Here is a 230,686-nt window from a genome sequence, read left to right as displayed (position 1 = left end):
TAACTCACCGTATTGCACATTAGATAGCCCGTAAATACGAGCAATACCATCTCCAACTTGAAGTACTGTTCCTACTTCTTCTAGCGTAGCACCAGATTCAAAACCTTCTACTTGCTTTCTTAATATTGCTGAAATTTCAGCAGGTTTGATTTCCGCCATCTTACTTTATAATTTAGACACTTTTATGTGTAATAAAACTAATTACTTAACTCTCTTTTTAATACCTGTAATCTGTTTGCAACTGAAGCATTGTATTGCTGATCACCTATTCTTAAAATAAATCCTCCAATTATAGAAGGGTCTACTATATTTTCTATTGTTATTTTTTTATCTGATAAGGTAGCTACTTTTGCCAAAACTTTGGCTTCTAAAGCTGCATCCATAGGAATAGCTGTTGTAACTTTAGCTACTTCAACACCATTACTTTCATCAAATAATTTTTTGTATTCTAAAGCAATTGCTTCAAGAATTTCAAATCTTTTGTTTTCGAATAATAAATGAAATAAACCTTTGGTTACGCCATTTACATCTGCGAAAACTTCTAAAAGAGCACTTTCTTTAACTTCAACTTTTGTCGTTGGGTTCTGAATAAAGGTACTCAATTCTAAATTGCTTTCAATCGTTGAAGCAATCGCTTTCATATCGTTGTTTACAGCTTCGGCAACACCTTTAGAGTTTGCTAAGTCTAGAATTGCTTTTGCATAACGAATTGCTGCTCTTGTACTTGCCATAATATTAGTTTAACTTTACGTCACCCAACATTTTCTCTACCAATTTGGTTTGAGATTCTTTGTTAGATAATTCTTCTTTCAACAATTTTTCAGCGATACTCAATGATAAAGTCGAAACTTGTAATTTCAACTCAGCCATTGCAGCATTTTTTTCATTTTCGATAGCTACTTTAGCTTGCTCAATCATTTTCAGACCTTGCTCTTGTGCTTCGTTTTTAGAATCAGCTATCATTTTCTCTTTCATTTCACGAGCTTCTTTTAGCATCGCATCACGTTCAGCACGAGCTTCATTCAAAATTCTTTGATTGTCAGCTTGTAAATTTTGCATTTCTTTTTTTGCATTCTCAGCAGAAAGCAATGCATCTTTTATACCTTCTTCTCTCGCGGTAATAGACTCCATAATAGGTTTCCAAGCAAATTTTACTAAAAGCAAAATTAAAACCAACAAGATAATTGCTTGCCAAAAGAATAAACCGAATGAAAAATCGTTAATTAACTTATCCATTTTATAACTATATTATATATTTAATTTCTTTTTTTAAAAGGTAACAACACCTTTAACCAACCGTTAAAGATGTTGTTAATTTTTTCTTTATTAGTTTTTTCCTAAGATCAAAGCAGCAAATGCTAAACCTTCTAATAAAGCCGCGATAATAATCATCGCAGTTTGAATTTTACCAGCAGCTTCTGGCTGACGAGCAATCGCGTCCATAGCAGATCCACCGATTTTACCTAAACCTAAACCTGCACCGATTACTACTAAACCTGCACCTACTAAAGTTGGAATTGTTCCCATAAGTATTTATATATATAAAATTAAACTTCTAAATTAAATAATTGCTGTTTCGTCTTCGTGGTGATGCGCATGATCATGTTCCTGAACTGCCATACCAATGAATAATGACGACAACATTGTAAAAATAAACGCCTGTAAAAATGCTACTAAAATTTCGATAACAGAAATAAACAATGTTAATCCCATAGAAATTGGTAAATCTGCTGCCAAATTTTTACCTACGAAAATCATTCCGATCAAACTCATAATTACAACGTGACCCGCTGTAATATTGGCATACAAACGAATCAATAATGCAAATGGTTTTGTGAACATTCCTAACACCTCAATTGGAGCTAAGATAATTTTCATTGGAACTGGAACTCCAGGCATCCAAAAAATGTGTCCCCAATATTCTTTGTTCGCACTAAACTGAGTAATAATAAAAGTAAATGCTGCCAAACAAATAGTAATTGCGATATTTCCGGTAACATTAATTCCAAGTGGCGTCATACCTAAAAGGTTTAACAACCAAACAAAGAAAAATACGGTCAATAGGTAACCCATATATTTTCTGTATTTTTTCTCACCAATATTCGGAACAGCGATTTCGTCTCTGATAAAAATAATTAGTGGCTCTAATACTCTTCCAAATCCAGTTGGGATTGGTCCTTTTTTATATGATTTTGCTAAGCCAGTAAACATTAAGAATAATAATACTGAAACGAATAGCATAGAAACTACGTTTTTTGTGATAGAAAAATCTAATGGTTTTTCATTTTCTGGATGTCCGTGCTCATTCAATTTGATTGATCCTGCGGCATCTGTTTTATAAATTTTACCATGAACTAATTTGTAGAAACTTCCATCAACTTCTGCAACTTCTTCACCGTGGTGAAATTTTGAAGATAAGAAAACTTTCAAACCTCCGTCAATAAGAATTACAGGTAATGGAAAACCATAATGCTTGTTTTCCTTTTCATCTGAAAAGAAAACAAAATCATGAGAATCTTGTAAGTGATGATCTATAAAAGCATCCACTTTTGCTTTTGGATCAAGAGCTACATGCTCTCCTTCCATAGGAGCGTTATGTGAAATTACTTTCTCTTCGTGAACTGCTTCAGTTTTTACATGCGTTGAGTCATTCTCTGAATTTGCAAAACTCATTACAGGAAGACAAGCTACGAAAGCTGCAAGAATAAAATGGAGTGGTTTGTTTGAAATCACCATAGCTGTTGAAAATCTTATTTTTTTACGTTTCTAAAATTTGGTGCAAAGGTACATTTTTTATTAATATTCAAAAGGATATGAAAAATTATTTTTGAACCTTCTTTTACAGAATTGCTAATTTAACGCTTTTCATTTAATAATCGGACAGTTAAAAGCGTTTCAAATAACAAAAACAAAATAAATATTGCAAAAAAGTTAATTTTTTCAATAGTCACCTCTTCCGATTTGTTTTCTAAAACTGGTCTCAAAATTAAATAACCCAATAACATTTGTGCAAAAGTTCCAAATAAAAATGACATTCCGACAATCTCGAAATTCTTCTTTTTTACTACTAATACTATAATGTATAATAATGCCGTTGTTCCGAAAAAAATCAAATACAGCAATTCGATACTGTAAAAGAAATTTTTAGTGTTGATGTGTAATCCAAAAAAAACAGCTCTATGCAAAATATAAGCTGTTGCTGCCAAAAAGAATAATTGTAAAAATGGTCTGTAATTTTTAAAAAACATTTTAGTAATTTTTCTTGCAAAGATGCAACATTTATTGACAGCTATTTAAAGATAAATTACTTTGTTTTATTGATTTCGTTTACCTGACGAATCACATTGTATAAAGCGAGTCCAACACCCACCATTACTAGAATAGCGCTGTAGTTGATTTTGCTGCTTGGGTGATTCTCATCTAACCAATTGCCTAAATATCCAAACAAAAAAATAATGACCCCCATCTGAACGGGAATATTAATAAGGGCAATCCACTTATTCCTTTGGTTTTTGTTCGGCTCCTTTTGCATCTTTTGGTTTTTCGTGATTTAATTCTGCTACGATCATAGTACACGTAGCGGTAAAATCGGCGCCTGGTTCTATCGATAATTTTCCAACCAAAACTTCGCCGTGTATTTTTGCAGTTGCTTTTATATTAAGTACTTCTATAACCTTTATTTTACCATGAAACTCTCCTTCTATATCTGCATTGTTGCAAATAATTTCGCCTTTAATCGATCCTGTCTGACCAATCACTAATTTTCCCTGTGATGTAAAATTACCTATCAACTCGCCATCTAATCTAAAATCGGCCTTAGAAACTATGTCTCCGATAAGAGTAGTTCCTTCGACAATTCTATTGGTTTTTCCTAAAAGCTCGGATCCTGTTTTTTTGGTTTTTTCAAACATATTTATGGTATTTTGGGTGCTAAATAAACTGCTAAGTTTTTCTTAATTTGTACTATTTTATAATTTTCATCAGAAATTATAATAAAAGGATGCGAAATTTTATATGCTTTTTCATCTCGCAAAACTCCCGCTACATCATTGGCATAAGCCTCCGATTTTATACCGTGAATAACCACAAAACTTTCGGTTTTATTGTACTTGTCATAAGAAGTCGTTAGCCTTTGGAAATTTTCTAATGATAAAAATTTCTTTATAGCATCGTCAATTTGTTTTCTGGCTTGTATGTCATTAAAAGGAATAGTATATAAGATTTTCCAGTTTTGAGTATCAACGGTTACAAAATCAAGTTTTTCTAAACCCGGAATTTGCTTTTCGATTATTTCTCGTGCCTTTTTACCTTCTTCACTGTTCGGATAATTATCGGCAACATTTTCGAGTGCTTTTTTGTAAGCATCCAAACCGTATACTTTTCCAAGCGTACTGGCTTTCAATAATTCATATTTAGAAACAATATCTTCACCGGCATACAGATTGATCAAGTTATCAATATTTTCAAGTACGACATCAAATTGTTCTTCCTCGTACAACTTATACCACTTTTGATACTCCTGATCGGGAGATAAATAAGTATTATTGCCGGAACCATTATTGTTGATAATTTGTGCATATCTTGAATTTGGATATTTGGCTACGATCTCTGCTTTTACAATTTCTGCTTTTTTAGGATCGGTAATTTGATATATTTTGTACAAATTATACATCGAAGGCAAAATCAGTTTCTCTTCTGGATTGTTGCGTAATAACTGCTCCAGCTTATTGCTTGCCAAATTGTATTCTTTGAATTTTTCTTTGTAAATAAGACCTAATTGGTAATACGCAAAATTACGTTCTTGTCCAATACTATCAATTGCAACCTGTGTTGTTGGAAGCTGCTTTTCGTAAAACTCTGTTGTATATTTTTCTTCAACAACAGCAATTTGTAAAGCGGCAATCGAATCGTTTTTGCTATTTATCGAATCATTTACTTCTTTGCCTGCTATTGCTTTTGTGCCCGACAATCGCCAGTTTCCTCCTAAAGTCCTATTGCCCCAAAGTTTTTTAAATTGTAATTTTCCGTAAGCAACCGTGGTAGGATTGTAAAAATAAAATGTGCTTCCCGTATCGGTTCCTGATGGCGGAACTATAGACTCCGGTTCTCCCGAAGTACCTAATGACTGCGGATTGACAGCCGCATTACCCGGAATTTGAGACTGGCTGTTGCGCTCGATATTCGCCAGTTTTTCCTTTTCTTTTTCTTCTAAAAGACGCTTTGCTTCGTCTTTCTTTTTAAGTTCTACGATGTAATTTTCAAAATATATTTTTCGATCGGCTGCAGGAAGGCCATAAACCCTAATAATACTGTCATTGCGTTTTGCTATTCCTTCGTATTTGATAACGTCGTCCAGATTTTTTCGGTTTTTTTCGATAAACGCAAACTCTCTCGATTTTGGATCTAATTTTACCAAGGTACTGTCATAATATTTGGCCGCCATTGTATAATCTGTATCTTTAAAATACATATTACCAATATTTCGGTAGGTCGATGCTACCAAATAAGAGTCCGTCGATTTTCTTTTTAAAGATTTGTTATAAGACGCCAATGCCGATTCTCGGTCTTTCTTTTTATCAAAGTAGACACCCATTTCGTAAAAAAGCACATCATAATACGGACGATTTTCTCTGTCCTTAACCAATTTATTATATGTTTTAAGAAAAAGTGTATCATTACCTTTTTCGTAATCAAACATCTGCGCTTTTTTGGCATACGCATGCATCATGTATTTTCTGTCGGCTTTTCTGTTCAAATCAATAACGCCATCATAAAAATAAGTGGCGCTGTCTTTTTGTCCAACCTCTTGATACATCTGCCCCAGGATAAAACGATACCTTGCCCTTTCTTCATTGTTGCGGGTAAATTCTTCAGCAATTCTAAGTTTGGCAACAGCACTGTCTCTTTTCTCCAGATTTAAAAAAGCCTCTGCCAACAAAGCATTGGCATCGGCAAAAGTTTGTTTATTTAAATCTGTTTTTTTTAGCAATCGATTGATGTTTTTTATCACAATCGCATCATTGCCCAAGCGCATATTTGTTTTCTCACGCCAAATTTTGGCTGTATAAATATTGCTGCTATTTGGATATTTATACAAAATATAATTGAATGCTTCTAATGCCGGAATAAAACGTTGGTCATAATATCTGGCTTTTCCCAACATCAGATAAGCTTCGTCTATTTGCGAATTTTTCTCTCTTCCTCCAATATTCATCGAGTGTTTCTGAATGGCTTTTGTCGCTTTGGTTTCCGCAAGTTCAAAATCAGCATTTTTAGCTTTTCCTTCTTCCGAAGCATTTTCATTGACTTGCATTTTTTCTATAGGCAACATTTTCCAGAAATTATCCTGATTATTGCCTTCAATAGATTTTAACCCTTTCTCTAAGCCAACTCCTCCGTTGTACAAAATATTGTATTTTGTACTTAATGCATGCGAATTTCTGGAAACAAAAGTGTTTTTCTTGGTAGAACATGCTATCAAAAAGAATAAAACAACGAACGGAAAACTATATTTAAGAGTACTCTTTTTCAATTGAAATAGATTTAAATCATTTAACTTATAAAAACGATTTTTAGTATAATGACTTGTAAAAATACGCTTCTTTTTGAAATATGAAACCTTAAACCGCAAAAAACGCTTCCAACTCTTGCAATGTCTCTTTTGATGTTTGAATATCCTTAACGACTTCACCTTTATTCAACGCTACAATTCTGTCACAAACTTCTACTGTGTGTTGCAAATCGTGACTCGAAACCAAAACAGTAACATTTGGATTATCAGCCAATTCTTTGATTATTTTTTTTAATCTGCTTACCGTTGTCGGGTCTAAATTTGCAAAAGGTTCATCCAGAATAATGACTTCCGGATTACCAATGAGTGTTGCGATGATCCCTACTTTCTTCTGATTTCCTTTGGATAAATCACGCAAGTATTTTCTATTTTTTAAAATTTCTCCGTTAAAGAATTCTTCGTGTTGGGCCAATAAAGCATCCACATCAGCTTTGTTTTGATGGCGCAAATCTCCAATAAAATAAAAGTATTCTTCGGGTGTTAGATAGCCGATCAAAAAGCTTTCGTCAAGAAAAGAACCGGTAAATGATTTCCAGTTTTCACTACTATTTACCTGAATATCATTATTTATAATATTCCCAGTTGACGGCTGAATTAAGTCTAACAACAAACTAAAAAAAGTGGTTTTTCCCGCACCGTTGTTCCCGACTAATCCAAAACTTTGTCCTTTTGGAATCTCAAGGTTATTAATATTTAAAACTGTTGTTTCATTATATGTCTTCGAAAGTTGATTTACTTGTATCATTTGTATTCGTTTAATTGTTGGTTTAGTTAATCGTTAATTTGTTTTTTTATAAAATAATCTAATTATCAATATTGACTAATTTTCTAATTCTTTTGTTTGTAGGCGAGTATCGTACTGTATTTCTCGACTTTGTATCTTTTTTCGATAATAGAAAAAACTTTATTTCTAAAGATAAAACCAAGAACTCCAGCCCCAGCCACTAATGCTAAACCCAGCGATTTATCGCCAAAATGAAGCCCTGTCCAATACAATAATAAAGGCAATAATAATTTGGGCAACGTCAATAACATCGCACTGACATTGAATGCTTTTTTGTCTCCAAAAGCCCCGCTCGAAGAACTTAAATCAATTGGTGTTTTGGTAAAAGCACCGCCCAAAAGTACCAAGTGCGAGTTGACACCAATGTTATAAATGGCTCCTACAACAATGGTCAAATAGGTTTCTAATCCGTAAAAAAGATAGAACGAAGCCAAAATTGTCGATACAAAAGTAGCGATAACGACCAGCCACCATTTTGATGTTATGTATCCGCGATACGGAATGTTTTGCGTCATCATCAATTGATAATACGAACTATCCCAACTTGGCACAAACTGTCCAAAAACAAATAAAAAGCCACCCGAAACAAAAATTCCAGCAAAAATATGCATCACGGGAGGTTGGTGCGAATTGCCAAAAAAGATCAATCCATAAAACAAAAATATAAAGCTCATCAAAATGGTCGTTTTTGATCTTTTATTTCTTTTAATTAATTTGATATCATTTTTAAGAAACGTCCCCAAAGTTCCAAACTGATTCAGCCACGACAAATTTTCGGTGATTGCAATATCTTCTTTTTTTGAAAGTCCTGCGTCTAAAAATAAATTATTTTTAAAATATTTAAACGTAAAAACATACAAACCAATCAAAACAATAACAGGTATCAAAAACAGTATTTTTGATGCGTAAAGTCCCTGAAAAAAAGGTGTTGTAAAAAGGGTAATGTCAAACAATTTATAATACTGAGCCGCTCCTAATCCTAAAAGCAATCCAACAAAAACAACAAATAATTTGTCGATATTACTAAGAATAATATTTAGAAAATTATTGATGTAAATGAGTGCAAAAACACCTAAATTCCAGAGCAAAATACTGATCACATCGTATCCTTCCAATATTAATACTATTGAAAAAGGCACAAAAAAAAGAGCATGAACCCAGTTAAAAAAAGACAATGCCGTTTTTCCTAAAGAAAAATGCACAATTGTGGGTTTCTTAAAAGGCAACACCAATAAAGGTCTGATGTTAAGAACTGGTATACCTTGCATCATTAATCGAATGAGCAAATCGAACAAGAAATAATAAATCAAAAATTGGTTGACCGTTACTAATGGTTCTAACTTCATTTTTTTGAGCACATAAAATGCACCAACGCCTATCGCAATAAAAACAAGCGAAAAATAAGCCATCAGAAATCCGATCAAGATTTTCATGGCGAGATTGGTACCAAAGGAAGCTGATCTGGTAAAGGCTTTCCATTCGAGGTAAATAAACTTTTTAATCATGGTTTTTGGTTTAAGTTTGGTAGTATGTAATCAAATGTAAGAAAACGTTACAAAAAAAATAAAAAAAATAATTTAGTACGCGACATTTAGTGACGGTTTGTTATTTTTGCACAAAATATACTATCATGCCTTCATTTTTAAAACTCATAATTAAAGAGGTAAAACGCGAAACTGTTGATGCCGTTTCTGTTCTTTTTAATGTTCCCGAAGAACTAAAAGCCGATTATAAATTTATCGCCGGACAATACATAAATTTAAAATTAACTCTTGATAATCAAGAAATCAGACGTGCTTATTCTATATGTTCTGCCCCGGAAAGCGGCGAACTACGAATTGCCGTAAAAGCTGTAAAAAATGGTTTGTTCTCACAATTTGCCAATACAAAACTAAAAGCAGGTGATGTTCTTGAAGTAGGACATCCTGAAGGAAAATTTACTTTTGAAGCAGATGCGGAAAGACAAAGAAATTATGCGGCTTTTGTTGCCGGAAGCGGAATCACACCCGTGCTTTCTATTTTGAAATCGGTTTTGAAAAGTGAGCCAAAAAGTTCTTTTGTATTGGTTTACGGAAACAGAAATCCCGAAGAAACCATTTTTTATCAGGAATTACACGATTTGCAATTGCAATATGTGGGTCGTTTTTTTGTGCATTACGTTTATAGTCAGGCTAAAGCCGAAAATGCATTGTTTGGTAGAATAGAAAAATCGGCGGTAAATTTTGTGTTGAATAACAAACACAAAGAGTTGCAATTTGATAAGTTTTACTTGTGTGGCCCAGAAGAAATGATCAACACCGTTTCTGACGTTTTAAAAGAGAAAAACGTAAAAGAATCGGCCATTAAGTTTGAGCTTTTTACTTCTTCATCGCAAGAAAACGAAATAAAAACTTCATTAGAAGGACATACTAAAATCACTGTTTTGGTAGATGATGACGAAGTAACTTTCGAAATGTCACAAAAACAAACCATTTTGGATGCCACACTAAAACAAGGCATTGATGCGCCCTACTCTTGTCAAGGCGGAATTTGCAGCAGCTGTCTTGCACGCGTAACTTCTGGAAATGCCGAGATGACAAAAAACTCTATTTTAACAGATAAAGAAATTGCTTCGGGTCTCATTTTAACTTGTCAAGCCCATCCAACATCGGAGTCGATTTATATCGATTTTGATGATGTTTAGTCGTTAAATTTAAAAATATATAAAGTCCAAATTCTAAACTTACAGTTGGGATTTGGACTTTTTTTATTGGAATTTTTATTTTAAGCTGCCCTCAATTTTTTTAACTATTTCTTTTGGAAGAATTGTTCTCATCGCATCTTCATAACCTTCTACCGTTTTATTTCCGTATACCGATGTTGGCAGTTTTGGATATTGATTTCGATCTGCCATTAATGCACTTTCTAAACTTTGATTGAAGGGTAAAAATCCTGCATAAGGATGTGTCGCACCCCAAAGTGTGATCACTTTTACGCCCAGCATGGCCGCAATATGTGCGTTTCCGGAATCCATAGAAAGCATTACATCCAGGTTACTGATAAGCTGTAATTCCTGCTGAAATTTAATTTTTCCAGCCATGTTGATCACATTATCAAATGGTTTTGCAAGCGAATCCAAAATTTCGATTTCTTTCTTTCCGCCGCCAAAAAGTAGTATTTTATTGGTTTGATTTTGAGCCAGATCGGTAATAACGGCTTTCATTAAATCTAAAGGATAGACTTTTGAGTCATACTGAGCAAAAGGTGCAATACCAATTAACTTCTGATTTTTATTTTTAATAATTTCTAAGACATCAGCACTTAAACTCGCTTTTTCAGGAAATTGTGGATTTGATAAATCTAATGAAAAACCTAATTTTTCAAACACTTTTACGTGTCTTTCAAACATGGTCGGCAACTGCTTAAAAATTTTATTTTCGGCACGAGTTAATTCTTTTTTGCCTTCACGACCTTTGTCAACTGTAGCGTGTTTTTTTCCGCTTAAAGCGAAAAGCAAACTCATTGTTTTAGAACGCAAAACGTTGTGCAAATCTGCAAAAGCATCAAATTTGAGTTTTTTTACATCCTGATACAAACGCAAAAGTCCGAGAAAGCCTTTGTGACGGTGCTTTTCATCAAAAGGAAAAAAGTCTAAATTTGGAATTCCATCAAAAAAAGGCTTAAAAAACGGACGCGAAATTACCGTGATTTTTACCGCTGGATTTTGTTGCACAAAAGCGCGCAAAACAGGAACTGTCATGGCGACATCTCCCATTGCAGAAAGTCTCATGACAGCTATATGTTGTATTTTATTAGGCAATTTTTAATTTTTTAAATTATGTACGGATGAAATATTGTAAAATGCTGTAAGTCGCTGGCTATTTCATTTTTACTAATTTACTGTAAATAAATTTCTTTTGTTATTTCAACTGACTAAAAAAATATTTTTTTAAAGAAACTCTGATTCTTTGCTTTTTTAGCCCAGATTGAAATGAAAATCCCGGAGCAAAAAAAATAAAGTTTCTTGTTTAAAAAAAGCGACCAACGGAAGCTCTTTTTTAGACAATAGAAACTCTATTTTTTTGCGAGGAATTGTAATGGAAAGCTGGAAATAGCTCTAAATATTATTTCTTATTTTGATACAAAACCGGGTTCAATTCGTCATCATTGTACATTTTCATTTGTTTGTACACTTTCATAAATTTATCGCCGTTTTCGATATCTGTCAGTAAATCATCAATCGCTATCGATAAATCGCTTCTTTGCTCCAAAAGAATGTTTAATTTCTCCTGACATTTATCTCTGTGTTCCTGCGAAGCCTCAGCACGATTGGCTTCTTCCTGCATGTGATAAATTTTTAGAGCCAAAATAGACAATCTGTCAAAAGCCCAGGCAGGACTTTCTGAGTTAATTTTTGCCCCATCTTTTACTTGTACACCACTGTATTTTTGCAAAAAATAACTATCGATATATTCTACCATATCGGTACGTTCCTGATTAGAAGCATCGATTTTTCTTTTAAGAGTTAGCGCCGCAACGGGATCTATTTGCGGATCGCGAATAATATCTTCGTAATGCCACTGAACAGTGTCAATCCAATTTTTTAAATATAATAAATGTTCAAATTTATCTTTTGGAAAAGGATTATTTATCGGTTGATCAACACTATCAAATTCATGATAATCTTTGATGCTTTGTTCGAAAACAGAATATGCTAATTTTGAAAACATGTCTTTATTTTTTAGAGATACAAAGATACTTTTTATACTTTTATAGTACGAAAAAAACCAATAATTTTTCGTTTTGGTATATTTGCCCTTTCAACATTTTAAAAATTAAATATGAAAATTCATTATATTTCTGAAAATAATAGCGTTTTAAATCATTTTTTGGGTGAAATTCGAAACATAAATGTTCAAAACGACAGTATGCGTTTTCGAAGAAATATCGAACGAATCGGGGAAATTATGGCCTATGAACTAAGCAAAGATTTAGCGTATAAAAATGTCGAAATTCAAACTCCGCTCGGTATTAAAAAAACGACGCAAATCAATGATGATTTGGTTTTATGTTCGATTTTAAGAGCTGGACTACCGCTTCATAACGGTTTTCTTAATTATTTTGACCATGCAGAAAATAGCTTTGTTTCTGCTTGCAGACACCATCCTAATAATGATGATGAGTTTGAAATTCTTGTAGAATATCAAGCGGTTTCAAACATAAATAACAAGACTGTTTTATTACTTGATCCCATGTTGGCAACGGGTCAATCTATTGTTGCGGTTTATAAAAAATTGGTTCAGAACGCCACTCCAAAAGAAATGCATATTGCTGTTGTTATTGCCGCACCAGAAGGCATTGCTTATCTTGAAGAAAATCTTCCCGAAAATTGTCATTTATGGGTAGCGGCTTTAGACGAAAAACTAAACGAAAAAAACTATATCGTTCCGGGGCTTGGTGATGCCGGTGATCTGGCTTACGGCAGTAAATTATAACTGTGAGAAAAAAGTAAAAGCACTGCACAAAATAAGTAGGTAAAATACAATTTCGTTACTTAGTTTTTGCTGCACATATTCTACGTGACTGGCCGCCATCATTGCCAATGGTGGAATTGTTAAGAGCAATATATCATTGCTTTTATTGGGCGAAAGAACATATACTGCAACTGCAAGAACAAAATAAGCCACTATTTTTTTGAATGAAGAATGTAATATTTGTGGCCTGTTGGAAAGCGTTGTAATCATAGAAAATAGAAAAAATAATACAACAGAAGCATAAATAGAAAGTGCTCCGTTTTCGTAATTATTTTTAAAATAATCAATTCTAAAATCTACAACCGCTCTTTCGCGAATGAAGGAAACAGCATCAAAATTAAAGATTAAAGACGTCAATAAAAATAAAACTCCTACCGATAAAAGCGCTATAAAGGGCAAAATCCAGTGTCTGTAATCGCGAGAAACGTGAAAAATTATCGAAATAAAAACTAAAATTAAGAAAAGAATACTCCAAAACTGAAATAATGAAGCCACCAAAATCCAGAAAGAAGCATCAAATATTTTTTCTTTTGAAGATTTTAACGACTGTAAAGAAATCAATCTTCGAACTGCCAACAAAACAAAAAAGTTAGCATAAATTATATTCGAATTACTAAAGATCGTAGGGAAAAACAACAAAAATAATAAATAGAAAAATATCGAATAACCATTGTCTTTGCTGAGTCCGTTTTTCTTTACGATAAAATTTACCAGAAAAAAAGACGCCAAAATAAAACACAACAAAATTATCTTTTGGAACACCAAAAAAGAAGAGCTCGTCCAGGATGGATCCTGAATTTGAAACAAAAAAAAGAAAAGCAATATTAAAATTACGACCAAAGAATAATTTAATGGTGTAGATTTTCTAAAAACGCTTGTAATCATAAGGATATTTTATACTTTTGTGATTGTAAATATAATACTTGTTTAAAAAGGAAAACCAACAAGTTGAAAAAAGATTCTATTAATTGGATTTTAACTTCAATGCGTTACAAAACAATAAATAACATATAATTTTATAAATTATGACAGCTTTTTTTGAAGGAATACAATACTTATTTGTTAACATTTTATTTGCTCCGCTTGACTTTTTACGTCATTTAGAACTTGTTACATGGTTTGGTGCAAATACAATCAACTGGATTTTTATGATTATCTGTTCTGCAGCAATCGTATATTGGATTAAACAATTACGTATTTTTGATGCTGCAGGAACTGAAAATCAAGATACAACGGCTCACTCTTTTTTAAAGTAACCTCTACAATCCCAAAAGGGAAAAGGTTTTAATTTAAATCATTGCCGATATCTTTTCTAAAATACATCTTATCAAAGCTTAGTTTATCTATGTTTTGGTAAGATTTTTTTATGGCCTGTTGAAAGTCATCACCGTACGAAGTTACCGTTAGTACGCGACCACCGTTACTTACAATATTTCCGTTGTCTAATTTTGTACCAGCGTGAAAAACAATCGAATCTGTAATAGTTTCTAAACCTGTAATTACTTTTCCTTTTTCAAAATCTTCAGGATATCCACCAGAAACTACCATAATTGTTGTCGCGCTTCTCGGATCTACTTTTAATTCGAAACTATCTAATTTTTCATTTGCAACCGCCAAAAACAATGCTACCAAATCAGATTCTAATCTAGGTATCACTACTTCGGTCTCAGGATCGCCCATTCTCACATTGTATTCGATCACTATCGGTTCTCCTTTTACATTAATCAAACCAATAAATACAAAACCTTTATATTCGATTCCGTCATTTTGAAAACCTTCGATTGTTGGTTTTACGATGCGGCTTTCTATTTTTTCCATCAAAACTGCGTCAACATAAGGTACCGGCGAAACAGCTCCCATTCCGCCTGTATTCAAACCTGTATCGCCTTCGCCAATTCTTTTATAATCTTTTGCCGTTGGTAAAATTTTATAGCTTTTCCCGTCAGTCAAAACAAAACAGCTCAATTCTATTCCGTCTAGAAACTCTTCGATCACTACTTTAGAACTCGCAGTACCAAATTTTTCATGAACCAGCATGTTTCTCAACTCAGTTTTTGCTTCTTCTAAGTCCTGAATAATCAGAACGCCTTTTCCTGCGGCCAAACCATCAGCTTTCAACACATAAGGAGGCTGCAATGTTTCTAAAAATTCGCATCCTTTCTCAACGGTTTCGGCTGTAAAACTATCATAAGCCGCCGTTGGAATATTATGTTTGATCAGGAATTCTTTGGCAAATTCTTTACTTCCTTCTAATTGTGCCCCTAATTTTGATGGCCCAATTACTGGAATATGCTGTAAACTTTGGTCATTTTTAAAATAATCATAAATCCCTTTTACCAAAGGATCTTCTGGGCCTACCACAACCATTTTTACATTTTCCTGAAGTACAAATGCTTTTACAGCATCAAAATCAGTTGGAGACATTGCAACATTTGTAGCAATTGCAGCCGTTCCCGCATTTCCTGGTGCAACAAAAAGTTTTTCGCAAAGCGGACTTTGAATCATTTTCCATGCAAAAGCATGCTCTCTTCCGCCTGATCCCAATAATAAAATTGTCATGTGTTGTCGTATTTAGTTGTGTTGCAAAAATAATTGCTTTTATACGTAAAAAATAATTAAATCTTAAAAAGTTGCTGATTCTTCGCTGTTAGTAATTGGTAAATATTATTTTTGGTGAAATTTATCCTGACAATGGTATCACTTTTTGATATTTCTCTTAAAATAAATGGTTTTCCTATAAAGAAAGCTAAGGCTGAATTGGATAAAATTGTAAATTTATCTGAAGCTGAATATGCTGATTTTCTTCAAAATAAAAAAAAGGAAATCGTTGATTTTCATCTGCAAAATAATGCATTTTATCAAAAATTAGTGGGCAACAAAATTGTTCCTCAATGGGAAGATTTACCGATTTTGAACAAACAAAATTTACAAAAACCACTCAAGGAAAGACTTTCAAAAGGATATACTTTAAAAAATATTTACCTCAATAAAACCTCTGGTTCGAGCGGAACGCCTTTTGTTTTTGCCAAAGATAAATATTGTCACGCCCTGACGTGGAGTTCGATTTTTATGCGTTTCGGATGGTACAATATCAATTTTAATCATTCGTATCAAGCACGATTTTATGGTATTCCGCTACATTTTTTGGGATATCAAAAAGAGCGTTTTAAAGATTTTTTAAGCCGAAGATTCCGTTTCCCTGTTTTTGATTTATCTGATGCTTTTTTAGAAAAAGTGCTGAAAAAATTTCAAAACAAAAAATTTGATTACATTAATGGTTATACTAGTTCTATCGTTTTATTTGCTAAATTTTTAGAAAATAAAAATATAATTTTAAAAGAAATTTGCCCCACTTTAAAGGCTTGTTTTGTGACTTCGGAAATGCTTTTTGAATCGGATAAAAAATTGTTGGAAAAGCAATTTAAAATTCCGATCATCAACGAATATGGTGCTTCAGAACTAGATTTGATTGCTTTTGAAAACACTCAAGGTGAATGGCAGATCAACGCCGAAACACTTTTTGTAGAAATTCTGGACGAAAACGATCAGGTTTTACCTCACGGAAAAGAAGGCAGAATAGTGATCACTTCTCTCTTCAATAAAGCGCATCCTTTTATACGATACGATATTGGCGACATCGGGATTTTGGACGAAAAAAGTACTTTGCAAAAACCTATTCTCAAAAAATTAATGGGCAGAACCAATGATATTGCCCTTTTGCCTAGCGGAAAGAAATCACCGGGTTTAACATTTTATTACGTGACCAAAAGCATCATCGAAGACGACGGAAATGTAAAAGAATTTATCATCAAACAAACAAAATTAGATACTTTTGAAATCGAGTATGTGAGTGATAAAGCATTAAATTCAAATCAAATTCTAAAAATAGAAAGCGCCATTGCTAGCTATTTAGAGCCAAATTTAAAGTTTAGTTTTGTTCGAAAAGATGTTTTAGAAAGAACAAATCGCGGTAAACTCCAACAGTTTAAATCTTTTCTTTAATATAAATAAATTCTTACATTTGTTTTTTAATTAAAAACTTATGGAAGATCAATCTCAACTCTCAGAAGAAACAATTTCTGATAAAATATACCTTATCCGTAATCAAAAAGTAATGCTGGATACTGATTTGGCTGCGCTCTATGAAGTCGAAACAAAAAGATTGAATGAGCAAGTAAAAAGAAATTTATCCCGATTTCCTGAAGATTTTATGTTTCAACTTACTGAAAATGAATACCATTCTTCAAGGTCGCAAATTGCGACCTTGAAGAATGGTAGAGGATCAAACTTAAAATATCTTCCTTTTGCATTTACTGAACACGGTATTTTAATGTTGTCAAGCGTTCTAAAAAGCGACAAAGCCATCCAAACCAATATCCAGATTATGCGAATTTTCACGAAAGTAAGACAGATGCTTCTCGACACAACAGAAATTAAAGTTGATATTCTTCAGATACAAAAGAAACTGGAAAATCATGATAAAAACATAGAATTGGTTTTTTCTTACTTAGATGAACTAACGGACAAGAAAGCGAAGAAGTTGCCAGAGTGAAAATTGGTTATAAAAAATAAATTTAAAGTTTTTAAGGTCCTAAATTTTTCCTTAAAAATTTAGACAAAATAACTTAAGTTCTTAAAAATGGATTTAAAGTTTGAAGAAAACATCTCAAACTATTCAGATTCCAATTTAAACTTTACTTTTGCTAAAAGAAAGTTTTTATAACGAACCTATGAAAATCACCATAATTGCAGGAGCCCGACCTAATTTTATAAAAATTGCACCCATTATTAACGCTATAAAAAAGAAACAAAATGAAGGTTTTGAGATTTCTTTTAGATTAGTACATACGGGTCAGCATTACGATAAAAACTTGAGCGATACCTTTTTTGAGGAACTCAATATTCCGCAGCCCGATGTCAATCTGGATGTAAAAAGCGGTACACAATCTGAGCAGACTGCAGCAATAATGATTGCTTTTGAAAGAGAATTAGTTGTACATCCTTGTGATTTGGTTCTCGTTGTAGGCGACGTAAACTCGACTATGGCATGCGCCATTGTAGCAAAAAAATGTCATACAAAAGTAGCGCATGTTGAAGCTGGTATTCGTTCTGGAGACCTTTCAATGCCTGAAGAAATTAATCGTATGCTAACAGACAGTATCACCGATTATTTTTTTACCACCTCAACGTCAGCTTCTGATAATTTGCTAAAACTGGGTTGTAATCCCGAAAATGTGCATTTTGTTGGAAATGTAATGATTGATACTTTACTCCAAAATTTAAACCGAATTTCAGTTCCTGATTTTTGGAATGAACATCAGTTAAGCGAAAAAAACTACATCATTTTAACACTGCATCGACCTGCCAATGTTGACGAAGTTTCGTCGTTGGTGGCGCTTCTTCAAGGAATTGACACTTTGGTTCAAGACAAAAAAATATTGTTTCCGATTCATCCAAGAACACAGGCCATTTTGAGCGAAAACCAGACAAACTTCAAAAATATCATCTTTGTTTTGCCACAAGGCTATCTCAATTTTATTTATTTGATAAAAAATAGTTTTGCCGTAATCACCGACAGCGGAGGTATTTCTGAAGAAACTACCTTGCTGGGGATTCCTTGTTTTACGATGCGAAACAATACTGAGAGACCCGAGACTGAAACCATTGGAACCAATACTATCGTGGGAACTTCATTAGAAAATTTAAGAGAACGTTTTACTGCCTTTTTGCAAAATGGACCTAAAAAAGCTGGTATTCCAGAACTTTGGGACGGAAAAGCTTCTGAGAGAATTATTTCAATTTTAGTGGATAAAAAATAATGAATGACATCTTAATTATATCCAATTATTATCCGCCCGAAAAAGGTGCAGCCGCCAATAGAATCGAGCAATTAGCCTTAAAATTAGATCAAAATGGGTATAAAGTTTCGGTCCTTTCACCACTACCAAATTATCCCAAAGGCGAATTGTTTCCTGAGTACAAAGGACGCTTTTCAGTTACCGAGAAAATTCAAAACATAACCTTAAAACGTCTTTGGATTTATCCCAGCAATAGTTCGAATATTTTAAAGCGCATTATTTCGACACTCTCCTTTTCGACCACTTTATTCTTCTATTTACTGTTTGCCAAAACGCCTAAAAAAGTCATTGTACAATCGCCGCCTTTGTTGCTGTCTTTTACTTCGATTTTGGTGCTTTGGCTAAAAAGAAAAAAAATAATCCTTAATGTTTCCGACCTTTGGCCTACCGCTGCGATCGAACTTGGAGTCTTGAAAAAAGGAAGTATTTCACATCGATTTTTGATTTTTATCGAACGTTTTATTTACAAAAAAGCTACCCATATTTTTGGGCAGTCAGAGGAGATTATTACACATATTCATACCGTTTTTCCTGAAAAAAAATGCTTTTTATATCGTAATTATCCCGATCATTTTACACCCGATTTTTTGACAACACAAGACAGTGCTCAACAACCAATCAAATTGTTTTATGCAGGATTATTGGGCGTTGCACAAGGTGTTTTTGAACTTATTCAGCAATTAAATTTTGAAAACCTCAACATCGAGTTGCATGTTTTTGGTGACGGTGCTGAAAAGAACGAAATCGAGCATTATTTAGCTCAAAATCCGAATAAAAAAATAATTTTTCACGGCATGCTAGAACGAACTGTTTTACATGAAACTTTAAAAAATCTGGATATAGCGCTTGTTCCACTTAAAACAAGAATCTACGGATCTGTTCCTTCTAAAATATTTGAATACAGCGCTTTAGGTTTTCCGATTCTTTATTTTGGAGGAGGAGAAGGTGAAACAATTGTAGTAGAAAATAATCTGGGATGGGTTGCTCCAGTTGAAAATTTTGATTACTTAAATACTACTTTAGTCGAAATTTCGAAACTAGGAAAGATTGAAATTCAGAACATGAAAAAGAACATTTTTATTCACGCAAAAAATCATTTTAATCTCGATATTCAAATAAAAGAATTAATCGAAAAAAATGCTTTTTAATACGCTTTTTTGTCGCCTTTTAACGTATTATAAATTGTGTTCAGGATGATTTTAATATCCAACAAAATAGACCAGTTTTCTACATAAAAAATATCGTACTTCACTCTGTTGATGATATCGTGGTCTGATTCTACTTCGCCACGAAAGCCTCTTGTTTGCGCCAAACCGGTGATACCGGGTTTTATAAAATGGCGTACCATAAATTTATCTACTTTGAGCGCATATTTTTCGGTATGGCTTACCATGTGAGGCCGTGGCCCAACAACAGACATATTGCCTTGCAAAACATTAAAAAACTGCGGCAGTTCGTCCATGCTTGTCTTCCTGATTATTTTTCCGATTTTTGTGACGCGGGTATCGTTTTTAGAAACCTGATTCAAATGTGCTTCATCGTTTATTTCCATCGATCGAAATTTATAACAATAAAATTCCTGATTGTTTAGGCCGTTTCTTTTTTGTTTAAAAAAAACAGGCCCTCTAGTTTCAAATTTTATTAAAACAGCTAAAATCGGCGTGAGCCAGAAAAGGATTCCAATGATAATAAGAATAGAAAAAGCAATATCAAAAATGCGTTTGACTATTTTATTGAATTTTTCGTCAAGGCGAATATTTCTGAGAGTAATTACCGGAATATAATCGTAATATTCGAAAGTAAAATTTCGAAAAAATAATTGTTTTTCGTCTGGAATAAATTTAAGTGTTTTTAGATTATTATCAGCAAAGTCAACGATATCACTCATTTGATTTTGAGATAAATCACTCATCGAGCAATACATTTCATCAATTCTATTATTCAAAACAAAAGCAAACATTTCGTTGATTTTAGTCTTTTTATCATGATCAAAATCAAACACATGAATGAGCTGATAACCGTAATCGAGATTTTCGGTAAAAAAATGCTGCAATGGCGCCACGGTTTTACTATTTCCTAACAAAACCACTCTTCTAAAATTTCCGCCAAATAAAACGCGATACTTTCGCAGAAAAAAATAAATCGAAAATTTAATAATTAAAATAAGTCCGAACGAAGTAAAAATAAACAAAACAATTGCGTGAAAACTTGTTTCTTTAGCATAAAAAAAAGCCAGTGCAAAGGAGACAATCGCAAATAAACTGCCTTGCCTGAGGGCACAATTTAAGATCGCTATTACCTTTGTATATCGATACACTTCGTAAAAACCCAACTGTGCTGCAATACAAAACCAGGCTATGCTTAAAACCGCTGGAAACAAGATATGCTCTACAGGAAAATGAGCAATATAAGCCGCAAAAATATTGATAATTATAAAATCTATCAAATAAGAAAATGGGCGAATATAACCTGAATATCTTCCTGTTTTGGTTCGCATTATTTTATATAATTAGAAAAATCTTTGTGTTCTTCTTTTGAAAGTTCTTCTTTTGAAAGTGATCTGAAATAATCGTAAGTGATTTTCATTCCTTCGGCACGACTTACTTTGGCTTCCCAGCCTAATAATTCTTTTGCCTTTGTAGTATCCGGCTGGCGCTGTAACGGATCGTTTACAGGCAACGGATGATACACCACTTTTTGGTTCGTTCCTGTGAGTTTTATAATTTCTTCGGCAAAATCTTTAATGGTAATTTCGTCTGGATTACCAATGTTTACAGGATATACATAATCAGAATGCAATAATCTAAAAATGCCTTCTACCTGATCATCTACATAACAAAAAGAACGTGTTTGCATACCGTCTCCAAAAATGGTCAGGTCCTCACCGCGAAGTGCTTGCCCAATAAAAGCAGGAATTACACGGCCATCATTGAGTCGCATTCTTGGCCCGTAAGTATTAAAAATACGAACAATTCTAGTTTCTACACCATGAAAAGTATGATACGCCATCGTGATAGATTCCTGAAAACGTTTAGCTTCGTCATAAACACCTCGCGGCCCTATTGTATTTACATTTCCGTAATATTCTTCGGTTTGAGGATGCACCAACGGATCTCCATATACCTCAGAGGTAGATGCAATTAGAATTCGGGCATTTTTTACACGTGCTAAACCCAACAAATTGTGGGTGCCAAGCGATCCTACTTTAAGTGTCTGAATCGGGATTTTAAGATAATCTATTGGACTTGCCGGTGAAGCAAAATGCAAAATATAATCTAAATCGCCCGGAACATGAACAAACTTGGTGATATCGTGATGATAAAATTCAAATTGTTCTAATTTGAATAAATGCTCTATATTTTTAAGATCCCCGGTAATTAGATTGTCCATCCCGATGACATAGTACCCTTCTTTAATGAAACGGTCGCACAAATGTGATCCTAAAAATCCTGCAGCTCCGGTGATAAGTATTCTTTTCATAGTAATTATTTATACAGAACAAATGTACTAAAATATCTCGCCTTTTAAATTTACTAAAAACAATAACAAACCAGAGATCTTATCTTTTTGATTCATAATTAATAGCTTTACCCTATTTTTACGAAACTAAATTTGTTTTGTTTTGAAAGTTGTACATATTATTGAAGCCCTTGGTGGCGGAGTTTATACTTATTTTGCAGATTTGTCTACTTTTTTTGGAGATGCAGAAATAAGAAATGACGTAAATACAACCATTATTTACAGTGGAAACCGCAAGGAAATTGATCCCAAAAAAGTGCGGTCTGAATTTTCTTCTGGAGTTTCTTTAGTAGAGGTAAACATGGTTCGCGAATTTTCTCCTCTCGCTGACCTAAAATCTACTTTCAAATTATGGCGAGAGCTTAAAAAAATAAATCCAGATATCATTCATCTTCACTCCTCAAAAGCCAGTGTCCTAGGACGAATTGCAGCTTTCTTTCTATTCAAAAAAAAGAAGGTCTTTTATACTCCACATGGTTATGCTTTTCTAAGAACTGATATCGCTGCAGTAAAAAGAAAATTTTATTGGCAGATTGAAAAGAGAATGCAGCAATTTTTTGGCGGAATTACTATTGCTTGCGGTGACACTGAATACGAGATTGCACAAAAAATAGGAAAATCAAAATTGGTTCGAAATGGTATTGATCTCTTAGCTATACGAAAATACTTTTTACCGCATCAAAATTCAAAATTGACCATCGGAATAGTTGCTCGCATAACGGCTGCTCGAAAACCCGAATTGTTTAATGAAATTGCCAAAAGATTTCCTGAATTTGATTTTATTTGGATTGGTGATGGCGAATTAAAACACTTAATTACAGCACCAAATATAAAATTTACTGGTTGGATTTTGGATAAAAAAACAGTTTTAAAAACTTTAAATTCTATTGATATTTATCTACAAACTTCTGCTTGGGAAGGACTACCAATTGCCGTTCTAGAAGCCATGGCTTTACAAAAACCTGTTGTCGCAACCAATATCATTGGCAACAAAGATGTCGTTTTGCATAATGAAACTGGATTTCTATTTGACGACATCGGCGAATTAGAAACTTATTTTGGAATTTTGGAAGAAGCTAAAATGAGAACTGAGTTGGGTAAAAATGCCTTTGCAAGATGCGAAGATTTATTCGATAAAAATAAAAATTTTAAACAATTACTGGATCTTTATACAAAGTAGTTTTTTGCTGCAGCCAATAACTGCTAAATATCGAGAACCAAAATCCACTGAAAGCAATCCCGTCAAATCTAAGTAAAAAATCATCTGTAAGATTAGAAGTGAAAAACAAAAGAAAGAATGAAAGTATTATTGCGTTTCTTAAATCATATCCTAGATATCCGATAGTAAAAATGTAAAGCAAAACTATCATAGGACCAAAAAAACCAAATTTTAAAAAGGAGTCTAAAAATTGATTATGAGTTTGGAATTTATATTTTGCTAAAAATTGCTGGTTTGTTTGTTTGTAATATTTGACCAACTCCTTCTTTCCGTCTGAAGCTCCTACACCAAAAGGAAGGTTTTTTAGAGAGAGCTCCCAAGCTGATTTCCAGATGGAAAGTCGTGTCACTAATGAATTAAAAACTTTAACTTCAGGATGGTCTATTTCATCTAATTTTCCAACCTTATCCATATAGGCAAAAGTCGCAGTAGAATATTTTTCTTTCATGTAAGGATTCTTTTGAATGAATAAAAACAAAATTCCGCCCAATAAAAATAATAACGCTAAAGAAGTTAATAACAGTTTTTTTAGGTTAATTTTAGCTTTAAGATCTAAAAACAAAAGAATTATAAATCCAGCCAAAACGTTGACCAAAGCCATTCTGGTATTGACAAAGAGAACAAAGAAAAACGATAGAATAAAAACAGCTATTCTACCTATTTTAAAAATGGTCTTTTCTCGGTTCGAAAAACTGTAAAAAACAAAATACAAAGTACAAACCGAGACAAAAGCCAAATGCATATTGAGTGCGGGTGCATGAATACCTATGCTGTCAGAAAATTTATATCCCATTTCCCATAAGTCTGTTCCGCCTAAGTATTTATTGATTAATTCAGGAAAAACTATCACAAATCTGATAAAGAAAAACAAGAGAACAAATGTAGTTGCAAGGGTATAAATCTCGACTATTCTAAAAAATTTAACGCGCTTATAATTTCCAATAATGAAAAGCGGAAATACAATCAATGACGTACTTTTTTCGATTGCTTTTAATCCTTTTACAAATGAATCATTGTTCCAGAAAAGCAATAATTCGAGTAAAATTGGCGAAGCAATACATCCCATTAGTATCAAAGAAGTTTTACTATACTTTGCTTTTTTTAGAAAAATTAGATTAAATACTGCAAACAAAATAATTAGCAGCGAACATGGTTTTCTGAAAATCATTGCAATTGCAATTAAACATAAAAAAACATGAAATATTTTATTGAAGTTCTTTTCGGAAATGTTCATAGTATAACGCAAAATAAATTAATGGAAAAATGCCTATTTTATGTCTAACTGCCGAACCTAAATCAGGCTCGAAAACACCTTGAACAATAAAAAAAGAAAAGATAATGAGTAAAATAAGAAGTTCATAACTATACTTATTTTGCTGTCTCAGACATTTTGAAAAACGAATTAACAAAATGTAAAAAAGTAAAAGTTGCCAAATAACAAAAATAATAATTTGTGGTGATAAAATATGTTTGAGCCCATTGATGGGAATATTTATAGTAAAAAATCCATAAAAAATAGCAACAACTTCTCCATACCAAGTATCTGGTTTTATAGGTGACGTAATCGCTGAGTTGGAATCTCCAGGAAGATTTCTCGAACTATTAACTACTTCCCTACTAATTTCAGAGAAATGCTGCCCTTTTAAAATACCATAACTTAACGATAAAAAAATGGCAATCAAAATTCCATAAAAAATTGTGGTTATCGTTTTATTTTTAAAATTAATTAGAGTAATCATATACATACCTCCACCTATAATGGGAATTAAAGCAAAATAAGGACGATACAACAGTCCGAAAATAATTAATAATAGTATCGTTGTAAAAATAGATTCCCGAAAATTAAATCGCTCACTCTTAACAACGAAAATGATCAAAGAAACATAAATAAATGTTATAAATTCTTTTGATGGCATTGATATGAAGATTGCCATCATAAAAATGCCTAAATAAACTAGAATATTCTTTACATTTATTTTTTCAAAACTGCTTGGAATTCCTATTTTATATAAGAGAAACATTAAAATAGGAAATTGAATAAGGGCAATTACAGGAAAAGGTAAGTACTTCAAACCTGTTAATTTATAAAACAAAATTGTGATTGGATAACTTCCAAAGTAACCCACTTCGCTGTATTTATCATAAATAATTATAGCCGAATCATAAAAAAACTTAGGTGGTAGAACAAAGAAAGCAGCAAATGAAACAACTAGATTCCCTATCGTAATAAGTAAAAATGCGGCCGTACTTTTTTTGATTTTTCTTTGCATAACAAAAATGACGTTTACGATCTGAGTGTTCTATATTTTTTACTAAAAAATGTTTTGATTCTATAAATGTTTAATAGAAATATCAATGTCTTAAAATCTAAATATTGATAAAACTTCATTACACTATCAATCTTTAAATTTCGCCCGCGTTGAAGCAAATATTGCCACGAAACAATATCTTCTTTTATTTCTTTTCGTTTTTTTGAAGACAAAACATAAAAATCTTTTAAAATTACAACATAATTGCAGGCCCAATAATTTTCTATAGCTTCATTGATTGGATTTGATTGAGAGGGTTCTGAATTTAGTCCGTTTTTAACCATTAGGTACACATCATTTATATGTTTCTCGTTTACTGTAGTTGTAATCGAGCCCTTTCGCGCTTGACGATAAGTGTAAAATGATTTTGAGTAAATACTAAATGTCTTTAAATGTTTAATTAATTTTCCGCACCATTCTATGTCCTCGGATTTTCTTTCTAATGGAAAAAATAACTTGTTATCTAACAATATCGATCTTTTAATAATTTTATCCCATGCAGACGCAACATACAAATCATAATAGATTAGGTTTAAAATCTCATTTTCGAATTCTCCTTTTTTATTTTGAATAAATTGCTGGTTGTTTTTACAAACGATATCTTTTGAAGAAAAAAACCGAAGCTCTTCATGTATAATTATATCAGGATTTGTTGTTTCTATCAACTCATTTAGATCTTTCAGAACAGTGTCTCCAACCCAATAATCATCACTATCTGTAAAAATAATATAATCGCCACTTGCCGCTAATAATCCCGTATTTCGGGCATCAGAAAGGCCTCCGTTTATTTTATTAATTAAATTTATTTTAGAATACTTTTGTTGATAATCACGACATATTTCAAAAGAAGAATCTGTAGATCCATCATTAATTAAGATTAGCTCATATCTAGAGTATTCCTGACAAAGAATACTGTCTAAACATTGTTTTAGATAAGCTTCAACATTATAAACAGGAACAATAATACTAAAACAAATATCGTTTTTTGGGTTACTCATCTTGCTCCTCCATTAATGAAAAAAAACTTTGATTTTATCTTTTCTATATATTACAATTGCCGAAACAAAATTCCAGAAAAAAGAACTTGCAACAAAAGCAATTGCGGCACCTGTCATTCCGTAAATGGGAATTAAAAATCGATTTAAAACAAAATTAATCATTACTGCTAAAATCAAAATAATTTGATAAATATGTTGTCTCCCTGTCATATTCAGATATACTGAAGAGGAACCAAATGCAGAACAAATGCCCTGACCAATTATTAAAATCAAAAAAGCTTGTTTTGCAGCAACATATCCTTGTCCAAAAAAAGATAAAATAGTTTCTGAAAAGATACTTAAAAGTACAATTACAGGCAAAGTTATACTAAAAATGGTACGGGAACTATTTTTTAAAATCTTCGCTAGTTCTCTATTATTCTTATCTGAAAAATATTCTGAAATTTTGGCGGATATGGTAATGTTTATGGTAATGATTATAATCGAAACAATAGTCATTATTTTAACACCCACAGAATAAAAAGCAACTGTTTCATCATTGCGATATTTCTTCAAAAACATAATGTCGAAACTCATTAATAAAAACAGCGCCATTCCGCTAATGGCTATAGGATATGATTTTAAAAAAATCTCTTTGTTAGAAATTTTTTCTACTATGTTTACTGAATTTATTTTTTGAAAATAAATAAAAACAAACATCGAACTTATAATTGAAAGCACTACAAATCCAATTAAAAAAACATCTACCAGATACGTTTCTTTTTTAAAATAAAACAAACCCATTGAGCCTAAAATTAAAGGCACATATTTAATTATATTTCTAAATAATTCGGCAATAACTAATTTATCTAATGCTCTGAAAATCTCTGTATTTAGCATCGATATACCAGAAAAAAATAATGTTAGTGATGATTTTAAAATGATAACATAAACCTCATCATCTGCAAAATAATCGTTTATCGTTTTTTTATCAATAATTAGAACCATTAGCAAAGCGGCTAGTGAAGTCAAAAAAAGCATTACAACCATTTTTGAGTATATGTTTTTTAATTCTTCTAAAGATTTTTTACTGGCTAATTTACCTTTAAAATATAAAATTGACTGATCAAAACCAAGCAAACAGATACTTCCTAAAACCAAGAGAAAAGTACGTGCAAAATCATACTGGCCCACAATTTTAGGACTAAATGATTTTGTTAAAAAAACAGTGAATCCAAATAAAATAAAAGCACCTGAAATCCTCAAAAACAAAGTGACAAAGCTTTGTTTTAAAAAAGGATTTCGACATATTTCTTCAAAAATGCTTTTAGTATTCAATTTCTTATGTGATCATTAATGAGTAAAAATTATCATTTTTACTGCAGGCTTTTTGTCGATTTTAAATATTGACTTCTATAAAATTTTAAAAATAAATAGATTAGAATGAATAGAAAAAGAAAGAAAAGTGGTAGTACAATTTTAAAATTTCCGCTTACTGTTTTCTGATCATTCAGATTTAACGTCGAGCTGATTTCTTTAATAGTCTTATCAAAAGTTGCTAATTTTAGTCGGTTTTTACCTTGTTCGTTAACCAAATATTGCTTTGTTTTTATAATATCATTTAGCTGTGTATTCTCATTATAATAAATCAATTTATCGTTTTTCCGAGTGTTTTTTACTGTGGTCGAAAAACCATTTAGTACATTGTCTATTTGGTTAATTATGGTGTCGTTTTGAACTATTTGCTGCTGAAGGTTTTTAAAACCAATTTTCTGGATTTCCACAAAGTAAGGCGAATCATTCAAATAATTTAATAAAGGTTTTATATCGTTTTGATGCAATTGCCCTTTTGATAAAATAGAAATCGTATGAAAAGTATAGTTTTTACTTGTAACATTATCTTCTAAAACCTTTTTGATTTCGCCTACTTCCGCCATCAATTTTATCAATTCAAGATTTTGCTCCTTATCTTCAATAAATTTATATACATCGGCAACAGGTTTAATTTCTATTTTTCTGATACTATTAGGATGTTGAAACCCCACTACATTTTTTAGAAAAACCGTATCACCCGAAGCAATTTTGGACTCTATTAAATCAATTTTCGTATATAAATAATCAACACTTCCAAAATTTGGCGTTACAATAACCTGATTATTAAATAGTTTTTTATTCGAATCTAAATACCATCCAAAACCAAAACCAAGGATAATGATTGCTAAAACTAAAATCCAATTTCGAACAAAAAAGTAAATCGATTTAAAAATCAAAGTATTCATTCTGTTAAAGAAATTGCCAATACTTCTAGAAAGTTGAAAAATATCAATCTCCTGATCTTCATTATTTTGAGGTACTTTTGTACTCATTGATTGTTTTATTTTACGTTGAAAATTTGTTCTAAAATTTTAATAGTAATCAAATATGTCGGTTTTACACCTGTTGTTCCTAAACCTCCCGAAGCCAGCGTACTTCCTGTTTCTAAAGGGTTATCTGATGCATAATACGCATAACGCACCTTGACATCATTTGGTACACTTTTTCTGATTTTCGATGCCGATTGAATGGCTTTTTGGTAATAAGATCCTTCCATCTCAAGACCGATTACACCCCAAGTCGATTCGTGAAAGAATTTTAATAAATCACGATTTTGAAGCGATGTCCCCAAAACGGTAACCATAGCGCCCTCAAAAACCGCAATATCATTTCCTTTAAACATATCGCCTGTTAATTCATTTTCGAAAAAATAATTATCTGCCGTTCCTTCGTTGATATGTGCTGTCGGAATCATGATGTCGCCTTTTCCTCCCTCCAGAATTCCGGCTTTACCCATAATTGAGACCGATTTTACTTTAAGCAACGTGTCTTTTTTATAAGGCTTCAAAAGTTCGTCTATAGTTTCGTATGCCTGCTCGCCAAACGCATAATCCATTACAATAATAACTGGTTTTTCTTCGTCTAGTTTTACTTTCGCGAAAGCGGTTTTTGACCAATCTATTTTGGCCGTATCAAAAATCTGAACATCAATATTAGTTCCTGAACTATCTGGAAGTGAAATCATTCCGTTTTTCAAAGCCAATTCTTCTACGATGTTTCGGGTTTCTTTAGCCCCAGATTTACTTAATTCTTCATAAATAAAGAAATCGGACTTGTCTTTAAATTTAGTTTTCAACAACGGCGTTGCAAAAATAGAGTTCATCACACTGTGCATGTTGGCGCTTATCACGTGAATTGGTCGGTTTAGAAGATCGTTTGCCTTCAAAACTTCCTTGATGTTGGTTGCCCAGATTTCTCCGTGAATGTGATGTCCGAGACGTTCCCTTAAAACTGGACTAAAAGTTATAGTGCGTTTGTTGTTTTCGATTACTTCTTCAATGGCTAATTTTCCTAACCAATAAATAATGTGCAAAAAGCGATCTGGTGCATTTTCTGAACCAAAAGCATCATAAATATCCAAAATCTCTTCAAAAGTTCGCCCCAAAATATTGGCTACGTGCGAGATGGCCTTTTCTTTTTCGATCTGAGGTAGCTTTTTAGTCTGCATCACAGCCTGCTGCAGTTTCATCCAATCACGCGAAACTTCGCCTGCATCATCCAGCAAAACTCTGTTTCTAATTTTATGAGATTCGATAAAAATAAAGGTCAAATGGGTCAAAATGTCGTAAATATCTGAACGACCACGTGTAATTTCAACATTCATTTGCTCCTCATCAATTCGATAACAATTTCTTTTCCGTTTTGGAGGCACAATGGCTTGAAAATGCGATTTAGAGTAGCCTTCATCAGAAGTTAAATTAATAAATCGACACTCTTCAATACCTATCGGAAGACGTTCTATAACGTACAAAAGTCCGTTAAGTTCTACTTTTTCATCGGCAATATTGCCATAAATTTCTGGTCGCAACGCCAATAATGATTCGCGTAAACTATCGCCCGAAACTCCCATTGGTTTATAAAAACCACGGTTGAACAAATGGCGCATTGTAATGTACATTTTTTCTATCGCAGCAGACGATTCCTGCGCTCTTGATCTTGATATATGTTTGGTTTCTTTCATGCTTTTATTTTAAAAATCTTCTGTTACGGAAGATTATTTTAGTATTTTTTAAACGAAATTAGGAATTAAAAATGTTAATTCCTCTGAAATCATATTAACTGCTTGTAATTATTTCAAATTCCTTCTTAGAATTTTAAAGCGTTTGAGCGCTTCATTTTTGCCCGTCACTTCAACATAATTTATGATTGGCTTAAGCTGCAGAATTACATGTTTTTCCTTTCTATTTCAAATTATCTGCAATATCCCGATTATTCGACAATCTCGGAATTTTATTTTGTCCGCCCAATTTTCCTTGTGATTTCATGTATTCCTGAAATCCATTTTTAGCAACTTTAGTCACAACCACTTTTCGCAACACATTTCCGGTTATCAAATCGTCATAATAAATATTTTGTTCTCTCATGGCGTTGTCTATCGCTTCCGCGAAAACTTCGATATCTTGTGGTTCTTTTTCAAATTCTACCAGCCATTCGTGATACGGTAATCCGCTTGACGGATTAATTTGCGGCGCAACTGTAAATTCGTTTATCACAATTTCTGTTCCTGTTGTGGCTTGCTTCATGGCATTTTCTACTTCGTTGGCAATCACATGCTCGCCAAAAGCCGAAATAAAATGTTTGATGCGTCCCGAAACGATTACCCGGTGCGGGGCCAACGAAGTAAACTGAACGGTATCGCCAATATTATAACCCCAAAGTCCTGCATTTGTAGAAATAATCAAAGCATAATTAACGCCAAGTTCAACTTCGCCAATGGTATAACGCTTTGGTTTTTCGGTAAAAAATTCGTCTGCTTTTATAAATTCATAAAATATACCTGAATTGAGCAGCAGCAACATTCCTTTTTCTTTTTGTGTATCCTGATAAGCAAAAAATCCTTCAGATGCCGGAAACAACTCGATGCTATCTACTTTTCGACCAATCATGGCTTCAAATTTGGCTCTGTAAGGCTCATAATTTACGCCTCCGTAAATAAACAAATTAAAGTTTTTGAAAATCTCGCCAATCTTTTTGCCACCGCTTTTTTCCTGCAAACGCTCAAAATACATCTGTACCCAACTCGGAATTCCGGAAATAATCGTCATGTCCTGATCAATCGTTTCCTCAACAATTGCATTGACTTTGGTTTCCCAATCTTCTATACAATTGGTTTCTAAAGACGGCATTCTATTTTTTTGCAAATATTTGGGCACAAAATGCGCAGCAATGCCGGATAATCTGCCAAATTTAATTCCGTATTTCTCTGTTAAAATAGGGCTTCCTTGCAAAAAAATCATCTTTCCATCCACAAAATCTGCGTTGCCCGTTTCGTAAATATAATGCAAAATCGCATTTCGGGAAGCTTCTATATGATACGGCATAGATTCTTTGGTAAGCGGAATATATTTTGCGCCAGAAGTCGTTCCAGAAGTCTTGGCAAAATACAACGGTTTGCCTTTCCAGAGGATGTTCTGCTCCCCCATTCTCACTTTATCAATATAACCTTTTAGACCCTCATAATCACGAACAGGAACATTTTTTACAAAATCATCGATTGTTTTTATGGTATCAAAATGATGATCAACACCAAATTCTGTGTCTTTTGCATTTTGGATCAGGCTCTTAAAAACGGCCAGCTGAGTGGTAACAGGCTTATTGGCCCAAGCCTTGGTTTGATGATATATTTTACGTGCAAATAATTTTGCCGCTACTGCTTTAATAGACATTTTTTGTAGAATTATTTTTTGTCACTTTTCTTCTTGTTTTTAACTTTTTCGTTCGAATTTTTATCGATTTCATTGACTTCTTCTCTCAATTTAATTTCTTCTTCAGAAGCACTCATGTCAAGATCTGAAGGTTCATCAGATTCTGATAAAATAGAATCTTTATTAAATTTTGCATATTCCAGCTCGCCTCTCAAAACTTTCTGAATTCCTTTGATGTATGCTTCATTTTTTTTCAGAGCATTGGCCAACGAGTCAGATTTTATGGCCAGTTGGGTTGCATTTTTCTTCAATTCTGTCGAAGAATAACCCGGTATCAATTCACGTAAAGGTGTAAAAGCGATGATATAAGTAGTGATTAAAATCAAAAATATTCCTCCTAAAGAGAAAACCACAAAAACATTCATCAAATTAAGTTTGAAAGAAAAAGTCTCTTCAAAAGTCTCTTCATTCAAAATAACCAATCGTTTTTTTGTAAATAATTTTTTCTTAAAATTAGATTTCTTTTCTCTCATTTTACTTGTTTATACACGGCAAATATAATAATTAATCGCCTTGTTGATGCTTAACAAATTTGCAGGAATAGACTTAAATTAATATTTTAAAGAATATTTAACGTTGAAAAAACCAAATATTTTGACTTAAAATCATTTCTCGTTAATTAATTCTATATACCTTTGCGCTACATTTATACAAAATCGCTTCGGCATTAATTATACAATCATGGGAAGAATAGGTCTTACAGAAATCCTCATAATAGTAGGTGTTGTTTTATTACTTTTTGGAGGTAAAAAAATTCCAGAATTAATGAAAGGACTTGGTAGCGGTATTAAAGAATTTAAAAACGCTGCAAAAGACGATGGTCAGCCTGTTGCTAAAAAAGAAGACGAAGAATCTAAATAAGAAACTACCACTTATTAAAATCCCAAACAAAGTTTTTTGTTTGGGATTTTTTTGTTTATGTAAAAAATCTTACTTTTAGAGTCCCTAAATTTATATAAACATGAAAAACCTATTACTCATTGGGACAATGCTTCTTTGTCTCCAAAGTTATTCGCAGACACAGCCGTTTCCTGCAAATATCACCTTTCAGAATGGTATAATGGCTTCGTCTAAAAACAGTCAGGATGCCGTAAACAATTATACGATCTGGAAAACCAATTTTGTAGAATCGTGCTCAAATGGCCGATACAGAATAAAATTTGATGACCCCAACCAAACCGTTTCTGAAGGAATTGGTTACGGAATGCTTCTGAGCGTTTATGCAGCCGACAAAACGCTTTTTGATGGTCTTTGGTTGTATTATAAAGACAATGTCAATTCTAATGCGGTGATGAACTGGAAAATCAATGGGTGCTCTGGAACTATTGGTCAAAATGGTGCAACAGATGCTGAACTAGATGCTGCTTTTGCACTTATTGTCGCAGATTTTCAATGGGCTAGTGCTGGTACCATCAATTATAAAAATGATGCCAAATCTTTAATTGCAGCTATAAAAGCCCATGAAGTAGAAGCCAACACTTACGTACTAAAGCCGGGAGATCAATTCGGCGGAAGCCAAATTACCAATCCTTCCTATTTTTCGCCGGCTTATTACAGAGCTTTTGGAAATTTTACAAATGATAGTGCTTTTTGGAATGCCGTTGCTGCCAAATCATATACCGTTATCAACAATAATTTAGCTCAAAATAGTGCTATTGGTGGTTTAGTTTCTGACTGGTGTATGGAGTCTGGAGCCTATTCTTCGCAGGCTAGTGGGTACAACAAAGCCGGAAAAAGCTACAGCTATGATGCGGCCAGAACTCCGTGGCGTATCGCAGTAGATTATGTTTGGTACGGAAATGCCGATGCAAAAACCTATTCTAAAAAATCATCTGATTTTGTACGTGTTAATTTGGGTGGTTCTGCCAATATCAAGGACGGTTACAATCAAGACGGATCCCTTAGCGGCCAATATCATAATGCTACTTTTGTTGGTGCTTTTGCCTGCGCGGCTATGGGTGGCGAAAACCAAACACACCTTACTACTTCATATAATGATTTGAATAGTTTAGGAGAACCGACCAGTTATTTTAATCAAACGCTAAAAACGATGTATCTGTTTTTATTAACGGGTAATTTTTACTTGCCTCAAAATGCCACTTTATCTACAGGTGATTTCGAATTAGAAAAATCTGCGGTTACTTTGTATCCAAATCCGAGTACTACTGAATTTACTGTTTCTGCTCCGCAAGAATCGATGATTTCGGTGATTTCATCTCAGGGAAGCCTTGTTTTACAACAAAAAGCAACTTCCGAAAGGACCACAATCAATTTGGCCAATCAGTCAGCCGGAGTGTATTTTATAAAAATATCCCATGATAATAAAAGCATTACCAAAAAGGTTATTTTGAAGTAAATTTTTAAAAACTAAAAACTCCCAAATTACGATCGGAACTTGGGAGTTTTTTTATAATTATTCCAACCTGGAATTTGGATTTTTTTTATTGGAATTTGATTTTACAAAACCATCGTCAACTGGATTCTCTTTCTATCTTCATCAACTTCTGTAACCTTAACATCAACATGCTGATGCAGTTTTACCACTTCATTTACATCACTCACAAAACCAGCTTTCAATTGCGAGATGTGTACTAAACCGATTTCTTAGATTCCAATGTCAACAAAACAGCCAAAATTGGTGATGTTGTTCTGATTTCATGGTTTAAATTGTTAACTGTTTTTTTAATTAGACTTCATTTTTTTAGAAAAAATGATATAATATCAAATATATATTTAACTTTGTTAAAAATATATTTAACTTTGTTAAAATGAAACTACCAGTTAATTGCCCAAGTTGCGATAATGCTTTACGAGTAAGCATGATGAAATGCGATCAGTGTCAAACCGAAGTAAGTGGTACTTATGATTTGCCACTGTATTTAAAATTAAGTAGAGAAGATCAAGATTTTATTCTAGAATTTTTTCTTTCAAGTGGAAGTATCAAAGAAATGGCTAAACAAGCTGGAAACTCTTATCCTACTATGCGGAATAAAATGGATGACCTCATTGAAAAAATTAAAAAATTAAAATCATAACCATGAATTGGAAATTTCTATTTAATCCGTTTTCAAAATTTTCAGAGAAACAATTGTTTATTACTGGTGTTTTGTATTTCATTATCAACTTTTTCACTTGCTTTTTTACAAAAATCCAAATGGATAGCCTCTTTCATTTTACTGAAAATGAAAACCTAAGCCTAACCTCTGCCTTTTTGTTGGTTACTATTAGTAATGTTTCTGCCATCATTTTTCTTTTTTTATTGGCGCTTATAATTAATAAAAAAACACGATTTATTGATATTACAAATACCATTTTAATTTCGCAAGCACCTAACTTTCTTATCTTACTATGTATAAAAATTACTAGCATGAATAGTTTGGCTAAAAATCTAAAAACAAATGCCGAAGCAGCGAATACTTTAAAAATAAATCCCCTAGAGTTATTACCATTGGTCTTTTGCATGTTGATACTACTAGCCATTATTATTTACGGTTTTGTTTTGATTTATAACGGTTTTAAAACAGCTACTAACTTTAAAAAATGGCAGCACATTGCCTTATTTGTAGTAGTATTATTCTTTTTTATACTTTTTCATCAGGTTTATATTCAAAATTTGAATCTTTGATATAACCTCTAAAATCAAAATTCTATTCTTATTAACATACCTTTCAAATTTAAATCATTTGTAAAAGGCTAACAATCTATTGTCTAAAATAAAAAATTGAAAACCATGAAAACAAAAATTTTAACCCTAATGCTATTAAGCATTCAATTTATTTTCGCTCAAGAAATAACAGGCTCTTGGCAAGGCGAATTAGACGTTCAAGGAATGAAACTTCCATTGATTATTCATATCAAAAAAGATGGTAATAAACTCGTTTCAAATCTAGAAAGTCCAAAACAAGGTGCTACTAATATTCCAATTTCTACGATAAGCTTTATTGAAAATCAACTCTTATTTGATGCTACTTCTTTAGGTCTTAGCTATTCAGGAAAATATAATAATGAAACAATTGATGGTATTTTTAAACAAGGTGGCATGGAAATGCCTTTGATTTTTACAAAACTAAAGGATGGTGAAACTACAAATAAAATCAAAAGGCCTCAGACCCCTAAAGCACCTTTTAATTATCTTACCGAAGAGATAAGTTTTGTAAACCCAACAGATAAAAATACGTTGGCAGGAACAATCTCTGAACCGAAAAATTTTGATAAAAAAAGACCCATTTTAGTCATGATAACAGGTTCTGGTAGGCAAAATCGTGATGAAGAGCTTTTTGGACACAAACCTTTTGCTGTTATTGCTGATGATTTTGCCAAAAAGGGAATTGCAACTCTTAGAATGGATGACCGTGGGGTAGGTGGCTCCTCACAAGGTAGCAAAAGTGAAACGACCTATAATTATGCTACCGATATTAGTGCTGCTGTAGACTTCTTGATAAAAAAAGGCTATCAAAACATTGGATTAATAGGACATAGCGAAGGTGGAATGATTGCTCCAATAGTGGCATCATTGAATAAAAAGGTATCTTTTATGGTTTTAATGGCTGGTCCAGGAACACCTATCGATGAATTGTTAGCTAAACAAATTTTTTTATCATCAAAATTAATGGGTATGAAGGAAGAAAATTTGCAAAAAGAACTACAATCAAACCAAAAAACATTTGCCTTTATAAAAAATTACGCTGGAAATGATTACGAAAAAGATTTAAAAAATTTTCTAACCAAAGAAGGCGAAGAAATAAACGAAGACAATATGAAACAGTTGAAAAATACTTGGTTTAGATACTTTATAAGTTTTAATCCAGATAAGTATGTATCACAAATAAAAATACCTGTGCTAGCAATCAATGGAAGTTTAGATTTTCAAGTTCCCGCAAAAGATAACTTAGCCGCAATTGAAAAATCATTAAAAAAAGCCAAAAATAAAAATTTTGAAACTTATGAATTCGAAGGAATGAATCACCTGTTTCAAGAATGTAAAACTGGTGCACTCGCTGAATATGCCGAAATAGAACAAACTATCTCTCCTAAAGTGCTTGATAAAATGAGTACTTGGATTCTAGATAAATAGAATAAAAAGCCCCGATTTTTTTTAGGGGCTTTTGTCTTTTATAGTACCATCGTCAACTGGATTCTCTTTCTATCCTCATCAACTTCTGTCACTTTTACATCAACATGTTGGTGAAGCTTAACAACTTCGTTTACATCGCTTACAAAGCCGGCTTTTAGTTGAGAAATGTGAACCAATCCGCTTTCCTTGATTCCGATATCAACAAAACAACCAAAATTGGTAATGTTATTTACTATTCCAGGTAAAATCATTCCGGTTCTCAAGTCTTTGATAGATTTTACATTCGCATCAAATTCAAATACTTTGGCCGACTTTCTAGGGTCTAATCCGGGTTTTTCAAGCTCTTTGATGATATCCTTCAAGGTTAATAACCCAATTTCAGGAGTAATATAGTTTTCGGCCTTAATTAGGGCTGTTTTTTGTTTGTTGGCAATTAAATCGTTTACCGAAAGTTTCAAATCTTTTGCCATTTTCTCTACTACGGGATAAGCCTCTGGATGTACTGCAGAATTATCCAAAGGATTTTTAGCATTCGAAATCCTGATAAAAGCGGCGCCTTGCTGATAGGCTTTCTCGCCTAAGCGAGGCACTTTTTTGAGCTGTTTTCGGTCTTCAAAAGGTCCATTTTCCGAGCGGTATTGCACGATGTTTTCGGCCAACTTCTCTCCTATTCCACTCACGTAACTCAACAAATGTTTACTCGCTGTATTAATATTGATCCCAACCGAGTTCACGCAGCGAATTACCGTCGCATCCAGTTCTTCTTTTAGTTTGGTTTGATCAACGTCGTGTTGGTACTGTCCTACGCCGATGGCTTTCGGGTCAATTTTTACCAATTCGGCCAAAGGATCTGAGAGCCTTCTTCCGATAGAAACCGAACCACGAACCGTAACATCATAATTAGGAAATTCTTCTCGCGCAATTTTTGAAGCAGAATACACAGAAGCTCCAGCCTCAGAAACTATAAAAACTTGTAGCGGTTTGTCAAACGCGATTTTTTTTATGAAAAATTCGGTTTCGCGAGAAGCAGTACCGTTTCCGATCGAAATGGCATCAATCTGATAGGCATTGACCATCGAGCGGATTTTTTTTATCGCCATAGCTTCTTCATTTTGAGGTGCGTGCGGATAAATGGTTTCGTTGTACAATAAATCGCCTTTTTCGTCCAGACAAACTACTTTACACCCGCTTCTAAATCCTGGATCGATTGCCAAAATACGTTTTTCGCCCAAAGGCGGCGCCAATAACAACTGACCCAAATTATTGGCAAATACCTGAATAGAATTGGCATCCGCTTTTGCTTTAGCTTCCTGCAAAGTTTCGTTTCCAATTGCTGGATTTAGCAATCTTTTGTAACTATCTTCAATTGCTAACTGTAAATGCGCCGTGGTACTGTTTTGTTTTTTAATGATAATTTCGTCAATTATATCGTATGCTTCATCGATATCAACATCTACTTTCAACTTTACAAAACCTTCATTTTCGGCGCGAAGCATGGCCAGTAATCTGTGCGAAGGTGCTTTTGTCAAAGGCTCTTCCCAATCAAAATATTGACTGAATTTTTGTGCTCCTTCTTCTTCTGCTTTCTTTTTTACAACTTTGGTTCCAATTGTTGCTTTACGCTGAAATAATCTACGCAATTGTTTACGAACATAAATATTTTCGTTAATCCATTCTGCAACAATGTCACGCGCACCTTGCATTGCAGCTTCTTCATTAATTACATTTTCATTTAAATATTGGGTCGAAATAAAATCGATATCCACATCATTTTCCGACATGATTATTTTTGCCAAAGGCTCTAAACCAAATTCACGAGCTACATCGGCTTTGGTTTTTTTCTTCTTTTTATAAGGAAGGTAAAAATCTTCAATTTCTTGTAAATCAAAACTTTGATCGATTTTTTGTTTCAATTCTGGAGTAAGTGATTTTTGCTCTTCTATAGATTTTAAAACTGCTTCTTTTCGTTTTACAATTGCTTCGTATTCTTTTTGCAGTTTAGCAATTTGCTCAATCTGAACCTCATCAAGATTTCCTGTCGTATCTTTTCGATAACGTGAAATAAACGGAATCGTACAATCTTCTTCTAATAATTGTACCGTTTTTTGAATGTTAATTGCGGCTGTTTGAACAGTCTTGGCAATGAATTGAATGTTTGTCATTTGATGAATGAAATAATTTCTTATTTATAAAAAATATATAATTTACTTGTTAAAATGAAAAGGTAAATTGATCAATAATTCCGCTAAAATAATATCTTTGTTTGTAATTTTAAGCTAATGAATATTTTATTACTATATTTTTTTATTGTAAATAGTTTCATCTTTATAATAGCTGGTTACGATAAATATCAAGCCAGAAAAAATAAACGCAGAATTCCAGAAAACACCCTGTTTTTATTTGAAGCAATTGGCGGAACACTCGGTTTATTATTAGCAATGCTGTTTTTTAGACATAAAACGAGTAAAACTTCATTTATTGTAAAATTCACTCTTATTTTATTAATCCAGCTCCTATTGATTTATCTAAAATTAAACGATAAATTTTAAACAAATACATTGTTAATAATTCCATAACTATCTATTTATAAAATACTTAAATAAATAGTTTTAATGAATTTAAATAAACACACCGGATGAATTTAAAAATTCGCCCGGTGTGTTTATTATTTTGGTGCGAAGCACCCGTTTTTTTTTTTGCCTTCTTACTGGCAAGCGATTTTATTCACTCTACTTTGATGTCTTCCTCCTTCAAATGCAGTACTTAAGAAAGTTTCAACAATTTCAACCGCTTGGGGAATAGAGGTAAAACGAGCTGGAATGCTCAGAATATTGGCATCATTATGTAAACGTGTTAAATACGCAATTTCTTTAGTCCAGCACAAACCAGCTCTAACTTTAGGATGTTTGTTAACCGTCATAGCAATTCCGTTTCCGCTTCCGCAGATTACAATTCCAAAATCAGCTTTTCCTTCCGAAACATCATTGGCAACAGGATGTCCAAAATCCGGATAATCAACTGAATCCTCAGAATCTGTACCATAATTGGTTACTTCATATCCTTTTGCTTTAAGCATCGCCACAATGGCTTTTTTATAATCTGGTCCTGCGTGGTCGTTTCCTATCGAAATTTTCATTTTTATACTATTAAGTTGTGTGTTGCAAATTTACTGAATTAATAAACGGCTGCCACGAATTACACTAATTTTCACCAATTTTTTTCTTTTTCAATTTTAAATACCATTATTAATAGTCAAAAATAAAATTCGAATGTACTAGTGTAATTCGTGACAAAAAAAAACTTTACTTAATACTAATTTTTGAGAAAGATTTGTACATATTAAAACATTTCAACTTTATTAACTTTGCATAAAAACTTTGTTTTCTCGCAACAAAACAAGGCTGAATTACAACTAGCTTTATATCAAAACCTTATAGGTTATCAACAATCTTAATATCTCTATAAGAATCTGATAATCAATTAGAAATAAATATTTTTTTTGTTAAAATTTTAGATTGTTAATACCAAAACCTAATTCGTTGATATTCAGTTAACTTTAAATTAACATTATTTGTTGATAAGTTGAGATAGAAAATTAGAAGTTTTTTTTGGTGGTATGGAAAAAAAACCTAATCCAAAACTGGAATTAAAAATCCTAATAAAGTTTAATGAATTTTTAGAAAAGTTATCAATATCAAAAATGCAATTTTCAACAAAATTCAGGTTATCAAGTTATCTACAAAATGAATCAATTTTTGGTTGTTAACCGTTGTTAATTAAAATTGAAAAAGACTTAAAAATTAATCCTTTACCTAAAAATAACTATGTTGATAACTCTATATAAGTAAGCAAAACTTGATTTCTATGCTTTTAAAAATAAATTTATATGACATATTAACACGCTATAATAACCATCAAAAATTAATTAAATTTAAATTTTTCTTTTTGTTGTGTTTAATATATGTTGACAACTTTGAAAGTTTAAAACGAAAATTATTTTTTTAAAATTGAAAAAGAGATCGGTTTAAACAATTTTAAGTGGGTTATTAAGATTGTCGAGAATTTCCTGAACTCTCTCGAAATCGTTGGGATGAATTTTAAGTTTGATACCGCCAAGTGCCGAATTGTAGAAAGGAACAATAGATAAAGTGATTTCGTTTTCAAAAAAATAAGCAATCCCTTCTTGTTCTAATAAATGTTTGAGTACAACGGTTTCGTGTACAAAATTGAATATTGCAATGGTTTTAAAGCTTTCCATAAAGGGTCTTTTTGTAAAGATACTAAAGTTATAATTTTAATAATTTATTTGGTAAAATCTATAATCTGGTATCTTATTTGTAATTTTAACTTTTTAAGAAAAGATATATGAATAAGAAAATTAGAAAGCCGATAAAAAATGAGACTGATTTCTCTGCCAAAATAGTAAAAATTTTATCGCAAAGTCCTAATAAAGCATTTAATTACAAACAAATAGGAGCAAAGCTTGAACTTGATGATACCAAAAGTAGAAATCAAATTATAAAAGATTTAAAGATTCTAGCAGCTTCAAAAAAAATTATTGAATCTGAACCGGGTAAATATTTAGTAAAAGCAGAAAGCCTGGATTATTACGAAGGAACAATTGATATGACCAGCAGAAAAACGGCATATTTTGTTTGTCCCGATTTTAGTGAGGATGTTTTTATTCCTACCAATAATTTAAACAGAGCTTTAGACAAAGACAAAGTAAAAGTTTATGTTTATAACAGGAGAAAAGGTAAAAGACCTGAAGGTGAAGTAATTGAAGTTATAGAAAGAAACAAAACAGATTTTGTTGGTGTAATAGATATTCAGCCCAATTTTGCTTTTGTATCTACTGCAAATCCTAAAATGTACACGGATATTTTTATTCCAAAAGATAAATTTGGAGGTGCAGAAAATGGTGATGTCGTTTTGGTTACTATCGAAGATTGGCCAAAAAGAGCCGATAGTCCGTTTGGTTCTGTGATCAAGGTCTTAGGAAAACCAGGTGAACATAATACTGAGATTCATGCTATTTTGGCTGAATACGGTTTGCCATCAGATTTTCCGGTGGAAGTAGAGGTATATGCTCAAAAAATAGATACTTCTATCCAAGAAAGTGAGATTGCAAAACGTCGTGATATGCGAGAAACACTCACTTTTACGATTGATCCTAAAGATGCCAAAGATTTTGATGATGCCTTGTCTTTCAAAAAATTAGATAATGGTAATTACGAAATCGGAATTCATATTGCCGATGTTTCACATTATCTTGAAGAAGGAACAATATTAGATGATGAAGCTTTTCAACGTGCAACTTCGGTATATCTTGTAGATCGAGTAGTACCAATGCTTCCTGAAGTTTTGTCTAATTTTGCCTGTTCGTTGCGTCCGCAAGAAGAAAAATATACTTTTTCGGCTGTTTTTGAAGTTTCAGAAGATGCAAAAGTCATGAACCAATGGTTTGGAAGAACTGTTATTTATTCAGACCAGCGATTTGCTTATGAAGAAGCACAATATATCATCGAAACTAAAGACAATATCATTCCGGTTGACATTTCCATCACTGGAGATTCTTATGTTGTTTCTGATGAAATTGTTGCTGCAACTTTAAAATTAGATGAACTGGCTAAGATTTTAAGAAAGAAAAGAATGGCAAATGGTGCTATTTCTTTTGATAAAGTGGAAGTAAAATTCAATTTGGATGCCGAAGGCGAACCAGAAGGCGTTTATTTTAAAGTTTCTAAAGATGCCAACCATCTTATTGAAGAATTTATGCTTTTGGCCAACAGAAAAGTGGCTGAATACATTGGAAAACAGAAAAAAACATTTGTGTACAGAATACATGATGAACCAAATGAAGATAAATTGATTGCAATGGCAAGTGTAATTGCAAAGTTCGGTTATAAAATAGATTTCCGTAATAAAGGAGATATTTCTAAATCGCTGAATGCTTTGATGGAAGAAGTAAACGGTAAAAAAGAACAAAATTTAATCGATACTTTAGCGATTAGAAGTATGAGTAAAGCCAAATATTCAACAGAAAATATTGGTCATTATGGTTTGGCGTTTGATTATTATAGTCATTTTACTTCGCCAATTCGTCGTTATCCTGATGTTATGGTACATCGTTTGCTGCAATTTTATTTGGATGGAGGAAAATCTGTAGACGAAGAAATTTATGAAACCAAATGTCTGCATTGTTCGAATATGGAAAGTTTAGCAACTAATGCTGAACGTGATAGTATCAAGTACATGCAGGTAAAATACATGCAGGATCATCAGGACGAAGAATTTTTGGGTGTTATTTCCGGTGTTACCGAATGGGGAATTTATGTAGAGATTGTGTCTAACAAATGTGAGGGAATGGTAAGAATCAGAGAAATTAAAGATGATTATTATACTTTCGATGAAAAGCAATATGCTTTGGTTGGAGCAACTTCAGATAGTATTTTACAGTTAGGAGATGAAATTTATGTGAAAGTAAAAAATGCTGATTTAGTAAAAAAACAATTAGATTTTCATTTTTTACGAAGAGCAGAATAAATATTAATTTAAAAATGATGAAAATGAAAAGATTAGTAATAGGAGTTGCACTATTAGTTGCACAAATGTCTTTTGGTCAGGTAACCAAAGAATTAGGAGATTTTGATTCGGTAAAAGTTTTTGATAAATTAAGTGTAAAATTAGTTCAGTCTTCAGAAAATAAGATTGTGATCAAAGGAGCTCGAGAGTCAGAAGTAGAGGTTGTTAATAAGTCTGGATTATTAAAATTAAGAATGCCTTTTCCTAAATTATTATCAGGTGATGATCTTGATATTACGGTGTATTATAAACATTTAGAATTAATAGATGTTAACGAAGGTGCCACAGTTTCTAGTAAGGAAACCATTAAAGCAACGTCTTTTAAAGTTAGTGCGCAAGAAGGAGGAAAAATCAACGTAGATGTAGCTGTAGATAAACTAAATGTAAGTTCTGTATCCGGTGGAGAAATTACGTTATCAGGTAAAGCTGATAATCAGGATGCAAAATTAGGTGCGGGAGGATATTTATTAGCAAGTAAATTAAGTACGTCTCAGACTAATGTAAGTGTTTCTGCTGGAGGAAAAGCAGATGTAAATGCAAGTACGCTTGTTGAAGCAAAAGTAAGCGCAGGTGGCTCTATTTACATCTATGGAAAACCGAAACAAATTAATCAAAAAACAGTTTTTGGAGGTAAAATTGAAGAGGTAAAATAAAAAATTGTATTTGAATGATAAATGATATTTTAGCTGGACTGCCATGGGGGCTATTTTTAAGTTTTATGGTGGGTCCAGTATTTTTTATACTACTAGAAACCAGTATTACCAAAGGATTTAGAGCTGCGATCGTTTTTGATCTGGGTGTAGTTTTGGGCGATATTGTTTTTATTGCAGTTGCTTATTTAGGAAGTTACAGATTAATTCAGAGTTTAAAAGACAAACCGGCGCTTTTTATTTTTGGAGGTATCATTATGTTAGCGTACGGAATCATTTCTTTTGTTAAATTAAGGAAAGATGAAAAAATAAATGTAGAAGAAATTGATCGTGATATTATCAAAAGAAACTATGGAAGTTTGTTTGTAAAAGGTTTTTTGTTGAATGTTATAAACATCGGTGTGTTAGGTTTTTGGATGGCTGTAATTATCTCAATTGGGCCAAAATTAGAAATGCAGAATTCAAGAATGATGACTTTTTTTACTGCAGTTATTATTACTTATTTGTTGGTGGATTGTCTTAAAATATTATTAGCCAAACAGTTAAAATCAAAAATGACTCCAACAAACATTCTTAAAATCAAAAAAGGAATCAGTATTGTTTTGATGATCTTTGGATTTGTTTTAATCGTACAAGGTTGGTTTCCTAAAGAAAAAGAAATGGTAAAAAATGCTTTTGAGAAGATTGAGAAGTAGTTGTTAATAACTCAAAATGATATTATAAAGCCTCTGAATTTCAGAGGTTTTTTTGTAATTAAGCCTCAATGTCTTTGCGAGGAACGAAGCAATCTCACTTTTATTAGTTAATAAATGTTGTTATGCTTAGTTTAATGAGATTGCTTCGTTCCTCGCAAAGACAAAAAAACTCAAGTTTCCTTGAAGGTTCTTAGAGCCATCGTCCAGATTCGAAGATTATATTTAATTAATTTTTTCTAAAAATTACACTTAAAAAAACCTCTAAAAAAATTTAGAGGTTTTAGAGGCATCGTCCAGATTCGAAGATTATATTTAATTAATTTTTTCTAAAAATTACACATAAAAAAAACCTCTAAAAAAATTTAGAGGTTTTAGAGGCATCGTCCGGATTCGAACCGGAGTAGGAGCTTTTGCAGAGCCCAGCCTAGCCGCTCGGCCACGACGCCATACTTGAACGGACGGCAAAAGTAACTAAAATCTTTAAACTTCAAAAGTTTAATGTAAACTATTTTAAAAAAATATAATCAATTACTTTCTTATTTCTGCCATTTTTATGGTAACTGATTCAACATCACCACCAATTGGAGGATTAATTTTAGAAACCGAAACGGTAGTTTTTTCAACAGTAGGAATTTCAGCCAATATTCTATTATTGATTCTTTTGGCTACATGTTCTAATAAGTGAGCTCGAATAGCCATTTCTTCGGTAACAATTTTATTCAAATGCACATAATCTACCGTATCAGAAAGATTATCTGAGTCAGCAGATTGCTGTAAATTGGTTTTAATTTTTAAATCAACTGTGTAGTCTGAACCAATTTTTCCCTCCTCGATCATGCATCCGTGGTACGAAAAAGTTTTGATATTTTTTAATTTTATAATTCCCATTTTAGTAGTTTTTTATTGAAAGTTTTAGGTTGAATGGCACTTAAATAACTTTAAACCCGAAACCTGAAACCTTTTTTTTATCTTTGCTAAAATTACTATAAAATAATGGCATCAGAAGAGAAATCACTTAATTTTATTGAACAAATCATAGAAGAAGATTTAAAATCAGGTTTACCAAACAGTAAACTTCATTTTCGTTTTCCACCAGAACCAAATGGTTATTTACACATTGGTCATGCAAGTTCTATTGCATTAAATTTCGGATTAGGTATTGATTATCAATCACCTGTAAATTTAAGATTTGATGATACAAATCCTGAAAAAGAAGAGCAGGAATTTGTAGATGCAATCAAAAAAGATGTCGAATGGTTGGGTTTCAAGTGGTCTGAAGAACGTTATGCTTCTGATTATTTTCAGCAATTATATGATTGGGCTGTTGAATTAATTAAAAAAGATAAGGCGTATGTAGACAGTCAATCTTCTGAAGATATGGCCATTCAAAAAGGAACTCCATCTACAGTTGGAACAGATAGTCCGTTTAGAAATCGTTCTGTTGAAGAAAATTTAGATTTATTCGAAAGAATGAAAAACGGCGAATTTGAAGCGGGAACTCATATTTTGCGAGCAAAAATAGATATGAAATCTACCAATATGTTGATGCGGGATCCTATTATGTACAGAATTTTACACAAGCATCATCATAGAACTGGTGATACTTGGAAAATTTATCCCATGTACGATTGGGCGCACGGACAAAGTGATTATTTAGAACAAATTTCACATTCATTTTGTACACTAGAATTTTTGCCTCATCGTGAATTGTACGATTGGTTTTTAGATCAAATTTCAGAAGATACTAAATTGCGTCCGAAGCAAAGAGAATTTGCAAGACGTAACTTATCGCATACTGTTGTTAGTAAAAGAAAATTACAGCAACTAGTTAAGGAAAAACATGTTAACGGTTGGGACGATCCAAGAATGTCTACTATTTCTGGATTGCGTAGACGTGGTTATACTGCTGCATCTCTGCGTAATTTTGCCAATACAATTGGTATTGCTAAACGTGATAATTTGATAAATGTATCAGTTTTGGAGTTTTGTATTCGTGAAGATTTAAACAAAATTGCACCTCGTGTTATGGCTGTCTTAGATCCGGTAAAATTGGTTATTACGAATTATCCGGAAGGAAAAGAAGAGTGGTTGGAAGCGGAGAATAATCAGGAAGATGAGAGCGCTGGATTTAGAAAAGTTCCTTTTTCCCGTGAATTATTTATTGAAAGAGAAGACTTTTTAGAAGATGCTCCAGCAAAGTTTTTCCGTTTGACTTTAGGTAAAGAAGTACGTCTTAAAAATGCGTATATCATTAAAGGAGAAAGTGTTATAAAAGATTCAGAAGGAAACATTACAGAAATTCACGTAACGTATGATACTGATTCTTTGAGCGGAAGCGGTACAGAAGCAAGCCAAAGAAAAGTGTCTGGAACCTTGCATTGGGTGTCTATTCAGCATGCTTTGAAAGCTGAAGTTCGGCTATATGATCGTCTATTTACAGATGAAGCTCCTGACAGTTATAAAGATAAAAATTTCTTGGATTTTGTAAATCCAAACTCTTTAGAAATTGTAACTGGCTTTTTAGAACCAAGTTTGGCGACAGTTCAAAATGAAGACAAATTTCAGTTTCAGCGTTTGGGTTATTTTACTGTTGATAAAGATTCAAATGCTTCAAAATTAGTATTTAACAGAACAGTTGGACTAAAAGATGCCTGGGAAGAAAAGGGTAAAAAAGAAGAAAACAGCATCAATAATTCTTTAAAAGAAATTAATAAATATTTTAAAGTTGAAACTAAAGAAGATCGTATTGCAATAGAAAGTGCGATAGGAGAGAGTATTTCGACAATTTCCAGTTTTTCTTTATTGCAAAATTCATTAAAGAAAAATATCAATAATAATAAGGGTTCATTATTGTTTGCTCAATTTATTTTGAAATATTCTAAATGGAAGTCTTCAGATTTTGAAGAAGAAGATATAAAAAAATTATATGCAATGTCTCTGAGAAGTGAATCTACTTATGTGAGATCAAAAGCACTTTTAAATTTGAGAGATATAGAAGACGCAAGTTTAAAAAAACAATTTGAAGATGATATTTTCAAATTATATTCAAATCCTCCTAAAAGTGTTTCAGAAAAAGAAACGGAGATTTTATCTCTAATGATTAAATAATATCATCATAATCTATTGAAAAGCGCTTTTTACAGGCGCTTTTCTTATTATTATTATCTATTTAAAATCTATTTTTAATAGATTTTTTATTTAAAAAATAACTTTCATAAATTAGATTTAAGCATCTTTTTTTATTTTTTGGACTAATGTATTGTCTTTTTAAAAATACTTAATTTATGACGCTCATTTTAGTTTTAGATTCAGATTTAGCCAGTATTTACAGTTATTAACAACGGATTGTTTATAAAGTTTAATCTTTACTATTCAATTAAAATGAAGTCTTTTTTGTTTTTAAAAACATGACTTTTGTCAAAATTTAGGCTTTGATATAATATCAATTTTAATGATATAAAATATTTTTTAAATTATATTTATTGATTATTTTTAAAAACTATCATTTTTTATATTTTGATAGATTATTATAATTAATAAAGGCTTTAATAGCGTAATTTTAAAGCATTTTTTTAGTTCTTCCACCTCATAAATCATCTTTTAAAAATTGTTTCAATAGAAGCTTTTATTTTAATTTTAGCTGTTCTTTTAGCTAGTTTAACGGGTTGTTAACATTCAATTGTTTATAAAGTTGCTATTTTTATAGTTATACAAAAAGTCTGTTACGATTTTTCACGAATTGAATTTTCACTTAAGAAACCCAACTGAGTTTTCTTTAAAATTTTTAAATGACGAATTTTTGGTTTTAAAGCTAAATTCTAAAAGTGATTTCTAAAAAACTTTTTTATGTTCTAATTTCTATTGCGGTTTGAGTTTGATACTATTCTGGCGTAAAAGTAGTTTTCAATCTTATTTCGTAATTTTTAAAATAACATGAAATAATTTTTGTTGTTTATTTCAAATCTGGATTTTTGTCTGACATAATTCAATTTAATTCAAAATATATCAATTATGAAAACTATTCTTTTTACGCTATCTTTTTTATTCGCCAATATGGCTTTTTCTCAAACACATCAAATTCTGAAACACAATGGAGAACAGTTAGATGTCAATTTTATCAAATACGAAAATGATATGCTTCATTATTCTTTAGACGGAAGTTTTGAAGAAATCAAAATTAGCAAATATGCTGTTTCACAAATTACCAATAAACAAACAAATCTTACACAAAAAATAACGGATAGAATTGTGGTCGATTCAAAATCTGATTATAAACTAGTACAAGTGTTGCCAAAAGAAAAGACAATCGGACTCAAGCAAGTCGCTAATTTTAAAGGAGTTTCAACTAAAACAAAAGGTGAACCGCCAATGGCAAACGTAAAGCATACCAGGAATCGTGTAAAAACTCAGTCGGCTTCAAATGGTTATCCTTTTGTAACGATTGTTGAGAACGACGGAAAGTACGAAGCAGTAGCTTATGCATATTAAATTTATGTAAATAACTTTAAATCAATAATTTATACTTAAAAAATAAGTATCTTTAATAATCTTTTTAAATAAAAATGTCATGTCAAAAAATGTAAATACAATTGCCGCAATTTTAGCTGGAGCAGCAATAGGAGCTGGGATCGGAATTTTGTTCGCTCCGGATAAAGGTTCTAAAACTCGTGCAAAAATTAAGGAAGGTTTAGACGATGCAACAGATAATTTGAAAGATAGTCTTAGTGCGGGTTCTGATGTTCTTCGTGAAAAATTTACAAGTGCTAAAGAAAATCTTGACGGAACTTACGGAGAGTTACTTTCGAATATGAGTTATAAAACTGAGGAGGTGATTACTTTTCTAGAATCTAAACTTGCAGATTTAAAGGCTCAAAACGCTAAACTTCAAAAGTAAAGCACCTAAATTTATTGTAAGCACAAAGTTCACTTTTGTTGTAGTAGTTGTATTTCAGATTATTTTAGTTACTTTTAATTAAGGTACAACTATTTAATAGTGTATTTTGTGCTTATTTTTTCAACTAAAAAAAATATTATGGCTTTTGAAGAATTAAAAGAACATACCGAAAATATTCAGGATCAAGCCAATGTTTATTTTAAGAGTCACATGGCTTATTATAAACTTTGGGGTTTTAAGGTAGCTATGAAATCGACTACTTTAATTTTGAAGTTTACTTTAGTTTTATTGTGCTTTAGTATGGTTTTACTTTTTGGCTCAGTCGCTGCCGGTTTTGCTCTTAGTAATTGGTTCGGAAGTTATACTTTGGGATTTTTGGCAGTAGGTGGTATTTATTTATTGGCCACAATTTTACTTTTATTGATTAAAGACAAAATTGTTGAAGGACCAATTTTAGAGAAATTTTCAGAAATCTTTTTTAACGATTAATTTATGGAAACAAAAAAATACGCATCATATGCTGAAATTGATCGGGAACTTGAAATTCTGAAATTAGAGAAGGAGATCAATTACAATAAACTAATTTTAAGTTTCGAAAAAACCAAAGAGAGTATAACACCTGAAAAAATTGTAAATGGTTTTATTTCTTCATACACTGATTACTTTTCAAATTCGTATACGACCATTCTACAAACGGTTTTACCTTATGTACTTGGTTGGTTTATAAATAAAAAAAGAGGCAATTAAGCCTCTTTTTTTTTATGATGGTTTTGTTTCTGGTTGAATATCGTCTTCATAACCAGATTGTAGTGGCTCTATTTTTTTAGGTTTTTCGCTTTTTTGTCTGTTGGTTTTCTTCATCATTTCACCCACCTGGTTTGAAGCAGAGAAAGAAGCCACCATATTATTGAGCATATCACTTCCTGCTTGAGGAGAGTTTGGTAATAAAATAAGGTTAGAATTTGCATCTGCACCAATAGCCTGCAACGTATCGTAATGCTGAGTAACGACAATCAGGGCAGAAGCTTCTTGCGAATTGATTCCAACTTTATTCAAAACTTCAACACTTTCTACCAAACCTCTTGCAATTTCTCTACGTTGATCTGCAATACCTTGACCTTGTAAACGTTTACTTTCAGCTTCAGCTTTTGCTTTTGCAACGATTCTAATTCTTGAGCTTTCTGCCTCAAATTCAGCTGCAGTTTTCTCTCTGTCGGCTGCGTTGATTCTGTTCATAGCATTCTTTACCTGAATATCCGGATCAATATCGGTTACTAAAGTATTAATAATATCATATCCGTAAGTTGTCATCGCCTCATTCAATTCTCTTTTTACAGCGATAGCGATATCGTCTTTTCTCTCAAAAACATCATCCAGTTTTAGTTTTGGAACTTCTGCTCGAACGACATCAAACACATAAGCGGTAACCTGATCGTGAGGATATTCTAATTTGTAAAAAGCATCATATACTTTTTCCTGGATTACTTTAAATTGCACCGAAACTTTCATTTTGATAAAAACGTTGTCTTTGGTTTTGGTTTCGATGATAACATCTAACTGTTGAATTTTAAGATTCACGCGTCCAGCAATTCTGTCAACAATCGGAATTTTAAGTTGTAATCCTGAATTTCTAACACTCAAAAATTTACCGAATCTTTCTATAACAACTGAAGATTGTTGTTTGACAGTAAAAAAAGAGGAGAGGAAAATAAATAAAAGAAATACAATAATGATAATAAATGGAATGTTCATAATGATATTGATTTAAGTTTTAAGGTTCGGTAATTTACGAAATTTCTGCTATTTATTGATATAAAAAAACGCTAAGAACATTTTGTTAATATTACTTAGCGTTTCTGATTATAAATTTTATCTTTTATAATGTACTTATTGCTTTCTGAATTCTAGAAATAGTTTCTTCTTTTCCTATGATTTCTACAATGTCAAATAGGTGAGGACCTTTCAATGCTCCAACCAAACTTAGACGAAAAGGCTGCATCACTTTCCCCATTCCAATCTCGTTTTTAGTCATCCAATCTTTCACTATAGTTTCAATATTTGCTGATGTAAAATCTTCAATATTTTCTAAAACTGAAATCAATTCCTGCATTAACGTTGGCGTTTCTTCTTTCCAGTTTTTACTTGCTTTTTCATCATAAGATGTTGGAGCTTGGAAAAAGAAATCTGTTAAATCCCAAAATTCTGAAACGAAATGAGCTCTTTCTTTAATTAATGAAACGATTCTGGTTATATCGAATTTAGAAATATCAACACCTTTTTCAGTCAAAGTAGGAGTGAAGTCTTTCGCTAATTCTTCATTATTTTGTTTGATTAAATATTGATGATTGAACCATTTGTTTTTTTCAGGATCAAATTTTGCTCCCGATTTATGCACTCTGTTCAAGTCAAAAGCTTCCACTAATTCTTCTAAAGAAAATAATTCTTTATCGGTTCCGTCATTCCAACCTAAAAGTGCAAGGAAGTTTATAACACCTTCTGGGAAGAATCCATTCTCTCTGTAACCGGATGAAATTCCTTCTTCTGTTTTCCATTCTAATGGAAATACGGGAAACCCTAACTTATCACCGTCTCTTTTAGATAATTTTCCGTTTCCAATCGGTTTTAAAATTAAAGGTAAATGTGCGAATTCTGGCGCATCCCAACCAAAAGCTCTGTACAATAAAACGTGAAGTGGCATCGATGGCAACCATTCTTCACCACGAATCACGTGTGAAGTTTCCATCAAATGATCATCTACAATATTGGCTAAATGGTAGGTTGGCATTCCATCACTTTTAAACAATACTTTATCATCAAGTAAACTGGTTTCAAATTTTACATCACCACGAATAATGTCTTTTAAATGCAAAGTTTCGTCAACGGGAGTTTTAAAACGGATTACATAATGTTCTCCGTTGGTAATTCGTTTAGCTACTTCTTCAGCAGAAATTACCAAAGAGGTATCTAACTTTTCACGGATTGTATGATTGTAAATAAATGTTTTTCCTTCAGCTTCTTGTTCTTTTCTCAAAGCATCTAGAGTTTCTGGTGTATCAAAAGCATAATACGCCCAACCTGAATTGATCAGTTGATCTGCATACGTTTGGTACAAATGTTTGCGATCACTTTGTCTGTACGGACCAAACTTCTCGTTTTTTCCAACTGTCTCATCGGGTGCAATTCCTAACCATTCTAATGCTTCCATAATGTAAGCTTCAGCTCCGGAAACAAAACGAGTTTGGTCTGTATCTTCAATTCTTAGATAAAAAACACCATTGTTTTTTTTGGCAAATAAATAATTAAATAGGGCAGTACGAACTCCGCCAATATGTAATGGTCCTGTTGGACTTGGTGCAAAACGCACACGAACTTGCTTTGACATTTGTTTAAATTTTGATGCAAAGATACAATATTAGTCAAAAGTCATAAGTCGAAAGTCTGAAAGCTTTTAGGTCAAGATCATAACTTTTGACTTTCGTCTTTTGACTTTCAGACTTATCGTTATAATTACTACTTTTATAGGTTATAATCATAATAGATTTTATTTTGAAAACATCATCTGCCATATATCAGAAGTTAGAAGGATTTATAAAGAAATATTACATGAATGAATTGATAAAAGGAACGCTTCTTTTTATTGGTTTTGGATTATTGTATTTTCTATTTACACTCATAATCGAGTATTTTCTCTGGCTCAAACCGGCTGGGCGAACTCTTTTATTTTGGATATTCATCGTTGTTGAAGCTTTTTTGTTGTTCCGATTTATATTGTTTCCAATTTTTAAATTGTTCAAACTTCAAAAAGGAATCGATTATAATCAAGCTTCGGAAATTATCGGAAAGCATTTTACAGAAGTAAGTGATAAACTAACCAACTTTTTGCAGCTTTCGGCTTTTGAGAATTCAGTAGAAAGTTCTGAATTAATGTTGGCTTCTATAGAACAAAAAGCAAATTCGTTGCAGCCAATTCCTTTTGGTAACGCTGTTAATTTTAGTTCAAACAAAAAGTATTTGCCTTTAGCCTTAATTCCGGTTTTGCTTTTTGCGGTGTTTTATATTTCTGGAAACAGTAATATTATTTCTCAAAGTTTAAATAGGGTAGTTCATTTTAATGCTACTTTTTTACCTCCGACACCTTTTAAATTTGTGATCGTAAATCCTAATTTACAGACAGAACAGAATAAAGATTTTGTTGTGAAAGTAGAAATCGTTGGGAAAGTTGTTCCTGAGAATGTGACTATCCATATTGGTGATGAAAGTTATTTTATGGAATCTTCCCAAGCTGGTAAGTTTGAGTTTAAAGTTGAAAAGCCAATATCAAATGTGCAATTTTTCCTTGAAGGAAATTCTGTTTCATCTGAAGAATATGTATTGAAAGTGATCACTGTTCCGTCTATTGCTAACTTCGAAATGGTGCTTAATTTTCCTTCGTACTTAAAAAAGAAATCTGAAAGTATTCAAGGAACAGGTAATGCTATTGTGCCTGAAGGAACTTCTGTAACTTGGAAAATGGTGACACAATCGACTCAGGAAATTGTTTGGAAAGAGCAGAATTCGATTTTTAAGTTCAATAAAGCGGATAATGAGTTTAGATTGACAAAAAATATCAGCCAAAATACAGAATATCAAATTCTTACATCCAATAATGTTATCAAAAACTATGAAAAACTCGATTATCAGCTTGCCGTAGTCAAAGATCAACATCCAACTATAAGTGTAAGTCCTGCGCCTGATAGTTTAAAGTTGGACAAAAATTATGTTTTAGGAAAATTGGGTGATGATTACGGTTTGTCAAAATTACAAATAGTGTATTACGAACGCAACAAACCAATCACTGCCAAACGTGGTACTATACCTGTGAAGCAAGGTGTTTTTGATCAGTTTGTTTTTTCTTTTCCAAGTAATTTGGCTGTTGAAGAAGGGGTTTCCTATGATTATTATTTTGAGGTTTTTGATAACGATGCGCCACACCATTTTAAGAGTACGAAGTCTTCCGTTTTTTCGGATAGAGTTGCAACTACAGAAGAAGTTCATGATTTAGAATTACAACAACAGAATCAAAATATCAATAGTTTAGAAAAATCTTTAAAAAATCAAACGAAGCAATTATCCGAGATGGATAAGATTCAGAATACAGGCAAAGAGAAAAATAATTTGGAGTTTAAAGACCAGCAATTAATTAATGATTTTATCAAACGTCAGAAACAACAAGACGAATTGATGAAACAATTTGCTGAGAAAATGAATAAAGATTTAGAAAAATTTAAAGGTGATAAGAAAGATGAAATGTCTGAAACTTTGCAAAAACGTTTAGATAATGCAGAGAAAGATCTAGTAAAAAACCAAAAATTGTTAGATGAATTAAAAGAGTTGAATAACAAACTCAACAATGAAGATTTGTTTGATAAGATGGAAAAGTTCAAACAAACAAGTAAAAACCAATCTAAAAATTTACAGCAATTAGTAGAACTTACAAAGCGTTTTTATGTTGAGAAGAAAGCAGAACAAGTGGCTGATAAATTAGAAAAGCTTTCAGAGAAGCAGGAGCAACTATCAAATAAAGACAAAGATAATACTCTCGAAAAACAAGATGAAATTAATAAATCATTTGATAAAATTCAGGAAGATTTAAAGGATTTGAAAGAGGAGAACAAAACATTAAAATCTCCTTTAGACATTCCATCTGATGGTTCAAAAGAGAAAGAAGTAAGTGAAGATTTAAAAAAAGCCGCAGAAGAATTAGATAAAAAGAATGCATCTCAGGCCAAACCAAAACAAAAAAGTGCGGCGAAGAAAATGAAAAGTATGGCGCAAAAAATGCAATCAAGTATGGAGGCAGGCGATAAAGAACAACTTCAGGAAGACGTTGCAATGCTGCGCCAGGTTTTAGACAATTTGTTAGCATATTCTTTATCTCAGGAAGAGGTGATGAAGCAATTTAAATCTATGAAATTAGGTTCTTCTGCCTACACAAAGAATATCAAAATTCAGCAAAATTTAAAACAGCAATTCAAATTTGTAGATGATAGTCTTTTTGCTATGTCATTGAGGAATCCAAAAGTGGGAGAAGAAGTAACAAAAGACATCGGTAATGTACAGTACAATATTGACAAAGCAATTGAAACATTGACCGAAGTTCAGGTTCCAAAAGGGGTTTCGCATCAACAATACGCAGTATCTTCTGCAAATAAAATGGCTGATTTTTTAAGTGATCTTCTTAACAATATGCAGAATGCTATGTCGAGTCCAGGCTCTGGCAAACCTAAATCGGGTGACGGTCAGGGAATGCAATTACCAGATATTATTAAAAAGCAAAAAGGTTTAGGTGATAAAATGAAAGAAGGTATGAAGGGTAGTAAACCGGGTGAGGGAAAAGATGGACAAAGCGGTGAAGGAAAAGAAAGCAAAGATGGAAAAGGAAAAAATGGACAAGGCAAGAATGGAAATGGTAATCAATCTGGAGATAAAGGTAAAGATGGTAAAGAAGGAAATGAGGGTGATGATGGTGAAGGAAATGCTCAAGCCATTATGGAAATTTATAAAGAGCAAGTAAAACTTCGTGAAGCTTTGCAAAAAGAACTAGCAAAACAAGGCTTAGATTCACAAGGGAAGTCGGTTTTAGATCAGATGAAACAGTCTGAAAAACAACTTTTAAATAAAGGCTTTAAAAATGAAAACCTGCAAAGAATTCTAAATATTCAGCAAGAATTATTAAAATTAAACAATGCTGTACAGCAACAAGGTCAGGATACAAAACGCCAATCTGAAACCAACAAAACTGAATTTACTAATAAATCAAACGCCTTACCAAGCACGTTGCTGGAATATTTAAACAGTGTAGAGATTTTAAACAGACAATCACTACCTTTGCGCTCAAATTTTAACCAAAAGGTTCAAGAATATTTTAATACAAAATGATCAATTTTAATTACGAAACTGAATTTACTTTAGATAACGAACAAGCCTTTTTAGATTGGTTAAGTGCTGTGATCGTTTCAGAGAACAAGAGTGAAGGAGAGATAAATTACATATTCTGTGATGATGATTATCTTCACAAGATAAATGTTGAATACTTAAACCATGATACTTTGACCGATATTATTAGTTTTGATTATACGGTAGGCAACCAATTAAACGGCGATATTTTTGTGTCTGTAGAAAGGGTTGAAGACAATGCTAAAGATTTTAATGTTTCGTTTGAAGAAGAACTTAAGCGTGTTTTAGCTCATGGTATATTACATTACTGTGGATATAAAGACAAAACAGATACTGACGCTGCAAAGATGCGATTAAAAGAAGATGAAAAAATAGCAATGTTTCACGTGGAACATTAAATCACCGCATTGAGTTTTATATATAATGTTTTTATTTTGTGTTCCACGTGAAACAATTTAAAAAAAATGAAAACTGATTAAGAGGTGATGGTTTGTTTCACGTGGAACATTTTAGTAAAATAAATATAAAACTGTTTTTTTTGCTGTTCCACGTGGAACAAAAGAATAATATAAAGTTAATTCTGAGGATCCTTAAAAGGTTCGACGAGAATAATAAAACAAAATGTTTTTAGAAGAATACGATGTAATTGTAGTGGGTGCTGGTCACGCTGGATCTGAAGCCGCGGCAGCGGCCGCAAATTTAGGCTCCAAGACTTTGTTGGTTACCATGAGTCTGCAAAATATAGCACAGATGTCTTGTAACCCAGCGATGGGTGGAATTGCAAAAGGACAAATTGTGCGTGAGATTGATGCGTTGGGAGGATATTCGGGAATTGTTTCTGATAGAACTGCTATCCAATTCAAGATGTTGAACAAATCAAAAGGTCCTGCAATGTGGTCTCCAAGAGTTCAAAGTGATCGCATGCGTTTTGCTGAAGAATGGAGAATGATGTTGGAAGGAACTCCAAATCTGGATTTTTATCAGGAGATGGTAAAAGGTTTGATTATTGAAAATGGAAAGATAAAAGGAATCAAAACTTCGCTTGGAGTTGAAATCCGCTCTAAGTCCGTGGTGCTAACAAACGGAACTTTTTTGAATGGCTTGATTCATATAGGAGAAAAACAATTCGGTGGAGGAAGAGCAGGCGAAAGTGCAGCGACTGGAATTACCGAAGATTTGGTTGCTGCCGGATTTGAATCTGGAAGAATGAAAACAGGAACGCCTCCGAGAGTAGATGGCCGTTCTTTGGATTATTCGAAAATGAACGAAGAAAAAGGTGATGCAAAACCGGATAAATTTTCATATTCTGATCTAACAAAACCATTAACACATCAAAGGTCGTGTTACATGACTTATACTTCTCTGAATGTTCATGATATTTTAAGAGAAGGTTTTGATCGTTCACCAATGTTTAACGGAAGAATAAAAAGTCTCGGGCCAAGATATTGTCCTTCGATAGAAGATAAAATAAATCGATTTGCTGATAAAGAACGTCATCAATTATTTGTCGAACCTGAAGGTTGGAATACCTGTGAAGTTTATGTAAATGGATTTTCAACTTCTCTTCCGGAGGATATTCAATTTAAAGCATTGAGTTCTGTTGCCGGATTTGAGAAAGTGAAATTTTTTCGTCCTGGCTATGCGATAGAATATGATTATTTTCCTCCAACGCAATTGAAACATACTTTGGAAACAAAGTTAGTGGAAGGTTTGTATTTTGCCGGACAAATTAACGGAACAACAGGATATGAAGAAGCTGCATCGCAAGGTTTGATGGCAGGAATAAATGCCCATTTAAAAGTGCATGAAAAAGCACCATTAATTCTAAAACGTGATGAAGCTTATATTGGAGTTTTGATAGACGACTTAATAACAAAAGGAACTGAAGAGCCTTATCGTATGTTTACCTCAAGAGCAGAATATAGAACATTGTTGCGTCAAGATAATGCTGATTTTAGATTAACGCCAATGTCATTTGAAATTGGTTTAGCTTCGGAAGCGCGTTTGCGTCGCATGGAACATAAACTAAATGAGTCTGAAAAGATGGTTGCGTTTTTTAAAGAAACCAGTGTTTCGGTTGCAGAAACAAATCCAATTTTAGAGGCGAAAGAAACAGCTGCTATTTCGCAAGGAGATAAAATGTTTAAAGTTTTTTCTCGTCCGCAAATTGATTTAGAGGACATGATGAAATTTGAAAAAGTAAAACAATATATCGAAGAAAATGATGTTGATCAGGAAATTTTGGAGCAAGCCGAAATTCAGGTTAAATATTCAGGTTATATAGAAAAAGAGCGAAATAATGCCGATAAATTAACACGCCTGGAGGAAGTCAAAATTCCAGAGAATTTTGATTATGATAAAATAAAATCAATGTCAATTGAAGCAAAGCAAAAATTAGCTAAGATTCGTCCCGTGACTATTTCTCAAGCTTCAAGAATAAGCGGAGTTTCACCTAGCGATATTTCTGTATTATTGATTTATATGGGAAGATAAAGTATATACATTTTGTTTCAGGTTTTAAATTCGATGTTATTGAAAAGGAAATCCTGAAACAAATTTTTTATCATAGCTATACTACTTTAAATAAATAAAATCTAAAATAATTGTTTAATTGTTCCACGTGAAACGATTAATGATTCAAAACAATAATTTTACCAAATTCTATTAAAAAACCTATAATTAAAAAATGGACGTTTTAAATAAAAAACATTTTCTTACTGTAAAAGACCATTCTGTTTCTAAAGAAATTTTTGAGTTGTATCATGATGAAACTTTAGACATGTTGATTACTTCGCCACAACCTGAGTTACAAAATCTGGGAAAATATTACGAAAGCGAAGATTATATTTCGCACACGGATAACAAACGTTCGTTGTTTGAAAAAGCATATCATTTCGTAAAAAATATTGCACTTAAAAATAAATTAGATTTAATTAATGCAGAACAAATACAGAAAGGTAAAATTTTGGATATTGGTGCGGGAACCGGAGATTTTTTGTTAACTGCAAAAAATAATGGTTGGGAAACTGTTGGAGTAGAACCAAGCGAAAGAGCAAAAAAAATTGCGACCCAAAAAGGAATTTCCTTCGTGGACGAAATTAGCGTTCTTGAAAATAATTCTTTCGACGTGATTACGATGTGGCATGTTCTGGAACACGTTCCCAATTTAGAATTGCAAATTCAGGAATTGAAGCGTTTGTTAAAACCAACTGGAACTTTAATTGTTGCGGTTCCAAATTTTAAATCGTTCGATGCACAACATTACAAATCATTTTGGGCAGCTTATGATGTGCCAATTCATTTTTGGCATTTTTCTAAAAAAGCGATTCAGTCTCTTTTTGAAAAAGTAGATATGAAACTCACAAAAGTGCTTCCAATGAAATTTGATTCTTTTTACGTGAGTCTTTTATCTGAAAAATATAAAACAGGAAAAATGAATTACATCAATGCGTTTTTAGTCGGTTTACGATCTAATTTAAAAGCAAGTAAGACCAAAGAGTATTCATCACACATTTATGTCTTAAAAAACAAGTAAAACGTATTTTAAGCGCATTTAAGCACGTTTTTCACCTTAAATAAAGAGAAACATCGGCTTTTTTGAGAAAACCTTTTTAAAGAAAGCTATTAAAGTCACTTTTAATAGCGGGAAATTATAAGTTTTTTTCTTTCGATAAATAAAAACAATATGATAAAATTTTAGCATTTTTTAAACTTTATGTTGATGCTATTTATTTTTTTATATTTTTGTCTTTAATACTTAAAAAATATAGAAATCCAAAAAATGAAAAAAGCATTAGTAATTATCGCGCTTTCTGTTTTAGCTGTTTCATGTGAGAAAGCAGCTCAAGTTAAGGAAGTAAAAACAGCTTACGTAGATACTTCGGTTTTAATGAAAGAGTACACTGAAGCAAAAGACCTTGAAGCAAAATACAAAGCACAATCTGAAGAAAAGGGAAGACAACTACAAGCTGAAATTACACGTTTTAAACAAGACGCAGCGAATTTTCAATCTCAAGCGCAGGCTAATGGTCAGGCTTGGGCGCAACAAAGAGGAGCTGAGTTGCAAAAAAGAGAACAACAATTGGGTTACGCACAACAAGCTTTAGCACAACAATTGCAACAAGACAGTGGTGTTGAAATGGATTCTCTTGTAAGCGGTGTAAAAAAATTCATCAAAGACTACGGTAAGAAAAACGGATATTCATATATCTACGGGACAGGTGATGCTGCAACGGTTTTGTATGCTGAAGAGAAATTTGATATCACAAAAGATATCATAAAAGCATTGAATGAAAAATACAAGTCTGAGCCAAAAGCTGATAAAACAGCTGTAAAAGAAGGCGAAGAGGCAAAAAAATAATACAAAAAATAACTAATTTAAAAAAAACCTAAGTCTATTGCAGATTTAGGTTTTTTTGTTTTGTCAAATTTGAATACTTTCGTTTATTAATCCACGCCTCATGCAAACCGTTTCAGAAGCAGCAGCTTACACCTTACAATTTATCAATCAAACGCAAAAATCGATATTCCTGACCGGAAAAGCAGGTACTGGAAAAACGACGCTTTTGCGCGAAATTATCAACACCACACACAAAAACACAGTGGTTGTGGCACCAACCGGTATTGCAGCTTTGAATGCGGGCGGCGTTACGATTCATTCTATGTTTCAACTGCCGTTTTCTGCTTTTATTCCAACGTATGAGGAGAGTTCACAATTTACAGAAACGGTAAAATTTGAAAATAAGGAAAGCCTGCGCAGACATTTTAAAATGAACAATGTCAAGCGAAATGTGATCCGCAACATGGAATTGTTGATTATTGATGAAGTGAGTATGTTACGTGCTGATTTACTCGATGCTATCGATTTTATGATGCAGACTGTTCGTAAAAATACGCGCGCCTTTGGTGGCACTCAAGTGCTTTTTATTGGTGATTTATTGCAGTTGCCACCTGTAATTCGGGATGAAGAGTGGCGAACTTTACGCAATTATTACAAAGGAAAATTCTTTTTTCATTCGCATGTTATCCAGCAAAATCCGCCAATTTATATCGAATTGTCTAAAATTTATCGGCAAACAGATGATGTTTTTATTTCGGTTTTAAATAATCTTCGTAACAATCAGATCACGCCAGAAGATATGCAGGTGCTTAACCAATATGTTCAGCCCGATTTTGATTTAAAAAATAACAAAGGATACATCACGCTGACTACGCATAATGCTAAAGCCGATTCTATTAACGAACAGGCTATTAAGGACTTGGCGGGTAAAGAATATGCTTTTCAGCCTTTTGTAGTCGGTGATTTTCCTGAAAAAATTTATCCCGTCGAAGAAAATCTTTTATTGAAAGTAGGAGCTCAGGTCATGTTTGTAAAAAATGATGCCGGTTTTGAAAAGAAGTTCTTCAACGGAAAAATGGGGGTGATCAAGTCACTTGCTAGCGAAGAAATTTTTGTACATTTTCCCGAAGAAAACAAAACTATTGAGGTTGAGAAGTACGAATGGAAGAATATCCGATACAAAGTAAACGAGCATACGAAGGATATAGAAGAAGAAGTTTTAGGTACATTTGCGCATTATCCGCTGAAATTAGCGTGGGCGATTACAGTTCACAAAAGTCAAGGTTTAACTTTTGACAAAGCTGCGCTCGATGTATCGCAAGTTTTTTTACCCGGACAAGCGTATGTAGCGCTGTCGCGTTTGCGTTCGTTAAACGGGCTTATTTTGCTTTCTAAGATGCAGATGAATGGTATTTCTAACGATCAGGACGTAATGGATTATGCTTTGAATAAAGCTTCAGAAGACGTTTTGAAGAAATCCCTGCACTTCGAAACCAAAAATTTTATTCATAACTATTTGATTAACAGTTTTAATTGGACAGATTTGGCGCAAGAGTGGCGCAACCATCGTTTTAGTTACAATGAGAATGCGCCAAGTTCAGAAAAAGCCAAACATGCTGTATGGGCATATAAACGTCTGGAAACGATCGAATTGCTTATAGATCCCTCGCAAAAATTCATTCATCAGCTTAATAAAATTTTCAATAAAGAAACGGTCGATTTATTTTTTGTGAAAGAAAGGGTAGAAGCGGCCTATGATTATTTCTTTAAGCCAATGGACAGGCTTGTGACCGATTTAATTGAAAAAATGGCAGAAATTCAAAACTTTAAAAAAGTCAAAGAATTTTATGAAGAACTGGCTTTTTTGGATGATTTGCAAACCAAAGCGGTGTTGCGCTTGATGAAAGCAAAATTACTTATGGAAACGGTGGTTTCTGGCGAGGCAATTTCTAAAGAAAGGCTGTCATCTTCAGCCATCAAAAATTTCAAGTTGGATAAAATTGCGAAGATTCGGGAAGAGTTTAACATCAAGAATAGTGATATTTTTAATTTGAATGAACCTGTTACGAGATATGTTTCGAAAAAATTGGATAAAAATCAGTTCAAAACGGTTAAGAAAACAACTGTCGAAGAAACATACGATTTGTGGGTGGAGAAAAATTCGGTTGAGGATATTGCCCGAATTAGAAAACTAACTGTGCAAACCATCGAAATGCATTTGGTTAAACTTATTCAGGCTAAAAAAATCGAAATTTCAGATGTGTTGCCTTATGATAAAATTCTGGCGCTCAGAGATGCTTTTGAGTTTTACCAGGAAGAATCATTAAACGGTTTGAAAGAAAAACATGGTGAGGAATTTACTTGGGACGAATTAAAAATGTTCAAAGCGAGTTTGAATTAAATGTTGATTTTCAGGTTTTACAATATTATTAAACTAATTGAAGCTATATGAAATTTAAAATATTATTTTTTGGAGTGTTGTTTTTTTGTTCGAATTTGATCTTGGCTCAAGATTTGAAACCCGAACAGCAAAAGTTTATAAAAAGCTTTATCGAAAATGTAAAAAACAGTAAAAAAGAGGCAATTGCGGCAATGGTTGTTTATCCTTTAAAAAGGGAATACCCCATTCCAGGAATTAAAAGCAAAGCAGAATTTGTAAAAAGATATACCGAAATCTTTGATGCAGATTTGATCAATGAGATTTCAAAATCAGATCCCGCAAAAGATTGGTCACTAATGGGATGGCGCGGAATCATGCTCAATCAGGGAACGATTTGGATGACCGAAGAAGGTGAGTTATTTGCTGTAAATTATCAATCCAAGTTTGAAGCTAATTTAAGCACGAAAATAATTACCGCCATAAAAGGGAAGTTACATGCATCGATTGCGAACTTCGAAACGCCTGTTTGTATTTTAGAAACCAGTAAATTTCGTGTTAGAATTGATGATTTGGGCAACGATAATTATCGTTATGCTTCATGGCCTTTAAAAAAAGCAATGAGTGAAGAACCTGATTTGGTGATTACCAACGGAAAATGGTTTCAGGACGGAACCGGTGGCAACCATCATTTTGATTTTAAAAAAGGGCAATATCTTTACGAATGTTATATCGCTCCATTACGCGAAAAAGGAGCATCACCGGCTAGTTTGACGATTTATAACAATGAAAAAAAGATCCTTTTTCAGGAGGCTAAAATAGTATCAGAATAGAGATATAATAAAAAAAATCCTAATCGGTTGAGATTAGGATTTTTCGTTAATTAGTATGATTTTTTAAAGTCATCTAATTCTTTTTGTTCTTCCAAAAGCTTAAGTTCCAATTCATGAATATTAAGTTCCTGCTTTGTTGATTTAATTTTTAATTTTTTAATATCTTCTGCAGAACCTTTGCTGTTAGTGATTTTTTCTACTAATTTTTGATTTTCGGTTTTTGCTTTTTCTATCTTTTTTTCTATTTTTTTAATGCTTTTTTCAGAGCTTTCAACATTTTGACGTTGTTTGTTTATTTTTTCTTGCTCTTTTTCTATTCTTTTTTGCTCAGTTTTTATTTTTTTAGCATATTCTAAAGAATTGTTTGACTGCTCTTTAGCTAGTTTAATCTCAACATTTTCGGTTTGTGTACCACTTTGAGCAAAATTTTGTTGAGAGAAAGTAAGCAGAAATAAAATAAAAAGTAGGTTTAATGTAGTTTTCATAGTTGTTAATTTTTTTATTGTTTTAGGGGATTCCTCAAAACAAAAATAGGACTATTATGCGTTGATACTCCTGTTTTTAAAACATTTAACTTTTATAGAAATAAAAAAACCCATTCTAAAAAGAATAGGGTTTATTATATTTTATAAAGACTGGACTAAAATCCATGCGTCTGGATTCTCTCCTTTATGAATTTCTTTTTGTGCTTTTTCGGCTTCAGCCATAGTAGCATAACTTCCGTATAAAACCGGGTAAAGGCCATGTTTGTTCTCACCAAGCATTCTGGCAGGAAAACCATCTTTTATCAGTTGATTGTATGCTTTTTTTGCATTGGCTTCGCTTCTAAAGGCGCCTGCAATAATGTGGTACGGCATTTTTTCTTCTGTAGCTGCAACAACTGTTGCGGTATCAACAGCAAGGGTTACCGCCGGTAAAGGATTCTGGATAAAAAACGTCGCTTCTTGTATTTTGCTTTCTACCTTTTTTTGCACTTTACTCTCTACAATAAGTGTTTGCGTCGCAATCTGATTTTGATACAAAGGATATCCTATACTTCCTGTAATCCCGAGGCCTAAAATAAAAATTGCTGCATATCTTAAGTAAGGTAGGGAAGATCTTGTCTCTTCTTCGTGCTCCTCGATGTTTTGCGTTTGCTCTAATTTCTCTAACTTTCTCTCAAAAATTTCTCTTTTTACAAGAGGAGAAACAAACGGACTCAAACCAAAAGAACTTGTCTGGTAATTGTTTTGGTCATTTGGAGTAAACACTAGGTTTTTATCTGCGTTTAAACGAATTTGGCCGATATTTTTTATAGTTAAAACCTCTTGTTCTTCAAGTGCTTTTTTCCAGTTCAAAACTTCAAAAGCAATAGCACTTACAGCAAAGCCGTAAGATGTTTTTTCAATTTGAGCAATATGATTTGCCAGCAGACCATCATTGTTTTTGATCTTGCTATTAAAAGAAATCATTTTTTTAGGCGGAGAAAACGTATTTGTTGACTGATTTAGCTGAGACGACTGCATTTCTGTCAAAAACGCTCCGAATCCTGGAACCGTTACACACTGATAACGATACAATAACTGTGCTATATAAATTTCAATTTTCATAGTAACAAAGTTATGCAACGAATATAGTTATCAAAATTTTATTCACAATTTTTATTAACAATCGTACAATCGACTTAAAATACTTATTTATAAGTAATTAGTATATTTCATTTTTTAGTGTAATTTAAGTAAATTGTCTTTTAGCTTTATTTTTAACACGAATTAACTTTAAATTTACTATTTTGCACCTTATTATTTTTTTATAGAAAGCATTTTTTTCTAATAAAAGGACAAAACATTTTAATTTTTATGTCTGATCAGGAATTATTTTATTTATTGGCTTTACTTCGTGTCGAAGGTGTTGGAGATATTATGGCCAAAAAATTATTGTTTCATTTTCAAAATGCACAAGCAGTTTTTAATGCCACGAGTGCTCAAATAGCTGCCATTGATGGTATTGGAGCAGCTTTACTAAAAAATTTCAAGAGCAAAACTATTTTCGAAAAAGCCAATGCCGAACTAACATTCATTAAATCAAATAATATAAAGGTTGCTTTTTTTCAAGACGAGCATTATCCAGAACGTTTAAAACATTGTTACGATGCACCCGTTTTGATTTTTACCGCTGGAAATATTGATTTAAAAAATAAAAAGATAATCAGTATAGTGGGCACTCGACAAATTACGTCATACGGTATGGAATTTTGCAAAAAACTTATCGAAGATTTGGCACCATTGGATCCTGTTATTGTGAGTGGTTTTGCGTATGGAGTTGATATCGTGGCACATCAGTTGGCAATCGAAAACGGTTTGCAGACCGTCGGAGTTTTAGCCCACGGTTTGAACCAAATTTATCCAAAAAATCATAAAAAATACATGGCCAAAATGGAGGAAAACGGCGGGTTTATTACGGAATTTTGGAGTTCGACCAATCCTGATAAAGAAAATTTTGTACGTCGAAACCGCATTGTTGCCGGCATGGCGGAAGCCACAATTGTAATAGAATCTGCTGATAAAGGCGGTTCGCTCATTACGGCCAATCTGGCCAATGACTATAATCGAGATGTTTTTGCTGTGCCCGGTCGCGTTACCGACAAGTACAGTCAGGGCTGTAATAATTTGATAAAAACTCAAAAAGCAAATGTGCTCACAAGCGCCGCCGATCTGATTTATATTCTTAATTGGGATATCGAAAAAAAGACGAAATCCATTCAGAAACAGTTGTTTGTAACTCTCGAACCCGAGGAACAAAAAATATATGATTTTCTGCTAAAAAACGGCAAAGAATTACTGGATAGTATCGCGCTGCAATGTGATTTCCCAATTTTTAAAATCTCAGGAATGTTGCTGAATATGGAGCTTAAAGGCGTGATTCGTCCTTTGCCAGGGAAGTTGTTTGAGGCAATTTAGAATTGAAAATATTTATAAAAAATAAAATTATTGAGATCACACATAAAGTCATATTCACAATAAAATTTTCGAAATACATTAAAGAGAGGCTCAGTATGATAATTTCAAAATGAGCAATTGAAACAAAATAATTTGTCTTTCGAAGAAGGAGAAAAAGGATCAAATATCCAATAATAAAGAGAATTTGGGAAAAAGCAAAAACTAGAGCCGTGATAATTATCTGATGTGAAATATCGTATGCAAAGCCAACAGTTTTATTTAGTGCGAAAGATTGCTCATCACCAAATAAACAGGTCAATATAAAGCCAAATCCAAAAAGGATTATTAAGAGAAGAAAAAGATATTTGGTGAATAATTTTCTCAATTTTTAAAATAGCTTTTGAAAATGGACTTATAAATAGAAATTTTAAACAACAAACCTAACAGGTTTTTAAAGCCTATTAGGTTTGCTTATACTTTGTTATTTTCCAAACCCTAATTTCTCACGAACTCTGTCTAAAACTTCTGTCGCAACAGCAGAGGCTTTTTCGGCACCTTTTTTCAAAAGTGCGTCAACTTCTTCAAGGTTATTGATGTAGTAGTTGTATTTTTCTCTTTCGGTTTTAAAAGTTTCTGTAATCAGTTCAAACAAAGCTTGTTTGGCGTGACCGTAACCGTAATTTCCGCCCAAATAATTGGCTCTCATTGCTGCAATTTGAGTTTCATTTGCCAAAAGCGTGTAAATAGCAAAAGCATTGCAAGTGTCCGGATTTTTTGGTTCTTCAAGTGGGGTACTATCGGTTTCGATACTCATCACTTGTTTGCGTAACGCTTTGTCATCCAGAAAAATATTGATAATATTATTGGCCGATTTACTCATTTTTCCCCCGTTTGTACCAGGAATTAACATACTGTCTTCTTGAATTTTAGCTTCAGGAATTACAAATGTTTCGCCCATTTGGTGATTGAATCGCGAAGCGACATCACGAGTGATTTCTAAATGCTGCAATTGGTCTTTTCCAACGGGAACGAATTCTGCATCATACAACAAAATATCTGCAGCCATCAACATCGGGTAGGTAAAAAGCCCCGCATTGACATCGTCCAGACGATCAGATTTATCTTTGAAGGAATGTGCCAAAGTCAGTCGTTGAAACGGAAAAAAACAGCTCAAATACCAAGTCAATTCGGTAGTTTGAACTACATCAGATTGTCTGTAAAAAGTAACTTTATCAGCATTTAATCCGCAAGCCAGCCAGGCCGCTGCAGTACTATAGGTGTTTTCGCGTAATGTTTTACCGTCTTTTATTTGCGTAATCGAATGCAAATCAGCGATAAACAAATAAGATTCGTTTGCAGGATTATTCGATAATTCAATTGCAGGGATAATTGCGCCCAATAAATTGCCTAAGTGCGGCGTGCCAGTACTCTGGACACCAGTAAGTATTTTTGCCATTCTCGTTTTTTTCTTAACCGCAAAGATTGCAAAGTTTTTTACAAAATCTGCTACGTTTAGTTCTTTCTTGACCACAAAGTTCGTGAAGTTTTCCGCAAATTTCTTAGTGTTTTTAAACTTTTATTACTTCAGAATTTTAAATTTTGTAAATTCTAAGGTTCGAAAATTCTAAATTCATTTCTGTTTTCTTACATTTGAATCCATGAAAGGAATTAAAATTATTTTTTGGATTATCTGGCGCATTTGGTTTTACGTTTTAATGGCCATCCCGATATTGCTAATGCTGCCATTTTTACTGGCCTCGATTATCACCGAAAGCGGTTATCCGTATTTTTTTAGAATGGCTCGAATTTGGGCGAAAATCATTCTTTTCGGAATGGGTTTTTATTACAAAATCGACCGTGATCAAAAGCTTGAGCGTGGAAAAAGTTACATGATAGTGGCCAATCATACCTCTATGACAGATATTATGCTGATGTTGGTGGTGGCAAAAAATCCGTTTGTTTTTGTGGGAAAAAAAGAACTTTCTAAGATTCCTCTTTTTGGATTTTTCTACAAAAGAACCTGTATTTTGGTGGATCGAAATTCTTCAAAAAGTAAAAATGAAGTTTTTAAGCGAGCACAAAGTCGCTTAAATCAAGGCTTGAGCATTTGTATTTTTCCTGAGGGAGGAGTTCCGGATGACGAAAGTATTTTGTTGGATGAGTTTAAAGACGGTGCTTTTCGTCTCGCAATTGAGCATCAAATACCGATCGTTCCTGTGGTTTTTGCAGATAATAAAGAACGTTTTTCGTATACGTTTATGAGTGGAAGTCCAGGAAAAATGCGGGTTAAGGTTTTACCATTTATAGCAACCAAGGATTTGAGCAGCGAAAACAGAAAAGATCTTCGAGATCAAGTAAGACAATTGATTTACAAACAGTTACTTGTTTTTAAAAAGGAAGATTTAAAATAAAAAAATCCGTTAGACTTAAAAAGCTAACGGATTTTTTTGATTAAAAGTTGTTTTTTGATATCTCAAGAATTTAACGGTGAATTATTTTTTGAGAAATAAATCGCATCACTATTCTTAAAGTTCGTTTTGTTTTTTTGCGGTTTTTGTTGAATAACAGTTCCATTTTTTCTTTCATTTCTAAAACATTTATAGTTTATAATAAAGAGTTTTTTCGAACTCAGGTTAGTTACTACTATTTAGATGGTTTAATAATCAAAAGGTTGCGTAAAAAAAATGTTTTTTTAGAGGATAAAAAATCCGTTAGGCATAAAAGCTAACGGATTTGATCAAAAACAACCAACCTAAATCAACCTAATTCTATAATAAAATCTGCAAAATTGGTTACTTCATGGCAAAATAACCTTCAAGATTTTAACCTAGTTAATATAAAGATGAGGGTATTTAGAAAAGGTTGCGTCAATTGTGAAAAAAAAAGAAAACCCGACAAAATGTAGCATCTTGTCGGGTTTAAAAAAAATATAATACGCTATAAAATAGCAAATTATGTTCTATTAAGCATTGGCTAATTCTTTGATGTGTGCTTTAATTTTTACTTCTAGTTCATCAGCCAATTCAGGATTGTCTTTGATTAAAGATTTTACAGCATCACGCCCTTGTCCTAATTTAGTATCTCCGTAGCTGAACCATGATCCCGCTTTTTTAACGATTTCAAATTCAACTGCTAAATCCAAAATCTCACCCGTTTTAGACACACCTTCTCCGTACATAATGTCAAATTCGGCTGTTTTAAAAGGTGGAGCGACTTTGTTTTTTACTACTTTTACTTTGGTTCTGTTTCCGATAACATTCTCACCATCTTTGATTTGAGAAGAACGACGGATATCCAGACGCACAGACGCATAAAACTTTAAGGCATTACCACCTGTAGTCGTTTCAGGATTTCCGAACATAACACCAATTTTTTCTCTCAACTGGTTGATAAAGAAAACAGTACAATTTGTTTTACTGATTGTTCCGGTCAATTTTCTTAAAGCTTGAGACATTAAACGAGCGTGAAGACCCATTTTAGAATCTCCCATTTCACCTTCGATTTCGCTTTTTGGAGTCAACGCAGCAACCGAGTCAATTACCACAATATCAATTGCTCCTGAACGAATTAAGTTTTCGGCAATTTCTAAAGCTTGTTCACCATTGTCTGGTTGAGAGATGATCAGGTTTTCGATATCTACGCCTAATTTTTCGGCATAATTTCTATCAAAAGCATGTTCTGCATCTATAAAAGCAGCAATTCCGCCTGCTTTTTGAGCTTCTGCAATTGCATGCAGTGTCAAAGTGGTTTTTCCAGAAGATTCTGGTCCGTATATTTCAATTATTCTACCTCTTGGGTATCCATTTACTCCAAGGGCCAAATCGACACCCAAAGAACCTGAAGAAATCGTTTCAACTTCTACAATAGCTTTGTCACCCATTTTCATCACGGTTCCTTTTCCGTACGTTTTATCAAGTTTGTCAAGCGTAAGTTGTAACGCTTTTAGTTTGGCATCTTTTTCTGAACTCATCTTTTCTTTCTCTTTTTCTTTCATCTAAAATTTTATATTTTTTTCTTTTTCGAAAAACAAACCAGAAAATCAATAACTTCCTGATTTAGATTTCTATGGGCTTGTAATTTTGTAAAAATACTTCTTTTTTTTGAAGTTTCATTGTTCCAAATTGTCACAATTTTATACTATAAAAACAAAGCCTTTAATTCTGTCGCTTCTGATGGTTTTATTTTACCTGCAAGCAACAAACTCAGTTGTTTGCGACGTAAAGCGGCTTCATAACGACTAATTTCAAGTTCTGTTTCGGGTTGAATTGCAGGAACTTCAACTGGTCTTCCGGTATCGTCTACTGCTACAAAAGTATAAATGGCTTCGTTGGCTTTGGTTCTGTTGCCAGATTCGCGGTCTTCTACCCAAACATCTATAAAAACTTCCATCGAACTTTTGAAAGATCGGGACACTTTGGCTTCTACGGTTACGACACTTCCTAAAGAAATGGCACGATTAAAAGCCACATGATTGACAGAAGCGGTAACTACAATTCGGCGCGAATGTCTTCTGGCTGCAATGCTTGCGGCGCGATCCATACGGGCCAATAACTCACCTCCAAAAAGATTATTCAAAGGATTTGTTTCGCTCGGCAGCACTAAATCGGTCAATATGGTCAGGGATTCGGAAGGGTGTTTTGGAGTCATTTTTTTAATAATAAAATTTGTTTTCTACTACAGATTTCAAATATTTCTTTAGTTTTAATTTGTGAAATCTGCGGCTATTTTTTTAAATCGAAGTCAATTAATTTAACCAATAAACCGCCATTACAGCTGGTATAAAATAGATTACAATTGTTCTGGCACCGTCGTAATCTTTGGCTAATCGTTGACCGAAAAGCATCATTAACAAAGAGATACATGAAAATAGGGCACCGTAAAAACCAAATTCTCGACCGCTGTTCAAAAGCAATTGTATGGCGCCAACTACAGATAAAATACCAGAAATTAATTCTAAAATTAAAAGATGAAGCAGGGCAAGAGGCACTTGATTTTTAAGAATAGTGGCAGCAAAATGTCCTTTAAGCCACGCCAAATTATCTTTCCAGTAAAAAATTTTTTCGTAGCCGGATTGTAAAAAAGTTAAGGCTAAAAATATCAAAATTAAAATTGAAGCAACGTTATTCATTTGAAATATTATTTTTTATGAATTAATCGGGTTAGTTTTATTGATAAGTCGGTTAAAATTATTTTTGCATTTCCGTTTCTTTCAATGTGATACATCGCATCTGAAAGTTCTTTAAAAATATCATGAATATTATTTCCGTTTACAAAAGGAGCAAAATTTTCGAGTTTAAATTTATCGACTTTTGGTTCAATGTATACTAGACTTGGTGCTTGATAATGAAGCAAAAGCGCCTGACGGAACATTTCGATACAAAACTGAATGAATTTTTTTTGGCTTTCACGACCCAAACTTGCTATTTCTTCGCTCCAGGAAATCAAATCCTGAATCGCAGCGGCGTTTCCTTTGGCTCTAAAAGCCGCACGCACCCAATTGACAAACCATTGCTCAAAAGGATATTCTGCATCGTCTTCTTTTATCAAATGCAAAGCTTTGCTAAAATTGCCCTGCGCTTGATGAGCGATTTTGAAAGCAGTTTTTTCTTCTATGTTTTCTTTCGAAATTAAAGCTTCGGCGATGACTTTTTCTGGTAAACCATTAAAGTGAATTACCTGACAACGAGATCGTATGGTTTGAATGATGTCTTCTTCATTCTCAGAAATCAATATAAAAATAGTTTTATCCGAAGGTTCTTCGAGTAATTTGAGTAATTTGTTTGAAGCCGCAATATTCATCTTGTCAGCCATCCAGATAATCATGATTTTATAACCGCCTTCGTATGATTTTAACGAAAGTGATTTTAAAACTTCCTGAGCATCCTCAACCCTAATTTCGCCTTGCTTGTTTTGAACACCAAGGATTTTGTACCAGTCAAATAATCCGCCATAAGGCATTTCCTGAATAAATTGTCGCCAATCCTGAATAAAATCTAAACTTTTAGGTTTGGTTTTTACATCTTCGGTGGTAACAGTGGGGTAAATAAAATGCAGGTCCGGATGTGATAGGTTCTGAAATTTTAAATTACAGGAATCGTTTCCGTTTGCATTTTCGTTACCTGTATTGTTGCACAAAATATATTGCGCATAAGCAATAGCAGTTGATAAGGTCCCACTTCCTTCTGGTCCGACAAATAGCTGAGCATGCGGAATTCTTCCAGAGGATGCACTTTTTATCAAGTGACTTTTGATGTAATCTTGGCCTAAAATTTCAGAAAATTGCATGAAGCAAAGATAGAAGAAAATGATGTAGTCAAAAATTTTCCGGATAAAGATTAATTTTTAACCGTTGTTTTTTAATTCTAAAAAAAAATTTTAACTTAAATTTTTGCTTTTTTCTGCTAAAGTTTTGTTAATACTGAAATGTTTTTCAACAGATATTAAGACATTTTTGTTAATAGTTTTTCGTTTTTTTTTTAAAAGCTATGTTTTTTTTGTCTAAGATTGAGCACAATAAATCGCTCTGATTAACACTTTTCTTACAAGAAAAAAATTTTAACAATATTAACAAAAAACTCGGCAAAAGGCATATTTTCTCGACATAGAACCCATTCTTGAGTATTCTCGGAATGTTTTATTTCAAAAAAAAAATCAATAAAGTTGTGATTTAACATAATTTATATATTTTTGTTTCTATCAAAAACAAATTTATTCTAAGAATTTATGAAAGGGAAAATTATCTTTTTAAGTGTCTTTTTTTTATTGACGACAGGTGCCGTTTTTGCACAAGCCAAAAATGCTCCGAGAAGTATTATCAGTACAACTGCTCTTATACGCAAATATCATGATCAGAAGGAGCTAAGCGGAATGCAAAAAGGCGAGCTTCTTGAATTGTACATCGAGCGTATAAAGGTTTTGGTGAAAACCCTTCCTTATATCGCGTTGGTTACAAAACCGGGTGTTACAATGGCCGATTTGGGTATCCCAGACGACAGTGAGCACAAAAAAGTGTTAGACAACCAAGCAATTGGTACTACAGCATTCTTAGATACAACTGTAGAATTTCAGAGAAAAATGATGCCTTACTCAGATAAGGGAAATTTGATCGCTGCTATTTTATTTTATGAAGGAACATTGAAATCATTACACGAGTTCAACGAGTTGAACGAAATGTAATCGTTAAATATTTTTATATGCTTCTTAAAGAATTGAGATCACAAGTCTCAATTCTTTACAGAGGTTTTAAAAAATCAACTCGTTTTCGATGGTTCTGCCTGGCAGAAAACTCGGGATGAGTTTTTTTAATTTTCGCATACCCAAATTTAATATTAACCTAAATACCCCTTGTGATGAAAAAAATTACTCAAATCATCTGCGTTCTTTTGACAGTTACCAGTATGAGTGCTCAACAAGAAAAAGGAATTATGGGCTATAACAACTGGTTGAATAACTGGACAGAGTTTAAGCCTAACAAAGTAGAATATGGAGAAGCTAATCAGATTTTAGCTGGAAACATTTCTGTTAACACAAAGTTGCTGAAGAGAAATATTTATGTTCTGCAAGGAAACGTATATGTTACTAACAATGCAGTTTTAACAATTGAGCCAGGGACTTTGATCATTGGTGATTTTGAAACAAAAGGAACATTGGTAGTTACTAAAGGTGCATCAATTATTGCTGACGGTTTAGAGACAGACCCAATTGTATTTACTTCAAACCGCAGCCAGAAAAAAGCTGGAGATTGGGGTGGATTGGTTATTTTGGGAGATGCTCCGATTAATAAATTTGGAAATGCAGGTTCATATAACTTAGATCTTGATCCATCTCAGACTACTTACGGAGGAGACAATGTCGCTTCTAATTCTGGAGTTTTAAGATATGTAAGAATCGAATTTGCTGGAAAAAGAGTAAAAGGTACTCCAGGTTTCAACGGATTAACTCTTGCTGGTGTTGGTAACAAAACTATTCTTGAAAACGTGATGGTTAGTTATTCTGCAGGTGACTCGTTTGCTGTTTACGGTGGAGATCTTAATGCTACAAAATTTGTTTCTTATAAGTCAATCAATGATGACTTTAAATTTACTCAAGGAAGTCAATGTCGTTTATTCAACTCTTTAGCCGTTAGATCATCTTACTTATCTAGTAACAAAGATGGTTCTCGTTGTCTTGAAGTTGCTTCTTACGAAAAAAAGAACGAAACTGATTTTACCAAAAAAGGAACCCTTGTAGTTGCTTCTAATATTACAATGCTTAATGATAGCGAAAATATTAGTGCCGATATTCAGGCAGGTTTGGTAAAAGAAGCTGTTTATATTGCTGAAAACGCTTCACTTGAAATGAAACGTAGTGTAATCTCTGGATTTAATCCAGCTGTTTTATTGGACAGTAAAATTGAGATTAACGATGCCAACCTAAAAAAAATCAAATTCGAAGAAATGTTTTTTAACTTGTGTAAAGGAAATATCTTTACAGAGTACAACTCAAACAACGAGGATTTAGAGAGCTGGTATGGAAATAGCGTGTTTTTTAATGTATATTCTCAAAGTGATAACAAAGAGACATTCATTGATATTTTAAACCCTAAAAAGCCAGATTACAGACTTATACTTGGAAAAATTACTGCTTCAAGCGGCAATCGATAAGAGATTTCGATTTTTATTTTAAACGCGTAAATTTTATTAATAAAGTCCCCAGACACAATTTATGTACTCGTCTTAAGCGGACAAATAAAGATCAAAATAATGGCCCAGAAACAAAAAAGATATTCTTGTATTATACTTTTGGTTTCTCTTATTTCGTTGACCACATACGCACAAAATACTACCGAAAAACCTGTTTTTTTAGATTGTATCGAGAACGTAAACAATGTTGTTAAGTCTGAATTAAAGAACCAAAACTGTGCAGCTGTTTTAGTTGCCGATTCAAATATTATTTCAAATCAGTTCTTAGTAAAGCTATTCATCCCCAAGGATAGTTTTACTACAGATACTGTGGGTGACAGCGATACATGTGCTGTCGAAAAATCACACCTTATTACTGATAAAAGTGCCTATTCTGAAATAGCGAGAGCTATTATAGAAAATTATAGATACGATTTTTCAGAAACATTTATTGATATTCTTTTTTTTGAAAATATAGATTTAGCCAGAAAACGTACTATATGATTCAAAAAACTACTCTATTTTTAACGAAATGTATTATCTTTTTCGGAGCCTTTTTTGCCTTCGAACCAAGTATTAATGCACAAACAGTGGTTCCACAAACATTTGATGGTCTGGAAAAACTGTGCGCAGGAGGTTCTTTCAACGAATTTTTTGCAACATTTAGTTATATAGATTTTCCAGCTGGAACTACTTTTGTTGTAGAATTATCAGATCCTACAGGAAGTTTTACAAATCCAATAGCAACAACCTTGTTGCAGACTATTGATGTTTCTCCAACCCAGAAAACTATAAAGTATGCTGTACCAACCAATCTGCTAGGTTCAGATACTTACAGCTTACGAGTAAAAGCATCTACAGGATATGTTAGTCCTACAAGGTTCAAAAACACTTTAGGCAACACTTCTTTTCCTGCTTATTACAAAGAATACGAGAATTCCTTTTATATCAATAAAAAAAGCGACATGGCGCTACTGTGCGCTGGAGGTAGCTTAACACTTTCGGTAGATAACGAAACTCCAACTGTACCTTCTTCATCACCTCTAAATTATGCTAGTGTCAAATACAAATGGTATAAAGATGGTACTGCGATTACAGGTCAAAATTCTAGTTCTTTAGTAGTAAACGCTGTCGGACAATATTATGCAGAGATTGATTATGGTCAATGTTCAGATGTGAATTTTAGTTCTAATCGTGTTACGGTTACTTCTTCAAGTTCTGGTTCTAGTGTAACCATTAGCTCTAGTTTAGGAAACCCATTTTGTTCCAGCGGATCAGGTACTGTTCTAACGGCAACTAGCGGAAATAGCTATGTTTGGAAGAAAGATGGTAATGAAATCACAACAGCAATTGGTCGTACGTATACAACAAACGAATCCGGAAATTATACCGTAGAAGTTGATTTTGGCGGATGTAAAGCCACCGGAAGTATCAATCTTCAAAGTAATACTTTTAGCGCCAGTATTGATGTTCCAGAAGCTCCTGATACCAATACAATTGCAGAAGGAGAAACGTTAAGTGTTACCGTTACAGATGATGCTGCAAGTCCAACGTATGAGTGGTATTTAAACGATAATTTAATAGCTGGCGCAACAACAGATACCTATTTGGTAACTGTGAGAGGTAATTATAGAGTAAAAATTTCTCAATCTGGTGGTTGTATCACTTCAAGAGAATTTTCTTTTATAGTTACTGGTCCGCCGGGTCCTGCAACAGTTATTCCAAATATTATTAAGTTGACAACAAATCCATACTGGAATATTCCAGATGTATACAAAACAGCAGATACTAAGCTTACAATTGTAAGTTCAAACGGCGAAATTATGTTTGATGATGTGGGCAGTAATTACGACCCCGTAACAAATTCGTTCGTTAAAGATTTTAAAAATGTAAATCCAGTTTATTACTATGTCATTAAAGGCGATGCGGGTGAAAAAAAAGGATCAATAACGGTGATAAAATAATATGAAGAAAATTTTACTATTCATAACTTTATTTTATGGTACATCACAAATACTCTATTCGCAGCAAACAGTTACTGAGGATGGAGTTGTTTCGTTTTCTTTACCTATCAGAAATTCATTAAAGTTTAATAGATATTTAATTAATCCAACTTTTAGTTTTGTTCGCGAACAAAATTCATACATAAGTTTTTACAACAAAAGACAATGGATACAGTTTGAGGATGCTCCAAACACGTATTTGTTTAATTATTCTGGACGCTTTAGAGAAAATGAAGCGTTTGCTGTTGGATTGTTTCAACAGAATTATGGTTTGTTTACGGTCTTTGGAGGAGTACTTAATTTTGCACACAATATTGTTTTGCAGGAAGACAGCAATTTAACTTTTGGTTTAAATGTTGGAGCTTACCAAAGCGGTCTTGACGAGGGAAAAATTATTTCAGATGATGATATAGATGTTTCAAATTATCCGTCAAATACTTTACTTACTGTAAATCCAGGGATCAATTACGGTACTGCTTTTTTAGATTTTGGTGTATCGATCAACAACTTGATTCTGTATAATTTTGGTGGCGGAATGGTAAAAGAAGATCCAGAAAGAGCAATCCAAGTACATGCCATGTACACCGGATTTATTGATAGTTATGGTTTTTTTGACAGAAGTAAATTTTCCGGAATTATAAAAACAGAGCTTAAAAAAGACAAGACCGTTATTTCGGGTCTTGCAATGCTTTCTCTAAAACAAGGAGTTTGGGCGCAAGCAGGTTACAATACGTTATTTGGAATGTCGGCAGGATTGGGTTTTAATATCTCACCTAGTTTTGCTATCGAATACAATTATGAGCGCGCAACGGGAAACCTGACTAATTTAGGAGCTTCTCACGAATTTGTATTAGCGTATAAATTCAAAAACAGAAATTATTATTACGGTGATGACGAGGAAGGTTCTTTGATTGAAGCATCGCAAACTGCTAAGCCAGTCAAAGCAAAACCTAAAACAAATGCTGCACCAATAACCAGAGTTAGCGGTGCCGAAAAAGCAAAACTTGCTGCCGAAGCAAAAGCAAAAGCCGATGCAGAAGCATTACAAGCAAGATTAGCTTTAACAGAAAAAGTGAAGGCTGATGCCGAAGCTGCTGCTAAAGCAAAATTAGAAGCCGACAATAAAGCCAAAGCCGATGCTGAGGCTCTTAAAATAAAATTAGCTGCTGATGCTAAAGCGAAAGCTGATGCCGAAGCTGCTGCTAAAGCAAATTTATCGCCACAAGCAAAAGCGAAAGCGGATGCCGAAGCATTAAAAGTAAAACTTGCTGCCGATGCCAAAGTAAAAGCCGACGCAGAAGCTGCCAAGAGAAAAGCCGATGCTAAAGCGAAAGCAGAAGAAGCGGATTTACAATCTATAATTGCTGCTGATGCCAAAGCCAAAGCCGATTCTGATGCCCTACAAGCTAAGTTGGCTGCTGAAGCAAAAGCAAAAACAGCAACAACTGCTAAAACAAAAGCAGCAATTGATGCGGCAAACAGAGCCAAACTAGCTGCAGAAACAAAAGCCAAAGCGGCAGAAGCAGCTGCTTTAAAATTAAAATTAGCTGCTGATGCAAAAGCGAAAGCCGATGCCGAAGCGTTACAGGCGAGACTCGCTGCTGATGCCAAAGCCAAAGCGGATGCTGAAGCACTGAAAGCAAAATTAGCTGCTGATAAAGCAAAAGCGGATGCTGAAGCACAACAAGCAAGATTAGCTGCGGAAGCAAAAGCAAAAGCCGATGCCGAAGCTGCTGCTAAAGCAAAATTAGAAGCAGACGCAAAAGCAAAAGCGGATGCCGAAGCACTTCAGGCAAAATTAGCTGCTGATGCCAAAGCAAAAGCGGATGCCGAAGCTGCTGCTAAATTAGCTTCAAATAATACCGCAAAAGCGGACATGAAAGATTTGCAAGCTCAGTTATTGGCAGACGCCAAAGTAAAAGCAGATGCTGAAGCTACTGCTAAATTGAAAGCAGAGAAAGAAGCACAACAATTACAAACTACGGAACAAGCCCGTCAAGCAAAACTAGCTGCTGACAAAGCGAAAGCCGATGCAGAAGCACAACAAGCAAAACTAGCTGCTGACAAAGCGAAAGCTGATGCAGAAGCGCAACAAGCAAAACTAGCTGCTGACAAAGCGAAAGCCGATGCAGAAGCGCAACAAGCAAAACTAGCTGCTGACAAAGCGAAAGCCGATGCAGAAGCACAACAAGCAAAACTGGCTGCTGACAAAGCGAAAGCAGACGCCGAAGCGCAACAAGCAAAACTAGCTGCTGATGCTAAAGCGAAAGCGGATGCAGAAGCTGCAGAAAAACAAAAAGTAGAAGAAGCTCGTCAAGCGAAATTAGCTGCTGATAAAGCGAAAGCAGACGCATTACAAGCAAAACTAGCTGCCGAGAAAGCTAAAGCGGATGCGGAAGCTGCAGAAAAACAAAAAGTTGAAGAAGCTCGTCAAGCGAAATTGGCTGCTGATAAAGCCAAAGCAGACGCAGAAGCGCAACAAGTAAAACTAGCTGCCGAGAAAGCGAAAGCGGATGCAGAAGCTGCAGAAAAACAAAAAGTAGAAGAAGCTCGTCAAGCGAAATTGGCTGCTGATAAAGCCAAAGCAGATGCAGAAGCCCAACAAGTAAAACTAGCTGCCGAGAAAGCCAAAGCGGATGCGGAAGCTGCAGAAAAACAAAAAGTTGAAGAAGCTCGTCAAGCGAAATTGGCTGCTGATAAAGCCAAAGCAGACGCCGAAGCATTACAAGCAAAACTAGCTGCCGATGCAAAAGCGAAAGCGGATGCGGAAGCTGCAGAAAAACAAAAAGTTGAAGAAGCTCGTCAAGCGAAATTGGCTGCTGATAAAGTGAAAGCAGACGCAGAAGCATTACAAGCAAAACTAGCTGCCGATGCTAAAGCGAAAGCGGATGCGGAAGCTGCAGAAAAACAAAAAGTTGAAGAAGCTCGTCAAGCGAAATTGGCTGCTGATAAAGCCAAAGCAGACGCAGACGCATTACAAGCAAAACTAGCTGCTGATGCTAAAGCGAAAGCGGATGCGGAAGCTGCAGAAAAACAAAAAGTTGAAGAAGCTCGTCAAGCGAAATTGGCTGCTGATAAAGCCAAAGCAGATGCAGAAGCCCAACAAGTAAAACTAGCTGCCGAGAAAGCGAAAGCAGACGCAGAAGCTTTAAAAGCAAAACTAGCTGCAGATGCTAAAGCGAAAGCGGATGCCGAAGCTTCAGAGAAACAAAAAATTGAAGAAGCCCGTCAAGCAAAATTGGCTGCTGATGCTAAAGCAAAAGCCGATGCTGAAGCTGCTGAGAGACAAAAAGTAGAAGAAGCTCGTCAGGCGAAATTGGCTGCTGAAAAAGCGAAAGCAGACGCAGAAGCATTACAAGCAAAATTAGCTACAGATGCTAAAGCGAAAGCTGATGCCGAAACAGAAGAGAAATTAAAAGCAGAAGAAGCTCGTCAGGCGAAATTGGCCGCTGATGCCAAAGCGAAAGCAGATGCAGATGCAGCACTTTTAGCAGCTGCTCAAAAAGATGAAACGTTAAAAGCTATCGATAATTTGGCACAGTCATTAGAAAACTCAAGTAAAACTCAAGACGATTTGCTTGCTCAATTTAATACCACTGTTGCCAACAAGCAAAAGGACTTAGATGATTTAAGAGAAGAGAATGATTTAAGTGATAAAGGTATTTACAAAGAGCCAAAACCATTTAAAAGTGTGGCGGCAGAAAACAGTCAGTTAGAGGCTTTGAAAGCTCAAATTGCAGATGCAAACAGAATTCAGAAAGCTGAAATTGATAAGTTGACTAATTTATATAACGAAAGACTTAAAAAAGTTCCTAATAAAAATGATGCTTTAAACAGAGCTTATTTAGAAAAAATAAATCAGTTGAAAGCGGCACAATTGAAGATGGAGCAAGATAGTGCTGCACTTCTTGCAACATTAGAACGTATTAAAGTAGAAACTGAAATTGAGAAAAAACGTAGAATTAAACGTGCTGCTTTTGAAAATGATCAGGGAAGATATGCACAGGATTTGGCTGCTTTAAAACGTATTAAAGAAACAACAAAAGTAAGCAGTACTCCTTTGAAACAAAGTGATTTTGATTTTGGAGAAGAGCAATCAAATATGCAAATTATAAAAGGTATCAAAAATTCTGATAGCGGATATTATTTGATTCTTGCAGTTCATAATAGTGTTGAAAAAAGAGATGAATTCCTTACTAAAGCAGTAGCAGACGGACGATCAGATATCAATTTCTTTTACAACGTAACAACAAGTAAATATTATATCTATTACGAGAAGTTTGAGTCTCTGGCAGATGCCCAAAAAGGATTAGAAGGTAAGGGAGATAAAGCCTATAATGCCAAAGTGGTTATCGCAAAAGTGGAGAATTAATACCAATAAAATAAAAGTCGCTCCTTCTGATTGTTAGAAGGACATAATAATAAAATGTTATAAATACGAAGCGTTTTATTCACTAATGCCCCGAGTGTATAGAATGTAAGTAAAAAATAAATGATTATGAAAAAACCTACTAACCTAAGATTGATTGTATTAGCTTTGATTTTCTTTCAAAGTTATTTTGTAGTTTCTCAAAATCTCAAGCCTTTTACTCCAAGATTTGACATGAGATTGAAAGGAGATATGTTGCTTATTGGTAACAATATCCTGAACAGAGACGAGAACAGAAATAATAGGCGACCAAATAATGCTTATAACGACGCTGGTTATAACTCAGATTTCGATATGAAATATATCGATATTGACAGTGACAACACTACTTTTAGTTCGAGTAGTGCAACTCTGACGATACCTAAGCCGGCTTGTTATAAAATAGTCTACGCGGGTCTATATTGGGGAGCCATTTTGCAGCAAGATGATCGTACAGACATTCAAAAAGTCAAACTTAAATTACCAACAGGTGGGTACAACGATATTACGGGTCAGATTATTTATGATGCCAATAATACACCAATTGGGGCTAATAATAATAAACCTTATGCTTGTTATGCAGATATAACTTCTTTGGTGGCGGGTCAAACTAATGCCCAAGGATTGTATACAGTTGCCAACGTTAAATCTAGTGAAGGGGCAAATGGCGGTACTGGTTTATCTGCCGGTTGGTCTATTTATGTAGTTTATGAAGATCCTACATTGCCGGCAAAATTTATTACGTCCTTTGATGGTTTTAGCGGAATCGGTGGAGCGACTACATTAGATATTCCTGTTTCTGGTTTTAAAACGATTCCAACAGGTCCGGTACGTGTAAAATTTGCTTTTGCAGCTTTAGAAGGTGATCAACCTATCGCCGGGGATTATTTGCAAATTAACGGAATACCAATTAGTGCAACAAATGCTGCAAATACAGTGATTAGAGCTACAAACAATTTCTTTAATAGTAGTGTAACGTATGTTGATCCGGCTACTGATAAAACAGAAAATTTCCTTAATAGAAATCCGGCTAGTACCAATACGCTGGGGTATGATGCGGGTATTCTAAACATCAATAATCCCGGTACTGTTCTAAAGCCCGGGGGAATAGTCATTGATAATAATGCCACTTCGGCTAATATTACGCTCGGAAGTACCCAAGACGTTTATTTTTATTACTTTAATGCTTTTGCGGTAGATATTATTGAGCCTAATATCGTTTTGACAAAAATTGTAAAAAATGCTGCCGGTGTCGATATAGGAAACCAAGACGTAACTTTAGGTCAACAATTAAATTACGAAATTGGATTTAAAAATACCGGTAATGATGATGCAAGAGGTTTGACGATTAGAGATCAATTGCCGATCAATATTATCTTTAATTATCCTGCCGATTTAAATCCTCTTCCAGCTGGAGTAACAGTACAAAGTTATGATCCTATTACCAGAAGTATTGTTTTTAGAGTAGATGACTCTGTTGTAAAAGCCAATACATTAAGTGAGAAAGTAATAAGCTTTAAAGTTCAGGTTGTTCCTGATTGTAATTCATTAAGTGAAGCTTGTTCAAACAGTATTGATAACTCTGCTTATTCAACTTACAGAGGAACTTTAAATACCGATTTTCTAATTTCTGATGATCCAAGTGTCAACACCAATACAGGATGTATATTAACACCAAAAGCAACCAACTTTTTAGTAGGGGTTGATGGTTGTAAATATACTGAAAGTATTATTTTGTGTCAGGATAATGTAGATTTGGTTGCTGCCAACGGTTATACCAATTATACATGGTATAGTGATGAAGCTCGTACCAATCAAATAGGAACAGGACAGACTCTAAACGTTACACAACCAGGCATATATTATGTTTATAATCTTGCTGCAGCACCTTGTAGATCGATCTACCAGGCTTTTACGGTAACAAGATTTGGTAGTACAAATGCAAATCCAGTTATTCCATATGCTCGAGCTCCTTATAAAGGTGAGGTTTTAATTTGTCCAAACAATGGTAAAGAATTACCTAACATTTTCTTGTGTGGTGCAAATGATTCCCGACTAATCGAGACTAATATTTCTGATGGTTCTACTATCGTTTGGGAAAAATTAAATGAGGCGAGTTGTGCTCCTCCAAGCAGTCCAAGTTGTGCTAACGAAAGCCCAACCTGTACGTGGACTCAGGTGGCGACAGGGCCAAGTTATGATGCCAGAATTGCGGGACAATACAGACTAACATTAAATTATGCAGGTGGTTGTTTTAACCGTTTCTATTTTAATGTGTTTACCAATTCATTAAACCCTACCGAAACTCACACAGATCTTATTTGTGGTAAACCAGGTACAATAACAATTGGCGGTGTTCCTGCAGGATATGAATACAGTATTAATGGTACAACTTATCAGGCAAGTAATATTTTTAATGTTACTACCGCTGGTATTTATACGGTTTATATCAAGCAAATTGGAGTAACTGCAAATCCTTGTATTTTTACCGTTCCAAATATTCAAATCAGACAGAGAAATTTCAGTGTTACTCAAGACGTGACACAACCTTTGTGTTATGGTGAAAAAGGTAGAATTAGAGTTGCAGTAAATGACGCTAATGCACAATATTATTATAAACTATATAATAATGGTTTATTATTATCTAATATCGGACCTGTTCCTGAATCTGAATATACTTTTGATAATTTAAATACCAATCAAAATTATGTTTTAGAAGTTTCTACTGATGATGGTTGTACAGATACTAAGTACATCTATATTGGTCAGGTTTGGAATGAGTACAAAGCAACATTATCTTTAATACAACCATTAACAGCTTGTACTGACGGAAGAGTTAGAATTACAACTGAGGGAGGTAACTCTCCATATAACTATTTTATAAATAGTGACACAGTTTTTCAATCAGAAAATGAATTTGTTGTTACAACCCCAGGAGTTTACACGGTTAAAATTGTAGACAGAAATAACTGTACAATAACAAGAACAATCACAGTTCCAAATAATGCCAAACCTACCTATACTATAACCAATACAAACAGCGCTTGTTATAATGATAACGCTGAGATTAGAGTTAACTTGACGAATGCTAACGGATATACAATGTCTTATAGTATTAATAATGGTGGAACTTTTGTAAGCAATCCTGTTTTTTCTAATTTACAGCCAGGTACTTATAACGTAGTGGTTAGATATGGTATATCTTATACAAATTCATCAGGACAAAATACGATACAATATTGTACAGACCCAGCAGTTACAAGAATTATTGCAGGACCAACTTCGGCTGTTACAGCATCTGGTGGTGTTGCAGAATTGGCAGGTTGTACGTTATCTCAAATGGGAGGTAAACTAAGAATCAATAATGCGCAAGGAGGTACCGCCCCTTATCAGTATAGTTTTGATGGTGGCGCTACATGGCAAGCATCCAATGAAAAAGATGTTTTACCGGGTAGTTATATACTAAAAATTAGAGATGCTGTAGGTTGTGAATACACAATTCCATACACTATTATTCTTGACCCAAAACCGGCTGAACCAACAATTACAGTAGAAGATCCTGTCTTTAATTGTAATGGTACAGCAACAAGTAGGGTAACGGTGACCAATGGTACTTCTACAAATTATACGTATGAATATTATTTAGATAATGTTCCAAATACTCCTATTACAAACAATGTGTTTTTAAATGTGCCTTCAGGCCCACACACTGTTTCTGTTAGGTACAATGTAACCACAGTTTCTACTTATAGCAATTTATTGCAAGAAGATTTTGGTAAAGGTGGTTATACAACTACTCCGGGTATTAATCCTGCTTATTGTTTTGAGGATGAATCTACTCCGCACCCTGTTGGTTTCCCTTGTGGTGCTTTTAATGATTATCAAATTAATGACGGAAAATATGCAGTAGCAAGTTCTATAAATACTACTTTTGGAGGTAGTTGGTTAGTTGCTAAAGATCATACGCTTCCTTCAGACCCATTGGGAAGATTCTTATGTGTGAATGTTGGAGGTTCTGCTGGTATTGGAGGAATATTATACAGTAAACCAATTAAAGATGTTATTCCAAATCAACCTGTAATTATTTCGTTATGGGCAGAAAATCTTATAAGATCGAGTTATCCAGCACTAGCCGATCCTAAATTAACCATTCAGTTAGTTAATAATTTAAATGGTGTAGGAGGAACAGAAACTATTGTAGCTACGACAGATACTACCAATCCATGGGTAGTTCCTAAAAGTGATAAGTGGGAATACAAAGAATTATCTTTAAATCCTGGTGCTTTTAATAATTTAAGTTTCGTAATTAGATCGTACAGTAATGAGTTTAACGGAAATGATGTACTTATAGATGATATCTGGGTACGTCAAATACCAAGATCATGTCTTGCTCAAAAAGATTTCCCTATTATAATTGATAGTAATCAAGCATTTACTGCAAGTGTAACTAATGTTCAGGGAGTAAGATGTAATGGTGGTAATACCGGATCATTTACAATTGTTGCTAATAATTTTAACACTACTACAGGTTTCCAATATTCTATAAATGGTGGTGCTACTTGGTTAACATCTACAACTTCACCTGTTGTTGTTAATGGTTTAACAGCGCAAACATACGATGTACGTATTCGTTATGATAGTTCTGCAACTACTTGTAATTTTACATTTGGTCCAGTAGTAACTTCGCCTACAGCCTTAACCATTACGGCACAGGTTACAACACAACCTACTTGTACAACGGGTGCAACCATTACAGCGACCGCAAATGGTGGTACTGCTCCTTATGAGTATGAGTTAAGAGCAGCTAATGGAATCACGATGGTGAGACCATTCCAGAGTTCTGGCATTTTTGTCAATGTGCCTACAGGTAGTTATACTATTGTAACACGTGATATCAATGTTTGTTCTTCTTCTGCATCGGCTTTGGTTACAGTAAGTGTACCAACACCGCCAACGGCTTCATTATCGGCAACATCAGATTTATGTTTTGATGCTATAAACAAAGCGACTTTGGTCGTTACGGCTACTGGTACAGGAACTTTAACGTACAGTTTAGACGGAGCGGCTCCAACGACAAGCAATACATTTACAAATGTTGGACCAGGAACTCATAACATTTTAGTTACTGACAGTAATAATTGTACAGCGACCGTTAGCAATATTGTGATTGCTCCAGAATTAAAAGCCAATGCTACAATTACTACAGCATTAACTTGTACCGTTCCAACTGCAATTATCAGAGTTGATATTACAGATGGTACTGCTCCTTATACATATAGAGTTAGACTAGGTGCCGGTGCTTACGGTGCCGTTACGAATGTAACTGGTAGTACTTTTAATTATACCGCTACTACAGCTGGTGTTTATACTTTTGAAATACGTGACGTCAACAACTGTCCTATAGAAACTTCAGCTACAGTAGGTGCCATTACTATTCCAACAGTAACAGCAACACCTACAAACATTACTTGTTTTGGTGCAGCAAACGGATCAGTTTTACTTACAGGAGCTGGCGGATCAGGCGGATATGAATATAACTTTAATAATTTAGGTTGGTCATCGAATGCCAATTATACTGGTTTAGCTGTTGGTACTTATTCTTATTTAGTAAGAGACAGTAACGGCTGTTCTCCTGCTTCTCAAAATGTGTCTATCACGCAACCAACACAGGTATCAGGAAGTATTTCGGCTACCATCATCAGATGTAGTGCATCGGGAACTGTTCCTGCTGTAGTTACGGTTACAGGTAGTGGTGGTACAGGTGCTTACACATATAGTTTTAACGGAACTTCAAACTTTACATCAACAAATACTTATTCTACATCAACTGCGGGAACTGTAACTGCTTATATCAGAGATGCGAACGGTTGTCAAGTAGGGCCACTTTCTGTTACTATCAATACTTTGCAACCCATTACGGGTATTAATTTGGTAGATAATGGTTACGATTGTTCTACAACTCCTCAAGGCGGACGTGTAAGTCTTACAGCCATAAAAGCGGGTAGTTTGGCAAATGTAGTATACCAGATTGCTTCAGGCCCGGCCGGGTTTGATACAGCAACAAACACATCAGGAAACTTTGTGTCGTTAGCTCCAGGAAACTATGTTTTCAGAGCTACAGATACAGCTACAGATTGTAGTTTCACAATATCACATACAATAGTTGGAACTCCGCAAATTGTTGCTGGAGGATCAGTTACTACAAATATTACATGTTTTGGATCAACAGGAACGATTCGTTTTACTGTTAATGGTGCAGGAACAAGCGGATACAATTACGTTATTAGAAATGCTGCTAATGTAATTGTTCAGCAAGCAAATGGTGTACCAGCTTCTACAACAACTATTACGGTAGCTACTGCATTAACAGCGGGAACTTACACGATAACAGCTACAGATGTATTAACAAATTGCCAGGCTATATACGCTGTTACCTTAACACAGCCAGCGGCAGCTTTAGATGTTACTGCTACAGCTACCACTGTAAATTGTAATCAATATTCTGCCATTATTGATGCTGATGCAACTGGCGGAACTTTAAATTACACTTACGCTGCGGGTCAAGGTGCTGTAGTTCCTACGGTTTTTGATACAAATGATAAAATAACAGTAAATACTGTAAACGGTACTCAGTTAAACTGGATTGTATATGTTAGAGATGCAAATGGTTGTACAGATACTTTCCCAATAACAATTATTGAAGAAAACAGACCTGTAATAACGTCTGTTGCTATTAATAATCAATGTACGGCAACATCTTCAAGCACTTTCGTTATTACAGCTAATGCCACAGGTATAGCTCCATTAACGTACAGTATTGATGGTACTAATTTTCAAACTGCTAATTCATTTACCGTAACACCAGGCACGTATACTTTAACAGTTAAAGATGGAAATGGTTGTACCACTGCAGCTACTACGCCAATAGTAGTATACGCAAGATTAACGGCTTCGACCGTTGTAAAAGAACTGGATTGTTCTCCAACTCCAGACGCAACAATTACTGTGAATGCAGTAGGTGGAAGAACAGGATATACGTACGAAGTTTCTACAAACGGAGGTACTTCTTATACTTCAATACCTTCTAATGTGTATTCTAATATTACAGCAGCTGGGACTTATTTAATAAAAGTCATTGATGCAAATAACTGTGAGTTTGTTACGACTACTATTATTAATCCGATAGTTGCACCAACTGTTACTTTTACGAAAGTAGATGTTTCTTGTAATGGAGGATCTAATGGTTCTGTACAATTATTTGGTGCAGATGGTGTACCGGGTTACACCTACAGCAATGACGGAACAACTTATGGAGCTATTTCTTTATTCGAAAATTTAGCTGCAGGAAACTATACTTTCTACGTAAAAGACAGTAAACAATGTACAGCAAGTGTTGCAGTAACGATTACGCAACCAACTGTTTTGGTTGCTACGGCAACAGCAACTACTTTTACCTGTAGTCCTACAAATACTAAACAATCTGCTGTGGTAACAATTGCAGTTCCTACTACTGGAACAGCTCCATACCAATATAGTTTTAACGGAGGTGATTATACCAATAATAATACTTTAACGGTTAACGATAATGGTTCAGACCAAACCATTAATTATTCTGTAAGAGACGCAAAAGGATGTACAACTGCAGTTCAGCAGATTATAATCAATAGATTGAACCCTCCTGTGATTGCAACTATTACAGGTACACCAATTTTATGTTCTCCTGCAACAAGCACTACAAGTACAGTAACTATTACTACTACAAATGGGGTTGGAGCTTTGGCTTACGAAATTCTTTCAGGACCAGTTGTTAATACTTCTGGTGCGACTTCAGGACAATTTAGTGGATTAACGCCTGGAACATATAGCTTTAAAGTTACTGACGTTAACGGATGTTTTGATATAAAAAGTCATACTGTAAACAATTTAAATCAAATTGTTGTTACAGCCAGCAAACTAAGTGATGTTGATTGTTTTGGATCAGCAACAGGTTCTATTCGTTATGATGTAAGTGGTTTTACAACTACTTATAGCTATAGCGTAAACGGAGGGGCAGCTGTTACAGGACAAACTGCAACAGTGTTTACATTGTCTAATTTATCAGGTCCAACTACCTATAATGTAGTTTTCACTGATGATTTTACAAATTGTACAGTTCCAACATCAGTAATTATTTCGCAACCAGCTAATCCATTAACTTTAGCTTTAGTTTCGAATGTTAATGCTAATTGCAACAAAGTTACATCAACTGTAACAGTAGCTGCAAATGGAGGAACAACAACATACCAATACGCAATATTAGATGCAGATAATTTAGCAGCAACTCCGGTTTATGGACCAAGTGCTGTGTTTAATATTAACTCTAATGCAGGAGCAGATCCAAACTGGGTAATTTTTGTAAGAGATGCCAAAGGATGTGTGGCTCAGTTGCCAGTAACAATCGCCACTGATCCGATACCAACTGTAACAGCTACAGTAAGTAATCAGTGTTTGGCTTCAGGAAGTTCATTCCAGATTGTAGCAACTGGTGCAAGCGGAGTAGCTCCTTATACCTATACAATAAATACGGGTGTAGCCCCGAGTCCGGCCAATACGTTTACTGTACCTGCCGGTACTTATACAATTACGGTTAGAGATGCGAACAACTGTACCAACACTACTACAATAACAGTAAATGAGGCATTAACGGCATCAGCTGTATTAACAAAAGATATCAGTTGTGCGGCACCAGCAAATGCTACAATGAATGTTACTGTGGTTGGAGGACTAGCTCCTTACGGATATAGAGTAAGTATTGGTGGAGCTGCTTTTACGGGTTCTCCAATTGCTTTTGGTGGAAACACATTTACCTATACACCAACATCATTATTAGGAACTACGTATCAGTTTGAGATTTCAGATGCTAATGGTACTATTTGTACTGCATTAACAAATATTGTAACAACTACTACGCCTGCAACTGTAACCGCTACGGCTACCAAAGTAGATCCAACTTGTAATGGTGATTCTAATGGTTCTATAACACTTACAGCAACAGCAGGAGTTTCTCCTTATGAATATAGTATTGATAACGGAGTTACATTCGTTTCTACAAGAGTTTTTGGAGGTTTAATAGCTGGAACGTATAGCTATAGAGTTAGAGATGCTAAAGGATGTATTTCTACTCCATTGAATATAACATTGAATGATCCGGCTCCAATTGTGGCTATTGCTACTCCAAGTGCAATTGAATGTAATTCGAACAAACCAGGAAGTATCCAAGTTGATATTACTTCTGGTGGAGTTGGTCCGTTTACTTATACTTTATATGATAATACTTTCACACAAATTAGTACACCAATTTCTACAGGTGCAACCTCGGTGACTTTTGGTGGAAATGTTGCTTTTCCAACATTATTGACTTATGGTGATTACTATGTTACGATTGTTGATGCCAATGGCTGTGAATTTAAAAGTCCAAGAACACGTATTTTAACACCTCCAAATATTAACGCAACGGGTGTAGCGTCTTCAGGAACATGTGCTGCCGGTGCAAGCGCTACAATTAATGTATTAACAGCGGTTTATCCAGTAAGATATTCAATTTTTGGGCAACCTGCAACACAAGTTGGTCCGACTGCTGCCACTTCTCATACTTTTACAGGATTAGATCATGGTACAACGTACCAGTTTCAGGTTGTAGATAATGGTGGATGTTTTACGATCGTTGAAGTAACAACACCTCCTTCACCTTCTTCTATCGTAATTGATCCGATTGCAAAAACTGACGTTACTTGTAATGGAGCTTCTACAGGAAGTATTAATTTTACAGTTCGAAATTACGGTGCTGGTGTAACAAGTATGAGTTACGAAATTCGTGACGAACTAACCAACCTACCAATTGTACCTGCTACAGGTGGAACATTTAACGGATTGACAGGAGCTGATGTTTCGGGTACTATTTCAGGCTTAAAAGCTGGAAATTATACATTATTTGTAAAAGAGGTGGATGGAACTGAGTGTAATGTAACTCAAAAGTTCCAAATAACACAACCAATACAACCGCTTACTGCTGTGGTTCAATCAACTGTAAATGCAAATTGTAATAACCCTGCTCAAGTTACCATAAGAACAACTGGAGGAACAGGAACTTATACCTATGCCTATGCTGTTGATCCAGCGGTGCCTTCATCATTTACTTCTACAAGTAATGTACTAAATTTAGATCCAGGTGCTTTGGGTACTGATCTAGTTTGGAATATTATTGTTAGAGATGCAAATGGCTGTACATTCCCACTTCAAACAACGATTGTTAAAGACCCAAGTCCAGAAATTGCTTTACAAGTTGTAGACAAATGTGTGGCTCAAGGATCTTATGTTGTGAGAGTTTCTGCTATTAATGCAGGTACGGGAGCACTTTCAATCAGTGTAAACGGAAGCGGAGTTTATACCAGCATTACTACTGGTTTACCTTTTGATGTAACAGGTCTTAATTCAGGTTCAAATACCATTAGCATAAAAGATGCTAACGGTTGTATCGATACAGAAACAATTATTATAGATGCACCACTTGTGGTAACTCCGGCTATTACGGCTCTACCAACATGTTTAAATAACGATGGTGTCATTACACTATCGGGTGCCGGTGGTACTAATACTTATACTTACGCAATTGCTCCAATGCCACCAAGTGTAACTATAGCAGCTAATGTGATTTCTGGTTTGCCAGCAGGTACTTATACGGTAACGATGAGAGATACAGCAACACCTACAGCGTGTAGCACTACAGCTTCGGTTACTTTAATAGCACCAACACCAGTAACTTTTGATGCTGTTGTAGCAGATGCGTTATGTAACGGTTCAAGCGATGGTTCTATTACTGTAAATGTTCTTGCTGGAAATGATAATCCAGTGTATACATACGCTATTACGCCAATTCCAGCAGGAATGGTACAAACAGATAATGTGTTTTCTAATCTTCCTCAAGGGGCTTATACAATTACAGTAAATTCAGGTAGAGGTTGTTCTCTAAGCAGACCGTACACAGTGGGTCAGCCTACACTTCTTGCGGCTACTGCAGCTGTTACAGATTATTCTTGTAATGCGAGTAATATTGCTCAGCCAGCGATTGTGACAGTTAATGTTACTGCCGGAACAGGTACAGCGCCATATCAATATAATTTTGATGGTTCTGCCAATTATTATAATGCCAATACATTGTCAGTGATTGATAATGGTACTCCACAAACCATTCATTATTATGTAAAAGATGCTAACGGATGTACTTTTGACAACACAGTTATAGTAAATCCTTACCAAAGAATTACAGGATTGTCATTCGCTGCAGCGCCAATAACTTGTATCAATACAACTACAGATGTAACCGTTACGGTTGCAGGTGGTTATGCGATTACCAAATATGAAATCATAGCTCCAACAGCTTCAGCTGTCGATAATGCAGCATCTGCTACTTTCTTAGCTTTGGCACCGGGAACTTATACTTTCCAAGTGACAGATGCGAACGGATGTAAATATCAAGATTCATTCACTATTCAACCAGTAACAAATATTACAGTTTCTGGACAATTAGTGAGAAACGTAACTTGTAATCCAGGTGCCAACGGTGAGGTATTATTTACCGTAGGAAACTTTGCAGGAACTTACAGCTATTCTATAAACGGTGGTGCTGTAGTAACTGGACAAACTAGTCTAACAATTCCGGTAACAGGAATAAATAGTGCTAGTACGCAATCTATCGTGGTTACCGATGAGGTTACAGGATGTACTGCAACAGTTTCAGTAAATGTTTCGCAATTGCCAACCTTAACCATAGCAATAATCTCAAATACTCCAGCTAATTGTAATTTTGGTGCCAAAGTAACTGTTCAAGGAAGTGGCGGAACAGAACCATATTCTTATGCGTTTGTCGATACAAATATTACACCAGTTCCAGCTTTAGGAGCTTACAAAGCTTCTCCTAGTGCGGTTCTGGATGCAAATCCAACCAAAAATTGGGTTGCTTTTGTAAGAGATGCTAACGGATGTATTGCTCAAATAGCACTTCCGCTTACAACAGACCCTTTACCTACAATTGATCCTATCACAGGAGTTTGTTATACAGGTGCTCCTGTAAATGTTACCTTAACAGGAACAGGTGTGGGTCCATTACAGTTCAATATTGGTAATGGTTATACAACCAATCCAAACTTTACATTAAATGCTCCGGGTTCTTATACTTTCTATGTAAAAGATGCTAATAATTGCGTTGTAACAACACCTTATGTTTATGAGCTTGAGCAAGAATTATTGTTGAAAGCTGCGCTTACAGATCTTACTTGTAATGCAGATGCTTCTATAGTATTAACCGCGACTCAAGGAACAGGTGCTTATACTGGTGGTTATGAAGTTTCTACAGACAACGGTGTTACATTTAACCCGGCAACTCTTGTAGGTACTACCTTTACAACAAATACGCCTGGAACTTATATTTTCAGAGTAACAGACAGTCAAGCATGTTCTGCTGTAACGGTTCCGGTTGTTGTTACACCAAATGTAACGCCTACTTTTACTTATACTCAAGTGAATGTAAGTTGTAATGGAGGAAACAACGGTAGTTTTACTATTATTCCTGGCGCAGGTACTGCTCCTTTCGAATACAGTGTAAACGGTGGTGCTTTCCAAAGTACTACGATTCCGTTCACAGGATTAGTTGCTGCGACCTACTCAGTGGTAGTAAGAGATGTTAAATTATGTCCATCATTAGCTCAAGATATTACAATTATAGATCCACCAAGTTTAGCGGTGATACCTACTATTACACCATTCGGTTGTAATACGTCAAACACAGCTACTGATGCGGTGCTCACATTAGGGGCATCTGGAGGAACTCCAAGTGGTACTGGTGAGTACAGTTATAGTTTTGATAATGGTGTAACTTTTGGTTCATCTCCATCAAAAACTGTAAATACTAGTCAAACGATCAATTATGTTGTGGTTGATGCAAATGGTTGTAGAGTAACAGGTTCTGCTACAATACTTCCGTACACGCCACCAACAGATATGAATATTACGGCGACTCCAATTTATTGTAATACTGCAGGCAGTTTTACAACAATTACAGTAAACAGTGTTTCTGGCGGATTAGCTTCATATACTTACGAAATTATTGCTCCGGCAACTGCTATTGCAACGAATACTTCGGGTGTCTTTATTAATTTGGTAGCTGATACGTATACTTTAAAAGTTACCGATGCTAACGGATGTAGTACTACCAAATCGATTGTGGTTGAAGAAGAAGATGAAATAAGTGTTACTGCTCAGTTGTTGAGTGATGTTTTATGTAATGGTGATGCGACAGGTACTGTAACATTTACGATTAGCAATTATATCAATCCGGCTCCAGCAGGTTATACTTACACATTGACACCAGGCGCAGTTGTACCTACTCAAGTGGGTGATGTGGTTACTTATGCTGGTTTAATAGCGGGTAATTATACATTCACAGTTACTGATGCAACATCAGGTTGTCAAGCTTCTGTAACTAATTTCGTTGTTAATCAGCCAAGTGCACCTTTAAGTTTTACAACTAATGCAACAAATATTAATTGTATTACTAAAACAGCTACTATTACTGTTAATGCAACGGGTGGAACTCCTGCTTATGAATATGCAGTAGTACCTTCTAATGATCCTGCTCCAACAACATATAGTAGCGGCGCAAATCTATTAGTAGATACGGCGAACGGTACCGTAATGGCTTGGGATGTTTATGTGAGAGACCTTAACGGATGTGCTCCTGCTTTCCAAACAGTAACAATTACTGAAGATCCATTGCCAACGGGTGCTGTGGTAAACGCATACAGCCAATGTCCGGATGCAATAAACGGTACGTATACATTTACCATTTCTGGAGTTTCTGGAGTTGGACCATTTGAATACAGTATTGGTAGTGGTTTCCAAGCCAGTCCAACATTTATCGTTTCGGCAGCAGGTTCTTATACCTTAATTGTAAAAGATGCTAACAATTGCGAGGCATCATTCCCGGCATTGATTGATATTTTCCCGGCATTAGATTTACAAGTTGTGGTAACAACATTACCAAACTGTACATCAAATAACGGAGTAGTTACAGCTACTACTACAGGTGGTGCTAGTCCAGCAAATTATGAGTACAGCTTAGACGGTAATTTTGGAGTACCAACAGGTAACTTCACCGGGGTAGCAGCAGGAAACCACACAATTGTAGTTACTGACTTAACTACTGGTTGTGATGATACTGTTACATTCAATATTCCCGATGCAACCATTATCACTGGATTTACAGTGACAGCTACAGATGTAACTTGTAATAGTGCAGCAGACGGTACAATTTCAGCTGTTATAGGTGCCAGTTCTCCTGGAGTAAATGATAACCCTGTTTATACTTATACAGTAATGGCGGGAGCAACAATAATCGCAGGACCTCAAGCTTCTGGTGAATTTACAGGTTTAGCTCCTGGAGATTATACGGTAGTCGTAACATCGGGAAGAGGTTGTACAACTTCTGATGATGTTAGAATTAATGAGCCTGCACCAATAGTGGTCAATCCTCCAGTTGTAACTCAATTTGGTTGTACTGCTGGTACAAACATTACCAATTCGGCTACGATTACAGTAAACTCTGTAACAGGCGGTTCATCAAATTATATTAAATATGAATTTATTAAAGGTGGTACAGTAGTACAAAGCGGTGCTTCAAACGTGTATACTGAATCTGACCTTTCTGGCGGATCTTACGTTGTAAACGTTTATGATGATAAAGGATGTTTAGGAACATCGACTGCGCCTATAATAATCGCTCCTTTTATTAGTTTGGATGATATTGTTGTAAACATAGATGACGCAATTACTTGTATTTCAAATGAAGATATTACGGTTAGTGTTACCACTACGGGCGGTACACCAGCAGCGTTATTATATAGTGTTGTCGGAATCAATGGTACTGTTTATACCGCTGTTAATCAACCTACGGGTGTATTCACAGATTTACCAATTGGTAACTTCATGATTACAGTGACAAACCCAGCAACTAATTGTTCTATTGAAGAAATTTATTATGTAAACAACCCGAATACTTTCGAAATTAAAGCAGTTCCGGTTAATGCTCAAATTTGTTTCGGTGCAAGAGGAAGTGTTGATTTGACTTTCGTCGATAATCAATTAATTCCAGCTAATGATGCAGGTGCTTTCAACTATACGATTACGGGTCCATTCCCAAGTATTGCTACAATTGTGGGCACAACAACTGGTGCGGGTCCAATAACAATTAATAACCTTACGGCTGGTCAATATTCTGTGTCAGCTAGATTGGTAGGAAGACCTACTTGTACAGTTGAAACTGTATTTAGTATCGAGCAACCTAACGCAGTATTAGCAGTAACAACTACTCAATCAGAAATTACTTGTATTACAGGTAATAACGATGGTACGATCTCTGCATCTGCTTCTGGTGGTTGGCCAGGTGATTACCAATACGAATTGGTATTAAACGGAGCCACCCTTGTAGCATACTCTGCGCAATATAACTTTACAGGTTTAAGCGCAGGTGTTTACACGATTAATGTAAGAGACGCCAAAGGTTGTATTGCTACAACAACTGCAACATTAGTTGTTCCTGCTCCTATCGTAGTTACGGCTACTGCAAATGCAAGCGTTCTTTCATGCTTTGGTGCTAGAGATGGTATCATAACAGTAAATCCTCCAACAGGTGGTCAGGGAAGTAATTATATGTACACGCTAAATATTGTTTCTGCAACTCCGGTTATTGTTTCCGGACCACAAAGTGATCCAATTTTTACAGGATTAGCTGCTGGAACATATAGCATAACAGTTACAGACGGATTTAGTTGTGCTGCAACATCTGCAAATATTGTGATAACGCAGCCAACAGAAGTTATACCAACCTTGACTTTAAGTAGAACACAAACATGTCTTACACAGTCTGAGCTTACATTGAGCGCAACTGGAGGTACAGGTCCATATACGTATAGTACGACTGCTAATTTTGCAACAACAATTGGTTCGTTTACAACTTCTGTTACTTTTGGAGTACCAGTAGGTGTGTATCAATATTATGTAAGAGATGCTAACGGATGTGTTGGATTTATTTCTAACGAAGTTGCTAATCCGGCATTAGAGCCATTAGTAGTAGGTTTAGATGTGACCAATGCAGTAGTAAAATGTCTTGGTGAAGCAACAGGAGTTATTGTTGCAAACGCTACAGGCGGTTTAGGAAACTACAGCTATACGCTGGAAAATACTGCCGGAACAATCATTCAAGGGCCACAAGCTTCTGGAAGATTCGAAGGATTGGTAATTGGTACTTATGTGGTACAAGTAACTAGTGATGATTGTACTGCAACATCAGCTACAGCTGAAATCAGACAACCAGCTACTGCAATTCAAGCACAGTTCATTCCAACTAACGTTTCTTGTTTTGGAGAAAACAATGGTAAGATTGAAGTGATTGCTTCTGGTGGAACTGGAGTTATCAAGTATGCTATTTCACCTGATTTAAATCAATTTGATTCTAAAACGGTATTTGACAGATTAGCACCGGGAACTTATACACTTATCGCACAAGACGAAAATGGATGTTATATTATAAACGATGTAACGATTACACAACCTAATCCGCTTATTGCTACAGAAGTTCCTAATTCTATGGTTCCTGAAGCATGTGCCGGAGATAAAGACGGATCATTCAGTATTCAAGTGGTAGGAGGTACAGAACCATATAGTGTGAGTCTTGACGTTAAAGCGGGACCATATACACAAGGTGCTGTAGGTCAAACGATATTCCCTTTTACTGGTCTTTCTGGTGGAAAACATATCGTTTACGTAAATGATTCTGCAACAAATTGTTCAACAGAAGTTGAGGTGATAATGCCAGAACCAGTTGTACTTAATCCTACGGTAGAAATCAATTATGACTGTGTTAACAACGCTGCTGCAAATGCTGTAACTGTAACTATAGATCCAAGTAATACAGATCCATCACTTGTAACATACGAATTGGATGGACTTGCTTCGACTAACCAAGTAAGTAACATTTTCTTAAATGTTGCTCCTGGAGTACACTATGTTACAGCAATTCACGACAACGGTTGTTTCCAATCTTCTGTAGATTTCACGATCGATGCTGTTGCTCCTTTAGCGATTACTAAAACTCCTGGAAAAGAAGAACTGAATATTATTTCGGTGACGGCTACAGGCGGATCTCCTGCTTACGAATACAGTTTTGATGGAGAACCATTTACATCTGAACATGAATTCAAAATTTACAAATCAAGAGATTATGTAATAATAGTAAGAGACCAAAACGGTTGTACGGCTACCATCACTGTTCCGGGTATTTATGTTGACGTTTGTATTCCAGATCACTTTACACCAAACGGCGATGGTCAGTTTGACGAGTGGGGTCCTGAGTGTACCAATATTTACAACAACTTACTTTTCGATATCTATGACAGATACGGACGTGTAATTGCCAAATATCGTTACGGTCAAAAATGGGATGGAAAATACAATGGTGAAGAATTACCATCAGGTGATTACTGGTATGTTCTTAAACTAAATGACGAGAAAGATGCAAGGGAGTTTGTTGGACATTTCACATTATACAGATAACAAAATAAAGCCCCCAATGATGTTATCTAAAAAAATTATTACAATGAAAAAATTAATTTTATCTTTAGTACTCATGGCTGTAACAACAGGTTACAGCCAAGAGTTAAACCTACCCGTTTTTACGCAGTATTTAGCTGATAACCCTTTTGTACTCTCACCTGCTTATGCGGGTATCGGGGACAACCTACGTATTAGAGCCAATGGCTTGACGCAATGGGTGGGTATTAAAGATGCTCCCGAAAATCAGTCGGTTTATGCCGATTTTAGAATCCTGGATCGTTCCGGTGTTGGTATTTCGGTGTACAATGATAAAAACGGATATACTAGACAAACTGGAGCCAAAGTTTCGTTTGCCCATCACTTAATTTTAGATTATTATTCTAAACAGTATTTGTCTTTTGGTATTTCGTACAACTTTAATAGTTTCAGAATCGATATTAATGATTTTAATAACAACGGTCCTGACGGAAACCCTGTTTTCGATCCATCGATAACAGATAACCGTTATACTAGCAATAATAACTTTGATGTTAGTGCCTTGTATCGTAACCGAAACTTTTATGTAAGTTTTAATGCCAATAACGTTTTAAAGAAAAATGTTGACAAATATAGAGGTGTAGAGCCTAGCTTGCTTTCCAATTATCAGGTGTATACGGGTTATACATTTAGAGACGGCGAGAACAGCCGTATCGAGTATGAGCCTTCTCTTTACTACCAATATTTTGCTAGTGATAAACGTTCTACAACCGATTTTAACTTCAAGTACAGACGTTACAATCGTTACGAAGATTACTATTGGGTTGGGGTTTCGTATCGTTTCTTAAACGACCAGTTTCCTAAGCCTCTTTCTGTTGGCCCAATGGCTGGTTTTATGAAGTCTAAATTCTACTTTGGATATTCGTACCAAATTATGTTCAATGACTTAGGCAATTACAACACAGGTACGCACGTTGTAACGATTGGTTTCGATTTCCTTCAGTCAATCAGTAACTGTCCTTGTACGCAAAGTCCGGTGCATGATTAAGACTGTTTTCTGTTAAAACACAGCATAAATGGTATAACGAAGCATTTTTATCTTTTTTAAAAGTTAATTTGTTTTTTTTCATAATTTACAACGTTTTCGTTGTGATTGGCCCTTTATTTTTAGATTTTTCGAATTTAATACTACCCTAAAAGTTCTATATTTGTTTTTCTTTCAAAAAATTAAAAACTTATCAAATGAAAACTTTAAACGATTTCGATTTTAAAAATAAAAAAGCAATCATCCGTGTTGACTTTAATGTTCCTTTGGATGAAAACTTTAATGTAACAGATGCAACTCGTATTGAGGCAGCAAAATCAACCATTGATGCTATTTTAGCACAAGGCGGAAGCGTAATCTTGATGTCGCATTTGGGAAGACCAAAAGGTGTCGAAGAAAAATATTCATTAAAACATATTCTTAAAACCACTTCTGAAATTTTAGGAGTTCAGGTACAATTTGCTTCAGATTGTGTTGGAGAACCAGCGCAGACAGCTGCCAAAAACCTAAAAGCAGGTGAAGTTTTATTGTTAGAAAATTTACGTTTTCATGCCGAAGAAGAAGCGGGAGATGTTGCTTTCGCCAAAGAATTGGCGTCACTTGGTGATATTTATGTAAACGATGCTTTTGGTACAGCGCACAGAGCGCATGCTTCGACAACCATTATTGCACAATTTTTTCCAACTGAAAAATGTTTCGGAATCTTATTGGCAAAAGAAATAGAAAGTTTAAATAAAGTACTTAAAAATAGCGAGAAACCTGTGGTGGCTATTTTAGGTGGTTCTAAAGTTTCTTCGAAAATTACGGTTATCGAGAATATTTTAGACAAGGTAGACCACATGATTATTGGTGGTGGAATGACTTTTACATTCGTTAAAGCACTTGGTGGTAAAATTGGTGAGTCGATCTGCGAAGATGACAAACAAGAATTGGCACTTGAAATTTTAAGATTGGCTAAAGAAAAAGGGGTTCAGATTCATATTCCTGTTGATGTTATTGCTGCAGACGATTTTTCAAATACAGCAAAAACTCAAGTGGTAGACGTTACCGCAATTCCTGACGGATGGCAAGGTCTTGATGCAGGTCCTAAATCTTTAGAAAATTTTAAAAAGGTAATTTTAGAATCGAAAACTATTTTGTGGAATGGTCCTCTTGGAGTTTTTGAAATGGAAACTTTCTCTAAAGGAACTATTGCTTTGGGTAATTTTATTGCCGAAGCAACCGCAAAAGGAGCTTTTTCATTAGTGGGAGGTGGCGACTCTGTTGCTGCTGTAAAACAATTTGGTTTCGAAGACAAAATGAGTTACGTATCTACAGGTGGTGGTGCAATGCTTGAAATGTTAGAAGGTAGGATTTTACCTGGAATTGCTGCAATTTTGGACTAAAAATCCACAATTAACATTTTTTTAAAGGATTTACACCCATAATCTGATTAAGTTTGTAAAACTAAGGTTTTTGTAATTCATTGAATTATAGAATTTTAAAAAAATGTTATATGATTGTAAGAAAAATATCGTTAGCGGTTTCTGTTTTATTCTCAATGTCATTGGTGGCGCAAGAAGTTGCCCATAATGAGGTTACGGTAAAGCCTGAAATTAAAATTTCGTACCTGGATTCTGTTAAAAGCACGTTTGTAAAAGACAATTTGGCTACCCGTGTAGACAGTCTATGGATGAATGAGTTAACCAGTTTAGACATTTACGAGGATCTGACCAAAGACATTCAAACCATTAATACCGATTTAAGTGTTAATGAAGAATTGCCAACAGACTTGCTCAAGCAACGTCTTCAGGACATGAATGAGAAATCACCGTTTGATATAGAATACAACCAAGGATTAGAAAACATAATAAAGTCGTTCTTAAAAAATCGTAGAAAGTCATTTTCGCGTTTAATGGCTTTATCAGAATACTACTTTCCTATTTTTGAGGATGCTTTTGCCAAGCAAAACGTTCCATTAGAAATAAAATATTTAGCCGTTGTAGAATCTGCTTTAAATCCTAAAGCAGTTTCTAGAATGGGCGCTACTGGACTTTGGCAGTTTATGTACGGTACCGGAAAACAATATGATCTTAAAATAGATTCGTATATTGATGAGCGTAGCGACCCAATTCGCGCTACTGCTGCTGCCTCAGAATACATGAAAAAAATGTACGCCATTTTTGGTGACTGGGAGTTGGTTTTAGCATCTTATAATTCTGGTCCAGGAAATGTTACCAAAGCAATTCGCCGTTCTGGCGGAAAAACCAAATATTGGGACATTCGCAACCATCTTCCAAGAGAAACACAAGGATATGTTCCTGCTTTTTTAGCCACAATGTATCTTTTTGAATACCACAAAGAACATGGAATAAATCCTGAAAGAGCGGTTGTTAAGAACTTCGAAACCGATACTGTTCGCATCAAAGAAAAAATGACTTTCAAACAAATTGCTGATTTGCTGGATATACCACAGTCACAGCTGGAACTTCTAAATCCTTCGTATAAACTAAAAGTAGTACCTTTCTATAAAGACGAACAACATTTTTTACGTTTGCCAAAAGATAAAATTGCTACTTTCGTTTCTAACGAAGATAAAATTTATGCTTACGTACAACACGACAGCGGTTTTAGAAGAATGCCCACACAATTGGCTTCAAGATTGGCACCTAAAAATAAGGTGATTAAAACGAATCAGGTTCAGGATTTTGCTCAAAGTACAGAATTTTATAAGGTGCGAAAAGGCGACAACTTGGGCGCCATTGCTGACAAGTACAATGTTTCGGTAGTAGATATCAAAAAGTGGAATAATCTTAAAAGCAACAATATTGCACTAGGAAAAACACTTAAAATTAGATCTACAGATACCATCAAGAAATCAACTGATGTAAAAGTAATTCCGATTGCAGACAAAAAAGATACTCAAGAAGCAATCGCTGCCGCGGATGAAAAAGTTAACACCGTTACTGAGTCTAAAGAATACATCGTGCAAGCTGGAGACAATCTGGGCAGTATTGCCAAAAAATTCGATCTTACTGTAGCCGAATTAAAAGAGTGGAATAACTTAAACTCAAACAACATTGGTTTAGGGAAAACGTTAATAGTTGGTAAAGCTACCGAAATAGCAAACAATCAGACTACCGCGGTTGCTTCAAATACTGTTGATTCATTCAAGAAAAAACCAATTTCTAAAAATATTGGTGAAGAGTATTTCGTTAAAAAAGGCGATTCATTATACAGTATTTCAAAAAAATACCCTGGTGTGACTATTTCAGATATTAAAAAGTGGAACAACATCAAGGATGGCGATATAAAACCCGGAATGAAACTTAAAATAAACGGATAATTAAAAATCTTACTTAAATTTGGGTTTTATTTCATAAAATTATAAAAATGAATAAAACCCATTTTTTATGCTTATTACTTTCGTGTTTGTTCGTTGCGTGTTTTCAGAAACATGACAGCGATCAGCCTGTTAAAGAAGGCAAAACCAATACCATATCGGTCATTATTGATGATCAGTTGTGGTATGGCGAAGTGGGAGACAGCATCAGAAATAAATTTGCATCACCAGTCTGGGGACTTACCCAAGAAGAACCTTTGTTTACCATCAATCAATATCCCGCGCGTTTGCTGGAAGGTTTTGTAACCGATAGCCGAAGCATTATTGTGGTAAAAAAAGCCGGAATCGATAAGTTTGAGGTAAAAACCAATACCAAGTCGCTGCCCCGAAATACATTCCGAATTTACGGCAAATCGATAGAAGATCTTATTTGCAGTATCGAGATGAACGGCCCGCAAATTATCAAGGCAATTCGTCATACAGAAATTCAGAAAATTCAGAAAGACAACAGTAAATCACTTTTGAACCCCACCATTATCAAAAATAAGTTTCATGTCGATTTGCAAATCCCGACAGGTTACGAATACATGTTGCACAAAAAGAACTTTATTTGGCTTAAAAAAGAAATCATTAGCGGTAACACCAGTTTACTGATTTATCAAATTCCTAAATCGAGAATTACTCGTGGTACAGATATCGTCGGAAATATTGTTAGAATGCGTGATTCTGTTGGCCGATACATCAAAGGTCGCGAACCCAATACGCAGATGATCACAGGCGAAGCCTATGCGCCTTATTTTTCGGTTACTTCATTAAACGGAAAAAAAACATTTGAGACCAAAGGTACTTGGGAACTTAGAAACGATTTTATGACGGGGCCTTTTATCAATTACGCCATTATTGATGAAAGCTATAATAGAATCCTTGTGATTGAAGGCTTTTGTTATTCTCCATCCAATCAGGAACGGGATTTAATGCTGGAATTAGAGGCCATAATAAAATCGGTAAAAGTGATGAAAAGATAATTTTAAAGAATATAATAGAAACAGAATGGAGTTAAAATGGAAAATAAAGCCTTTTGAGGCATTAACTACTCATGAGTTATATGATTTACTCAAAGTGCGCAGTGAGATCTTTGTAGTCGAACAAAATTGCGTTTATTTAGACCTTGACGGGAAAGACAAGCAAGCATTACACCTCATTGGCGAATATGATGATAAAATAGTGGCCTATGCACGTTTGTTTGACGCAGGAATTAGTTTTGATAATGCTTCTATTGGGCGTGTTGTTGTGCATGCTGATTATCGTGAAAAAAAATGGGGACACGATTTAATGCGCGAAGCAATTGGCGGAATCAAAACGCATTTTGATAAAGACAAAATTACAATTGGTGCACAGCTGTACTTAAAGAAGTTTTACGAAAGCCACGGTTTTGTGCAATCCAGTGAAATGTATCTGGAAGATGATATTCCGCATATCGAAATGATTCGTGAATAGGTCTTTTGTTGAAAGGCAAAAAAAAAGCTACAATTTTTTAGGTTGTAGCTTTTTTTAGGTTTGATGTGATTACATTTTCAATATCGTTTTGTACTCAGCCTGATTGTTTAAAACACTTACCGCCTTCTTAATTTCAGAGTTGCTTTTGATGTAAAATTGATACAATCCCTCTTGATATTGGTATCTTTTGATGAGTTCTTCCTGAATCAGGTTTTTAATTTCCTTTTGATTTCTGTCCAGTAACGTTGTTTCGCTTTTTTCAAGCGCAGTTAGTAGTTGCTGGTATTCTGCCTGAATCGTTTCGTCTATGTTTTCTTTTTTAGCTGTAGCTAAAGTGTTCTTCAAAGCAACTTCGGTTTCGGTATCAAAAGTGATTTTGTTGGTTTTCAAATATTGTTTAAAACTGGCATAATCAGCATCTGTAATCGTCGGAATTTTGTCGCCTAAATTTGGATTTTTGTAATAATAAGAAGTAGCATAATCAAAGATTCCATCATTTCTGTTCAAAGCATTCGTAATCGGGCTCACTTTGGTTTCATCCAATTCGATGTCTGGCAAAACGCCACCCCCGTCATAAACGGTTCTTCCTTTTCTGGTTTTAAAGGCATTAAAGTTTTTAGCATCTGTTTTTTGAGCGACACCATTTTTGTCTTTATGCGCATAATCCAATGCCTGAATGCATCGTCCCGATGGCGTATAATAGCGAGAGATAGTTACTTTTAGCTGAGTTCCGTAAGTAAGTTCTACCGTACGTTGTACCAAACCTTTACCAAAACTTCTGCTTCCCAGAATTACGGCGCGGTCTAAATCCTGTAAAGCACCAGAAACAATTTCAGAGGCCGAAGCACTTCTTCCGTTAACGATAATAGCCAAAGGGATTTCGGTATCAACTGGCTCTTTGTTGGTTTTATACGTGTTATTGTGTTTTTCGATTCGGGATTTTGTAGTTACGATTACTTCGTTTTTCGGAACAAACAAATTGCAGATATCAACCGCTTCATTAAGCAAACCGCCCGGATTTCCTCTTAAATCGAGTACAATTTGTTTGGCACCATCTGCTTTTAGTTTCTCAAGCGCGTCTTTTACTTCATTAGAAGCTTTTCTACTAAAATGAGCCAGAACGATATAACCCGTCTTCTCATCAATTTTTCCAAAAAAAGGAACCGATTTAATTTCGACTTCATCCAGAACGATGTCTGTTGTATACGTTTTTCCCTGACGGAGGTATCTAATAGTAAATTTTGTGTTTTTGGCACCTTTTAGCAATTGAGAAGCATCGTCTTTAAAATCGGCAATCAAAACATCACCAATCTGAATAATTTCGTCACCTGCTTTTAACCCCGCTTTGTCGGCAGGAAAGTTTTTATACGGTTCTCTTACCAGCAAACGGTCTTTTTTTCTGGTGATTAAGGCACCAATTCCGGTATATTCGCCCGTATTGTTGATTTTGAAATTGACCACATCCTGCTCGTTAAAATAAACCGTGTATGGATCAAGACTTGCCAACATACTTTTGATAGACTTGTCCATCAATTCGCCGGGATTGGTGTCATCAACATAGTTGGTATTGACGGCTTTGAATAACGTTGTAAAGATTTCGATTTGCTTGGCGATTTCAAAAAAATCGTCTTTAAAACTGGTTCCAATAAATAAAAATGCTGTAGCGACAGCTGGTATAATAAATTTCTTTTTGAAATAAGGTTGCATCTGTTATATTTTTTTTCTTTTTAATCTTTTCCTAATAAAATAAGTAATTACCAAAAATAGGATGATAAATGGCCAAACGCTAATTAATGATATTAAAAAGCTTGATATTTCAAAAAATCCACTTTTAATAGCGTTAAGAAGTTTCGAACCGTAAGAGGTTTTAACACCTTCTTTTTCTGCTATAGTTTTATAAAATTCTATCGTAATGGTGCTTTCCGAAACTCTGCTTTCTAAATATTTTAACTGTCCTTCTTTGGCTTCAATTTCCTCACGAATGGCAGAAATCTGTTTTTCAATTTCGAGAATTTCGCTTATTTTGTTGGCTTTTTGTAATATTTCTAGGTATCTTTCTTCGAGTTTTCTTTTGGTTTTTAGTCTCGAATTAAGATCGATATATTGTTCGGTAACATCTTCTGACGTGATTTCTTTGTTTTCGAAATAAGAGACGCCTTTGGATATTTTTTCAATAAAAAAATCAAAATTCTGACTAGGAACACGTATAGTAATGTTTCTGAAAGCTGAATTATAATCTTTTCCTTCTGAATCGGTTTGAACACTTGATCCACTTTCTTTAATCGCCTTTTGAATCTGATTGAAAGTCTCATCTAAGTCATTGGTTTCAAAACGAAGTAAAGCAGTTTTGATTATTTTTTGCGGTACCTTAGATAAATTCAGATTTTTATCTTTTTGATCTGCAAAAGATTCTTTTTTTGGAGTAAGTTTTATTGAAGAAATAGCGCTGTTTTCCATTTCAGCTTCACTTTTTGAACAACTGAAAAATGTTAAGACTAAAAATAAAAATAAAATATGTCGCATAAAATTTCGATTGAGAGCTAAAACTACAATTTTTTTATAATTTTTTATCTAAATGAATAAATTATGTTGCCTTTTAAGAATTATTCTTCTTTTTTAATTTCAGATTCAGGAGTTTTATTTACCTGAAGCAAAAATTTTTCAAACAACTGAACGGTTTTGGTATTGATTTCCTGGTAAGATAATTTGTCTTTAGTTTGGTAAAAAAACATGATAGAATAAGGCTCCTGAACGTTATCCCAAAGCAAATGTTTGTTCAAACGATAGGTTTCACGCAATACACGTTTGAAATAATTACGATCAACCGCTTTTTTAAAATATTTTTTTGAGACCGAGACACCAATCTTGATTTTCTCGTCAGCATTTGCTTCACCGGCGCGATACACCAAACGCAACGGATATTTAGAAACCGATTTTCCTTCAGAAAATAGTAATCCAATTGTAGTTTTGCTTTTTAGTTTCTCGTTTTTCGGGTAAGTAAAATTCATTAAATTCAGGAAAATAATACCGGTTTTAGTAGGCAAAGGTACAATTAAACCACCATAACCGTTATTGTTTTTAATTTTAATGACCTTAAAAAATTTATTTGTTACTTTTGGGCAATAATTTTTTAAGCATGCAAAAAATAATTTCTTACCCTATTTCCGTTATTTACTATTTGTGTTTTGGCTTTTGTTTGGCTATTTTTCACCCAATACAATGGATATGTCTGAATGTTTTTGGCTATCAGGCTCATAAAGTAAGTGTGGATTATTTAAATTTTTTCCTTTTACGTTGTACAAATTTGGTAGGAACCACGTACAAAATAAAAAACAGAGAGACAATTCCCGTAGGAGTTCCAATAATTTTTGTCTCTAATCACCAAAGTATGTACGATATTGTGGCTATGATTTGGTACTTTAGACGTTTTCATTGTAAATTTGTAAGTAAGAAAGAATTAGGAACGGGTATCCCGAGTGTGTCATACAACTTACGACATGGTGGATCAGTTCTTATTGACCGAAAAGACCCAAAACAAGCCATTCCGGTGATCAAAGGTTTGTCTGAATATATCGAAAAGCACCAGCGTGCGGCTGTGATTTTTCCTGAAGGCACAAGAAGCAAAACCGGAAAACCAAAAGAATTTGCCCAAAGTGGCTTAAAAATCTTATGCAAATATGCGCCTTCTGCGTATGTAGTTCCGGTGAGTATCAACAACTCATGGAAAATGGTAAAGTATGGTTTTTTTCCTGTTGGTTTAGGAAATCGCCTTACCTTTACAGTCCACAAAGCGTTAGCAGTAAAAGACCATGACTTTGCAGAGTTGATGGCAATGACAGAGAAAGCAATTGTAGAAGAAGTAAACGAGTATAAATAGATTTAAATTTTCAAGAATAATTTTAAGTTTAAGTCCCAAATGTAAAATAAGTAATGTCTATACAAAACATTAGATTAGAAGTGATGCAGTTTTTAGAAAAAAACGTCGACAGCTTCGTAGAACAGTATTTAATTCCGGTTGAAAAAATTTGGCAGCCCACAGATTTTTTGCCTAATTCTCAAGGAGAAAACTTTTTTGAGGAGGTAAAAGAATTACGTGAGATTGCAAAAGATTTGCCTTATGATTTTTGGGTAACGCTTGTTGGTGACACCATCACTGAGGAAGCTTTGCCAACGTACGAATCATGGCTAATGGATGTAGAAGGAATTGATCAGATAGAAAATGGTGGAAATGGATGGTCTAAATGGATTCGTCAATGGACCGGTGAAGAAAACCGTCACGGCGATTTGCTAAATAAATACTTGTATTTGTCTGGCCGAGTGAACATGCGTGAAATTGAAATGACAACGCAGCACCTGATTAATGATGGTTTTGATATTGGTACCGGAAGAGACCCGTACAAAAACTTTGTTTACACTAGTTTTCAGGAGTTGGCAACTTATGTTTCTCACAACAGAGTAGCGCAGATTGCCAAGAAATTTGGCGACAACAAATTGTCTAAAATGTGCAAAATGATTGCGGGTGACGAGATGCGTCATCATCACGCTTATAGCGAATTTGTTACGCGTATATTTGCTGTTGATCCTAGCGAAATGATGTTGGCTTTTCAATACATGATGAAACAGAAAATCGTTATGCCAGCACATTTTTTAAGAGAATCGGGTCAAAAGATAAGTTCTGCTTTCGAACAATTTTCGGATTCGGCACAACGTATCGGCGTTTACACAGCATCAGATTATGTAGATATCATGCAAAAATTAATGGATAAATGGGAGATTGATAAAATTTCAAATTTGACTGATGAAGCAGAAAAGGCTCGTGATTATTTGATGAAGTTGCCTGCTCGTATGGCGAGAATTTCAGAAAGATTGGTGATCCCACAAGAGTCTCATATCTTTAAATGGGTCGAACCAGCAAGATTGTAAATTTTAAATTTTAGATAAAACGCAACTTTGTTGTGTTTTGTCTAAATTACCAAATATATGTTGATTATTAGAGTTTTTAAAGCTCTGATAATCAACATTTTTTAATAAAATCGGGTTGCAATCTTATCCTTAATAAAAGTTGTAAATCTGACTAAACTGCAAATTATGTTTGTTTTTTTATAAAATCAAACAGTATAAAATAATTATGGATAACGAAAAATTGATCAATAAAACGATAGCTTTTGTAAAAGAAAAACTCAACGATGCCGAAGGTGGTCACGACTGGTTTCATATCGAAAGAGTGTATAAAAATTCGCTTTTGATTGCCCGCGATACCGAGTGCGATTTGCTTGTGGTGCAATTAGGAGCCTTGCTTCATGATATTGCAGACAGTAAATTTCATGGTGGCGATGAAACGATCGGACCCAGAACGGCTCGTTTGTTTTTAGAATCTGAAAACGTTTCTGAAACCATTACGGAACATGTTGTAAATATTATTGAAAACATCTCTTTTAAAGGCGGAAATTTTCAAAAGAAGTTTTCTTCTATCGAATTGGATATCGTTCAGGATGCGGATCGTTTAGATGCTATAGGAGCAATTGGAGTAGCAAGAGCGTTCAATTATGGAGGATTTAAAAACAGAAGCTTGTACGATCCCGAAATTGCGCCAATCAGCACCATGACAAAGGAAGAATACAAGAACAATAACGCGCCCACTGTTAATCATTTTTACGAAAAGCTTTTACTTTTAAAAGATAAAATGAATACCGATACTGGAAAGCAAATTGCGGCAGAAAGACATCGTTTTATGGAATCCTTTCTAGCTCAGTTTTACGCAGAATGGGAAGGAGTGAAGTAAGATCTTTTTAAGTTAATCGACCAGCATCAAGCATCAAGATTTCTCAATCGGATTCAAAATTATGTTCAAAAAAATCGGGTTATTTAGTAAATTCAGCTTTTAGCAAAAATCTTAGTCACTCAGCAACTTAGTATCTTAGAACCTTAGCTACTTCAACCTAACTACATCCACAATTGCCGTCACCGCAATCTTTTTTCTTTTTAGATTTGAAAAAAAACTTTTTGATCAGGAAAGCAATGGCAAAACCTAAGATGATAAAGGCTATAATTTCTTGGACCATCGTGATTTATTTTAGAATTTGATAAGCAAATAATGCTACAAAATAGGCGAGACCGCTCATAAAAACGAGTTGCATGGCTGGCCATTTCCACGAATTGGTTTCTTTTTTGGTGATGGCAAGTGTACTCGCACACTGTAAGGCAAAGGCATAAAATAATAATAACGATATTCCCGAAGCAAAATTGAAAATTTTGTGACCCGTTTCCGGATTGATTTCTTCCTGCATTTTGCTTTTTATCGTGGCTTCGTTATCACTGTTTCCAACACTGTAAATCGTGGCCAGTGTACCTACAAAAACCTCTCGTGCGGCAAACGAACTGATAATCGCAATCCCGATTTTCCAATCGTAACCTAAAGGTGAAATGGCCGGTTCGATGGCTTTACCCATGATTCCGATATAAGAGTTTTCTATTTTTTGAGATGCAACAGCGTTTTCAAATTCTATTTCGGTCAATGGCTTATAGCTGTTTCTTTCTTTTACAATTTTTTCGGCTTCGTTAAAATCTCTTCCGGGACCATAAGAGGCCAAAAACCATAAAATAACAGATATCGCAAGGATAATTTTACCAGCACCCATCACAAAAGCTTTTGTTTTTTCAACGACATTGATGGCTACATTTTTAAAAAGGGGTAATTTATAACTAGGCATTTCGACCACAAAATAGGTTTTGCTGTCCAGTTTTAATATTTTGTTTAAAATATAAGCAGACAATATAGCGGCGGTAAAACCCAGTAAATACAATAACATTAGCGACAATCCCTGCATGTTTAAAATCCCGAAAATACGTTCATTCGGAATTACCAAAGCGATGATGATAGCGTAAACCGGTAATCTGGCAGAACAAGTTGTAAAAGGAGTTACCAGAATAGTAATCAGACGCTCTTTCCAGTTTTCGATGTTTCGGGTCGCCATAATGGCCGGGATAGCACAGGCAGTTCCCGAAATTAAAGGCACAACACTTTTACCTGAAAGACCAAATTTGCGCATGATTTTGTCCATCAAAAAGACCACACGACTCATATAACCGCTTTCTTCCAATATCGAAATAAAGAGAAACAAAAAGGCAATTTGTGGAATGAAGATCAAAATTCCGCCAATTCCCGGAATGATTCCTTGCGAAAGTAAATCGGTTAAAATACCGCTTGGCAATTCCGCCCCAACCCAGCTGCTCAAAGAAGCAAATGTGCTGTCAATAAAGTCCATTGGGATGGTTGACCAAGAAAATATAGATTGAAAAATAATAAATAAAATCGCAAAGAAAATCACGTAACCCCAAACTTTATGCGTTAAAACACGGTCTAGTTTGGCTCGTACATCATTTGCCATTGAGGCATCTACTTGTAAGCCTCCTTTTAAAACCTCATTGATAAATTGATATCTTTTGATGGTTTCTTTTTGCTGTAAACGTTTTAACTCCGAATGTGATTTGGTAAAAGTGCTTCTGAGTTCATTTCGATCAAGATTAGAAAAATTGACATCCTGCGTAATTACCAACCATAATTTGTACAACAATTGGTTAGGAAAAGCTTCCTTTAGATTTTTAAAGTAAACTATATCAATGCTGGACATGTCGAGGCAAGCTTCATTCGGGAGAGTCCTGTACGAAATAATCAGGTTTTTTAGCTCTTCAATTCCTAAACTTTTTCTGGAACTGACTAACGCAATTTTTGTTTTAAGATGTTCTTCGAGATAAGGAATATCGAGGGTAATTCCTTTGCTTTTCATACGATCAGACATGTTAATGACTAATATCGTTGGAATTTCGAGATCTTTTATCTGCGTGTAAATCAGTAAATTTCGTTTTAGATTTTCAACATCTGTTACGACTACTGCTACATCGGGATATAATTTATCATTTTTGTTGAGCAAAAGTTCAATCACGACACTTTCGTCCATCGAACTGGCATTCAAACTGTATGTTCCCGGTAAATCAAGTATGTTGGCTTTGATATTGTGAGGCAATTTGCAAAAGCCTATTTTTTTTTCTACCGTGATGCCCGGATAATTCCCCACTTGCTGATTCAGACCTGTAAGCTGATTGAAAACAGAGGTTTTTCCGGTATTGGGATTTCCGATAAGGGCAACATTAATATTTTGAATGCTCATTACAGAATGGTTTTGATAAGTTCAACTTCAATTTCGCGAGCAGTTTCTACACGAATGGCAACATGTGAGCCATTAATGTCCAGATACAAAGGATCTCCAAAAGGAGCGATCTGAAGCAATTCGACCAAGCTGCCCGGCAAACAACCCATTTCTAGTAACTTTAGCGGAATCAAATCGATATCAAAATCTTTGATAATGGCTTTTTCGCCTTTTTTTAGGGAGTGGATAGTAGTTTGCAAGCTTATTTAGATTGAATTTAGATTGCAAAAATAGACAATTATTCTTTATATTAAGGTATTTAACACAGTTTTGTACCGACTAATGTTTCCTCAAAAAACCTCTTTTTACTGCTGGCATAAAAAATCAATATCTTCCAGAAGACGTTTCATATCTTCCTTGTTGGTTCCGTCATAAAAACCACGAACGCGACGCTTTTGATCGACCAAAACAAAATTTTCGGTATGTACCATATCATACAATTGGTCAGGTCTTCCTAGTTTTACCGCCAAGTAAGATTTGCGGGCTATTTTGTAAATTTCTTTTTTGTCGCCGGTAACCAAATTCCATTTACTGTCTACCACACCATGTTTTATAGCGTATTTTTTAAGTACCGGAATACTGTCAACCTCAGGAAAGACGGTATGAGAGAGTAACATTACTTTAGGATTATTTAAAACAGCTTTTTGAACTTCGGCCAGATTGGTCGTCATTTTGGGACAAATAGAACCACAGGTGGTAAAGAAAAAATCGGCTACATAAATCTTTCCTTCGTAATTTTTTTGCGTGATGGTATCTCCGTTTTGATTGATAAACGAGAAATCGGCAATCGTGTGGTATTTGCTTTTGTACTGTACTGTACTGTCCACTAATTCAGGATTTACATCGGCGGGATTAAAAATGGGTAATGTTTTTTGTGGCTTCAAAGCCGAATAAAACAAGGATATAGTTACTACCGAAAATACAATCAAAACAATAAAAAACTTTCGGTATCTGTAAAGAAGCGATTTCATAAATAAAATTTGATGCAAAAATACAAAAAGCAGTTTTTAAAATCTTTATATAAAAAGGTTTTTAACAGGATCTTGTCATTTTTGGAAGGGAATATTTCACGAATTAAAATCATCTGGATGGCTCCGAAAATTCAGGAGTTTGAAGCAAATTATTTTAGCTTCGGTTTCCGGATGGATTTATTCACCAGATACAATCCGATAAGGGTAACCATAGAACCAACCGCAATAGTTTGGGTGAGTGTTTCTCCAAAAATAAAAAAACCCAGAACGATCGCAACAATCGGATTGATGTACACATAAATACTGCTGATTTCTTTGGGAAGATGCTGTAAGGTGTAGATAAAAGCAATAAACGTAAATACAGAACCCACTATCACCAGATAACCAATAGACCACCATGATGCCGGAGAAATTTGCCTTAACGGAATATTGGTTCCGGTTGCTTCGGTAATCATAAAAAGGATAAAACTCGAGAGTAACATTTGAAGCCCCAGGCTAAAATAGGGATTGAAATTAACGGCTTGTTTGGTAGTCTGCAAAATTCCAAACGCCCAGGTTACGGTAGCTGTGAGAGATAATAGTATTCCAAATTGAAATTCAGGACGTATAAAATCTGCCAGATAATCCATAAAAATAATACAAATACCCCCAAAACTGATGAGCAAACCAATAATTGCCAGTTTGGCCACTCTTTCTCCCTGAAAAAAACAAATGATAACGATCCAAATAGGAAAAATGGCTGCAATAATAGCACCCAAACCACTACTGATGTATTTTACGCCCCACGTGCTTAATCCATTGCTCAAAGCAAAATTTAAAAGGGCCAAAACCAGAATAGTACGCCATTGCTTTCCTTTTGGCCAAGGTGCTTTTTTAATTATAAAATAAAGCACATATAAAAGGCCGCCCAAAAACTGACGAATTGTAGCCAGCTGCAAAGCAGGCATGTGTTTTACTCCTTCTTTTGATGCCAGCCAAGTTGTTCCCCAAAAAAAGCTGACGCAGCATAATGCCAGTATAGGCAGGCCGATAGCATCAATTCTGTTAGAAAAGGCATTTTGTAATTTTGCTTTCAAAATGGTCGTTTTTTGTTGGGCAAATATTCCAAAAACAATTTTAAATATTAGAGAAAAAAGGGAATTTATTTATTAAAATCATTGCGTTTTTTGCGTTGAAAGGATAAAAATGCGAGAATTAATATTTTGTGCTTAAAAAACTTGGAATTTTAACGGTAAGTTCAGAAGAATAACGATAAATTTGTATATATCCTAAAACTATATACAAAAATGATTAAACAGCTTAACAAATCGGTGTTTTGTGCTTTTTCTGTAATGTTGTCCTGTACAGCAATTCAGGCACAAGATGCTAAACCTAAAGAACCGGGTATTAATGTCTCGTACATGAATACGAAAATTAGTCCATCAGAAGATTTCTTTCGTTTTGTAAACGGAACTTGGCTAGATAAAACTGAAATTCCAAGTGACAGAAATTCTTGGGGAAGTTTTAACGAATTAAGACAAAAAACAGACAAGGATGCTCTAGAAATTCTAAAAGAAGCGTCTAAGAATCCAAAGTACAAATCCAACACAGATCAAGGTAAAGCCATCGCTTTATACAACACTATTTTGGATACTGTTGGAAGAAACAAACGTGGTGTAACGCCGCTTCAACCGTATTTGAAGAAAATAGATGCTATTAAAACAGTAGCCGATTTGCAAAATCTTCTTATCGAAATGCAGCCTCAAGGTGGTCTTGGTTTCTTTGGAATCTATATTGGAGCAGATGCCAAAAACAGTAACAAAAATTCTGTTAACTTAACTCCGGGAGCTTTGGGATTGTCTGATAAGGATTATTACAATTCTGATGATAAAGATTCTAAAGAAAAACGTGAGAAATACGAAGTGCACGTGGCAAGAATGTTACAGTTTATCGGAGAATCTCCGGCAAAGGCTCAGGAAAGTGCTAAGCAAATTTTGGCTTTAGAAGTTGAAATGTCTGCACCAAGATTGGATCGTGTTGAGAGAAGAGACCGCAGAAAACAATACAACCCAACAGCTGTAGCCGATTTAAAAAAGAGCACACCTTCTATTCAGTGGGAGAAATATTTTGCTGGAATCGGAATGGCAAAATTAGACACCGTTAATGTTGCTCAACCACGTTATATGGTGGCTTTAGAAAAAACATTCTCAGAAAAGAAAATAGAAGCTTGGAAAGAGTACCTAAAATGGACTGTTTTAAATAGAGCTGCTTCAACTTTAAGCACTGATGTCGAAAATGCTAATTTTGATTTCTACGGAAAGACTTTAACGGGTGCTTTGAAACAACGTCCACGTGACGAAATGGCTTTGCAGGTAATCAACGGTGCAACTGGAGAGGCTTTAGGAAAATTGTATGTAGAGAAATTATTTCCTGCTGAAGCAAAAGAAAAAGCAAAAAATATGATCGCAAATGTAATGTTGGCGTATCAAAACAGAATCAATGCTTTGCCTTGGATGTCTAACGAAACAAAAGCAAAAGCTATTGAGAAACTGAATAAACTAACAGTAAAAATTGGTTATCCTGATAAATGGAAAGACTATTCGGCTTTGACACTTAAAAATGTTAACGAAGGCGGAACTTATTTTGATAATATGAAAAATTTATCAAAATGGGATTATGAAGAAGACCTTGCTAAATTAGGCAAGCCAGTAGATAAAACAGAGTGGGGTATGTCTCCGCAAACGGTAAATGCTTATTTTAATCCGTCTTACAACGAGATTGTTTTTCCAGCAGCAATTTTACAACCGCCTTTTTATAATTATCAAGCAGATGAAGCTGTAAATTATGGTGGAATTGGAGCTGTTATTGGTCACGAAATCTCTCATGGTTTTGATGATTCTGGTGCTCGTTACAACGCAGATGGAAATCTTGTAGACTGGTGGACAGCTGACGACTTGAAGCAATTTACTGCTCTTGGTGGTGATCTTGCAGCTCAATATAGCGCTTTGGAGCCATTACCGGGCATTCATGTTGATGGTAAATTTACTTTGGGTGAAAACATCGGTGATTTAGGTGGTATTAACGCGGCTTACGATGGTTTGCAATTGTACTTGAGATCTAATCCTCATCCGGGTTTAATTGACGGTTATACACCAGAGCAACGTTTCTTTATTTCTTGGGCAACTGTCTGGAGAACCAAATCTAGAGATGAAGCGATAAAAAGTCAAGTAAAAACAGATCCACACTCTCCGGGAATGTACAGAGCTTATGTGCCGGTTCAGAATGTGGATGCTTTTTATGAGGCATTCGGAATCAAAAAAGGAGACAAAATGTATGTAGAACCAGAGAAAAGAGTTAAAATCTGGTAATCTTTTATAAATGTAAAAAACGGCGCTAAATTTTAGCGCCGTTTTTGTTTTAATCTATTTGTTTGTTCTGAAGAAAATAAATATTATTTCAGATGGCTGTAAATATACGTTTGAATCGCCTGTAGTTCTTCGTCAGACATCTCTTTGGTCACCGCAAGGTTTGTCTTCATAACATCATATTGACTTGGGTCTACAATGGGGTCTGCGTTTCCTTTTAGAAAAGTAACAATATCAGCGTTTTTGCTTTTATAAGTTTTTGCAATTTCCTGTATGCTGGGGCCAATTACTTTTTGATCGACCTGATGGCAGGAAACACAATTTCCTTTTCCTTCAAAAATTGATTTTCCTAATTCTTCTAGAGTTGCGGCTGGAGCAGCTTCTTCGGTTGCAATTTGTGAATTATCTATGGTTGTTTTTTCTTCTTTTTTGCAAGATGCAAAAGTTAAAACCGCAGATAAGAATAGTATTTTTTTCATGATTTTTAAGCTGAGTTTAGGGCTGAATTGTTTTCTACTTGTTATTGTGTAAAAGTATTGCCGCTTCTTTTGCAAAGTAAGTCGATATTAAACTGGCTCCGGCTCTTTTGATACACATCAATTGTTCCATCATGATTTTGTCGTGGTCCAGCCAGCCTCTTTCGGCGGCGGCTTTTATCATGGCATATTCTCCCGAAACATGAAAAACTGTTACAGGAACATTTACGGCATTTTTTACTTCGCGCACGATATCCAGATAGGCAATTCCAGGTTTTACCATGACCATATCGGCTCCTTCTTCTACATCAGATAAAGCTTCTTTGATCGCTTCGATACGATTGGCATAATCCATTTGGTAGGTTTTTTTGTCTTTCGGAACCACGACATCCGCTTCTCTTGGAGCACTGTCTAAAGCGTCACGAAAAGGACCGTAAAAAGCAGAAGCATATTTAGCAGAATAGCTCATGATGCCCACATTATGAAAACCCGCAGCATCCAATCCTTCGCGTAAGCGTAAAACACGCCCGTCCATCATATCGCTCGGAGCTACAAAATCTGCTCCGGCTTGTGCATGCGAAACGGCCATTTTTACAAGGGCTTCGTTGGTAATATCGTTGGCAACATCACCGTTTTCGATAATTCCGTCGTGACCGTAAATTGAGTAAGGATCAAGCGCAACATCTGGCATTACGATCATTTCGGGACACGCAGCTTTGATGCTTTTTATGGCTTTTTGCATTAATCCGTCAGCATTCCAGGCTTCTTTACCCATATTGTCTTTTAGCGATTCATCTACTTTTACATAAATATTAACAGCACGAATTCCTAAAGCAAAAAGTTCTTTTATTTCTTCAACAGTTAAATCAATCGAACGGCGATAAATTCCGGGCATTGATGAAATTTCTACTTTATAATTTTCGCCTTCTGCAATAAACATCGGAAACATAAAATCACTTGGGCTTAATGTTGTTTCGCGAACCAAACTGCGTATCGATTCATTCACGCGTAGTCTTCTACCTCTTTGTAATGGGAACATATTTTTAGATTTTAGATTTTAGATTTTAGATTTTGACTTTCTAAAATTATAAGTCGTTTATCTGCTTTCTAAAATCGTGTTGTTGTTTTGTTTTTATTTTTAAATCCAATCAATTGGATTTTCAAGAACGGTTATCAGTTTTTCTTCTTCAGTTCCCACTTCTGGATGATGATCATACACCCATTGCACACGCGGAGGCAAACTCATCAGAATACTTTCTATTCTCCCGTTGGTTTTCAAGCCAAATAAGGTGCCTTTGTCATGAACTAAATTAAACTCAACATATCGACCACGGCGTATTTCCTGCCAGTTTTTGTTTTCTAGAGTGTACGCCAAATCTTTTCTTCTTTCGACAATCGGAACATAAGCTTCTAAGAATGAATTTCCAACTTCGGTTACGAAACTGAACCAGTTTTCCATGCTCATTTGCTCATTTGCTTTGCAATAATCAAAGAACAAACCGCCAATTCCGCGGGCTTCGTTTCTATGAGCATTCCAAAAATAAGCATCACATTGTTTTTTATATTTTGTATAAAATTCAGGATTGTGTTGGTCGCAAGCGTTTTTACAGGTTTGATGAAAATGTTGCGCATCTTCTTCAAACAAATAATAAGGTGTTAAATCCTGTCCGCCGCCAAACCATTGTTCGATAATATTTCCTTTTTCATCGTACATTTCAAAATATCGCCAGTTGGCATGAACCGTTGGTGCCATTGGGTTTTTTGGGTGTAAAACCAAACTGAGTCCACAAGCAAAAAAATCGGCTTCGCCAACGCCAAACATTTTTTGCATCGCTTCGGGCAATGTACCATGAACTGCAGAAATGTTAACGCCGCCTTTCTCAAAAACATTTCCGTTTTCAATCACACGTGTTCTTCCCCCACCACCTTCTGGACGTGTCCAAAGGTCTTCACGAAATTTTGTTGTTCCGTCAACTGCTTCTAATCCAGCACAAATCTGGTCCTGTAATTGTTGTATGTAGGCGTAAAATTTATCTTTCATTGTTGTTGTATTCTGATTTAAGTAAGCCGAAATAAACAGTATTTTCTAGTGAGCCATCTCCATTTCTAAATTCTTCTCGTAAAATACCTTCTTTTTTGAAGTGGTGTTTTAATGCAATGCGCTGACTTGCCAAATTAACTTCTGAAGTGCAAATAAAAACCTTGTTAAGGTTTACATTAAAACAAAAATCAAGTGCTATAGCTGCTAATTTTGACGTAATTCCTCTTCTCTGAAAATCTTCGTCAGTAAAATAACCCAATTCACATTTAGAAATGCGGCTATTGATAGCTTTGACACATAAATAACCAATTAGATCATTAGTTTTAGTATTTCTTGTATAAAAATAGTAACCGTCTTTGTTTTTCTCTTTTTGAAGACTAACGGCAACAAATTCTTGTGTTTTTTGCAACGTAGCACAATCTGATGAGGTTACAGGGAAAGTTTTTCCGATGTGATTTTTATTCTTTTCAATTAGTTTAAAGAACTCCTCGGGAAGAATATTTTCAATTCGGTCTATTTTCCAATCTGTAAAACTCATCTTTATTTATTTTTAGCAGAAGCTATTTTAGTATTAATTCCAAAAGAAAAAACCTTGCTTTCCTGCTGGATATATTGATAAATGGCAAGCGCTTTTCCAAAAAAATCAAATTGTTTTTCTTGGGATAATCCGAACAAAATATCGGCAAATTCCTCTTGCTGAGTCCAATCTAAATGACATTTTTGCAATAAAAGGATCAAATCGTCTTCTGGAATTTCAATTGTTTTTTGCAGGCTTAAACCAAAACTTTTTAGTTGCTCATCGATGAGACTAGTGTCTTCTGCATTCCAAAATTTTGGAACAAAAATTAAGGCATGCAAAGTTCGTAGTGTGTTTTCTAGTCTAATACTTTCCTCGTCTCTTAAGCCTTTGTTGAGCATGGTTTTCCTTTTCCTGCAAGGTTTTCAAAACCTTGTAGGTATTTTTTATTTTGGTTAAACACTAAAATATTTCTAACAGTCCTCTACTGTTTTGAAAATCTTTACAGACAAAACATATTACTCAAAAGTGTAAGTTTCAGCCAAAAGATTGTTTTTTTGATTGTGGCAAAAAAGAAAATTTTCTAAACCTCCAAATAAATCTAAAACTTCGTCACGTACTATTTTTGTTTCCTTATCGGATAAAAAAGCTTGAAATGATGAAAATTTATAGCTTTTAAAGTCTAAATTAAAATAATGTGTCGGATTCAAATGAACGTAAAGAATTAATTGTTTTAAATAATTCTCATCCTTTAATTTTATTCTTTTAAAATGTTTTTCAAAAAGACTGCCAGTTCTATTTTTTTGTTTATTGAACGCCTTAGCATAAGAATTGAAAAAATTTGAAAGTAATTGAGTGACTTCTTTTTCCTCAGTATTTAATCGAACGACCAGATGAAAGTGATTACTCATAAGACAATAAGCCAAAATAGATATTTTATCTTCAGAATATCTTGATAATTGATTTAAAAAATAAATTTTATTATTGTCATTTTCAAAGATCGTAACTCCATCAATTCCCCGATTATAAATATGATAATAACAATCTTTCTCTAAAACTTCCAATTTCATACTGTTATTATGTTTTCCATATTCGAAAACCTTTTAGGTATTCTTATAGTTTCTGGTAAACTTATTTATACCTACAAGGTTTTAGAAACCTTGCAGGAAGTTGAACGACAACCGAAAAATTAAAACTAATTCCCGTATTCCTTCACCGCATCAATAAATGCTTTGGCGTGATCTACAGGGATGTTAGGTAGAATTCCGTGACCTAAATTTACAACATATTTATCTTTTCCGAACTCGTCGATCATTTCGTGAACCATTTTTTTGATCGTCGGAATAGGAGAAAGCAACCTTGACGGATCAAAATTTCCTTGTAATGTAATGTTTCCACCAGACAAATAACGCGCATTTCTAGGCGAGCATGTCCAGTCTACTCCCAAAGCCGAAGCTCTGCTTTTACCCATTTCGCCAAGTGCAAACCAACATCCTTTTCCGAAAACAATAACTGGTGCGTTATCTGCCAAAGCTTCAACGATCTGGTTGATGTATTTCCATGAAAATTCCTGATAATCAACAGGAGAAAGCATTCCTCCCCAAGAGTCAAAAATCTGAACGGCATCTACTCCTGATTTTACTTTTTCTTTTAGATATAAAATCGTGGTGTCTGTAATTTTTTGCAACAAAGTATGCGCAGCTATCGGATTTGAAAAACAAAATCCTTTGGCAGTATCAAAGCTTTTAGAGCCTTTTCCTTCAACGGCATAACAGAAAATCGTCCAAGGCGAACCTGCGAAACCAATAAGTGGTACTTCGTCATTCAGCATTTCTTTGGTGAGTTTGATGGCATCCATCACATAACCAAGGCTTTCCTGAATGTTTGGAACAAAAACGCGATCAACATCTGCTGTTGTGCGAATTGGATTTGGTAAAAACGGACCAAAATTTTCTTTCATCAACACTTCAATTCCCATTGCTTGCGGAACCACCAAAATATCCGAGAATAAAATCGCTGCATCAGGCGCAATTCTTCTAATAGGCTGAACAGTGATTTCTGCAGCCAATTCCGGAGTTTGACAACGGGTAAAGAAATCATATTTATCACGTAAAGCGATAAATTCTGGTAAATATCTTCCGGCTTGGCGCATCATCCATACTGGCGGACGTTGAACAGTTTCTCCTTTTAGTGCTTTTAAAAATAGGTCGTTTTTTAACATTTTTTTATTGCTTTAGGCTTTAAGCTCTTGGCTTTAAGCGTTGTTTGTCTTGATTTTTTGCTTTTGGCAGATTGCCTAAAGCGTATTGGTATATTGAGTAATTACATCTTCTATAACGTCTTCAACCGTGGGCTGATCAGCAATACTGATGTTTTTTGTAATTTTATCTAAAGCTTGAGCGGTGGTTTCGCCAATACAAAAGCATTTTTCTTTTTTGATGGAATTGTCTTTGAGGTAACTTTCAACACCGGACGGACTAAAAAACAGAATCGCATCGACAGCCGTTTTTATCTTTTGAGGTGTCAGGGTTGTTTCGTACACCTGAATTTCATTCAGTTTAATATCTGCTTCTTTTAGTGCTTTGGGTAACGTTTCGCGTCTCATGTTTCCACTAAAAAAAGTATAGCTCTCATTACGGTAAATCAAAGTGATGATTTCGGCCAAATCTGAAGCATAACCAGTGTAAGCCACCACATTAAAACCGTTTTCCGACAGTAAAATTTTTGTTTTAAGTCCGACGCAAAAAACATTTTTGGTTTTTAGTTCTTCTACTTTTGGATTTGATAAAACGCTCAGAACAGCATTTTGGCTCGTGAAAATTAAATTGTCGTTGAGGTCTTTTATTTCGAAAGCATTATTTTCGGTTGTAATAAAATCTGCTTCAATTAGTTCAAAATTCGCTTTTTGTAAAGCTTGCTTCTGAATGCCTGAAAGCACTTTTGTAGATAATATTTGAATTGACTTATTCATTATTTTTTCAAAGATTCTTTAATGGTTTGCATCAATTCAGCTCCGCCAGAGTTTAAAATTTCTTGGGCAGAGTAGAATCCTAGTTTTTTCCATTCTTCAATGGCAACTGTTTTGTCAATTTCGAGTTTTTGTTTTCCGTCAACAGAAAGTAAAATACCTTGAAAACGCAAAGTGTCTTCTTCTTCGTCATAGCGCACCAGTGCACCAATTGGCGCTGTACAGCCACCTTCTAATGTTCTTAAAAACTGGCGCTCGATATAGGTACAGATTTCGGTTTCGATATGATTTAATTGAGATAGGGCATCCAGGGTATAATTGTCGTTTTCCATGGCTACAACCAGCATTGCTCCTTGTGCAGGCGCTGGAATCATCCAATCTAAATTGATATAATTTTCGGGAGTAAGGTTGATGCGCTCCAGACCTGCAGCGGCAAAAACAGCGCCATTCCAATCGCTATCTTGTAGTTTTTGCATGCGAGTATTTACGTTTCCACGTAAATCGACTACGGTATGATGCGGGTATTTGTTGAGCCACATAGCCTGACGGCGTAAACTTCCTGTGGCAACTGTACTTGGTTGGTTCTCGAAATCAGGATTTCCTTTATGAACCAGAATATCCAAAACATTGGCTCTTTCTAAAACTGCCGCCTGAACAATTCCTTTTGGTAAAGCCGTTGGCACGTCTTTCATAGAATGAACCGCAATATCAATATCGCCGTTGATCATGGCAATATCTAAGGTTTTTGTAAAAATACCGGTAATACCAAGCTCATAAAGAGGTTTGTCTAAAATAATATCACCTGTCGATTTTACAGCAACAATCTCGGTTGTGTAACCAAGATCATTTAATTTTTTTTGAACCGTATGTGCTTGCCATAAAGCGAGTTCGCTGTCTCTTGTGCCTATACGTATCGTTTTTTCTGCCATTTTTGTTTTTTCTGCCATAATTAAAGAATTTCAGGAACTTATTCCATAATGGTGTAACTATGACGCATTATTTTCTGAAATTCAATGCAATTTAGAATAAAAATATTACTTGACTACTGCTTCAATTTTAAATATTTTTTCTATCATTTCGATGCATTCATCTACCATCGTGTTTTCTTCTTTGAGGTGATTTGCAAAATGAGTGGTAATTTTATGAATAATTCTGTTGCTGATAATTTCGGCTTGTTCTTCATTAAAATCAGCTATTTTTCTACTTTGAAAATCCAATTCCGAGTTTTTGATGTCGTTAAGTTTGGCTTTCAAAGCATTAATAGTTGGTGCAAATTTTCTGCCTTTTGTCCAGGTGTTGAATTCGTCTTTTATTTCTTCGATAATAACTTCGGCAGCAGGAATGTGTGTTTTTCTTTTTTCTAAAGTTTCATCGGTTAGTTGCGACAAGTAATCCATGTGAATTAGCGTTACGCCTTCTATTTCGGTAACATTTTCATGTACGTTTTTAGGAATCGATAAATCTAAAATAAGCAAAGGCTTTTTAAGATTTAAGATGGCTTTGTCAACCGTTGGGTTTTGAGCACCAGTGGCCACTACCAAAACATCTGCTTTTTGTATTTCTACTTCCAGATCAGAATAATCTTTTACAACTAAATCCAGTTTTTCGGCCAATTTTTCGGCTTTGTCTTTGGTTCTGTTGATCAGGATGATTTGTTCGTGTTTGGTATGTTTTACAAGATTTTCACAAGTATTTCTACCAATTTTTCCTGTTCCGAAAAGTAAAATATTTTTGTTGGCAATATCTTCTACATTTTTGATGATGTATTGAACAGAAGCAAAAGAAACTGAAGTGGCACCAGAAGAAATCTCCGTGTCTGTTTTGATCTTTTTGCTGGCCTGAATCACAGAGTTTACTAAACGCTCCATGAAAGTATTTATTAAACCATTGGATTTACTTTGGTTGAAAGCATTTTTTATTTGACTTATAATTTCAAAATCACCTAAAATTTGGCTGTCTAATCCTGTTCCTACACGAAACATGTGATTGATCGCTTCCTGATTTTTATAAATATAAGCTACTTCCTGAAATTCTTCAACAGATCCGTTACTGTTTTCACAAAGCAATTTGATTAATTCATAGGGATGATTAGCAAAACCATAAATTTCGGTTCTATTGCAAGTTGATGTAACGATCAGCGACTCTATTCCTTCGGCTTCGGCCTGCATTAATAAGATAGATTGAGCTTTGGCATCCAGGCTAAATTTTCCTCTTATTGTTGCATCTGCTTTTTTGTAACTTAAACCTAAAGCGTAAAAAGTGCTGTTTCTGGACATGTTAAAGTTTTCCATAATTATACTTTCCTTAAAAAGTTCAACAAAATTATTATTAACTATTTTATAAAAACAACGCTGTAAGTTCTTTTTGTATCGCTTCAAGAAAAATTGATTCAAAATCGTAATTACAAAAACGGTTTTTATTAGAAATATAGAGAAATCAGGTGTTTTTTGACTATTTATATAGATTTGTTCTAAATAAGGCTGCACGCTGACTTCTATAGTATGTACGAAAAAATATCGCTTAGGGTTCTTTCAAAGTGGTATTAAAATACTTTTTTTGATCGTTTTTTAAAAAACCTTTAATAACGATACTTCATATTTAATGAGCAGCAATATTATTGCCTTGCTTTTGAAAGAGTTAACGCTATAAATTGCGTATTAAATAAAAACGCTACCTGTAGAAGGTAGCGTTTTTGACTTTGGAAAAGAATTATTTTTGAACGATAGGAGTTCTCAATGATTCTAGAACAGCCACAATATCAGTGTATAATTCTGTGTTTGAAGCTACTCCGTTAGCATTTGCTGCTGCTCCTACATATCCTACGAATTTTGTATAATCTGCAGTGTTCGATTTTGTTCCCATACGTGGATTCATTGCTGGATCATGCGCAGCTACCATGTTTAAACCTGAGTAAGTGTTTACTGCATTTGTTCCTCCTGTATTAAAAGAGAAGAAATCGGTTAGATTATCAGACAATTTTGCAATGCTGGTAGCCTGAGTATTTCCTGTCTCTGCCAAAACTGGAGCAAAATGTGCTTGTAAATTTCCTGCAGCATTTGCTTGAACATCAGCAACAATAAGTCCGATTGTAGAGTTTACTACTTTACGAAATGACAAACGTCCTTGCTCAATCATTTGTCCTGAATTATCAGGATCTGCAACCATTGTTGTTCCGCCTAAACGTGTGTAAATTGATGCTTTTACTGGCTCTGTTGGCGTTGAATCATCGTCATTGCTGCAAGAAGTAAATGCTGCTGACGAAACTAATAATACACTTAGTGTAATTCTTGAAAAATTTCTCATAATAAATAGTATTTAAGGATTAATTAAAAAATTGATTTATAGATTTAGACATTTTATAACTAAAACTATTCTGATCTACTGGACAAACTTCTTTGCTGGCTAGATTGGCTGGTAAAATATATCGTTTGGCTTCGTAAGGTCTTTTGCTCATTAATTCGTTGAATACTTTCTCTGAATTAGTGATTTTGTTGTTATGGAAATACACCACAACATTTCTTTTAATAATAATAGAATCAGAGGTCAGGCCTTTGATTGATCTCAAGTCAGCGCTAATTTGTTTAGCTTGCAGCGAATCGATATTGTTTTCAAAATCAATACGACTCACTTGTAAGTTCGGACTCTCGTATACCGCTGGTTTGGCTGTGATGATGTGAAAAAGCAAAATAGCGATAAACAGCAAGGCCGTTCCTCCCAGGATTAGTAGTCCTTTTTTGATTGTTTTATTCATTTTCATAAGTTTTAAGGTTCTGAAATCTATCTACGAGCGTTTTTCCTGTCTGGTTTTGCGAATACTGTTAAGATGTTTAATTTAGAATTGTTTTAAATACCAAAAACTGTCGAATATGGCATTAAAAAGCTAAAATTTTTAGAAAACCCTAAGAAGGTTAAATCCAAAAAACACATCTCCTTTTGTCCAGTCTCCTGTGGTTTGAGCAAGATATCCTGCTTCGTGAATTCCTTGAGAACTAGTAAAATGCATCTGGAAAACGTGCCCGCCAGTTTCTAAATCAAAGCCTACAGAGAGTGGATTTTTGTAGATAGAATTTGATGCTCTGTTTAAATGTGCAGCATAATCAACATTTAGTGACCAACGTTTAGATAATTTGTAACGACCTCCAAGCCCAACCGCATATTGCGTATTATCCTGCTGCACGTTATCTACAAAGTTTTCATGAAACATCGTTGGCGCTACTTCTAAAGATAGTTTTTCGGAGAATTTTCTGGAAATCAATAATTGACCTACATAAGTAAAACGATTGTCAAAAGTTAGTTTCGGGTAAAGACTTTCTTTCAGCGTATTGTTGATCGCCAAACTTGTAAAACCGGCAACGGTTACTGGAAAACCATTAGTAGTCTGATTAAGCAACGTATACTTGGTAGAAAAATCATAAGCCAATTCGCTTCGGGCAGCACTAATGGTAAGCCATTGTGTCAATCCGTAAACAAATTTTAGTTGCGTGTTGGCATTATCCAAACCAAAGAATCCTTCAAAACCATCTTTTACAGAACCAAATCGATGGGCTACTATAAAATACAGATCGCCTTTTGCGGCTAGTTTGGTCGATTCTAAATTGACAATTTTTAAGCCCTTAAAGGCAGATGTTACTTTTTCGTTGCGAGTCGCAGTATCCATTCCGTCCAGAAGATCATTTTGTGCAAATGATGCCAAAGGGAATAAAAACAATAAGAGTATAAGCTTTTTCATAAAATATAATTTTGGATTGTTAGAAATTGTTTTTTTTTATTATTCAATAATGGAACTCTGGTCCATTTTAAATTCGTTTAGTAATTCATCATAGCCAAGAAATCGTCCTTTGATGCTGATTTTTTCGCCAGCAATAATGTTTTCAGGCACACTGTCATTAAAAGTTGCTAAGAGTTTTTGTTCTAGAATAAGTGCTTTGTCCTCATTCTCAACTGCTGTTACCTGTGCTGTCAACTCAATAGTCTTATCTTGATATTTCAGTAATGCAAGACTGTCGTTTTTAGCAAACTCCTGTTCTAAGTCAGAAATGCTCATTACATAAGAAGCCTTTTCAGTACTAATGTTTCTGTGGTCTTGATAGGTATAAAAATAAACTGCAGCAGCTGTGGTCAATACAATTAATGTTCCGATGAATATCTTTTTTTTCATGAGATCGATTTTTAGAGGTGTTTTCTTATCTACGGTAAAACGGTAAGATTGGTTTCGCCCGCAAAAGAAACCTTCACTTAAAAAACTAGAATGAACATTATACCGTATATGAAATCAGTGAGTTGTTTTTATAATTCTGCAGAGTTGTGAAAACATTTTTTTAAATTAAAAATCAATTATTATGAAACCGAAAAACCTTTTCTCTGTTTTGGCATTCGCTACTTTATTAATAGGATGCAGTGATGACAACCCTGATACTTTGATGGAAGACACTCCAATTTCTGGAGCAGTAACCTACAATCAAAACGTAAAATCTATTATCGACAATAATTGTATTTCCTGCCACGCGGCAACACCAAGAAATGGAGCTCCAATGTCTTTAGTTACGTACGATCAAGTAAAAAGTGCTGTTCAAAACCGTGGGTTGTTAAACAGAATTTCATTAGAAAACGGCAACAGTTTATTGATGCCACAAGGAGGGCCAAGATTGCCTCAGACCACAATCGATATCATCTTAAAATGGCAGCAGGACGGATTGTTAGAATAACAATCCGGCAAAAAATACTATGAAAAAAATATTACTTATCACCATGTTATTGGTGTCTCTGATCGTTTTTTCGCAAGAGAAACTGATCACCAAAACGGCAACAATATCGGTTGAAGCATCTGTGCCTTCTTTTCAGCCCGTTAAGGGAACCAATACTAATGTCACTTTTGTTCTGAATAGAAGAACAGGAGAAATTGCAAGTTTGGCCATGATGAAAGGTTTTCGTTTTGAAATCGCTTTGATGGAAGAACATTTTAATGAAAATTATATGGAAACGAATACTTATCCAAAAGCAGTGTTTAGAGGACAAATACAAGATTTTGACGCCAACAGTCTGACAGAAGGTTATAAAGATTTTATCATCAAAGGAAAATTAGAACTTCATGGCAAAACCAAAGACGTTAGTGTAAATGCAAAAATTACCAAATCAGGTCCTCGAATTACTATTTTAACCGATTTCTCTGTCAACGCAGATGATTATGGCATACCAATTCCGGCACTTATTAAGTATAAATTAGACAATAAAGTCAATATTCAGATTATTGCTGTTTTAAAATAAAGGGCATTAAAAAGAAAGTTTGAAAGACCAAGTTTGATCTAAAAAGTTGTAAAATCTTTTCGAAATAATAATTTTAAAAGCAAATGATATGAAAAAAATCATCGTAATAGCCATTTTAGCATTCTCTAATTGGGCGATTGCTCAGGAAAAGCTAGTTTGTAAATCAGGAATTATCACTTTTGAAGCTTCTGTTCCTTCTTTTGAAGAAGTAAAGGCGACGAACAAAAGTGTTACTGTAGTTTTGAATCCTGCAACGGGAGAAATAGCAAGTTTGGCTTTAGTAAAAGGATTTCGGTTTAAAGTAGCGCTGATGGAAGAGCATTTTAACGAAAATTATATCGAAAGTGATCAATATCCGAAAGCTACTTTTAAAGGAAAGTTAGAAAATTTTGACAGCAACAGCCTAACCGCGACGCCAAAAGATTTTACGGTTAATGGAAAACTTGAACTTCACGGAAAAACAGTGGCCATCAAAACGGTAATAAAAATGAGTAAATCGTCGGGGGGAATCAATATGTTGTCTAATTTCTCCGTAAATGCAAGCGATTTTAACATTGCTATACCTTCGGTAGTCAAAAACAAAGTGTCTAATAAAATCAATGTTCAGCTCAATGCGGTCTTGAAATAAGGTGCTAAACAATAAACATTTTATAATTTTAAGGCGAAGTAAAGAATAAACCATCAAAAAGATTTAATTTTGAAAGACCAAATCTGGCGTTTCACCAAAAGACGTTATTTTTAAGTTGAATAAAGGAAATCAAAAAAATGGAAGAAGAAATAAAAATTGACGATGATTTTATTTTAATTCGTTTTCAAAATAATACTGATGAGGTTTTGACCTTTCAACGTCCCGTTCAATTGGGGTTGATACAATTTCATTTCGGGTTAAAAGGAAGTGCCAACTTCATTTTTAACCAACGTAATTATGTGCTCAATCTCAAAGGAGAAAAAGCATTATTGTTTTACAATACCGAAAAAGAATTGCCTCTAAACGTAGAAATTGCGCCAAAATCCTGGTTGATTTCAATATTCGTTTCCATTAGAAAATTTCATGGATTGTTTACAGACGATGCAGAACATATTCCTTTTTTGAGCAAAGAAAATCAAGAAAAAAAGTATTATAACGAGAGCGATATTAGTCCGTCAATGGCGATTGTTCTGAACCAAATGTTTCATTACAATCTTAATCCATCCATAAAAAATCTGTATTACAAAGGAAAAGGATACGAGTTGCTGAGTCTTTTTTTTAATCGAAATGAAGATCCTGATGCAGAGCAATGTCCTTTTTTGGTGGATGAAGAAAATGTATTGAAAATTAAAAAAGCCAAAGAAATTATCATAGCCAACATGGCCGAACCACCTGGATTACAGGAACTTTCTGATCAGGTGGGCCTGAATTTGAAAAAACTAAAAATGGGTTTTAAGCAAATTTATGGCGACACGGTTTATGGTTTTTTGTTTGATTATAAAATGGATTTTGCCCGAAAATTACTTGACAGCGGATCTTATAATGTTAACGAAGTAGGCTTGAAAATTGGTTATAGCACCGGAAGTCACTTTATCGCAGCCTTTAAGAAAAAGTTTGCCACAACTCCAAAAAAATATTTGATGTCGATCAATCCAAACATTCAGTAAAGAATCGATTTCAGATATTAAACAATAAATAAAAAATAGTTAATCACAATTTGAAAAAAAGTAGGTTTAAGTACTTTTGTTTGAATAAAAAAAGATAACATGAAAGGTGTATTATTAGTAAATTTAGGTTCTCCGGAAAGTCCAACTCCCAAAGATGTAAAACCATATTTAGATGAATTTTTAATGGACAAATACGTGATTGATGTTCCGTTTTTGTTGCGAGCATTATTAGTTCGCGGTATTATTTTGCAAACAAGACCTAAAAAATCGGCCGCTGCTTATGCTAAAATCTGGTGGGACGAAGGTTCTCCTCTTGTTGTTATTTCTAAAAGGATGCACAGTAAAGTACAAAAATTAGTAGAGGTTCCAGTTGCTCTGGCCATGCGTTACGGAAATCCTTCGTTATTGTCTGGTTTACAGGAATTGCATGATAAAGGCGTGAATGAAGTGTTGCTTTTTCCTTTGTACCCGCAACATGCTATGGCGTCTACAACTACCATATTAGAACTGGCAGAAGAATTGCGTAAAAAACATTTTCCTGAAATGAAATTTACAATTGTTCCTGCATTTTATAACAAACCAGATTATCTGCAAAATCTTGCCGATTCTATCAAAGGTCATTTAGAAGGCTACGATTACGATCATTTATTATTCTCGTATCACGGAATCCCAGAGCGTCATATTCGTAAAACAGATATCACAAAATCGCATTGTAAAATTGATGGTTCTTGTTGCAATACACCTTCACCAGCACACGAATTTTGTTACCGTCACCAATGTTACGAAACTACCAAACAGGTTGTAAAATTATTGGGTATTCCAGAAGGAAAATACAGCCAGACTTTTCAGTCACGACTGGCGGGAGACAAATGGTTAACACCTTACACAGATGTAGAAGTGAATAAAATGCCTGAAAAAGGAATTAAGAACTTGGCAGTGGTAACGCCAGCATTTGTATCGGATTGTTTGGAAACTTTGGAAGAAATTGCCATGGAAGCCAATCATGAATTTAAAGAGCATGGAGGAGAAAACTTCAAAGCTATTCCTTGTTTAAATGATAGTGACGACTGGTGTAAAACAGTAGGTGTCTGGATTAATGATTGGGTTGAAAAAAAATAAAATAAAAAGAAAACGACATAAATGGAATATTACAATTACTTAAAATCGTTGCATCTTATCTTTGTAATCACTTGGTTTGCAGGATTGTTTTATATCGTGCGATTGTTCGTTTATCAAATAGAAGCCAATGCCAAACCTTCTCCTGAAAAGGAAATTTTGCAGGCACAATTCAAAATTATGTCGTATCGTTTGTGGTATATTATCACTTGGCCTTCGGCAATTTTAGCCAGTATTTTTGCTTTTTGGATGTTGTTTTTTACCGATTTAGGAAACGCTTGGCTTAAAATGCCGTGGATGCACGTAAAACTGTGTTTTGTTTTTTTGTTGTATTTGTATCACTTAAAATGCCATCAGATTTTTAAACAGCTTCAAAACAATGAAGTGAAATATTCTACTAATTTTATGCGTTTATGGAATGAAGGAGCGACCATTATACTTTTTGCAGTGGTTTTTTTGGTTGTTCTAAAAAATGCCTTCAACTGGATTTATGGCGTAATCGGAATCTTTTTATTCTCGATTTTAATAATGTTAGGATTCCGATTTTATAAAAGAATACGCGAGAAAAAATAGTTTAAAGTTTCAGGTTTAAAGTTTTAGGTTGTTGTCGCAATCAGCAACCTGAGACCTGAAACTAAAAAAACAACACCTATGTTCAACAACTTCAAAATGTCGATGCTTTCGCTTCGTGTTAGGATTTTCCTTTCGATGATTGTATTGATTGTTGTGGCTTCTTTTTTAATGGCTTCTATTTCGATTATTCAATTTAAAAATGAAGCCAAAGAATACCATCAGGAACGTTTAGAGCGCAAAGAAAATGCCGTAAAAGAACACATTAATTACGTGCTGGCGACTACTACTTATCCGCTGAAAACGGGGAATTTAGATTTAATTTTCAAAGATAAAATCCACGAGTTAGCACAAATTCACAATATCGAAATCAATATTTACAGCCTTAACGGAAAATTACTAAAATCGTCTAAGGAGTCTTTCGCCGTTGATAAAGTCGCGCCGCCTATTCCCGAATATATCCTAAAATTGGTTCGTTCGTCTATCGAAAAGCGTTTTGTAGATATTAAAACCATCGACGGAGTTAAAAATCGCTCGTCGTACAGTTTGATAAAAGACGAGAAATTCAAACCTTTGGGAGTCTTAAACCTGCCTTATCTTGAGGACGATGGTTATTATGATAATGAATTGAACACTTTTTTAATTCGTTTGAGTCAAGTTTACTCTTTTATGTTGGTAGTTGCTTTTGCTTTGGCTTATTTTCTATCTACTTACATTACCAAATCGTTAAAAACCATTTCAGACCGATTGGAAGAAACCAATTTAGACCAGAAAAACGAAAAAATTGTTTTGGAAGCCAATAGTAAAGAAGTCAACTTTTTGATAAAAGCCTACAACGGAATGGTCGATAAGTTAGAGACCAGTGCCATCAAATTGGCACAAAGCGAGCGCGAAGAAGCTTGGCGCGAAATGGCAAAACAGGTTGCGCACGAGATCAAAAACCCGCTTACTCCCATGCGCTTGACGGTACAGAGTTTTCAACGCAAGTTTGACCCCACCTTGCCGGATGTCAAGCAAAAAATGAATGATTACTCCGAAACCTTAATTCAGCAAATTGATACGATGAGCGCAGTGGCTTCGGCGTTTTCTAATTTTGCTTCTATGCCAGCGCAGCAAAACGAGACCTTAAATGTGGTCGAAGTTGTAGAACTTTCTTTGGATATTTTTAATGAAGATTATATTGTTTTTGAAAGTCAGGAAGAAGAAATTATTTCTAAAATGGATCGTACGCAACTGATTCGTGTGATTACCAACTTGGTTAAAAATGCCACACAGGCAATTCCGGAAAGCCAATTTCATAAATCAATTGTCGTGACCGTAAAAAGACGTAATAATAATGTTGAAATTGCCGTAAAAGACAACGGAATCGGAATCCAGAAGCAGGATATTGGGCGGATTTTCGAACCAAAATTTACAACTAAAACCAGCGGAATGGGTTTAGGACTCGGAATTATTAAAAACATCATCGAAAATTATAAAGGAACAATTACCTTTGAATCAACTTACGGAAAAGGAACCACTTTTACGGTTTCCCTACCCATTACAAACTCATAAAACCATTATCATGAACTACGAAAATCTTTTAATAGCGATCGAAGAAAAAATAGCCACCGTAACTATTAATCGTCCCACAAAACTTAATGCCTTAAACAAAGCAACGATTAATGACCTGAGCAAAGCCATCCAAATATTAGCAAAAAATGAGGACGTTCGTGTTATTGTTTTGACAGGAACTGGCGAAAAAGCGTTTGTAGCTGGCGCTGATATTTCAGAATTTGCAAATTATACTATTGTCGAAGGGGCTCAATTGGCCGCTGAAGGACAAGAATCATTATTCAACTTGATCGAAAATTTAAAGAAACCTGTCATTGCAGCCGTAAACGGTTTTGCATTGGGTGGTGGACTGGAGTTGGCCATGTCGTGTCATTTTAGAATTGCATCCGACAATGCCAAAATGGGGCTTCCAGAAGTTTCTCTAGGGTTAATTCCGGGTTACGGAGGAACACAGCGTTTACCGCAATTGGTGGGTAAAGGCCGTGCGATGGAGATAATCATGACCGCAGCCATGATTTCCGCCGAAGAAGCAAAACAATACGGTTTGGTCAATCATGTGGTGCCGCAAGCAGAACTTTTGGCGTTTACTTCCGGAATCGCTCAAAAAATCATCAAAAATGCACCTTACGCTATCAACAAAGCGATAAAAGCGATAAATGCCAATTACAAAGACGGCAAAGACGGTTTTGAAACCGAAATCAAATCATTCGGAAAATGTTTCGGAACTAAGGATTTTAAAGAAGGAACTACTGCTTTTTTAGAAAAAAGAAAAGCCGAATTTACCGGAAAGTAAAACTTTATATTCAATAATATAAAAATCAGATAAATAGTAAATTAGTCGTTTTTCGACTCGCAAAACATCATGTCTTACGAACCTATATTTGCTCTCTTTTGCCAACGCGTTAAAGAAAGTATTCAAAGTGGCACTTTTGCCAAACTTACACTCGCCAAAACTATTGGTGACACCGAAATCAAAAACATCTATTTTCGTTTGGTTTTAAACGAAGATAATACCTTTTCAATCTCACTAACAACGCGCTACAAAACCGAAGAAATCGAAAGCATTCATACTTTAGACGAAGCTTTGATGGTGTTGGGAACCTACATCAAGAATCCGTTCCTGACAGCACTTTTATTCACCACCGATAATGATCTGACTTTCAAAGTCAACAAGAAAAACGCAGGCAGTATTATCGAGCAGCCACCAACGTTTAAAAATGCTTCGCCCGTAATGATTGAAATGATCGAGAAAGGAATCGTATAGTTTTTCAGGAGCTGTTTCCCGCTATACGTTGCAATCTTTTGTGGCGAACCCCGCCACAAAAGGATTTCCACTACTATCGGGGCTAGCGGAGTTGGTTTCAAAAGAAGTCATTTAAAAATAAATTCTTAGTGTCTCTCTGTGAAATTCTTAGTGTCTCTCTGTGGAATTTCTCAAACCAACTTCACAAACAAGTTAGACGCTATTTTATTCGAAATAGACAATTCTCTGCCATCTACACTAATTTTTACAGATAAATCGAAGGTTTCTTTCGATAGAAATACAATTCGGGAACCCAAAGCAATTTCTTGCTTGTCCAGGTATTTCAAGAATTCTGAAGACGTGTCTTTTACCCCCACACAAACACCAGTTTGATTCTCGGTAAGTTCAGAAAGCAATTGTTTTTCAACTTTTATAATACGTCCGTTGGCATCGGGAATCGGGTCGCCATGCGGGTCTTCTGTCGGATTTCCTAAAAAATCATCCAAGCGATTAATCAGTTGCTCCGATTTGATGTGTTCTAACTGTTCTGCAATGTCGTGCACTTCATCCCAAGTAAAATTCAGTTTTTCGACCAAGAAAACTTCCCACAAACGATGTTTTCTAACGATCATTTTTGCCGCCAATCTTCCGTTTTCCGTCAAAGAAACGCCTTGGTATTTTTTGTAGTTAATCAAGTCTTTTTCGGATAACTTTTTAAGCATATCCGTAACAGAGGATGCTTTGGTTTCCATCATTTCGGCAATGGCATTGGTGCTTACTTCGGTATCAGACGAAGCCGTAAGGTGGTAAATCGCTTTAAGATAGTTTTCTTCTGAGAAAGTCATTTCTTGAGGTTGTAAGGTTCTTAGTTGCTGGGGTTCTGAGTTTAAAGATGCTAAAGAAAACCTTAGAACCTTAGTTACTCAGTGCCTTAGCAGCTTTTATTTAACAATTAACAAAGGTATCGAAATTTTATGTCTCAATTTGTCAACTGTGGTGCCAAATAAAAGGTCTTTTAAGCCTGTGTGGCCGTGAGTTCCCATCACTAAAATATCAAAATTGCCTTCGTTTATTATTTTCGGAATCACGCTGTTAGGTTTTCCAAAACCAAGTTCGGTTTCGATCTTAAAGCCTTTTTGAGAAAGTATTTCTTTATATTCTAATAATAATTTTTCGTCAATAGTGGTTTCGTGGTCGTCAACATGGCCTCCGTAAATTAATGCACCAACGGTTTCTACAATATGAATTAAAGTGTATTGCGCTTCGATTCCGCCCAATTCAAAGGCGTTGTTGAGCGCAGCTTCATCAGCATTAGAAAAATCGACAGAAATAGCGATGTTTTTCTTGGTGTAAACTTCTTTCGAAGTAAAATTTAACTGTAAATGATGAGGTGAATGGTTTTCGATATTCGACTTTGCCCTAGCAATAAAAGGTTTAAAAACAATATAAAGCAACAAACCTAAAAATCCAAATGCAAGCGGGACAACCGTAAACCAAAGAATTAGAGGATTACTGGAGCTTTCTAACCAGGAATTAATCTCGTCATAAACCAATTTTGCATTCAACGAAACAATGATCAAAGCAATAGTCCAGGCAGCAAATTGAGTAGTTCTGGAGATGTGAAAACCTTTCATTTTGGTTTTGTCGCTCACAAAATGTATCAACGGAATAATCGCAAAACCCAATTGTAAGCTCAGGATTACTTGGCTTAAAATCAATAATTTACCGGTTACGCTTTCGCCATAAATCATGATTACAACCACCGCTGGTACAATAGCGATCAAGCGGGTAATGATGCGTCGTACCCAAGGCTGAATTCTTAAATTCAAATAGCCTTCCATTACAATTTGTCCTGCCAGTGTTCCCGTTATGGTTGAGCTTTGTCCTGCTGCGATTAAAGCTACGGCAAATAAAATAGGTGCCCATTTGGTGCCTAATAAAGGTTCCAGAAACTGATGCGCGTCCTGAATTTCGGCAACTTCAAACATGCCATTTTTGTAAAATGTGGCTGCTGCTAAAATTAGAATAGCAGCGTTGACAAAAAAAGCAAGATTTAGGGCAATGGTAGAATCAATAAAATTGTATTTTAAGGCTTGTTTGATGCCCGCCGGAGTCCTGTCGAATTTTCGGGTTTGTACCAACGAAGAATGTAGGTACAAGTTGTGCGGCATTACGGTCGCACCGATGATGCCGATCGCGATATACAAAGCAGCCGAACTCGGGATCGACGGAATTAATCCGTAAATTACTTTGTCTATTTCCGGCTCTGCAAAAATCATTTCAAAAATAAAAGAAAACCCAATGATGGCAACGAGTACAATGATAAATGCCTCCATCTTTCGGATGCCTTTATTAATCAAAAACAACAATAAAAAAGTGTCTAAAACGGTGATCAAAACGCCTTCGATAAGCGGAATGTCAAACAATAAGTTGATTCCGATCGCCATTCCTAAAACTTCGGCCAAGTCGCAGGCTGCAATGGCGATTTCGGCCAAAAAGTATAAAATATAGTTGATAAACTTAGAATAGGTCTCTCTCGATGCCTGTGCCAAGTCACGTTGGGTAACGATTCCGAGACGTGCACTCAAACTTTGAAGCAAAAGCGCCATCAAGTTGCTCATTAGCAAAACCCAAAGTAAAGAATACCCAAACTGACTGCCGCCCGCAATATCTGTGGCCCAGTTTCCGGGATCCATATAACCCACACTGACTAAGTAGGCGGGTCCTAAAAAGGCTAATATTTTTCTGAATCCCTTTTTTTTATGCTCTGTAGCAACCGATTGGTTAACTTCTTCTAAAGATTTAGTCATTGTAAAAATATTGTTTTAACAAATATATAGAAAAATAGTATTCGTTTAATAAAATTTTTAGACTAGTCTAAATGTTGTTAGGATGAGCATTTTGGGCACAAACCTGAAAGCGTAAAGTTAATGTCTTTTACTTTATAGCTATGCGGAATAAGGTAACTCGGTTTTACATTTTCTAAGCATGTTATTTCATGACAATTTTCGCAACTAAAATGGGCATGATTATGAATGTGTACGCGATGCTCATGACGGCATTTCGCGTATTTTACAGTTCCGTCAAGATCTACTATTTTATGAATAATATCGTCTTGTATTAGTCTGTCAAGTATTCTGTAAGTAGTTACGCGATCACAAACTTCGTTCAGCTGCTTCTGAATTTCGGTATGCGAAAGCGCCGTTGTTGAATTCCCGAAAATCTCTAGAACGGCTGTCTTTGCTACGGTGTTTCTTGTAATCTTCATTTATGTTTTTTCAAATTATATAACGCAACAAAGTTGCAATTGATAAAAAATCTCTATATTTGCAACAAAATTGCATTAAGCAAATATACTAAAAATGAGAAAAACTGTAGTACCTATTTATGATCTGTTAGGAATTTCGAGTGCAACCATTTGCTTGGTACACTGTCTTATTTTTCCGCTTCTTAGTGTCCTGCCTTTAGGACTAACGCACAATCCATTTATTGATTTGGCTTGTGCCGCAATTGGTTTGTTTGCAATCCTCAAAAGTATTAAAAAATCAAATCTTTTGGTTGCTACTGTCCTGATTATTTCGATGACTGCTATATTGATCAGTATTTTGTATGAAATTTTTTTTGACGTGCATCTAAAACTTATTTATTGGGGAGGAATCGGAATGATCATTGGACATTTTTTAAACTATAAATCACATAGTAATCTATTTTCTCCATTTAATAAAGAAAAAAAGCATGATACAAAGTAAACATTTTGAAGTTATTATAATCGGCGGTAGTTATAGCGGGCTTTCTGCCGCGATGGCTTTAGGTCGTTCCTTGCGACAAGTTTTGGTCATTGATAGCGGTTTGGCTTGTAACAGGCAAACCCCGCATTCGCACAATTTTATTACTCACGATGGTCAGAAACCCAATGTAATTTCGGCGAAAGCCAAAATACAAGTTGCGCTTTACAAAACTGTTCAGTTTTATAATGGGCTTGCCACAAAGACCATCGTATCAGAGAACGGATTTGAAATCACCACAGCATCAGGAGCGGTTTTTTACGCCAAAAAACTATTGTTTGCCACAGGGGTAAAAGACTTGCTTCCCAAAATCGAAGGTTTTGATGAGTGCTGGGGGATTTCTGTAATTCATTGCCCGTATTGTCATGGTTACGAAGTGAAGTCTGAAAAAACAGCCATCATAGCAAATGGCGAAGCTGGTTTTGAATATGCAAAACTAATAGCCAACTGGACAAATGATTTACGATTGTGTACCAACGGAAAAGCTACTTTGACGGCAGAACAAATACAAATTCTTGCCAAAAATAAAGTTGTAATTATCGAAGATGAAATTGAATCTTTTGAACACGAAAAAGGTAATATCAATTGTATCGTCTTTAAAAACAGAGAAAAAATAAGCGTTAAAGCCGTCTATCACAGACCGCCTTTTGAGCAACATTGTCTTTTGCCTGCCGTTCTTGGCTGCGAATTGACCGAGCAAGGATTGCTAAAAGTAGATCATTTACAAAAAACCACTCTTCCCGGAGTGTTTGCAAGTGGCGATAATTGTTATCCAGCGAGAGCCGTGGCGATGGCAGTTTCGTCAGGTTCTTTAGCGGGTGCAATGATCAATAAAGAGCTCATTGACGAAGAATTTATGAAGTAGCACTTTTGATTTAGTTGACTGAAATATAATGGAATGTGAATTTTCACCATCAAAAATTTTATTTGTCAAATTTAATTTTTAGTTTTGTCTAAATTTAATTTTATGAAAATAAAAAAATCAATTTGGTTATTGATATTGTTTGGTTTACAATTTTCTTTTGCACAAGAAAGAGCTACAATTACAGGCTTTGTATCGTCTGAAGGGAAGAAAGTTTACAGGGCAAATGTGCAGGTACAGGATACGGAATTGGAAGCGGTTACGGATAGTTTGGGCTATTTTTTAATCGAAAATGTTCCTGTTGGCAATTATGCTGTTCAAGTTTCAAAAGTGGGTTTTCAAACTTTAAAAAAGAAAATTGAGGTTACATCACCAAGCAATTCTTTAGAATTTGAATTGAAGGACAATCAAAATCAACTTAACGAAGTCGTGGTTTCAGGAACTTTAAAAGCTGTAAAAAGGTTGGAAAGTGCTGTTCCGGTAGAGGTGTATTCGCCAGTTTTCTTCAAAAAAAATCCAACGGCCAGTATTTACGAAGTGCTTCAAAACATCAATGGCGTGCGGCCACAACTTAATTGCGGGGTTTGCAACACAGGCGATATTCATATAAATGGTCTGGAAGGCCCATACACTTTGGTTTTGATTGACGGAATGCCAATAGTGAGTAGTCTTTCGACCGTTTACGGCTTGTCGGGAATTCCGAATTCTTTGGTCGAACGCATTGAGATCGTAAAAGGTCCTGCTTCTTCTCTGTACGGCAGCGAGGCGGTTGGCGGGTTGATTAATATTATTACCAAAAACCCTGTCAATGCGCCCATTTTTTCGGCAGATTATTTTACAACTACTTATTTTGAAAGTAATCTTGATTTGGGAATGAAGTTTAAAATTGGAAAAAAAGCAACGTCTTTGTTGGGTTTGAACTATTTTAATTACGATCAGGTTGTCGATAAAGACAAGGATAATTTTACGGATGTCACTTTATCTGAACGAATTTCGGTTTTTAATAAATGGAATTTTTCGAGAGATAATAACAGGTTGTTTACGATCGCTGCCCGCGGAATGTATGAAGATCGTTGGGGTGCCGATACGCGTTGGGAGAAAAAATTTCGCGGAGGCGATGAAATTTACGGCGAAAGCATTTATACCAAACGTGGTGAGCTGATCGGAACATATCAATTGCCGTTTGAAGAAAAAGTGATGCTTTCGTTCTCCGGAAATGTGCATTATCAGGATAGTCGCTACGGAACTACATCGTATATCGCCAATCAGAAAATTGGTTTTTTGCAATTGACTTGGGATAAAAAGATTGGTCAAAATGATTTCCTTGCCGGAATTGCCAATCGATATTCGTATTACAACGACAATACAACTGCCACAAAAGAAGCCGAAAATACCTGGCTACCCGGGATTTTTGTTCAGGATGAAATTACCATCAATCCTAAAAATCAGGTTTTACTCGGAATGCGCTATGATTATAATTCGATTCATGGTTCGATTTACACGCCGAGAGTCGCTTATCGATGGAAAAAGAACGACAATGCGATTTTTAGGTTGAATGCCGGAACTGGTTTTCGGGTTGTCAATTTATTTACAGAAGACCACGCAGCCCTTACTGGCTCTCGCGATGTAGTAATTGAGAATGATCTGAAGCCAGAACAATCTATCAACGTTAATCTGAATTACATTCAGAAAATAAACTTCGAGAACGGCACTTTTATCGGAATTGAAACTACGGCTTTTTATACTCGATTTAGCAATAAAATTATTTCGGATTACGAGGCTGATCCCAACAAAATTATATATGATAACATCAAAGGTCACGCCATCAGCCAAGGAATTAGTACAAATGTAGATGTTAATTTTCCGGCAGGTTTGAAGATGATTGTCGGAGCAACTCTTTTAGACAATAAAAATGTTGAAAACGGAATTTCGGAAAAACCTTTTTTAACAGAAAATTTTACCGGAACCTGGAGTGTTTCTTATAAAATTGAACCTTGGAATTTGCTTTTAGATTATACCGGAAATGTTTACAGCCCGATGAAACTGCCTTTGTTGAACGAATACGATCCGAGAAGCCCGAAATCGCCCTGGTACAGTATCCAGAACATTCAGTTGACATATTTGGGTTGGAAAGATTTTGAATTTTACGGCGGAATCAAAAATTTGCTAAACTTTACTCCAAAGCAAAATAATCCGTTTTTAATTTCGAGAGCCAATGATCCTTTCGATAAAAATGTGCAATACGATGCAGCTGGAAAAGTACTAGTGACACCTGAAAATCCTTATGGTTTAACATTTGATACGACGTATGTGTACGGGCAAAATCAAACGATTCGAGGGTTTTTTGGGTTGCGTTATACTTTGAGGTAATTTTTTGCCACAGATTTAAAGGATTAAAAAAGATTTCACATCAGTTTCAGATTCCTTAGGAATCTCAAACGAATTAAATAATTAGCACGCAGATTTAATATTTTTTTTTATAATCATTAAAATCGGTGGCAAAAGAATTTTAAACAAATGAAAAAGCTATTTCTAATTTTATTCTTTTTTGGAATAACTTCAACAGCTTTCTGTCAGCTAAAAAGTAGAACCTTTGAAGCGATTGATAGTTTGCAACACATTCAAAAGCGAAAAATAATTGTTTTCATTCACACCGATTGGTGTCAGTTTTGTCAACGAATGAAGAACACGACCTTCAAAAATCAGGAAATCATCGAAAAACTGAATTCGGAGTTTTATTTCATAGATTTTAATGCCGAGGAAAAACGCAATATTACGTTCAATAATCATACTTTTTATTACAAACCTTCGGGCAATAATGTTGGTGTTCACGAACTCGCTATTCAGTTAGCAGTCGCTGACAAACAGCTTGTCTATCCTGCTTTATGTGTCATGAACGATAAAAACGAGATCATCCTGCAGTATCACAATTTTATTAGCGCAAGCGATTTTAAATTTCTTTTAGGAAAATTGAAAGAATAAAATTTCTTATTTTTGAAAATGAATTCTTCGCAAATCAAACATTACGATTACATCTTTACCGGAACGGGTTTGGCCGCTTTGATGACTGTTTACAAAATGGTGCAATCGGGCAATTTTTCTCATAAATCAATTGCATTATTAGATGAAAATCTAAAGGAAGCCAACGACAGAACCTGGTGTTTTTGGAATGAAAATGCTACAGTTTGGAATTCGATTGTTTTAAAGAATTGGGATTCGGCTTTGTTTGCCAATGCAAATTTTAGATCTGATTTGGATTTGAAACCTTATCAGTACAATCAAATTCGAGGATTGGATTTTTACAATTTTGTTTTTGAAGCTCTTTCAAAGCAGGAAAATGTAGTTTTTTTGCGCGAAAAAGTGACTGATATTAATGAATTAGAAAATCATGTTTTTGTCGGAACCGAAGAAAACAGATATACTTGTGATTATTTGTTTAATAGTATTTACACCAAAGAGTTTGTCGCCAATCAGACAAAATATCCTGTTTTGCAGCAACATTTTGTGGGATGGTTTGTAAAATCTGAGAAGGAAATTTTTGATCCGGAACAGGCCACTTTTATGGATTTTTCTGTAGAACAAAGAGGCAATACGCGGTTTATGTATGTTTTACCCGCTTCAAAAACCGAAGCTTTGGTTGAATATACGTTGTTTTCTGAAAATTTGCTTCCGAAAGAGGAATACGAAAATGAAATTCAGATGTACTTAAAAAATTTAGGTGCGGATCAGTTTGAAATTACAGAAAAAGAACAAGGCAGTATTCCGATGACCTGCTATCCGTTTTGGAAAAAAAACACCAAAAGAGTATTAAATATAGGAACTGCTGGCGGATGGACAAAAGCAAGTACGGGTTACACTTTTAAAAATTCAGAAAAAAAATCATCTCAATTGGTGGCATTTCTTGCTCCTTCGGCCTCGCTTCTAATGCCATCAGGATCGCTTAAAATGTCTGATTTTCATAAAAAAAACAAATTTTGGTATTATGATTTATTGCTTTTGGATGTTTTGTACCGTCATAATGAGTTGGGAAGCCTTATTTTTTCTTCATTATTTAAAAAAGGAAATCCAAGTCTAATTTTTAAATTTCTAGACGAAGAAACCAGTTTGTGGGAAGATCTGAAAGTAATTTTAAAATGCCCGAAAATGCCTTTTATAAAAGCGTTGTTTCGAGTTTTATTCAAAAAAAAAATAGTTTCATACAAGTTTTGAAATAAGTTTTGCGTCTATTTTGTCGGAATGACAATTCGGGTTGTGTCTGCGTGCAATTTTAAATTCAATAATTTATCAATCGAATTATAACAAAACTTTATACTTGAAATTAAGTAGTTGCGGGTAAACTTTGTAACTTTGCAAATCAAAAGTAAAAATTTAAAAGATAAAAATATGTATCCACAAGAAATGGTAAAACCAATGGAGGCTGAGTTAACAACAGCTGGTTTTCAAGATTTACATAGTGCAGAAGCTGTAGATAATGCAATCAAAGCCGAAGGCACCACGCTAGTTGTTGTGAATTCTGTTTGTGGTTGTGCCGCAAGAAATGCACGTCCGGGAGCAAAAATGAGTTTAGATGGAGCAAAAAAACCAGATCACTTAATCACGGTTTTTGCTGGTGTTGACAAAGAAGCAGTAGATGCTGCAAGACAACACATGTTTCCTTTTCCTCCATCATCGCCTTCTATGGCTTTGTTCAAAAACGGAGAATTGGTTCACATGTTAGAGCGTCACCACATCGAAGGTCGTCCAGCTGAATTAATCGCTGAGAATTTGCAAGATGCGTTTAACGAATATTGTTAATTTTTTTAGGTGCTGAGGTTCTGAGTAGCTAAGGTTCTAAGTTATACAAGACTGTCTATTTATTTAGGCAGTCTTTTTTATTTGAAGCCAATCCAGCTGTCCGCTATATCTTTTGTGCCGAACCCCGGCACAAAAGGATGCCGCTTCCATCTGGGCTAAAAACTAAAATTCTTAAGAACTTTAGTCTTTACAATAAATCCTAAAACCTTAGCGCCTTAGCTACTCAGAATCTTAGCGGCTTAGAAGAAGTCTTTGCAACTTCGAACCTTTTTTGCTACTTTTGCACCTCAAAAAATAATTTCTAAACTTAAAAACTGTTTATAGCATGCAACTGTATAACACTTTAAGCGCAGAAGAAAGAGCCATCATGATCGATGAAGCCGGTAAACAACGACTCACGTTGTCTTTCTATGCGTATGCCAAAATTCAAGATCCCAAAAAATTTCGCGATGATTTATTTATCGCCTGGAACAAACTCGATGCTTTAGGCCGAATTTACGTTGCCAACGAAGGTATAAATGCTCAAATGAGTATTCCAGAAGAAAATCTGGAAGTTTTTAGAGCCACTCTTGAAGTATATGATTTCATGAAAGGCATTCGTTTGAATGAAGCGGTAGAACATGACGACCACTCGTTTTTAAAATTGACCATTAAAGTTCGTGACAAAATCGTTGCCGATGGTTTAAACGATGAGACTTTTGATGTAACCGATATAGGCGTTCATCTGAAAGCCAAGGAATTCAATGAAATTCTCGAAGATCCAAACACGATTGTAGTCGATTTTAGAAATCATTACGAGAGCGAAGTAGGGCATTTTAAAAACGCGATTACTCCGGATGTTGAAACTTTTAGAGAGAGTTTGCCTATAATCAATGAACAGCTTCAAAACCATAAAGAAGACAAAAATCTGGTCATGTATTGCACAGGCGGAATTCGTTGCGAGAAAGCAAGTGCTTATTTTAAACACCAGGGTTTCAAAAATGTTTTTCAGTTAGAAGGCGGAATCATCAATTATGCCAAACAGCTAAAAGAAGAAGGTCTGGAAAGCAAGTTCATCGGGAAAAACTTTGTATTTGATAATCGTCTTGGCGAAAGAATCACAGAAGATATTATTTCGCAATGTCATCAATGCGGAAAACCTTGTGACAATCATACCAATTGCGAAAATGACGGATGCCATTTGTTATTTATTCAATGTGATGAATGCAAATCGGCAATGGAAAATTGCTGTTCTAGCGAATGTTTAGAAATCATACACATGCCCTTGGTAGATCAGGTAAGACTGAGAACCGGAAAACAAGTTGGGAACAAAGTTTTTAGAAAAGGAAAATCAGAAAATTTAAAATTCAAACATTCCGGAGAATTGGCCGATACAGCTTTGGCATCAGCCGAGAAGCAAGTTGATATTCGTCAGAAAGTAAAAGTAAAAAAAGTATTGCTTGGAAAAGCAGAACATTACTATGTAAAAGCACAAGTGGGACAGTTTACGATAGAAAATCAAGAGCTAAACATTGGTGATACCATCTTAATTTCTGGACCCACTACAGGTAATCAGGAATTGGTTTTAGACAAAATGATTGTTGACGGAGCCGAAAACACAATAGCAAAAGCAGGCAATAAAGTTACTTTTGAAGTGCCTTTCAGAATCAGGTTGTCTGATAAAATTTATAAGATTTTAGGATAAATTTTTCTAAAATTTTCATTTAAAGAAAACCTATTTTGTGTCAAACAGAATAGGTTTTTTTATTTAACAACCCTTTAGTTTTAATCGATAAAAAGCAAACTAAAAAAAATACTATCTTTACCGATCAAACGTTTATGAACTTAAGTTGCACTTTTGCAACACTACATATAAAATTATGGCATGTACAAGTTGTTCAACCTCAGATGGTGGCGCACCAAAAGGTTGTAAAAATAATGGGACTTGCGGCACCGATAGCTGCAATAAATTAACGGTTTTTGACTGGCTTTCGAACATGAGTCCGTCTAATGGAGAGGCTATTTTTGATTGTGTTGAGGTGCGTTTTAAGAACGGACGTAAAGAATTTTTTAGAAATTCAGAAAAATTAACGTTAAGTATTGGTGATATTGTGGCTACTGTTGCTTCACCGGGACACGATATCGGGATTGTAACTTTGACAGGTGAATTGGTAAAAATTCAAATGAAGAAAAAAGGGGTCAATCACGAGAGTAATGAAGTACCTAAAATTTATAGAAAAGCATCTCAAAAAGATATTGACATTTGGTCTGCAGCGCGTGAACGCGAGGAACCAATGAAAGTTCGTGCTCGAGAATTGGCCATTCAGCACAAGCTGGAAATGAAAATTTCGGATATCGAATTTCAAGGTGATGGTTCGAAAGCTACGTTTTATTACACCGCCAATGACAGAGTCGATTTTAGACTTTTGATTAAGGATTTTGCTAAAGAATTTAGCACAAGGGTAGAGATGAAGCAAGTGGGTTTTCGTCAGGAAGCAGCTCGTTTAGGAGGTATTGGTTCTTGCGGAAGAGAACTTTGTTGTTCTACTTGGTTGACCGATTTTAGAAGTGTCAATACTTCGGCGGCACGCTATCAACAACTTTCGTTGAATCCTCAAAAATTAGCAGGACAATGCGGAAAACTAAAATGCTGCCTGAATTACGAATTGGATACGTACATGGATGCCCTGAAAGATTTTCCGGATTACGATACCAAGCTGGTTACTGAAAAAGGAGACGCAATCTGCCAGAAACAAGATATTTTTAAGGGATTGATGTGGTTTGCTTACACCAATAATTTTGCAAACTGGCATGTTTTGAAAATTGATCAGGTAAAAGAAATTATTGCCGAGAATAAGCAAAAAAACAAAGTTTCGTCTTTGGAAGATTTTGCTATTGAGGTGACTTTAGAGCCTGAAAAAGATTTTAATAACGCAATGGGGCAGGAAAGTTTAACTCGTTTTGATCAGCCGAAAAGAAAGAAAAAACCAAATCGCAAACGCAAACCAACAGAAAATGCGATTGTGGCCAACGCCCCGAAACCTCAGGCAAATAACAATATCAATGCCCCAAAGCCCGGAGGAGGAAACCCAAATAAACCCAACAAACCGAATAATAACAAGCCTAATAATTCGAACAAACCCAACAATAATTCGAACGAAAAAAAGCAAGGCGAACCTAGAAAACCTATAATTATTACTAAAAATGAGAATAAAAAATAGCGGAATTCTTCTTTTGGTAGGGATACTTCTTTTTTCTTGTGATAAAAAAAGAGTGTTTGATCAGTACAAATCTGTTGGAAGTGCGTGGCATAAAGACAGTATTGTAACCTTTGATTTGCCCGTTTTAGACTCCACAAAAAGATATGATTTATTTGTAAATTTGAGAGATAATAACAATTATCCGTTCAATAATCTTTTTTTGATTGTGGCTATCGAAACGCCAAACGGATTTACAAAAGTCGACACTTTAGAATATTTAATGGCCAATCCTGACGGCACACTTTTAGGAGAAGGTTTCTCGGATATTAAAGAAAGTAAACTATATTTTAAAGAAGGAGTAAAGTTTAGAGGAAAATACAAAGTACATATCAAACAAGCTGTTAGAGAATCAGGCAAGATACCAGGTGTTCAGGCTTTAGAGGGTATTACAGATGTAGGTTTTAGAATAGAACAAAAAGATTTGAAATAGTTATGGCTACCACAAAAAACAATCAACCAAATAGTGTTAAAGATATTAAGTATTATCAAAAGAAATTTTGGCGAATTTTCGTTTACGGGCTACTAGCGCTGCTAGCGTTTTTCTTGTTCGCTTCATGGGGCCTTTTTGGTTCGATGCCTTCTTTTGAAGATTTAGAAAATCCGGATTCTAATTTGGCTACCGAAATTATTTCATCAGATGGAGTCGTGATCGGTAAGTACTTTAAAACCAATAGGTCTCAGTTGAAGTATTCGGATTTACCGAAAAACCTTGTAGATGCTTTGGTTGCTACCGAAGATGCTCGTTTTTATGAGCATTCAGGTATTGATGGACGCGGAACTTTGCGAGCTGCTTTTTCCTTGGGGACCAATGGAGGAGCTAGTACCTTAACACAGCAGTTAGCAAAACAATTATTTCATCGTGGAGGATCTAGCTTTTTGCCCTTTAGAATAGTGCAAAAAGTAAAAGAATGGATTATTGCAATTCGTCTGGAAAGGCAGTATACCAAAAATGAGATTTTAGCGATGTACTGTAATGTATACGATTTCGGAAATTACGCTGTTGGGGTAAGTTCTGCAGCTCAAACGTATTTTTCTAAAGAGCCTAAAGATTTAACCATAGACGAATCGGCAATATTAGTTGGAATGTTTAATAATTCATCTCTTTATAATCCGTTGCGAAATCCTGTTGGTGTTAAAAACCGTCGTGACGTAGTACTTGGGCAAATGGTAAAAGCCAAGATGATTACGGAGTCTCAAAAAGAGAAGTACAAAGCCTTACCAATAAACTTAAAATTTAAGTTAGAAAGCCACCGCGAAGGAATGGCAACTTATTTTAGAGAATATCTGCGTGACTACATGAAAAAATGGATGGCTGAAAACAAAAAACCAGACGGTTCGGATTATGATATTTATAAAGATGGTTTGAGAATTTATACCACAATAGATTCGAGAATGCAAATGCACGCCGAAGAGGCTGTTTTGGCTCATATGAAAAATCTTCAGGAACAGTTTTTTATTGAATCTAAAACCAATAAGAATGCACCTTTTTTAAATATTACAAAAGCCGAAACGGATAGAATCATGATGCAAGCCATGAAAAATTCGAGCCGTTGGGCCATGATGAAAGATTTAGAAAAAAGTGAAGAAGATATTATAGCTTCTTTTAAAGTAAAAACTAAAATGCGCGTCTTTACCTGGAAAGGAGAACGAGATACCGTAATGACTCCGTTGGATTCTATTCGTTATTACAAACATTTTCTGCAGTCAGGTTTAATGGCGATGGAGCCTCAGACAGGTAGTATCAAGGCTTGGGTAGGCGGAATCAATTATAAATATTTTCAATACGATCACGTAGGACAAGGAGCGAGACAAGTAGGTTCGACTTTCAAACCAATTGTTTACGCAACTGCAATCGAGCAACTTAACATGTCGCCTTGTGACTCTATTCTTGACGGTCCGTTTATGATTCATAAAGGGAAACATAATGTTACGGAAGATTGGGAACCAAGAAACTCCGATAATAGATACCGTGGTATGGTAACTTTAAAGCAAGGTTTGGCAAACTCTATCAATACGGTTTCTGCAAAACTTATAGACAGAACGGGTCCTGATGCGGTGGTAGAACTGGCGCATAAATTAGGAATCAAGTCTGATATTCCTTCTCAACCTTCAATAGCGCTTGGTGCAGTAGATGCTACAGTAGAAGATATGGTAGCGGCTTACAGTACTTTTGCCAATCAGGGAGTGTATGTAAAACCTCAGTTTTTAAGTCGTATTGAAAACAAAAGTGGCGAGGTGATCTATGAACCAATTCCAGAATCACACGATGTACTAAATAAAGATATTGCTTTTGCCGTAATTAAATTGATGGAAGGTGTTACCGAGACTGGATCTGGTGCGCGTTTGCGTACACAAGGCGGTGGTAATGGCGACAATCGCTGGACAGGATATCCGTACATGTTCAAAAACCCAATTGCGGGTAAAACCGGAACCACACAAAACCAATCAGATGGTTGGTTTATGGGTATGGTTCCAAATTTAGTAACTGGTGTTTGGGTGGGTTGCGAAGATCGTTCGGCACGTTTTAAAAGCTTGACGTATGGTCAGGGAGCAACAGCTGCTTTGCCGGTTTGGGCTTATTTTATGAAATTATGCTATGCTGATGCAGGGCTTCAGGTTTCAAAATCTGCATTTGATCGTCCTCCTGGTTTGAGCATAAAAGTAGATTGTTACGTTAGACCAGCTGTCGTAAAAGATACTACTCAGACAGAGCAAAGTACAGACGAATTTGAACTGTAATTGTAAATTGACCTCTTTCTAAGTAGGTTTTCATTTCATAAAAATAAAGTATTGCCTTTTGTTTCTTCCTTAATTTTGGAAGATCCAAAAGGCTTTTTTTTGCTTTGACTATTATTTTTTTATGAAATAACTATTATTTAATCAAAAAACTTTATTTTTATCAAAATTATACGTCAATAAAGACCATTTGATATGATTACAAAAAAAGTAAATAATGTTCAGGAAGCAATAAAAGGAATCGAAAGCAACATGACGATTATGTTTGGCGGTTTTGGCTTATGCGGAATTCCGGAAAATACTATCGCAGCTTTGGTAGCAACATCAATTTCGAATCTTACTTGTATTTCTAATAATGCAGGTGTAGATGATTTTGGTTTAGGGTTGCTTTTGCAAAAAAGACAAATCAAGAAGATGATTTCTTCGTACGTGGGTGAAAATGCCGAGTTTGAACGTCAGATGCTGTCGGGCGAACTAGAAGTGGAGTTAATTCCGCAAGGTACTCTGGCAGAACGTTCTCGCGCCGCACAGGCTGGAATTCCTGCTTTTTTTACTCCAGCAGGTTTTGGAACCGAAGTGGCGGCAGGAAAAGAAGTGCGCGAGTTCAACGGAAAAATGCACATTATGGAAGAAGCTTTCAAAGCCGATTTTGCTATTGTAAAAGCATGGAAAGGAGACGAGGCTGGTAATCTTATTTTTAAAGGAACCGCCAGAAACTTTAATGCTTGTATGGCAGGTGCAGGAAAAATTACCATTGCTGAGGTCGAAGAATTGGTTCCGGTTGGTACTTTAGATCCCAATCAAATACATATACCGGGAATTATGGTACAGCGTATTTTTCAGGGAGAAAAATTCGAGAAACGTATTGAGCAACGAACGGTTAGAGTTAAAAATTAAATAATTGAGATATTATCATAATTGAGAGAATTTGATAATAAGATAATTGGAAAAAATGATCTGATCGATATATTATGACATTCCCTAATTGATAGATTTTTTAATTGACACATTATAAATATGGCACTTAGTAAAGAAGATATTGCAAAACGAATTGCAAAAGAGGTAAAAGACAGGTATTTTGTCAACTTAGGCATCGGAATTCCGACTTTGGTTGCGAATTACGTTAGAGAAGATATTGCTGTGGAGTTTCAGAGTGAAAATGGTGTTTTGGGTATGGGGCCTTTCCCTTTCGAAGGAGAGGAAGATGCGGATATTATTAATGCCGGAAAACAGACGATTACGACACTTCCCGGAGCCAGTTTTTTTGATTCGGCTTTTAGTTTTGGAATGATTCGAAGCCAAAAAGTAGATTTGACTATTTTGGGTGCGATGGAAGTTTCGGAAAATGGTGATATTGCCAACTGGAAAATTCCGGGCAAAATGGTAAAAGGAATGGGAGGAGCGATGGATTTGGTTGCTTCTGCCGAAAATATTATTGTGGCCATGATGCATGTTAATAAAGCCGGAGAATCAAAAATATTAAAAAAATGTACTTTGCCATTAACGGGCGTAGGATGCGTGAAAAAGGTGGTTACGGAGCTTGCTGTTCTGGAAATAACACCAAGGGGTTTTAAGCTCTTAGAACGCGCGCCAGGTGTTTCTGTTGAGCACATTATCGCTTCAACAGAAGCAGAATTGATTATTGAAGGCGAAATTCCGGAAATGAATATCTAAACGATTTTCTTTTTTTAATAAAATCATCAAAAAGCTAGCTTGTAATAGAGCTGGCTTTTTTTGTAGGACAAATTTAAGAGTTTATGAGTTTTTAGATTCTTTTCAACTCAAAAATTGGGCATTTGTACTATTACAAATAATTGAAAATTAATACTATAATTGCTTTTTCGCTATTTTTATTGTCAAATTATTGCGATTTACTTCGTAAAAATGAGTTTAAGATAAAAACAGTTGCATTTTATCGATTAAAGACAAATTTTACCGACCAATTACTTAAAATTAAATACTTTTATCCTTAAATAAAGTATTTACTTACTTTTACTATTTTATTTGTAATCTATTTAACAATTTTAAAACCAATAAGTATTATGGAAAGAAAATTACCCAAAATTATTACAACAGCAGTTGTTTTAACTTTTTCCTTTTCTGCATTTTCGCAGGTGGTAACCGACAAACGGGTTGATCTCAAAAATCTATCCGAGAACGGGCAACCTAGTTTAATTACTTTTAATGATAAGTCAGCTTACAAAGGCACTGACTTTAAAGCTGTTTTTAAGGAACAATTAGGTTTAAAAGACAATCAATCTTTTTCAAAAATTAAAACCGAAACCGATAAGGAAGGCTTTACTCATGAAAAATTTCAGTTGTATGAGCAAGGAGTTAAAGTAGAATTTGCCAATTATACATTACATTCAAAACAAGGAAAATTAGTTGCTATGAATGGAGAGTTTTATGCATTGGAAAATGTAAAAACAACACCAAAGTTGTCAAATAAAGCTGCTTTTGATAAGGCAATTGCACATACAGGAGCAAAACAATATCTCTGGGAAACACCATCAGATGCTGCTGCAATGGATTATGAGAAACCAAAAGGGGAGTTGGTTTTATTGCCAGATATGGAGGAACAAGGTCAATTAAGAAAAAGGGATCATGTGCGTTTGGCTTATAAATTTGATATTTATGCAACCAATCCGTTAAGTCGTGGTGATCTTTATATAGATGCCGAAACAGGTGAAGTTTTGTTTTATAATGCCACTATCAAACATTTAGGACAACATAGCCATGGTGGTCCTGCACCTGCAAATGTAGCTGCCAAAAGTGATAATTCTACTTTTGAAAATACTATTATAGCAGCAAATGCAGCGACTCGTTACAGCGGTACCCAAACTATACAAACTACATTGAGTGGTTCTTCTTATATTTTATCAGATGTTACTCGTGGAAACGGAGTTCAGACGTATAATTCGGCTCGAACAGCAACTTATCCCACAACCAATTTTACAGATGCCGATAATAACTGGACGGCTGCCGAGTACAATAATACTAATAAAGACAATGGTGCACTGGATGCACACTGGGGAGCCGAAATGACTTATGATTACTGGTCGGCGGTACATGGTAGAAATAGTTTTGATGGTGCAGGAGCAAAAATTAGAAGTTATGTGCATTATAACTTGGTTGCGGCAGGTTATCCAAACAATAATAATGCTTTCTGGAACGGAAGTGTTATGACGTATGGTGACGGTACGGGAACGGGTGGTTTTGACATTTTGACTGCAATGGATGTTGCGGGTCACGAAATTGGTCATGCGGTTTGTACGTATACGGCTAATTTGGCGTACCAAAAAGAATCGGGTGCGATGAATGAAGCTTTCTCTGATATTTGGGGTGCTTGCATTGAGTATCGTGCGGCTCCTAACAAATCTACGTGGTTGGTTGGGGAAGACATAGAAAGAAGATCGGGACATTTGGCTTTGCGTTCTATGAGCGATCCAAATTCTGAGGGACAACCTGATACTTATGGCGGAACGTATTGGATAAATGTAAATTGTACGCCAACTAGCAATAATGATTATTGTGGTGTTCATACCAATTCGGGAGTATTAAATCACTGGTTTTATATTTTATCTGTTGGAAAATCAGGAACCAATGATATCGGAAATGCGTATAACGTAACCGGAATCACAATTGAAAAAGCTGCCCAAATTGCGTATCGTTTAGAAAGTGTTTATTTGACTTCTAATTCAACTTATGCCAATGCTAGAACTTCTGGAATACAATCTGCAATTGATTTGTATGGAGCGGGTTCTCCTGAAGTAATCGCTACTACAAATGCTTTTTATGCAGTAGGTGTAGGTGCGGCATACGTAGGATCTTCTGATACTACGGCACCAACAACACCAACAAATTTAGTTGCAACCGGTACAACAGGATCAACAACAAACTTATCCTGGACAGCAGCAACGGATAATGTGGCAGTAACGGGTTACGATATTTACCAAGGAACGACCCTAAAAGGAAGTGCTACGACTACCAGCTATACTGTAACAGGTTTGACTCCATTAACAGCCTATAGTTTTTCTGTAAAAGCAAAAGATGCGGCAGGAAATGTTTCGGCGTCTAGTACTGCTGTAAATATAACTACCCTTGCAACGACTATAACTTATTGTACTTCACAAGGAAATAGTACTGCAGACGAAAGAATCGGAAAAGTTGTTCTGGGAACTATTAACAATACATCAACAGGAACAACGGGTTACGAAAATTTTACTGCTATTAGTACTAATTTAACGCAAGGAGTGGCCAATACCATTACTATTACACCAACATGGACTTCTACCATCTATAACGAAGCGTATGCAGTTTTTATCGATTATAATAAAGATGGCGATTTTAGTGATTCTGGCGAAACTGTCTGGACAAGAACAGCTTCTAAAATAACGCCAGTTTCAGGAAGTTTTACGATACCCGCTACGGCAAGTTTAGGTACTACACGAGTTAGAATTTCGATGAAATATAATGCGATTCCAACTGCTTGTGAGACTTTTTCTTATGGTCAGGTAGAAGATTATACGATAAATATCGTGGCAGGATCTGCTGTAGTTCAGGAACTAGTAACTTCTGAAATAGAGAAAGTAACAAATGATTCAAAAGTGACGATTTATCCGAATCCTGTGGTAACAAGTTTAAGTGTTTTATTATCAGATACAAAAGGTTCAACTTTTAAAATCATGAACACTTTAGGACAACAATTAGCTGCTGGAACATTGACAGAAAGTCCTGTAGATGTTAGCAAGCTAAATTCAGGGATTTATTTTATTGAAATAGATAACAATGGGAAAAGAATCGTTAAGAAGTTTATTAAGAAGTAAGAAGTAAGAAGTAAAATGTGATCTGTAAAAAGTGAATGTTTACTAAAAAAGAAAACCGCCTAATCAGGCGGTTTTTGTTGTTGTAATAGGTTTGTAAAACTTTGATCCTTTGATCCTTTGATCCTTTGTGCCTTCTATTAAAGATTCTCAAAGAAATCATTTCCTTTATTATCGGTAATGATAAAAGCAGGGAAGTCTTTTACAGTTATTTTTCGAACGGCTTCCATGCCTAATTCTTCAAAATCAACGACTTCTACTTTTAAGATATTGTCTTGCGCCAAAATCGCTGCAGGACCTCCAATAGAACCTAAGTAGAATCCACCGTATTTATGACACGCATCGGTCACTTGTTTGGTACGGTTTCCTTTGGCAAGCATAATCATACTTCCGCCATGTTTCTGGAATTCATCTACATAAACATCCATACGTCCTGCGGTGGTAGGGCCAAAACTTCCCGAAGCCATTCCTTCTGGTGTTTTTGCCGGTCCAGCGTAATAAATAGGGTGATTTTTAAAATATTCCGGCATCGGTTTGCCCGCTTCTAGTAATTCCATGATTTTAGCATGTGCAATATCACGAGCCACAATTACGGTTCCGTTGAGTTTCAAACGTGTTTTGATCGGATACTGCGCTAATTTCGCCAACATATCGGCCATTGGCATATTCAAATCAATTTCAACTGGCGCTTCTAAATGCGGAGCGGTTTCTGGTAAAAATTGCTTTGGATTTACTTCTAATTGTTCTACAAAAATTCCGTCTTTGGTAATTTTTGCTTTAATATTTCTATCGGCAGAACACGAAACGCCCAATCCAACCGGACAAGAAGCAGCGTGACGAGGCAAACGAATCACACGTACGTCATGCGTAAAATATTTTCCGCCAAACTGAGCACCAATAGCACTCTCCTGACAGATTTTCTGAACTTTTTCTTCCCATTCTAAATCGCGAAATGCTTGACCCGACATATTTCCCGAAGTAGGCAAGTGGTCGTAATAGCCCGCAGATGCTTTTTTAACGGCGCTTAAATTGGCTTCCGCCGAAGTGCCGCCAATGACCAAAGCCAAATGATAAGGTGGACATGCAGAGGTTCCTAAGTCTTTTATTTTTGTTCGAATGAATGCATCCAATGATTTTTCATTCAATAATGATTTTGTTTGCTGGTATAAGTAGGTTTTGTTGGCAGAACCACCGCCTTTTGCCATGAATAAAAATTCGTAAGAGGCGCCTTTTTTAGCATAAATATCAATTTGTGCCGGAAGATTCGAACCTGAATTTTTTTCTTCAAACATCGAAATCGGAACAATTTGCGAATAACGTAGATTGCGTTTTTGATAGGTATTAAAAATCCCTTTACTTAGCCATTCTGCGTCATCAACACCTGTAAAGATGTTTTCTCCTTTTTTGGCCATTACAATCGCTGTTCCTGTGTCCTGACAGCTTGGTAGCTGACCTTCGGCGGCAACAGATGCGTTTTGCAATAAATTGTAAGCTACAAAACGGTCATTGTCTGTGGCTTCTGGATCATCAAGAATCTTTCGTAATTTTTGCAAATGTGTCGTTCTTAGCATAAACGAAACATCGTTTAACGCTTCTTCGGCCAATAATTCTAACCCTTTTGGGTCGACAGTAAGAATTTCTCGTTCTCCAAATTGTGCTACTTTCACAAAATCAGAAGTGATTTTGCGATATTGCGTTTCATCCTTTAAAATAGGATAAGGATCTTGGTATATAAAATCAATCATTGCTTTGTTTTTTACAAAGTTAAAAATTATTTACCTAAGAAAGAATTTGAATTACAACTGTTTTTCAGGCTTTAATCCAGATCGTGAAACTCATTAAACGGAATCTTTTTCTCAAAGTAGACTTTGTCTTTTGCCGAAAGTAATTGCTTTTTCCAATGATTTCCGCTTAAGCGAAAGACAATCGAGTCGGAATAAGTTACCGTTCCCATTTCGTCATTGTCATTTTCAGGTTCAAATGAAACAGTCTTGCAATAAAAAGATTCGGTATTTGTTTTTGAAGTTGAGTTTTCAAACCTAACCCAGGTTCCCCAACCGCTATCTGACATGGCATACCATTGATGAACCAATTGTAAATTGGTGTTTTTTAGATAATAAAGATAATTATTAGATGTATAACCACAAGCGGGATATCCAAAACTAATTTGAATGAAAGGTGAGTTTTTAGGCGATTCGACTGAAGCCAATCCATATTTTGCTCCCCATTCTGATCCTTTTTCAATTCCTTTAATGGTAATTTTTGAATCGGCAGTTTTGGTTTTATTCAGATAAAAATCAAGTCGGTATCTTGCGGTAACAACACTGTCTTTGTCTGCTTTTTGATCCAGAAGATGCGCGAGGATATAATTTTCCTTTGATGTTTCTCCATCATCTGAAATGGAAATAGTATCTGTTTTTAAGAACTTTTCTTCAACAATACTCACGGTTTGAGTTTTATTTTCGGGTGTTGTACTTGTTATTTGTGGTTTAGATTTTGGTTTTTGACAACCAATTAAAAGCAATAAAACAAAAAGTGCTTGTATTTTCATGAATGTATATCGATGTTATTTATTGTACTGATAAAACCAGTAGTTTCTTTTTTTGATAGAGTTCTGCTAACGAAATTTTTTCTCCATTTAGGTAAAAAAGCTGATTTTCGAATGTAACTTCTTTGGGATCAATTAGGAAACAATAGTTGTCACGATCGTTTAGGACGCCCAGATTTTCGTAGTTTAATTCTATGATTTCAACATACTTTATAATGTTCAATTTATGAGCTTCTTCCAGCGTTATTGGGTGGTCATCGTATCTAAGACAGAATTTATCTCCTTCGCCGGGCATTCCAAACCACGGAATTGCTTTTGCAGATACCAATGAAATGTAGTCAGGAACCTCATGAAAAACAAATAATTTCTTTTCAAAATTTTCAAAAAAATCGGGCAAAGATTTTCTCTCAAATGGTTCGTTGTTATTCCAAAAATAAACACCTTGATTTTGCCATGACGGATCTTGCAGGTTTTTTTCGGTATTGTTGTCCCAATAATGCATGTACAATTCACGAGGCATAAAAGTCAGGATAGAATCGTTTATTAACCAGTCAATTTTATTGGGTTCGAATTTGTTTTCTTCTTTCTTCTCTTCGGTTTCAACTTCTACGTTAGTCTCCACTTCTTCAGTAAATTGATTTTTTTCCTCAGATGAGATGTTTTCGATAGTTTCAACTTCCTTTTTTTTACTAAAAAATCTTTTAAACATACTTCCTGTTTATTATTTGATAAAATGAAATTTAAAAAAACCAACTCGCCACAAAAATAGCAGTAATAACACAAATTACATCCACCAAAAGCATTGTCCCTAAAGCATAACGGGTATTTTTGATATTGACAGAACCAAAGTAAACGGCGATCACATAAAAAGTACTTTCGGCACTGCATTGAAAAATACTGCTCAATCTTCCTGTCAAAGAATCGGCGCCAAAAGTATTCATAGAATCAATCAAAAATCCTCGTGAACCTGCAGAACTAAAAGGACGAAGCATGGCTACGGGCAGTGCATCGGTAATTTGTTTGTTGACTCCCATATTCGAGAAAATAAAGGCAATCCCATCACTAATAATTTCAAACAAACCACTATTTCTAAAAAGAGAAATTGCTACTAACATTCCTAAAACATAAGGGAAAATGGTAACGCCGGTTTTAACTCCATTATTGGCTCCTACTACGAAGGCATCAAAAACGGTGGTTTCTGCGTCCTTAAATTTCTTTTCGTTTAAAAATGAAAACACCAGCGTAAAAACTATTATGACAAGTAATATCAACGCAGATAAATTTGTGGTGAAATAATTTTTTCCTATCAAATCTAGATGGTTTACATACATCAGCAAACCAATGATTGCCGCAATTAAAACCATTAAAGCAATAACTAAAGAAGCACTCTTGAAATTGATTTTTTGTTTGATTCCCACAATTAGAAAAGCCGCAATTGTACCGATAAACGAAGTAATAATACAAGGAAGCATTACATCAGCAGGATTACTTGCACCTGCTGCTGCGCGATAACCGATAATAGAAGTCGCTATTAAGGTTAAACCAGAAGCGTGGAGACACATAAACATAATCTGCGCGTCGCTGGCTTTGTCTTTTTCGGGATTTATTTCTTGTAAACTTTCCATCGCTTTAAGACCAAATGGAGTTGCAGCCGAATCTAATCCTAAGAAATTAGCAGCAAAGTTTAAAGTCATATACGAGATAGACGGGTGATTTTTTGGGATGCTCGGAAACACTTTTACAAAAACTGGACTCAATCCTTTAGCTAATTTTCCTGATGCTCCGGAAATGATTAAAAGTTCCATTAATCCGCAGAAAAAAGCCAAATAGGCAATAAGAGGCAAAATTAAATCAATCAATGTAGATTTGCAGGTTGGTAATAAACCATCAGATTTTTGAAGTCCGCTGTAAATTTTTACGGTTTTGTTTTTATAAACATACGTCGTATCGGCATTTAGCGTATTATGATTGATAATCATCGTTTGATCCGGTGCTTTTTTGATGCTGTCTTTTATAAAAGCAGGAAGCTGTTCAGCGTATTTTTCTGAAACCAGAATAAGATCATCTTTTTTACCATTCAATACAGAATCAATTGTATAAGTATTTGCAGTAAACAAAGTGATCATAATAAAGATGATCGACGAAATAAAGATAGTTAGCCAAAATCTGCTTAATACCATAATGCTGTTTTTTTTGTAAATGTAATTATTTCACAATAAAATGCACAAAGAATTTAGTGTGTAAACGAGAACAAAGTATTTAAAACCATACTGTTTTTGCAAAAAACCGATTTATTCGATAAGAATTTTGGTTTCGAGATAGTTTTCAAAAGCTTTAATGCCTTCAAACAGAATTGCTTTTTTGTGACTTTCGGTTTCATTAAAAAATTGCGTTTCTATTTTACCGTGATCTTTTTTGAGGGTTCTTTTCCAGGTTCCGATAACTTTACCGTTTTCAAGAATAACCGGTTTGAAAATGCCGTTGTTGGTGAAAGCCATCGATTGATGTTCTATTAAAATAGAAACTTCTCGTGTTTTATACGAAATTAAAATCTCATCAAATGCCGGGATAAAGTGTACGCTTTCGCGGAAGTTGTTTTTAAGAGAATAATCTTTTCCAAACCAATATTTTTGACCATCAATTTCAACTGAATTCAATTGCAATTCAATTGCATTAATGGTTTGTTTACAAATTGTTGTTGGAAAACCAGACCACCATGAAAAGTCATGAAGCGTAGCAGGGACGTGGCTTTCGAAGTATTTTAGAGCTAATTTTGTTAAGCCTTCTTCTTTGGTTAGTTTGGATTTTGGTTTTGAAACTCGCTCTTCGAGTAATGCATAAGTCATTTGTTTTCCTCGCGTTTTTCCGCTGCAGACTAAACCGTCTAGTTCTGCATACATCATAATAAGAACCGGACTTAAAAAATATTCACCCGTAACCTTTTTAACATTAAGTTCTTGAATGATTTCATCACGGGTTAAATGATTATTTCCGGCCAGCATTTTTTCAATTCTCGAATTAATCTTGTCAAACTCCTTTTCATCATAACCGTATTTTATGGTTTCAGCAAGAATAATACGTTTGACTTGTGGTCCAGAAACATCCAACATCCAATAAATATCATCGGCAGAAACAAAGTGCCAGGTTGGTCGTAGAATATGGGTACGAATAATTTCTCCTAAATTTATAGTTTCTTCAATCTCTTTTTCTGTTGCATCACATCGAGAACCAATCGCCCATTTTGCCATTGAATAATCCTGAGCCTGCATGGCACCTAAATGATGAACAATTTCTTGTGGAGAACTTGAACTGGTTTCTAAAAGCTTTTGTGAAACAAGCCTTTGATGTGAAATTTCCCGATGCGTCATTTCTAAAATATTTAAATTTTATAATCTAAAACTTTGCGCCTCTGTAACTTTGTCGCTTTACCTCTAAAAATTAAACATGAATAATTTCCTCATCAATCAGTAAATCTTCGCGTCGCAAACGAAGAAAAATCTGTGCCACGGCAATAGTATCTTTTTCGCAATAGGTCACAATTCGGTCAATGTCTTTTTCTACATAAAAAACATGCGCAACCTGACTGCCGTCGATATCGCCTTTTGGAGAAGGGATTCCGAGAATTTTGGTCAGTAATTTCAAAGAAGTAAAATGCTTATAATCGCCAAATTTCCATAATTCTAAAGTATCCAGATGTGCAATTTCCCATGGTTTTTTTCCAAAGAGATTCAGTTTGTCTGGAATGGCAATTTGGTTGATGATCATGCGTCGCGCCAAAAAAGGAATGTCGAATTCCTTAGCGTTATGCCCGCACAAAAGATGTTGCGGCTGATTGAAATGGTTGTTCAGTAAATTATTAAAATCCTTTAAAATTTTCTTTTCGTCTCCGAAAAAAGAGGTTACCCGAAAGTTTCGAATGTCACCTTTTATCGTAAAATAGCCTACAGAAATACAAATAATTTTGCCAAATTCTGCCCAAATGCCGGCACGTTCATAAAATTCTTCGGGAGAAAATGCGTCTTTTCGCTGGTATTGTGTTTTATGATCCCAAAGCGATTGCATTTCGGCGTCAAGCGAATTAAAATTCTCTTCTTCCGGAACGGTTTCTATATCGAGAAATAAAATATTGTTGAGGTTTATTTTTTCAATCATTGCTGAGGCGTCTTAAATGTTTAGACTCGTGAGATTGTTTGTTTTATAAATATAAACAAATTTCACTTAAAATAAGAAAAAGATTATATTTTGTAAAAAGTTTCGTTTCTTTTTTACATTATTATGAAAACAAACTTTGTTGTGTACTAGGGTTTTCGTGCTCCAATAACCATTTTTTACGATGTAAACCACCAGCATAACCTGTGAGTGAACCGTTTGTTCCAATTACCCGATGACACGGAACCACGATCCATAACGGATTTTTGCCATTGGCCGATGCCACCGCCCGAATCGCTTTTAAATCACCCAATTTTTTGGTTTGATCGCTGTAACTTATGGTTTTTCCAAAGGGAATTTCTAATAGTGATTTCCATACTTTTTGCTGAAATTCTGTGCCTTTCGGATTTAATTTTAAATTGAAGTTGGTTCTTTTGCCTTCAAAATACTCATGAAGCTGTAAAACGGCTTCTTTTAAAATTTCCGGAATTACCACCGAAACCTCGTTTTCGCCTACATCTGAAACTGAAATGACAGCAATACCGTCTTGATCTCCCATGATTTTGGTAATTCCTAAAGGCGAATTGATATAGGCTGTTTCCATAATTTAACTTCAAAGAAAAGAGTTCTTGAGCAAAGTTCGTAAAGTTTTTTGCTCCCTACATTTAAATGATTGAAGAAATTCTAGGACTGTAGGTTGTAAAATTTCTAAAACTTCATTTAAATTAATTTATATGATTTAATAATCGTCCATTTTAAAGTGATAATTTAAAACACGTTCGATTTTTTCACTAGAAATTACCTTTTTTATATTCGTTTTTTCAGCACTAAATTTCGGTAAAATCAAGTTTTGTTCTTTTGCTTTTTGAGTATAATATTCTTCTCTTGTGGGATGAAAGGGTGCAACGGCGTTGAAAACTTCGTTCCATTTTGATTGATAGATGATTTCTTGGATGACTCTAATACAATCATTTTGATGAATTAAGTTGACGGGAGCATCTGGATTTTCTAAATTTTCTTTACCAGCCAAAAATTTCACGGGATGTCGGTCTTCACCAATTAATCCTCCGAAGCGCAAAATAGTGGTTTGAAAGTCTTGATTTTGTTGTAAAAGACTTTCTGCCAAAAGCAATTGTTTACCGCTTTCTGTTTCCGGATTCGCATTAGTTTCTTCTGTAATCACACTATTTTCGTTGCCATAAACAGAAGATGAACTTACAAAAAGTACTTTTTTTACACTTGATTGTTCAATAAAAGAAATCAGGTTTTTGATTTTTTCTACAAATATTTTCTTTTCAGTAGTTGTAGAATCTACATTGCTTCCGCGTAATTTGGGCGGAATATCGATAATCAGTATTTCGCTTTGTGCTAAAAAATCCTCTATAGCGCCTGAAACACTTTCGCTTTCAAGCGCCACCAAAAAAGGATGTATTCCTGCATTTTCTAAAACAGAAAGTTTGTTTTCAGAAGTAGTAGATCCTTTTACAGAATAACCTTCCTGAATGAGTCTTTTCGCCAATGGCAAACCCAGCCAACCACAACCTAAAATACTTATTTGACTCATTTTTATTCAGGTTTAACGCTTGTTGTCAAACTATCTTTTGCAGGCGCAACAGTTTCTTTTGCAGGAAGAACTGCAATTGGTTTTACTGGTGCCAGCGTCTGTCTTTTGATTTTTTGCTGAATTAAAACGGCATCATTGAGCACAAATGGCGTTGGCATCATCCAGTCGCTTCTTGGGGCAATCTTAAACAGTGGATTGGTCATAAGATCGAAAGAACTTTCTATTAAATCCATATCAAAAATGGATGAGTTATTGATTGTGAATTCTAATGTAAGAGGTTCGTTTTTTACTACATAATAAGTGATCATCTTCATCCCGTCTCGTTTTAGAACATTTCCCTTTTCACCATAAGTCTTGACACCATTGGCTTTGAAATTGTAGAAAGTCATTTTGAGATTGGCAAAAATATCGTAACGATTTACTTTTCTGTTCGGTCTAATTTGAATTTTCATGTGACGGCGACTACCGACAAGGCTGTCTCTAAGAAAAAGAATCGTTGGTTTTGGCACGGCTACTTTTGGCGCAATAGCACTGTAAGTAAAGCCGGAATTGTATTTGCTGTAAATGGGCAATTTGTTTAAACCCACTGCTTTTTGAGAGTTTTGGCCTAAGTAGGTTTTGGTCCAATCGTCAAGATTGATATCGTAAGTGGTCCAGACAGCAGCATCATTGTCTGCATTGTACACGTATAACAAACTGTTGGATTTGGCTTTGCCATACTGGTAATCAGAATGATATCCTGCATATACAAAACAAGAGATTGCAATAGTAAAGAAAAACAATGTCCAGGCTCCTTTTCTAGCAAACGACCCGAAAACAGGCAGTAATAATCCGAATGCCAAAACGGTAAGAACAGCGCTTCCAAAAAGAACTTTCAATCCTAAACCTACCGGAAACATTTGAATAAAGGGCACAATAATGATTAATGCAGGAATACTGAAAATTAAATTCAGTCCTAAACTAGAACCTTGGGTCAGGACATAAATTCCGAATAAAATGAGTCCAAAATAAACAGGAATAATCAAAAATCCGGCTCCTGTCAAGCTGTTGGCCAGAAAGGCATTTACGATAATCCAAAGCAATAAAGGTGCTACATAATGGTTCATAGTCACTTTTGCTTCTGAAAAATTGCGATAAAAAGCAAAGCAAATAGCGAGACTCAGGGCTACAAATCCGCCAATGTAAGCGTGACCGTTATATGTAAATCCGTTTAACAGATCATTGTATTGCGGATAGATTTCGAGAAAAATTTTCCATCCCAAAAAAGTAACAAAACCAGCAACAATCACCGATCCGATTAGCGGTACAAAACCTCTGAACATTTCGCTAAATGTCAGGACACGTTTTGCTTTTCCTATAAAAATAAAAAGAATCAGTAATCCTAATGCAATCAAAGTCATTGGGAAAACCCATGTAAACGGATAGGTAACAAACGAAAACGGAATGTTAAAATAAACGTTATCTTCTGTTGTAACGGTTTGGTTAAGGTCGATATTAGAAAAATACTTCAGCAAAGGCATCAAATAAGTACCCTGATGTTTAAGTGTAGTCTTGCTTAAATGCTTGATGTCATCTTGTTGTGTGTGATAATTGTAATGACTGTCGATAAAGGCAAAATTGAATCCTTGAATGTTGCCTTGTTCTCTAAAAACGGTCAAATCGGTATCATTCGGGAGCATTTTATAAATACTGTACATCAACGAGTTGGATACAGGATAGGTTGTTTTTGCTTTTTTAAATTCTTGAATAAGTCCCTGATTCCCCTGATTGGTCTCCATTAACATATAACTTGGTCCAGAAGAGCCTCGGGCTTCAAAATTAAGTACCAAACCAACCTCTTTTGCCCACTGATGTTCGTTAACAAAAAGTGCAGCACCGTTTAAACCTAATTCTTCGGCATCTGAAAAAAGAATGATAATGTCGTTTTTATGCGGTTGTTTGCTGTATAAAAATGCGCGAATTCCTTCTAAAATGGTTGCAACTCCCGAAGCATCATCGCTGGCTCCTTTAGAAAAAGAGTGTGGAGCACTGTCATAGTGCGAAAGTAATAATAGCGCTTTAGAATTATTGGTTCCTTTTATTCGAGCTAAAATATTTTTCGACTTTACCAATAAACCTCTGTCATTTAAGGTAAATCCTTCCTGAGTACTAGTCTCAAGACCAATTCTGTTGAGCTCTAATTTTAGGTAGTTAGCCACCAACTCGTGATTGGTCGAGCCAACATAATGTGGTTTCTGAGCAATGATTCTAACCTGTTCGAAGGCTCTTTCGGTCGAGAATTCTGCCAAAGCTTCTTCGTCTTTAGTGATAAATTGCGGCATCATTGACGCATAAATAACACCCAGAATCGCCAGGATGCAGATAAAAGCGGTTATGGAATTGTAATTTTTTTTCATGGGATATTTGGGGGCTAAATTTCTTTTTTAACAAGCATATAATAATCATTTTCCAAGGCGCGATAGCCTTGATCATACAGGAAATAGTAGGTGTTTCCTGTTTTAGTCTGCAATATATTAGTAAAAAAATCAAAATCGAAACCTTTGTGCAACATTTTATCTTTTGTTGACTTAGATTTTCCTTCTGTGTTTAGTTCAGACAAAATACGGTAATTTTTACGCAATTTGTTATTTACATTTCGCATAAAATTATTACTGTCTTTGTTTATTTTGTTGTTGTAAGCATTTCGGCAGCTGTCAGAACAAAATTTCTTGTCCTCTCTACCCACAATTTTATCACTACATTCAAGGCAGGTTTTCATGATGTACTATTTTTAAAACTAAAAAACAATTAAATTTCAAATGATGAATTCTATCTCATTCTGCTCGTAATTTGATAAAACGATTACGGATTTATTTTTCTAATTTCATACAAATCATTTCGGCGGTCTTTCAAAATCCGAACGCTTCCGTGCTCGTGAAGTTGTTTTAGTAAATTCAAATCGACATCAACAATCAGTGTCATTTCGGTATTAGGTGTCGCTTCGGCTTTGATGCCATTACTTGGAAAAGCAAAATCCGAAGGCGTAAAAACAGACGCTTGTGCATACTGAATATCCATATTGTTTACTTTTGGCAGATTACCAACACAGCCGGCAATCGCCACATAACATTCGTTTTCTATTGCACGTGCCTGAGAGCAATGTTTGACGCGCGTATACGCATTTTGAGTATCTGTTAAAAAAGGAACAAACAAAATATTCATGCCTTCGTTGGCCATAATTCGCGAAAGCTCAGGAAACTCAACATCGTAGCAAATCAAAATACCAATTTTACCGCAGTCGGTATCAAATGTTTTAAATTCTGAGCCGCCTTTCATGCCCCAATGTTGCACTTCGTTGGGTGTGATGTGAATTTTGGTATACATTTCTGAGGTTCCGTCTCTTTTGCATAAAAAACCAACGTTGTACAGGTTTCCGTTGTCGAGATACGGCATACTTCCCGTAATAATATTGATGTTGTACGAAATAGCAAATTCCTGAAAGCGCTTTCTAATTGGGTCAGAGTGGCGAGCGAGTTCCCGAATGGCTTCGGCTTCAGAAAGATGGTTGTAATCGGCCATTAAAGGCGCAATAAAAAGTTCCGGAAATAAGGCAAAATCGGCTCCGTAACCAGACACAACATCGATAAAAAATTCAGATTGCTCAAAAAGGGCTTCGATATTATTGAGCTGACGCATTTGCCACTGAATCAAGCCTAGGCGGATTACACTTTTTTCAAGATTAATCAATTTTGGACTTTCATCATAATAAACGTTGTTCCACTCCAGAAGTACCGCAAATTCTTTAGATTCTTCATCACCTTCCAAATAGTTTTTTATGATTCGTAAAACATGAAAATCATTGCTCAGCTGAAAAGAAAGTACTGGGTCATGCAATTCTTTGTGCTTGACTTTTTCTATATAATTTTTTGGAGTAAGTTTTTTAGAATGTTTTGCATAATTTGGAATTCTACCAGCAAAAACAATCGCTTTCAGATTCAATTGCTCGCACAATTCTTTACGAACATCATACAAGCGGCGTCCTAAACGCAAACCACGATAATTGGGGTGAATAAAAACATCTATTCCGTACAGGATTTCTCCATCGGGATTGTGAGTTGAAAAAGTATAATTGCCAATAATTTGTCTGTAATTGTGTTTTTTATCTACTAATTTTTCTGGAAGGATCAATGACAAAGCAGAACCTACTACTTTTCCGTCTACCAAAATCACCAGTTGACCTTCAGGAAAAATAGTGAGTAAATTTTCGATATCTGATTCTTTCCAATACGAATTCGCCATTACTGGATAGGATTCTATCATTGAGTTTTTGAGCTCCTTGTAGTCGTCTAATTTTAAATTTCGTAATTCAACTTTATTAATTTCGGTTTGCATAATGTAAGATTTATCTCAAATATACTAAAAATTAATCCCATTTGCAAACGTTTACAAATAGTTATAGTCGATAGTAAATACTTTGTAACCGAATAATTTTGGAAAGTTGCTGCAATTTTGCCTTGTTGAATTTGATAAATGAATTCATTTTATAACAACTTTAAAAAAGAATATACGCCATGAGCACATTAAGAAACAAAGTACAATTGATTGGAAACGTAGGAAACGAACCAGAAATCAAAACATTAGAGAACGGTAGAAAACTGGCTCACTTGACCATTGCAACTAATGAAAAATATACCAATGAAAAAGGAGAAAAAGTTGAGCAAACCGAGTGGCATCGCGTAACTGCGTGGGGTAAAACTGCAGAGATCATCGAAAAATATGTGGTAAAAGGAAAAGAAATTGCCGTTGAAGGGAAACTTACCCACAGAAGTTACGATGATAAAAATGGAGAAAAACGTTATGTGACCGAAGTCGTAATAAATGAAATTTTACTAATGGGCAAATAATGAGTACAAAGTATTTTATTAAAAAGCGACTGGTTGGCAAAATCAGTCGCTTTTTTTGGGTTTGAATTAATGATAAATTTATAAAACAGAAGCACCGTTAATATCTGTTGTAAGTATTTCGCTCATATAATCAAAAAAAGGACGCATTTTTTGAAATGTTTCTGTGGCCTGTTCCACAAAATTATGGGCCAATACTTCTTCATCGGTAAAGCGTTTAATGACCAAAAACTGTTTGTAGCGCAGTAAATCTATCGCTTCGTGTTGCACATCAAAACCCTTTGGCGCTGTTTTAAGCTGCTCGCCTTGCAAGTTTCCAAAAGTGCTAACAAATGATTTAGCCTCCAGTATCTTTCGCATTGGTTTAGGATCGTGCCCAAATTCAGCTCTTATTCTTCTTAAATCTGCGGCATTGGGACCCCAAAAACCTCCCGCAAGAAAACTGTTTCCAGCTTCCAAATGAAAATAGTATCCGCCACGTCTTTCTTTTGTTGCTCTGGTAAAACTGCCTCCCCAAAAGGTTTTAAAAGGAGTTTTGTCTTTAGAAAAACGAATATCACGATAAATTCTGTACACACTTTTTTTGCCCGAAGCCGTTTCCAAAACATCTGTTTTAGAAAGCTCTTTAAGTAAAGCATCCGCAAAAGTCTGTATATAATTTAGCTCGGTTTGGTAGTTGGATTTATTGGCATCAAACCAGACTTTATTATTGTTTTCTTTAAGTTGTGACAAAAAATCGAGACTAGATTTAGGTACGATGCTAGCATTTTTCATAAATTGAAATATTTGCTTTTTGGGATGTTAATTTGTTTTTTATAAAATGGAAAGCTTATGATTTGTGCATAAAAAAACCTTCATAATTGAAGGTCTTTTTATGCTATATTTTTTAGTAAGTCAAACATAGGACATCTGGAGCAACGTTTTTTCTCGCTCTTTTTAAATTTTTCACAACAAGTTGACTTGCAGTTTTCAAGCTTCTTAATGTTCTCAAGGATATCTTTGTTTTTCTTCTTCTTTTTATCCTTTTTCTTGTCCTTATCTTTTTCTTTCTTGCTCACTTTATACTGGAATTATAAAACTGAGACAAAGATAAAATAAATATCTTATTTTTATATATTCTAAATAAACTTTAACTTTTTTATTTAGGATTAATGGCGATTGAGCTTGTTACTGCTAACTGCTGAATATCACGATCAAACAAGTAAAGACCGCCTTTGTCGTCACCAATTAAGTTAATTTTGTCTAAGATAGATTTGGCCGTAGCTTCTTCTTCAATTTGTTCGGCAACATACCATTGCAAGAAATTGTGAGTCGCATAATCTTTTTCTTCAAAAGTGATATGTACCAATTCGTTAATAGATTCCGAAACAAAAATTTCATGTGCATAAAGGGCTTCAAACATTTCTTTGAAAGTTGAATAACTCGTTTTTGGCGCTTTCAAATCTGTAATTTGAGCATGTCCGCCACGTTCGTTTACATATTTTATTAATTTAAGCATGTGCTCACGTTCTTCGTCAGATTGAGTATACATAAATTGTGCAATTCCTTCTAAACCATGTACTTCAGCCCAACAAGCCATAGAAAGATAAGTTTGCGAAGATTCTGCCTCGATGCGAATTTGCTTATTTAAAGCGGCTTCAATATTTTTTGATAACATAATTGTGTCTTTTTTGTAAAGTTAAAAAAAATAATCCAAACCGTTTTTCGAAACAAAGAAAACACAGCATATTTGGATCAATTCTCAATAAAATTAGGTGTTCATAAAATCAATGATTTCAGAACTACTCGTTTTATCAATTAAAACCATCTTTAAATTTAAGCAAAACATACTCTTTGGTAGTTTGATCATAATAACCCAAAATAAAGTAATCTTTAAACGGAATGACATTGGCGAAAGCCGCTTCCTGATGCTGATTTAAGAAATAAGAAATTTTATCTACAGCCAAAGGAGAAGGCTCGCTACTACTGAACTCAAAGTTTTTGTTTAAAACACTTTCAAAGAAAACAGTTTCGGTATGCACGTTGGGATAAAAAGTAATAGGCGAAAATATTTGACCAAATTCATCATCATATTGACCAAAATTTTGAGTATAATAATTGAGATTTTCACTTTTTGGTGTTCCTCCGAGAGTGATCAAAGTGTTCTTTTTATTTTTGAAAACGGATAAACCAATATCCAAATTTGAAAGATAGTGTAAAAATTTGGCTGTTTTTTTGATTTCACCTGGTTTTCCATATTCTCTTTGTATCAATAAAGGAGAGTTTTTGAAACGAATCGTGTCGTTTTTTGCAACATGAATGCTTTTTATACTTAAACCAGAACCATAATCTTTTAAATCAAACAGCAGTTCTTCTTTATTTGCAGTGACTTGAAATAGTTTGTTTTCTGCTAAAAAAGAATTAGAGGATCGCAGTGGTTTTTTGGTATTAGGCTGCAGGAAGATCTTTTCATTAAGAGTATGGCTATCTAAATTAATCTCAAAAACTTGCGTTTGCTTTGGGTTTTGATCTAAGGTCAATACCATCTTGTTCTCCTGCAGGTAAACTTTGCTTTTTGCGGTGCTTTTGTATAGAGGATTGTAGTCCTTGACCTCCATTTTTTCAATAGGATTTTGTTTGATCAACTCGGTGAAAGGAAGGAAACTGGTGTTTTTATTTTGAAATTTGAACAGAGAAAAGTCAAATATTTTTTCTTCAACCATTCCATTTTTAAAAGTATAAACCGCTAGAGTCTGTTCTGAGATAGGTTTAGAAAGGATGTAAAACAAATTATTATCCTGAAAAGTCGCCACGACATACTGACTTTCAGACGGAAAGCCAAATTTTAAAGCTTTGTACGTTTTGGTTTCTAAATAATATTTGATCACTATAATTTCTTTAAAATCTCTCGAAGTCCAATAAAGACTGGGGTTTCCATCTTCGCTAAAACTCGAAGCAATCAATTCTTTATTCTCCAAATTGACAAGCGGTCCTGTATATTGGTCCGTTAGAAATAAAGCACTATTGTATTTTAAAATAGTAATGTTTTGGTCATAAGCAGCAAATACAAACACCTCGTGCGTGAGTAAATTTTCGGCATTTAAAATCTGAATATTCTTTGCTGATTTTTTTAGATCTAAAGCATGAGAAGTCAATACAGTTTGACCAAAAAATGCTGATTTGTAAAGAAGTAGCAAGAAGATTAAAGATTTTTTCATAACGTTTGAGGTTCAAAAATCATTCCATAATTTTAACATTTATTTTTCTAACGGATGATTCATCAAATCCTGAAAACAATCGACAAATTTCCCCACATGTAAACCATCCATCAAACCGTGATGCACATGTACAGACATTGCGATTGATCTTTTACCGTTATCGGAGCTTATCATTTTTCCAAACGAAATTTTCGGACAACTATCAGGATAAGTAAAACTTCTTGCATGAGAAAGCGAAGTAAAATTTACCCACGGAATAGCAGAAAAATGAATCACGTTATCATCTTTAAACTCGCGCGTAAAAAGTCCTGTTGTATTCTGAATACGTTCAATTTCGGCTAAAGCATTTTGTTCAAAAATTTTAAAATCAGGATGGTATTCCATTAAAGAAAAACCAAAAGTTCCGTCTTCACGACCAATGGTGGCTGAAGCATCAACACGTTCGTTGATGTAAATTTTATCATCAGAAATTCGGTATTTAAAATTTTCAATAGTATTTACCGCTACTAAAGTTTTGTGCAAATAATAAATAAAAAATGAGGTGTTGAGTTTTTTTGCGTTTTGATAAGAAGTTGTACAATCAATGGTTACGGTTGCGCCAAAAAAAGGATCTTCCATTTGGCTGAAATGCTTAAAATGCTCTTTTCTGTTCCAGTTTTCTAAATCTAAAATTGTTTTCATTACTTTAAATTGTTCAGGACTTCAGTGATTTTTTCGAAAGAGCTAAAATGTTCGTGCTCTACTTTATGACTTATTTTTTCGTGTTCCCAAGTGGTGTGAAACGGAATGTGAACCGCATAACCGCCGATTTCTAAAACGGGTAAAACATCTGACTTAAGCGAGTTGCCAATCATCAAAAATTCGTGCGCCTGAATGTCTAAACGGCCAAGTAGTTTTTTATAATCAATTTGCTGCTTATCAGACATCACCTCGATATGATGAAAATAATGCCCCAAACCAGAACGGTGTAATTTACTTTGCTGATCTTTTAAATCACCTTTTGTAGCAACAACCAATTTGTATTTTCCGTGCAGAGCTTGCAAAGTTTCTTCAACGCCATCTAAAAGTTCGATCGGTTTTTCGAGCAATTCTTTTCCGTATTGAATGATTTTTGCAACTACTTCAAGTGGAATTGTATTGTTGGAAATATTCATTGCCGCTTCAATCATTGACAAAATATATCCTTTGATTCCATATCCGTACAGAGATAAATTTTCGATTTCGATTTTAAATAATTCCTGTGAAATGCCTTGATGCGAAAGGTAATCTTCCATCAAAGCACAAAATTTATGTTCGGTTTCCTGAAAGTAAGGTTCGTTTACAAACAAAGTGTCATCGGCATCAAATGCAATTACTTTTAAGTGGGGTATTTTGTTTTTATGTAACATAATGTTTTTGTTTCAAGTTTTTTTGTTTCAGGTTTTTTGCCACGAATTACACGAATTACACGAATTTTTTCGCCACAGATTAAGATGATTTCAAAGATTTCTCAAAAAAAGCTGCTTAATCTGCTCAATTTCCGTGGAATCTTTTTGGCCACGAATTTACGCATTGCATTAATTTTTTGCCACAGATTAAATGATTTCAAAGATTTCTCAAAAAACAGCTGCTTAATCTGCTCAATTTCCGTGGAATCTTTTTCGCCACGAATTTACGCATTGCATTAATTTTTTGCCACAGATTAAATAATTTTAAAGATTTTCCAAAAAAGATCCGCTTAATCTGCAAAATCTGCGTGAAACTTTTACCAGGAATTACAATCATTTTGCTTTAATTTGCATTCTCAGTAGCTGTTCTACTTGCTGGAAAATAACTTCTTAAGCGTAATGGTTTTATCGTAAAACGTAATTCTAATTCCGAAAAGCAAAATCATTCCGCCAAAAATCATCTGTAAAGTTATTTCTTCTTCCAAAAACAACCAAGCCAAAATCGAGGTAATTACAGCCTGACTCAATAAACTTAGCGAAACTCTTGTCGCCCGCATGTGTTGTGTTGCATAACTGATCGAAAGCCAAGCGCACAGCTGACAAATGATTGCCTGAAGCACCAAGACGAGCCAACCCGTGTTTGAAAACCCTGTAAAAGGCTCATTTAAGGCATAACAAAGAATTCCTAAATAGAGACTTGAAGTGAGCAAACTGATTGTCATAAAAGACAAGACATCTGTTTCTGAAAGTACTTTTTTGCTCACCAAAAGATATATCGAATACAAAATGCCCGATAGAATGGCAAACACAAACGCTTGATTAAAATTCATTTCCATAAAAAAGCCAAAACCTACCAAAGTGATCATTCCAAATAAAGAAACAATAGTCCCGATCCAGAAATTTACGGCAGGTCTTACTTTCAAAAAGAAAAACGAACCGATCCCAACCCACACGGGCGCTAAATTGGTCAGTAGCGAAGCCTGAGTTGCGGTAGAATCCTGTATCGCAATATTCCAAACGGCAACATCCGAAGAAAATAAGATGCCGCAAAGTGCTGCCAGCAATATGATTTTTAGTTTTGGAAGTGTAAAATTTTTAGTCAGAAGCACATAAGGCAAAAGTAAAATCACCGCAAAAGTCATTCGATAAAAAGCCGAAATCAATCCCGGAGCCAAACGAAGTTTTATCAATATCGGAAAAATCGAAATACAAAGTATCCCGCAGATTAAGGCTATTCTTGGTTTGGTGAGTTTCATAGTATTGAAAAAAATCTGTTAATTTTTGAATGATCTTAATATATATTGCTTTATCATGTCATTATAATAACCTAAAAAATAAGTTTCATCCTGCTTAAATATTGTTTTAGATTCTAATTTTACATCAAGATTTTCTGCAAAGGTTTTCATTTTATCAAATGAATTAGCTTTCGGTTCTCCTTCAATATGATTTCCATCTGTGTCAAATAAGCAATTTATAAAAACAACTTTTCGATTTGCATAAGAATTGAAATTATCTAAACTCGAATTATACGATCCAAAAGCTATGAAAAATTGTGGATTTCCAAATCCAGTCCCTCCAATTGGCATTCCCATATAACCAGGCATTCCTGTAGTTGCCATTCCACCTCCACTAGCTCTAATATTAGAAACACTTCCTACTGTGACTAGATAAATGTCATTGTCTTTAAAGCAAGAAATTCCGCAATGCTCGTTATTAACTTTATTTAAAAATTGATAGGTTTGTTCGAGTACTCTTTTGCTTGATGAATAACTGTTTAAGCGAACAATTTCTGAGTTTTTAAATTTGATAGAATCTCCTTCCTCCGCAGTATATTCTTTAATTAGATTTCCATTCAGATCTTTGATAGTACAAAACATTTTAGAAGAAGATAATGAAAGTTGAAATAATTTATTGTCTATTAAGAATGAATTAGAATTAACTTCTTCTCCTTTTGGAAATTCAGGATTGCTGAAAACAACTAAGTTGGGAGTGTATGTTTTTAAGTCTATTGTGATAAGTTGCGTTGATTTTGGTACAATGTCTAAAGTTATAGCAATTTGATTGTTTATAACGTAGCATTTTCTTTTTTTAGAGCTTTCTACAAGTGAGGTTTTACCACCAGGTATAATCCTTTCTAAAGTGAAAGAGTCTGTAATAACATGATTATCTTTCAAAGCTGTAGAAAGAAGCGGGTTCGTATAGAGTGGTGCTAAAAAACTAAAATTTGAAAAGTCAATTATCTTTTCCTCATAACTTACTTTTTCATCAAAAACATATAATTTTAGTTTATTACTATTTTCTATTACGGTCAGGATGTAGAATTTTTGATTCTCACAAAAAAACTGAAGATGATTTTCGCCTTTAAAATCTAATCTGTAAGTTTTAGTTTGAATTTGGCGGGTGTTAAAATCATAGACTTGTGAATAAATCTCCTTATGGTTTGGAGTAGACCAAAATATTGTTGGTCTTGATTTCTCGCCACTAAAACCTATTATTTCAGTATATTTCTTTTCAGGTCTTTCAAATGATAATGAATCCAAAGTTTCCATTTTAGCATTTAGTAAAAAAGAATTTACTTTTTTCCGATCACTTAAAAATAGAATTGTTTTTTTAGAAGAATTATCTACAATCTGAAAAACATCTCTATTGCCTTTTAATTCTAATGAAATAGTTGAAAGAATATCTTGAGAAAACGAGATGAAAGTATTTATTAATAAAAGAAGAATGATATATTTTTTTGACATTTACAAAGAATTGGTTTTGATTATCATTTAACTCAAACAAATTAAAACTAAAAAAACGTGAATCAATTAATAATATTAATCAATTCACGCAATTTTATAAGTGTATAAAAACTTAGTTTATCGTTTCACCATTCGGTACATCGGTATCTGGGTTTACAAAAACCAGTTTCCCTTCGGCATTGGTTGTCATCAGGATCATTCCTTGGCTTTCAACTCCACGTAAGGCTCTTGGCGCTAAGTTGGCTAAAACAGTCACTCGTTTACCGATGATTTCTTCTGGCGAAAAACTTTCGGCAATACCTGAAACGATTGTGCGAACATCAATTCCGGTGTCGATTTTTAGCACCAGAAGTTTGTTGGCTTTAGGCATTTTTTCGGCTTCGATAATAGTTCCCACACGTAAATCCATTTTGGCAAAATCCTCGTACTGAATCAATTCTTTCTGTGGTTCTGCTTTTTTGTTTTCGGCAATGTTGGCGGTTTTTGTAGCTTCCAATTTATCTATTTGTTTTTGTATTTCTTCGTCTTCTATTTTTGCAAAAAGCAACTCAGCTTCGCCAATTTGGTGACCATCCAGAATCAATTCTGAAGTATCAGTCACATCATTCCATTTCAGTTTGCCTTCATTTTTTAAGATTTTGGACAATTTAGCCGCAGTAAAAGGCAAAAAGGGTTCAGCCAAAACGCTCAACGCAGCTGCAATTTGTAATGCCACATACATTTGGGTTTTTACACGCTCCGGATTGTCTTTAATCACTTTCCAAGGCTCTTCGTCTGCCAAATATTTGTTTCCTAAACGAGCCACATTCATCAATTCGCCCAAAGCTTCACGAAATCTATAACGCTCCACTGAACTCGAAATCACAGCAGGATAGGCTTTTAATTCTGCCAAAGTATTTTCGTCAACCTCAGATAATTCATTCGGTGTTGGCACAAATCCGTCGTAATATTTATTGGTCAAAACCACGACACGATTAATAAAATTGCCAAAAACAGCGACCAATTCGTTGTTGTTTCTCGCCTGAAAATCTTTCCAGGTAAAATCATTATCTTTAGTTTCCGGCGCGTTTGAAGTTAGTGCATAACGCAAAACATCCTGTTTCTCCGGAAAATCTTCTAAATATTCATGCAGCCAAACTGCCCAGTTTTTAGAAGTCGAAAGTTTGTTTCCTTCCAAATTCAAAAACTCATTTGCAGGAACGTTGTCGGGCAAAATATAGCTTCCTTCGGCTTTTAACATCGCTGGGAAAATAATACAATGAAAAACTATATTGTCTTTCCCGATAAAATGAACCAGTTTCGTGTCTTCATCTTTCCAGTACGGCTCCCAATCTTTTCCTTCGCGTGCTGCCCATTCTTTTGTAGACGAGATGTACCCAATTGGCGCATCAAACCAAACATATAATTTCTTGCCTTCGGCACCTTCAACAGGAACATCAATTCCCCAATCAAGGTCACGCGTTACCGCACGAGGTTCGAGACCGCCATCAACCCAAGATTTTACTTGTCCGTATACATTCGGTTTCCAGTCGTTTTTATGTCCAACCAAAATCCATTCTGTTAGGAAATCAGTGTATCTGTCAAGAGGTAAAAACCAGTGTTTGGTCGATTTTAAGATCGGCACTTCTCCCGTAATCGTCGATTTCGGATTGATCAAATCGGTCGCATTCAAAGTCGATCCGCATTTTTCGCATTGATCTCCGTACGCTTCTTCGTTGCCACATTTCGGACACGTTCCTACCACAAAACGATCGGCCAAAAACTGATCTGCTTTTGCATCATACAATTGTTCGGTTATTTCTTCAATAAAATCTCCGTTATCATACAACGTTCTAAAAAATTCCGAAGCCGTATCATGATGAATTTTAGCCGAAGTTCGAGAATAATTATCAAACGAAATGCCGAAATCGGCAAACGATTTTCTAATAATTCCGTCATATTTATCAATAATTTCTTGTGGCGTTACTCCTTCTTTTTTGGCTTTCATCGAAATTGCAACTCCGTGTTCGTCGCTTCCGCAAATAAAAGCAACATCTTTTCCTTGCAAACGTAAATATCTCGAATAGATATCTGCAGGCACGTAAACCCCCGCCAAATGCCCAATGTGAATAGGTCCGTTGGTATAAGGCAATGCTGCTGTAATAGTATATCTTTTAGGATTTTGTATCATAACTCAATTTTATTGAGTGCAAAAATAAGCAATAGAATTGAGTCCCGATGCTTCGACGTAGGTTTTTTCAGGAGCTAATCCCGCTATCCGTTGCAATCTTTTTGTTTTTAAAGAAAAACAAAAAGGATTTCCACTTCTATCGGGGCTAGGACTTTCCTTTTTATAATAGTATTTGTCGTGTTGTTTGTCATTCCGAGGAACGAGGAACCTTCGCGAAAAGCGCACATAACAAATGTCCCGAAGAAAACCTCTCCCAGTTTGTCATTCCGAGGAACGAGGAATCTCAGCAAGAAGCGCACACAACAAATGTCCAAAATTGTCGAGTTACTAACCAAGATTCCTCGTTCCTCGGAAGGACAAGATTGTTTGTTCTAGACCTAACAGATTTCCAAAACCTCTTAGTTATACTTAGTGACATAAAACAACAAAACCGCTATATTTGCAAACGCAATCAGTATTGTTGAAAATCATGGCAAAAGGACCCGAAAAAAATACAAAAAACAAAGCTTTACACACGAAATTACTCAATCGAAAAAAGGCTAAACTTCAGGAAGAAAAAAAAGAAAGCGCCTTGCGTTTGAAAGCTTTGGTCGCCCAAATGAATCAGAAAATAAAAGACAACCTACCAGATAATCAATAAAACTAGAATTGAAAGACGTTTTTCTAAATAGAACCAATTTAAACTAGCCTTTCAAACAAAATCTTCCCAATTTATTTGCAACCTTTGCCGGGTAAAAAACAAAAAAACATTATGAGCAAGACAAAACTTATCATCAATAAAAACGGATCGATCAAAATAGAAGGCGATTTTGAAATCATGGATCCAGAAGGAAACGTTTACGGACTGCAAGGAAGAGCTGCTTTGGGTCTATGCCGTTGCGGACTATCGGCCAACAAACCTTTTTGCGATGGCGGACACCGCAATAACTTCGAACACGATTCTATCGCATTCGACTTGCCTCCGATGAAGACGAACTAATAAAAATCGTTTTTCATAATATAACAAAGAAGCTGCATTTTTAATGTGGCTTTTTTTTATGCTTCTTTCGAAATGATTATTAAAGAATAATAAGTTTTTTCGTTAAAAAAACAATATTATATTTACGAAAAATTTTAAAATTATAAGAAATGAGAAAAGTAGTGATGCTATTGCTGTGTTTCAGTTTTGTTTCGGTTTGGGCCCAGACGCAAAAGGTAATTTCAAGTGATTGGACGTCTTTCAATCAAACGATAGACATTCAATCTTCTGTAAAGAAAAAATTTAAAGTCATTGCTTCTGTCAAAGTAGAAACCAATGAACCGCTTGCCTGGGCAGGAGTTTGGGCGAGAGTAGATACTAAAAATGAAGAAGACGGTTTCTTTGACAATATGGGCGACAGGCCAGTTAAAGCAAAAGAGTGGCAATCGTACACGGTAGAAGGCACGATTGATCAAAACAGCAAATCGTTAAGTTTTGGCGGATTGTGTTTGTTTAACGGAAAGTTTTACTTTGATAAATTTGTGGTACTTATAGAAAACGATAAAGGAGTTTTTGAACCTTTGACGATTTTAAATTCGAGCTTTGAAACACCTGTAAAAAACGGAGACATTCCAAAATGGAGTTTCGGAACTACTAAAGATAAAATAGTCAAAGTCAAAGAATATAAAGTGACTTCGGATAAATCGAGTGCAGATGGAAATTATGCTTTATTGATCGAAGGAACAGGCATCAAAGCCAAACAAGACGGAAGAATTGGCAATGTAGAAGGAGCATCGCCAAAAATTGCCGACATGATCTCGATGCTTGAAGATCTTAAAGATCGTGTAGAGAGAACAGTCAAAAATATGAGTCCGTATGAAATCGATTACCTGCATGATGCAGAAGCAAACCGAATTGGAGCTTTAATCATGCATTTGGCTGCCGCCGAAAAATATTATCAGGTTTTTACTTTTGAAAACAGAGGTTTTAATGAAGAAGAAAAGAAAAAGTGGAACACGGCTTTGAACTTGGAGCAGGGAGGAAGAGACGAATTTAAAGGGCATAGTGTGCAGTATTATCTCGATATTTATAACGAGGTAAGAGCAACTACTATTGCCGAACTCAAGAAACGTGATGACAATTGGTTTGTAGAAGTTCAAAAAAGTTATGACTGGACCAATCAATATTGCTGGTTTCATGTAATGGAGCATCAGTCAAGTCATTTGGGGCAAATTTTATTCTTAAAGAAACGAATTCCGCCTGAGCCCAAACCGCTCATACTAGAAAAAGAGATTAAAAACTAAGAGATTTTTTTCTGTTTCGATTGATTAGATAACAAAGAAGCTGCATTGATAAAATGCAGCTTCTTTATTTTAGACATACAATTCGCCTTGCATCGTGATGACAGACGAACCTCCCACCAAAATATCATGATCTCGGTTAAGCACTTCTATTATCGAGGGGTGTTTTAGTTTTACACCTTGCAAAATTTTATATTCTTTATTAGGCTTGGCATGTTTTTTTTGTGTCAGATAACCAATCAACGGGCCGGCTGCGGTGCCGGTTGCAGGATCTTCATTGACACCTATTGACGGATTAAAAAAGCGAGCTTCGGCAATGTGATCCTCATCTTCTTTGGTGATCGCAAAACAATAAAATCCTTCAAACTGATATTCTTTCGAAATTTCGATTAAAAGCTTGTTGTCAGGCAAACAGTCGTTAAGCAACTGGCTATTTTTTATCGGTACCATAATATGTGCCACCTCTGTTTTTACTATTGTCGGGACATAATCGTTGCTGTCCAGGTCTTCAATTTTCAGACCAAGTGCCACCGCTATTTTATAAGTTGGTATTTCCTGCTTGATAATAGCGGGTTTTTGATGCATTTGCACGATAGGATCATTGGTAATGGGATCAAACTTTACCGTTAGTGGCGTTGGAGCATTTTTCATGATCACAAAATGATTGTGCTCTTGTTGTTGCGCAAAGATGGGCATCTTTTTAAGTAAGGCACCACAAACGGCACCCAGTAAATTGTGTCCTGCACCATCAATCTCGATGCCCACAGAAGTAAACGAACGCACGCGCAATGCCTTATGTTCATAAGAGTAATAAATAAAAGAAGTTTCAGAATAACCAAATTCCCTAGCAATATTCTGATACACCTCTAATGCCAGGTTGCCTTCTGTAAAAACAACGGCCAAAGGGTTTCCTTTGTAACTGGTATTCGAGAATACATCTAGTACATAATATTCTAATAGTGTTCTTTTTTGCATTGCGTGACTTTTTATATTTGATCTTTTGAGCGAATAAAGTTACTACTTGTTTGGTAACTGAAGCTTAAAAAAATGTGTTTTTATTGTTTTTCTAAGGTCAAGACAACGCTATCATTATGTTACATTTTTTACAATCAGTGTATTGTTTTGAACAAAAGAAGGTTTTAAACCACAAATGCAAGCTAGTAATCGCCTACTCTTTGCTTTGATAGAAATTGTGAATATCTATTTGGATAATGATAGGTTTCTTTTTGCTGTAAAATCTATCTTTGGCATCCTTAAAAAAAATAAACATGAGCGCAACTTGGTACGAATGCAAAGTAAAATATAGAAAAACAGATGAAACCGGTGGACAAAAGGTGTTAACAGAACCGTATTTGGTAGATGCCGTATCGTATACCGAAGCCGAAAGCCGCATCAACGAAGAAATGGCCGCTTATATTAGCGAAGAATTTAAAATTACCAATATCAAAGTAGCCAATTACGCCGAGATCCATCCTTTTGAGAATGCCGACCGTTGGTTCAAGTCCAAAATTTCGTTGCTGGCCTATGACGAAGAAAGTGGTAAAGAACGCAAATCGAATATGTACATGCTCGTGCAGGCCAATGATGTGAGAGAAGCTTTTGATAATACGCTTGAGGTCATGAAAAACACGATGGGAGAATACAGTATCCCTGCCATTTCGGAGTCTCCGATTATGGATGTTTTTCCTTATTTTAGTGGAGAGGAAGGCGAAACCGAGCAACTAGAAAGATTCAATGCCATTAAAGCATCCAAGCCAGAACCTGTGGTAGTAATGGGCGAAAGCTTTGATGATATCGACATTGATACCGATGCAGAAGTAGAAGAGGTAGAAGCGTAGGCATACCATTATAAAAAAATACCGCTGAAAAGCAAAAAAATGGTCAGAAGAAATTCTGGCCATTTTTTTTGCGGTAGCTTGTAAGCAAGCGACTGAATATCTAAATCTTTTGATATAGTACTAAAAGGTCTGGATGTTATATTTTTAGTATTGAATGGGAAGTAAGGATTGAATCTGTAATCTGATTATCATTAGTAGAAAGAAAACCAGAATCCAGAGAGGTTGTTTCTTTGAATACTGCTTCTTTAAACTTCATAAAAGGAGTTTTGCATACGAGCAATTATGTTTTAACAGCCACAATTGGTATCAAATGATACAACATTGGGGTTCTGAACCTATCTCATGGGGTTCTGTATAGAAGTTGTGGGGTTATCAACCCCAACGACGGGGTTCCGAACCTAAAATTTGGGGTTCCGAACCCCATTGATGCGGTTCCAGACCCCAACGTTGCGGTTCTGAACCCCATCGTTTAGGTTCTAGACCTAAAATTTGGGGTTCCGAACCCCAATGATCCTTGTCGGAACCTCAATGATGCTTGTCAGAACCCTAATGATGTTTGTTGTAGCTTTATCGATGTTTGTCTAAATCCCATTGATGCATGTCTGAATGCCATTGATTTTTATCGCAACCTAACCAATGCTTGTGGTAACCTCATTAATGCTTGTCGTAACCCCACTGATGTTTGTCGCAACCGCAACGATACTTGCCAGAACCCCATTGGATAATTTTGTAAGCTTTGCTATTCTTGTCCTAACGGTTTGGCATAAAAAAAACCTCTTGAAGTTTGGCTTTCAAGAGGTCTTGTATGGGTTCAGACGGTTTATTGGGTAGGTTCTTCTGGCTTGATTGGGGTGGGTGCGCTTTTGCTTCGGGTAAAAAACTGAGACAATTCTTTTATTTTTACTTCATAACCTGCTTGTTTGGTATTCACTTTGTATTTGGTGTAATCATAATCGGTGAGTGCCATGTGGTAGCAATCGTAGTCGTGCAGTATTTTGTTGTTTTTTAAGCTCTGGGTCAGGCTTTCCAGACGGGCAATCATACTTTGCAAGTATTCTCGCGAAGCTACATCTTCCTGAAATGCTTCCCAATCTACATCGGGGCTGCTTAATCCAGCCTGACTGTATCTAAAGTCTTTTACTTTGTTTACAAAAAGTTTGTTTTGCTCGTGAACGCTCCCAAATCGTACTCTTTCTTCTGGCGAAAGATTCTTGAATTTACTATTTAAAGTGTTTTCTAAGGTCGTAAGACTGCTAATCGAGATGTTTTTTTCTTCTGCCGTATAATGCACGGCGTTTAGATTTTCTATTGACATGATTTCTAAAAATTATCGGTTGTACATTAAGATTTAATTTTTAAATATAAAAAATTATTTGTAAGAATTAACCGAAATTATAATATTTATTTTAAAGTATTTAAAGGATAAGTGTTTGTTTATGAATAATTTAATCTTTACACAAAGAGACTGCTACCACTGCTTTGGTTACAACTCCCCGAAATTAATGGGCGCAATCCCTGTAATTATGTAAATGATACTCGATTTTGTGTAACATTTCTGACAGGTATCGTGAGTAATTTAGCCGTATTATAATCGCATACAAATCAAACAAATTAATTTAAAAAAATTAGACATGAACACTAAACGTATCGTACTCGCCTTAGCACTAAGCATCGGATTATTCGCCACATCTTGCAGTAATGATGACAACGAAGGAGAAACATTGGCCCCTATTGAAGGAAAATGGGAGATTGTGCAGGTAGGAACCACCATCAATGGTGTAGAAACATTAATTGATGCACCGCAAAACACCAGCGGATGTGACAGAGATTACCTTAATCTTAAGATAGATAACACAGCGATTACAGGAGATTATGATTCTACCGTAAGTGCTTGTGCCCTTACAACAGCATCAGGAATTTATTCGAGATCTCATAATAACTTAACAGTTGTTATTGATGGCGTTACAAAAACTTCTGATATCGTAAACCTTACGCTGAAAGAGTTAAAATTGAAAGATGCTAATGGTATTATTGCTGTATATCATAAATAATATTAGCTAATAAACCATCGTCCTGATTTGCGTTAGGATGTTTCAAACGGGAAGTGCTTGTAAGTACTTCCCGTTTTTTTGTAGATAAAAGTCAGGGATTTTATTCTAAATATAAAATGCTATTAATACCAAACAAAAGGTGATGATGGTACGATTATTTAATTGAAATTTGCAATACAAAATTTAAATACAAAAGGATATGGAATTTGGAAGAATAATAATTTCAGAAACGGCAGGAAACAGTGAAAACCCGCAAGACGTTGTCAACTCAAATATTTCGGTGATTAATCTCATGCGCGAGGAAAAAATAGACGACGACTTGATTCACGAAGATGCTTTGATGAGTTATTATTTAGATTATTATACGTCTCAATATACCGAAGGCAATTTTTCGCAATTTGTTTATAATTCACGTTGGAACAAAGAGTTGAATGAATTGATCGAAGAAGGTCTGGCGCTCATTGGTGCCGAAAAACATCTGGAATTATTTCAAACCCAGGCCAAGCGAGTGCGCTTGCTCAGTAGTGTAAAAATTGACAAATTCTTAAAAGGAAAACTCGAAGGTGTTAACCCAACCAGAGATTTATTGAACAACGATACTTTTTTTGAGTTGGAAGAAAACCTGGTGACCCTTAATGCTAACTTCCTGAAATCGCACCCTGACACCGAAGTACTTTCGGTAGATGATATGTTTGCTGCCATAGAGGAATTTGTGGGGCACGAGATTAAGAGGGAGTAGGTTTTTTTTAAGCTTCTGAGGTTCTGAGGTGCAGAGGTACAAAGAGTTTGGTTTTTTGCCACAGATTAAAAAGATTCACACCGATTTAAATAATCCTTTTAATCTTTCTAATCTGTGGCTGTTTCTTTTGCCTTTTTTTTAGAAATATAAACTCTAATGAATAGACAATCGCTGTGTAATATTAGTTCAACTATGTGAAACTACTATTTTACATTTTGCTACAGATTAAAAAGATTCACACCGATTCAAATAATCCTTTTAATCCTTCTAATCTGTGGCTGTTTTTTGTCTTTTTTTTAGAAATATAAATTCTAATGAACTGTAAATCTCGGCGTAATCTTGATCCAACTTTGTAAAACGACTCTTTTACATCTTACAAAATACATTTCACACTAAAACTTTGTCGTATTCTTAGCAAACATTTCCTTAAATTTGCTTCCTTTATATAAAAATATAAGTTATAAAAACCAAGCTATGTTACAAATCGCATTTATTAGAGAGAATCAGGAGAAAGTAATCAAGGCTTTAGCAAAACGAAATATCGATGCTAAAAGTGTTGTAGAAGAAGTGGTGCAATTAGACGAAAACCGTCGTGCTACACAAGTGGAGTTAGACAATACTTTATCAGAATCTAATAAATTATCCAAAGATATAGGCGAATTAATGAAAGCGGGAGAGAAATCAAAAGCCGCAATCTTAAAAGAAAAGACCGTTTCATTAAAAGAAAAAAGCAAAGAGTTGGGCGAAAAAGCAGAAGCTTTGGCAACCGAATTGACCCATAAATTATACACTTTACCCAATCTTCCTGCTGATATTGTTCCGGAGGGAAAAACACCAGACGATAACCTGAATGTTTTTGAGGAAGGTGCTATTCCGGTTTTACACGAAGGTGCGCAACCGCACTGGGAACTGGTAAAGAAATACGATATCATCGATTTTGAGTTGGGTGTAAAAATTACAGGCGCAGGATTCCCAGTTTATAAAGGAAAAGGAGCTCGTTTGCAACGTGCTTTGATCAATTACTTTCTGGACAAAAATACTGCTGCAGGCTATAATGAAGTTCAAGTACCGCATTTGGTCAACGAAGCTTCTGGTTACGGAACAGGACAATTGCCAGATAAAGAAGGACAAATGTATCACTCGACGATTGATGATTTGTATTTGATTCCGACTGCTGAGGTTCCAGTAACCAATTTATTTCGTGACGTTTTATTAAGCGAAGCTGAATTGCCTGTTTTATATACCGCTTACACACCATGTTTCCGTCGTGAAGCAGGGTCTTACGGAGCACACGTGCGTGGGTTAAACCGTTTGCACCAATTTGATAAAGTAGAAATTGTACGTGTAGAACATCCTGATAAGTCTTATGAAGCCCTTGACGGAATGGTAGAACACGTAAAAGATATCTTGAATGAATTGAAATTACCGTACCGCGTTTTACGCCTTTGTGGTGGCGATATGGGTTTTACATCGGCTTTGACGTATGATTTTGAGGTGTTTTCTACAGCACAAGATCGTTGGTTAGAGATTAGTTCGGTGTCTAATTTTGAGACGTTTCAGGCCAATCGCTTGAAGTTGCGTTTTAAAGACAAAGACGGTAAAAATCAATTGGCGCATACTCTTAACGGAAGCTCATTAGCGTTGCCAAGGGTTTTGGCAGGAATTTTAGAGAATTACCAAACGCCAGAAGGAATCGTAATTCCAGAAGTTTTACGCCCTTACTGCGGATTTGATATTATAAATTAACTTTTACAGTTCTTAAAGCTACACCTAACAGGTTTTTAAAATCTGTTAGGTTTCTTAATTTAACTAAGAACTTCAATAAAATAAACCAAGATGAACGGAGTTTTAAACTGGAATGTCGATCCTGTTATTTTCTGGATAACAGATAGTTTTCCTCTAAAATATTACGGAGCTCTTTTTGCCTGCGGACTTTTGCTTGGGTACTACATCGTAAGAACAATTTATAAAACGGAAAATCTTTCGCTCGAAAACCTCGATAGTTTGCTGATTTATGTAATTGTCGGAACTATTTTAGGTGCCAGATTAGGACATTGTCTTTTTTATGAGCCGGATTATTTTTTTAGACATCCGATAGAAATTCTTTTGCCGATTGAGAAGATTGGTGGGGTCTATAAATTTGTTGGTTTTCAAGGTCTCGCCAGTCACGGAGGTACCATCGGAGTCCTGATTGCACTTGTTTTATATTGCCGAAAATTTAAAGTTGCTATTTTTGGATTGCTTGATAGAATGGCAGTTGCCGTGCCAGTTACGGGAGCTTTTATACGATTGGGTAATTTTATGAATTCTGAAATCTACGGAAAACCAACTAACGGAAGCTGGGGAGTGGTTTTTGAGAGAGACGATCTGATTCCGAGGCATCCCACGCAGTTGTATGAAGCCTTTGCGTATTTGCTTATTTGCGGTATTTTATTTTCATTGTATAAAATAGAAAAAATCAAAAATGCCCAAGGATTTATTTTTGGATGTTTCTTGGCGTTATTGTTTTTGGCCCGATTTATAATTGAATTTTTTAAAGAAAATCAAGAAAGTTTTGAAAATGATATGCTCATAAATATGGGACAAATATTAAGTATTCCTTTTATTGTATTGGGTTTGGTACTCATCGCCTGGAAATCTAAAGCGATAAAAGAATACCTTTAAAATCATAATTTTAGTCAGGCTAATTCAGACTGAAAACCAATTGAACCACAACTTAAAAAAAACCGAAGTATGAAAAACATCTGTATCTATATCGTTTTGTTGTGGTCGTCTTTTGCTTTTTCTCAAAACGAGCAACTGGCGCAATATTACTATGACAAAGGCGATTTTGAAAAAGCAAAAATTAGCTACGATCAGTTACTCAATGGTTCGCCGTCTAATACCCAATATTTTCTTAGAATAGTAGATTGCTACCAGCAATTGCAACAGTTTGATGTGGCGGAGAAAGCAATTCAAAGTCGCTATAGCCGTTACAAACAAGGTATTTTTCTGGTAGAATTGGGTTATAACTTTCAACTGCAGAAAAACGATGCTAAAGCTAAGAATTACTACGAACAGGCTATAGAAAAAATAAAAACGAGTCCGAATGATGTTTACGGCATCGGTAATTCCTTCGAGAAAAAGGTGTTGCTCGAATATGCTTTGAAGGCTTACGAAACCGCAATGGGACTGCAGCCGAATTATAATTTTAATTTTCAAATCGGAATGTTGTATGGTCAATTGGGTAAAACCGATAAAATGATCGATATTCTATTGACCGAATCGTTTGCAAATCCACAAAATTCTAACTTGATTCAGGCGCAATTGGCTCGTTTCATGAATGGCGAGACCGATGCAACGGCCTTTAAAGATGCCATGAGAAAAGCCTTAATCCTGAAAACGCAAAAAGAGCAGGATGTTTTCTGGAATCATTATCTGAGCTGGTTTTATGTACAGCAAAAAGAGTTTGGGAAAGCATTCATTCAGGAAAAAGCTATTTACAAAAGAGAAGGGGAGTCGCTGATGAGTATTGTCAATCTGAGTCAATTTGCATTGAATGAAGACGACACTGATACTGCTGCGGAAATCCTGAATTTTATTCTCTTAAATACCAAGGATTTGGATTTACTGGTTGATACCAATGCCCATTTGATGCAAATCAAAATAGACAAAGCACAACCTAAAGATTATCCTGTTATTAATGCTGAGTTAGAACAATTACTCAAAACCTACGAAATAACTCCATTTACCTTATCTTTGCAGTTGATTCAGGCACATTTTCTGGCTTTTAATTTGAAAAAAATTGAAGAGGGAAAGTCAATCCTGAAAAAAGCATTAGAACTGAATTTAAATGAGTATCAGAGAGCGGATGCTAAGATGGAGTTGGCGGATATTTTGCTTTTGGAAGAAAAGTTCAATCAGGCGCTGATTTATTATTCGCAAATTCAGTTGGATTTAAAGAATGATGTTGTGGCGCAGGAAGCCAGTTTGAAAGCAGCAAAAACGAGTTATTTTAAGACCGATTTTGAGTGGGCGCTGAGTCAGTTTAAAGTGCTCAAATCGGCCAATACACAATTGATTGCTAATGATGCCCTCGAGTATTTTTTACTCATCAATGACAACACGGTTGCCGATTCGACACAAACCGCTTTGAAGCAATTTGCAAAAGGTGATTTTTTAAGATATCAAAATAAAAAAGAAGAGGCGATTGCGCAGTTTCAAAGTATTTTAAAGGCTTTTAAAGGACAGGAAATAGAAACAGTAACATTGTTGCGTTTAGGAAAAGTCTATGAAGGGTTGGCAGATTACAATTTGGCGTTAAGCCTATACCAGCAAATAATTGACAACCATAGCGACGGCATTTATGTAGACGAAGCCTTGTTCTTTTCGGCAGAGATTTATAATGAGAAACTGAAAGATATCGAAAAGGCAAAACCGCTTTATGAGAAGATTATTTTCAATCATCAAGACAGTATTTATTTTGTTGAGGCGAGAAAAAAATACCGCCAATTGCGGGGAGATATTAATTTATAATTCAGACTTTAGATTTTAGATTTCTACAAGAATCTAAAATCTAAAGTCTAAAATCTAAAATCAAGAAACATGATAATTTACAACGTTACCACCAATATACACGAAAGCGTTCATGACCAATGGTTAAAATGGATGCAGGAAAAGCACATACCCGAAATTTTAGCGACACAAAAGTTCTCTTCCGCCAGAATTGTTAAGGTTTTGATTGAAGAAGAAATGGGTGGCGTTACGTATTCGGTGCAATATTTTACTGATAGTAAAGCAACACTAGAACAATATTATTTAGAAGATGCGCCCAAATTCCGTCAGGAAGCTTTGGAATTGTTTGCGGATAAAATGCTTTCTTTTAGAACCGAATTAGAGGTTATTTCTGAGCATTAATGATTTAGGTTTCGATTTTCAGAGATAATATATAAATAAAGCGTAGTGCCTTTTAAGGCAAAACAAAAAGATAAAATGGAAAAAGTAAAAGCAAAAAAACATTTAGGACAACATTTCTTGAAAGACGAAAGTATCGCAAAAGCAATTGCAGATACCTTGAGTCTAAAAGGATATGATGAGGTTTTAGAAATAGGACCGGGAATGGGTGTGTTGACTAAATATTTGCTGGATAAGCCCATTAATACACACGTGATCGAGATCGATACGGAATCTGTGGTGTATTTGGGTGAAAATTATCCGAAATTAAAAGACAAAATTATCTCTCAGGATTTCCTGAAATACAATATAAACGAGGTTTACGAAAACAAGCAATTTGCGATAATTGGAAATTTTCCATACAATATTTCTACACAAATTGTTTTTAGAACTTTAGAATTTAAACATCAGATTCCGGAGTTTTCGGGCATGTTTCAGAAAGAAGTGGCCGAGAGAATCTGCGAGAAAAAGGGTTCTAAGGCATACGGAATTTTATCTGTTTTGGCCCAGGCTTTCTATGATACAGAGTATTTGTTTACGGTTGACGAAAATGTGTTTATTCCTCCGCCCAAGGTAAAATCCGGTGTGATGAAAATGACCCGAAAGGAAGATTATAGCCTTCCTTGTGGTGAAAGATTGTTTTTTACCGTTGTAAAAACAGCTTTTCAACAAAGACGAAAAACATTACGTAACAGTTTGAAAACATTAAATTTATCAGATAAATTGCGAGAAGACATTATCTTTGATAAGCGTCCCGAGCAATTGAGCGTAGACGAATTTATTGTTTTGACTCAAAAAATAGAAGCCGATGGAGTTCAAAGTTAGTAAAGAATTACTACACCAGTTAGAAGAGCATATTGTCAATAAAAACGACAAAGAACTTGAGGTTTTATTAAACGATTTGCACCATGCGGATATCGCCGAAATCTTGGACGAACTGGATTTTGACGAAGCTACCTATATTTTTAAGGTTTTAGATAGTGATAAAACGGCCGAGATCCTTCTGGAACTGGAAGATGATTTGCGTGAAAATATTTTAAGCCGATTATCTCCAAAAGAAATTGCCGAAGAGCTTGATGAGCTGGAAACCAATGATGCTGCAGATATTATCGCAGAGCTTTCTCAGGAAATCAAAGCCGAAGTAATTTCGGAGTTAATTGACGTTGAACATGCAAAAGACATTGTCGAATTATTGCGTTACGACGAAAATTCTGCCGGTGGTTTGATGGGTAAAGAGCTTGTAAAAGTAAACGAGAACTGGAATGTTCTCACTTGCGTGAAAGAAATGCGCATTCAGGCCGAAAACGTGTCACGAGTGCATTCAATTTACGTGATAGACGATGAAAACCGCCTTAAAGGAAGATTGTCGCTCAAAGATTTGCTCACCACTTCGACCAAAACACAAATCAGTGATATTTATATTCGAAAATTAAACTTTGTCAACGTCGATACCGAAGATGTTGAGGTCGCTCGTATCATGCAAAAATACGATTTGGAAGCCATTCCTGTTGTAGATGAATTGGGGCGCTTGGTCGGCAGAATTACCATTGATGATATCGTAGACGTAATCAAAGATGAAGCGGATAAAGATTATCAATTGGCGGCGGGTATTACGCAAGACGTTGAATCAAATGATAGCGTATTGGAGTTGACCAAAGCACGCTTGCCCTGGCTGTTGATTGGTATGGTGATCGAGATTGTGGCTTCGTTTGTTCTAAAAGGCAATGAGAGCGTTTTTAAAATCCATTCTACATTGATTATTTTTGTGCCTTTACTTTCGGCAACTGCCGGAAATATTGGTGTTCAGGCTTCTGCGATTGTGGTACAGGGTTTGGCAAACGGAACCTTGAAAGAATTTAGTCGAGGTTATTTTACTAAAGAAATTACTGTATCAATGATTTCGGGATCTATTATTTCATTATTATTGCTAGGCTACCACTCTGTCATGTACCAACAATATTTGGTGGGATTTGCGATTTCAATCTCGATGATTGTCGTGATTTTATTTGCGGCGACTTTAGGAACTTTGGTACCACTTTTTCTACATAAAAACAAAATTGATCCCGCAATTGCAACGGGTCCCTTTATTACAACAACCAATGATGTTTTTGGTATTATGCTCTATTTTGGAGTAGCCAAATTGATTTTGGGATTTTAAGATTCGGTTAATCGTTAAACTGTTTATGCGTTTAATCGATTAAATAGTTTAACGATTAAACAGTTCAACAAATAATGCTATTAACCAACCAAAAAATTACCAAGAATGAAAATACATATTATAGGCGGAGGGAATCTAGGCGTTTCCATTGCGTTGGGAATTGCTAAGTTCTCAAAAAATAACCAAGTTACCGTAACAAGAAGAAACACAACAAGTATTCAATATTTGTCAGAGTATGGAATTACGGTTTCATCGGATAATAAACACAATATTCAGGAAGCAGATGTGGTGATTTTGACCATAAAACCATATCAGGTAGATACCATTTTTGCTGAAATTTTGCCTGTTATTAAAGGTAAAACAATTGCTTCGGCCGTAAGTGGATTGTCTTTAGAAATGTTGCAATCCAAAACAAATGATGAGTTCCCTGTAATTCGGATTATGCCTAATATCGCAGCCCAATTTGGCGAATCGGCCACGTGTATTTCTTTCCCTGAAAAGGATAAAGAAAAAGCCTTACCGATCGTTGATTTGTTTCAGGATTTAGGAACAGCCCCAGTTATTGACGAAAAATTAATGGATGCGGCAACGGTTTTAGGCGCTTGCGGTACTGCTTATGCCTTACGTTACATTAGAGCTTCGATGCAGGCTGGAATTGAAATTGGTTTCGACTCTCAAACGGCTTTGGCCATCGCAGCACAAACGGTAAAAGGTGCCGCCAAAATGCTGTTGGAAGAAAAAGTACATCCTGAGCAGTTAATTGACCGCGTAACTACGCCGCAAGGCTGCACCATTGTTGGTCTGAACGAAATGGAGCACAATGGTTTCAGTTCTTCATTAATCAAAGGAATCAAAACTTCTTTGAAACAGATTAAAGGATAATTTTAGATTTTTTTGATATTGTAAATTCCAAATTCCAATTTTTATAAGTTGGGATTTGGAATTTTATTTTTTAACCAATTGAATATATTTGGCACCGCATTCGGCAAGTTTGGTATAATAATTCATGGCATTGCCATAGTTCTGAATCGTGAGCGTGTCTTGTACATAACTTGCCTCGATTCCTGTCGGAATTTCAAGTTCGCGAGTTGTTGTACTATCTTCTTCATGGCTGATATCACCTTCGTATTCGTCCCATTTTATGCCTTCCAGAACAATATATTTTTCACCGGATTCAGAGATAGTTATTTTAGCTTTGCCCGTAACATTTCTTGTATTGGTTTTTAGCGTATACAAATAACCATTTTGAGTGGTAGTTAAGGTAATAGCAATATGGCAATCATCTTCAGTTGCTGTGGTGTAAAATCCTGCAATAGATTCGATATTTTTTTTATAGAGAAGGGGTGTAGTGTCCTTTTTAACATTTTTTATTGCAGTAGGTTCGGTCTTTTTGTGAGTACAGCTTGCAACAAATACAACAAAAGACGAGAAGTAAGCAAGTTTAAGGATCGAGTTCATAAGTTGAAAATTGTTTTTGGAGTTAAAATACGTTTCAAAAAGTTCAAAATGCCCAAAAAGGGCGCAGTTTTTCAAAGTTAAATAAATTGCGATTGATAAAAAACAAATTGACTTGCTTTTGCCTCAAATACAAACTAACGTTGCTTTATAACAAAAGAATATACTGTATTTTTGTGTTTCTAAATTTTAAATAATGAGCATCAAAATTTTACATATCGATAGCAATCATCCTGTTCTTTGGAATCAACTAGAAGAAGCGGGTTTTGAAAATCACGCAGATTTTAAATCTTCAAAAGAAGAAATTGAAAATATAATTCACGAGTACAATGGAATCGTTATTCGCAGCCGTTTTAAAATTGATAAAACCTTCCTCGACAAGGCACCCAATTTGCAGTTTATTGCCAGAGTTGGCGCAGGTTTAGAAAGTATCGATTGTGAGTATGCCGAGGCCAAAGGAATACATTTAATTCCGGCTCCAGAAGGTAATCGCAACGCTGTTGCAGAACACACATTAGGAGTTATTTTGTCTCTTTTTAATAATTTGAATCAGGCTGACGCCGAAATAAAATCGGGACAGTGGAATCGCGAAAGCAATCGCGGTCACGAATTAGACGGGAAAACTGTAGGCATTATTGGTTACGGAAACATGGGGAAGGCTTTCGCTAAAAAACTACGAGGCTTTGAGGTAGAAGTTTTATGTTACGATATTCTTGAAAATGTAGGCGACGAAAATGCCAGACAAGTTTCATTAGAAGAATTGCAGCAAAAAGCAGATGTTTTGAGCTTGCACCTTCCTTGGACACCAGAAACCGATAAAATGGTCAACAGTGTGTTTGTAAATGCGTTTAAAAAGCCATTTTGGATCATCAACACATCTCGAGGTAAAAATATAGTTACCGCAGATTTAGTGACAGCGATGAAGTCGAAAAAGGTCTTAGGGGCTGGCTTGGATGTTTTAGAGTACGAGAAGCTGTCTTTTGAAACACTTTTTCAGGATAAAAATACTCCCGAAGCTTTTCAGTATTTGTTAGATGCCAAAAATGTTTTGCTAACGCCTCATATTGCAGGATGGACTTTTGAAAGTCACGAACGTCTTGCTCAAGTGATCGTAGATAAAATTAAAAAATTATATTCGAAGTAAAGTCAATAATAATAGGGTGTTAGAACTTTTGAAGGTTTGTTAAGTTATTAATAACAGGTTTTTTCTCAAAAAGTAAAGAGCTGAATTAGTTTTTAAAGTTATTTTTTTTTAATATTGTTTCCGAATTTTAACAAAATTTTAAAAAAAGGAGTAACCGAAAATCCATAAGAGTAGGGATTAACTAACTAATTTATTAATTATGATTGAATGGTACAAAAAGGTAGTTTTTGAAAACTATGCAAACTTTAAAGGACGTGCGAGAAGAAGTGAATATTGGTATTTTGCACTTGCAAACGGATTAATTTCGATTGCATTGATGATATTAGGTGGAGCAGTGGGTGGTTTATTCGGTGATGGAGTTACAGGAGTTATGGTAGGATATGCCCTTTTCTTGTTGTATACATTAGCAACTCTAATTCCTACTTTGGGTGTTGTCGCTAGGAGATTGCATGATGTTAACAAAAGCGGTTGGTTTTATTTTGTTTCTTTTATTCCATTAGTTGGTCCTATTTGGATTCTAATTTTATTTTGTACTGAGGGAGATGCAGGATCAAATCAATATGGACCAGATCCTAAAAATGAAACTGATCAAATTAGTGAAATAGGAAGTGTTGAAGTACAATAATTTAAATCATATATAATGGAAAACACAAAACCAGAAGAAACGTGGAATACTCCACAAACTGTAAAACCAGAAAACAAAAAAGTTTTAGCTGGAGTTTTAGGTATCATTTTCGGATACTTAGGGATTCATAAGTTTATTTTAGGATATACTAAAGAAGGAATTATTCAAATCGTCCTGAGTGTTGTAACTTGTGGAGCAGCAGGAATAGTTGGATTTATTGAAGGTATAATATATTTGACGAAGAGTGATGATGATTTTTATCAAACGTATCAAGTTGGTAAAAAACCTTGGTTCTAAAACATAAAAAAGCCTTTTCAAATTAATGAAAAGGCTTTTTCTTTTTATATCAAATCTTAAATAATATCTTCTTTTTCAGATAATTTGCGTTCTAATTCTATTTGAAATTCTTCTATAACCGGTTTCATAGTGCTTTCCGGGATATCTGCGATCCTGATGTACATCAAGCCATCGATGGCGTTGTTAAACAGCGGATCAACATTAAAAGCTACCACACGTGCATTTTGCTTGATGTATTTCTTAATCAGTACAGGCAAACGTAAATTTCCTGGTTCTAATTCGTCAATGATTTTATCAAATTTATTCAAATCAGATTCGGCTTCATCAAAAATAAAGTCTTTATCAGCGTCTTTCAGTTTTACTTTATAGGCTTTTTTAGGATGAATGTATTGTGCTACATAAGGATCGTAATAGTTGGATTTCATAAATTCAATCATTAGCGATTTAGAGAAATCAGAAAACTGATTGCTAATGCTCACGCCACCTAACAGGTATTTGTGTTCAGGATAACGCAATGTGGTATGAATGATTCCTTTCCATAATAAAAACAGCGGCATTGGCTTTTGCTGGTACTCTTTTACGATAAAGGCACGGCCCATTTCGATAGATTTGTGCATCATATCGTGCAATTCGGGCTCGAATCTAAAAAGATCATTCAAGTAAAAACCTTCAATTCCGTATTTTGGATAGATTTCAGAACCCAATCCCATGCGGTAGGCTCCGGCTATTTTTTTGGTTTCATCATCCCACAAAAACATGTGGTGATAATATTGATCAAATTTATCTAAGTCAATCGATTCGTTGGTTCCTTCGCCTACTTCACGGAAAGTAATTTCGCGAAGACGACCAATTTCATGTAAGATATTCGGAACCGATTTTGCGCTTGCAAAAAATACTTCGTAGTTTTTGCTTTGTAACAAACGACAATCACTGTTGCGCAGCGAGTTCACCTCGTCTATCATGTGAGATTCGCTTGCCGGTGTCACGATTTTCTTTGGTGCTTTTGGTATTTTAAGGCTTGCAGCATCCAGTAATTTGCTTTCCTTTTCGAAAGGATTGGCAAGCATATAGGTTTTTTTTCTTAAAAATTCCGAGTAATCTTCAAACGTTTCAAACTCGTTTTGCTCGTTTACAGAAATAGGTTTCCCAATACGTACCTTGATCACACGGTCTTTTTGCGTGAGCAGTTCTGAGGGTAATTTTGCGGTACGAAGCGTATCATCAATCTTTGATAACCAGTAAAATAATCTGCTGTTTTTAGCATGAAAATAAATCGGTACAACCGGAACTTTCGCTTTGCGAATTAATTTCAAAGCGCCTTCTTCCCAAGGTTTATCTACGACCAATTTTCCGTCTCTGTACGTCGAAACTTCACCGGCTGGAAAAATCCCTAAAGGTTTGCCATCACTTAAATGGCGCAGGGTTTCTTTGATTCCCACCACACTTGATTTGGCATCCTTATGATTTTCAAAAGGATTTACAGGCATGATGTATTTCTTGAGCGGAACAATGCGGTGCAATAAAAAGTTGGCGATAATCTTGAAGTTGGGTTCTCTTTCGAGCATTAATTTCAAAAGTAATATACCATCGATTCCTCCCAGTGGATGATTCGAAATAGTAATATAAGCACCTTCTTTAGGCAAGCGTTTTAGATCTTCTTCAGGAATTTCAAACTTAATTTGCAATTCATCCAGAACTCCATTTAAAAAAGCTACGTCTTCTAAATGTTTGTTGTGGTCGTATATTTTATTAAGGGTAGATATCTTAAGTACCTTCATAAGCATCCAGCCTGAAAAAGTACCTAAAACTCCGTACTTATCAACATTTATCGCTTTTGCAACTTCTTTCGCGGTAACTAAACCCATGTACTATTTTTAATTTATTAGAGCAGCGAACAAAGATAACAAAAAACTCTACTTTTCGTCGTTTCGAACACAAACTTTACACTTTTTTATTACTTTTGAAATTCTTAAAAAAAAGCCGAAATGAAAATTATTTCTTATAATGTTAACGGAATACGCGCTGCGATCGCCAAAGGATTCATCGACTGGTTGCAACATGCTAGCCCTGATGTTATTTGCCTTCAGGAAATAAAAGCCACACAGGATCAGATTCCCGTAGAGGCAATTACTGCTGCGGGTTATCCATACCAATACTATTATCCTGCGACCAAAAAAGGCTACAGTGGAGTAGCTATTTTGTCTAAAATAAAACCCAACAATGTCGTTTTCGGAACCGGAATTCAGCACATGGATTTTGAAGGGCGTAACCTTCGTGTCGATTTTGATGCGTTTTCGGTTATGAGTTTGTATTTACCTTCTGGGACTAACATAGAGCGTCTGGATCATAAATTTATGTTTATGGATGATTTTCAAACCTACATCAACGAACTAAAAATCACCATTCCAAACCTGATCATTTGCGGCGATTACAATATTTGCCACGAGGCAATCGATATTCACGATCCCGTTCGCAACAAAACCGTTTCAGGATTTTTGCCTCAGGAACGTGCCTGGTTAGACGGTTTTATGAAGTCAGGTTTTGTCGATAGTTTTCGTCATTTCAACAAAGATCCCCACCATTATTCGTGGTGGAGTTATCGTGCCGGAGCCCGCGGAAACAACAAAGGCTGGCGTATCGATTACAATTTAGTGAGCGATTCTTTGCAACATAAACTCAAACGTGCCGTTATCTTACCTAATGCGATGCACTCAGATCATTGCCCGGTTTTAGTCGAAATTGAGTAACTTTGGTACTGTTATTGCTAAAAAATGCTTCGAAAGGGCATTAAAAAGTTGCCCGATATTAAATTTCAGGAGCTGTTTCCTGCTGTTCACTATATCTTTTTGTTTTTAAAGAAAAAACAAAAAGGATGTCGCTCCCATCAGGGCTAGGGCACTTTTGCAAACATGACATTTTAAATTATTAATCAAGCCCCAAATAAAAACAAAAATCAAATGATAAAAAAAGCTTCGATCGGATTGCTACTTTTAGCCTTATCCACAACTTCATGTGTATCCAAGAAAATATACAACGATCTGGAAAACAAATATTCAGATTTAAAGAAAGAAAATCGCGCCGTTGCAGATGAAAATGCCGAATTACAAAAAGCAAAAAATCAATTAGAATTAGATCGCGACAGCCTGAACAAAGATTTAAACGCTACAAAAGCAGATCTTGCTAAACAAAAAGCAGATTTACTTGCAGAGCAAAAAAAATATAAGGTTTTAGAAGATTCGTATAAAGCGCTAGAAAAAAACAGCAACGATGCCTTAGAAAGTAATATGGCTAAAAACCGTGATTTGTTGGCACAATTAGAAGCAAAATCCAAAAAACTAGCCGAAGAACAAGCTCGTTTAGATAAAACCGCCAACCGCTTAAACGAATTAGAAGCCATGATTGCAGCTAAAGAAGCTGCGATGCGCAAACTAAAAGAAACACTTTCTAAAGCTTTGAATGGTTTTGAAGGAAAAGGTCTTACCGTAGAACAGAAAAACGGGAAAGTATATGTTTCTATGGAAAACAAATTGCTTTTCAATTCAGGAAGTTGGGCCGTTGGTACCGAAGGTAGAAAAGCGGTTGTAGAGCTTGCAAAAGTTTTAGGTGACAATCCAGATTTGTCGGTATTGATCGAAGGTCACACAGATGATGATCCGTATGCAGGTTCTGGACCTATCGCAGACAACTGGGATTTATCGACCAAAAGAGCCACCGCAATTGTAAATATTTTGGCCGAAAACAAAAAAATCAACAAACAAAAACTTACGGCCGCAGGACGCAGCGAATATTCTCCTCTTGCCAGCAACGCAACTCCAGAAGGAAAAGCAAAAAACCGTAGAATCGAAATCATCTTAACGCCAAGATTGGATGAAATTGCTGAAATGTTGAATAGTATTAATTAAGCTGCTAAGTGTCTAAGGTGCTAAGTTACTAAGATTCCAATTTATAAATTCCAAATTCCAAATTAACACCTGGGATTTGGAATTTTTTATTGGATTTTTCTTTCTTGAAAAATACAGTAATGTATTTTGAGTTTCAATACTCAAGCAAAAGCTTAGCATCTTAGAACATTAGTACCTGAAAGAAACCTTTTAGTTTTTTTAACTTTTGTCTTGTTAGTGGTTTATCAATGCCTTTGTATCTTTGAGACTTTAAAATCGAAACAAGTAAACTTAGAACCTAAGAATCTTAGCAACTCAGAACCTTAAAAAAAATGAAATACACCACTTTACCCCATACCGATATAAAAGTTAGTAAAATTTGCCTTGGTACGATGACTTTTGGTCAACAAAACTCAGAAGTAGAAGGTCACGCCCAAATGGATTATGCCCTTGAAAGAGGTGTGAATTTTTTTGATACCGCCGAAATGTACTCGGTTCCGGCAAGTGAAGCTACTTACGGAAGCACCGAAAAAATTATAGGAACCTGGTTTAAAAAATCAGGCAATCGTGACAAAGTGGTTTTGGCATCTAAAATTGCAGGTCCAAACGCTAATTTTGGGTACATGCGCGAAAAACTGGATTTCTCGCCTGCAAGTATCAAATTTGCTTTAGAAAATAGCTTAAAAAGACTGCAGACAGATTACATCGATTTGTATCAAATGCATTGGCCAGAGCGTAAAACCAATACTTTCGGACAACGTGCTTTTAAAGTTCAGGACTATGAGTGGGAAGATAATTTTAGAGGCGTTCTGGAAACTTTTGATGGGTTAATCAAAGAAGGAAAAATAAAACATATTGGTGTTTCTAATGAAAATGCCTGGGGAATGATGCGTTTTCTGGAAGAAAGTAAATACCAGAATCTGCCACGAATCAAAACTGTTCAAAATCCGTATTCGTTATTAAATCGTCTTTTCGAAGTAGGTTCTTCAGAAGTAGCGCTTCATGAAAATTTGGGTTTATTGGCTTATTCTCCTTTAGCATTTGGTGTTTTGACAGGTAAATTCTTGACAGGAGAACAGCATCCAAACGCTAGAATCAATCTTTTTCCACAATACACGCGCTACAATAGCGAGCAATGCACACAAGCAACTCGTTTGTACAATGAAATTGCTAAAAAACACGGTATGACGCTTACAGAGCTCGCAATGGGTTTTGTATTGCAACAGCCATTTCTTACCAGCGCAATTATTGGTGCTACGACTTTAGAACAATTAAAAGAAAATATTGATACAATTGATGTCACACTTTCTAAGGAGATTCTATCCGAAATTGATGCTGTTCAAGCTATTATTCCGGATCCGGCACCATAATAATTTTAATTTTAGAATAATTGAAAATTCCACTAATTTGTCACTGAATGTTGTGATAATTAGTGGAATTTGTTTTTAAAATTTTTTCGCTTTGCGAATTATTTTCTTTTGCTGATACTTTCAAAATTAAATAAAGCATCACAGTTTTATAAGTACTGAAAATTTGCTGAATTACGATAAATGATCATAAAATCTAAAGATCAAACTCGCTATCGGTTGACAAAGAATCTAACGGAATTGCTGTTGAGTCTAAGGTTTTAATGCGCAATAACGATCGTGCATTTCCAGAAACATAAACCGGCGATTGAAAAACAGTATCTTCTGGAATCAAAACGCCACGACGTAACATTAAGCTGCTTAAAAACTTTTGGTTCTTTATTGCGTAGTCTTTCAAATTTCCCTGATCGTTAAACTGATACATGAATTTTCTGGGTTTCGGAATAATCGTGGCCAGGAACAAACATTCATTCAAACTCAAATCTGCCGGACTTTTCTGGAAATAAAAATGACTTGCTTCGCCAATGCCGTAAACATTAGGCCCCCATTCGATAATATTAAAATATACTTCGAGCATTCTTTCCTTGCTTACCACGCGATTGTTCTCTAGAATATACACGAGTAAAATTTCTTCCAGCTTACGCGAAAGTGTTTTTTCTCGAGTTAAAAATACATTTTTGATCAATTGCATACTGATCGTACTAGCGCCACGAGAGAATTTTTTGGTTCGAATATTTTTTAGAATCGACTGTTTAAAAGCTTCATTGATAAAACCGCGATGCGAGAAAAACGAAGGGTCTTCTGTAGTCAGCACGCATTTGCGCAAATAAGGCGAAATTTGATCCAAAGGAGTGTAATTTGGATTTGCATTGCCGACCAAAACAGGTCTTTGCAACACATTTTGTATGATGGCGCGATACACAAATTCGCCGTTTAATTTGTTAAGATTTGCCTCGCCGTATTTCGTGATTTTTAGGTTTTCTTTGTTTAGTTTACTATCGAAAACCAGCGTATTGGGCTTGTTTTTATTGAATTTAAAGTCTAAATTATAATTAAAATTACCAGTAGCTTCCATGCCTTGAAAATGTGTAAACAAGCCTTCAGGCAACGAAACAATAAAATCCTGCGCCTGCATTTTTGGAATGTCGACTTTTAAAGTATAAACCGTATCCGATTCGGTATTGTACGAAACATAAGGACGCACTTTTATTTTGTTTAGCGTCATAGACGAAGTGCTGTCGATCGAAATGAAATCGTCACCGAGTAAAAAGCGATAATCAAAACGCGCATTTTTGATGACCACATCTTTGCTAGCAATTTTGGGATGGTTGATTTTTAAGTTGGCGATAGAAGTAAAGCCATCAATGTGCAGTTCGCTTCCGTCTTTTTCGATGTTTTCAACATTCAGTCGTATAGAATCGAAGCTGGCTTTCAAATTGTATCTTTCATCCAGATACGGCACTTTAATCGCTCCCGTATCTACATTAAAAAAGCGAATATCGGCTTTTTTATTACGAGGGTCGGCAAAGCCTTTTATATTCCAGCGCTGGTCAAAATCCTTGCTCTGAACATGTAGCGTTGTTTCGAGCTGTTTATTGCTTAAAACAAGTGTATTGATCGCAATTGAGGCTGTTTTGCCATTGTCATTAATTTTAAAATTCAAACGTTCCAGTTTCATGTCGGTTGGAACGAGATTTAGTAGTTTCGAAATAATTCGGTAAGCTATTGTTGCGTATTTTCTTTTTTCGTTGGTGTCTTTTTCAGTGGTATCTTTTTTTAGAAAAGCATCAAAATTGCGCACTTTTACTTTTTTGACCAATTGTACGTAACCGTCATTTACTTTCAAAGTGCCGATCTGGACATCGCCAACCAGTAAACTGGATAAATTGATAGTGGTTTCTATTTTTTTGATATTAAAAAGTGTGTCCGCATTTCGGGGAACCAGAACCACATTGGTTAGTTTTATGCCGGATAATCCCTCAAAAGAAGCCGATTCTACAGAGAAAACACTATCATAGTCCACGCTCATTTTGTGGGTGACTTTGGCAATGGCTTGTTTTAAAAGCGAATTCCGAAAAAAGTAAAATCCTAAAAAAAGCACCAGCAATACCAGTACAAGTATTGAGAGTGCTTTGGTTATTTTTTGTTTTGGAAATTTCATAAAGAAGGTTTTGTAAAAACTACCCAAAAAGAATACTGGCGACGTCTTCAATTTTGGTAACGAGTTCTATTTTGATTCCTGTATTTTTTAATGCAATTTTGTTGTATTTGGATACAAATATCGTGTTGAATCCTAATTTTTCGGCTTCCTGAATGCGCTGATCGACGCGGTTTACAGGGCGAATTTCTCCCGATAAACCTACTTCTCCCGCAAAACAGAATCCTTTGGTTACCGGAATGTCTTCGTTGGACGATAATATGGCAGCGACAACCGCTAAGTCAATTGCGGGATCATCTACTGAAATTCCGCCAGTAACATTTAGAAACACATCTTTTGCGCCTAAACGAAATCCGGCTCTTTTTTCTAAAACCGCCAAAATCATGTTCAGCCTTTTGGCGTTGTAACCTGTTGTGCTTCGTTGTGGTGTTCCGTAAACTGCGGTGCTCACCAGAGATTGTATTTCGATCATCAACGGGCGCATGCCCTCCATCGTTGTGGCAATTGCAGTTCCGGACATTTCTTCGTCTTTGTGCGAAATCAATATTTCAGACGGGTTTGAAACTTCCCGTAAACCACTGCCCAGCATTTCGTAAATTCCCAGTTCGGCTGTTGAGCCAAAACGGTTTTTTAGCGATCGCAGAATACGATACACATGATTACGATCACCCTCAAATTGCAAAACAGTATCCACCATGTGTTCCAGAATTTTCGGGCCGGCGATGTTACCGTCTTTGGTAATATGTCCAATTAAAATAACTGGGATATTGGTTTCTTTGGCAAATTTGATCAACTCGGCCGTAGTTTCTCTAATCTGAGAAATACTTCCGGCGGTAGATTCTATATAATCGGTATGTAAAGTCTGAATAGAGTCGATAATCACTATTTCGGGCTGAATGGCTTCAATTTGCTTGAAAATATTTTGCGTTTTTGTTTCCGTCAAAATATAACAATTGTCGCTGTTGGGCGTGATTCTTTCGGCACGCATCTTAATTTGTTTCTGGCTTTCTTCACCCGAAACATAAAGCGTTTTATAAGGCAATTTCAGAGAAATCTGAAGCAAAAGGGTACTTTTTCCAATACCGGGTTCACCGCCTAAAAGAGTCAAAGATCCCGGAACGATTCCGCCACCCAGAACACGATTCAATTCGCCATCGGTTGTATCCATTCGTACTTCCTGCGTCGAATCTATTTCGTTAATTTTTAATGGGCGAGGCGCTTTGCTGCTGGAAGCTGGTTCGCTTTTCCAAGCGACTTTTTCTTGCTTTTGGATAATTTCTTCGGCAATCGTATTCCATTCTTTGCAGGCATTGCATTGTCCTTGCCATTTGGCGTATTGGGTGCCGCAATTCTGACAAAAAAAGGAAGTTTTTACTTTAGACATTATTTGGTTTTTTTTGCAAGTGTATTCATTTGATCGATTTTTTCATACATCAAATCTTTATTCAAATCACCAATTGGTTCCATTTGAGAAGCATTTTGATATTTTTTAGACGCTCTTTTCGGGTCGTCCATTTTTTCGTACATCAATCCTAATTCGTATTCGCCCAACATTGCTTTCGGGTAGGTAACATTGGCAATTTCGGCCATTTTTCCTAATTCGTCGTAAGCTTTGTTTTTTAAAATTAAATTTTCAATTACTTTAAAATCACTCATCCTAACAGGAACTTCAATACCCATCATTTTAGACATTACGGCATATTTATTTTCTAAATAATCGGCGAATCCAGATTGAAGCACCACAATTTTATTATTGTATTCCTCTGAATTTATCGGACGATAGGCTTCAAAAATTTGATACAAAGCGCTCGGAATTGCATGTAGAACCTGTGTATAATGCGTTGTGTTTTTAAATACATCGTACTTATAATTAACTAACGGATTATTTGCGATTTTAATATTGCTGTCTAATTTTTCTATAGGTTCTTTTAGCTTTTTGTTATCGCCATCGGCAACAGAAATGTAATAAAAAACAGGTTCTGTAATTTTGGCAAATTTTTCTGGAATCCTAACTTCCATTTTTGGGGCAAGTTCTGGGCTAAAGCAAATGTAGGCGTTAAAAATTGGCTGCTCTTTGTACAAATAAAAATTGATAAAACTAGCGGTAGTATCGTGTCCGGCAACGATTCTGAAAGGAGTTGTGCGGTATTTTTTTTCGATATACGGAATTAATTCTGCGCCGACAAATTCAAAAAACTGAGCACCTTTTTCAAACGGCAACCCCGTGATTTCGTCAATTGTAGTGTCATCATAACGCTCTTCTTCTTTGTTTTGATGAATCCCGATAATGATCATTTCTGGCAAATCATCCCAGTACGAACCGTAGCTTAAATTCCCGGAAAAAGGATCAAAAAGATAATCACCGTCTAACAAATATAAAACAGGGTATTTTTTTGTTGGATTTGATTCGTAAGAAGCGGGAAGTCCGATGGTTATTCTTCTCTCTGTTCCCAGTTTTTCAGATTTAATATTATCAAATTTTTTCTGTGCGAAAACCGAAACCGAAATTAAGGCAAGCAAAAGGTAAACTTTTTTCATGATTTGAGGCATTTCAGTAAATTAAAAAGTATTAAAATAAGGTACCAATATAATACTTTATTTGCTTTTTGATAACAATGTGATTTAAAAAAGCCGTGAAATTTAAGACAAACAAAACGTCATTCGATCAAAAATAATTTTGACGAATAAAGGATATTATATGTGTAAAAGAGAATTTACGTTAACGAATTATCGTTTTCATTAGGGAAAACAATCCATGGTTTGAAGGTTTTGGCTTCTTCAAAATCCAAAGTTGCATAAGAAATGATGATAATAATGTCGTCTTTCTGTACTTTTCTGGCAGCAGGTCCGTTCAGGGTAATTTCGCCTGAATTTTTCTGGCCTTTTATAGCATACGTTTCAAAGCGTTCACCATTATTAATGTTTACAATAGATACTTTTTCACCTTCAATAATGTTAGAGGCTTCCAGTAAAGTTTCGTCAATAGTAATACTGCCAATATAATTTAAATCGGCTCCCGTTACTTTTACACGATGAATTTTTGATTTTAAAACTTGAATTTGCATGGTGCAAAGGTAAATTAATTTAATGAAATGGTATCAATCAGCCTTATAGAATTAACAAATACTGCTATAAATGCGCGGTACTTTTTGTCTTTACTCTTATGATCGATGGGTAATAATGTCGATTCATCAGCTATTACAAAATATTCCAACTCAAACATTTCGTTGTCTTTGAATGCATTTTGTACAAACTCAATAGTAGCTTCTGGGCTTTCTTTTGCGAATATTTCTTGGGCTTGCGTCAGAGTTTTGTAGATAATCGAAGCTTTTTTTCTTTCTTCAGAAGTCAGGCGCTCGTTTCGGGAACTCATCGCCAATTGGTTGTCTTCTCTAAAAATAGGACAGCCTACAACATGTACTGGCATGTGGTTCTTTTCGACCATTTTTTTAACAATTTGCAATTGCTGAAAGTCTTTTTCGCCAAAATAAGCGTTCGTTGGTGTTACAATTTCAAACAAACGTTTTACTATGGTACCCACGCCATTAAAATGTCCGGGTCTGAATTTTCCTTCCATTTGATTTTCTAAACCATCAAAATCAAAATCCTGAGAAACCGTATGTCCTTCGTATATATCCTCGACAGAAGGAGCATAAAGGATGATTTTATCACTCAGATTACGCATTTTTTTTACGTCTTCTTCCAGCGTTCGGGGATATTTTTCTAAATCTTCAGGATTGTTAAATTGCGTTGGATTTACAAAAATACTCACCACAGTATCGTCATTTTCTTTGATTGAGCGTTGCATTAAAGCCAGATGACCTTGGTGTAAAGCGCCCATTGTTGGTACAAACCCAATAGTTGAATTTGCGGTTTTGATAGTTTTTAAATAAGCTATCAAGGCTACTTTACCGTAGAAAATATGCATGAGGGTATTATTAAAATTTAGTGCAAACATAATATATTAGTTAATAACTGCATAAATTTTTGTAATTTTGCAACGTTTTTATTACCAAAAATTAAGTAAAATACTATTATGAAAGATAAGAGGATATTATATGTATCATCTGAAGTCGTGCCATATTTGGCTGAAAATGAAGTTTCTTTAATGTCTTATGACGTTCCAAAAATGATCAATGATCAAGGCGGACAAATAAGAATTTTCATGCCAAGATACGGAAATATTAACGAAAGAAGACATCAATTACACGAAGTAATCAGACTTTCAGGGATGAATTTGGTAGTAAATGACTTGGATATGCCATTGATTATCAAAGTAGCTTCGATTCCGAAAGAAAGAATTCAAGTTTATTTTATTGATAATGATGAATATTTTAAGAGAAAAGCAACTTTTGCAGACGAAGAAGGCGTTTTGTATCCTGATAATGACGAAAGAGCCATATTTTTTGCAAAAGGAGTGGTAGAGACAGTAAAAAAACTCAACTGGGTTCCAGATATTATACATGTGCATGGTTGGTTGGCTTCGATGTTGCCTATTTACATGAAACATTACTATAAAAATGAAGCATTGTTCTCTGAAACGAAAATTGTTACTTCTGTTTATGGACAATCTTTTGATGAAAATCTGGATTTAGAAATGATCAATAAGGTAAAATTTGACGGCGTGCCGCATGACGCAGTTGCTGATTTGGAAGTGCCTAATTACGAAAATATCCTTAAAGCGAGCATATTACATTCTGATGCTGTGATTATAGCTTCTGAAAACGTATCGCCAAGTTTAACAAAATTTATAGAATCTTCAGGAAAACCTTTTTTACCTTTCGCCACGAAAGATGCATTCGCCGAGGCGTATACAAATTTCTACAAGAGTATGGGGCTTTAAATTTTAACTTTATTATTAAACATGTATAATACTTCTTTTATTAAGAAACTTCTATTAGTTGCCACGGTTGTTGTTTTCTATTCTTGCGATAAGGATTTTATTGAGATCGGAGATACTTTAATCGGTGATAATCATTTTGGTTTGGAACCAGAAAATTACGATGTTAACGCTTACAATCAGAAAGTTACTCCGGTAGCTTCTAATAATTTAAATACAAATCCTTTAGGTATTTATGATAATGCTGTTTTTGGAACAACAACGGCTAATTTTAATACTCAGGTCGCATTGTCAGAATATGCGCCAACGATTGGCGAAGGTGTCGAAGTAGATAGTGTTACTATTAATATTCCTTATTTTGTAGTTTCAAGTAAAACGATCATAAATTCTGAAACAGGTAATTCTACTTATGTATTGGATTCTGTTTTTGGTCCTGCCGACGGAAAATTAAAACTGAGCGTTTATGAATCAGGTTATTACATGAGAGATCTTGATCCGAGTGGGAGTGTGCAAACAAGTCAGTTGTACTATACCAATCAAAATGTTGATTTTGAGGGTCAAAAAGGAACACTCTTAAACGACAGTTCTAATAAATTGGAGAATGATGAGTTTTTCTTTAGCAGTAAAGAAATAGTTGAAAAAACAGTAGATGCTACTACAAAAGTAGAAACGAAGAAAAGATTTCCTCCGGAAATGCGTTTACATCTTAACAGAGAATTTTTTAAAACCAAACTTCTTGATGCTTCAAAAGCTTCGAATTTGGCAAATGCAGATCTTTTTAAAAATTATTTTAGAGGATTGTATTTTAAAGTAGAAAAATCCGGCTCTAGTAATAGTAATGCGGCAATGATGGACTTTAAAAAAGGTAAAATTACCGTTTTTTATAAAGCCAAAACAGCTATTACTACAGATGATGAAAATGTAAAAGAAAATAAAACTTTGGTTCTGAATCTTACAGGGAATACGGTTAGTTTGCAGGAAGAAAGCAATGTAACGCCTGACTATTTGGATGCTACACAGAACGATGTTGTGGCTGATGATAAATTATATCTAAAAGGAGGTCAGGGTTCTATGGCGATCATTGAGCTGAATGATTTTGCAACTCAATTGGCAGATATTAAAGCCAAAGGTTGGATGGTTAATGAGGCAAATCTGGTTTTTACTATCGATTCTGATAAGATGAAAGATTTAGATGAGCCGTTAAGGGTTTATTTGTATGATGCCACCAATAACACCCCTATTGTAGATTATATTGCAGATGGTACTTCTAGTCTAACAACAGATGGTCGTAGAGCAAAGTATATTTATGATGGTATCATCAATTTGGATGCTACTACCAAAAAGGGTAAAACGTATAAAATTCGTTTAACCAGTTATATTCGTAATTTGATCAAAAATGACAAAGCAGTAGCTGTAAAGTTAGGTTTGGTTGTAACGGATGATATTACCATTGTTGCTTCCAGTAAAATGGATCCTAAAACGATCAACAATAGTAATTTTAAAGAAGTTCCAAGAGCATCTGTAATGAGTCAGGCAGGAACAGTACTATTTGGAGGAACTGCTGCTTCGGCAGATAAAAAAGTAAAACTTCAAGTTTACTATACAAAACCAAATTAATAAAAATATATGTGTGGAATTGTTGGATATATTGGGCATAGAGAGGCTTATCCTATTGTAATCAAAGGATTGAAGCGACTCGAATACAGAGGATATGATAGTGCTGGTGTGATGCTATATGATGCAGAATCTGGAATTAAAATCTGTAAAACAAAAGGTAAGGTAGCTGATCTTGAAGCTAAAGCAAAAAATGGTTTTACTACCAACGGAAATATTGGTATTGGACATACTCGTTGGGCTACACACGGAGTTCCAAACGATGTAAACTCACATCCACATCTTTCTAATTCTGGTGAGTTGGCTATTATTCACAATGGTATTATCGAAAATTACGCTCCTCTTAAAGAAGAATTAATCAAAAGAGGTTATGTTTTTCATTCGGATACCGATACAGAAGTTTTAGTAAATCTGATCGAAGAAGTTCAAAAGAAAGAAAATATAAAGTTAGGCAAAGCAGTTCAAATTGCATTAAATCAAGTCGTTGGTGCTTATGCGATAGCGGTTTTTGATAAAAAAAATCCTAACGAATTGGTTGCTGCAAGATTGGGTAGCCCATTGGCGATTGGTGTTGGTGAAGGTGAATATTTTATAGCCTCTGATGCTTCTCCGTTTATCGAGTATACTTCAAATGCTATTTATCTTGAAGATGGAGAGATGGCAAATATAAGATTGCATAAGCCTCTTAAAATTAGAAAAATAAAAGATGATTCTTTGGTAGATCCTTATATTCAGGAACTTCAAATGAATCTGGAGCAAATTGAAAAAGGCGGTTACGACCATTTCATGCTAAAAGAAATTTACGAACAGCCAAGTGTCATTAAAGATACCTACAGAGGTAGACTTAATGCGAATAAAGGAATCGTTCAGATGGCAGGTGTTGAGGATAATTTAGAAAAATTCTTAAACGCTAAACGAATTGTTATCGTAGCTTGTGGTACTTCATGGCACGCAGGATTAGTGGCAGAATATATTTTTGAAGAATTCGCCCGCATCCCTGTAGAAGTAGAATATGCTTCAGAATTTAGATACAGAAACCCAATTATCAATAAAGACGATGTGGTGATTGCTATTTCTCAATCTGGAGAAACTGCGGATACTATGGCGGCTATCAAATTGGCAAAAGAAAACGGAGCTTTCGTTTTTGGTGTTTGTAATGTTGTAGGTTCTTCTATTTCTAGAGAAACTCATGCAGGTGCTTACACGCATGCTGGTCCCGAAATTGGAGTAGCTTCGACTAAAGCATTTACAACGCAAATCACTGTTTTAACGATGATTGCTTTACGTTTAGGAAAAGCAAAAGGCACTTTATCAAACACAGATTTTCATACTTATTTGCAAGAATTAGAAATAATTCCTGAAAAAGTAGCTGAAGCATTAGAAACCAATGACAGAGCAAAAGAAATTGCTGCTGCTTTTAAAGATGCTCCAAATTGTCTGTATTTAGGTCGAGGATATAATTTTCCGGTAGCATTAGAAGGTGCTTTAAAACTAAAAGAGATCTCTTATATTCATGCTGAAGGTTATCCTGCAGCAGAGATGAAACATGGTCCGATTGCACTTATTGATGAGCACATGCCGGTTATTGTTATTGCTCCTAAACAAGGGCATTACGATAAAATTGTAAGTAACATTCAGGAGATAAAATCGAGAAGTGGCAAAATCATTGCAGTGGTTACCAAAGGAGATACCCAAGTTCGTGAATTGGCAGATTATGTAATCGAAATTCCGGAAACATCAGATGCATTATCACCATTAATAACTACAATACCTTTGCAATTGCTTTCGTATTACATCGCTGTAATGCGCGGTTGTAACGTAGATCAGCCACGTAATTTGGCAAAATCCGTAACTGTAGAATAATACAATAAAATTTATTATAGTGTTAATAAAAGCGAGATCCAGGTCTCGCTTTTTTTGTTTAACTTTTTATGAAATAAATTTCAAATTTATAAATTATGATGTTTATTTGCTTGAGCTATTTCTAATCTTATCATTTAATTTACGTTTATGAAAAAAATTATCACAGCAGTTTTCCTGATAATAACTGCAACCGGCTTCTCTCAACAGCTTACTTATAGAACTGGCGGAAACGTCTATAATGCAGAGAACAAAAAAATCAATCCGATGGAAGTTCGGGCTCTGATGGCAAATAACAACGAAGCGCTGTCATTGTATAATGCGGGAAGAAATAAGAAAACATGGGGCAATGTGCTGCTGTATGGTGGCTCGGCACTAGTGGTCGCCAATTTATTAGTTGGATTGACAAAAGATGAGCAATATGTGACTACCTATCCTGGTAATGGTTATTATCCTTCCGTACAAGCAGAGCGTACTAGTTTTACTGCCGCTATTATTGGAGGTGCAATGATTTTGGGTTCTATTCCTGTCAAGATTGGTTATACCAGAAAAGTCAAATCGGCTTTGACCAAATACAATGATGGTTTGGCCGAAAATAATCAGCCTACGTACAAAACAACTTTGGTGGCGAGCGGTAATCAAATCGGTATTAAAATTGAATTTTAAAAATGCCTTAACTCTTTAAATTTGGTAAAAATGTTAAAAAAACGAGATTTAGGTCTCGTTTTTTTATATTGTCAATTTATTTTTATGAACTATGTATTTTTAAGAAATATTCATTTTTTTTCTTAAAATTTATATGTATGCATAGTATCTCTCGTTTTAAATGTACGGTTATTGCTATTAATTTAATAAATCGTTATGAGGAATACTTAAAATACTTGCTAAAAATATGTTTATAATTAATTTTTTTTAACCTTTTTTTAGTAATATGAAAATTATTTGTTATTTTGGCTATCTAAACTAACCAAAAACAAATCCAATGAGAGTTTATTTACTAATTATGTCTTTGTTTTTCTGTGGATTTTCTTTCGCACAGACTACAATTACGGGTTCCGTTACCGATAGTAACAACCAATCTATTCCTGGTGCCAATGTAAATGTTGTAGGCAGTACAAGTGGTGCTTCTACTGATTTTGACGGTACTTTTGCTTTAAAAACGACGTCTAAACCACCTTTTGCTCTTAAGGTTTCGGCGGTAGGATTTGAATCTAAGATCATCAATGTCACTTCGGCTGATCAAAAAGTCAATGTGGTGCTAAAAGATGAAGAAACTAAATTGGATGAAATTGTTGTTTCGGCATCCAGAACTCCGGAAAGAGTGATAGAATCTCCTGTTACTATCGAAAGAATGGGAATTCAGGAAATTAAGAACACGACTGCTGCCACTTTTTATGATGGGTTAGAAAACTTAAAAGAGGTGCATTTTAATACCAGTAGTATTTCGTTTAAGTCTATCAATACGCGTGGTTTCGCATCTGTTGCCAATACTCGTTTTATGCAATTGGTTGACGGAATGGACAACTCATCCCCAGCCTTAAACTTCGTGTTAGGAAATCTAATTGGTATTTCTGATATCGATGTTGCAAATGTCGAACTTTTGCCAGGTGCATCTTCAGCGCTTTATGGTGCAAATGCTTTCAATGGAATTTTGTTTATGAATAGTAAAAGTCCTTTTACCAACGAAGGTATCAGTGTTTATTATAAATACGGGCAGACGAATCAAAACGCTGCTGGCAGAAATGATTACAATGACTTTGGAATTAGAGCTGCAAAAGCATTTACAAAACACTTCGCTTTAAAAGGAAATTTTACTTATCTGGAAGCGACAGAGTGGATCGCTGCTGATAATAGAAGTATGACAGCTGGAGGTGTAAGCCGTGAAACAAATCAAAATTATGATGGTTTGAATCTTTACGGAGACGAGGTGACTACTTTTATTCCGAATGTGGGTCAAGTAAGTAGAACGGGCTATCGCGAACAAGATTTGACAGACAATAAAGTAAAAAATATAAAAGCCGATTTCTCTGCACATATCAGACCTTTTGCAGATGAAACCGAAGTTATTTTGCAATATAAAATTGGTTTGGGAAGTACAATTTATCAAGGAGCTAACAGATATGCCTTGAAAGATTTTATGATGCAACAAGCAAAAGTAGAAGTAAAAGGGAAAAACTTTTTTGCCAGATTCTATGCTACAGATGAAGATGCTGGAAATTCGTACGACATGAGATTTGCTGCATGGAATGTTAATAGAGCTGCAAAATCAGATCAGGAATGGTTTACCAATTATGCAACTGCTTACCAATTATCAGGAGCGGTTATGGGTACAAATGCAAATCAATCTGCTGCTATCGCAAGAAATTTTGCAGATTATAATGTACTTCCTGCTGCTATTTCTTTTATTCCAAAACCAACAGGTTCTGCGAGATTTGAGCCAGGTTCTGCTCAGTTTAAACAAGCGCTTACTACTGTGTTGGCAAATCCGGATTTAACACAAGGGGCAAAATTTATTGATCACTCAAAATTATATCATTCAGATTTAAATTATAATTTTAAAGACCTAATTAAGTTTGCTGAAATTCAGGTAGGTGGTTCTTGGAGAAAATACATCATGGATTCTGAAGGAACTATTTTTACCGACTTTGATGGTCCAATTGATTATAAAGAATATGGTGCTTACACGCAATTACAAAAAAAATTCTTAGACGACAGATTGAAGTTTACTGGATCTCTTCGTTATGATAAAAGCCAGAATTTTGATGGAAATATATCACCAAGAGTTTCATTTGTGTACTCAGGCGGAGAGTCAAAAAGACATAATTTTAGAGTGTCTTATCAAACAGGTTTCCGTAATCCAACTACTCAGGATCAATATATTGGTTTAGATTTAGGGCCGTTTGCTTTAATTGGTTCTGCTCCTGAAAATTTAGATCGATTTACAGAAACAAAACCAGTGAGTGCTGCAGGTCAAGCTTTGGGGTCTCCTGCTACAGTAAATTTATCAGGTCAGAATGCGTATCGTAACGCTTATACTTTGACCTCTGTTCAGGCATTTAGCCTTTCTGCAAATCCTGCAGATCTTAAGGTTGCCAATGTTGGTTTGGTTAAGCCGGAACAAGTACAGGCTTTTGAAATTGGTTATCGCTCAGTTGTTCAAAATGATTTGTCAATCGATTTGAATGCTTACTACAATATTTATAATGATTTCATGAATACTTCGAGAGTAATTTCACCATACTACGGTACAGTTGGAACCAATGCTGCAGATCCAGAAGTTCAAAAAACTTATGCTGCTATAAGATTTGGCGATAGAAGAGTTTATCAGGTATATACTAATACAACTGCTAATATTTCATCATTAGGTTTTGGTGTTGGTTTGGCAAAGAAAGTATACAAAGATTTTGAGTTAGGGGTAAATTATAACTATGCACAATTTGATTTTGATCAGACAGAAGATCCTAGTTTTATTGCTGGATTTAATACGCCTAAACATAGAGTTAAAGCTTCTTTAGGAAATTCTAAAGTAACTAAGAACTTAGGTTTTAATCTAAATGTAAGATGGAACACAGAATATTTATGGCAATCTTCTTTTGGAGATGGTATGATTCCGGAAAATACGGTTCTTGATGCTCAGATAAATTATGCTTTTCCAAAATTAAAATCAGTTGTTAAAGTAGGGGCAACAAATCTTTTCGGTTCAGATTATCTTCAGGTAATTGGTGCGGGAGCAATTGGTCAGCAATGGTTTGCTTCTTGGACAATCAATCCATAATACATGGAAAATTGAGTTCTTGAGTTTGTTAGGACGAATGAAAAAGAAGTACTAATTTTAAATTAAAAAATCATGATAAAAAATATAAAATGGCTATTGCTGGTTTCCTTAACCTTTGTAGCATGTAACAATGATGATGATAATGCTGCTCCGGCAGAGGTTCCGGTTGTTCCCGGTACGGCAGTATTTACAAAATATGTAGCGCTTGGTGACTCTTTTGCGGCAGGATATAGTGATGGTGCACTTTTCAAAAAAGGTCAGGAAGGAGCTTATACAACTATTTTATCGCAGCAATTTGCAGCTGCTGGCGGAGGTGCTTTTACAATTCCTTTTACGAGTGACAATATTGGAGGATTATTATTGGGAGGAAATGTTATCGCAGGTCCACGTTTGTATTTTAATGGATCGGCTCCGGTGGCATTAACAGATAAACCAACCACCGAAGTTGGTGTTCATCTTACAGGAACTTTTAATAACTTGAGTGTTCCGGGAGCAAAAAGTTATCATTTGGTTACTCCTGGTTATGGTAATGTTGCTGGTGTAGCAACAGGAACTGCAAACCCTTATTTTGCACGTTTCTCAAGTTCGCCTTCAACAACTGTACTTGCTGATGCGGTGGTGCAAACTCCTACTTTTTTCTCTCTATGGATAGGTGGAAATGATGTTTTGGGTTATGCTTCTTCAGGAGGAATAGGAAAAGATCAAAAAGGAAACCTAAATCCTGCAACTTACGGAGGTAACGATATTACAGATCCAACGGTTTTTGCAAATGTTTACAACACTTTGGTAACGGGTTTAACAGCTAACGGAGCAAAAGGTGTAGTGGCCAATTTGCCTTATATTAATACACTGCCTTATTTTGTAACGGTTCCTTATAACCCACTTACATCAAGTTTGTTAGGGAACGGAAACGCTACTGTTGGAGTTGCAACTATAAAAGCTTTAAATACACAATTATACGGTCCGCTAAAACAAGCTTTGACTGCTTTTGGAGCAGGTGACAGAATCAATTTGCTTTCAGAGACTGCTGCCAATCCTTTATTAATCAAAGATGAAACGTTGACCAATTTGTCTGCACAATTAACAGCGGCTTTTACACCAACATTAGGTGCTCAAACTGCAGCTTTTTATGGTCAGGTTTTTGGTCAGGCAAGACAAACAAAACAAACATCTGATGGTACTTTTAAAGATTATGTTGTTTTGCCAACCAGAACAGTGATTGGTACGGCACCAACGGCTGCTAATTCTGGTCTGGGAATTGCTCCGCCAGCACCTTTGGATAAATTTGGAATTACATTTCCGTTGCAGGACAAAGACGTTTTGATTCAATCTGAAATAACAGAAATCAAAGTAGCTACAGATGCATACAATGCTACTATCGAAGCTGTAGCAAAAGCAAAAGGACTAGCGTTTGTAGATACACGACCAATTATGGCGCAATTGTCTAATGGCGGTATTAGTTTTGGAAATTATACATTGTCAGCAACGTATGTTACAGGTGGTGCTTTTTCTCTTGACGGAATTCATCCAAGTGCCAGAGGATATGGCCTGATTGCCAATATATTTATTGATGCTATCAATACTCAATTTCAGTCGACTCTTAGACGTGTAGATTTGGGAGTATATCCAATTCAATATCCAAAAACAATCAATTAAATATAAATAACCAATAAAAAAGCCACTCATTAAAAAAGATAATGTAGTGGCTTTTTTAATGGCATAAAATTATCAATTTAACCATTTAAAGGCTGACTTTTAGGAATCAAACAAAATCGCAGTATTTTTTTTATAAAAAATATTGATTTTATATTTTAAAAATTTATCTTTGCGCTCTGAAAAAAGAGGTATTTTCGATAAACCTAAATAGCTATTTAATAAACACATAAGTAATGTCAAAAGTAATAGGAAAAGTTGCTCAAATCATTGGACCAGTAGTTGACGTAGTTTTCAACGGAAAAGATGTTGAACTTCCAAAAATTTATGATTCACTAGAAATCACTAAAAAAGACGGAACGTTATTAGTTCTTGAAGTACAATCTCACATTGGTGAAAACACTGTTCGTACCATTTCTATGGACTCTACAGATGGTTTGTCAAGAGGATATGAAGTAGTTGGAACGGGTAACCCAATCCAAATGCCAATCGGTCCAGATGTATATGGAAGATTATTCAATGTAATTGGAGATGCAATTGATGGTTTAGGAAACTTGCCAAAAACAGGTGAAAATGGTTTGTCTATTCACAGACAAGCTCCTAAATTTGAAGATTTATCAACTTCATCAGAAGTTTTATTCACAGGTATCAAAGTAATTGATTTGATCGAGCCTTACGCAAAAGGAGGTAAAATTGGATTGTTTGGTGGTGCAGGTGTTGGTAAAACAGTATTGATTCAGGAGTTGATCAACAATATCGCAAAAGGTCACGGTGGACTTTCAGTATTCGCAGGAGTAGGTGAAAGAACACGTGAAGGAAATGACTTGCTACGTGAGATGTTAGAGTCAGGAATTATTAAATACGGTGATGATTTCATGCACTCTATGGAAAATGGAGGATGGGATTTGTCTAAAGTAGATATGCCAGGAATGAGAGAGTCTAAAGCTACTTTCGTTTTCGGACAAATGAATGAGCCTCCTGGAGCTCGTGCACGTGTGGCACTTTCAGGATTGTCTATCGCTGAGTATTTCCGTGATGGAGCTGGAACAGATCAAGGTAAAGACGTATTGTTTTTCGTTGATAACATCTTCCGTTTTACACAAGCAGGTTCTGAGGTATCAGCACTTTTAGGCCGTATGCCTTCTGCAGTAGGATACCAACCAACTTTGGCAACAGAGATGGGAGCTATGCAAGAGCGTATTACTTCTACAAACAAAGGATCTATTACATCTGTACAAGCGGTTTACGTTCCTGCGGATGATTTAACTGACCCGGCGCCAGCAACAACGTTTGCTCACTTAGATGCTACAACAGTATTGTCTCGTAAAATTGCTGAGCTAGGTATTTATCCAGCGGTTGACCCGTTAGATTCTACTTCAAGAATTTTGACTCCTCAAATTTTAGGAAACGAGCATTACGATTGTGCACAAAGAGTAAAAGAGATTCTTCAAAAATACAAACAGTTACAAGATATTATCGCGATTCTAGGTATGGAAGAATTGTCTGAAGAAGATAAACTTTCTGTATCAAGAGCACGTCGTGTACAACGTTTCTTGTCTCAGCCTTTCCACGTAGCAGAGCAATTTACAGGTATTCCTGGAGTGTTGGTAGACATCAAAGATACGATCAAAGGATTCAACATGATTATCGACGGTGAGTTAGACCATCTTCCAGAATCAGCTTTCAACCTTAAAGGTTCTATCCAAGATGCTATCGAAGCTGGAGAAAAAATGTTGGCAGAAGCATAATATATAAGTTAAAAGTGAGAGGTTAGATGTTAGACGTTTTGTCTGAAACTTCTAACCTTTAACAAATAACTTCTAACTCAAAAAATATGATTTTAGAAATAGTATCACCAGAAGCAAAATTATTTTCAGGAGAAGTTACTTCGGTTACCTTACCTGGAGTTGATGGAAGCTTTCAAATTTTGAATAATCACGCTCCGATTGTTTCTATTTTAGAAAAAGGAACTGTAAAAGTTGTAGCGTCCAGCTTTAATTTTTCTAAAGAAGTAGCGGGTAAATTCACGAAAGTAAATGAGCAAACCTACACATTAGAGATTGCATCAGGTACTATCGAAATGAAAGACAACAAAGTAATTGTTTTAGCCGACTAAGACAATTTCAAAATAAATTAAAAAGCCAAGCAGTGATGTTTGGCTTTTGTTGTTTTCAGGAGCTATTCCAGCTGTCCACTCTATCTTTGCTTGCCTAAAGAAGGCAAACAAAGGATGCCGCTCCCATCTGGGCTAAAAATCAGAACACACCAGAAATTTAGTCTTAATTTCATAACTTTGCCTTTATGAAATTACCCGAAAATCTCAATCAGAAACTGGAAAATCGTAAACAAAGCAATGCGCTAAGACAATTGCCTAACCAAAATAATCTAATCGATTTTACGTCTAATGATTATATCGGGTTTTCAAAATCAGAAACTATTTTCAAACAAACCCATCAGTATCTGATAGAAAAAGAAATTGCTCAAAACGGAGCAACGGGTTCTCGGTTAATTTCTGGTAATCATTCTTTATATCCAATTACCGAGAATTTTATTGCGCAATTTCATGACGTAGAATCGGCTTTAATTTTCAATTCGGGCTATGATGCCAATGTTGGGTTTTTTAGTGCTGTACCGCAACGAAACGATGTTATTTTGTATGATGAGTTAAGTCATGCGTCTATTCGTGACGGAATTGTTTTATCGAATGCCAAATCATACAAATTCAACCACAATGATTTTGAAGATTTAGAACGACTAATTATTAAATTTCGATCTTCCCAAACCCAAATTCCAACAATTATTTATATCGTAACCGAAACAGTTTTTTCTATGGATGGTGATTGCCCAAATCTGGAAGAATTGGTTTTGCTCTCAGACAAATACAATTGTTATTTAGTAGTAGACGAAGCTCATACGCTAGGAGTTTTTGGAGCAAAAGGGGAGGGTCTTGCGCAATATCTGAATGTTCAGGATCGTATTTTTGCCCGAATTATGACTTTCGGTAAAGGCTTGGGTTGTCACGGAGCAGCTATTTTAGGAAGTGCTGCACTCAAAGAATATTTGGTCAACTTTGCCCGAAGTTTCATCTACACTACCGGACTGTCTCCGCATGCGGTAGCTACCATTTTGACGGCTTATCAACAATTAACAGAAGAAAAAGAAACGATTGATAAACTACGCAATAACATTGTTTTTTTTAATCAGCAAAAAAATCTTTTAGGTCTAAAACCGATGTTTGTCCGAAGCAAATCGGCCATCCAGTCTGCTATTATACCCGGAAACGAAAAGGTAAAACAAATCGCTCACCAATTACGCCAAAAAGGGTTTGATGTAAAACCAATTTTGTCCCCAACTGTTCCCGAGGGGCAGGAAAGACTTCGCTTTTGTATTCATAGTTATAATTCCGAAGCAGAGATTTTTCAGGTTTTAGAGTTGCTGAGAGACTTTGTGTTTTAGATGCATTTTTCTTAAATATTAGAATAAAAGCATAACCACTTTTACAGATGTTTATTTTTTAAACCTTTGTAAAATCCCGTCTTTGCTGGCAATTAAAAAAAAACAATATTTTTTTGTAACGTTTTGATTGATTGTTTACTTACGAGTCGTAATCAAATAAATCAAAAGCGTTATGAAAACCAAAACATCTTTAGTCAAAACCATTATTTGTATCGTATTACTATTTTTATCGTCCATGCAAATCAGCTATTCATTAATAAGTCATTTTGTACACGGAAAACCGTATTCTACTTTATTTGTAGTAGTTTGTTGTTTGTTTGCAGCAACTTTGGCGTCTTCAAAAAGACAGCAATGCAGCAAAAAATAATGGAGTTTTAATCATCAAATCAATCTATAATCATCAATCAAAAACAATATGAAAAATTTATTTAAATCGGTAACAGCTGCGTTTCTAATTATTTTTAGCGTAGGAACTCAAGCACAAACAAAATCTCCAAAACTTGAAAATTCGCTTTTATGGGAGGTTTCTGGAAACGGGTTATCAAAACCATCGTATTTGTACGGAACAATTCACATGATTTGTGGCGCGGATTATTTTCTTTCTGAAAAAGCAAAAAAAGCATTCGAAGCTTCTGATAAATTAGTATTGGAAATTAATTTATCAGATCCTAACGAGATTACAGCAATGCAACAAATGGCAATGGGAAAAGAGCCATTGGATAAAATATTAACTCCGGAACAATTGTCTAAATTGGATTTGATTTTGAAAAAAACTACTGGAATGTCGGTGCAACAAGTAAATAGTTTTAGCTTAACAACCGTGATGAGTTTAATTTTTATAAAATCTTTTGGTTGCAGCGATATCAAATTGTACGAAATGGAATTTGTAGCATTGGCTAAAAAACAAAATCATCAAATTGGCGGTTTAGAAACGGTTAAGTCTCAGTTTGAAATTCTTGAAAATGCCTACACAAACGATGAAATGCTGACCATGTTAAGTGAGGCAACTCCAGACGAAGCGACAGTTCTGGTAGATAATTATAAAAAAGAAAATATTGATTTGATTTATAAAAATACGACTGGCGAAAAGCTGATGAGTGAAAAAACAAAAGATAAAATGCTCAACGGTCGCAATCGTAATTGGGTGAGGCAAATGCCTGAATTGATGAAAAAGCAACCCACATTTTTTGCAGTAGGAGCAGCGCATTTGGCTGGTGAAGAAGGAATAATTAATTTGTTGAGAAAAGCAGGATATACCGTTAAACCAGTAACGAAATAGCGAAGTTTTGAAAGAAAAAGAACAAGAGTTTTTAACGCGAATAGAAAAGCATAAAGGAATTTTGTATAAAGTTTCTAAAATGTATATGGATAATCATGACGACCAGCAAGACTTGTTTCAGGAGATTGTGTGTCAGCTCTGGAAATCCTATGATTCTTTCAGGAACGAAAGTAAATTTTCGACCTGGATGTACCGAGTCGCTGTAAATACTGCTATTGTTTTTTTGAAAAAAGAAAAACGCAAAGTCGATAAATACGAAATCACCTCTGAGAATATAAAAGACGACGAAGGCGATTCACATATAAAAGAAAGTCAGATCGATCATTTTTATAAAGCGGTTCAGAAATTGGAGAAAATTGATAAAGCGATTATTTTTTATCAGTTAGAAGGATTTTCACACAAAGAAATTGGCGATAACTTAGGTATTTCTGAAGGGAATGCCAGAGTAAAATTAAACAGAGCAAAAGAAAAATTAAAAGAAATTATAAAAAATCAAGGATATGGATTTTAACGATATACAAAACGCATGGAACAATGAAAAGACAGAAAATATCATTCTTCCGGATAATTTAGAAAAAATACAATCGGCCAATACGCCTTTGGATAAGATTAGAAAAAACTTAAAAAACGAATTGATTTATCAGGTCATCTCAGTCATCCTAATCGGATTTATGCCTTATATTTTTCAATTTGAAGAAAAATTTATTATGCCTTTCTTCTTGCTTTTTGGTATGTTTACGGCAGTTTGTGTGTATTATTTGCTAAAGCTTTATTTCTTTTATAAACGATTAAACAATACGGCTTTAAAAACAAAAGACAATTTGTATGAGACTTATTTTGATATTCGACTGAATATGGAATTGTACAAAACGTTTGGTTTTGCCCTGACGCCTTTTCTGGTTTTGTTTTTGGTGGTTTTTGTTTATTATCAAGCATCAAAATCGGCAAATTTTAGTATGCTTCAATTCAGTAATTTAGAGATAATAAGTGTTTTTTCTGTGGTGGTCTTCACGATTCTTTTTATGGGTCTGGTTTTAGAATGGTGGGTTCATTTTTTTTATGGCAAGTACGCCAAAGAAATAAAAAAAGTAATAGATCAATTAAAAGAAGAGTAAAAAAAGCAGCCCATCGTAATGATGGGTTTCTTGTTTTATTGGTATTTTTGCAACGTATTAAAATAAAAAGATGAAAATATTTGTAACAGGAATTTCTACCGATGTTGGTAAAACAGTTGCTTCTGCTATTATTGTAGAAGCTTTGGAAGCAGATTATTGGAAACCCGTTCAGGCGGGAGATTTGGATAATTCAGACAGTCATAAAGTAAAATCTCAAGTTTCAAATTCTAAATCTCAATTTTTTCCAAATGCGTATCAGTTGAATACGCCTGCGAGTCCCCATTTTGCAGCAGAAATTGATGGCATTACTATTAATTTGAAACAAATTCAGGAGCCCAAAACATCAAATCATTTGGTGATTGAAGGGGCTGGGGGAATTTTTGTTCCGCTTAACGAAAATGATGCTATTATCGATTTGATTCAGCCCGATTATAGAGTCATTGTGGTTTCCAGACATTATTTAGGAAGCATCAATCATACTTTGTTAACCATTGAAGCCATTCAGAACCGAGGTTTTGAAGTGGCCGGAATTATTTTCAGCGGAAGCGAAAATAAAGCGACAGAAAGTTTGATTTTGAATAGAACGGGTGTTAAAAATATCGGAAGAATTGATGAAGAACCTTATTTTGATCAAAATGTAATTCGGGAATACGCCGATTTGTTTAGGAACAACTTATTAGAATTGTAAAATGTAATTTGTAATAAGTAAAACTGACTACATCTTACATTTAACAAAAAACATTTTCACAGTATGACTTTACAAGAAAAAGACAGCCAATACCTTTGGCATCCTTATACGCAACATAAAACAGCGCAAACACCAATCGTTATTTCCAGAGGGGAAGGCGCTTTGCTTTGGGACGAAAATAATAAAGAATATATCGATGCCATTGCCTCGTGGTGGGTGAACCCATTTGGGCATAGCAACAAATTTATCGCGGACGCAATTTATAAACAATTGACTACTCTGGAACATGTTTTGTTTGGCGGTTTTACACATGAACCCGCAATAAAAGTGGCCGAAAAATTGCTCGAAATTCTTCCTAAAAACCAACAAAAAATATTTTTTTCAGACAATGGTTCTACAGCGGTCGAAGTGGCGATAAAAGTAGCTTTACAGTATTTTTTCAATAAAAATGAAAAGCGAACTACCATCATTGCTTTTGAAAATGCTTTTCACGGAGATACATTTGCTGCAATGGCGGCAAGCGGAATTTCGTTTTACACGCAGGCTTTTCAAGGGATGTTTATTGATGTGGTGAGAATTCCGGTTCCTGTAAAAGGTCAGGAGAAAGAGAGTTTTGAGGCTTTAGAAAGGGTAATTAAAAATCATAAGTGTGCTGGATTTATTTTTGAGCCTTTGGTGCAAGGCGCTGCAGGAATGGTCATGTACGAACCCGAAGCGCTGGCAAAACTGATCACGATTTGTAGGGAAAATAATGTGTTGACGATCGCTGACGAAGTGATGACAGGTTTTGGTAAAACTGGAAAAACCTTCGCAATGGATTATGTTTCTGAAGAACCAGACATGATTTGTTTGTCGAAAGCCTTGACGGGCGGAACGATCCCAATGGCGATTACCACTTTTACTTCGGCTGTTTTTGATGCTTTTTATGATGATGATATCAATAAAGCCTTGTTTCATGGACATACTTTTACAGGGAATCCAACGGGTTGCGCGGCTGCTTTGGCCAGTATCGATTTGTTGCAAACAACAGCAATGCAAGACAATATCAAAAGGATAAATACGAGTCATTTACTATTTCAAAAGAAAATAGAAAAACACCCTAAAGTAATTACTGCCAGAACTTTAGGGGTTGTTTTTGCTGTTGAAATAAAATCGGACGCAACAGAAAGTTACTACGGATCGATGCGAACGAAATTGTACAATTTCTTTATTGAAAAAGGTGTTGTTTTGCGTCCAGTTGGAAATATTGTCTACATTTTACCGCCTTATGTAATGACCGAAGAACAACTTCAAAAAGTTTATGCCACCATTGAGGAAGCGATCGAAATGGTGTAATTTTTTTGGAAATAACTAATAAAGGTGTTTTGGTCAATACAGAAATGATTGTGCCAAAACACCTTATTAGTTATGTGGTTTTAATTAGGTATAAAAATAAACTTTTGCGAACTTTGCGGCAAAATACATTATTTTGAATTCAACAAAAATTGCCATAACTGCTTTTTCCTCTCTTTCTCCTTTGGGAAATAATCCTGAAAGTGTTTGGAAAAAGTACCTCGATAATCAGCATTGTTTTTCAACTCAGTTTTTAGATCAACAAGAAACTTCGGTAGCTGCATTGGATGCTGAGTCGAAAGAGATTGTGGCAAAACTGCGGGAATCTGATGCAAAATATAAATTTCTGGATGATTCTGTTTTATTCGCTTTAGCGGCTTCGCGAAAAGCAGTTCAGGATGCAGGCTGGAAAGAGGATGCGGTTTTTGGAATTAATATCGGTTCTTCTCGAGGCGCCACCGATTTATTCGAGAAACATTATAAAGAATATTTAGATACAGGAAAGGCACAAACTCTCGCTTCTCCGACGACTACTTTAGGGAATATTTCATCATGGATTGCGCATGATTTACAAAGTACAGGTCCAGAAATCTCACATTCTATTACGTGTTCTACAGCACTTCATGCCTTGTTAAATGGTGTGGCTTGGTTAAAATCAGGCATGGCCGATAAGTTTTTGGTAGGCGGAAGTGAAGCGCCATTAACCGATTTTACCATTGCCCAAATGCGAGCTTTAAAGATTTATTCGCGACTTGATCAGGCGAAGGATTTGTGGCCAAACCTAGCTTTTGATTTCGAAAAAACGCAAAATACGATGATTCTGGGAGAAGGTGCTGCGGTTTGCTGTTTGGAGGCTGGCGAAAAAGAAAATGCGATTGCGTATATCTCGGGTGTAGGTTATGCTACTGAAATTTTGGAGCATAACATTTCGATTTCGGCGGAAGCTACTTGTTTTCAAAAATCGATGAAAATGGCTTTGAAGGATGAAAGTCCCGAAAATATTGATGTAATTGTAATGCATGCTCCGGGCACTATAAAAGGAGATTTGACAGAATTACGAGCTATAGAAAAAGTTTTTGGAGCTCATTTGCCACTTCTGACTACAAATAAATGGAAGATCGGTCACACTTTTGGCGCATCCGGAATGTTAAGTCTTGAATTGGCTCTTTTGATGATGGAACACAATAAATTTGTCGATGTTCCTTTCACGAAAGCGCAAAAACAACACAAGGAAATCAAAAAAATACTGATAAATGCAGTAGGTTTTGGTGGAAATGCCGTGAGTGTCCTCGTCGAAAAAGCATAATTTTTATAGCACAAATCTCAATTTTAAGCCTTGAGATTTGTTGTTAGGCCGTAGTTTCTAATTCTTTTAGTTTTTCGTAAACCAAATTACTTTCGTATCCTCGACGAAGCAGGTAGTCGCAGAATTTTTTTCTTTTTTTTAATAGATTGGTTTCTGTTAAATTATTCCAGCAACGTTCTGCAATATTCTCAAATGTAGTATAATATTCCTCGGGTGTAATTTCTTTTAGCGCCAAGTTGATATTATAGGAAGAAATATGCCTTGCTTTCAGCTCACTTGTGATTCTAATTTTTCCCCATTTTTTAATGCGATGTTTTCCTCTGGCGAAGGTACAGGCAAAACGAGTTTCGTTAAGAAAATTATTTTCAATGAGCTGAACTAGAATCAAATCGATTTCGGCGGTCGTCATTTTCAAACTTAATAATTTACTTACAACTTCATTATGGCACCTTTCCTGATAGGCACAGAAGCGCTCTAATTTTTGTAAGGCTTCTTTAGGTGTGTTTATTTTGTCCATCTGTATTTTCTTTCTTTTTTTACGAACAAATCATAAAATTTTACGAATTTGTCACACAAAACCTTTTTTTATACGTATTTTTTGTCAAATCGATATCTAAGATATTGTAAATCTGCGTTATTGTCATAATTTTGCGTCCAAAATTAAGGAATATTTTATTCCTTTTTGATATAAAATAGTCGTTCCCAATTTTACCGATAAGATCAGTTGCTATAAAAAAGCACTTTTGAAAACCACAACATTGTTTTTTACGTAACTGGGGCTATCAACGATAAAGTTAAGTTTAATATTTTTTGTTATATGTTTAAAAAATTACTTTTAAGTGCCGTTTTAATTATTTTTATTAGCCAAAATGTACAATCACAATGTGGTTATGGTGGAAACAGTAGACAATCGGGTACAACACAGTCTATTTGTTACAACAGAGAAAACTCTGCTACTAATGTAGCATTAGTAAATTTTGCTAACGTAGACATTCGTCAGCATGTTCGCGTAAATGTTATTCAGGGTTTAACATATACTTTTACTACTTCGGCTACCGATTATGGTTTTATCAAGCGTCTTACTCTTTATGATGCATCCGGGGATTTTATCGTACAAGGTAATGCCAGTGCCAATAATACGGGAGTTTCACTTAACTGGACAGCCACTTACACAGGTGAAGTACGTGTTCAATTTAATGATAATGCGAACTGTGGCAATTCTGCCAATAATACAGTAACCATTACTGCAGCTTACACAGGAGGAAGTAATTCTTCTGATTCTCAAACAGCTGAAGGTACAAATTCATGGATTGGTCATGTGTATGATTTCTCTAATTCTACCGTGGCAGTACCCCCTTCTGATGCAAATGCTTTTGCAAATTATTTAGGTTCTTTTAATCAGGCAAACGCGGTTACCGGAACTACAACTGCTTTTTCTCAAAGCTATGGAGGAACTGATAATTGTTTTGCATTTACTGCGGGAGGAACAACACAGAGTTTTAGAACAGATACTTTTGCGGTACGTTACAGAATGACTTCTACTTTAGTGGGATGTTACATGGTTACAATAGCAGGAGATGATGGCGTTAGATTGTATGTTGATGGCGTTAAAGTTTTTGATGCTTGGACACAACAGAGTTCAACCACTTATCAGAATGTTTTAATTAACTTGACAGGAAATAGTAAATTAGTATTTGACTATTACGAAAAAAATGGTTCTAATGTTTCTAATTTTAGCATGAGACCAGTTGATCCTACAGTAAACACAATTGTTACTACAGGTCCTATTACTCGTTGCTCAGGAACAACTACAGTGCTTGATGGTTCTGCAATAGCATACGTAGGGTCATCTACAAATCCTTCTATAAGATTCCAATGGCAATCTTCGACCGATAATACTAATTTTACCGATATTACTGGAGCAATCGCAGAAGATTATACCGTTCCTGCAACAACTCCTACGGCTAACACAACTGTTTATTACAGAAGAGTGATGTCAGGGACAAATGCTTCGGCTTGTTCTTATCCTTCAAGTAGTATTGCCATAACAACAGCAACAGCTGCTGTTGGCGGAACAGTAACCGGAGGAACAACTATTTGCTCGGGTAGTACAAGTGGTTTATTGACTTTGGGAGGGTATACAGGAAATATCGTACGATGGGAATCTTCTTCGAATAGTTTTGCTACTATCACAGTAATTAATAATACAACTCCAACATATACTTCTGGTCCTTTGACTGTTAATACACAATTTAGAGCAGTTGTTCAAAGTGGTTTAAGTACTTGTAATACAGTAAATTCAAACGTTACTACTGTTGCAGTAAATGCAACAAGTGTAGCGGGAACAGTATCTGCCAATCAATCAATTTGTTCAGGATCACAACCTGCAAATATTACTTTAACCGGTAACACAGGAAATATTCAGTGGCAGGTATCTACTAATAATTCTACTTTTTCAAATATTGGTGGAAACTCAAATACTTTGACTAGTGCACAAATGGGTGCTTTAACGGCAACTCGTTATTACAGAGCTGTAGTGACTAGTGGTGTTTGTCCGAGCGCAACTTCTGCAACAGTTGTTGTAACAGTAAATACAGCAGTTCCAGCGGCACCGGGTGCTATTTCAGGTATTACTCC

Annotated in this window: 198 protein-coding genes, 1 tRNA gene and 1 pseudogene (2 of these 200 running past the window's edge); 105 read left to right on the top strand and 95 right to left on the bottom strand. The window is 35.1% G+C overall.

The window, feature by feature from the left end:
* From atpA to LNP22_RS05335, 11 genes are all read right to left on the bottom strand, one after another.
* Window positions 1-159, bottom strand: the 5' portion of a protein-coding gene (atpA, locus tag LNP22_RS05385) for a F0F1 ATP synthase subunit alpha (RefSeq protein ID WP_053472983.1). Its footprint begins 1,419 nt before the window's first position; 159 of the gene's 1,578 nt are visible here — the first part of the coding sequence; it begins with the start codon at window positions 157-159; the stop codon falls past the left edge of the window.
* A 38-nt stretch (window positions 160-197) separates the two neighbouring features.
* Window positions 198-731, bottom strand: coding sequence for an ATP synthase F1 subunit delta (atpH, locus tag LNP22_RS05380; RefSeq protein ID WP_229975667.1), 534 nt, complete (start codon window positions 729-731; stop codon window positions 198-200).
* 4 nt (window positions 732-735) lie between these two features.
* The gene (locus LNP22_RS05375; protein ID WP_210665334.1) at window positions 736-1,236 is read right to left on the bottom strand and encodes a F0F1 ATP synthase subunit B; all 501 of its coding nucleotides are present in this window, start codon (window positions 1,234-1,236) and stop codon (window positions 736-738) included.
* Window positions 1,237-1,326: 90 nt separating this feature from the next.
* Complete coding sequence (gene atpE / locus LNP22_RS05370; RefSeq protein WP_026727281.1) at window positions 1,327-1,527, bottom strand: ATP synthase F0 subunit C; 201 nt, start codon at window positions 1,525-1,527, stop codon at window positions 1,327-1,329.
* Window positions 1,528-1,560: 33 nt separating this feature from the next.
* The gene (gene atpB / locus LNP22_RS05365; protein WP_229975666.1) at window positions 1,561-2,736 is read right to left on the bottom strand and encodes a F0F1 ATP synthase subunit A; all 1,176 of its coding nucleotides are present in this window, start codon (window positions 2,734-2,736) and stop codon (window positions 1,561-1,563) included.
* A 119-nt stretch (window positions 2,737-2,855) separates the two neighbouring features.
* Window positions 2,856-3,248, bottom strand: a complete 393-nt coding sequence (locus tag LNP22_RS05360) for a hypothetical protein (protein ID WP_210665332.1) — start codon at window positions 3,246-3,248, stop codon at window positions 2,856-2,858.
* Window positions 3,249-3,304: 56 nt separating this feature from the next.
* A complete protein-coding gene (locus tag LNP22_RS05355) occupies window positions 3,305-3,532 on the bottom strand; it encodes an AtpZ/AtpI family protein (protein WP_229975665.1) in 228 nt (75 codons plus the stop codon).
* Window positions 3,498-3,911, bottom strand: coding sequence for a bactofilin family protein (locus tag LNP22_RS05350; RefSeq protein WP_210665330.1), 414 nt, complete (start codon window positions 3,909-3,911; stop codon window positions 3,498-3,500). Before LNP22_RS05350 ends, LNP22_RS05355 begins: the two co-directional genes overlap by 35 nt.
* Window positions 3,912-3,913: 2 nt before the next feature.
* Window positions 3,914-6,532: a type IX secretion system periplasmic lipoprotein PorW/SprE gene (gene porW / locus LNP22_RS05345; protein ID WP_229975664.1), complete on the bottom strand. Its 2,619-nt coding sequence runs from the start codon at window positions 6,530-6,532 to the stop codon at window positions 3,914-3,916.
* An 88-nt stretch (window positions 6,533-6,620) separates the two neighbouring features.
* Window positions 6,621-7,316: an ABC transporter ATP-binding protein gene (locus LNP22_RS05340; RefSeq protein ID WP_229975663.1), complete on the bottom strand. Its 696-nt coding sequence runs from the start codon at window positions 7,314-7,316 to the stop codon at window positions 6,621-6,623.
* Between the two features lie 83 nt (window positions 7,317-7,399).
* Entirely contained in the window at window positions 7,400-8,860 is a 1,461-nt protein-coding gene (locus tag LNP22_RS05335) for a DUF5687 family protein (RefSeq protein WP_229975662.1), read from the bottom strand.
* 125 nt (window positions 8,861-8,985) lie between these two features.
* Between LNP22_RS05335 and LNP22_RS05330 the strand changes: the two genes are divergently transcribed.
* Window positions 8,986-10,038 (top strand): ferredoxin--NADP reductase, encoded by a 1,053-nt coding sequence (locus tag LNP22_RS05330; protein ID WP_229975661.1) that lies wholly within the window; start codon window positions 8,986-8,988, stop codon window positions 10,036-10,038.
* 75 nt (window positions 10,039-10,113) lie between these two features.
* On the opposite strand, the gene LNP22_RS05325 is transcribed toward LNP22_RS05330, so the two are convergent.
* Together LNP22_RS05325 and LNP22_RS05320 are read right to left on the bottom strand one after the other, a co-directional pair.
* A complete protein-coding gene (locus LNP22_RS05325) occupies window positions 10,114-11,124 on the bottom strand; it encodes a glycosyltransferase family 9 protein (RefSeq protein WP_229976356.1) in 1,011 nt (336 codons plus the stop codon).
* Window positions 11,125-11,458: 334 nt separating this feature from the next.
* Window positions 11,459-12,064 carry a DUF4254 domain-containing protein gene (locus tag LNP22_RS05320; RefSeq protein WP_229975660.1) on the bottom strand — a complete coding sequence of 202 codons (606 nt, stop codon included), beginning with the start codon at window positions 12,062-12,064 and terminating at the stop codon, window positions 11,459-11,461.
* Window positions 12,065-12,175: 111 nt separating this feature from the next.
* Here LNP22_RS05320 and upp point away from each other — a divergent pair, with 111 nt between their 5' ends.
* The gene (gene upp, locus LNP22_RS05315) at window positions 12,176-12,829 is read left to right on the top strand and encodes a uracil phosphoribosyltransferase (RefSeq protein WP_229975659.1); all 654 of its coding nucleotides are present in this window, start codon (window positions 12,176-12,178) and stop codon (window positions 12,827-12,829) included.
* Here upp and LNP22_RS05310 read toward each other — a convergent pair.
* Entirely contained in the window at window positions 12,824-13,753 is a 930-nt protein-coding gene (locus LNP22_RS05310; RefSeq protein ID WP_210665323.1) for a DUF6427 family protein, read from the bottom strand. The genes upp and LNP22_RS05310 overlap by 6 nt on opposite strands.
* 140 nt (window positions 13,754-13,893) lie before the next feature.
* Between LNP22_RS05310 and LNP22_RS05305 the strand changes: the two genes are divergently transcribed.
* The gene (locus tag LNP22_RS05305) at window positions 13,894-14,124 is read left to right on the top strand and encodes a DUF6341 family protein (protein WP_127338089.1); all 231 of its coding nucleotides are present in this window, start codon (window positions 13,894-13,896) and stop codon (window positions 14,122-14,124) included.
* Between the two features lie 28 nt (window positions 14,125-14,152).
* Here the strand turns inward: LNP22_RS05305 and purD are convergent, their stop codons facing one another.
* Window positions 14,153-15,427, bottom strand: coding sequence for a phosphoribosylamine--glycine ligase (gene purD / locus LNP22_RS05300; RefSeq protein WP_229975658.1), 1,275 nt, complete (start codon window positions 15,425-15,427; stop codon window positions 14,153-14,155).
* Window positions 15,428-15,559: 132 nt separating this feature from the next.
* Between purD and LNP22_RS05295 the strand changes: the two genes are divergently transcribed.
* The 4 genes from LNP22_RS05295 (at window position 15,560) to LNP22_RS05280 (ending at window position 19,874) form a co-directional block, all read left to right on the top strand.
* The gene (locus tag LNP22_RS05295; protein WP_229975657.1) at window positions 15,560-16,870 is read left to right on the top strand and encodes a phenylacetate--CoA ligase family protein; all 1,311 of its coding nucleotides are present in this window, start codon (window positions 15,560-15,562) and stop codon (window positions 16,868-16,870) included.
* Window positions 16,871-16,910: 40 nt separating this feature from the next.
* Complete coding sequence (locus tag LNP22_RS05290) at window positions 16,911-17,420, top strand: ORF6N domain-containing protein (RefSeq protein WP_229975656.1); 510 nt, start codon at window positions 16,911-16,913, stop codon at window positions 17,418-17,420.
* Window positions 17,421-17,598: 178 nt separating this feature from the next.
* Window positions 17,599-18,687, top strand: coding sequence for a non-hydrolyzing UDP-N-acetylglucosamine 2-epimerase (gene wecB, locus LNP22_RS05285; protein ID WP_229975655.1), 1,089 nt, complete (start codon window positions 17,599-17,601; stop codon window positions 18,685-18,687).
* Window positions 18,687-19,874 (top strand): glycosyltransferase family 4 protein, encoded by a 1,188-nt coding sequence (locus LNP22_RS05280; RefSeq protein ID WP_229975654.1) that lies wholly within the window; start codon window positions 18,687-18,689, stop codon window positions 19,872-19,874. Before wecB ends, LNP22_RS05280 begins: the two co-directional genes overlap by 1 nt.
* Here LNP22_RS05280 and LNP22_RS05275 read toward each other — a convergent pair.
* Both LNP22_RS05275 and LNP22_RS05270 read right to left on the bottom strand, forming a co-directional pair.
* Window positions 19,871-21,223, bottom strand: coding sequence for an exopolysaccharide biosynthesis polyprenyl glycosylphosphotransferase (locus LNP22_RS05275; protein WP_229975653.1), 1,353 nt, complete (start codon window positions 21,221-21,223; stop codon window positions 19,871-19,873). The two genes, LNP22_RS05280 and LNP22_RS05275, sit on opposite strands and share 4 nt — an antisense overlap.
* Window positions 21,223-22,206 (bottom strand): UDP-glucuronic acid decarboxylase family protein, encoded by a 984-nt coding sequence (locus tag LNP22_RS05270; RefSeq protein WP_229975652.1) that lies wholly within the window; start codon window positions 22,204-22,206, stop codon window positions 21,223-21,225. Before LNP22_RS05270 ends, LNP22_RS05275 begins: the two co-directional genes overlap by 1 nt.
* Window positions 22,207-22,348: 142 nt before the next feature.
* On the opposite strand from LNP22_RS05270, the gene LNP22_RS05265 reads away from it, so the two are divergent.
* The gene (locus LNP22_RS05265; RefSeq protein ID WP_229975651.1) at window positions 22,349-23,425 is read left to right on the top strand and encodes a glycosyltransferase; all 1,077 of its coding nucleotides are present in this window, start codon (window positions 22,349-22,351) and stop codon (window positions 23,423-23,425) included.
* Here LNP22_RS05265 and LNP22_RS05260 read toward each other — a convergent pair.
* From LNP22_RS05260 to LNP22_RS05225, 8 genes are all read right to left on the bottom strand, one after another.
* On the bottom strand, window positions 23,394-24,632 hold the full coding sequence (locus LNP22_RS05260; protein WP_229975650.1) for an O-antigen ligase family protein: 1,239 nt from the start codon (window positions 24,630-24,632) through the stop codon (window positions 23,394-23,396). The two genes, LNP22_RS05265 and LNP22_RS05260, sit on opposite strands and share 32 nt — an antisense overlap.
* A gap of 37 nt (window positions 24,633-24,669) precedes the next feature.
* Window positions 24,670-25,734 carry a hypothetical protein gene (locus tag LNP22_RS05255; protein WP_229975649.1) on the bottom strand — a complete coding sequence of 355 codons (1,065 nt, stop codon included), beginning with the start codon at window positions 25,732-25,734 and terminating at the stop codon, window positions 24,670-24,672.
* Window positions 25,735-25,748: 14 nt separating this feature from the next.
* The gene (locus tag LNP22_RS05250) at window positions 25,749-26,771 is read right to left on the bottom strand and encodes a glycosyltransferase family 2 protein (RefSeq protein WP_229975648.1); all 1,023 of its coding nucleotides are present in this window, start codon (window positions 26,769-26,771) and stop codon (window positions 25,749-25,751) included.
* Between the two features lie 12 nt (window positions 26,772-26,783).
* A complete protein-coding gene (locus tag LNP22_RS05245; RefSeq protein WP_319616389.1) occupies window positions 26,784-28,088 on the bottom strand; it encodes an MATE family efflux transporter in 1,305 nt (434 codons plus the stop codon).
* A gap of 38 nt (window positions 28,089-28,126) precedes the next feature.
* Window positions 28,127-29,116 carry a hypothetical protein gene (locus LNP22_RS05240; RefSeq protein WP_229975647.1) on the bottom strand — a complete coding sequence of 330 codons (990 nt, stop codon included), beginning with the start codon at window positions 29,114-29,116 and terminating at the stop codon, window positions 28,127-28,129.
* Between the two features lie 8 nt (window positions 29,117-29,124).
* A complete protein-coding gene (locus LNP22_RS05235) occupies window positions 29,125-30,804 on the bottom strand; it encodes a DUF6909 family protein (protein WP_229975646.1) in 1,680 nt (559 codons plus the stop codon).
* A 220-nt stretch (window positions 30,805-31,024) separates the two neighbouring features.
* On the bottom strand, window positions 31,025-32,509 hold the full coding sequence (locus LNP22_RS05230; RefSeq protein ID WP_229975645.1) for a GH3 auxin-responsive promoter family protein: 1,485 nt from the start codon (window positions 32,507-32,509) through the stop codon (window positions 31,025-31,027).
* 11 nt (window positions 32,510-32,520) lie between these two features.
* Entirely contained in the window at window positions 32,521-33,021 is a 501-nt protein-coding gene (locus LNP22_RS05225) for a peptidase (RefSeq protein WP_229975644.1), read from the bottom strand.
* Window positions 33,022-33,229: 208 nt separating this feature from the next.
* Between LNP22_RS05225 and LNP22_RS05220 the strand changes: the two genes are divergently transcribed.
* Entirely contained in the window at window positions 33,230-33,409 is a 180-nt protein-coding gene (locus LNP22_RS05220) for a Sec-independent protein translocase subunit TatA/TatB (protein ID WP_229975643.1), read from the top strand.
* A 100-nt stretch (window positions 33,410-33,509) separates the two neighbouring features.
* A complete protein-coding gene (locus LNP22_RS05215; RefSeq protein WP_229975642.1) occupies window positions 33,510-34,904 on the top strand; it encodes a glycosyl hydrolase family 8 in 1,395 nt (464 codons plus the stop codon).
* A 101-nt stretch (window positions 34,905-35,005) separates the two neighbouring features.
* Here the strand turns inward: LNP22_RS05215 and LNP22_RS05210 are convergent.
* Window positions 35,006-35,197 (bottom strand): annotated as a pseudogene (locus LNP22_RS05210) (S1 RNA-binding domain-containing protein); the annotation flags it as partial.
* Window positions 35,198-35,316: 119 nt separating this feature from the next.
* Here LNP22_RS05210 and LNP22_RS05205 point away from each other — a divergent pair.
* The 3 genes from LNP22_RS05205 (at window position 35,317) to LNP22_RS05195 (ending at window position 37,622) form a co-directional block, all read left to right on the top strand.
* Window positions 35,317-35,583 carry a DUF2089 family protein gene (locus tag LNP22_RS05205; protein WP_210667442.1) on the top strand — a complete coding sequence of 89 codons (267 nt, stop codon included), beginning with the start codon at window positions 35,317-35,319 and terminating at the stop codon, window positions 35,581-35,583.
* Window positions 35,584-35,585: 2 nt separating this feature from the next.
* Window positions 35,586-36,173, top strand: a complete 588-nt coding sequence (locus tag LNP22_RS05200) for a YIP1 family protein (protein ID WP_229975641.1) — start codon at window positions 35,586-35,588, stop codon at window positions 36,171-36,173.
* Window positions 36,174-36,278: 105 nt separating this feature from the next.
* Window positions 36,279-37,622 carry an alpha/beta hydrolase family protein gene (locus LNP22_RS05195; RefSeq protein ID WP_229975640.1) on the top strand — a complete coding sequence of 448 codons (1,344 nt, stop codon included), beginning with the start codon at window positions 36,279-36,281 and terminating at the stop codon, window positions 37,620-37,622.
* 38 nt (window positions 37,623-37,660) lie between these two features.
* On the opposite strand, the gene LNP22_RS05190 is transcribed toward LNP22_RS05195, so the two are convergent.
* On the bottom strand, window positions 37,661-39,784 hold the full coding sequence (locus tag LNP22_RS05190; protein WP_229975639.1) for a Tex family protein: 2,124 nt from the start codon (window positions 39,782-39,784) through the stop codon (window positions 37,661-37,663).
* A 117-nt stretch (window positions 39,785-39,901) separates the two neighbouring features.
* Between LNP22_RS05190 and LNP22_RS05185 the strand changes: the two genes are divergently transcribed.
* On the top strand, window positions 39,902-40,171 hold the full coding sequence (locus LNP22_RS05185; protein ID WP_229975638.1) for a DUF1294 domain-containing protein: 270 nt from the start codon (window positions 39,902-39,904) through the stop codon (window positions 40,169-40,171).
* A gap of 155 nt (window positions 40,172-40,326) precedes the next feature.
* Here LNP22_RS05185 and rpiB read toward each other — a convergent pair whose 3' ends face one another.
* Entirely contained in the window at window positions 40,327-40,758 is a 432-nt protein-coding gene (rpiB, locus tag LNP22_RS05180; RefSeq protein ID WP_229975637.1) for a ribose 5-phosphate isomerase B, read from the bottom strand.
* A gap of 888 nt (window positions 40,759-41,646) precedes the next feature.
* Window positions 41,647-41,880, bottom strand: a complete 234-nt coding sequence (locus tag LNP22_RS05175; protein ID WP_229975636.1) for a putative signal transducing protein — start codon at window positions 41,878-41,880, stop codon at window positions 41,647-41,649.
* A gap of 107 nt (window positions 41,881-41,987) precedes the next feature.
* On the opposite strand from LNP22_RS05175, the gene rnr reads away from it, so the two are divergent.
* Genes rnr through LNP22_RS05160 form a run of 3 tightly spaced genes read left to right on the top strand, consistent with a single transcriptional unit; the run spans window position 41,988 to window position 45,552 of the window.
* The gene (gene rnr, locus LNP22_RS05170; RefSeq protein ID WP_229975635.1) at window positions 41,988-44,168 is read left to right on the top strand and encodes a ribonuclease R; all 2,181 of its coding nucleotides are present in this window, start codon (window positions 41,988-41,990) and stop codon (window positions 44,166-44,168) included.
* Between the two features lie 23 nt (window positions 44,169-44,191).
* Window positions 44,192-44,860, top strand: a complete 669-nt coding sequence (locus LNP22_RS05165) for a head GIN domain-containing protein (RefSeq protein WP_229975634.1) — start codon at window positions 44,192-44,194, stop codon at window positions 44,858-44,860.
* Window positions 44,861-44,874: 14 nt separating this feature from the next.
* Window positions 44,875-45,552, top strand: coding sequence for a LysE family translocator (locus LNP22_RS05160; protein WP_229975633.1), 678 nt, complete (start codon window positions 44,875-44,877; stop codon window positions 45,550-45,552).
* A 375-nt stretch (window positions 45,553-45,927) separates the two neighbouring features.
* On the opposite strand, the gene LNP22_RS05155 is transcribed toward LNP22_RS05160, so the two are convergent.
* Together LNP22_RS05155 and folB are read right to left on the bottom strand one after the other, a co-directional pair.
* A tRNA-Cys gene (locus LNP22_RS05155) sits at window positions 45,928-45,998 on the bottom strand.
* Between the two features lie 82 nt (window positions 45,999-46,080).
* Window positions 46,081-46,440, bottom strand: a complete 360-nt coding sequence (folB, locus tag LNP22_RS05150) for a dihydroneopterin aldolase (RefSeq protein ID WP_229975632.1) — start codon at window positions 46,438-46,440, stop codon at window positions 46,081-46,083.
* 105 nt (window positions 46,441-46,545) lie between these two features.
* Between folB and LNP22_RS05145 the strand changes: the two genes are divergently transcribed.
* The 5 genes from LNP22_RS05145 (at window position 46,546) to LNP22_RS05125 (ending at window position 51,193) form a co-directional block, all read left to right on the top strand.
* Window positions 46,546-48,660: a glutamine--tRNA ligase/YqeY domain fusion protein gene (locus LNP22_RS05145; RefSeq protein ID WP_229975631.1), complete on the top strand. Its 2,115-nt coding sequence runs from the start codon at window positions 46,546-46,548 to the stop codon at window positions 48,658-48,660.
* A 903-nt stretch (window positions 48,661-49,563) separates the two neighbouring features.
* Entirely contained in the window at window positions 49,564-50,040 is a 477-nt protein-coding gene (locus LNP22_RS05140) for a hypothetical protein (RefSeq protein ID WP_229975630.1), read from the top strand.
* Between the two features lie 79 nt (window positions 50,041-50,119).
* Window positions 50,120-50,446, top strand: coding sequence for a YtxH domain-containing protein (locus tag LNP22_RS05135; RefSeq protein WP_210667459.1), 327 nt, complete (start codon window positions 50,120-50,122; stop codon window positions 50,444-50,446).
* A 138-nt stretch (window positions 50,447-50,584) separates the two neighbouring features.
* Window positions 50,585-50,935: a competence protein gene (locus LNP22_RS05130; RefSeq protein ID WP_229975629.1), complete on the top strand. Its 351-nt coding sequence runs from the start codon at window positions 50,585-50,587 to the stop codon at window positions 50,933-50,935.
* 3 nt (window positions 50,936-50,938) lie between these two features.
* Window positions 50,939-51,193, top strand: coding sequence for a DUF6327 family protein (locus LNP22_RS05125; protein ID WP_210667461.1), 255 nt, complete (start codon window positions 50,939-50,941; stop codon window positions 51,191-51,193).
* 12 nt (window positions 51,194-51,205) lie between these two features.
* On the opposite strand, the gene LNP22_RS05120 is transcribed toward LNP22_RS05125, so the two are convergent.
* Together LNP22_RS05120 and gltX are read right to left on the bottom strand one after the other, a co-directional pair.
* A complete protein-coding gene (locus LNP22_RS05120) occupies window positions 51,206-52,198 on the bottom strand; it encodes an SPFH domain-containing protein (RefSeq protein ID WP_210667462.1) in 993 nt (330 codons plus the stop codon).
* Window positions 52,199-52,322: 124 nt separating this feature from the next.
* Window positions 52,323-53,828: a glutamate--tRNA ligase gene (gene gltX / locus LNP22_RS05115; RefSeq protein WP_229975628.1), complete on the bottom strand. Its 1,506-nt coding sequence runs from the start codon at window positions 53,826-53,828 to the stop codon at window positions 52,323-52,325.
* Window positions 53,829-53,992: 164 nt separating this feature from the next.
* Between gltX and LNP22_RS05110 the strand changes: the two genes are divergently transcribed.
* The 7 genes from LNP22_RS05110 (at window position 53,993) to LNP22_RS05080 (ending at window position 64,931) form a co-directional block, all read left to right on the top strand.
* Entirely contained in the window at window positions 53,993-57,364 is a 3,372-nt protein-coding gene (locus LNP22_RS05110; protein ID WP_229975627.1) for a hypothetical protein, read from the top strand.
* Window positions 57,361-57,780, top strand: coding sequence for an rRNA maturation RNase YbeY (gene ybeY, locus LNP22_RS05105; RefSeq protein ID WP_229975626.1), 420 nt, complete (start codon window positions 57,361-57,363; stop codon window positions 57,778-57,780). Before LNP22_RS05110 ends, ybeY begins: the two co-directional genes overlap by 4 nt.
* Window positions 57,781-58,003: 223 nt before the next feature.
* Window positions 58,004-59,875 (top strand): tRNA uridine-5-carboxymethylaminomethyl(34) synthesis enzyme MnmG, encoded by a 1,872-nt coding sequence (gene mnmG, locus LNP22_RS05100; protein WP_229975625.1) that lies wholly within the window; start codon window positions 58,004-58,006, stop codon window positions 59,873-59,875.
* A 193-nt stretch (window positions 59,876-60,068) separates the two neighbouring features.
* On the top strand, window positions 60,069-60,917 hold the full coding sequence (locus tag LNP22_RS05095) for a class I SAM-dependent methyltransferase (protein WP_229975624.1): 849 nt from the start codon (window positions 60,069-60,071) through the stop codon (window positions 60,915-60,917).
* A gap of 246 nt (window positions 60,918-61,163) precedes the next feature.
* Window positions 61,164-61,742, top strand: a complete 579-nt coding sequence (locus tag LNP22_RS05090; RefSeq protein ID WP_210667468.1) for an OmpH/Skp family outer membrane protein — start codon at window positions 61,164-61,166, stop codon at window positions 61,740-61,742.
* 100 nt (window positions 61,743-61,842) lie between these two features.
* Window positions 61,843-64,122, top strand: coding sequence for a helix-turn-helix domain-containing protein (locus tag LNP22_RS05085; protein WP_229975623.1), 2,280 nt, complete (start codon window positions 61,843-61,845; stop codon window positions 64,120-64,122).
* Window positions 64,123-64,169: 47 nt separating this feature from the next.
* Complete coding sequence (locus LNP22_RS05080) at window positions 64,170-64,931, top strand: hypothetical protein (RefSeq protein ID WP_229975622.1); 762 nt, start codon at window positions 64,170-64,172, stop codon at window positions 64,929-64,931.
* 50 nt (window positions 64,932-64,981) lie between these two features.
* On the opposite strand, the gene LNP22_RS05075 is transcribed toward LNP22_RS05080, so the two are convergent.
* Together LNP22_RS05075 and LNP22_RS05070 are read right to left on the bottom strand one after the other, a co-directional pair.
* Window positions 64,982-65,416: a hypothetical protein gene (locus LNP22_RS05075; protein WP_229975621.1), complete on the bottom strand. Its 435-nt coding sequence runs from the start codon at window positions 65,414-65,416 to the stop codon at window positions 64,982-64,984.
* Between the two features lie 141 nt (window positions 65,417-65,557).
* Entirely contained in the window at window positions 65,558-66,520 is a 963-nt protein-coding gene (locus tag LNP22_RS05070; RefSeq protein WP_229975620.1) for an HU domain-containing protein, read from the bottom strand.
* A 249-nt stretch (window positions 66,521-66,769) separates the two neighbouring features.
* On the opposite strand from LNP22_RS05070, the gene dprA reads away from it, so the two are divergent.
* The gene (gene dprA, locus LNP22_RS05065) at window positions 66,770-67,870 is read left to right on the top strand and encodes a DNA-processing protein DprA (RefSeq protein ID WP_229975619.1); all 1,101 of its coding nucleotides are present in this window, start codon (window positions 66,770-66,772) and stop codon (window positions 67,868-67,870) included.
* Window positions 67,871-68,330: 460 nt separating this feature from the next.
* On the opposite strand, the gene trpS is transcribed toward dprA, so the two are convergent.
* Window positions 68,331-69,305, bottom strand: coding sequence for a tryptophan--tRNA ligase (gene trpS / locus LNP22_RS05060; protein WP_229975618.1), 975 nt, complete (start codon window positions 69,303-69,305; stop codon window positions 68,331-68,333).
* A 202-nt stretch (window positions 69,306-69,507) separates the two neighbouring features.
* Here trpS and LNP22_RS05055 point away from each other — a divergent pair, with 202 nt between their 5' ends.
* Entirely contained in the window at window positions 69,508-70,260 is a 753-nt protein-coding gene (locus tag LNP22_RS05055; protein ID WP_229975617.1) for a lysophospholipid acyltransferase family protein, read from the top strand.
* A gap of 551 nt (window positions 70,261-70,811) precedes the next feature.
* On the opposite strand, the gene recA is transcribed toward LNP22_RS05055, so the two are convergent.
* The 4 genes from recA to LNP22_RS05035 form a co-directional block, all read right to left on the bottom strand.
* Entirely contained in the window at window positions 70,812-71,819 is a 1,008-nt protein-coding gene (gene recA, locus LNP22_RS05050) for a recombinase RecA (RefSeq protein ID WP_210666977.1), read from the bottom strand.
* 167 nt (window positions 71,820-71,986) lie between these two features.
* Complete coding sequence (locus LNP22_RS05045; RefSeq protein WP_210666974.1) at window positions 71,987-72,496, bottom strand: acyl-CoA thioesterase; 510 nt, start codon at window positions 72,494-72,496, stop codon at window positions 71,987-71,989.
* 97 nt (window positions 72,497-72,593) lie between these two features.
* Entirely contained in the window at window positions 72,594-72,977 is a 384-nt protein-coding gene (locus LNP22_RS05040; RefSeq protein ID WP_210666973.1) for a DoxX family protein, read from the bottom strand.
* Window positions 72,978-72,985: 8 nt separating this feature from the next.
* Window positions 72,986-74,134 carry a DNA polymerase III subunit gene (locus LNP22_RS05035; RefSeq protein ID WP_229975616.1) on the bottom strand — a complete coding sequence of 383 codons (1,149 nt, stop codon included), beginning with the start codon at window positions 74,132-74,134 and terminating at the stop codon, window positions 72,986-72,988.
* Window positions 74,135-74,572: 438 nt separating this feature from the next.
* Between LNP22_RS05035 and LNP22_RS05030 the strand changes: the two genes are divergently transcribed.
* The 11 genes from LNP22_RS05030 (at window position 74,573) to LNP22_RS04980 (ending at window position 106,403) form a co-directional block, all read left to right on the top strand.
* Window positions 74,573-75,025 carry a hypothetical protein gene (locus LNP22_RS05030; RefSeq protein ID WP_210666971.1) on the top strand — a complete coding sequence of 151 codons (453 nt, stop codon included), beginning with the start codon at window positions 74,573-74,575 and terminating at the stop codon, window positions 75,023-75,025.
* Between the two features lie 173 nt (window positions 75,026-75,198).
* On the top strand, window positions 75,199-76,491 hold the full coding sequence (locus tag LNP22_RS05025) for a hypothetical protein (protein ID WP_229975615.1): 1,293 nt from the start codon (window positions 75,199-75,201) through the stop codon (window positions 76,489-76,491).
* Window positions 76,492-76,590: 99 nt separating this feature from the next.
* The gene (locus tag LNP22_RS05020) at window positions 76,591-77,013 is read left to right on the top strand and encodes a hypothetical protein (protein ID WP_229975614.1); all 423 of its coding nucleotides are present in this window, start codon (window positions 76,591-76,593) and stop codon (window positions 77,011-77,013) included.
* Window positions 77,010-78,473 carry a gliding motility protein SprC gene (gene sprC / locus LNP22_RS05015; protein ID WP_229975613.1) on the top strand — a complete coding sequence of 488 codons (1,464 nt, stop codon included), beginning with the start codon at window positions 77,010-77,012 and terminating at the stop codon, window positions 78,471-78,473. Before LNP22_RS05020 ends, sprC begins: the two co-directional genes overlap by 4 nt.
* Window position 78,474: 1 nt before the next feature.
* The gene (locus tag LNP22_RS05010) at window positions 78,475-82,884 is read left to right on the top strand and encodes a PorP/SprF family type IX secretion system membrane protein (RefSeq protein WP_229975612.1); all 4,410 of its coding nucleotides are present in this window, start codon (window positions 78,475-78,477) and stop codon (window positions 82,882-82,884) included.
* Window positions 82,885-83,010: 126 nt separating this feature from the next.
* A complete protein-coding gene (locus tag LNP22_RS05005; RefSeq protein ID WP_229975611.1) occupies window positions 83,011-100,563 on the top strand; it encodes a T9SS type B sorting domain-containing protein in 17,553 nt (5,850 codons plus the stop codon).
* 43 nt (window positions 100,564-100,606) lie between these two features.
* Window positions 100,607-101,587, top strand: coding sequence for a PorP/SprF family type IX secretion system membrane protein (locus tag LNP22_RS05000; RefSeq protein ID WP_229975610.1), 981 nt, complete (start codon window positions 100,607-100,609; stop codon window positions 101,585-101,587).
* 194 nt (window positions 101,588-101,781) lie between these two features.
* On the top strand, window positions 101,782-102,969 hold the full coding sequence (locus LNP22_RS04995) for a phosphoglycerate kinase (RefSeq protein WP_229975609.1): 1,188 nt from the start codon (window positions 101,782-101,784) through the stop codon (window positions 102,967-102,969).
* Window positions 102,970-103,079: 110 nt separating this feature from the next.
* The gene (locus tag LNP22_RS04990) at window positions 103,080-104,909 is read left to right on the top strand and encodes a LysM peptidoglycan-binding domain-containing protein (protein WP_229975608.1); all 1,830 of its coding nucleotides are present in this window, start codon (window positions 103,080-103,082) and stop codon (window positions 104,907-104,909) included.
* A 47-nt stretch (window positions 104,910-104,956) separates the two neighbouring features.
* Window positions 104,957-105,931 (top strand): DUF4837 family protein, encoded by a 975-nt coding sequence (locus LNP22_RS04985; protein ID WP_229975607.1) that lies wholly within the window; start codon window positions 104,957-104,959, stop codon window positions 105,929-105,931.
* A 25-nt stretch (window positions 105,932-105,956) separates the two neighbouring features.
* A complete protein-coding gene (locus tag LNP22_RS04980) occupies window positions 105,957-106,403 on the top strand; it encodes a GNAT family N-acetyltransferase (protein WP_229975606.1) in 447 nt (148 codons plus the stop codon).
* Between the two features lie 69 nt (window positions 106,404-106,472).
* Here LNP22_RS04980 and LNP22_RS04975 read toward each other — a convergent pair whose 3' ends face one another.
* The 3 genes from LNP22_RS04975 to rnpA all read right to left on the bottom strand — a co-directional run bounded on the left by LNP22_RS04975 (window position 106,473) and on the right by rnpA (window position 109,411).
* Window positions 106,473-108,110, bottom strand: coding sequence for a S41 family peptidase (locus LNP22_RS04975; RefSeq protein WP_229975605.1), 1,638 nt, complete (start codon window positions 108,108-108,110; stop codon window positions 106,473-106,475).
* Window positions 108,111-108,113: 3 nt separating this feature from the next.
* The gene (locus tag LNP22_RS04970; RefSeq protein WP_229975604.1) at window positions 108,114-108,860 is read right to left on the bottom strand and encodes a DUF4349 domain-containing protein; all 747 of its coding nucleotides are present in this window, start codon (window positions 108,858-108,860) and stop codon (window positions 108,114-108,116) included.
* A 146-nt stretch (window positions 108,861-109,006) separates the two neighbouring features.
* Window positions 109,007-109,411, bottom strand: coding sequence for a ribonuclease P protein component (gene rnpA, locus LNP22_RS04965; RefSeq protein WP_229975603.1), 405 nt, complete (start codon window positions 109,409-109,411; stop codon window positions 109,007-109,009).
* Between the two features lie 128 nt (window positions 109,412-109,539).
* On the opposite strand from rnpA, the gene LNP22_RS04960 reads away from it, so the two are divergent.
* The 3 genes from LNP22_RS04960 to LNP22_RS04950 all read left to right on the top strand — a co-directional run bounded on the left by LNP22_RS04960 (window position 109,540) and on the right by LNP22_RS04950 (window position 112,185).
* A complete protein-coding gene (locus LNP22_RS04960; RefSeq protein ID WP_210666959.1) occupies window positions 109,540-110,280 on the top strand; it encodes a lysophospholipid acyltransferase family protein in 741 nt (246 codons plus the stop codon).
* A gap of 53 nt (window positions 110,281-110,333) precedes the next feature.
* A complete protein-coding gene (locus LNP22_RS04955) occupies window positions 110,334-111,326 on the top strand; it encodes an acyl-ACP desaturase (protein ID WP_210666958.1) in 993 nt (330 codons plus the stop codon).
* A gap of 205 nt (window positions 111,327-111,531) precedes the next feature.
* Window positions 111,532-112,185 (top strand): HD domain-containing protein, encoded by a 654-nt coding sequence (locus LNP22_RS04950; RefSeq protein ID WP_229975602.1) that lies wholly within the window; start codon window positions 111,532-111,534, stop codon window positions 112,183-112,185.
* 157 nt (window positions 112,186-112,342) lie between these two features.
* On the opposite strand, the gene LNP22_RS18490 is transcribed toward LNP22_RS04950, so the two are convergent.
* From LNP22_RS18490 to LNP22_RS04925, 5 genes are all read right to left on the bottom strand, one after another.
* The gene (locus LNP22_RS18490) at window positions 112,343-112,465 is read right to left on the bottom strand and encodes a FeoB-associated Cys-rich membrane protein (protein ID WP_210666956.1); all 123 of its coding nucleotides are present in this window, start codon (window positions 112,463-112,465) and stop codon (window positions 112,343-112,345) included.
* Window positions 112,466-112,471: 6 nt separating this feature from the next.
* Window positions 112,472-114,571, bottom strand: a complete 2,100-nt coding sequence (gene feoB / locus LNP22_RS04940) for a ferrous iron transport protein B (protein ID WP_229975601.1) — start codon at window positions 114,569-114,571, stop codon at window positions 112,472-112,474.
* A complete protein-coding gene (locus LNP22_RS04935; RefSeq protein ID WP_210666954.1) occupies window positions 114,571-114,810 on the bottom strand; it encodes a FeoA family protein in 240 nt (79 codons plus the stop codon). Before LNP22_RS04935 ends, feoB begins: the two co-directional genes overlap by 1 nt.
* A gap of 105 nt (window positions 114,811-114,915) precedes the next feature.
* Complete coding sequence (locus LNP22_RS04930) at window positions 114,916-115,581, bottom strand: SCO family protein (protein WP_229975600.1); 666 nt, start codon at window positions 115,579-115,581, stop codon at window positions 114,916-114,918.
* Window positions 115,582-115,730: 149 nt separating this feature from the next.
* On the bottom strand, window positions 115,731-116,657 hold the full coding sequence (locus LNP22_RS04925; protein ID WP_229975599.1) for a DMT family transporter: 927 nt from the start codon (window positions 116,655-116,657) through the stop codon (window positions 115,731-115,733).
* 210 nt (window positions 116,658-116,867) lie between these two features.
* Here LNP22_RS04925 and LNP22_RS04920 point away from each other — a divergent pair, with 210 nt between their 5' ends.
* A complete protein-coding gene (locus LNP22_RS04920) occupies window positions 116,868-118,928 on the top strand; it encodes a M13 family metallopeptidase (RefSeq protein ID WP_229975598.1) in 2,061 nt (686 codons plus the stop codon).
* A gap of 83 nt (window positions 118,929-119,011) precedes the next feature.
* Here the strand turns inward: LNP22_RS04920 and LNP22_RS04915 are convergent, their stop codons facing one another.
* The 14 genes from LNP22_RS04915 to LNP22_RS04850 all read right to left on the bottom strand — a co-directional run bounded on the left by LNP22_RS04915 (window position 119,012) and on the right by LNP22_RS04850 (window position 130,085).
* Window positions 119,012-119,404 carry a c-type cytochrome gene (locus tag LNP22_RS04915; protein ID WP_229975597.1) on the bottom strand — a complete coding sequence of 131 codons (393 nt, stop codon included), beginning with the start codon at window positions 119,402-119,404 and terminating at the stop codon, window positions 119,012-119,014.
* Window positions 119,405-119,438: 34 nt separating this feature from the next.
* Window positions 119,439-120,440 carry a porphobilinogen synthase gene (gene hemB, locus LNP22_RS04910; protein ID WP_229975596.1) on the bottom strand — a complete coding sequence of 334 codons (1,002 nt, stop codon included), beginning with the start codon at window positions 120,438-120,440 and terminating at the stop codon, window positions 119,439-119,441.
* A gap of 99 nt (window positions 120,441-120,539) precedes the next feature.
* On the bottom strand, window positions 120,540-121,442 hold the full coding sequence (gene hemF / locus LNP22_RS04905) for an oxygen-dependent coproporphyrinogen oxidase (RefSeq protein ID WP_229975595.1): 903 nt from the start codon (window positions 121,440-121,442) through the stop codon (window positions 120,540-120,542).
* Window positions 121,432-121,980 carry a GNAT family N-acetyltransferase gene (locus tag LNP22_RS04900; RefSeq protein WP_229975594.1) on the bottom strand — a complete coding sequence of 183 codons (549 nt, stop codon included), beginning with the start codon at window positions 121,978-121,980 and terminating at the stop codon, window positions 121,432-121,434. The genes hemF and LNP22_RS04900 overlap by 11 nt, the downstream gene beginning before the upstream one ends.
* A gap of 2 nt (window positions 121,981-121,982) precedes the next feature.
* Window positions 121,983-122,360: a hypothetical protein gene (locus LNP22_RS04895; RefSeq protein WP_229975593.1), complete on the bottom strand. Its 378-nt coding sequence runs from the start codon at window positions 122,358-122,360 to the stop codon at window positions 121,983-121,985.
* Between the two features lie 117 nt (window positions 122,361-122,477).
* Window positions 122,478-123,029, bottom strand: coding sequence for a transposase (locus tag LNP22_RS04890; protein ID WP_229975592.1), 552 nt, complete (start codon window positions 123,027-123,029; stop codon window positions 122,478-122,480).
* Between the two features lie 125 nt (window positions 123,030-123,154).
* On the bottom strand, window positions 123,155-124,180 hold the full coding sequence (gene hemE / locus LNP22_RS04885) for a uroporphyrinogen decarboxylase (RefSeq protein WP_229975591.1): 1,026 nt from the start codon (window positions 124,178-124,180) through the stop codon (window positions 123,155-123,157).
* A gap of 75 nt (window positions 124,181-124,255) precedes the next feature.
* Complete coding sequence (locus LNP22_RS04880; protein WP_229975590.1) at window positions 124,256-124,930, bottom strand: uroporphyrinogen-III synthase; 675 nt, start codon at window positions 124,928-124,930, stop codon at window positions 124,256-124,258.
* A complete protein-coding gene (hemC, locus tag LNP22_RS04875) occupies window positions 124,930-125,856 on the bottom strand; it encodes a hydroxymethylbilane synthase (RefSeq protein ID WP_229976354.1) in 927 nt (308 codons plus the stop codon). The genes LNP22_RS04880 and hemC overlap by 1 nt, the downstream gene beginning before the upstream one ends.
* Window positions 125,857-125,961: 105 nt before the next feature.
* Window positions 125,962-127,218 (bottom strand): glutamyl-tRNA reductase, encoded by a 1,257-nt coding sequence (gene hemA, locus LNP22_RS04870; protein ID WP_229975589.1) that lies wholly within the window; start codon window positions 127,216-127,218, stop codon window positions 125,962-125,964.
* Window positions 127,219-127,636: 418 nt separating this feature from the next.
* Window positions 127,637-128,230, bottom strand: a complete 594-nt coding sequence (locus LNP22_RS04865) for a globin family protein (RefSeq protein ID WP_229975588.1) — start codon at window positions 128,228-128,230, stop codon at window positions 127,637-127,639.
* 19 nt (window positions 128,231-128,249) lie between these two features.
* Window positions 128,250-128,678: a hypothetical protein gene (locus LNP22_RS04860; protein ID WP_229975587.1), complete on the bottom strand. Its 429-nt coding sequence runs from the start codon at window positions 128,676-128,678 to the stop codon at window positions 128,250-128,252.
* Between the two features lie 138 nt (window positions 128,679-128,816).
* A complete protein-coding gene (locus LNP22_RS04855; protein WP_229975586.1) occupies window positions 128,817-129,656 on the bottom strand; it encodes a DUF5777 family beta-barrel protein in 840 nt (279 codons plus the stop codon).
* A 39-nt stretch (window positions 129,657-129,695) separates the two neighbouring features.
* Window positions 129,696-130,085, bottom strand: a complete 390-nt coding sequence (locus tag LNP22_RS04850; RefSeq protein ID WP_229975585.1) for an OB-fold protein — start codon at window positions 130,083-130,085, stop codon at window positions 129,696-129,698.
* Between the two features lie 181 nt (window positions 130,086-130,266).
* On the opposite strand from LNP22_RS04850, the gene LNP22_RS04845 reads away from it, so the two are divergent.
* The 9 genes from LNP22_RS04845 to LNP22_RS04805 all read left to right on the top strand — a co-directional run bounded on the left by LNP22_RS04845 (window position 130,267) and on the right by LNP22_RS04805 (window position 137,330).
* On the top strand, window positions 130,267-130,632 hold the full coding sequence (locus LNP22_RS04845) for a hypothetical protein (RefSeq protein WP_210666936.1): 366 nt from the start codon (window positions 130,267-130,269) through the stop codon (window positions 130,630-130,632).
* A 19-nt stretch (window positions 130,633-130,651) separates the two neighbouring features.
* Window positions 130,652-131,191 carry a YceI family protein gene (locus LNP22_RS04840; RefSeq protein ID WP_229975584.1) on the top strand — a complete coding sequence of 180 codons (540 nt, stop codon included), beginning with the start codon at window positions 130,652-130,654 and terminating at the stop codon, window positions 131,189-131,191.
* A gap of 88 nt (window positions 131,192-131,279) precedes the next feature.
* The gene (locus LNP22_RS04835) at window positions 131,280-131,819 is read left to right on the top strand and encodes a YceI family protein (RefSeq protein WP_229975583.1); all 540 of its coding nucleotides are present in this window, start codon (window positions 131,280-131,282) and stop codon (window positions 131,817-131,819) included.
* Between the two features lie 137 nt (window positions 131,820-131,956).
* On the top strand, window positions 131,957-132,826 hold the full coding sequence (locus tag LNP22_RS04830) for a helix-turn-helix domain-containing protein (protein ID WP_210666933.1): 870 nt from the start codon (window positions 131,957-131,959) through the stop codon (window positions 132,824-132,826).
* Window positions 132,827-132,925: 99 nt separating this feature from the next.
* Entirely contained in the window at window positions 132,926-133,945 is a 1,020-nt protein-coding gene (hemH, locus tag LNP22_RS04825; RefSeq protein WP_229975582.1) for a ferrochelatase, read from the top strand.
* 21 nt (window positions 133,946-133,966) lie between these two features.
* A complete protein-coding gene (locus LNP22_RS04820) occupies window positions 133,967-134,515 on the top strand; it encodes a CopD family protein (RefSeq protein ID WP_229975581.1) in 549 nt (182 codons plus the stop codon).
* Window positions 134,516-134,650: 135 nt separating this feature from the next.
* Entirely contained in the window at window positions 134,651-136,066 is a 1,416-nt protein-coding gene (locus LNP22_RS04815; RefSeq protein ID WP_229976353.1) for an ATP-binding protein, read from the top strand.
* A 10-nt stretch (window positions 136,067-136,076) separates the two neighbouring features.
* A complete protein-coding gene (locus tag LNP22_RS04810; protein ID WP_229975580.1) occupies window positions 136,077-136,859 on the top strand; it encodes an enoyl-CoA hydratase/isomerase family protein in 783 nt (260 codons plus the stop codon).
* A 69-nt stretch (window positions 136,860-136,928) separates the two neighbouring features.
* On the top strand, window positions 136,929-137,330 hold the full coding sequence (locus LNP22_RS04805) for a hypothetical protein (RefSeq protein WP_229975579.1): 402 nt from the start codon (window positions 136,929-136,931) through the stop codon (window positions 137,328-137,330).
* A 170-nt stretch (window positions 137,331-137,500) separates the two neighbouring features.
* Here LNP22_RS04805 and LNP22_RS04800 read toward each other — a convergent pair whose 3' ends face one another.
* From LNP22_RS04800 to LNP22_RS04790, 3 genes are all read right to left on the bottom strand, one after another.
* A complete protein-coding gene (locus LNP22_RS04800) occupies window positions 137,501-138,154 on the bottom strand; it encodes a metal-dependent transcriptional regulator (RefSeq protein ID WP_229975578.1) in 654 nt (217 codons plus the stop codon).
* A 96-nt stretch (window positions 138,155-138,250) separates the two neighbouring features.
* Window positions 138,251-140,119, bottom strand: a complete 1,869-nt coding sequence (locus LNP22_RS04795) for an Nramp family divalent metal transporter (protein ID WP_229975577.1) — start codon at window positions 140,117-140,119, stop codon at window positions 138,251-138,253.
* Between the two features lie 77 nt (window positions 140,120-140,196).
* The gene (locus LNP22_RS04790) at window positions 140,197-140,577 is read right to left on the bottom strand and encodes a Fur family transcriptional regulator (RefSeq protein ID WP_210666926.1); all 381 of its coding nucleotides are present in this window, start codon (window positions 140,575-140,577) and stop codon (window positions 140,197-140,199) included.
* Window positions 140,578-140,671: 94 nt separating this feature from the next.
* On the opposite strand from LNP22_RS04790, the gene LNP22_RS04785 reads away from it, so the two are divergent.
* The 13 genes from LNP22_RS04785 to LNP22_RS04725 all read left to right on the top strand — a co-directional run bounded on the left by LNP22_RS04785 (window position 140,672) and on the right by LNP22_RS04725 (window position 157,551).
* Complete coding sequence (locus LNP22_RS04785; RefSeq protein ID WP_229975576.1) at window positions 140,672-141,058, top strand: MerC domain-containing protein; 387 nt, start codon at window positions 140,672-140,674, stop codon at window positions 141,056-141,058.
* Entirely contained in the window at window positions 141,045-141,959 is a 915-nt protein-coding gene (locus LNP22_RS04780) for an NAD(P)/FAD-dependent oxidoreductase (RefSeq protein ID WP_229975575.1), read from the top strand. Before LNP22_RS04785 ends, LNP22_RS04780 begins: the two co-directional genes overlap by 14 nt.
* A 102-nt stretch (window positions 141,960-142,061) precedes the next feature.
* A complete protein-coding gene (locus LNP22_RS04775) occupies window positions 142,062-144,326 on the top strand; it encodes a TonB-dependent receptor (protein WP_229975574.1) in 2,265 nt (754 codons plus the stop codon).
* Between the two features lie 147 nt (window positions 144,327-144,473).
* The gene (locus tag LNP22_RS04770) at window positions 144,474-144,938 is read left to right on the top strand and encodes a thioredoxin family protein (RefSeq protein WP_229975573.1); all 465 of its coding nucleotides are present in this window, start codon (window positions 144,474-144,476) and stop codon (window positions 144,936-144,938) included.
* A gap of 18 nt (window positions 144,939-144,956) precedes the next feature.
* Window positions 144,957-146,165, top strand: coding sequence for a lycopene cyclase family protein (locus LNP22_RS04765; protein ID WP_229975572.1), 1,209 nt, complete (start codon window positions 144,957-144,959; stop codon window positions 146,163-146,165).
* A 174-nt stretch (window positions 146,166-146,339) separates the two neighbouring features.
* Window positions 146,340-146,750 carry a BrxA/BrxB family bacilliredoxin gene (locus tag LNP22_RS04760; protein WP_229975571.1) on the top strand — a complete coding sequence of 137 codons (411 nt, stop codon included), beginning with the start codon at window positions 146,340-146,342 and terminating at the stop codon, window positions 146,748-146,750.
* A 325-nt stretch (window positions 146,751-147,075) separates the two neighbouring features.
* Complete coding sequence (gene trhO, locus LNP22_RS04755) at window positions 147,076-148,434, top strand: oxygen-dependent tRNA uridine(34) hydroxylase TrhO (protein WP_229975570.1); 1,359 nt, start codon at window positions 147,076-147,078, stop codon at window positions 148,432-148,434.
* Between the two features lie 175 nt (window positions 148,435-148,609).
* Window positions 148,610-149,950, top strand: a complete 1,341-nt coding sequence (locus LNP22_RS04750; protein WP_229975569.1) for a PSP1 domain-containing protein — start codon at window positions 148,610-148,612, stop codon at window positions 149,948-149,950.
* Entirely contained in the window at window positions 149,934-150,419 is a 486-nt protein-coding gene (locus LNP22_RS04745) for a gliding motility lipoprotein GldH (protein ID WP_210666916.1), read from the top strand. Before LNP22_RS04750 ends, LNP22_RS04745 begins: the two co-directional genes overlap by 17 nt.
* Before the next feature lie 2 nt (window positions 150,420-150,421).
* A complete protein-coding gene (locus LNP22_RS04740; RefSeq protein WP_229975568.1) occupies window positions 150,422-152,728 on the top strand; it encodes a penicillin-binding protein 1A in 2,307 nt (768 codons plus the stop codon).
* Between the two features lie 192 nt (window positions 152,729-152,920).
* Entirely contained in the window at window positions 152,921-153,622 is a 702-nt protein-coding gene (locus tag LNP22_RS04735; RefSeq protein ID WP_229975567.1) for a CoA transferase subunit A, read from the top strand.
* Between the two features lie 120 nt (window positions 153,623-153,742).
* Entirely contained in the window at window positions 153,743-154,399 is a 657-nt protein-coding gene (locus LNP22_RS04730; protein ID WP_229975566.1) for a CoA transferase subunit B, read from the top strand.
* Window positions 154,400-154,767: 368 nt separating this feature from the next.
* On the top strand, window positions 154,768-157,551 hold the full coding sequence (locus LNP22_RS04725; protein ID WP_229975565.1) for a M4 family metallopeptidase: 2,784 nt from the start codon (window positions 154,768-154,770) through the stop codon (window positions 157,549-157,551).
* A 137-nt stretch (window positions 157,552-157,688) separates the two neighbouring features.
* Here the strand turns inward: LNP22_RS04725 and LNP22_RS04720 are convergent, their stop codons facing one another.
* The 11 genes from LNP22_RS04720 to LNP22_RS04670 all read right to left on the bottom strand — a co-directional run bounded on the left by LNP22_RS04720 (window position 157,689) and on the right by LNP22_RS04670 (window position 170,180).
* Entirely contained in the window at window positions 157,689-159,293 is a 1,605-nt protein-coding gene (locus LNP22_RS04720; protein WP_229975564.1) for a fumarate hydratase, read from the bottom strand.
* Window positions 159,294-159,364: 71 nt separating this feature from the next.
* On the bottom strand, window positions 159,365-160,099 hold the full coding sequence (locus LNP22_RS04715) for a hypothetical protein (RefSeq protein ID WP_229975563.1): 735 nt from the start codon (window positions 160,097-160,099) through the stop codon (window positions 159,365-159,367).
* Between the two features lie 19 nt (window positions 160,100-160,118).
* On the bottom strand, window positions 160,119-160,805 hold the full coding sequence (locus LNP22_RS04710) for a hypothetical protein (RefSeq protein ID WP_229975562.1): 687 nt from the start codon (window positions 160,803-160,805) through the stop codon (window positions 160,119-160,121).
* Between the two features lie 31 nt (window positions 160,806-160,836).
* Window positions 160,837-162,276, bottom strand: a complete 1,440-nt coding sequence (locus LNP22_RS04705; protein ID WP_229975561.1) for a nucleoside recognition domain-containing protein — start codon at window positions 162,274-162,276, stop codon at window positions 160,837-160,839.
* 111 nt (window positions 162,277-162,387) lie between these two features.
* On the bottom strand, window positions 162,388-163,464 hold the full coding sequence (locus LNP22_RS04700; protein ID WP_229975560.1) for a winged helix DNA-binding domain-containing protein: 1,077 nt from the start codon (window positions 163,462-163,464) through the stop codon (window positions 162,388-162,390).
* A 70-nt stretch (window positions 163,465-163,534) separates the two neighbouring features.
* Window positions 163,535-164,248: a 3'-5' exonuclease gene (locus tag LNP22_RS04695; protein WP_229975559.1), complete on the bottom strand. Its 714-nt coding sequence runs from the start codon at window positions 164,246-164,248 to the stop codon at window positions 163,535-163,537.
* A 121-nt stretch (window positions 164,249-164,369) separates the two neighbouring features.
* A complete protein-coding gene (locus LNP22_RS04690) occupies window positions 164,370-164,849 on the bottom strand; it encodes a methylated-DNA--[protein]-cysteine S-methyltransferase (protein WP_229975558.1) in 480 nt (159 codons plus the stop codon).
* Between the two features lie 135 nt (window positions 164,850-164,984).
* Window positions 164,985-165,809 (bottom strand): SDR family oxidoreductase, encoded by an 825-nt coding sequence (locus tag LNP22_RS04685; RefSeq protein ID WP_229975557.1) that lies wholly within the window; start codon window positions 165,807-165,809, stop codon window positions 164,985-164,987.
* 2 nt (window positions 165,810-165,811) lie between these two features.
* The gene (locus LNP22_RS04680) at window positions 165,812-168,205 is read right to left on the bottom strand and encodes a M28 family peptidase (RefSeq protein WP_229975556.1); all 2,394 of its coding nucleotides are present in this window, start codon (window positions 168,203-168,205) and stop codon (window positions 165,812-165,814) included.
* A 14-nt stretch (window positions 168,206-168,219) separates the two neighbouring features.
* Window positions 168,220-168,567, bottom strand: coding sequence for a hypothetical protein (locus LNP22_RS04675; RefSeq protein WP_210665995.1), 348 nt, complete (start codon window positions 168,565-168,567; stop codon window positions 168,220-168,222).
* 83 nt (window positions 168,568-168,650) lie between these two features.
* Window positions 168,651-170,180, bottom strand: coding sequence for a carbon-nitrogen hydrolase family protein (locus tag LNP22_RS04670; RefSeq protein WP_229975555.1), 1,530 nt, complete (start codon window positions 170,178-170,180; stop codon window positions 168,651-168,653).
* Between the two features lie 179 nt (window positions 170,181-170,359).
* On the opposite strand from LNP22_RS04670, the gene LNP22_RS04665 reads away from it, so the two are divergent.
* The gene (locus tag LNP22_RS04665; protein WP_229975554.1) at window positions 170,360-170,692 is read left to right on the top strand and encodes a single-stranded DNA-binding protein; all 333 of its coding nucleotides are present in this window, start codon (window positions 170,360-170,362) and stop codon (window positions 170,690-170,692) included.
* Between the two features lie 78 nt (window positions 170,693-170,770).
* On the opposite strand, the gene LNP22_RS04660 is transcribed toward LNP22_RS04665, so the two are convergent.
* The 9 genes from LNP22_RS04660 to metG form a co-directional block, all read right to left on the bottom strand.
* Window positions 170,771-171,463 carry a DUF2461 domain-containing protein gene (locus LNP22_RS04660; protein ID WP_229975553.1) on the bottom strand — a complete coding sequence of 231 codons (693 nt, stop codon included), beginning with the start codon at window positions 171,461-171,463 and terminating at the stop codon, window positions 170,771-170,773.
* A 98-nt stretch (window positions 171,464-171,561) separates the two neighbouring features.
* On the bottom strand, window positions 171,562-171,747 hold the full coding sequence (locus LNP22_RS04655; RefSeq protein WP_229975552.1) for a hypothetical protein: 186 nt from the start codon (window positions 171,745-171,747) through the stop codon (window positions 171,562-171,564).
* An 80-nt stretch (window positions 171,748-171,827) separates the two neighbouring features.
* Window positions 171,828-172,346 (bottom strand): ferritin, encoded by a 519-nt coding sequence (locus LNP22_RS04650; protein ID WP_210665999.1) that lies wholly within the window; start codon window positions 172,344-172,346, stop codon window positions 171,828-171,830.
* 136 nt (window positions 172,347-172,482) lie between these two features.
* Window positions 172,483-173,886, bottom strand: a complete 1,404-nt coding sequence (locus LNP22_RS04645) for a hypothetical protein (RefSeq protein ID WP_229975551.1) — start codon at window positions 173,884-173,886, stop codon at window positions 172,483-172,485.
* A 39-nt stretch (window positions 173,887-173,925) separates the two neighbouring features.
* Window positions 173,926-174,567, bottom strand: a complete 642-nt coding sequence (locus LNP22_RS04640) for a chloramphenicol acetyltransferase (RefSeq protein WP_229975550.1) — start codon at window positions 174,565-174,567, stop codon at window positions 173,926-173,928.
* Window positions 174,567-175,274, bottom strand: a complete 708-nt coding sequence (locus LNP22_RS04635; protein WP_229975549.1) for an HAD family hydrolase — start codon at window positions 175,272-175,274, stop codon at window positions 174,567-174,569. Before LNP22_RS04635 ends, LNP22_RS04640 begins: the two co-directional genes overlap by 1 nt.
* Window positions 175,275-175,681: 407 nt before the next feature.
* Window positions 175,682-176,569, bottom strand: coding sequence for a DMT family transporter (locus LNP22_RS04630; protein ID WP_229975548.1), 888 nt, complete (start codon window positions 176,567-176,569; stop codon window positions 175,682-175,684).
* Between the two features lie 18 nt (window positions 176,570-176,587).
* A complete protein-coding gene (locus tag LNP22_RS04625; RefSeq protein WP_229975547.1) occupies window positions 176,588-178,057 on the bottom strand; it encodes a hypothetical protein in 1,470 nt (489 codons plus the stop codon).
* Between the two features lie 112 nt (window positions 178,058-178,169).
* A complete protein-coding gene (metG, locus tag LNP22_RS04620; RefSeq protein ID WP_229975546.1) occupies window positions 178,170-180,227 on the bottom strand; it encodes a methionine--tRNA ligase in 2,058 nt (685 codons plus the stop codon).
* Window positions 180,228-180,666: 439 nt separating this feature from the next.
* On the opposite strand from metG, the gene LNP22_RS04615 reads away from it, so the two are divergent.
* From LNP22_RS04615 to LNP22_RS04605, 3 genes are all read left to right on the top strand, one after another.
* Window positions 180,667-180,867, top strand: a complete 201-nt coding sequence (locus LNP22_RS04615) for a hypothetical protein (RefSeq protein ID WP_229976406.1) — start codon at window positions 180,667-180,669, stop codon at window positions 180,865-180,867.
* A gap of 111 nt (window positions 180,868-180,978) precedes the next feature.
* Window positions 180,979-181,206, top strand: coding sequence for a CDGSH iron-sulfur domain-containing protein (locus LNP22_RS04610; RefSeq protein ID WP_210666005.1), 228 nt, complete (start codon window positions 180,979-180,981; stop codon window positions 181,204-181,206).
* Between the two features lie 149 nt (window positions 181,207-181,355).
* Window positions 181,356-182,489: a DinB family protein gene (locus LNP22_RS04605; protein ID WP_229975545.1), complete on the top strand. Its 1,134-nt coding sequence runs from the start codon at window positions 181,356-181,358 to the stop codon at window positions 182,487-182,489.
* Between the two features lie 69 nt (window positions 182,490-182,558).
* Here the strand turns inward: LNP22_RS04605 and LNP22_RS04600 are convergent, their stop codons facing one another.
* Entirely contained in the window at window positions 182,559-183,461 is a 903-nt protein-coding gene (locus LNP22_RS04600; protein ID WP_229975544.1) for a PhzF family phenazine biosynthesis protein, read from the bottom strand.
* Between the two features lie 293 nt (window positions 183,462-183,754).
* Between LNP22_RS04600 and LNP22_RS04595 the strand changes: the two genes are divergently transcribed.
* A complete protein-coding gene (locus LNP22_RS04595) occupies window positions 183,755-184,324 on the top strand; it encodes a DUF4494 domain-containing protein (protein ID WP_229975543.1) in 570 nt (189 codons plus the stop codon).
* An 820-nt stretch (window positions 184,325-185,144) separates the two neighbouring features.
* Here LNP22_RS04595 and LNP22_RS04590 read toward each other — a convergent pair.
* Window positions 185,145-185,639 carry a hypothetical protein gene (locus tag LNP22_RS04590; protein WP_229975542.1) on the bottom strand — a complete coding sequence of 165 codons (495 nt, stop codon included), beginning with the start codon at window positions 185,637-185,639 and terminating at the stop codon, window positions 185,145-185,147.
* Between the two features lie 316 nt (window positions 185,640-185,955).
* On the opposite strand from LNP22_RS04590, the gene LNP22_RS04585 reads away from it, so the two are divergent.
* The 9 genes from LNP22_RS04585 (at window position 185,956) to proC (ending at window position 195,086) form a co-directional block, all read left to right on the top strand.
* On the top strand, window positions 185,956-186,375 hold the full coding sequence (locus tag LNP22_RS04585) for a lipocalin family protein (protein ID WP_210666010.1): 420 nt from the start codon (window positions 185,956-185,958) through the stop codon (window positions 186,373-186,375).
* Between the two features lie 199 nt (window positions 186,376-186,574).
* Complete coding sequence (locus LNP22_RS04580; RefSeq protein WP_229975541.1) at window positions 186,575-187,114, top strand: DMP19 family protein; 540 nt, start codon at window positions 186,575-186,577, stop codon at window positions 187,112-187,114.
* 474 nt (window positions 187,115-187,588) lie between these two features.
* On the top strand, window positions 187,589-188,860 hold the full coding sequence (gene serS, locus LNP22_RS04575; RefSeq protein ID WP_229975540.1) for a serine--tRNA ligase: 1,272 nt from the start codon (window positions 187,589-187,591) through the stop codon (window positions 188,858-188,860).
* 90 nt (window positions 188,861-188,950) lie between these two features.
* Window positions 188,951-189,778: a prolipoprotein diacylglyceryl transferase gene (lgt, locus tag LNP22_RS04570; RefSeq protein WP_229975539.1), complete on the top strand. Its 828-nt coding sequence runs from the start codon at window positions 188,951-188,953 to the stop codon at window positions 189,776-189,778.
* A 69-nt stretch (window positions 189,779-189,847) separates the two neighbouring features.
* On the top strand, window positions 189,848-191,629 hold the full coding sequence (locus tag LNP22_RS04565; protein WP_229975538.1) for a tetratricopeptide repeat protein: 1,782 nt from the start codon (window positions 189,848-189,850) through the stop codon (window positions 191,627-191,629).
* Between the two features lie 69 nt (window positions 191,630-191,698).
* On the top strand, window positions 191,699-192,010 hold the full coding sequence (locus tag LNP22_RS04560) for a DUF4286 family protein (RefSeq protein WP_210666015.1): 312 nt from the start codon (window positions 191,699-191,701) through the stop codon (window positions 192,008-192,010).
* Window positions 192,011-192,085: 75 nt separating this feature from the next.
* Window positions 192,086-192,871, top strand: coding sequence for a 16S rRNA (adenine(1518)-N(6)/adenine(1519)-N(6))-dimethyltransferase RsmA (rsmA, locus tag LNP22_RS04555; RefSeq protein WP_229975537.1), 786 nt, complete (start codon window positions 192,086-192,088; stop codon window positions 192,869-192,871).
* On the top strand, window positions 192,855-194,204 hold the full coding sequence (gene mgtE, locus LNP22_RS04550; RefSeq protein WP_229975536.1) for a magnesium transporter: 1,350 nt from the start codon (window positions 192,855-192,857) through the stop codon (window positions 194,202-194,204). Before rsmA ends, mgtE begins: the two co-directional genes overlap by 17 nt.
* A gap of 105 nt (window positions 194,205-194,309) precedes the next feature.
* The gene (gene proC / locus LNP22_RS04545) at window positions 194,310-195,086 is read left to right on the top strand and encodes a pyrroline-5-carboxylate reductase (protein WP_229975535.1); all 777 of its coding nucleotides are present in this window, start codon (window positions 194,310-194,312) and stop codon (window positions 195,084-195,086) included.
* A 63-nt stretch (window positions 195,087-195,149) separates the two neighbouring features.
* Here the strand turns inward: proC and LNP22_RS04540 are convergent, their stop codons facing one another.
* Window positions 195,150-195,662 carry a hypothetical protein gene (locus LNP22_RS04540; RefSeq protein ID WP_229975534.1) on the bottom strand — a complete coding sequence of 171 codons (513 nt, stop codon included), beginning with the start codon at window positions 195,660-195,662 and terminating at the stop codon, window positions 195,150-195,152.
* 193 nt (window positions 195,663-195,855) lie between these two features.
* On the opposite strand from LNP22_RS04540, the gene LNP22_RS04535 reads away from it, so the two are divergent.
* The 3 genes from LNP22_RS04535 to LNP22_RS04525 all read left to right on the top strand — a co-directional run bounded on the left by LNP22_RS04535 (window position 195,856) and on the right by LNP22_RS04525 (window position 197,725).
* Window positions 195,856-196,803 carry a 2-hydroxyacid dehydrogenase gene (locus tag LNP22_RS04535; protein WP_229975533.1) on the top strand — a complete coding sequence of 316 codons (948 nt, stop codon included), beginning with the start codon at window positions 195,856-195,858 and terminating at the stop codon, window positions 196,801-196,803.
* Between the two features lie 199 nt (window positions 196,804-197,002).
* A complete protein-coding gene (locus LNP22_RS04530; protein WP_229975532.1) occupies window positions 197,003-197,428 on the top strand; it encodes a DUF805 domain-containing protein in 426 nt (141 codons plus the stop codon).
* 15 nt (window positions 197,429-197,443) lie between these two features.
* Window positions 197,444-197,725 carry a TM2 domain-containing protein gene (locus LNP22_RS04525; protein WP_229975531.1) on the top strand — a complete coding sequence of 94 codons (282 nt, stop codon included), beginning with the start codon at window positions 197,444-197,446 and terminating at the stop codon, window positions 197,723-197,725.
* Between the two features lie 56 nt (window positions 197,726-197,781).
* On the opposite strand, the gene LNP22_RS04520 is transcribed toward LNP22_RS04525, so the two are convergent.
* Entirely contained in the window at window positions 197,782-199,590 is a 1,809-nt protein-coding gene (locus LNP22_RS04520) for a GNAT family N-acyltransferase (protein ID WP_229975530.1), read from the bottom strand.
* Window positions 199,591-199,710: 120 nt separating this feature from the next.
* Between LNP22_RS04520 and LNP22_RS04515 the strand changes: the two genes are divergently transcribed.
* The 3 genes from LNP22_RS04515 (at window position 199,711) to LNP22_RS04505 (ending at window position 202,976) form a co-directional block, all read left to right on the top strand.
* Window positions 199,711-200,472, top strand: coding sequence for an exodeoxyribonuclease III (locus LNP22_RS04515; RefSeq protein ID WP_229975529.1), 762 nt, complete (start codon window positions 199,711-199,713; stop codon window positions 200,470-200,472).
* A gap of 210 nt (window positions 200,473-200,682) precedes the next feature.
* On the top strand, window positions 200,683-201,627 hold the full coding sequence (locus tag LNP22_RS04510; protein ID WP_229975528.1) for an OmpA/MotB family protein: 945 nt from the start codon (window positions 200,683-200,685) through the stop codon (window positions 201,625-201,627).
* A gap of 311 nt (window positions 201,628-201,938) precedes the next feature.
* Window positions 201,939-202,976 (top strand): aldo/keto reductase, encoded by a 1,038-nt coding sequence (locus LNP22_RS04505; protein WP_229975527.1) that lies wholly within the window; start codon window positions 201,939-201,941, stop codon window positions 202,974-202,976.
* Between the two features lie 193 nt (window positions 202,977-203,169).
* Here LNP22_RS04505 and LNP22_RS04500 read toward each other — a convergent pair whose 3' ends face one another.
* From LNP22_RS04500 to panC, 5 genes are all read right to left on the bottom strand, one after another.
* Window positions 203,170-205,134, bottom strand: a complete 1,965-nt coding sequence (locus LNP22_RS04500) for a transglycosylase domain-containing protein (protein ID WP_229975526.1) — start codon at window positions 205,132-205,134, stop codon at window positions 203,170-203,172.
* 19 nt (window positions 205,135-205,153) lie between these two features.
* Window positions 205,154-206,515, bottom strand: a complete 1,362-nt coding sequence (gene radA, locus LNP22_RS04495) for a DNA repair protein RadA (protein ID WP_229975525.1) — start codon at window positions 206,513-206,515, stop codon at window positions 205,154-205,156.
* Window positions 206,515-207,669 carry an alpha/beta hydrolase gene (locus LNP22_RS04490; RefSeq protein WP_210666029.1) on the bottom strand — a complete coding sequence of 385 codons (1,155 nt, stop codon included), beginning with the start codon at window positions 207,667-207,669 and terminating at the stop codon, window positions 206,515-206,517. Before LNP22_RS04490 ends, radA begins: the two co-directional genes overlap by 1 nt.
* Window positions 207,670-207,845: 176 nt before the next feature.
* Window positions 207,846-208,196 carry an aspartate 1-decarboxylase gene (panD, locus tag LNP22_RS04485; protein ID WP_210666030.1) on the bottom strand — a complete coding sequence of 117 codons (351 nt, stop codon included), beginning with the start codon at window positions 208,194-208,196 and terminating at the stop codon, window positions 207,846-207,848.
* Between the two features lie 14 nt (window positions 208,197-208,210).
* Window positions 208,211-209,089, bottom strand: a complete 879-nt coding sequence (gene panC / locus LNP22_RS04480) for a pantoate--beta-alanine ligase (protein ID WP_229975524.1) — start codon at window positions 209,087-209,089, stop codon at window positions 208,211-208,213.
* A 78-nt stretch (window positions 209,090-209,167) separates the two neighbouring features.
* Here panC and LNP22_RS04475 point away from each other — a divergent pair, with 78 nt between their 5' ends.
* The 16 genes from LNP22_RS04475 (at window position 209,168) to LNP22_RS04400 (ending at window position 228,049) form a co-directional block, all read left to right on the top strand.
* Entirely contained in the window at window positions 209,168-209,974 is an 807-nt protein-coding gene (locus tag LNP22_RS04475; protein ID WP_210666032.1) for a glycogen/starch synthase, read from the top strand.
* A gap of 21 nt (window positions 209,975-209,995) precedes the next feature.
* On the top strand, window positions 209,996-211,588 hold the full coding sequence (bamH, locus tag LNP22_RS04470) for a BamH family beta-barrel-assembly machinery protein (protein ID WP_229975523.1): 1,593 nt from the start codon (window positions 209,996-209,998) through the stop codon (window positions 211,586-211,588).
* A 9-nt stretch (window positions 211,589-211,597) separates the two neighbouring features.
* Window positions 211,598-213,448, top strand: coding sequence for a glutamine--fructose-6-phosphate transaminase (isomerizing) (gene glmS, locus LNP22_RS04465; protein WP_229975522.1), 1,851 nt, complete (start codon window positions 211,598-211,600; stop codon window positions 213,446-213,448).
* Between the two features lie 147 nt (window positions 213,449-213,595).
* Window positions 213,596-214,111, top strand: coding sequence for a hypothetical protein (locus LNP22_RS04460; RefSeq protein ID WP_229975521.1), 516 nt, complete (start codon window positions 213,596-213,598; stop codon window positions 214,109-214,111).
* Between the two features lie 316 nt (window positions 214,112-214,427).
* Window positions 214,428-217,220: a TonB-dependent receptor gene (locus tag LNP22_RS04455; protein WP_229975520.1), complete on the top strand. Its 2,793-nt coding sequence runs from the start codon at window positions 214,428-214,430 to the stop codon at window positions 217,218-217,220.
* Window positions 217,221-217,292: 72 nt separating this feature from the next.
* Complete coding sequence (locus tag LNP22_RS04450) at window positions 217,293-218,876, top strand: SGNH/GDSL hydrolase family protein (RefSeq protein ID WP_229975519.1); 1,584 nt, start codon at window positions 217,293-217,295, stop codon at window positions 218,874-218,876.
* 233 nt (window positions 218,877-219,109) lie between these two features.
* The gene (gene atpD, locus LNP22_RS04445; RefSeq protein ID WP_007808159.1) at window positions 219,110-220,621 is read left to right on the top strand and encodes a F0F1 ATP synthase subunit beta; all 1,512 of its coding nucleotides are present in this window, start codon (window positions 219,110-219,112) and stop codon (window positions 220,619-220,621) included.
* 86 nt (window positions 220,622-220,707) lie between these two features.
* A complete protein-coding gene (locus tag LNP22_RS04440) occupies window positions 220,708-220,989 on the top strand; it encodes a F0F1 ATP synthase subunit delta/epsilon (RefSeq protein ID WP_210666038.1) in 282 nt (93 codons plus the stop codon).
* Window positions 220,990-221,174: 185 nt separating this feature from the next.
* Window positions 221,175-222,329, top strand: coding sequence for an aminotransferase class I/II-fold pyridoxal phosphate-dependent enzyme (locus LNP22_RS04435; RefSeq protein WP_229975518.1), 1,155 nt, complete (start codon window positions 221,175-221,177; stop codon window positions 222,327-222,329).
* Between the two features lie 172 nt (window positions 222,330-222,501).
* Window positions 222,502-222,696 (top strand): hypothetical protein, encoded by a 195-nt coding sequence (locus LNP22_RS04430; protein WP_229975517.1) that lies wholly within the window; start codon window positions 222,502-222,504, stop codon window positions 222,694-222,696.
* 48 nt (window positions 222,697-222,744) lie between these two features.
* Entirely contained in the window at window positions 222,745-223,608 is an 864-nt protein-coding gene (locus LNP22_RS04425) for a TraB/GumN family protein (protein WP_229975516.1), read from the top strand.
* Window positions 223,609-223,615: 7 nt separating this feature from the next.
* Window positions 223,616-224,119: an RNA polymerase sigma factor gene (locus LNP22_RS04420; protein ID WP_229975515.1), complete on the top strand. Its 504-nt coding sequence runs from the start codon at window positions 223,616-223,618 to the stop codon at window positions 224,117-224,119.
* Window positions 224,109-224,723: a hypothetical protein gene (locus tag LNP22_RS04415; RefSeq protein ID WP_229975514.1), complete on the top strand. Its 615-nt coding sequence runs from the start codon at window positions 224,109-224,111 to the stop codon at window positions 224,721-224,723. The genes LNP22_RS04420 and LNP22_RS04415 overlap by 11 nt, the downstream gene beginning before the upstream one ends.
* Window positions 224,724-224,793: 70 nt before the next feature.
* Window positions 224,794-225,411 (top strand): dethiobiotin synthase, encoded by a 618-nt coding sequence (gene bioD / locus LNP22_RS04410; RefSeq protein WP_229975513.1) that lies wholly within the window; start codon window positions 224,794-224,796, stop codon window positions 225,409-225,411.
* Window positions 225,412-225,474: 63 nt separating this feature from the next.
* A complete protein-coding gene (gene bioA, locus LNP22_RS04405; RefSeq protein ID WP_229975512.1) occupies window positions 225,475-226,746 on the top strand; it encodes an adenosylmethionine--8-amino-7-oxononanoate transaminase in 1,272 nt (423 codons plus the stop codon).
* A gap of 133 nt (window positions 226,747-226,879) precedes the next feature.
* The gene (locus LNP22_RS04400; RefSeq protein WP_229975511.1) at window positions 226,880-228,049 is read left to right on the top strand and encodes a beta-ketoacyl synthase N-terminal-like domain-containing protein; all 1,170 of its coding nucleotides are present in this window, start codon (window positions 226,880-226,882) and stop codon (window positions 228,047-228,049) included.
* A gap of 43 nt (window positions 228,050-228,092) precedes the next feature.
* On the opposite strand, the gene LNP22_RS04395 is transcribed toward LNP22_RS04400, so the two are convergent.
* Window positions 228,093-228,566 (bottom strand): regulatory protein RecX, encoded by a 474-nt coding sequence (locus tag LNP22_RS04395; RefSeq protein ID WP_229975510.1) that lies wholly within the window; start codon window positions 228,564-228,566, stop codon window positions 228,093-228,095.
* 300 nt (window positions 228,567-228,866) lie between these two features.
* On the opposite strand from LNP22_RS04395, the gene LNP22_RS04390 reads away from it, so the two are divergent.
* On the top strand, window positions 228,867-230,686 hold the beginning of the coding sequence (locus LNP22_RS04390; protein ID WP_229975509.1) for a T9SS sorting signal type C domain-containing protein. It continues 3,196 nt past the right edge of the window; 1,820 of the gene's 5,016 nt are visible here — the first part of the coding sequence; it begins with the start codon at window positions 228,867-228,869; the stop codon falls past the right edge of the window.

It is taken from the genome of Flavobacterium flavipigmentatum (assembly GCF_020911905.1).
Lineage (GTDB): Bacteria > Bacteroidota > Bacteroidia > Flavobacteriales > Flavobacteriaceae > Flavobacterium > Flavobacterium flavipigmentatum.
The sequence above is the reverse complement of the archived record's forward strand: the minus strand, read 5'-3'. Positions and strand labels throughout refer to the sequence as shown.

Excerpts from the sequence above, each read along its gene's own strand:
- atpH (WP_229975667.1), bottom strand. The coding sequence starts at position 731 with ATGGCAAGTACAAGAGCAGCAATTCGTTATGCAAAAGCAATTCTAGAC.
- LNP22_RS05375 (WP_210665334.1), bottom strand. The coding sequence starts at position 1,236 with ATGGATAAGTTAATTAACGATTTTTCATTCGGTTTATTCTTTTGGCAA.
- atpE (WP_026727281.1), bottom strand. The coding sequence starts at position 1,527 with ATGGGAACAATTCCAACTTTAGTAGGTGCAGGTTTAGTAGTAATCGGT.
- atpB (WP_229975666.1), bottom strand. The coding sequence starts at position 2,736 with ATGGTGATTTCAAACAAACCACTCCATTTTATTCTTGCAGCTTTCGTA.
- LNP22_RS05360 (WP_210665332.1), bottom strand. The coding sequence starts at position 3,248 with ATGTTTTTTAAAAATTACAGACCATTTTTACAATTATTCTTTTTGGCA.
- LNP22_RS05355 (WP_229975665.1), bottom strand. The coding sequence starts at position 3,532 with ATGCAAAAGGAGCCGAACAAAAACCAAAGGAATAAGTGGATTGCCCTT.
- LNP22_RS05350 (WP_210665330.1), bottom strand. The coding sequence starts at position 3,911 with ATGTTTGAAAAAACCAAAAAAACAGGATCCGAGCTTTTAGGAAAAACC.
- LNP22_RS05340 (WP_229975663.1), bottom strand. The coding sequence starts at position 7,316 with ATGATACAAGTAAATCAACTTTCGAAGACATATAATGAAACAACAGTT.
- LNP22_RS05335 (WP_229975662.1), bottom strand. The coding sequence starts at position 8,860 with ATGATTAAAAAGTTTATTTACCTCGAATGGAAAGCCTTTACCAGATCA.
- LNP22_RS05330 (WP_229975661.1), top strand. The coding sequence starts at position 8,986 with ATGCCTTCATTTTTAAAACTCATAATTAAAGAGGTAAAACGCGAAACT.
- LNP22_RS05325 (WP_229976356.1), bottom strand. The coding sequence starts at position 11,124 with ATGAGACTTTCTGCAATGGGAGATGTCGCCATGACAGTTCCTGTTTTG.
- LNP22_RS05320 (WP_229975660.1), bottom strand. The coding sequence starts at position 12,064 with ATGTTTTCAAAATTAGCATATTCTGTTTTCGAACAAAGCATCAAAGAT.
- upp (WP_229975659.1), top strand. The coding sequence starts at position 12,176 with ATGAAAATTCATTATATTTCTGAAAATAATAGCGTTTTAAATCATTTT.
- LNP22_RS05310 (WP_210665323.1), bottom strand. The coding sequence starts at position 13,753 with ATGATTACAAGCGTTTTTAGAAAATCTACACCATTAAATTATTCTTTG.
- LNP22_RS05305 (WP_127338089.1), top strand. The coding sequence starts at position 13,894 with ATGACAGCTTTTTTTGAAGGAATACAATACTTATTTGTTAACATTTTA.
- purD (WP_229975658.1), bottom strand. The coding sequence starts at position 15,427 with ATGACAATTTTATTATTGGGATCAGGCGGAAGAGAGCATGCTTTTGCA.
- LNP22_RS05295 (WP_229975657.1), top strand. The coding sequence starts at position 15,560 with ATGGTATCACTTTTTGATATTTCTCTTAAAATAAATGGTTTTCCTATA.
- LNP22_RS05290 (WP_229975656.1), top strand. The coding sequence starts at position 16,911 with ATGGAAGATCAATCTCAACTCTCAGAAGAAACAATTTCTGATAAAATA.
- wecB (WP_229975655.1), top strand. The coding sequence starts at position 17,599 with ATGAAAATCACCATAATTGCAGGAGCCCGACCTAATTTTATAAAAATT.
- LNP22_RS05280 (WP_229975654.1), top strand. The coding sequence starts at position 18,687 with ATGAATGACATCTTAATTATATCCAATTATTATCCGCCCGAAAAAGGT.
- LNP22_RS05275 (WP_229975653.1), bottom strand. The coding sequence starts at position 21,223 with ATGCGAACCAAAACAGGAAGATATTCAGGTTATATTCGCCCATTTTCT.
- LNP22_RS05270 (WP_229975652.1), bottom strand. The coding sequence starts at position 22,206 with ATGAAAAGAATACTTATCACCGGAGCTGCAGGATTTTTAGGATCACAT.
- LNP22_RS05260 (WP_229975650.1), bottom strand. The coding sequence starts at position 24,632 with ATGATTTTCAGAAAACCATGTTCGCTGCTAATTATTTTGTTTGCAGTA.
- LNP22_RS05255 (WP_229975649.1), bottom strand. The coding sequence starts at position 25,734 with ATGCAAAGAAAAATCAAAAAAAGTACGGCCGCATTTTTACTTATTACG.
- LNP22_RS05250 (WP_229975648.1), bottom strand. The coding sequence starts at position 26,771 with ATGAGTAACCCAAAAAACGATATTTGTTTTAGTATTATTGTTCCTGTT.
- LNP22_RS05240 (WP_229975647.1), bottom strand. The coding sequence starts at position 29,116 with ATGAGTACAAAAGTACCTCAAAATAATGAAGATCAGGAGATTGATATT.
- LNP22_RS05235 (WP_229975646.1), bottom strand. The coding sequence starts at position 30,804 with ATGAAAGAAACCAAACATATATCAAGATCAAGAGCGCAGGAATCGTCT.
- LNP22_RS05230 (WP_229975645.1), bottom strand. The coding sequence starts at position 32,509 with ATGTCTATTAAAGCAGTAGCGGCAAAATTATTTGCACGTAAAATATAT.
- LNP22_RS05225 (WP_229975644.1), bottom strand. The coding sequence starts at position 33,021 with ATGAGAGAAAAGAAATCTAATTTTAAGAAAAAATTATTTACAAAAAAA.
- LNP22_RS05220 (WP_229975643.1), top strand. The coding sequence starts at position 33,230 with ATGGGAAGAATAGGTCTTACAGAAATCCTCATAATAGTAGGTGTTGTT.
- LNP22_RS05215 (WP_229975642.1), top strand. The coding sequence starts at position 33,510 with ATGAAAAACCTATTACTCATTGGGACAATGCTTCTTTGTCTCCAAAGT.
- LNP22_RS05205 (WP_210667442.1), top strand. The coding sequence starts at position 35,317 with ATGAAACTACCAGTTAATTGCCCAAGTTGCGATAATGCTTTACGAGTA.
- LNP22_RS05200 (WP_229975641.1), top strand. The coding sequence starts at position 35,586 with ATGAATTGGAAATTTCTATTTAATCCGTTTTCAAAATTTTCAGAGAAA.
- LNP22_RS05195 (WP_229975640.1), top strand. The coding sequence starts at position 36,279 with ATGAAAACAAAAATTTTAACCCTAATGCTATTAAGCATTCAATTTATT.
- LNP22_RS05190 (WP_229975639.1), bottom strand. The coding sequence starts at position 39,784 with ATGACAAACATTCAATTCATTGCCAAGACTGTTCAAACAGCCGCAATT.
- LNP22_RS05185 (WP_229975638.1), top strand. The coding sequence starts at position 39,902 with ATGAATATTTTATTACTATATTTTTTTATTGTAAATAGTTTCATCTTT.
- rpiB (WP_229975637.1), bottom strand. The coding sequence starts at position 40,758 with ATGAAAATTTCGATAGGAAACGACCACGCAGGACCAGATTATAAAAAA.
- LNP22_RS05175 (WP_229975636.1), bottom strand. The coding sequence starts at position 41,880 with ATGGAAAGCTTTAAAACCATTGCAATATTCAATTTTGTACACGAAACC.
- rnr (WP_229975635.1), top strand. The coding sequence starts at position 41,988 with ATGAATAAGAAAATTAGAAAGCCGATAAAAAATGAGACTGATTTCTCT.
- LNP22_RS05165 (WP_229975634.1), top strand. The coding sequence starts at position 44,192 with ATGAAAAGATTAGTAATAGGAGTTGCACTATTAGTTGCACAAATGTCT.
- LNP22_RS05160 (WP_229975633.1), top strand. The coding sequence starts at position 44,875 with ATGATAAATGATATTTTAGCTGGACTGCCATGGGGGCTATTTTTAAGT.
- folB (WP_229975632.1), bottom strand. The coding sequence starts at position 46,440 with ATGGGAATTATAAAATTAAAAAATATCAAAACTTTTTCGTACCACGGA.
- LNP22_RS05145 (WP_229975631.1), top strand. The coding sequence starts at position 46,546 with ATGGCATCAGAAGAGAAATCACTTAATTTTATTGAACAAATCATAGAA.
- LNP22_RS05140 (WP_229975630.1), top strand. The coding sequence starts at position 49,564 with ATGAAAACTATTCTTTTTACGCTATCTTTTTTATTCGCCAATATGGCT.
- LNP22_RS05135 (WP_210667459.1), top strand. The coding sequence starts at position 50,120 with ATGTCAAAAAATGTAAATACAATTGCCGCAATTTTAGCTGGAGCAGCA.
- LNP22_RS05130 (WP_229975629.1), top strand. The coding sequence starts at position 50,585 with ATGGCTTTTGAAGAATTAAAAGAACATACCGAAAATATTCAGGATCAA.
- LNP22_RS05125 (WP_210667461.1), top strand. The coding sequence starts at position 50,939 with ATGGAAACAAAAAAATACGCATCATATGCTGAAATTGATCGGGAACTT.
- LNP22_RS05120 (WP_210667462.1), bottom strand. The coding sequence starts at position 52,198 with ATGAACATTCCATTTATTATCATTATTGTATTTCTTTTATTTATTTTC.
- gltX (WP_229975628.1), bottom strand. The coding sequence starts at position 53,828 with ATGTCAAAGCAAGTTCGTGTGCGTTTTGCACCAAGTCCAACAGGACCA.
- ybeY (WP_229975626.1), top strand. The coding sequence starts at position 57,361 with ATGATCAATTTTAATTACGAAACTGAATTTACTTTAGATAACGAACAA.
- mnmG (WP_229975625.1), top strand. The coding sequence starts at position 58,004 with ATGTTTTTAGAAGAATACGATGTAATTGTAGTGGGTGCTGGTCACGCT.
- LNP22_RS05095 (WP_229975624.1), top strand. The coding sequence starts at position 60,069 with ATGGACGTTTTAAATAAAAAACATTTTCTTACTGTAAAAGACCATTCT.
- LNP22_RS05090 (WP_210667468.1), top strand. The coding sequence starts at position 61,164 with ATGAAAAAAGCATTAGTAATTATCGCGCTTTCTGTTTTAGCTGTTTCA.
- LNP22_RS05085 (WP_229975623.1), top strand. The coding sequence starts at position 61,843 with ATGCAAACCGTTTCAGAAGCAGCAGCTTACACCTTACAATTTATCAAT.
- LNP22_RS05080 (WP_229975622.1), top strand. The coding sequence starts at position 64,170 with ATGAAATTTAAAATATTATTTTTTGGAGTGTTGTTTTTTTGTTCGAAT.
- LNP22_RS05075 (WP_229975621.1), bottom strand. The coding sequence starts at position 65,416 with ATGAAAACTACATTAAACCTACTTTTTATTTTATTTCTGCTTACTTTC.
- LNP22_RS05070 (WP_229975620.1), bottom strand. The coding sequence starts at position 66,520 with ATGAAAATTGAAATTTATATAGCACAGTTATTGTATCGTTATCAGTGT.
- dprA (WP_229975619.1), top strand. The coding sequence starts at position 66,770 with ATGTCTGATCAGGAATTATTTTATTTATTGGCTTTACTTCGTGTCGAA.
- trpS (WP_229975618.1), bottom strand. The coding sequence starts at position 69,305 with ATGGCAAAAATACTTACTGGTGTCCAGAGTACTGGCACGCCGCACTTA.
- LNP22_RS05055 (WP_229975617.1), top strand. The coding sequence starts at position 69,508 with ATGAAAGGAATTAAAATTATTTTTTGGATTATCTGGCGCATTTGGTTT.
- recA (WP_210666977.1), bottom strand. The coding sequence starts at position 71,819 with ATGAGTTCAGAAAAAGATGCCAAACTAAAAGCGTTACAACTTACGCTT.
- LNP22_RS05045 (WP_210666974.1), bottom strand. The coding sequence starts at position 72,496 with ATGACTCCAAAACACCCTTCCGAATCCCTGACCATATTGACCGATTTA.
- LNP22_RS05040 (WP_210666973.1), bottom strand. The coding sequence starts at position 72,977 with ATGAATAACGTTGCTTCAATTTTAATTTTGATATTTTTAGCCTTAACT.
- LNP22_RS05035 (WP_229975616.1), bottom strand. The coding sequence starts at position 74,134 with ATGCAATTTTCTGAAATTTTAGGCCAAGATTACATCAAAAGTCACTTG.
- LNP22_RS05030 (WP_210666971.1), top strand. The coding sequence starts at position 74,573 with ATGAAAGGGAAAATTATCTTTTTAAGTGTCTTTTTTTTATTGACGACA.
- LNP22_RS05025 (WP_229975615.1), top strand. The coding sequence starts at position 75,199 with ATGAAAAAAATTACTCAAATCATCTGCGTTCTTTTGACAGTTACCAGT.
- LNP22_RS05020 (WP_229975614.1), top strand. The coding sequence starts at position 76,591 with ATGGCCCAGAAACAAAAAAGATATTCTTGTATTATACTTTTGGTTTCT.
- sprC (WP_229975613.1), top strand. The coding sequence starts at position 77,010 with ATGATTCAAAAAACTACTCTATTTTTAACGAAATGTATTATCTTTTTC.
- LNP22_RS05010 (WP_229975612.1), top strand. The coding sequence starts at position 78,475 with ATGAAGAAAATTTTACTATTCATAACTTTATTTTATGGTACATCACAA.
- LNP22_RS05005 (WP_229975611.1), top strand. The coding sequence starts at position 83,011 with ATGAAAAAACCTACTAACCTAAGATTGATTGTATTAGCTTTGATTTTC.
- LNP22_RS05000 (WP_229975610.1), top strand. The coding sequence starts at position 100,607 with ATGAAAAAATTAATTTTATCTTTAGTACTCATGGCTGTAACAACAGGT.
- LNP22_RS04995 (WP_229975609.1), top strand. The coding sequence starts at position 101,782 with ATGAAAACTTTAAACGATTTCGATTTTAAAAATAAAAAAGCAATCATC.
- LNP22_RS04990 (WP_229975608.1), top strand. The coding sequence starts at position 103,080 with ATGATTGTAAGAAAAATATCGTTAGCGGTTTCTGTTTTATTCTCAATG.
- LNP22_RS04985 (WP_229975607.1), top strand. The coding sequence starts at position 104,957 with ATGAATAAAACCCATTTTTTATGCTTATTACTTTCGTGTTTGTTCGTT.
- LNP22_RS04980 (WP_229975606.1), top strand. The coding sequence starts at position 105,957 with ATGGAGTTAAAATGGAAAATAAAGCCTTTTGAGGCATTAACTACTCAT.
- LNP22_RS04975 (WP_229975605.1), bottom strand. The coding sequence starts at position 108,110 with ATGCAACCTTATTTCAAAAAGAAATTTATTATACCAGCTGTCGCTACA.
- LNP22_RS04970 (WP_229975604.1), bottom strand. The coding sequence starts at position 108,860 with ATGGAAAACAGCGCTATTTCTTCAATAAAACTTACTCCAAAAAAAGAA.
- rnpA (WP_229975603.1), bottom strand. The coding sequence starts at position 109,411 with ATGAATTTTACTTACCCGAAAAACGAGAAACTAAAAAGCAAAACTACA.
- LNP22_RS04960 (WP_210666959.1), top strand. The coding sequence starts at position 109,540 with ATGCAAAAAATAATTTCTTACCCTATTTCCGTTATTTACTATTTGTGT.
- LNP22_RS04955 (WP_210666958.1), top strand. The coding sequence starts at position 110,334 with ATGTCTATACAAAACATTAGATTAGAAGTGATGCAGTTTTTAGAAAAA.
- LNP22_RS04950 (WP_229975602.1), top strand. The coding sequence starts at position 111,532 with ATGGATAACGAAAAATTGATCAATAAAACGATAGCTTTTGTAAAAGAA.
- LNP22_RS18490 (WP_210666956.1), bottom strand. The coding sequence starts at position 112,465 with ATGGTCCAAGAAATTATAGCCTTTATCATCTTAGGTTTTGCCATTGCT.
- feoB (WP_229975601.1), bottom strand. The coding sequence starts at position 114,571 with ATGAGCATTCAAAATATTAATGTTGCCCTTATCGGAAATCCCAATACC.
- LNP22_RS04930 (WP_229975600.1), bottom strand. The coding sequence starts at position 115,581 with ATGAAATCGCTTCTTTACAGATACCGAAAGTTTTTTATTGTTTTGATT.
- LNP22_RS04920 (WP_229975598.1), top strand. The coding sequence starts at position 116,868 with ATGATTAAACAGCTTAACAAATCGGTGTTTTGTGCTTTTTCTGTAATG.
- LNP22_RS04915 (WP_229975597.1), bottom strand. The coding sequence starts at position 119,404 with ATGAAAAAAATACTATTCTTATCTGCGGTTTTAACTTTTGCATCTTGC.
- hemB (WP_229975596.1), bottom strand. The coding sequence starts at position 120,440 with ATGTTCCCATTACAAAGAGGTAGAAGACTACGCGTGAATGAATCGATA.
- hemF (WP_229975595.1), bottom strand. The coding sequence starts at position 121,442 with ATGAAAGATAAATTTTACGCCTACATACAACAATTACAGGACCAGATT.
- LNP22_RS04900 (WP_229975594.1), bottom strand. The coding sequence starts at position 121,980 with ATGAGTTTTACAGATTGGAAAATAGACCGAATTGAAAATATTCTTCCC.
- LNP22_RS04895 (WP_229975593.1), bottom strand. The coding sequence starts at position 122,360 with ATGCTCAACAAAGGCTTAAGAGACGAGGAAAGTATTAGACTAGAAAAC.
- LNP22_RS04890 (WP_229975592.1), bottom strand. The coding sequence starts at position 123,029 with ATGAAATTGGAAGTTTTAGAGAAAGATTGTTATTATCATATTTATAAT.
- hemE (WP_229975591.1), bottom strand. The coding sequence starts at position 124,180 with ATGTTAAAAAACGACCTATTTTTAAAAGCACTAAAAGGAGAAACTGTT.
- LNP22_RS04880 (WP_229975590.1), bottom strand. The coding sequence starts at position 124,930 with ATGAATAAGTCAATTCAAATATTATCTACAAAAGTGCTTTCAGGCATT.
- hemC (WP_229976354.1), bottom strand. The coding sequence starts at position 125,856 with ATGGCAGAAAAAACGATACGTATAGGCACAAGAGACAGCGAACTCGCT.
- hemA (WP_229975589.1), bottom strand. The coding sequence starts at position 127,218 with ATGGAAAACTTTAACATGTCCAGAAACAGCACTTTTTACGCTTTAGGT.
- LNP22_RS04865 (WP_229975588.1), bottom strand. The coding sequence starts at position 128,230 with ATGAGAAATTTTTCAAGAATTACACTAAGTGTATTATTAGTTTCGTCA.
- LNP22_RS04860 (WP_229975587.1), bottom strand. The coding sequence starts at position 128,678 with ATGAATAAAACAATCAAAAAAGGACTACTAATCCTGGGAGGAACGGCC.
- LNP22_RS04855 (WP_229975586.1), bottom strand. The coding sequence starts at position 129,656 with ATGAAAAAGCTTATACTCTTATTGTTTTTATTCCCTTTGGCATCATTT.
- LNP22_RS04850 (WP_229975585.1), bottom strand. The coding sequence starts at position 130,085 with ATGAAAAAAAAGATATTCATCGGAACATTAATTGTATTGACCACAGCT.
- LNP22_RS04845 (WP_210666936.1), top strand. The coding sequence starts at position 130,267 with ATGAAACCGAAAAACCTTTTCTCTGTTTTGGCATTCGCTACTTTATTA.
- LNP22_RS04840 (WP_229975584.1), top strand. The coding sequence starts at position 130,652 with ATGAAAAAAATATTACTTATCACCATGTTATTGGTGTCTCTGATCGTT.
- LNP22_RS04835 (WP_229975583.1), top strand. The coding sequence starts at position 131,280 with ATGAAAAAAATCATCGTAATAGCCATTTTAGCATTCTCTAATTGGGCG.
- LNP22_RS04830 (WP_210666933.1), top strand. The coding sequence starts at position 131,957 with ATGGAAGAAGAAATAAAAATTGACGATGATTTTATTTTAATTCGTTTT.
- hemH (WP_229975582.1), top strand. The coding sequence starts at position 132,926 with ATGAAAGGTGTATTATTAGTAAATTTAGGTTCTCCGGAAAGTCCAACT.
- LNP22_RS04820 (WP_229975581.1), top strand. The coding sequence starts at position 133,967 with ATGGAATATTACAATTACTTAAAATCGTTGCATCTTATCTTTGTAATC.
- LNP22_RS04815 (WP_229976353.1), top strand. The coding sequence starts at position 134,651 with ATGATTGTATTGATTGTTGTGGCTTCTTTTTTAATGGCTTCTATTTCG.
- LNP22_RS04810 (WP_229975580.1), top strand. The coding sequence starts at position 136,077 with ATGAACTACGAAAATCTTTTAATAGCGATCGAAGAAAAAATAGCCACC.
- LNP22_RS04805 (WP_229975579.1), top strand. The coding sequence starts at position 136,929 with ATGTCTTACGAACCTATATTTGCTCTCTTTTGCCAACGCGTTAAAGAA.
- LNP22_RS04800 (WP_229975578.1), bottom strand. The coding sequence starts at position 138,154 with ATGACTTTCTCAGAAGAAAACTATCTTAAAGCGATTTACCACCTTACG.
- LNP22_RS04795 (WP_229975577.1), bottom strand. The coding sequence starts at position 140,119 with ATGACTAAATCTTTAGAAGAAGTTAACCAATCGGTTGCTACAGAGCAT.
- LNP22_RS04790 (WP_210666926.1), bottom strand. The coding sequence starts at position 140,577 with ATGAAGATTACAAGAAACACCGTAGCAAAGACAGCCGTTCTAGAGATT.
- LNP22_RS04785 (WP_229975576.1), top strand. The coding sequence starts at position 140,672 with ATGAGAAAAACTGTAGTACCTATTTATGATCTGTTAGGAATTTCGAGT.
- LNP22_RS04780 (WP_229975575.1), top strand. The coding sequence starts at position 141,045 with ATGATACAAAGTAAACATTTTGAAGTTATTATAATCGGCGGTAGTTAT.
- LNP22_RS04775 (WP_229975574.1), top strand. The coding sequence starts at position 142,062 with ATGAAAATAAAAAAATCAATTTGGTTATTGATATTGTTTGGTTTACAA.
- LNP22_RS04770 (WP_229975573.1), top strand. The coding sequence starts at position 144,474 with ATGAAAAAGCTATTTCTAATTTTATTCTTTTTTGGAATAACTTCAACA.
- LNP22_RS04765 (WP_229975572.1), top strand. The coding sequence starts at position 144,957 with ATGAATTCTTCGCAAATCAAACATTACGATTACATCTTTACCGGAACG.
- LNP22_RS04760 (WP_229975571.1), top strand. The coding sequence starts at position 146,340 with ATGTATCCACAAGAAATGGTAAAACCAATGGAGGCTGAGTTAACAACA.
- trhO (WP_229975570.1), top strand. The coding sequence starts at position 147,076 with ATGCAACTGTATAACACTTTAAGCGCAGAAGAAAGAGCCATCATGATC.
- LNP22_RS04750 (WP_229975569.1), top strand. The coding sequence starts at position 148,610 with ATGGCATGTACAAGTTGTTCAACCTCAGATGGTGGCGCACCAAAAGGT.
- LNP22_RS04745 (WP_210666916.1), top strand. The coding sequence starts at position 149,934 with ATGAGAATAAAAAATAGCGGAATTCTTCTTTTGGTAGGGATACTTCTT.
- LNP22_RS04740 (WP_229975568.1), top strand. The coding sequence starts at position 150,422 with ATGGCTACCACAAAAAACAATCAACCAAATAGTGTTAAAGATATTAAG.
- LNP22_RS04735 (WP_229975567.1), top strand. The coding sequence starts at position 152,921 with ATGATTACAAAAAAAGTAAATAATGTTCAGGAAGCAATAAAAGGAATC.
- LNP22_RS04730 (WP_229975566.1), top strand. The coding sequence starts at position 153,743 with ATGGCACTTAGTAAAGAAGATATTGCAAAACGAATTGCAAAAGAGGTA.
- LNP22_RS04725 (WP_229975565.1), top strand. The coding sequence starts at position 154,768 with ATGGAAAGAAAATTACCCAAAATTATTACAACAGCAGTTGTTTTAACT.
- LNP22_RS04720 (WP_229975564.1), bottom strand. The coding sequence starts at position 159,293 with ATGATTGATTTTATATACCAAGATCCTTATCCTATTTTAAAGGATGAA.
- LNP22_RS04715 (WP_229975563.1), bottom strand. The coding sequence starts at position 160,099 with ATGAAAATACAAGCACTTTTTGTTTTATTGCTTTTAATTGGTTGTCAA.
- LNP22_RS04710 (WP_229975562.1), bottom strand. The coding sequence starts at position 160,805 with ATGTTTAAAAGATTTTTTAGTAAAAAAAAGGAAGTTGAAACTATCGAA.
- LNP22_RS04705 (WP_229975561.1), bottom strand. The coding sequence starts at position 162,276 with ATGGTATTAAGCAGATTTTGGCTAACTATCTTTATTTCGTCGATCATC.
- LNP22_RS04700 (WP_229975560.1), bottom strand. The coding sequence starts at position 163,464 with ATGACGCATCGGGAAATTTCACATCAAAGGCTTGTTTCACAAAAGCTT.
- LNP22_RS04695 (WP_229975559.1), bottom strand. The coding sequence starts at position 164,248 with ATGATTGAAAAAATAAACCTCAACAATATTTTATTTCTCGATATAGAA.
- LNP22_RS04690 (WP_229975558.1), bottom strand. The coding sequence starts at position 164,849 with ATGGAAACAGCCTATATCAATTCGCCTTTAGGAATTACCAAAATCATG.
- LNP22_RS04685 (WP_229975557.1), bottom strand. The coding sequence starts at position 165,809 with ATGAGTCAAATAAGTATTTTAGGTTGTGGTTGGCTGGGTTTGCCATTG.
- LNP22_RS04680 (WP_229975556.1), bottom strand. The coding sequence starts at position 168,205 with ATGAAAAAAAATTACAATTCCATAACCGCTTTTATCTGCATCCTGGCG.
- LNP22_RS04675 (WP_210665995.1), bottom strand. The coding sequence starts at position 168,567 with ATGAAAACCTGCCTTGAATGTAGTGATAAAATTGTGGGTAGAGAGGAC.
- LNP22_RS04670 (WP_229975555.1), bottom strand. The coding sequence starts at position 170,180 with ATGCAAACCGAAATTAATAAAGTTGAATTACGAAATTTAAAATTAGAC.
- LNP22_RS04665 (WP_229975554.1), top strand. The coding sequence starts at position 170,360 with ATGAGCACATTAAGAAACAAAGTACAATTGATTGGAAACGTAGGAAAC.
- LNP22_RS04660 (WP_229975553.1), bottom strand. The coding sequence starts at position 171,463 with ATGAAAAATGCTAGCATCGTACCTAAATCTAGTCTCGATTTTTTGTCA.
- LNP22_RS04650 (WP_210665999.1), bottom strand. The coding sequence starts at position 172,346 with ATGTTATCAAAAAATATTGAAGCCGCTTTAAATAAGCAAATTCGCATC.
- LNP22_RS04645 (WP_229975551.1), bottom strand. The coding sequence starts at position 173,886 with ATGAAAAAATCTTTAATCTTCTTGCTACTTCTTTACAAATCAGCATTT.
- LNP22_RS04640 (WP_229975550.1), bottom strand. The coding sequence starts at position 174,567 with ATGAAAACAATTTTAGATTTAGAAAACTGGAACAGAAAAGAGCATTTT.
- LNP22_RS04635 (WP_229975549.1), bottom strand. The coding sequence starts at position 175,274 with ATGTTACATAAAAACAAAATACCCCACTTAAAAGTAATTGCATTTGAT.
- LNP22_RS04630 (WP_229975548.1), bottom strand. The coding sequence starts at position 176,569 with ATGAAACTCACCAAACCAAGAATAGCCTTAATCTGCGGGATACTTTGT.
- LNP22_RS04625 (WP_229975547.1), bottom strand. The coding sequence starts at position 178,057 with ATGTCAAAAAAATATATCATTCTTCTTTTATTAATAAATACTTTCATC.
- metG (WP_229975546.1), bottom strand. The coding sequence starts at position 180,227 with ATGATACAAAATCCTAAAAGATATACTATTACAGCAGCATTGCCTTAT.
- LNP22_RS04610 (WP_210666005.1), top strand. The coding sequence starts at position 180,979 with ATGAGCAAGACAAAACTTATCATCAATAAAAACGGATCGATCAAAATA.
- LNP22_RS04605 (WP_229975545.1), top strand. The coding sequence starts at position 181,356 with ATGAGAAAAGTAGTGATGCTATTGCTGTGTTTCAGTTTTGTTTCGGTT.
- LNP22_RS04600 (WP_229975544.1), bottom strand. The coding sequence starts at position 183,461 with ATGCAAAAAAGAACACTATTAGAATATTATGTACTAGATGTATTCTCG.
- LNP22_RS04595 (WP_229975543.1), top strand. The coding sequence starts at position 183,755 with ATGAGCGCAACTTGGTACGAATGCAAAGTAAAATATAGAAAAACAGAT.
- LNP22_RS04590 (WP_229975542.1), bottom strand. The coding sequence starts at position 185,639 with ATGTCAATAGAAAATCTAAACGCCGTGCATTATACGGCAGAAGAAAAA.
- LNP22_RS04585 (WP_210666010.1), top strand. The coding sequence starts at position 185,956 with ATGAACACTAAACGTATCGTACTCGCCTTAGCACTAAGCATCGGATTA.
- LNP22_RS04580 (WP_229975541.1), top strand. The coding sequence starts at position 186,575 with ATGGAATTTGGAAGAATAATAATTTCAGAAACGGCAGGAAACAGTGAA.
- serS (WP_229975540.1), top strand. The coding sequence starts at position 187,589 with ATGTTACAAATCGCATTTATTAGAGAGAATCAGGAGAAAGTAATCAAG.
- lgt (WP_229975539.1), top strand. The coding sequence starts at position 188,951 with ATGAACGGAGTTTTAAACTGGAATGTCGATCCTGTTATTTTCTGGATA.
- LNP22_RS04565 (WP_229975538.1), top strand. The coding sequence starts at position 189,848 with ATGAAAAACATCTGTATCTATATCGTTTTGTTGTGGTCGTCTTTTGCT.
- LNP22_RS04560 (WP_210666015.1), top strand. The coding sequence starts at position 191,699 with ATGATAATTTACAACGTTACCACCAATATACACGAAAGCGTTCATGAC.
- rsmA (WP_229975537.1), top strand. The coding sequence starts at position 192,086 with ATGGAAAAAGTAAAAGCAAAAAAACATTTAGGACAACATTTCTTGAAA.
- mgtE (WP_229975536.1), top strand. The coding sequence starts at position 192,855 with ATGGAGTTCAAAGTTAGTAAAGAATTACTACACCAGTTAGAAGAGCAT.
- proC (WP_229975535.1), top strand. The coding sequence starts at position 194,310 with ATGAAAATACATATTATAGGCGGAGGGAATCTAGGCGTTTCCATTGCG.
- LNP22_RS04540 (WP_229975534.1), bottom strand. The coding sequence starts at position 195,662 with ATGAACTCGATCCTTAAACTTGCTTACTTCTCGTCTTTTGTTGTATTT.
- LNP22_RS04535 (WP_229975533.1), top strand. The coding sequence starts at position 195,856 with ATGAGCATCAAAATTTTACATATCGATAGCAATCATCCTGTTCTTTGG.
- LNP22_RS04530 (WP_229975532.1), top strand. The coding sequence starts at position 197,003 with ATGATTGAATGGTACAAAAAGGTAGTTTTTGAAAACTATGCAAACTTT.
- LNP22_RS04525 (WP_229975531.1), top strand. The coding sequence starts at position 197,444 with ATGGAAAACACAAAACCAGAAGAAACGTGGAATACTCCACAAACTGTA.
- LNP22_RS04520 (WP_229975530.1), bottom strand. The coding sequence starts at position 199,590 with ATGGGTTTAGTTACCGCGAAAGAAGTTGCAAAAGCGATAAATGTTGAT.
- LNP22_RS04515 (WP_229975529.1), top strand. The coding sequence starts at position 199,711 with ATGAAAATTATTTCTTATAATGTTAACGGAATACGCGCTGCGATCGCC.
- LNP22_RS04510 (WP_229975528.1), top strand. The coding sequence starts at position 200,683 with ATGATAAAAAAAGCTTCGATCGGATTGCTACTTTTAGCCTTATCCACA.
- LNP22_RS04505 (WP_229975527.1), top strand. The coding sequence starts at position 201,939 with ATGAAATACACCACTTTACCCCATACCGATATAAAAGTTAGTAAAATT.
- LNP22_RS04500 (WP_229975526.1), bottom strand. The coding sequence starts at position 205,134 with ATGAAATTTCCAAAACAAAAAATAACCAAAGCACTCTCAATACTTGTA.
- radA (WP_229975525.1), bottom strand. The coding sequence starts at position 206,515 with ATGTCTAAAGTAAAAACTTCCTTTTTTTGTCAGAATTGCGGCACCCAA.
- LNP22_RS04490 (WP_210666029.1), bottom strand. The coding sequence starts at position 207,669 with ATGAAAAAAGTTTACCTTTTGCTTGCCTTAATTTCGGTTTCGGTTTTC.
- panD (WP_210666030.1), bottom strand. The coding sequence starts at position 208,196 with ATGCAAATTCAAGTTTTAAAATCAAAAATTCATCGTGTAAAAGTAACG.
- panC (WP_229975524.1), bottom strand. The coding sequence starts at position 209,089 with ATGTTTGCACTAAATTTTAATAATACCCTCATGCATATTTTCTACGGT.
- LNP22_RS04475 (WP_210666032.1), top strand. The coding sequence starts at position 209,168 with ATGAAAGATAAGAGGATATTATATGTATCATCTGAAGTCGTGCCATAT.
- bamH (WP_229975523.1), top strand. The coding sequence starts at position 209,996 with ATGTATAATACTTCTTTTATTAAGAAACTTCTATTAGTTGCCACGGTT.
- glmS (WP_229975522.1), top strand. The coding sequence starts at position 211,598 with ATGTGTGGAATTGTTGGATATATTGGGCATAGAGAGGCTTATCCTATT.
- LNP22_RS04460 (WP_229975521.1), top strand. The coding sequence starts at position 213,596 with ATGAAAAAAATTATCACAGCAGTTTTCCTGATAATAACTGCAACCGGC.
- LNP22_RS04455 (WP_229975520.1), top strand. The coding sequence starts at position 214,428 with ATGAGAGTTTATTTACTAATTATGTCTTTGTTTTTCTGTGGATTTTCT.
- LNP22_RS04450 (WP_229975519.1), top strand. The coding sequence starts at position 217,293 with ATGATAAAAAATATAAAATGGCTATTGCTGGTTTCCTTAACCTTTGTA.
- atpD (WP_007808159.1), top strand. The coding sequence starts at position 219,110 with ATGTCAAAAGTAATAGGAAAAGTTGCTCAAATCATTGGACCAGTAGTT.
- LNP22_RS04440 (WP_210666038.1), top strand. The coding sequence starts at position 220,708 with ATGATTTTAGAAATAGTATCACCAGAAGCAAAATTATTTTCAGGAGAA.
- LNP22_RS04435 (WP_229975518.1), top strand. The coding sequence starts at position 221,175 with ATGAAATTACCCGAAAATCTCAATCAGAAACTGGAAAATCGTAAACAA.
- LNP22_RS04430 (WP_229975517.1), top strand. The coding sequence starts at position 222,502 with ATGAAAACCAAAACATCTTTAGTCAAAACCATTATTTGTATCGTATTA.
- LNP22_RS04425 (WP_229975516.1), top strand. The coding sequence starts at position 222,745 with ATGAAAAATTTATTTAAATCGGTAACAGCTGCGTTTCTAATTATTTTT.
- LNP22_RS04415 (WP_229975514.1), top strand. The coding sequence starts at position 224,109 with ATGGATTTTAACGATATACAAAACGCATGGAACAATGAAAAGACAGAA.
- bioD (WP_229975513.1), top strand. The coding sequence starts at position 224,794 with ATGAAAATATTTGTAACAGGAATTTCTACCGATGTTGGTAAAACAGTT.
- bioA (WP_229975512.1), top strand. The coding sequence starts at position 225,475 with ATGACTTTACAAGAAAAAGACAGCCAATACCTTTGGCATCCTTATACG.
- LNP22_RS04395 (WP_229975510.1), bottom strand. The coding sequence starts at position 228,566 with ATGGACAAAATAAACACACCTAAAGAAGCCTTACAAAAATTAGAGCGC.